Here is a 230,686-nt window from a genome sequence, read left to right on the forward strand (position 1 = left end):
CGAAGACTGTTTTACATCCATTGCAACAAAAATGCTTACCTTTAAATACAATAGGTATTGTGTCACAATCATCTCCACAATGAAAACATTTTTCTTTTATCATCTTTAACATTTTAGACCAAAACAAAGGTCTGTTAAAGTGCTATTTTAAAATATGACAAATGTCAGGTTTTGATTTTAACATTAACCGTAAATTTGTATTGTAAGCAAAAACAATGTTATGAGTAGGTGTGAAAATTGTATTATTCGTCAGTTTAATTCGTTACGAGCTATGAGCAAAGACGAGTTAAAAAAAGTATCTGACACCAAAGTTTCTAAAACTTATAAAAAAGGTGATGCAATTTTTGAAGAAGGAGAGCGTCTAGACGGTGTATTTTGTGTTAGAGATGGCGTGTCTAAACTATCTAAACTTAGCTCCAACGGAAAAGACCAAATAATAAAACTTGCTACTAAAGGAGAGATTTTAGGGCAACGTTCTGTAATTGCAGAAGAATCTGCTAACTTAAGAGCTGTAGCTATTAAAGATGTAGATCTTTGTTTTATTCCTAAAGAAAGTATTTTACATACTTTAAACACCAATCCTAATTTTGCTGTTGAGGTATTGCGCCATATGGCCAATGATTTAAGAGAGGCAGATGATGTTATTGTAAATATGTCTCAAAAAACAGTAAAACAACGTATTGCAGAAGCCTTTATCTATTTAAAAAATGAGTTTGGTGAAGATGAAAATGGTTTTTTAAAATTAAGTTTAAGCAGAGAGGATATGAGTAATGTTGTAGGTACGGCAACAGAATCTACCATTAGAATTATATCTGAGTTTAAAAAGAAAGGTATGATTGAGACTTCAGGAAAACAAGTTCGTATAAAAGACTTAGTTAAATTACAAAATGTAGTAAGCGGCTTATAGGTTTATAAAAGCTTCTGTTTTAAAACTGACAAATATCATAGTTTACGGTTGCTACTACTTTTATTTTTACATTGGATATTTAATACAGTCTGATGAAAAATATACTTTTACCTACAGATTTTTCTGAAAATGCAAACAATGCAATTTCTTATGCTCTAGAGCTTTTTAAAAAAGAAAATTGTACTTTTTACTTATTAAACACCTATGTGCCGGCTATACCGCATAGCAGGTTTATGGCAGAAAACTCTAAAACTTTAGTTTTAGAAAAGAATACAGAAACAGCTTCTAAAAACGGTTTAAAAAAAACAATAGAATACATAAAGCAAAAACACAATAACCCTTTACACAATTACAAAACTATATCCTCTTTTGATTTGCTAACCCATGAGGTTATAGATATCATTAAAAACGAGCATATAAACTTTGTGATATCTGGTACTAAAGGAATTACAAATTTTAAACGTGTTTTTATTGGCGCAAATACAATGCATATTATAAATGCAATTAAAGATTGCCCAGTTTTAGCTATTCCAAACCATTATAACTTTGGCATACCAAAACAATTAGTTTTAGCCACTGACCTTAAAAGAAGTTTAAGCCCTGAAGCATTACAAGCTTTATTATTTATAACAAAAATGTGTAACTGTACAGTACATATTCTTCATTTAAAAACTAATACTGTATTAGATGATTTTCAAAAATCTAACTTAAAAATAATACAAAACTGCTTGGCTAGTATCCCTTTAAGACTGCATTTACTACCGTTTTACGCAAACAAATCTGAAATTATAAGTAGTTTTATAAAAGACCACACAATAGATACATTGGCATTAGTATATAATAACCGTAGTTATTTGGAGGAATTAATACAAGAGCCTGTGCTAGAAAATGCAGATTACCACACAAAAATTCCGTTATTGGTTTTACCTAGCTAACCATTAGCTATAAAAAAAGCGAAAGATATATCTTTCGCTTTTTTTTATAGTTTTTATATTTTAAAAACGCCACCTAACAAATGCTTCCATAGCAGCATAACGTGCCATACCTAGTTGGTCATAAATATCTGCCGTTTCTTTATTACGGTCTTCTGCTCTTTGCCAAAACTCTCGGCTATCTGAACCCTGAAAAACTACTCCGTCTTTTTGAGATTGGTGCTTAAAAATACCACGTCTCTTTTCTAATACCTGGTCTGGACCCATTGGTACTGCCATTTCAATTTCATCTATCCCCCACTCTTGCCAAGCTCCTCTGTACAACCAAACCCAACAAGTGCTCATAAAAGGTTCTGCTTTTAACCTTTTAACTGCTTCAAAAATAGCATCTAAACACACCTTGTGCGTGCCGTGAGGATCTGCCAAGTCTCCTGCTGCGTAAATTTGATGTGGTTTTATTTGTGCTATTAAATCTACCGTTAACTCTATATCTTCTTCTCCTACAGGATTTTTCTCTATTGCTCCTGTTTCATAAAATGGAAGATTCATAAAATGAATTTGATCATCATTTAAACCTACAAAATGACTTGTAGACCTTGCTTCTCCTTTTCTTATCAACCCTTTTATATAACGTACTTCTTCAATATCTACTTCACTAGCTTTTTTATTGGCTAAAAACTTGGCTGCTTTTGCAAAAATACCCTTTGCTGTATCGTCATCAATACCAAACTTCTCATTATAATCACAAACAAAACTAGCAAAACGCAAAGCCTCATCATCTGCAACAGCAATATTGCCAGAGGTTTGGTAAGCAACATGCACATCATGGCCTTGTTCTACCAATCGTTTAAAAGTACCTCCCATACTAATAATATCATCATCTGGGTGCGGACTAAAAATTAATACTCGTTTTTTTTCTGGGGTAGCACGCTCTGGCCTGTTACTATCATCTGCATTAGGCTTACCTCCTGGCCAACCTGTAATTGTACTTTGTAGCTTATTAAATATTTTTATATTAATGTCGTAAGCCGGACCAGAATCTGCCAATAAATCACTCATCCCGTTTTCTATATAATCGGCATCGGTAAGCATTAAAACAGGCTTGTTTAAGCGCAATGCTAAGCCCAATACTGCTTTACGTATAAGCTTGTCTGTCCACACTACTTTTTCTACTAGCCAAGGAGTATTAATTCTTTTTAATTTTGATGCTGATTCTTTATCTAATACAAATACTGCATTATTGTGTTCTTGTAAAAATGATGCTGGTACTTTATTGGTTACCTCTCCTTCTACAGATTGTGCTATTATGTTAGATTTACCCTCTCCCCAAGCCATAAGAATTACTCTTTTGGCTTCCATTATTTTTTTAACTCCTAATGTAATTGCTGTTCTTGGTGTATTACTTAAACCTCCAAAATCTTTACTAGCAGCTACTCTGGTTATATGATCTAAGGCTACCAGTCTTGTTTTAGAGTTTTGTAATGAACCAGATTCGTTAAATCCAATGTGTCCGTTACCTCCAATACCCAAAATTTGCAAATCTAAACCGCCAGCTGCTTCAATTTTAGCTTCATAATCATTACAATATTTAGATATGTTAGCTTTTGCTAATGTACCATCTGGAATATGATAGTTTTCTGGTAAAATATCTACTTGGTCTAAAAGTAACTCTTTCATAAACCTAACGTAGCTGTGTATAGAGTCGGGCTCCATTGGGTAGTACTCATCTAAATTAAATGTAACTACATTTTTAAAACTTAAGCCTTCTTCTTTATGTAGCCTAACCAATTCTGCATACAATCCCTTTGGCGTAGACCCTGTAGCTAAACCTAAAACACAAGGTTTGTTCTCTTTTTGCTTTTCCTTAATAAGCTGGGCTATTTCTTGGGCTACTGCCTTAGATGCTGTTGTTGAGTTTTTAAAAACAACGGTATTTATGTTTTCAAATCTTTTTTCAAAACCTGTGGCCTTATCAATCTTACTTTTCAACATGTTCTCACAATTTATTTTGGGGTTAATTAAATCAAAGATTAAAAGTCTTTTTGTATAATTTGATAGTTTTTAGACTAACACCATGTTTGGTACAGTATAGGTTAAAAAAACATCTAGTAAAAGACCATAATTTTTATTGTTAGTAGAACAAATTGAGGCCTATTACTTAGTAGAACCTAAATAATGTTCTGAAAACAATAAGCCAACTAAGGTATAATTAACTATGCTAGAAGCAAAGTATATTTAACATACTAATAAAGAATTAACAATAAATTAAGACACTACATAATACATTTACATAAAACGTAAGTTTATATTTATTAAACACAAAAAAAGCTCCTAAAATGCGAAATACATTTTAGGAGCTTTTAGTAATGTGCAAAAAGTACTACTTATTGTTTAGCAGCCTTTTTAAACTTGTATGTTACACCTACATTAATTCCAAAAGAAGAATAAGGCACTTTTTGAGATAATTTTTTAGATGGGTCAGTATTATCGTTTGGTAACTCATCTACATAGTTAGTTTTCTTATTGTAACCTGCAGGTAAGTTGTCTAGAGTATAAACACTTTCTGCAACCATATTACCGTCTGGAGTAAAAAGATTTGTATTGAATTCTTGTAATTCTGAATCTTTACGTTTTAAGCTAATACCGTAATACTCGGCTTCTACATAAATACTAAAGTTGTTATCTATAGGGAATTTATATCCTAAAGCACCAACAAAGCCTAATGGAAACTTACCGTGAAAATCTTCTGTATAGTTAGTTTCTGAATAAGAACCTTCTGGAAGATTATATGGTTCTCTCTCTGCCTCAGACATTAATGTACTACTAAAAACTACAGCTTCTGTTTTACCTGCAATTTTTAATAATGCACCTGCACGACCATAAAAGTTATCTGTAAATTTGTAAGCTACAGCAACAGTAGCACCATAAGCTCTACCTCTTGCAATTGCATCTACATCTACTCCAGGTACAGTTGTTTTATTTATTGTATGGTCTACACCATTTAAGTAACCAACACCAACATCTAAACCAACTTTTTCATTAAAAAAATAAGTTCCTCTTAGTTGAAAGTTTACACCCTCTCCATAACTACCATAAGTATTCTCTACACTTGTTGTTGTTGTTTCTGTTCCTAATTTCATCTCAGCGCTTCCAATTGCATATCCAGTACCTGCCGAAATTTCAAATTGAGCATAAGACATAGTACTAATTAAAATACCGACTAATAATATTACTCTTTGTTTCAAAATATTTAGTTTTAAGTTAATATAACGTAAAGGTAGAAAAAAGGAAAATTAAGAACACGTGAATTGCTGTAATTTCTGACGTTTAACACTAATATTGCATAAATGATAATTTATTATTTAAATTACAGAATAATAATAAACACAACTACTAACAAGCTTAATTATACCTAAAATTATTAAGATATATTGTAGTTTCAGTATAAGATTGTATAACAAGAAGTTTACTTACAAAACGATACAAAATAAAAAAGCTTCCGATAAAAATCGGAAGCTTTTGTTACTGTGGGCCCTACTGGATTCGAACCAGTGACCCCCTGCTTGTAAGGCAGGTGCTCTGAACCAACTGAGCTAAGAGCCCTCATTCACAATTTAGAAATTTGTTTTCCGTATTGCGAGTGCAAATATATAACTGTTTTTCGTTTCCCGCAAATAAAAAATGAAAAAAAATTAAACTATTTCTGCAACAACAAAAGTACTGCCGCCAACGTAAATTAAATCTTCTTTTTTGGCTAAAGATTTTGCTTTTTTAAGTGCTTCTTTTACAGATGAATAAGCATCTCCCTGTAATAAAAAGCTACTTGCCTTAGCTTTTAACTCAGCTGCATTTAACCCTCTTTCTATTTTTGGACAGCAGAAAAAATATTTTGCATTTTTAGGAAAAAGAGGCAAAATAGCATCTAAATTCTTATCCTTAACAACTCCTAACACAATAAAAAGCGACTTATAAGTTTGCTGATTTAGTTGTTCTATAGTTAAACTTAGACCTTCTTTATTATGTGCCGTGTCACAAATTACTTTAGGTTCGTCTTGTAATTGTTGCCACCTACCCATTAATCCGGTATTTTCTACAACACGTAATAAGCCTTTTTCTATTGCTTTATCATTAATTACAAATTCTTTTAATTGTTGCAAAACCGCAACTACTCCTTTTATATTTTTTTGTTGATAATTACCAAGTAAAGATGTTTTATAAGTTTTTACAGAAATAGAATCTGCAAAAATTATAGGCGCATTTTTTAAAGCAGCCATTGTATTAAATATTGGAGCAGTCTCTGTTTGGTACTCACTAACAACAACAGAAACACCTTCCTTAATAATACCCGCTTTTTCTGCTGCTATTTTCTCTAGAGTATCACCCAACAAATCTGTATGATCTAATCCAATATTTGTAATTAAAGATATTTCTGGTGTTATGATGTTAGTAGAATCTAATCTCCCACCCAAACCAACTTCTATTATTGCTATATCTACCTCTTCATTGGCAAAATATTTAAATGCCATAGCTACTGTCATTTCAAAAAAAGACAATTTATGATCTTTAAAAAAAGACATATTATCTTTTACAAAACTAATAACAGCATTCTCTGGAATTTTACTACCATTAATTCTTATGCGCTCTCTAAAATCTTTTAAATGCGGAGAAGTATACAAACCTACTTTGTAGCCAGCCTCTTGCAAAATAGACGCTAACATATGACTACTAGAGCCCTTACCATTAGTACCAGCTACGTGTATACTTTTAAACTGTTGTTCTGGAGATCCTAAAGCTTTAGAAAATAGCTTTATATTATCTAACTTACCATTAAACGCAGATTTTCCTTTGTTTTGGTATATTGGAAGTTGAGCAAACATCCAATCTAACGTTTGGCTATATGTCATTAAAGTTTATTAAATTGAGTAAATAAGGAGTAAAATTAAAGTAATTTTAGATAATTACTCTCCTAATTTAAAGTTTACAACAACAAATCCTATTTGTCTGCTTGGTGCATTAGCATCTAAGTTCCACTTATGTAAACGTGCAGTTGCCTCTGCAGGCTTTAGTAAACAAGGATGATTGTTTGTAGTACCTTTTACACCTGGTGTTGCAGATAGCACCTTACCATTACGGTCTACTACTATTTTAACAACTACCCTACCTTCTTCATTACAGTCTTGTTTTACCTTACCTTTAGCAAGTAATTTTCTTCCAGAAAGACCATAACCAGAACCACCATTTCCTGACCCTGGAGCACCATAATAGCTAGTTGCATAAGGGTTTCCTTGCGGATTACCTTTATCACCTGCCTTATTATCATCTCCTTCACCACCTTTTGCAGTACCGTCAGATTTTGCTAGGCCGCCAAAAAGGTTATCTACCTTATCTCTTTTAGCCTGTTCTGCTTTACGTTTGCGTTCTGCCTCTGCCTTTTCTGCAGCAATACGTTGTTGCTCTTTACGCTCTGCATCTGCTTTTGCTTTTTTTGCTGCAGCATCTGCCTTGCGTTTAGCTTCTTGCTTTTGTTTTATTAAAATTGATTCTTCATTATCTTGAGTAACCAATTTTTCTGCAGCCTTTTCTTGTGCAGACTCCTGTTGTACTTGAGGCTCTGCAACTGGCTTAACTTCTTCTTGTTGTTCTTCAACAACTTCTTTAGTTGTTTTAATTGGCTCAGATTTTATTTTCTCCTTTGGCTGTACATTCCCCTTTCCAAAGTCCATCTGACCAAAATTTACGGCAATACCCTTTTCTTCTGGAGGATCCATATAAGTTAATCCAACATAAAAAAGCAACAACAAGAGTACGCTTAGCAACAACGTTGTAAGCGTAAAAGATTTTTTCTTGTGTTTGGTATCTAAGAACGACATTATTTGGCTCGCACAGCTAAGATTACCTTATAATTATTTTTATTAGCAATATCCATAACGTTTACTGCTTCTTTTACAGGCACTGTTTCTTCTGCCCTTAAAATAATTGTTGGTTTTTCTTGACCTTCTAGTGCTTTCTTTAATTCAATTTCTATATACTTCCCGTTTATTTTTTCATTATTCACAAAATACTCTAAGTTTTTATTAATACTTACAGATACATTTTGTGTGTTGGTTGACTTCCCTTTTGCCTTAGGGAGCAACAGATCTAGTGCATTTGGTGCATTTGAAGTTAGCATAAAAAACACCAACAATAAAAACACGATGTCCGTCATAGACGACATACTAAAGTCTGGACTTACTTTATTTCTTCCTTTTAATTTCATCTAAAGGAATTTTAAAGTGGTTCGTTTAATAAATCTAAAAAGTCTACTGCATTAGCCTCCATAGCGTGCACAACTTTACCTGTTCTGTTTACAAGGTGGTTGTACCCAATATATGCAATAATACCTACAACTAAACCAGCCACTGTGGTTGTCATTGCAGTATAAATACCTGAAGCTAAAGAACCCATTTCTGCTTGTCCGCCTGCAGATGCCATTTCATGAAATGCCAAAATCATACCAATTACGGTTCCTAAGAAACCAATCATTGGAGCTGCACCAGCAACAGTTGCCAAAACGCTTACATTTTTTTCTAATTTGTAAACTTCTAAGGTGCCCGCATTTTCTATAGCTGTATTAATATCATCTAAAGGCTTTCCTATTCTAGAAACACCTTTTTCTGTTAGTCTAGCTACCGGAGAATCTGTTTGCGCACATAACATACGAGCAGCCTCTAGCTTGCCATTTGTTACGTGATCTTTAATCTGATTCATAAAATTTTTATCAATTTTAGAAGCAGCCTTTATTGCAAAGATTCTTTCAAAATAAATATATAGAGCAACAAATAAAAGAATTCCTAAAATTGCTATAATAATAATGCTTCCTGCACCACCATTTACAATTAAATCTATTACTGATAGTGTTTTTTCTTCGGATACACTTTCTCCCATTACTACCTCATTAGCAGCATCTTGAAACAATAACATATATTTTCCAGTATTTAAGTTGCTCTTATAACGCTATTTTGTAAATAAAATTATACGTTTAATATAAAATCTCTAATTAAAATAAAAGATCCTGCACCTGCTAAAAACCCTACTAGAGCTAACCAAGTGATTTTCTTTAAATACCAAAAGAAATCTATTTTTTCCATACCCATTGCAACTACACCAGCGGCAGAACCAATAATTAACATACTACCACCTGTACCTGCAGAATATGCAATAAAGTGCCATAATGGATCATCCATACCTTGTGGGAACATACCAATACTTGCTGCTACTAAAGGAACGTTATCTATAACTGCAGAACCTGCACCTAATAACATTACTACAAAATCCGAATTTGGAATTGCAGCATTTAAGTTTTCTGCAAAATGGAATAACATACCTAAAGATTCTAATGCTGCAACAGCTAATAAAATACCTAAGAAAAATAAGATACTTGGTAACTCTATCTTAGATAAAGAATGATGAACTGGACTATGGTGAGAAGCTGCTTCACTTTCTCCGTCTACATTAGAAATACTAAATTTAGAATTACTGTATATTTCTGCAAAAGTTGCAACTACCGCTAAAGACAACATCATACCTACGTATGGTGGTAAGTGTGTAATAGTTTTAAAGAAAGGAACAAAAACAATAGCTCCTAAACCTAAATACAACATTGTAGATCCAAATTTAGATTTCTTTTCACTAGCTGTTTCTTCAACCTCTTCTATATTACCCTGAAAAGCCTTAAATCTACTTGCTATAAGTGTTGGTACAACCATACATACTACAGATGGTACAAATACGTGCTCTACTAATTGTGCTGCAGAAACTTTATCTGCAATCCAAAGCATTGTTGTTGTTACATCTCCAATAGGAGACCAAGCTCCACCTGCATTTGCAGCAACAATAATCATCCCAGCAAACCACAAACGAGTTTCTCTGTTTCTAATTACTTTTTGTAAAATTGTTATTAATACAATAGTAGCTGTTAGGTTATCTATAATTGCTGATAAGATAAAAGCAAGAATGGAGAACAACCATAATAATTTACGTTTACTTCTAGTTTTTATAAATCCTTTAATAGTAGCAAAACCATTAAAGTAATCTATAATTTCTACAATAGTCATTGCTCCTAGTAAAAAGACCAATATTTCTGCCGTTTTCCCTAAGTGATGTAGTAGAATTTCATCTACGTGGCTTGGCGCTAATTCTCGCAAAGCAGCATCTACTTCAAAAACTGGCATATGAGCTAAAGCTATTACTGCCCATAACAATGCCATCATTGCAAGTGCAGGTATTAACTTATCTATTTTAAGATTGTGCTCTAAGGTTATTGCTAAATAACCAACAAAAAAAATAATTATTATAATGGTCTCCATTCTTCTTCTTCTTAGTTTAGTTTATATTAATTGTTTTAATGCTATCTCAAAAGCTGTTTTACTTAACTGCTTTTTTGAAGCGTTATTTTTATATACATTTTGCATTGCCTTTTTAATGGTTTCAGAAGTATCTTTAAAAACCAACTCATCATTCATTTCTACTCTTCTTTCCATAAAGTAAGCAAATACTCTTGCCATACCACAGTTAGATATAAAATCTGGAATTAAACTTACGCGTTCATCTGTATATTCCATTATAGGACCAAAGAAAATTTCTTTATCTGCAAATGGTACATTAGCCCCGCATGTAATAACTTCTAGGCCTGTATCTATTAACTGTGTTATTTGTTCTTTGGTTATTAGTCTAGATGCGGCACAAGGTGCAAATATTTCCGCTTCTAAACCCCAAATTTGTTTATTAATTTCTTCAAACGGAATCATATTATCCGCTACAAGAGTATTTCCGTTTTTATTAAGGTAAAGCTCTTTTACTTCTTCAAAAGAAAAGCCTTCTTTATTAATTATTCCGCCATCACGGTCTATAATACCTACTATTTTAGCTCCCATTTGACTTAGGTAATATGCTGCTGCTGCACCAACATTACCAAAACCTTGTACTATTGCCCTTTTACCTTCTACAGTACCGCCGTAAATATCATAATAGTGTTTGGCTGCTTCTGCTACACCAAAACCGGTAATCATATCTGCCACTGTATACTTACGTTCTACAGAAGGAGAATATATATTACTTTCTATTACTTTTATAACCCCTAAACGCAATTGTCCAATACGGTTAATTTTATCTGCTTCTGTAGGTTTAAAATGTCCGTTAAAAACCCCTTCTTGTGGGTGCCACACTCCAGCATCTTCGGTAATAGGAATAACCTCGTGTATTTCATCAACATTTAAATCGCCACCAGTACCGTAATAACTTTTTAATAATGGTGCAACGGCATTGTACCAACGTTTTAAAACTCCTTTTTTTCTTGGGTCACTTGGATCAAAATTAATTCCTGATTTAGCACCACCAATTGCTGGCCCAGAAACCGTAAATTTAACTTCCATTGTTTTAGCTAAAGAAAGAACCTCGTTCATATCTAATCCTTTACGCATTCTTGTACCACCACCAGCAGCACCACCACGCAAAGAATTTATAACTGTCCACCCTTCGGCTTCAGTCTCAGAATCTTTCCAATTAAAAACAATTTCAGGTTGTTTATCCTCGTATTTTTGTAGTAAATCTTTCATTTTAAATTGATTGTAAATTATGTAACATTCTTATTGCATTGCTATTGTTGTTAAAAATATCCCTCCCAAACGGGAGTTACTGCTGTCTCATAATTTTAATATTAAATCAATTACTAAAAGTTCAATTCAACAAATATAAAAATATTGCGGCATTTTTAAACTTTTAACAACCATAGAATGATTAATTTTTCATTAATTTTACGTTGAACAGTACTAAAACATAGAGAAAGAGAATGCTATGTTGTTGAATATATCACAATATAGACCTATATTTGTACACATAAATTAACATTATCGCAATAAGATGGACTTTAAGTTAACAGAAGAACAATTAATGATTCAACAAGCTGCAAGAGATTTTGCTCAAAATGAATTATTACCAGAAGTAATTGAAAGAGATGACGCCCAAAGGTTTCCTAAGGAAGAGGTAAAAAAAATGGGCGAACTAGGCTTTTTAGGAATGATGGTTGACTCCAAATATGGAGGAAGCGGCCTAGATACACTTTCTTATGTACTAGTAATGGAAGAATTGTCTAAAGTAGATGCTTCTTGCTCTGTAATTGTTTCTGTAAACAACTCTTTAGTTTGTTGGGGATTAGAAACATTTGGTACAGAAGAACAAAAGCAAAAATATTTAACACGTTTAACAACAGGAGAAAGTATTGGTGCTTTTTGCTTATCTGAACCTGAAGCTGGTAGTGATGCTACTTCTCAAAAAACAACAGCTATAGATAAAGGAGACCACTACGTTTTAAACGGTACTAAAAACTGGATTACTAACGGTAGCTCTGCGGATATTTATTTAGTAATTGCACAAACAGATATAGAAAAAGGACACAAAGGAATTAATGCTCTTATTGTTGAAAAAGGTGCAGAAGGTTTTGAAATTGGGCCAAAAGAAAATAAACTAGGTATTAGAGGTAGTGATACACATTCTTTAATTTTTAACGATGTAAAAGTACCTAAAGAAAACAGAATTGGAGAAGATGGTTTTGGTTTTAAATTTGCCATGAAAACGCTTTCTGGCGGAAGAATTGGTATTGCTGCACAAGCATTAGGTATTGCTGCAGGCGCTTATGAATTAGCATTAAAATACTCTAAACAAAGAAAAGCATTTGGTACCGAGATTGCTAACCACCAAGCTATTGCTTTTAAATTAGCAGATATGCACACTTCTATTGAGGCTGCAAGAATGTTAGTTTACAAAGCTGCAATGGATAAAGACAATCACGAGAACTATGATTTATCTGGTGCTATGGCTAAATTATATGCATCTAAAGTTGCTATGGATGTTGCTGTAGAAGCTGTACAAATACACGGTGGCAACGGTTTTGTTAAAGATTACCACGTAGAGCGTTTAATGAGAGATGCTAAAATTACACAGATTTACGAAGGTACTTCTGAAATACAAAAAATTGTAATTTCTAGAAGTATTTTAAGAGATTAACTTAAAATAATATTTTGTTTTAATACAAATGCTGTACAATAATTATTGTGCAGCATTTTTTTATGCAAAATCCATAAATTAACATTATGAATTTGATAATTTACACACCCTTTAAAATTAAAAATTTCATTTAATTTATCAATACACTGAAAATGCTGAATTAATTTCTCGGTTATCAATAATTCTTTAAAGATAATTTAACAATTATAATATATTTGAAGAAATGTGATAATTTATGAAGCTGAAAAAACAAGGGTTATACCTACCGGATTTTGAACATGACAACTGTGGAGCAGGTTTTATCTGTAGCTTAAAAGGAAAAAAGTCTAACGACATAATACATAAAGCCTTAGAAATACTAGATAAACTAGAACACCGTGGAGCGGTTAGTTCTGATGGCAAAACAGGAGATGGGGCTGGTATACTAATAGATATACCACATGATTATTTTACAGAAGTATGTGATTTTAACTTACCAGAACCTGGTGAGTATGCAGTTGCAAACATTTTTTTACCGCAAAAACAAAATCAAAGAGATTTTTGTATTTCTGTCTTTGAAGAAAACATAAAAAAACAAGGGTTAAAATTACTTGGCTGGAGAGATGCACCTGTAAACAAAAATGTTCCTGGCCGTATTGCTATGGAAACAGAGCCTTTTGTTAAGCAAATATTTATAGCAAAAGAAGACAGCTCACAAGATTATGCTACTTTTAATCTTAAACTATACATTGCTCGTAAAGTTACAGAGCATACAATTTTAAGTTCTAAATTATCTGAAAGTGGCTTTTTCTATGTACCAAGCTTATCTACCAAAATTATTATTTTTAAAGGACTATTAATGCCACAAGACATTAAATTTTACTTTAAAGATTTAATGGATCCAAGAGTTGTTACTAGACTAGCATTAGTACACCAACGTTTTTCTACCAACACCTTCCCTACTTGGGATCTTGCACAACCATTTAGGTACATGTGCCACAACGGAGAAATAAATACCTTACGTGGTAATGTTTCTAGAATGCGCTCTAGAGAAGAGTTATTAAAAAGTGATTTATTTGGAGATGAAATAAAAAATATACTACCTATAATATTACCTGGTAAATCTGACTCCGCAACTATGGATATGGTTGTAGAACTGTTATTAATGACAGGCAGATCTTTACCAGAAGTAATGATGATTATGGTGCCAGAAGCCTGGGAAAAAAACCCAGACATGTCTCCTGCTAAAAGAGCATTTTACGAGTACAACTCTTGCATGATGGAGCCTTGGGACGGACCTGCTTCTGTACCATTTACAGACGGCAACTACATTGGTGCCGTTTTAGACCGTAATGGATTAAGACCTTCTAGATATTCTGTAACCAAAGATGGTTACGTAATTATGTCATCAGAAACTGGTGTGGTAGATATAGAACCAGAAAACATTGAGTTTCACGGCCGTTTAGAGCCTGGAAAAATGTTTTTAGTTAATATGGAAGAAGGCCGTATAGTTAATGATGAAGAAATAAAAGAAAAAATTGCTCAATTAAAGCCTTACCAAAAGTGGTTAGATAATAATTTGGTGCATTTAAAAGACATTCCTTATAACGACTGTCCTTTATTTTTAGGAGAAGAAAGTTTAGAAAAAAGAAAATCTCTTTTTGGCTACACTTTAGAAGACATAAATACCATTATACTACCAATGGGCAAAACAGCAAAAGAACCTATTGGATCCATGGGGTCTGATACACCAATTGCTGTTTTATCAGAAAAACCACAACTTATATACAACTACTTTAAGCAATTATTTGCCCAAGTAACAAACCCTCCTTTAGATGGTATTAGGGAAGAGCTAATTACAGATATTAGCTTAACTCTTGGTAGTGATCATAATATTTTTGATTTTTCAGAATTGCATTGCCGCAAACTTAAAATTCAAAATCCTGTAATATCTAAAGAAGATTTAGATAAGATTAAAAACTATGATGCTAGTCCAGATTACAAAGTAACATCTATTCCTATTTTATACAAAATAGCACGTGGGCACAATGCTTTAGAAGAAGCTTTAGCTAGCATACTAGACCAAGCCTCTAAAGCAATAGATAACGGAACTAACATAATTATTTTATCAGACAGAAATGTAGATAAAGACAACGCACCTATACCTGCTTTGCTGGCTTTATCTTTTGTAAATAGCGGACTTCAAAAACTAGGAAAAAGATCTAAGCTAAGTATTATTATTGAGTCTGCAGAACCTAGAGAAGTGCATCATTTTGCATTATTGTTTGGCTACGGAGCAAGTGCAGTAAACCCATATTTGGTAAACGAAATTATTGCTGAGCAAATAGAAGAAAATGACATTACAGACATTACTTTTGATGAAGCAATTAAAAATTACAACAAAGGTATTGGCAAGGGAGTTTTAAAAGTGATGAACAAAATAGGCATCTCTACATTAAACTCCTACAGAGGTTCGCAATTATTTGAGTGTATTGGTATAAACACCAAGGTTGTAGATAAATATTTTCCAAATACCCCTACAAGAATTCAAGGTATTGGCTTGTATCAAATTGAAAAAGAAATATCTAAAAGACACCAAAAAGCGTTTAACACTAAAGAAGTTGCTGCTAGTTTAGAGCTAGAAATGGGTGGCGCATATAGGTGGCGTAGAGACGGAGAAAAACACTTGTTTAACCCACTTACTATTGCTAAACTTCAAAAATCTGTTCGTAACAACGAGCCAGAAACTTACAAAGAATACTCTAAGCTTATTAACGAGCAGTCTAAACATTTAATGACCATTAGAGGTTTATTTGAATTCTCTAACTACGATCCAATTCCTATTGAAGAAGTAGAGCCATGGACAGATATTGTAAAACGATTTAAAACGGGTGCAATGTCTTACGGATCTATAAGCAAAGAAGCTCATGAAAATTTAGCTATTGCCATGAATCGTATAGGTGGTAAAAGCAACTCAGGAGAAGGTGGTGAAGATGCAGAACGTTTTTACAAAAATGAAACTGGAGATTGGAAAAACAGTGCCATTAAGCAAGTAGCTTCAGGTAGGTTTGGTGTTACATCTAACTACTTATCAAGCGCAAAAGAAATACAAATAAAAATGGCCCAAGGAGCCAAACCTGGAGAAGGCGGACAATTGCCTGGACCAAAAGTAAATCCGTCTATTGCAAAAACAAGAAATTCTACTCCATATGTAGGACTTATTTCCCCTCCTCCACATCATGATATTTACTCAATTGAAGATTTATCTCAATTAATATACGATTTAAAATCTGCCAATAGAGAGGCAAGAATAAATGTAAAATTAGTATCAGAAGTTGGTGTAGGCACTGTAGCCGCAGGTGTTGCTAAGGCTAAAGCAGATGTTATATTAGTTTCTGGCCACGACGGTGGTACAGGAGCATCTCCGCTTACCTCATTAAAACACGCTGGTTTACCTTGGGAACTTGGTATTGCAGAAGCACAGCAAACCTTAGTTATGAATGATCTTAGAAACAGGGTTGTTGTAGAATGTGACGGACAATTAAAAACAGGTCGTGATGTTGCCATAGCTTGTTTACTTGGAGCAGAAGAATTTGGTTTTGCAACCGCACCATTAGTAGCTTCTGGTTGTATTATGATGCGTGTTTGTCACCTAAACACTTGCCCTGTTGGTATTGCTACTCAAAACCCTGAGTTGCGTAAAAAGTTTAAAGGAAAACCAGAACACGTAGTTAACTACATGTACTTTATTGCTCAAGAATTAAGAGAAATAATGGCGCAATTAGGGTTTAGAACGGTTAACGAAATGGTTGGTCAAGTTCAAAAATTAGATAGAAAGAAAGCTATAGAACATTATAAAGCAGAAGGAATAGATCTTACTCCAATTTTACACCAAGTAAGTGTTCCTAAAGAAACCAAACTATACAATACTCAAAAACAAGAGCACGACATTTACAAATCTATTGAGTTTAAAATCATAGAAAAAGCGCATCCATCTTTATTTAGAAAAGAGAAACTAACCTTAGATTTCCCTATTAAAAATACAGACAGAGCAGTTGGCGCTATAATAAGTAATGAAATTTCTAAGACCTATGGTGCAAAAGGCTTACCTATAAACACGCTACGTTTAAACTTTACTGGCTCTGCCGGACAAAGTTTTGGAGCCTTTGCAACCAGAGGTTTAACTATGACTGTTAATGGTAATACAAATGACTATTTAGGAAAAGGTCTTTCTGGAGGTAAACTAGTAATAAAAGTTCCAGAAGGCGCCACTATTATACCAGAAGAAAATGTTATAACTGGTAATGTTACCTTATACGGTGCTACAGCTGGTAGAGCATATATTAATGGTAAGGCAGGTGAGCGTTTTTGTGTACGTAACTCTGGAGCAAAAACCGTGGTAGAAGGAATTGGAGATCACGGTTGTGAATATATGACTGGGGGTGTTGCTGTAATTTTAGGTGAAGTAGGCCGTAATTTTGGAGCAGGTATGAGTGGTGGTATTGCCTATGTTTTAGACCCGAATAAAACATTTGAAAAAAACTGCAACAAAGAGTCTCTTAATTTACTACCTGTAGAAGAAGCTAATGACATTGCAGAGTTAAAAGACCTTATAGAGAGTCATTACAACTACACTATGAGTCCTTTAGCACAACGTCTATTAGAAAACTGGGAAAACAGCCTACCAATGTTTGTAAAAGTATTCCCTGAAGAATACAGACAAGCACTAAAAAGATTAGAAGAAGAACAAAAAGCTAGCATAATATAAAGCACTATGGGAAAAATAACTGGATTTTTAGAGTTCGAAAGAAAAATAGAAGACTATGCTCCTGTAGAAGAGCGCATAAAAAATTATAAAGAGTTTACACAACCACTAAAAGAAACTGAATTAAAAAATCAAGGTGCACGTTGTATGGATTGCGGAGTTCCGTTTTGCCATAGCGGATGCCCTTTAGGAAATTTAATTCCAGATTTTAATGATGCTGTATACAAAGGCAAATGGGAAAAAGCAGCAACCATACTACATTCTACTAACAATTTTCCTGAATTTACAGGCAGATTATGCCCTGCTCCTTGCGAAGAAGCCTGTGTACTAGGCATTAATGAAGATCCTGTATCTATAGAAAATATAGAGAAAAACATTGTAGAAACTGCATTTTCTAAAGGATGGATAACAGCACAACCTCCTAAAACAAGAACTGGTAAAACAGTTGCTGTTATAGGTTCTGGGCCAGCTGGTTTAGCTACTGCACAACAATTAAACAGAGCCGGACATCTAGTTACTGTTTTTGAGCGTGATGCAAAAGTTGGAGGATTATTACGTTATGGTATTCCAGATTTTAAAATGGAAAAAAACGTAATAGACCGAAGATTAGAAGTTCTTAAAGAGGAAGGAATAATTTTTAAGACTAACACACATATAGGAGTAGATATAGATGCTAACACACTAAAAGAAGATTTTGACGCCGTAGTACTTTCTGGTGGGGCAACAGTACGCAGAAATTTACCTATTAAAGGAGCAGATTTAAAAGGGGTTGTACAAGCAATGGACTTTTTAAAGCAAAACAACAAACGTGTAGATGGTATTACAGATCTAGGAGAAGAAATAAAGGCTACCAACAAAGATGTTATTGTTATTGGTGGTGGTGATACCGGGTCTGACTGTATAGGAACATCTATACGCCACGGAGCAAACTCTGTATCTAATTTTGAAATTATGAGTAAAGCAACTCCAGAAAGACCAGCAGACCAACCTTGGCCGTTTTGGCCAATGCGTTTGCGCACAAGTTCTTCTCATAAAGAAGGGGCAGAACGCTTTTTTAGCATATCTACCAAAGAATTTATTGGAGATGAAAAAGGAAACTTAAAAGGGCTTATAACCGCAGAAGTAGAGTGGATAAAAACACCTGGACAAAGACCTACATTAAAAGAAGTTCCTGGAACAGAAAAAGAATGGAAATGTGAGCTAGTATTACTTGCAATGGGTTTTACAGGGTCAGAAATGACTGTAGCTCAGCAATTAGGCTTAGAGGCCGACTCTAGAACAAATATTAAAGCATCTGCAAAAAACTATATGACCAATGTACCCGGTGTTTTTGTTGCAGGAGACCAAAGAAGAGGTCAGTCATTAATTGTATGGGCCATCTCTGAAGGCAGACAGGCAGCGCATCACGTAGATGTTTACTTAACAGGAAGCTCTACTTTACCACTAAAAGGAGAAGGAGATTTACCTAGAGTTTAGAAAAAAAAATAAAAAACGCTTTGTATTGATATTATACTATCTTTGCACTTTAAATTAAAAATAAAATTATGAGTAACGGTACAGTAAAATTTTTTAACGACTCTAAAGGTTTCGGTTTTATCACTCCAGATGATGGTGGTAAAGACGTTTTTGTTCACATTAGTGGATTAACACACGAAATAGCTGAAGGAGACAAAGTTAGTTATGACGTTGAAGAAGGAAAAAAAGGACCTAATGCAGTAAACGTTGAAGTCCTTTAATATATAAAGAATTTAACTTATTACATGCAAAGCCTGTTGTTTTTAACAACAGGCTTTTTTGTTTTTTACAAGCATCAATCTTAAACAAATTATAAAGGTTAATTTCCACTATTTCAATTTATATCAAATGCGTACTTTTGTACAAATATCAATCTAAAATAAAATGAGCAACAATAAAATTGCACCCTCTTTATTAGCAGCAGACTTTGGAAACCTACAGAGAGATGTAGAAATGGTAAACAACAGCGAGGCAGATTGGCACCATATAGATATTATGGACGGCGTTTTTGTTCCTAACATATCTTACGGTATGCCTGTGTTAAAAAGTATTGCACAGCACGCAACAAAAACATTAGATGTGCATTTAATGATTGTAGACCCAGACAGGTATATAAAAACCTTTGCTGAGTTAGGTGCAAACGTATTATCTGTACACTATGAAGCTTGCACACATTTACACAGAACTTTACAAGCTATTAAAGCAGAAGGAATGATGGCTGGCGTTGCTTTAAATCCACATACTAACGTAAACCTTTTAGAAGACATTATTAACGATATTGATGTTGTATGTCTAATGAGCGTTAATCCTGGTTTTGGCGGGCAATCTTTTATTGAAAACACATACAATAAAGTAAAAGCTTTAAAAGAACTAATTACCAAAAATAATGCAACTACACTTATAGAGATCGACGGCGGAGTTACCTCTAAAAATGCAAAAGCATTAGTAGATGCAGGTGCAGATGTGCTTGTTGCGGGTAGTTTTGTTTTTAAAAGTGACAACCCAACTGATACAATTAAAAACTTAAAAGAAATTATAGGCTAGTGAATTTATTAGATGTTGTAATTATTGGTGGCGGTCCAATTGGTATTGCCTGTGGGTTAGAAGCTAAAAAAAATGGGCTTTCTTATCTTATTATAGAAAAGGGATGTATTGTAAATTCACTTTACAATTATCCTGCTAAAATGCAATTTTTTTCATCATCAGAAAAACTAGAAATAGACAACATTCCTTTTATAAGTAATGAAGCCAAACCCAAAAAGGAGGAAGCTTTAGAATATTACAGAAGAATTGTGAGTAGTAACGACCTAAACATTAATTTGTTTGAAAAGGTAATTAATGTTACTAAAAATACCACAACATATACCTTAGAAACCAGTAAGCAAACTTACAACACTACAAACGTTATAATTGCTACTGGTTTTTATGATATACCAAACAAATTAAATATACCCGGAGAGAACTTACCAAAAGTAAGTCATTACTACAATAATCCTCATTTTTTTTCTAAACAAAAATTAGCGGTTGTAGGAGCAAGTAACTCATCTATAGATGCTGCATTAGAATGTTGGCGTAAAGGCGCAGAAGTTACTTTAATAATTAGAGGATCTGAAGTTGGTAAGCGTGTAAAATATTGGGTACGTCCAGACATTATTAACCGTATAGAGGAAGGTAGTATAAAAGTTATATACAGTGCTAATATTACAGAAATTAAAGAAAGAGAGCTTGTTATAAAAACAGCTAACGAAACTATAGTATTAGAAAACGATTATGTTTTAGCTTTAACAGGCTACAGACCTAATTTTGAATTTTTAACCAAAATGGGAATTACTTTATCTAATGATGATAAAAAAATTCCGACTCACAATACACACACAATGGAAACCAACTTAAACAATGTTTTTTTGGCAGGCGTAATTTGCGGAGGTATGGAAACACATAAATGGTTTATAGAAAATTCTAGAATTCACGCTAAAAAAATAATAAGTACTATCTTAAAAAAGAAATAATAATTATATTACACTGTTTTCAGGGATATGCGTTTCGCTAACTTACGGGTTTTTTAAACAAACAATTATCACAAACTTTGCTAACAACACCAAAACAAACAGTTAACGCATTTTTTTAAATCTTAAAATGGTTTAAAACACAATATGCAATTACATAAATTATTATTTTTTTGACTACCACCAAATCTACATACCACCTACAACAGCACATTAAATTTAAACACATTTTAGTTTTTCTTTTAATTGGAGTTTTTCAGTTTGCAAATGCTCAAGAAGCAGATAGCATCAAAAAAGAAGAGGACCCGTCTTTTTTCTCTTTTTCATGGTCTAAAATTCAAAAAGATAAGACTTTACAACCATTATATGATGCCTTAAAAGATGCTGACTTTGGGGCTCAAAGATTCTCTATTTTTGATCAACTTATAGATCATCATGCAAAAAAAGCCAACACAGACTCTGTTTTACATTATGGCAACTTATATGTACAGGAATTAGGCAATTGGGATAAACCCGAAAAAGAAAAGAAATATTTGTTTGCAAAGGCATATTATTTTATGTCTTTAGGCAGTTCTTTAAACGGACTTGTAGATAAATCTATTGAGTGGAATATAAAGGGACTACAAGAAGCCGAAGCAATTAACGACTCTGAATATATGTATTTACACAAGGTAAGTCTTGCAAAAAATTACATAGCCCAAAATAGCATTGACAAAGCCATTAATTTACTTAAAGAGAGTATAAGTATTTATGGCAAACAACAACCAACAATTACCTATAGAGCACTACTGCAATTAGGTAACGCATATTCACAAAAAAAAGAATATGACATAGCTAAAAATTATTACAACTCATCTTTAGAGTTAGCAAAGCAATTTAAAGACTTAGAAGCCGAATTAGAAATTAAACTACACAATGCCAAGCTTTTAGAAGTCAACAAAGAATATAACAAAGCAATACAAATGTATGCGCAAATAAGCAACCAAGCCAAAGCTAAAAATTTTAACGCCATATATTATGAAGGAGCGCTACTTGTTGCCAAATTATATTATAAATTAGAAGAATACAACATTGCAAATGTAGGTCTAACTATGGCATACATCAATGCTGTAGACCATGAAAATTTACAGTTTCAAAGAGAATCACTCATCATACAAGCAAGAAGTTTTTACAAACAAGAAGATTACAAAAATGCATACGCCACAATGACACAACTCTTTGGAGTTTTAAATGAAATAAAAGACAAACAACAAAGAGAAATAATAAAGGAACTTGAAATACAGTATGAAACTATAAAAAAAGAACAAGCTATATCTGATTTAAAAGAAGATCAAATTAAACAGCAAGCCGAATTAGATAGGCAAAAAACCATTAAAGCTGCTTTTTTAATTGGATTTTTAGTGATTCTTATCCCTGTCATTGCTTTGCTATATACTTACTACCAAAAAATGCAAGCACAGAGCGAGCTGGCTAAAAAAAATGAAGAAATTAATAGTCAAAAAGTAGCCGCACTTAAACAAGAACAAGAATTAAAATTAATAAAGGCCGCTATTGAAGGTCAGGATGAAGAGCGCAAACGTATTGCTCAAGAATTACATGACAGTATTGGTGGCAACTTAGCCGGCATAAAATTGCAATTAGCAAGTGTAAAAGAAAAAACCCAAACACTAAACACAATTTCAGGTCAGTTAGATGAAACCTATCAATTAGTTAGAGACATTTCTCACACCCTAATTCCTAAAAAGTTTAGACAAGATGATTTTACGCAGCTTATAAAAGAATATACTAAATCTATCACAAGCACTGGCAAACTAAATGTAGAATTTCACCCTCATCCAGAGGATAAAATAAACACTCTTAATGAAATTGTTAAAATGGAGTTGTTTAAAATTATCCAAGAGTTAATGACCAACACCTTAAAACATGCAAAAGCATCTACTACTGATATTCATTTAAATTATTTTGAAGATAGCATTACTTTACTTTTTGAAGATAACGGAAAAGGTTTTGACACTAGTAAAAACAGAGAAGGTATTGGATTTAAAAACATTAAAAGCAGAATAGAAAAACTAAACGGTACGCTACACGTAGACTCAGCAATTAACAGAGGTACTGTAGTATCTATAGAAATACCAATTAAAAACACAACCAATGACAACATATAACCTTATTATTGCAGATGACCACAAAATGTTTATTGATGGTCTAATGAGTATTTTAAATGATGCACCTGAGTTTAATGTAATTTTAACAGCCAAAAACGGAGCACAAGTTGTAAAGTACTTAGACATTAATGGCGCAGCAGACATACATTTACTAATTACAGACTTAACTATGCCAGAAGTTGATGGCATTGAACTTAACAACATAGTTAAGGAACGTTTTACCAGCCTAAAAACTTTAGTTGTAAGTATGCATATTGATGGAACTATGATTGACACGTTGATAAGAAATAATGTAGATGGATATGTACCTAAAAATGCTGAAAAAGAAGAATTACTAGAAGCTATTAGAAGCATTGTAAAGGGTGAAAAATATTTCTCTTCAGAAATTAAAAAAGCATACACAGATGCTATGTTTGCTAGTAAAAAGGAAAAAGAAATTTCTTTAACCAATAGGGAAAAAGAAGTTTTGAAACTAATTGCAGAAGAATATACCACACAAGAAATTGCAGACGAGTTATTTTTAAGCAAACACACTATAGAGAGCTACCGTAAAAATTTAATTTCTAAGCTAAACGTAAAAAACTTAGCCGGACTAACCAAACACGCAATAAAAATAGGCCTTCTAGACGATTAACAAATCTACACCCCTGTTTTCAGGGTGTGTATTTTCACTTATTTAGGCGTATTCTTAAGCCTGTAATAGCTTCATCTTTGTAGTGTATTTAAAAAGCACTCAATTATGAAAACTAAATTATTTGTATCAGTATTAGCAACAGCATCATTATTTTTATCTTGCAGTAACGATAAAAAATCTGCAAACCAAGCAAAAACAAATGCAGATATTAAGTCGGACATTATTATTGAAAACACAAAAATAAGAACAGGTATTTCTGCTGTAGACGAAGAACGTTCTTTTATAATAGTAACAGGAAAATCTTTATTAGAAGGTACTGCAACTGTAAAAACTACCAATATTAAAGGTGAAGAAATACACTGCGAAACGTTTCCTGCGAAAAAATTAATAGACCAAGAATACAAAACAGCCAACTCTACATTAAAAGAATCTCATATTATGGAAAATGTACAAAACTATTTTGAAGTTAACCATAGTAGAGACTTGGCTAAATCATAAAAAAATATACTAGACACCAACCAGAAAACCACGCAAGTTGCGTGGTTTTTACATTATATATGCTTTACAAATTTTAACTAAAAGCTCCGCTTTTAAAGCAAAGAATCCAAAATTGAAAACACAAGTAAACTTAATTTTCAATTTTGGATTCTTTATTTATTCGTGACCCCGGAGGGACTCAAACCCCCAACCCTCAGAGCCGAAATCTGATGCGCTATTCAGTTGCGCCACGGGGCCTTTTATTAGCCTATAAAAAAATTAAGCTAATTTACTTTTTACTATAGTAGAAATTGTTTTACCATCTGCTTTACCTGCCAACTGAGAAGATACCATACCCATAACTTTGCCCATATCTTTCATACCTTCTGCTCCTGTTTTTGTTATTACACTTTCTACAACCTTAGCTATATCATCTTCTGACATTTGCTCTGGTAAAAATTGTGCAATTACTTCTGCCTGTGCTAACTCTGGAGCTGCCAAATCCTCTCTTCCTTGTTCTTTATAAATAGCTGCACTGTCTTTACGTTGCTTAACTAATTTTTGTACAATTTTTATTTCTTCTTCTTCAGTTAATTCTGTTTTTGCTCCTGACTCTGTTTGCGCCATTAACAAAACAGATTTTATAGCCCTTAATGACTCTAAAGCAACGCTATCTTTAGCTTTCATAGCTGTTTTCATTGCCGTCATTACATCTTGTTGTAAGCTCATAATTTATAATTTTTACGAACACGAAGATAAAAAAATAAACCCGAAAACAATTATTGCTTTCGGGTTTATACACTAAATTATATAGTTTAAAAACTACATTAATCTACATTATCATGTAAAAAAGAATTATTAGAACGTAATTGAATATCGTCTCCGTCTTCACTTAACGTTGTTCTAGAAATTCTGTTTTCAGGGTTGTTCTGATTTAAATCTACACCCTGACGTAAATAAGCTGGTTTTTTCTCCATATCATTTACGGTATTAATATTGTTTTTAAACTTATGGTTAAAGTCTTTTAATTTCCTTCTACGCTCATCTGCTCTGTTTCTTAACAAATCTTCAATAGGGGTATTCATTGGATCTACCTCTATTTCTTTTTCTTCTGGAACAGGTGTTGGTGCCTGAGTTGCTTTTGGCGCAACTGTCTTTTTCTCAAAAGCTAACTCTTCATCAATAATTTTAGGCTCTGCCTTTTCTGCTTTAGATTTAGCTCCTGTAAGCTCTTTTTCTAACTCCATATAGTCATCTAAACTATATCTTTTTTCTCCTTCTTTATTATACTCTAAAACAGGAACAACCTCTACATGATCTTTTACATCCATATTATTTACATCTTCATCATCTAAACTAAATGTAATAGTATGTTCTTGCTCTTCCTCTTCTACTTTCTGTTCTTTACGAGGAATATCAAAACTAAATGCAAACTGATCTTCTTCTTGAACAACTTTAACTTCCTCTGCATCTACAACGTCAAAATTTCTAACGTCTACAATAACAAAATCATCTTCTTTAGGAGTTTCTGCAACTACTTCATCATAAAAAACGTTAAAATTCTTTATAAAATTTGTTGTAGGTATTAAATCCATTTCTGGTTTTTCATCCTCAAAAAGCGTGTGTTTAATTACTTCTGGTTCTTCTGGAGCAACCTCTTTTTTAACAGGAGTAGTTTCTGGCTCTACAACTTCATAAACAACATTTGCATTATTTGGTGTTAAGTTATGAGTAGCCTTCTGCTCGTCTTCTAGAGTATGAATTATTTTTTTAGATTCTGTATTTACAATATCATCTTGCTGATCTACATTAAAACCCGTAGCTATAACAGTAACTGCTATTGCATCACCTAAATTTTCATCTTCACCAACACCCATAATAATGTTAGCTCCGTGTCCTGCCTCAGTTTGTATATGATCGTTAATTTCACCTATTTCATCAATAGTAATTTCCTGAGCACCAGAAACTATCAATAACAATACGTTTTTAGCACCAGCTATTTTATTATCATTTAATAATGGCGAGTCTAAAGCTTTCATAATAGCCTCTTGCGCTCTAGAAGAGCCAGATGCATTTGCTGAACCCATTATTGCAGTACCACTGTTTGATAATACTGTTTTAGCGTCACGTAAATCTATGTTTTGTGTATAGTGATGAGTTATAACCTCTGCTATACCACGAGCAGCAGTTGCTAATACTTCATCTGCTTTAGAGAAACCGGCTTTAAAGCCTAAATTACCGTATACTTCTCTAAGTTTATTATTATTAATAACAATTAATGAGTCTACATTAGCACGAAGTTTTTCTATACCAGTCTGAGCTTGCTGGCATCTCATTTTTCCTTCGAACTGAAAAGGCATTGTAACAATACCCACTGTAAGGATATCCATGCCTTTTGCTTGCTTAGCTATTATTGGGGCAGCACCTGTACCTGTACCACCACCCATACCAGCAGTAATAAACACCATTTTAGTATTAGAATCTAACATACTTTTTATGTCTTCCATACTTTCAATGGCAGCTTGCTCACCAACTTCTGGGTTGGCACCCGCACCTAAACCTTCTGTTAAGGTAACACCTAATCTTATTTTATTAGGCACTGTACTGTTTTCTAATGCTTGTGAGTCTGTATTACAAACAATAAAATCTACACCATTTATTCCGGCTTGGAACATGTGATTTATTGCGTTACTACCACCGCCACCAACACCAATGACTTTTATTACGTTACTTTGATTTTTAGGCAAATCAAAAGAGATATTACTTTCTAATTCAGTGTTCTTGCTCATACTGTTATTTTACTGAGTTATTTTTTTCAATTTTTCTATTTATGCGTTACTCTGCATTATCTAAAAAGTCTTTCAACTTATCAGACCATTTTTCAAAAATGGATTTACGTTCTGGTTTCACTTCTTTTTTGGTTGATGTGGTATTTGGTTCTTCTGTTTGGAAACCTTCTTCTGTTTGATTATTTTCTACTATTGCTTCTCTTTCTGCTTGGGCTTCCTCTAATGCTATTTCTTTATTTTTAGCATTGGTCTCTATTGCATTCATTAACAAACCTACGCCTGTTGCATAAAGCGGACTTGCTATGTCTTGAGTAGAATCTCCTGCCAAATGTTCATTAGGATACCCTATTCTAGTATCCATACCGGTGATATACTCTACTAATTGCTTTAAGTGTTTTAACTGGCTACCACCACCTGTTAATACAATACCTCCAATTAGCTTCTTTTTTTGATCTTCGTGTCCGTAATTTTTAATCTCCATATATACCTGCTCAATTATTTCTACAACACGAGCATGTATAATTTTAGAAAGATTTTTAAGTGTAATTTCTTTAGGCTCTCTACCTCGTAATCCTGGTATAGAAACTATTTCATTATCCTTATTTTCTCCTGGCCAAGCAGAACCAAATTTAATTTTTAATAGTTCAGCTTGTTTTTCAATAATAGAACAGCCTTCTTTTATATCTTCTGTAATTACATTACCTCCAAAAGGAATTACTGCAGTGTGCCTAATGATACCATCTTTAAAAATAGCAACATCTGTTGTACCACCTCCTATATCTATTAATGCAATACCTGCTTCTTTTTCTTCTTGGCTTAGTACAGCATTTGCAGATGCCAAAGGCTCTAACGTTATGCTACCTAAGTCTAAACCTGCACTTTTAATACATCTACCAACATTTTTAATAGATGATACTTGCCCAACTACCACATGGAAATTAGCTTCTAACCTACCACCATACATACCAATTGGCTCTTTAATTTCTGCCTGCCCATCTACCTTATATTCTTGTGGTAACACATGAATAATTTCTTCTCCAGGAAGCATAATTAGCTTATAAACCTGATTTACAAGTATATCTACATCATCTTCATTAATAACCTGCTCAGAGTCTGGTCTTGTAATATAGTCACTATGCTGTAAGCTACGTATGTGCTGCCCAGCAATACCAACTACAACAGAACTAATTTTTAAGCCAGAGGTAGCCTCTGCTTCTTCTACAGCCTGTTGTATAGATTTTATAGTTTGCGTAATATTATTTACCACACCTCTATGTACACCAAGGCTTTTAGATTTACCAATACCTAAAACTTCAATTTTACCGTACTCGTTTTCCTTACCAATTATGGCAACAATTTTTGTTGTTCCTATGTCTAATCCTACTGAATATTTACCTGGCTCCATAACTTAAATTTTGGTACACACTACTTGATTATTGTACTCTAAACTAACAGCTTTATAACTACCTAAAGCTTTATCTTTTATTGCTTTACTATAAAAAGCCTTGTAATTATTAAACTTAGCTTTTAAATTTTCTACGCCACCTATATTTACCACATAATCCTCTAACCTAAGCTTAAGCTGAAAATCGTTTTCATCTGCAATGTGAATACCAATAATATTTTTCTTTAAAAAATCATCAGAATTGATAAAATTCAAAAAAGCAAAGCAATTTTGAAGGCTACTATCTGTAATTTTTCCAGTAATAATTGGCACTCTTGCAGAGTGGTTACTAGATAAAGGCATACGCTTACCCTCGTCATCCAAATAAAAATTTGAATTTCCTTGAATACGCCCTAAAGGTTTACGTTGTACAATTTTAGATATAAGTTCCCCATTTACAGTAAGATAAACCTGAGCACTTTTAACCATTTTATTGGCTTCTAAAACCTTTTCTACTTTATTCAAAACTAGCGCATCTTTTGGCACGTTTGTAAGACTTCCTAAATTTTGTATTAACAATTTATTAACCATCTGCTGAGTTATAAACAAATTGTCTTCGCCTAGAAACTCAACTTTAGTTTTTACTATTTTTTTAGATTGATGCCTAACACCCGAAAAAGCGTACACTCCTAATAATAAGAGCAATAGAAACATCAATTTTATGTAGTTCCAATTTACTTTCATTTTGTAAAAGCGTTTTTTATTTTATCAATCTCCTGCCCTATATCTCCTGCTCCCATAGCTACTAACACTTCTGGGTTTTGTTTTTTTAATTCACTAATTAATTCTTTTTTAGAACATATTTTTTTATTCGGATTTTTTATTTTTCCCAACAGCCATTCCGACGTAACACCTTCTACTGGCTCTTCTCTGGCTGGGTAAATATCTAGCAATATAACGCTTTGAAATTGCGATAAACTAACTGCAAAATCGTCTATGAAATCTTTAGTTCTAGAATATAAATGCGGCTGAAATACTGCTACAGTTTTTTTATTTGGATGCATTTCTGAAACTGCTTCATACACAGCATTTATCTCTGTAGGATGATGCGCATAATCATCAATAAAAACAAAATCTTCTTCTTTTATACGGTATGAAAATCTACGTTGCACTCCTTTAAAAGTACCTAGTGCAGCAGCAACTATTTCTGGAGACTTACCAGCTTCTAATGCCATTGCAAAAGCAACCAATCCGTTAAGTAAATTATGCCTACCAGGCTTATTAAACTTAACCCCATTTACAACTGCATTTGGTGTTTTTATGTTAAAAAAGTAAGATCCGTTTTTAATTTCTACATCTGTAATACAAAAATCAGAATCGTCTTCTATACCATATGTAATACCCTCTAATGGCAAACCGTTACGCACAAACAATTTACCATTTGGCTCTAACCTATTTACATAAGCAACAAAAGCATCTTTTAAATCGTCTCCTGTACCGTAAATATCTAGGTGATCTGCATCCATAGACGTAATACAAGCTACATTTGGAGATAGCTGTAAAAATGATCTATCAAACTCATCTGCTTCCACAACAGAATAGTCCGTTCCTTCTAATAAAAAATTACTATTAAAATCTTCAGATATACCACCTAAAAACGCTGTGATTGGAGTACCTGTTTCGTGTAGCAAATGTGCCAAAATACTAGACGTAGTAGTTTTACCGTGTGTACCGGCAACACCAAAACAGAATGCATTATTGGTTATAATTCCTAAAACTTCAGAACGTTTTTTAACTCCAAAACCATTAGTCAAATAATAATTTAACTCTAGGTTATTTTTAGGCAAAGCAGGCGTATACACAACCAGCGTATTATTAATATTTTTATAATATTCTGGTATAAGACTTACATTATCTTCATAATGAATTTCTATACCAGATGCAGCAAGCTCTTTAGTTAAAGTAGTTTCTGTTTTATCATAACCAGCAACTTCTTTACCAATAAATTTAAAATAGCGAGCCAAGGCAGACATTCCAATGCCACCTATACCCAAAAAGTAGACGCTATGTATATTTTTTAAATTCATTTATTTAATAACTTTTGCACTTCTAAAGCAATATTTTTTGTGGCATTAGGGAGTGCCTGCTTTTTTATATTTTCACCCAACTCTACTTGCCTTTCTTTATTCTGAAATAAATCTGTAAAAACAGTTTTAAATTTAACGTCTAGTTCTTTTTCTTTAATTAAAATAGCTGCATTTTTATCTGCATAAGCCAAAGCATTTTTTGTTTGATGGTCTTCTGCAACATTAGGAGACGGTATAAAAATAACCGGCTTACCCACAATACTTAATTCTGATACAGAACCAGCACCTGCTCTAGAAATAATTAGATCTGTCGCTGCGTATGCAAAATCCATTTTATTTAAAAAATCGAACACCAAAACATTTTCATTTTGGCAGTTTTTATAGTCTTGATAATACAACTTACCACATTGCCAAATTACTTGCACACCTAAAGATGCAAACAATGGTAATTGCTCTTTTATAAGTGTATTTACTCTTTTAGCTCCTAAACTTCCACCTAAAACAAGCAATACTGGTTTATTACTCTTTAACCCAAAAAACTCTAATGCCTGTTGCTTAGTAGCTTTCATCTCTACCAAATCTTTACGAACAGGATTGCCTGTTTTTACAATTTTATTGGCCTCAAAAAAGCGATCCATACCATCATAAGCAACACAAATTTTTTGCACTTTACCGGCTAATAATTTATTGGTTATACCTGCATAGGAATTTTGCTCTTGTAACACACACGGAATATTTTTACCCGCTGCCATACGCAATAATGGCCCGCTTGCAAATCCTCCTGTGCCTATTACAGCATTAGGTTTAAATTTTTTTATAATTTGTTTAGATCTGTACAAACTGCTAATAACCTTTAACGGAAATAACATATTTTTAAACGTTAACTTACGCTGTAAACCAGAAATCCAAAGCCCTTCTATTTTATAACCAGCCTGTGGCACTTTTTCCATCTCCATACGGTCTTTAGCACCCACAAACAAAAATTCTGCATCAGGATACATTTCCTTTAGCTCATTTGCTATTGCTATAGCCGGATATATATGTCCGCCAGTGCCTCCTCCAGATAATATAAATTTATAATTGTTCACTTAACACATCTAAAGGGTTAGACTCATCTACTACTTTTTTCTCTTTAACTGGATTTTTATTACTTGCACTAAGTACAATACCAATTGCCAAACACGTCATCCAGATAGACGTACCACCACTACTTATTAATGGTAATGTTTGTCCCGTAACAGGAAATAATTCTACCGCTACAGCCATATTTATAAACGCCTGAAAAACTATAGGTAAGCCTACGCCTACTACTAACAATTTACCAAACACACTAGGATTTGCATTTGCCACCACCACAATTCTAAACAGCAGTAATAAATAAAAAAACATTACTACCAAACCACCAACTAATCCGTATTCCTCTACTATAATAGCATAAATAAAATCTGAAGAACTCTGTGGTAAAAAGTTTTTTTGCACACTTTTACCAGAACCTTTACCTAAAACACCGCCAGATGCAATTGCAATTTTAGCACGTTCTATTTGGTAATCTTCACTAGTATCTTCACCATTAAAAAAGTTAGCTATTCTATTTTCCCAAGTATCAATTCTATTATCAAACAAATCTGGTACAGCTTTAGCTATAAGAATAAACAATGCCAAACAAGCAATACCTGTACCTACAATACCTAACAAATATTTAAAAGGGTAGCCACCTAAAAAAGTTAGCGTAAGTACCATAAAAAATATAATTGCAGCAGTTGAAAAATTGGCTGGTAAAATTAATACAACTACTAAAAAAACAGGCAGCCATAATGGAAGAATACTCTCTTTAAAAGTAACCACTTTATTTTTAATTTTTGCTAAATATCTAGCAACATAAATCATTAAAACAACAGCCGCTAAAGTTGATGTTTGGAAAGAAAAACCAACAAACGGAATGTTTATCCACCTACTTGCATTTGCGCCACCAATAGTTTTACCTTGTGCTAACGTATACCCCAAAAGCAACAGTACAATTGGCATAGCAATAATAGACAAACCTTTAAAAAAGTGCATTGGTATTTTATGTACACCGTAAATAATACCAAAACCAAGCAATAACAAAAAAGCGTGCTTTATTAGGTGACTTACAGCAGTACCATTACCAACCACATACACTAAATTACTACTAGCACTGTAGACTGGCAAAAACGAAAATAATGCCAATAGCGCAACTATGCCCCAAATAGCCTTATCTCCTTTTATATTTTTAAAATAACTTAACACTATACTTTATTATACTAATTATAAGCTTTTTACAGCTGCTTTAAATTGATTACCTCTATCTTCATAATTCTCAAACAAATCAAAACTAGCACAAGCAGGAGATAACAATACAGTATCACCACGTTGCCCTATTTTATAAGCCATTTTTACAGCTTCATTCATACTTTTTGTTTCAACTAACAGATCTACAACATTACCAAACTCTTCAATAATTTTAGAGTTGTCTACTCCTAAACAAATAATAGCTTTTACTTTTTCTCTTACCAATGGCATTAACGACTTATAATCGTTTCCTTTGTCTACTCCACCAACAATCCAAACCGTAGCAGATTTCATACTTTCTAATGCGTAATATGTAGCATTAACATTAGTAGCTTTAGAGTCATTTACATAATGTACGTGAGCAATTTTTAAAACACTCTCTAAACGATGCGCTGCACCCTGAAAGTTTTCAATACTAGCCCTAATAGTAGCTTTTCTAATATTTACTAATTTAGAAGCTGCTGAAGCTGCCATTGTATTTTTTAAATTGTGTTTACCTTCTAAAGCTAAGTTATCTGTTGCCATCTCTATTGTATTATTTTGGGTCGTTATATGTATTTTATTATTCTTTAAACAAACACCTTCTTTAAACTGTTTTATTAGTGAAAAGGGTATTAATTTTGATTTTACTGGGTGTTTCTCTAGCCAACTTACAAGCACTTCATCATCAGCATCATAAATTAAATAGTCATCTTCTGTTTGGTTTTCTGCTATTCTAAATTTTGATGTTATATAGTTATCAAACTCATAATTATACCTATCCAAATGATCTGGTGTAATGTTGGTTATAATTGCGATATGAGGCTTAAAATCTACAATACCATCTAATTGAAAACTACTAATCTCTAATACGTAATAATCAAAGTTATTTTCAGATACCATTTTAGCGTAACTATCACCAATATTACCAGCCATACCAACGTGTAAACCTTCTTCTTTTAAAATATGGTTTACCATCATTGTTGTGGTTGTTTTACCGTTACTGCCAGTAATACCAATTATTGTAGCGTCTGTATACTTACTTGCAAATTCTATTTCAGAAATTACAGGTATGTTTTTAGCTGCCAATTTTTGCACTAAGGCTACTTTGTCTGGTATACCAGGGCTTTTCATTACCAAATCTGCATTTAAAATTTTAGATTCTGTATGCTGTTCCTCCTCCCAGTCTATCTCAAAATGTTTAAGAACTTTTTTATATTCTTCTTTTATTTTTCCTTTATCAGACACAAACACATTGTATCCTTTTTTTATTCCTAAAAGTGCTGTACCAACACCACTTTCTCCACCACCAAGAATCACTAACCTCTTCACCTATCTTACTTTTAAGGTTACAAAAGTTACAATTGCTAAAATGATGCTTACCACCCAAAAACGGGTTACTATTTTACTCTCATGATATCCTTTTTTCTGGTAATGATGATGTAAAGGCGCCATTAAAAATATACGCTTACCCACACCAGATATTTTTTTAGTGTATTTAAAATAGCCCACTTGCAACATTACAGAAATAGACTCTGCAAAAAAGATTCCGCATAAAACAGGTATTATTAATTCTTTACGAACAATTATAGCAATTACAGCAATTACACCACCAATAGTTAAGCTACCTGTATCTCCCATAAAAACACTTGCTGGGTAAGCATTGTACCATAAAAAACCAATAAGCGCACCTACAAATGCTGCTATAAAAACTACCAATTCTCCTGATCTAGGAATAAACATAATGTCTAAATAATCTGAAAAAATAATATTACCAGATACCCAAGCAAAAATACCAAGCGTAAAAACTATAATTGCAGATGTACCAGCAGCCAAACCATCTATACCGTCTGTTAAATTAGCTCCGTTAGATACTGCTGTTACTATAAATATTACAATAGGAATAAATATTAACCAAGCGTAATCTTCTGCGCCATCACCCATCCAAGAAATAAGACTTGTATAGTCTAACTCATTGTTTTTTACCAATGGCACAGTAGTAGCCATAGATTTAATTTCTGGCACAGAAATAGGTGTAACAACAGAACCTTTTGTTGCTATACCGGCAATTGCATTTTCTTTAATTGTTACTCCTGGATGAAAATAAAGTGTACAACCCACAATTAAACCAAGTACAACTTGACCAAGAATTTTAAATTTTCCTTTTAATCCTTCTTTATCCTTTTTAAATATTTTTATATAGTCATCAATAAAACCAATAACCCCCATCCAAAGCATTGTTACTATTAAAAGTAAAATGTACACATTGTCTAATTTTGCAAATAATAAAACAGGAATTAAAGTGGCCATAATAATAATTAAACCACCCATTGTAGGTGTACCAGCCTTTTGCGTTTGCCCATCTAATCCTAAATCTCTAACAGTTTCTCCTATCTGCTTTTTTTGAAGAAAAAGAATAATTTTTTTACCATAAACAGTAGCTATCAACAAAGACACAATTATTGCCATAGCAGCTCTAAACGTGATAAACTGAAACAGACTTGCTCCAGGCAATTGATACTCATTTTCTAAAAACTCAAATAAATAGTATAACATATATTGTGTGTTGTATAACTAGTGCTTACTTTTCTAAACTTGTTAGTAATTGTTTTACAATTTTATAATCGTCAAAATCTATGCGCACACCATTAGTTTCTTGGTATGTTTCATGACCTTTACCTGCTATTAAAATAATATCTTTAGGTTGTGCTAACTGACAAGCAGTTTTTATTGCTTGCTCTCTATTTTCTATTGTTAACACCTTGCGCGTATTTTGCGCTTCTACACCAGCCTCTACCTCTTTTAAAATTTCTGAAGGAGATTCTGTCCTTGGATTATCTGATGTAAAAACCACTTTTGTACTCATTTCTGAAGCAATATGACCCATAACCGGACGTTTTGACTTGTCTCTGTCGCCACCACACCCCACAACGGTGATGACGTCTTCATTTCCTGTCCTCAATGCATTGATAGTGTTCAGTACATTTTTTAAAGCATCCGGAGTATGAGCATAATCTACTATAGCTGTAATATTTTTACCAGATATGTAATATTGAAATCTTCCGTCTACGTTTTCTAATTCACTTAAAAGACGCAGAATTTCCATTTTTTCTAATCCTAACAATTGCGCAGTTGCATATATAGCAAGCATATTGTAAGCATTAAAATCTCCTATTAATTTAGACCAAAGCTCATTATCATCAATCTTTAGCAATTGTCCGCTAAACTGATTTTCTAATATTTGAGCTCTAAAGTCCGCGTATGTTTTTAATGCGTATGTCTGCTTTTTTGCCTTGGTATTTTGCAGCATAACAGCACCATTTTTATCATCTATATTGGTAAGTGCCCATGCAGTTTTTGGCAGACCATCAAACAACAACTTTTTAGTATCCCTATATTCTGCAAAACTTTTATGATAGTCTAAATGATCATGAGATAAATTGGTAAAAATGGCGCCTTCAAAAACCAAACCTTCTATTCTTTTTTGATGAATACCGTGAGAGCTCACCTCCATAAAACAAAACTCTACTCCTGCATTATTCATCTCTGCCAAAGATTTATTTATTGTAATAGCATCTGGTGTTGTATGTGTTGCCTTAATCTCTTTATCATCTATCATTATTTTAATAGTGGATAATAAACCCACCTTATAACCTGCTTTTTTAAATAACTGATACAACAAGCTGCTAATAGTGGTTTTACCATTAGTACCAGTTACACCAACTAGTTTTAAATTTTTAGATGGCGTACCGTAAAAATTAGAAGCCATTATAGCCAAGGCAGCATTACCATTTTTTACTTGTACATATGTAATACCATTAACCAGGTTAACTGGCATAGTTTCACATATTATAGCATTTGCTCCAGCATTTAAAGCGGTATCTATATAACTATGACCATCTACAAGTGTGCCTTTTACAGCTACAAATACATCATCTAACCCTACTTTTCTAGAGTCAAAACATATGGCATTAACCATAGTATCTGTAGTGCCATTTACAGCAACAATACCTACACCGTATAATATGTCTTTTAATAATTTCACGATAATTCTAACGTTATTTTAGACACTCCGTTTACAGCTGTTCCCTGAGCCACAGATTGTGCTTTTACTTTTCCGTTTCCTTTAACTACTACCTTTATCCCCATATTCTCTAAAAGAGATACAGCATCCATACCACTCATTCCTTTTACATTAGGAACGGTTCTGTATTTTTTTTGAACACTTTTATAGTAAGCTTCATAATCTCCATTTAACTTTTTACTACTAACAGCTAAACCTTTTACAATATCTGTTTTTGGTGATGTAGCATATATTTTATGCGCTACAGATTTAAACACAGGCCCAGCAACATCTGCTCCATAAAAACCTGCTTTTTTATCTGGGTCATGCACAACTACAATACAAGAGTACTTTGGTTCATCTGCCGGAAAATATCCTGCAAAAGATGATATGTATTGCAACTTATTTGGGTCTTTAGCCACATAGTTTTTTTGCGCAGTACCTGTTTTACCTGCCATTGAAAAATTTGGAGAATACAATTTATGTCCTGTACCCTTTTTACTTTCTACCACATTTTTTAATAAGGCCTGTACTTTTTTTACTGTTTCCCTAGAGCATATAGACGGATTTATAACCTCTTTATCAAACTTATAAATAGTTTTATTCCACTCTTTTACCTCTTTTATTAACCTTGGCCTTACCATTTCCCCGCCGTTAGCAATAGCATTATAAAAAGTTAATGTTTGTAATGGCGTTAAAGACACCTCATACCCGTGAGACATCCAAGCTAATGAAATACCAGACCAACCTTTATCTCCAGGATACCTAATAACTGGTTTCCCTTCTCCCTTAATAGGCAAACCTAAATCTCGGTTTAAGTTCATTTCCATTAAACGGTCTACAAATTTTTCTGGATTATTTTTATAGCCATTATGTATTACTTTAGCAAAAGCTGTGTTAGAAGAATACTCAAACGCCTTACCAAAAGAAATTTTACCGTAACCACCCCATTTAGAATCACGTACAGTTCTATCATAAATTTTCCAACGTCCGTTTTCTGTATCAACAACAGTACTTGTATCAATAATTTTATCTTCTAATGCTGCTACCATAGACACTAACTTAAACGTTGACCCAGGCTCAGAAGATTCTCCTACAGCATAGTTAAGACGCTCATAATACGTATTGTTTTTAGTACGCCCCAAGTTAGATATTGCCTTTACCTCACCTGTAGCCACCTCCATAACAATTACACAACCATGATCTGCATTATATTTTTCTAATTGTCCCAACAAAGCGTGGTGTGCTATATCTTGTATATTAATATCTATTGTAGAAACAACATCATAACCATCTTTTGGCTCCACATCATTATCTGGACCAATTGGTTTCCACTGTCCTTTTGCTATTTTCTGCTTTAAACGCCTACCCTCTTCACCACGCAAATACTGCCCAAAAGCACCTTCTAGCCCAACTCTAGTGTAATGACCTTCTTCATCTACACGCTCATAACCAACACTACGCTCTGCTATTTTCCCTAAAGGATGCTCACGAACCGTTTTTTGCTCAACTATAAGTCCGCCTCTATTTGGCCCTTTTTCAAAAAGAGGAAATTTTTTAATTTTTATATAGTCCGAATAATCTAAATTACGAGCAATAAGCTTATACCTATTTTTATTAGACCTTGCTTTTCTTAATAGTTGTTGGTAATAAGATGATGGTTTCTGAAACATTTTACCCAATGCATCTGACAAAGGTTTTATATTTTCATTAAAATCTGAGTTACGAACCGTTACAGCATCAAACCTTATTGTATACTTATTTACAGATGTAGCCAATAAGCTACCATCATCAGAAATTAAGTTTCCTCTGTTAGGCTCTATAACAAAAACACGCTCTGTACGATCCATAGCCAGTTTGCGGTACTTATCACCATCTACTACCTGAATACTTATTAGCTTTACAGCCACAGCAATAGCAAACAGAAACAGAAAGCCTGCAACTATATACAAACGAGTTAATATGTTTTTTTCTGATGTAGCCACTACTTAACTGGTATTACTCTTATTTTTTTTGGTGGTGTCTCTGACGGATACAAATCCCTTTTTTTAACTTCTTCTACTATTGAAGACTCTAGCTTAAGCTCTTGTAAATTAGAGCGCCCGTCTAAAAACTGACTACGCAACTCTTTTACCTCTTCACTTAAGGCTGCAATTTTATGCACTTTAGCATCTGCACTATGCGCGCTAGCAATCATTAATGCAGCCAAAAAAGATGCAAAAAGGATAAACATCCAATTTTTAGGAGCATCACCACTCACCAAAAACTTACCTTTTAATATGTCTAACAATCCTTTTCTCATTATTTACGCTCTGCAATTCTTAATTTTGCACTTCTTGCTCTGTTATTTACAGCAATTTCTTCTTTAGATGGTACTATTAACCCACCTACTTTTTTAAAAGGAACATCTATATTTCCGTAAAAATCTTTTTCTGGCTCGCCCTCAAACTTACCAGCTCTTATATACCTTTTTACCAATCTATCTTCTAATGAATGGTAACTTATTAAACTTAATCTTCCACCCTCAACCAACAAATCATTAGTTTGCTCTAAAAACTCTTTAATAACCTGTATTTCTTGATTTACCTCTATACGTATAGCCTGATAAATTTGAGCTAAAATTTTATGTTCTTTAAAAGCAGGCAAAAACTTTTTCAACACCTGTTTTAACTGATCTGTAGTTTTAATCTCACCCTCTTGCCTATAATCTATAATTGTATTTGCCATAGCATTAGCACTTCTTAAATCGCCATACTGAAACAATACCCTTCTTAAATCATCGTACTCATAATTATTAACCACATCAAAAGCAGAGACTGTATTTTTTTGACTCATCCTCATATCTAAGTCAGCATCAAAACGAGTAGAAAAACCTCTTTCTGCCTTATCAAACTGATGTGAAGAAACCCCAAAATCACCTAAAATTCCGTCTACCTTACGTATACCATGAAATTTTAAAAACTGCTTTATATACCTAAAATTTTCATTAATTAATAAAAACCTATCATCATCTAAAGCATTAGCAAGCGCATCTTCATCTTGATCAAAACCAATAAGCCTACCTTTTTCTCCAAGCCTACTCAAAATTTCTCTAGAGTGTCCTCCGCCACCAAAAGTAACATCAACATACACTCCGTCTTCCTTAATACTTAGTCCATCTACAGACTCCTTTAACAAAACTGGATTATGATAACTCATCTTCTTCACCTCCCATTACTTCTTCTGCCAAATCCGCAAAATTCTCTGCGTCTTCCTCAATTACTTTTTCATAACTATCTTTATCCCAAATTTCAATAATATTTATAGCAGAACTTAAAACCACATCTTTGGTAATATTTGCTATTTCTACTAATTTTTTTGGAATTAACAGACGCCCTGTAGCATCTAACTCTACAATTTTAACCCCTGCAGAAAAACGTCTAATAAAGTCGTTGTTCTTCTTTTTAAAGCGGTTTTTCTTGTTCATCTTCTCCATTAGAAGATTCCATTCTTCCATAGGATACAACTCTAAACAAGGTTGAAAAACAGAACGTTTTATAACAAAACCTTTGTTTAGAACACTGGCCATCTGACTCTTAAGAGCTGAGGGTACCATTACCCTGCCCTTAACGTCTGCCTTGCACTCGTATGTTCCTATGAAGTTTACCATTTAAAATCAGCTGAATTTTAAAACTGATATCAAAGATAAAAAATAATACCACAATTTACCACTAAATACCACATTGTTAATAAGTTTCCCCACTTTAGAGATCACTTTTAGACTAACAACCTAAAAAACAGGATGTAATGTGGTGGTAGAAATCTATTTTTATCCGCTTAAAAGAATGATGATTCTTTTTACGGAAATGCCTATATTTGCTACTTAATAGCATAAGAGCTATCCTATTAATGGAAGAAAAGATTATTACAGAAGGCAAATACAGATATATAGAGATTGGGGAAGGAACACCACTAATTATTTTACACGGATTAATGGGTGGATTGAGTAATTTTCAAGGTGTTATGGAACATTTTCCCGCAAAAGGATACAAAGTTTTAGTACCAGAATTACCTATATATGACAAACCTCTACTAAAAACTACTGTAAAAAGTTTTGCAAAATTTGTACAAGAATTTATTACCCACAAAGGGCTAACAGACGTTATTTTGTTAGGAAACTCTTTAGGTGGACATATTGGCTTATTACACACAAAATTATACCCAGAGACTGTAAAGGCATTAGTTATTACAGGCAGCTCTGGTTTATATGAAAGCGCAATGGGAGATGGCTACCCAAGAAGAGGTGATTACGAGTTTATAAAGAAAAAAGCACAAGATGTTTTTTATGATCCTGAAGTAGCAACTAAGGAAATTGTAGATGAAGTTTTTGCTACAGTTAACGACCGTATTAAACTAGTTAAAACACTTGCTATTGCTAAAAGCGCTATTAGACACAATATGGCAAATGACTTACCTAATATGCAAACGCCAACTTGTATAATTTGGGGAGAAGAAGACACAGTAACACCACCAGAAGTTGCTAATGACTTTAACAAGTTATTACCAGATTCTAATTTGTATTGGATTAAAAAATGTGGCCACGCTCCTATGATGGAACACCCTGATGAGTTTAATACAATACTAGAAAACTGGCTACAAAAACGTAATTTGTAAGCTTAATTTAAAAATTATTTATCTTGAAAATAAAATCTGCCAGCTTTGTAATAAGTAACTCTAACGTAAAGTCTTGCCCTAGCGAGCCTTTGCCTGAGTATGCCTTTATTGGCAGATCTAACGTAGGTAAATCTTCTTTAATAAATATGCTAATGCAGCGCAAAAGCTTAGCAAAAACATCTGGAAGACCAGGTAAAACTCAACTTATAAATCATTTTAAAGTAAATGAAAATTGGTTTTTAGTAGATTTACCAGGTTATGGTTATGCTCGTGTTTCTAAAAAAGAGAAAAAAACATTTCAGAAATACATTACAGATTATTTTAAAGAAAGAATACAGCTTGTATGCGCTTTTGTTTTAGTTGATATACGCCATGAACCACAAAAAGTAGATTTAGAATTTTTAGAGTGGATGGGAGAAAATCAAATTCCGTTTGCCCTAATCTTTACAAAGGCCGATAAATTAAAACCGCAAGTAATACAAAAACAAGCAGACAACTACATTAACGCATTACTAGAAGGTATTTGGGAAGACGCCCCGCAATATTTTATAACATCATCTGCAAACAATTTAGGCAGAGAAGATGTTTTAGAATTTATAGATGGCATTAATGATGACTTTTATAAAGCTACCGCATCTAAATAATTTTACTTTAGATTCTTAGTTTTTATAGCGGATATTAATTGGTCTGAGCTTTTTAACTCATTCAACTCATTAGTAGTTATAAATTCCTTAAGCTCACCTCCACTCTCTTTAAATATAACTGGTAACGTAGTGTTTACAAATTTACTACCAACAAATTTCTTTTCAAATTCATCTTTATGTAAAAACTGAAGTTCTAAATTAGTAGTACTTCTAAATTTTTTCCAAGCTTTATCCTCTGTAAAAACACCAAAAGTAATACTACACAAATTACAATTATAGGTAGACGGGCTAAATATTTTATGTGCACTATCTAACATTGCATTACCTACACCAGAATTAGCATTATAAACAAATATAATTTTTTGAATCATTGCTATTTTTTTTAAAGGTTAGTCTAAACTTAAATGCATTACTTATCATTAAAACAATTAATATTTTGTTAATTTTACCAGATACAATTTTTATTGCATTTTAAAAAAAGTATTTTCGCAGAACGTATGAAGCTGAAAGAAATTACATTATCGGTTTTTAGCGTAGTAATGATTGGGTTTCTTTTACTTGGATCTCAAAACATACACACGCTAAGCTACCACTCTGATGACGATGGCACTGCCATTGTACATTGTGAGCAGTGTGATTTTATTTTTACCAACAACCATACTTCTTTTACAAACTATAGTTTTACAACTATTGTAACACCATATATTTTTACCGAAACTAAAGCTAAAACCGTAACTAATTACAAAAAGCCTAAGGTTAAAAATACAGTTACATCTAAGCATTTAAACAAGCCTCCACCAGCTGTTTAACCCTACACTAAACACTGCTTTTTTTATACAACAAAAAAGCACCTAATTATTTACACAAAAATATTATTATGCGCTATACGCTAACAATACTATGTATTATAGTGTGTCAGTCTTTTGTATTTAGCCAAGATTGTTCTAATATTCTTTTAGGAGAAGTAATAGACTTTCATGACAAACAACCATTAGCAGACGCTATTATACAAGTAAGAGGAAACAAGAAGCAAGTATATTCTGATGAGTTTGGAAAGTTTACTCTAAAAAATTTATGCAACGGCATTATAGAGTTAGAAATATCTCACCCAGAATGCAGTACAAGATTTGTAACAGTAGAAATTTATGGCAACACCCATAAAAAAATAACCTTAGAACATCATTTAGAAGAGTTAAATGAAGTTAAGGTTACGGGCTCTACCATTAAAGAAACCAATTCTGCACAAGAAAAAACGATAAAAACAGAGCAGCTAGAACGCTTTGGCAGCAACAATTTGGGTGATGCGCTTAAACAAATAAACGGAGTATCTAGCTTAAACACAGGTTCAAATATTGTAAAACCTATAATACAAGGTTTGGGAGGCAGTAGAGTACTTATACTTAATAATGGTACTCGTATGCAAGATATGGAATGGGGTGCAGAACACGCACCAAACATAGATATTAATTCTGCCAACAAAGTTACAATTGTAAAAGGTGCTGCCGCATTAAAATATGGTGGTGATGCTATTGGAGGTATTATTTTACTAGACCAAAATAGAATACCCAAAAAAGATACTATTTACGGCAAAACACTTGTAAACGGAGTGTCTAATGGCAGAGGCGGAAACATAACCACAGAACTTACCAAAGCACATGAAAATGGTTTTTATGTAAAAGGACAAGCATCTTACAAGAAATTAGGAGATGCAGAAGCTCCAAATTATATATTATCAAATACAGGAGTTTCTCAATTTGGCGCTAGTATAGATTTTGGAAAACTTGGTTTTGAGAGTGGCTGGAATGCCTACTACTCGTACTTTGACACAAATATTGGTATTTTAAGTGCGTCTCATATAGGTAATGTAGACGATTTAATTACCGCTATTAATAGTGATGAACCAAGTGAAACAACAAGTTTTACTTATGACATTAATAAGCCTAGACAACATGTTAAACATCATTTAGGAAAACTTAGATACTATAAGCGTTTTGAAGGCTTAGGGAAATTAAATCTTCAATATGACATACAACAAAACCATAGGTTTGAGTATGATATACGTGTTGGTGACGACAAAGAAAAAGCTTCTTTAGACCTTAAGCTTACAACACAAACACTTGCTGCAGATATTACTATTGATGCTTTTGAAAAGCAAAAATTTTCTTTTGGAATTCTAGGCCGATATCAAGATAATTTTGCCAATCCAAATACAGGTGTAAGACGTTTAATTCCTGATTATGATAAAGTAGATTTTGGAGTTTTTGCAACTACAGAATATAAACTTTCTGATGCCACTACTTTAGATGCTGGTATTAGATTTGATTATAGTAAAATTGATGCCCAAAAGTTTTACATAACATCTAGATGGGAAGAACGCGGGTACAATGAAGATTTTAATGATATAATTATTGATGACCTAGGCACACAACTTTTAACAAATCCTGAGCTAAGCTATCATAATTTTTCAGCGTCTGCAGGACTAAAACACCGCTTTAATTCTGAAAATTTATTTAGATTTAATTACACTTTAGCGCAACGTGCTCCAAATCCGTCTGAATTATTTAGTGATGGACTGCATCATTCTGCTGCCCGTATAGAATTAGGCGATTTACGCATAAAGAGCGAAACGTCACACAGAATATCATTAAGCTTAGGAAAAAACACTTACACTTGGGGCTACGAGGTTTCACCTTATTATAACCTTATATCAGACTTTATTCTTTTAGAACCAACTGGTGTAGAATTCTCTTTACGAGGTGCATTTCCTGTTTGGGAATACAGACAAACAGATGCTCGTTTACTTGGTGTAGACGCATCTATCTATAATAACTGGACAAACAACTGGAGAACAGATCATAAATTTTCTATAGTTAAAGGAAAAGACAGAACTAAAAACGAAGCTTTAATTAATATTCCTTCTGCTCGTTTACAAAACCAAATAACGTTTACTAAACAAGAATGGAACAACTTTAATATTAGCCTACAAAGTGAATATGTATTTAAACAAAATGAATACATAGATAATATTATGGTATACTCACCACAACAAGACCAGGAAGTAGAACTAGATATAAACACACCTCCAAGTGCTTACCATTTATTAAAATTAGATTCAGAAATGAAATTTAACTTAAAAAATAGCAAAGCATTAACTGTTGGTTTAGGCATAACTAATTTATTGAACACAGAATATAGAGACTACCTTAACAGACAACGTTATTTTACAGACGATTTAGGAAGGTCTTTTACACTTAGATTAAAATATAATTACTAACACAAATTCCTATTAAAATGAAAACAGAAAACACAATTTTGAAAAACATTAAAAAAGCAAGTTTAATTGCATTGTCTAGTATTGCTTTAATTTCATGTTCTGATGATGACGATGCTCCAGAAGCAATTAACGATGAAGAAGTAATAACTACAGTAATAATAGAACTTACACCACAAGCAGGAGGTACAGCAGTTACTCTAACGTCTAAAGATGATGATGGTACTGATGGTCCAAACGCTCCAGTAGTTACAGTTGAAAACTTAGCAGCTAACACAACCTACAACGGTACCATTACATTACTTAATGAAACTGAAAGCCCTGCTGAAGATATTACTTTAGAAGTTGAAGAAGAAGATGATGAGCACCAATTCTTTTATACTGTCTCTGGCGCTATTAGCGCTACAGAATACACAGATATGGATGAAGATGGCAACCCTGTAGGTATTACATTTACCCTTTCTACAGGAGATGCTGGTGCTGCAACATTAGGCGTAACTTTAAGACACGAGCCTAAAAAACCAAACGATGGTACTACTGCAGATGCCGGCGGAGCAACAGATGTAGAGCAAACTTTTTCTGTTACAGTAGAGTAATTTACTCTTAAGATTTAAAAACTAAAAACTCCCAAATTTCTTTGGGAGTTTTTTAATTGTAATAATTTAAATAATGCTAGCCTTTTTTAAGCTCTAGCTTATCTGCAAAATACTCGCAAAAATCTTTCATTGTTGCTGTCATTTTTTCATCTTGTGTAGCTTTATAAAAAGTATCAGACAAAGACACTAATGTTTGATGAAAAAATACTTTCATTTCATCTACAGGCATATCTTTAGTCCATAAATCTATTTTTAAAGACTCTTGGTTTTTACTATCCCATACAGATAAAAGCATTGCTTTTGCCTCTTCATTCTCTATCCCTCCGTCTTCTGCAGACCAATTTAAAGCCTCTGGCACTCTGTTTTCATCCAGACCAACAGTTAACTTAATTTCTGATGTATGTAATTTTGACATTTATCTTTTTGGTTTATAATTAGATTTTTTAAATATTTCCTCAGCAGGCAGCTGTAGCATTTGTTGCAAAGTTACGTTATTATTATCCATAAAAGAACGCACAATTTGCCATCCTAAAAAACGTCCTAATCGTCCTGGCGACTCACTATCTAACTCCAACTGAAACTTAGAAAATGGTGCAGGATCTAAAAAACGCTTATTTAAATTTTTATATGTACTATATAAATATTGGTTTTCAATAAAATTACGCCAAATTGGTTCTTCATTAGCAAAAGCCCAATCCAAATCTTGCTGAGTATACTTTATTTTTACTGCATCATCTACAAAAGGTATTAGCTTATCTTTTACATATAACTCTTTTCCATAATATACCAACTGCGCTAAAAAAGTTCTGTCGTTTGCAGGATAAGGCACAACTTTTTTTGCAAATGTATTAGCTACATCTGTTAAAAGGTATTTTTTATCTAATCCCTCTGCAATATAATTTTGTAATCCTTTGTAAAATTTATGATCCTTTCCCAAGTAGTTATCTAATCCAATTAATAAAAGTTCTTCTGTAAGTATAACAGGATTATTATAATTTACATCAGAAATAACAGTAACCACTTTAGGCTCTGTCTCTTTAGGAAAGTAATATTTTACGTGTTTGTAAAATAACTCAAGCTCATTTTTTTGCTTTTTAAAGTCTCCAAAGGCTATATTAACTTCTTTTAACAAAGATATTTGTAATGTATCTCTTAATTTTGCGACCCATAAGCTATCTGGATATTGTACAGGAAATAAGTAAGGATACTTTTCTTTTAACACAGGAATATCTGTTGGTTTAGCATCAGCAATTTCCCTATCAAACCTAGCAACATCTAATGATACATTTACTTTGGCTATCTGTTTTGCCTCTTTAGACTCTTGTTTACAACCCAAAAAAAGGATAAAAACAAGTAAAATGATATAAAATGGTTGTTTCATTTAAAAGTAATTACAGTAACATTTTAATATTAAAATGTTAGCGTTTATTTTTACAGGATACAAAGTTAACAGTTTTCAACGTAATAAAGGAATTCTATGCAAACAGAAAAAGTAACAAACCATATTGTTAATTGGCTAAAGGATTATGCTACAAAAGCAAACATAAAAGGATTTGTAATAGGTATATCTGGCGGAATTGATTCTGCTGTAACATCTACCCTGTGTGCAAAAACAGGTTTAGAGTTACTTTGTTTAGAAATGCCAATACACCAAGCAGAGAGTCAGGTAACAAGAGCCAGCAAGCATATAGATTGGTTGCAAAGCAATTTTAAAAACGTAAAAAGACAACAAGTAAACTTAACTCCTGTTTTTGATAGCTTTATAGACACACTACCAAGTGTAACTAATGAAGAAGAGAGGTTTTTATCTTTAGCTAACGCAAGAGCAAGACTAAGAATGACAACTTTGTATTATTTTGCAGGATTACACGGTTATTTGGTAGCTGGTACTGGCAACAAGGTTGAAGATTTTGGCGTAGGATTTTACACTAAGTATGGAGATGGCGGAGTAGACCTTAGCCCTATTGCAGATTTAATGAAAAGTGAAGTATACGAAATTGCTAAATTTACAGGTATTAATTCTGACATTATTAATGCTGCGCCTACAGATGGTTTGTGGGGAGATGACAGAACAGATGAAGACCAAATAGGAGCATCATACCCAGAGCTAGAGTGGGCAATGCTAGAAGACGACAAGGGTAAAACAAAAAATGATTTTAAAGGAAGACAACAAGAGGTCTTTATATTATATAAAAAACTAAACAATGCTAACCAGCACAAAATGAAACCAATACCTGTATGCGACATTCCAAATGGCTTAAAATAGCCAGTCATCGCAGATAACGTATTGTAAAACGAAAAAAAGTTAAATAATAGTAAATTCTAACAAAAAAGTACCATTTTTGTTGAACAAACATACAATTTAACCTTACATTCTCTGTCAGAATTAATGTTGTGGAAGACAGATTATGCTTAAATTTAATTAAAACCAAAAAAAATGAAAACAGTATTTATTGCAGATAGTCACCCTGTTGTGCAAGTGGGCATTACGCAGATGTTGAGTATTGAGACGGGCTTTAAAGTTATTGGCACTGCTAGAACTTCATCAGAACTTTTTGAAAAACTGGAAAATGAAACTCCAGATATTTTAATGTTAGAGATGGATTTTCCTGAGATTAACGGGATTGCTTGTTTAAGAAAAATGAAGAAGAATCATCCAGATGTTAAAGTACTTATGTACAGCGGACAGTCTGAAGATGTTTACGCTATTAGCTCTATTAGAGCTGGTGCGCAAGGTTATTTATCTAAAAACGCAGATTTAGATTACATAGTAGCGGCTCTAGAAAAAATTAGTGATGGTAAAATGTTTATCACTAATGAACTAGCGCAAAGACTAGCTTTTGATGAAGGCACACAAAAACCTAGAAGATTATTTAGAAAACTATCTACAAGAGAAATAGAAGTTTTAAAAATGCTTGCTAGCGGTAAAAGAAACAAAGATGTTGCATTAGGTCTTGGTTTAAACGAAAAAACCATTAGTACTTACAAGGCTCGTTTAATGAAAAAATTAAACGTAGATAATATGGTAGACTTATTACAACAAGCTAAAGCATTAGATATTTTCTAAGAAATAACATATGTTTTATCAAAAAAAGTCAGCTCATTGCTGACTTTTTTTTGTTTAAAACTATTAATATTAAGCTAAAAAATAAAGCAAACAGACTATAATACAATTAGTTGTTTAATTTTACAGCTTACTAAATTTACATCTAGCAATATGCTAAAAAGATTATTTAAAAGAATAATGATTGCAATAGTAACTATACTTATAACATTAGTAATATCTTATTTTTTATTTACTAATTTTTACCCAACATTTGGTGGTGATATTACCAAAGAGCGTAAAGAAATTTATAAAGAATCTCCTCAATACAAAAACAACAAGTTTAACAACACTTTACCTGTACCCAAAGATTTAAGTTTTACAGAAACACTATCATTAGCATACAAGTTTTTTACAACTAAAGTACCTAATGCTAGACCTAAAAAAGACTTAAATGTAAAAACAGTAGACTCTGCTGATGTTGCAAATTACAACAAAGAATCTCGACTTTTTTGGTATGGCCACTCTTCTTTTCTATTACAAATTGAAGGTAAAAACATTCTTTTAGACCCAATGTTAGGTAAAGTTGCTGCTCCACATCCATTAATGGGTGCAAATAGATTTAATACTAAATTCCCTATAGCATTAGAACAGCTTAATAAAATTGATGCTGTATTGTTTTCACATGATCATTATGATCATTTAGATTATGAAACCATTTTAAAAATTAAAGACAAAGCCAAACGCTTTTATGTACCGTTAGGTGTAGGTGTACATTTAGAAGCTTGGGGCGTAGCAAAAGATAAAATTACAGAATTAGATTGGTGGCAAAATACAAAACTAGACAACTTAACTTTTGTTTGTACCCCAGCACAACATTTCTCTGGACGTAAACTTAACAACAGCCAAAGCACACTTTGGAGCTCTTGGGTAATACAATCTAAACAAGATAACATTTACTTTAGTGGAGATAGTGGCTACTCCCCGCACTTTAAAGAAATAGGAGATAAATACGGCCCTTTTGATATTGCCTTAATGGAATGCGGACAATATAACCAAATGTGGGCAGATATACATATGATGCCCGAAGAAACCGCACAAGCTGGCTTAGATGTGCAAGCCAAAAAAATTGTTCCGATACACTGGGCTGGCTTTAAATTAGCTTTACATAGCTGGACAGATCCAATTGTACGTGTAAAAGCAAGGGCAAAAGAACTAAACCTAGATGTAATTACACCCGAAATTGGAGATGAAATTATTGTAAAAGACACGACCAATAATACCACAAATTGGTGGGAGAACTATTAAATACAACTAAGGGCTAACTCATTATTTAAGAGAGCACCCTAGCTAATTTTTTACCCAATAAAGAGTTTAAGTTTAGATAATTCATTATTTCTTGCAAAATTTCTGAATTATCTAGACTTGGATCCTGAGTTTTTTCTTGTAACTCCCCTATTCTCTTTTTTATTAAATAGCAACGTAACGTTAGTATGGTTTCACTTACCAACTGACCTATACTTACAGACTTTTCTTTTGGATATATTTCTTTACGTTCCCAATCATGTAAAATGTATTTTTCTTCTTCCATTAAAATTGAAGAAATTTCGGAGACTAAATCTTGATCTAAACCACCAATAAACTTATTTGCCTCAAAATGTTCTTTTTCATTTAAGTCTTCTATAAGTTTGTAATATATATCTCTAAAATTTGCATTGGTAAGTTCTATTTCATCATCTTGTAAATCCAGATAAATTTTTTCGAAAACACGCGCCTCTACAGTTTCTTTTTCTAAAATAAGGTCTCCCTTATCATCTTCTTTAAGCAACAAATCATCAAACTGCTGAGTAGTGTCTCCGTAAAGCAAAAGCAATTCTATTATCTTTTTTTCTAAAACATATTGAACATCTAACTTCTCTTGTACAACTTTATTTTTTACAACCTGAAAAGGTTTTTGCTCTTCTTTTTGTTTTTTAACCTCGTCTGCAATCTCCTTTTTACCTATCTGCGCAAGCGTGTTAAAAAGTACAGATTCTGAAATATTCATTAACTGCGCACACTCTTGTATGTAAATTTCCTTTTTAATACGGTCTGGTATCTTAGAAATACTATTTACAATATCGCGTACTGTTTCTGCTTTTTTTATTGGGTCATTGGCAGTTTCTTTTATTAATAAAGAAGCTTTAAACTGTATAAAATCTTTAGAATTACTTTCTAAATATTGATGAACTTCTTCTAAAGAGTTGTTTTTAGAAAAACTGTCTGGGTCTTCACCTTCAGGAAAAGTACAAACCCTAACATTCATACCTTGTTCTAAAATTAAATCTATACCACGTAATGAGGCACGCAAACCAGCTGCATCACCATCAAACAAAACAGTTATGTTTTTAGTTAACCTATTTACAAGTCTAATTTGGTCTGGTGTAAGTGCGGTACCACTAGAAGCAACAACATTGTGTATACCTCTTTGATGAAACTGTATAACATCTGTATACCCTTCTACCAAATAACAGTTATCTTCTTTAGCTATAGCCTGTTTAGCGTGGTAAATACCATAAAGCACTTTACTTTTATGGTAAATATCACTCTCTGGAGAATTTAAGTATTTAGCTGCTTTTTTATCATTAGTTAAAATACGACCACCAAAACCTAACACTCTACCACTCATAGACTGTATAGGAAACATTACACGACCTTTAAATCTATCAAATTTTCTAGCCTCTTGTCCTTCTTGTTTCTTAACTATTGTTAAACCTGTTTTTTCTAGATACTCTAACTTATACCCTTTATCTAAGGCAGTGTTTGTAAAAGAGTCCCATTGATCTAAACAATAACCAAGGCTAAATTTTTTAATTGTTTCATCTGTAAAGCCCCGTTCTTTAAAGTAACTTAAACCAATAGCCTTACCCAACTCACGTTCCCACAATACTTCAGAAAAATATTTTTGAGCATACTCAGACACCAAGTACATACTCTCTTTTTCATTAGCTTGCTCTTTTTGTTCGTCTGTACGTTCGGTTTCTTCTATTTCTATATTATACTTTTTAGCCAAGTATTTTATAGCCTCTGGATAAGTAAAGTGTTCATGCTCCATTAAAAAAGCAACTACATTACCTCCTTTACCACTACTAAAATCTTTCCAGATTTGTTTAACAGGAGACACCATAAAACTTGGTGAACGCTCATCTGTAAACGGACTTAAACCTTTAAAGTTGGTTCCAGATTTTTTTAACTGAACAAAATCGCCAATAACCTCCTCTAAACGAGCAGTTTCATAAACTTGGTCTATAGTAGATTTAGAAATCAAATTTTAGTAATTTTTAAATAAGAGGGTAAATATAATGAACTAAATATCAAAAAAATAAACTAATCTAAAATAAGTGCTATAACAACTACCCCTGTTTTCAGGGTAAGCATTTTAGCTAGTCTAAGGGTAATTTAAACTCTATAATGGCCGCACCTTTGTAACATCAAAATTAAATAAACCAATATTAATCTAAAAAAAAATTAAAAATTATGAGCTGGGGAATTTCTTTAATATTATTAAGCATTTTAGCTGTACCGTCTTTATTATTATCTAAAAAACCAAATGCCAAAGAGCTACTAGAAAAAATTGAACCTTACCAAGGTTGGATAGGAATGGTATTTTGTTTTTGGGGGATTTGGGGAATTGTTAGTGCTATTTTAACTATTGGATGGTTAAGCACTTGGCCTATCTTATGGATAACATATTTAGTAGGTAACATTGTTACTGCTGCTTTGGGCTTTATGTTAGGGTACGGACTAATTAACAAGTATGTATTATCTAAAAATGAAGCAGCAAAGGCTAAAGCCGAAGAGATGAGAGCTAAAATTGCTCCTAAGCAAGGTAAATTAGGTTTAATTGGCCTTATACTTGGCGCTTGGATGATTGTATCTTCATTTTTATTTGTAGTATCCTAATAAAAAACACACAATACTTATTTGGTTGATAAGGGCAAGAATCTTGACTAGTTTAAATTGTCTCCGTAGTTTTTACTAGCTCAGGATTCTTCATTTAAAAATTCAAAAACAAAAAAAATCCTAAGCTAAATTGCTTAGGATTTTTATATTTTTCTAATACGCTATTATAAATCAAAACGTAAGCCTACTGAAATATTATGCTGATCTACTAAGGCATCTTTAAAAATAGGATTAAGATCATACTTAACATATAATGTTGTATCTCCAAAACCTGCATATGCACTTAAACCGTATATAAGGTCTGATGTATTGTAGTCTCTTTTAAACTTATCTTTAACTTTTTTACCATTCTCTTTGTATTTTAGCTTTTGACGAGTACCAATATTAAATCCTCCATAGGCACCTATACCTATTCTAAACTTGTTATCTATATAATAACGCATTTTTTCTTCCGTTTCTTCTTTTCTAGATGGTCCAAACTCAAAATGCACAGGAAATACTAGGTTATCCATTCTAAGTTTTGCTTTGTCTAAATCATACTCAAAGTCCTGTAAATCCGTTTGGTTTCCGTTTTCTACAAAGTATAAGTTATCATCTACTTTAAGACCATTAAATTGAAACGAAAAACCATAATTTAGACGCACTGCATTAGAGTTTTTAAACAATCTAGTTCTCCAATTAATTCCCATTTCAAAAAAACGACTACCTCCTATTTTATAAGGAGAATCATCTAAAGATTGTCCGTCTATAATTGCATTATTTAACCCAACAGCCAAAACAAGTTCAGACACGGTTCTAATATCGTATTTAACTTCTTGTTTTTTTGTTTCACTATAAAAAATAGATTTGTCGTTAAATTTTATATCAAAAACATCTACCTCTACTTTACCTGGTAAAGAATCTAACCTAGCAAGCTTATCTGTACCATTACGCTCTAATAATGATATTTTATTATCAATAATAGCAACCCTATTCTCTATGTTTAAAGCTCTATTTTTTGCTGCCTCAGCTTTTAAATTTTGTGCTTGTTGCGCTGTTATTTCATTCTTCTCTAAACGCTTAGTTATAGCCTCTATTTCTGTTTTTAGCGCCTCTTTTTCATACAATCTAATTTGTTCTTTTTCTTTTAATAAAAGATCAATTTTAGATTTAATTTGTTCTTGAGCAAATGTTAGTTGCACACAAAAAACCGTTATAATTAATAAAATGTAGTGTGTAGTTTTTTTCATAATAATTAAATTTTAGATGTGTTTTATTATTCCCCTAGCATATTGCAGATACAATACGCCAGAAGAAAATATAAAACTCTGATTGATGAATGTTTATTTGTTAGTTAGTACGTGCAGCTACTGCAGTTTTTAATTTGAGGTAACGCCTTTTTAGATTGTCAAAAATTTTATCTCTAAAACTTACATCTAATTCACTTTCTGCTTCTATCAATAAGGCCATAGCGTCTACAGACATACCTGCTTTAATTGCTTTTTCTGCTAAAATTTCTTGTTGTGCATTACGTAGTAAAGAGTCTACTTCTGCATCTGTAACTGCAATATTATTTTCCTCTAGCAAGGCTAGTTTCTCCATTACAACATTTAGTTTGGCATCTATAATTGTTTTCTCTGGCTGGTTAATTTTTAATTGTTTATTCGTTTTTTCATATGCAGCAATTTTTGTCTGCTCTGGTCTTTTAAATTGATTTTCTGGAGTATTAATTTTTGCTTCCTGTTTAATTACAGTGTTTTTCTCTTCTTTTACAGTTACTTCTTTAGATGCTACAACAGTAGTATTTTCTTCTTTAAAAATTGTCTTTGTTTTTAAAATTGATTTTTTACTATCATCTACTTTATCTGTGTCTACAACTTGAGGAGAATTATTACTTGGTTCTGCAGTGTTAAAAAACCAAACCGATGCTATTAACAAACCAACTAAACAAGCAGCAATAGCAAAATATGCTGGCTTTTTATTTTTTTTATTAATTGGTTGACTCTCCAAACCCGCAGCAACTTTGGACCACGCATTGCTAGATGGGGTAACTTCCCTATCTTTTAGCTTATCTTTTAAATGTTCTTCAAATTTTAAAGGTGCCATTGTACTATTTTTTTTAAGATTCTATTGTAACTGAATCTGTTGTCTTTATTTTTTCTAATTTTTCTTGCAACATTTTTCTAGCTTTAAACAACTGAGATCTTGATGTATTTTCTGAAATACCCAATTGCTCTGCAATTTCAAAATGTTTGTATCCCTCAATAGCATACATTACAAATACTATTTTATAACCTTCTGGTAAAGCATCTATTAATAACTGTACTTGCTCTACATCTAAATCTGGCGTACTAGTTATATGTTTAGGTGCAGAACGCTCATATACTTCATCATCAAAAACAATATGCTGTTTTTTACGCAAGTAAGTTATACACTCCCTAACCATAATTTTACGAACCCATCCTTCAAAACTACCCTCAAACTTAAAAGTGTCTAAATACTTAAATACTTTTAAAAAAGCACATACCATAACATCCTCTGCAAATTGCAGGTCTTTTATATATTGCCTGCAAACGCTTAACATTTTTGGAGCATATTTATTATACAAGCGCTCTTGAGCATCCCTGTCTGCAGCAGCGGCTTTTTTTATAAGGGTATTCTCGTTTTTGTAAAGTTTAATAATTTTCACAGTAATGGTGTTCTATAAGTATAGACAACAAACATTACTGTAACGTTGCCCAGAAAATAAATTTATTTTAAAATAAATTACAACGCTCTGATTTTTAAAGTGATAAAGTTATTATTTTTTTCTATCTACCACGTAATTTACCATTAGTTCTAGCGAACTTTTATAATCGGACTCTGGATATTTACTTAATAAAGCAAGAGCTTCCTTTTTAAAAGACATCATTTTCTCTTCGGCATACGCCAAACCACCACTGTCTTTAACAAAGTTAATTACCTCTTTAACTCGCTTTTTGTCTTTATTGTGCTTTTTAACAGAGTTTATTAACCAACTCTTTTCTTTTTTTGTGCAGTTATTAAGTGTATATATTAAAGGAAGCGTCATTTTTTGTTCTTTAATATCTATACCTGTTGGCTTACCAATTGCCTCATCCCCATAGTCAAACAAATCATCTTTTATTTGAAAAGCCATACCTATGAGTTCTCCAAACTTTCTAAAAGTTTCTACATCATCAGAATCTGGATTTACAGAACAAGCCCCTAAACTACAGCAAGCTGCTATTAGCGTGGCTGTTTTTTGTCTTATTATTTCATAATAGACATCTTCTGTAATATCTAATTTACGTGCTTTTTCAATTTGTAACAGCTCACCTTCACTCATTTCACGTACTGCAACCGAAATAATTTTTAGAAGATCAAAATCACCATTATCAATAGACAACAACAACCCTTTAGATAATAAAAAATCACCTACAAGTACAGCTATTTTATTTTTCCAAAGTGCATTTACTGAGAAAAAGCCACGACGCTTGTTACTATCATCTACAACATCGTCATGAACTAGAGTGGCAGTATGTATTAATTCTATAACAGATGCACCTCTATAAGTACGCTCATTAACCTTGCCACCAGATACCAATTTTGCTGTTAAAAAAACAAACATTGGTCGCATTTGTTTTCCTTTTCTATTTACTATATAGTAAGTAATTCTGTTTAATAAGGCCACCTTAGAAGACATAGAGGCGTGAAACTTTTTTTCAAAAAGCTCCATTTCTTTATTTACAGGGTCCTTAATTTGTGCTACAATTTTCAAAAAAGCAATTCGTTAAATTTGGAAAGGTAAAAGTAATTAAATTATTAGATTTCAAGGCAATGATTTACGTTTTAGTAATATTATAGCCTACCCCTGAAAACAGGGGTAAAATTTTCCCTACAAATAGGTCTATTTGTTTTGTTTAATAGCGTCATCTTTGCTGTGTTATTAAAAACAAAAACAATTAATAAATCACACTTAAGATGAAAAAAAATCTATTTGTAGCAGCAATGTTACTTTTTAGCTGTAGCGCAATTGTAAACGCTCAAAAATTGAAAAAATTTGGAAGTTCTGTTGAAAAAAAAATAGGACCAAAAACTATTAAGGTTCCTTACACAGACAACATTAGCTACTTAGGTTACGCTAGCCCTGGTAATGAAGATGAAGTAAAAGACAATAAAAAGTTTTATTACATATACGTTTGGGTACCATTGGCTGCTCCAGAATTAGGAGTAAGAATGGTTTCGCCTGCAAATGGTGATAAAATTAAAAATGCGGTAAAATCTGCAGATTTTGATGAGCACGCTTCTACAAAAGACTTTTTTGACACTTACATTACCTTAGAAAGATCTGATATTGTTTCTGCTGATAAAGTTACTACAGAAGGTGCTAAAAGTGCTAATTGGGTTACTTTAGCTTCTAATGATGATACATCTGAGTTACCTAAGCAACCTAGCGGAAGTAGCTACAATTCTTTATTACGTTACAAGAGTGAGGTAAGCAACCCTACAAAAGCATTAACTGCTGGCTTGTACAGAGTAGGTTTTACTACATACAAAAGAGGAGAAGTAAAAGGTACATTTTTAGCAGAAGTTGCTGCTCCTATTAAAATACCTGGAGTTGTAATGGCTAAAACTATTGATGAGTTAAAAGCTCAAATGAAATAAAAAAAACATTGTGGTTAATGTGTTTTTTTAGTTAAAGGCAGGTGATTGATTTTCGCCTGCCTTTTTTAGCTTTTATTTGCTAGCTGCCCACAAGCTGCATCTATATCTTTACCTCTAGAGCGCCTTACCGTAACTGTTATACCGTTACGCTCTAATGTTGCCACATACATATCTATAGCTTTATTACTAGCCTGCTGAAACTCACCATCATCTATAGGATTATACTCTATTAAGTTTACTTTTGATGGCGCAAACCTACAGAAATCTACAAGTGCATTTGCATCATTCTGTGTATCATTAATACCATCCCAAACTACATATTCATATGTAATTCTGCTTTTTGTTTTAGCGTACCAATACTGTAACGCCTCTCTTAAATCTTTTAAAGGAAAAGTAGCATTAAAAGGCATTATAGAGGTTCTAATTTCATCCACAGCAGAATGCAAGGACACTGCCAATTTAAACTTTACCTCATCATCTGCCATTTTCTTTATCATCTTTGGAACACCAGATGTAGAAACCGTAATTCTTTTTGGAGACATAGCTAAGCCCTCTGTAGAGGTTATTTTATCTATAGCTTTTAAAACATTATTATAGTTCATTAAAGGTTCTCCCATACCCATAAACACAATGTTACTTAGTTTACGGTCAAAATACAATCTACTTTCATTATCTATAGCAACTACTTGATCATAAATCTCATCTGGATTTAAGTTACGCATACGCTTTAACCTAGATGTTGCGCAAAACCTACAATCTAAACTACAACCAACTTGACTAGAGACACAGGCTGTGGTTCTTGTTTTTGTTGGTATTAGAACCGACTCTACAATTAAACCATCATGTAATTGCACAGCGTTTTTAATAGTACCATCACTACTACGCTGCATTTGATCTACTTTTATGTGGTTTATAACAAAGTTATCATCCAACAATTGCCTTGTTTCTTTAGATACATTTGTCATTGCCTCAAAAGAGTGTGCCCCTTTTTGCCATAACCACTCGTATACCTGGTTACCTCTAAAGGCTTTATCTCCTTGAGCTACAAAAAATGCTCTAATTTGTTCCTTAGTTAAGGCTCTTATGTCTTTTTTCTTATTTTTTTCCACAGTACTAAAGGTAGTAGATAAAAGTTAATCCCGCCAATTTCTATTAAAAATAGAAAACTGACGGGATTTATATTTTATGTATTAAAATGCCAATTATATAATTAGCATTGCATCTCCGTAAGAGTAAAATTTATAGCTTTCTAAAATAGCCTCTTTGTATGCTTTTTTCATAAGGTCATGGCCAATAAAAGCAGAAACCATCATTAACAAAGTAGACTTTGGTAAGTGAAAGTTTGTAACCATAGAGTTAGCAATACTAAAATCATAAGGAGGAAAAATAAATTTATTTGTCCATCCTTCATACGTATTTAAGTGTCCGTTACTAGAAACTGCACTTTCTAAACCACGCATAGCCGTTGTACCAATAGCACAAATTCTACGTTTATTATCTATAGCAGCGTTTACAACCTCTGTAGCTTTTTCATCAATAACTAACTCTTCACTATCCATTTTATGTTTAGATAAATCTTCTACCTCTACTGGGTTAAAAGTTCCTAAACCAACGTGTAAAGTTAATTCTGCAAAATCTACTCCTTTAATTTCTAATCTTTTTAATAAGTGTTTAGAAAAGTGTAAACCTGCTGTTGGTGCAGCTACAGCACCTTCGTGCTTAGCGTATATTGTTTGGTACCTGTCTTCATCAGATTCCTCTACTTCTCTTTTTATGTATTTAGGTAATGGTGTTTCCCCTAAATCTTTTAATTTTTGTCTAAAGTCTGTATAAGAACCATCGTATAAAAAACGTAAAGTTCTACCTCTAGATGTTGTATTATCTATAACTTCTGCAACTAAAGTTTCATCGTCACCAAAATACAATTTATTTCCTATTCTTATTTTACGTGCAGGATCTACTAAAACATCCCATAAACGCTGTTCTGCATTTAATTCACGTAATAAAAACACTTCAATTCTTGCTCCTGTTTTTTCTTTATTACCATATAAACGAGCAGGAAAAACTTTAGTGTTGTTTAAAACCATTACATCTCCCTCATCAAAATAATTAATAAGGTCTTTAAACATTTTGTGTTCAATTTTTCCGGTTTCTCTATGTATTACCATCAATTTAGCTTCATCCCTGTGTTCAGAAGGATACTCGGCTAACAAATTGTCTGGAAGTTCAAAATTAAAGCTAGATAATTTCATTTAATATTTTTTATGATGTTAACGGTTATACATAACCTCTGAAAATTAAAAACGATATTATTTTATGCCAATAAAAAAGCACTCAACGTTTTACGGTTTAGTGCATATTTTTTTAATTTTCTTTTTATGCGATTGCAAATATACTATGCTACAATAGGCGTTGTCAAGTAAAACACCAATTAAATAACAATTTAACCACAATTATGCTTCTTTTACACCAAATTTAAGCAGTTTAAGGTCGGTCCAGAAATCTGGGTAAGACTTAGACACCACACCTGCATCATTAATAAACAAGTTTGTTTTTAGCGCCAAAGGAGCAAAAGCCATTCCCATTCTATGGTCATTATAGGTATCTATAGCAATGTCTTTGTTAATTTTTGTTGTTGGTTTTATAGTAAGTGTCTTGTCTGTAACCGTAATAGACGCTCCTAATTTTGTAAGCTCTGTTTTTAAAGCCTCTAACCTATCTGTTTCTTTAATTTTAAGCGTGTGTAAACCTGTTAAATGGCAACCTAGTCCCAAACCAAAAACCGTAACTGCAATGGTTTGTGCTATATCTGGCGCATTACTAAGGTCTTTTGTAATTTCTTGTGTTTCTTTATCTGTGATCTTTTTTAAAACTACTTTAGCATCTAAAAATGTAGTTTCTACACCAAAATCTGTATAAATATCAGCCAAAACACTATCTCCCTGTAAGCTATGTTTTTTATAGGCAGATAAGGTAATTTCTGTACCAACAGCAGACATTGCTACAATACTGTAAAAATAAGAAGCAGAACTCCAGTCTGACTCTACAACCAGTGTAGTATTACTAACAGATTTTTTTGGCGCCACCTTAATAGTATTACCTTCAAAAGAGTTTTCTACTCCTATTTGCGTAAGTAAAGCTAGCGTCATTTTTATATAAGGCACAGAGGTAATTTTACCAACCAACTCTAACTCTAAACCATTATCTAAACTTGGTGCAGTTAATACTAATGAAGAAATGTATTGACTACTAATATTAGCAGGTAAACTTACTTTGTTTGCTGTTATTTTTTTTCCTTTAATATGTAGCGGAGGATAACCACTATTTTCTAAATAGGTAATATCTGCTCCTAAAGATTTTAATGCATCTACCAATACTCCTATTGGGCGCTCTGTCATACGTTTAGACCCTGTAAGCACAACTTCTTTACCATCTTGGCAAGAAAAATAAGTGGTTAAAAAACGCATTGCTGTACCTGCGTGATGAATATCTACTTCTCCTTTAGACACCTTAATTCCTTTTTGCATTACAATTGCATCATCAGAATTAGAAAGATTTTCTATTTTTATATTCGGATATAATGCTTGTAGTAACAATAGGCGGTTAGACTCGCTTTTGCTTCCTGTTATTTTAATAGCAGAATTTAATGTTTTATTTTCTGGGGCTGATAAATATAATTTCAATGTAAAAGACTTTAAGTGATTAAAAATAAGAACTTATTTTAATTTTTGATTGTTGTGATGACGATCATGATCTCTTTTGGTTTTAAGATCTAATTTTTTATCAAAGGCATCTTGCAAATTTATACCTGTTTGGTTTGCAAGGCAAAGCACAACAAACATAACATCTGCTAGTTCTTCACCTAAATCTTTATTTTTATCAGATTCTTTTTCACTTTGCTCTCCGTATCTACGCGCAATAATACGTGCAACCTCACCTACCTCTTCTGTAAGCTGTGCCATATTTGTAAGCTCGTTAAAATAGCGAACTCCGTGTTCTTTTATCCAGTTATCTACGGCTTCTTGTGCGTTTTGTATGTTCATTATATTTTTGTTAAAACAACCTTCTCGTTTTCCTTCTCTATTAAAATTTTATAATACGTTTTAACAGCCTCGTAATACTTTGGTGTTATAATTGCTTTGTTTATTGATTCTACGACTAATAAATGAATCTGATTATTTTTTTGAGTAACATTATATTTAAAAGATCCTAACTGCTCCGGAAGAGCTATACTTTTAATTTCTGGCAACGTTTCTACTTTGTATCCTTCAGGAATATCTACAATAATTCTATAGGTTGTTTCTGATGGATAACTAAAATCTATAGGGTAACTTCTTTTTTCTAATTTAAAAGGGTTGCTTTTAGATTTGTAAAAAAACATTGGAGAAAAATATATTTTATCACCAATTACATCTGCCTGACTCTCTTTTACAAATTTATAACTTTCCAAGATTGGTTTACCTATATCTAGGCTATTTTTTACTTCAAAATCTGATATTTCTAAATCTAAGGACTTTTCAATTTTTTCTATATAACCATCTTCATCTGCCTCATTATAATTATTTCGGTATATTCTGGCATTATGAAGTTTTACTACCTTTCTATATGAGCCAGATAAATCTCCGTTTGCAGTTAAATTGGTTGTCATCATTATTGTCTTTGTAGACTGTTCATTAGGGTACAAACCTATTGTAGATGACGCTCCGTCTTTAGCAATAATCCTGCCCTCCCAATTAAGCACTCTTGTTGGTAACACATTAGGCATACTATACATACTTGTAGCATCTAAAAGTATAATACCTTCACCAGTATCTATTGCAGAAATCACATAATTATATCCTTCTCTTGTAGGGAAAATAGGAACCCCGTTTCCTCTTGTACTCACTAAAACAGGATTTGCATTTAAACCTGCGTACCTTAGCATAGATGTTAGCATTAGATTAATATCTGCCACATTACCTACATTTTCCTTATAAGCTTTACGTACGCCATTATAGGTGTACTTACCATAAATACCATTCCATTTTACCTTACTTTTTACATAATTATAAATTGCAGCTGCTTTTTGCATAGGGTCTGATAATGAAGATACTAAAGGATCTATATCTTGATTATAATAACCCGTTTTATTTAACTCGGTTCCAAAGCTAGGGCTATCGTAAATTGTCTTTACTACATCTTTCCAAGTTGATGAATAGTATTTAGGAACACTATTAGGGTATTGAACATAAGAGAGTTCATATTTTGCAGCTGCTCTATAATTATCTATATTATTTATATATGGTTCTTCTTTTAAGGCAGGAATATCTGTTACGCTATATATATGCTTGTTTTCAAAAAAATTTATTTTGTCATTACTAAAAGTAGTACTTACTACATTTGATGACATACTAGACCTAGTTTTGCTTTTAATATTTAAACTAGAGTTAACTCTAGTTATTTTTGGATAAATATTTAAATATCCTCTAGAGTTTAATTTATAATTATAGTACTCAGGAGAAGAAAAACTAGATTCTAATTTATTTACAGGTATACTATGCTGAAACACAAACTCATCTACATTAAAAATAAAAGGAGAATTAATTTTGTATTTAAATTCTATTACGCTACCATCTTTAATATTTGGCATTGTAAACTTTGTTTGATCATAAAATTCAGACATCTCAGACTCAAAAATACCATCCTTCTTCAACTTTGTTTCCTCAATTTTATTACCAACTAGGTTATAAGTAACAGCCTTTAGCCCTATTATTTTTTCTCTATTTCCTTGTGATGCTTTATAAAGTGGTATTGCTTTAGTTGCAAAATCATATCCTTCTTTGTTGTAAATTTTTATTCTCTCATAAACTTCGGTTACTAATTCAAAGCCACTATTATCTAAATATCTAAAATAACACTTCTTATGTTTATATAGGTAAGCTGCACTTGCAGATGAATCTAAAGGATGTACCTTTTCATTTAGTTCCTTGGTAGACACTTTTCCAAAATCGAAATCTTGAGCAGAGATTAGGTTAATAGCTAAACTGAATAGTACTACTAAACTGTATTTTTTAATCATAATAAATTGGATTATTTGGTTGTGGGGTTCTGGTTAACTTTTGGTTTATTTTTTTACTAAAACAATTTTTGCATTGTCTGTTAACGATACTTTTTTTCTAAAGTCACGATAGTCTTTATATTTCTCCTTTGGGTAATATCCTTCTTTAATAAGTAATTTTCTTTTGTACACTACATTTTTTAAGTCTTCTGATAACTTATATGACACACTATACAATCCAAATTCATTTTCTACTAAAGTGTTATTAGGCATTGCTTCAACTTCAAAACCTAAAGGAAGTAGAATTTCAAATTCATCTTCATCAAAATATCCTCTTTGTATTTCTAATGGTAATTTTCTATTTCTGTACCTATCTGGTACTGCATTATTTCTGTTTAGTGCATTTACCATAAATAGCAACCTATTGCCACTAACAGAAGCATAATTTGTTGCCTCTAAACTAATTTTTTCTGTAAAAACAATACTATCTCTATTATTTAAAAGGGTATAATTATTAATTTTAAGGTTATTTATATAACTCCAATAAGATGTATAATGCTTTTTAATATCATCAGATGTTTTTCTTTCTATGCTAAACCTATCATCATATTGTACACCTTTAGTTGTAATTACTACATCTGCAGCAATTACTCCGGTGTTTGAAAGTGAAATATGAGCTTCTGTCTTTTGATAATTATCCTCATTTACATAACTATCTGTCTGTACCAACTCACCTCCATCTGGTTTTATAACATGTACTGTTCTTCCGTCTGTAAAATCTCCTAAAAACCCAAATGGATGTATTTGAGATGTACAATCTATCCAGTAGTACTTATCATTACTCTCTATTGCTAAAATAACGTGGTTACCCGCTGCCAATGATGCAAAACCTTTATTAAAACTTTCTTTATAATTACCCGCTTCTACGTGTGTATAAAATGCTTTTACACCAACAGCGTGTAACAAGGCCATTGTGTAATTAGATAATCCTTTGCAATCTCCATACTTTACCCTATCTACATCTAAAGCAGATATTGGTTGCATACCTCCAATACCTACTTGTACACTTATATACCTTGTATTATCTTGTACATACTTGTATATAATTTTTGCTTTTTCAATGTCTGACTTAGCTTCTTTTGTTAAAGATTTCACCGTATTTATTGTAGATTCTGGCAACTCACCCCTACCTTTAAGTAAGTTAGTGTACATCCACTTACCCAAATCTTGCCAAGTTTTTATTGAAGCATCATAACCACCATAAGTAAAGTTTATTGGCCTTATTTGCAGCTTTGGTGATATTTTATAAAAAGCCGGACTTAAACTTTCTTTTTTTAATGCAGGTATATTTTTTACTGTATATGAAGTACTACCGCTTTTTATTATTTTTTCAACATCTAAACCTTCTAAGTTTGCCTCCCTAATTTCTGGCTTAAAACTTTCGTCATCATAGGTAATTGAAATACTACTTTTTTCTGTACTTAAATAAAAAGAGTCTAAAAAATACCAAGCTGGTATTAATTCACCTGTATTAGAGTTGGTATACTCATAGGTAAACTCCATAGTGTAAGGGTAAGTTACTGGGGTATAATCTAAATATTTTATTCTGGAGTCTGAGTATAATGTACTACCATCTACTGCACTAACATCTTTAAAGTCTTTTTCTTTAAACTTTCCTATTTGTTTTCCTAGTTGATTATAAACTAAGGCTTGCACAGATATTAATTTACTGTCTAAATCATATCCTCTATAGGTATGTGTTGCAACATCTCCGAATTTATTTAAAACAGTTACAATTCTTTTATGCTTAATATTCATTTTAGTCTTAGAACTAATATGAATGTTCATTTCATCTAACCGTACAACTGCATTTGCATTTTTGGTTAAATTGGAATTAATTAATAAAGATTGATAATTAAAATCTTGTGCTTCAGTTAGTTGAAAAAAAAGAAGCAATATAAAGCTGAAAAATAAGCGCATTGGTTGGTTTTGGTTGAGCCTAAATTAATAAAAACTCTTAAAAAACCTACAAAAAAATATACGATTATTCCTTATTTTTTGTATCTATTATTATTGTAACCGGACCATCATTACGTAAATCTACTTTCATATCTGCACCAAAAACACCAGTACCAACAGGTTTACCTAAAGTGTTTTCTAATTGAGAAACAAAAGTAGTATACAATGGTATTGCAACATCTGGTTTTGCTGCTTTTATGTAAGAAGGTCTATTTCCTTTTTTAGTTGCAGCATACAGCGTAAATTGACTTACAACAATTGCATCTCCTTTACAATCTAAAAGAGAGTTATTCATTACTCCTTTATCATCATTAAAAATTCTAAGATTTGCAATTTTACGAGTCAACCAATCTATATCTTCCTTTGTATCATTAGTTTCAACACCCAACAAAATTAAAAGGCCTAAATTTATTTTAGAAACAACTTTATCATCAACGGTAACACTAGCTTTTGTTACCCTTTGTATTACTGCTCTCATTTTTTGTCTCCGTAAATATCTTGTCTGTAGTTTTCTTCCTCTCCTGTTATCATTTGCACGTAGCTTTTATACCTACTCCAAGCCACCTCATCATTCTCTAAAGCATCTTTAACAGCGCATTTAGGCTCATCAATATGCAAACAATTATTAAATTTACACTCACTCTTTAGTGCAAAAAATTCAGGAAAATAGTCACCTATTTCTTCTTTTTCCATATCTACAATTCCAAAGCCACGTATACCTGGTGTGTCTATAATTTGGGCTCCAAAATCTAAATCGTACATTTCTGCAAAAGTTGTGGTATGTTGCCCTTGCATGTGCTGTTCAGATATTTCTTTAGTTTTTATATTTAACTCTTTATCTATGGTATTTACTAAGGTAGATTTACCTACACCAGAATGACCAGAAAACATACTTATTTTACCTGTCATCATTTCTTTTACCTTATCTACGTTTTTACCTGTTTTTGCAGAAATACCAACGCAGGTATACCCAATGCTACGGTATAATGCTGCTAAATACTTAACATCTAAAAGTTCATCTTCATCATAAGAATCTATCTTATTAAATAATAAAACGGCAGGTATACCATAGGCTTCCGCTGTCACTAAAAAACGATCTATAAAACTGGTAAATGTTTGCGGATTATTTAACGTTATCATTAAAAAAACCTGGTCTAAATTTGCTGCAATTATATGTGTTTGCTTAGATAAGTTTACAGATTTACGTACAATGTAATTTTTACGGTCTTTAATTTCTGTAATGGTAGCGTTGGTCTCATCTCCACTTTTTTCAAGATCAAAAGACACCCTATCGCCTACTGCAATTGGGTTAGTGCTTTTTATGCCTTTTAAACGGAACTTACCCTTTATTCTACAGTCATAAAATACACCATCATCTGTTTTTACAGTGTACCAACTTCCAGTAGATTTATAAACAGTTCCTATCATTTTGTATTCTTTATTTTACTTTCTTTTTACAAAGAAACAATATATGCGCTATACTACAGCTTTTTTTTTCTCGTTTAAAAAATTATATAAACAACAAACAAATTAACAATTATGAAAAAATTATTATTTTTTGCATTTATCCTTTGCTTATCTACAGTAGATTTATCTGCTCAACAATTTAAAGTTATTACTAGTGTTGAGTCTATTGTTCCTAACGGATTAGGCAGATCTAGAATAATTTCTGCTAACGAGGAGAAAGATTACAAAGAGTACACTTCTACACAAACTGAAGAAGATAACACAAGAAATAAATCTAAAAGAGGAGACATTAGAGTTAAAGGCTTTGATGAAACTAAATTACTTAACTTTTACAATATTGGCGGAATTAGATTTCAAAACATAGCTGCCAATGATGCCATTATTACTTCTAAAATTAATGCAATGGTTAAAGAAGGCTGGGAACTTGCCTTTGTAACTAGTGCTGTTGAAAGTGAAGCTGGTAAAGGTGATGGTAAAGGTATTTTTATTACCAGATACATTTTTAAGAAAAAATAATTTCTTAAACCTTTTTTATAAAAATCCCGATGCAATTTTACATCGGGATTTTTTTTATACTCTAAATTATCCTTTAATAATTTTTTCCTGATGGTTAATTGACTCTTGGTGTATTGCTTTAAACATTTTTAAAACAAACTCTTCACTTAAGCCTTTAGATTCTCCTTCTAAAATCATTGCACCTAAAATCTCATTCCATCTTGTAGATTGTAAAACGGCTACGTTTTTCTCTTTTTTAAGAGCTCCAATTCCGTCAGAAATTTTCATTCTTTTTCCTAATGTTTCAATTAACTGTGCGTCAATAACATCTATTTGTGCACGTAAATTACTTAGGTCTTTGTTGTACTCTGCTTCTGGATCAGATTCTTTTCTAATTTTTAAATCGCGCATAATTTGCACTAATTTGTCTGGTGTTACTTGTTGTGCAGCATCACTCCACGCATTATCCGGATCAAAATGAGTTTCAATCATTAACCCATCAAAATTAAGATCTAGTGCTGTTTGCGATACATCAAAAATCATATCTCTTTTACCTGTAATATGAGACGGATCATTAATTAATGGTAAATCTGGAAATCTGTTTTGAAACTCAATTGCCAATTGCCACTCTGGTATATTTCTGTACTTTGTTTTTTCATAGGTAGAAAAACCTCTGTGTATTGCACCTAAGTTTTTAATACCAGCAGTATGTAAACGCTCTATACCACCTAACCACAAAGATAAATCTGGGTTAATTGGGTTTTTTACCAATACAATTTTATCTGTACCTGCCAATGCATCTGCAATTTCTTGCATAATAAACGGACTTACAGATGTACGCGCACCAATCCATAATAAATCTATATCATGTTCTAACGCAAGTTCTACGTGTGCTCTGTTTGCAACTTCTGTAGCTGTTTTTAAACCTGTTTCTGCTTTTACTTTTTGTAGCCACTTAAGACCTAAAATACCTACGCCTTCAAAATTCCCAGGACGGGTTCTTGGCTTCCAGATACCAGCTCTGTAATAATTTACATCTGTATCTTTTAATTGATGAGCAATTTTTAAAACTTGCTCTTCAGTTTCAGCACTACACGGCCCTGCTATTACTAGTGGATGATCTAGCTTCATGTCATCCAACCATGTTCTCATTTCTTTTGAGTTTTCCATCTTTACTTAATTTTTATTCTGGGGTATTCCTTTTAATATTTCTTTTATCTTGTTTGTACTTTCCATTTCATTATAAATGCCTGTATAATTGTCTTCTTCAATCATTTCTTTAAAGGCTTTTAAATTCTGAATGTACTCTTCTAATGTTTCTAAAACATTTGTTTTATTCTGCTTAAAAATTGGCGTCCACATTGCTGGTGAACTTTTTGCTAAACGCACAGTACTCTCAAATCCACTGCCTGCCATATCAAATATATCGCGTTCATTCTTTTCTTTTTCAATAACCGTTTTTCCTAACATAAAAGAACTAATATGAGATAAATGAGACACGTAAGCTATGTGTTTGTCATGAGCATCTACATTCATATAACGTATACGCATACCCATATCTCTAAAAAGATCTAATGCTTTTTCCTGCAACTTAAATGCTGTTTTTTCTACTTCGCAAATAATATTTGTTTTGCCTTTAAACAAATTTTCTATAGCTGCAGACGGACCACTAAACTCTGTACCAGCTATAGGATGACAGGCTATAAAATTCCTCCTTTTAGGGTGGTTTTCTACCTGTTTACAAATTAAGCCTTTTGTAGAACCTGCATCCAATACAATAGCATCATCATTAATAGCATCTAATATTTTTGGCAACTCTACTACCATTACATCTACAGGAATACTAACAATTACTACATCTGCCAACTGCAAATCATGATAACTTGCCTTTTGGTCTATTACGCCTAAAGACAATGCCTCTTCTATATGTGCATCATTAATATCTACACCATAAATTTTAGCACTAGCATTTATTCTTTTAATATCCTTGGCCATTGAGCCACCTATTAATCCTATGCCAATTACAAATACGTTCATTCCTTATTTTATATAATAGTAAAGATGTTGGTCGTAAAACTTACTTATTACTAAACTTTAATACCGCTACTTCTTTTTAAAATCTACTTATTGCTTCTTTAATTTTCTCTTGGGTTACACATAATGAAAAACGTATATACCCTTCTCCGTTACTTCCAAAAATCGTTCCTGGTGTTATAAACACATCTTTACTGTACAATACTTCATCTATAAATTCTTCTGATGAAATACTACCTATTGGCAGCTTTGCCCAAACAAACATTCCTACAGCATTTTTATCATAAGTACAATTTAACTTGTCTGCTAATTGAAAAATTAAATCTCTACGTGTAGCATACACCTTATTTAATTCTGTAAACCAATCTTTGCTACTTTTTAATGCTGCTATAGCTCCTTTTTGTATACCATAAAACATACCAGAGTCCATATTACTTTTTACTTTTAATACGGCATTTATATGTTCTGCGCTTCCCAAAACCATACCTACACGCCAGCCGGCCATATTAAAAGTTTTGCTAAGCGAGTTTAATTCTAAGGCACAATCTTTAGCTCCTTCTATACTTAAAATGCTTGTTGGCGCAGTATTTAAAACAAAACTATAAGGGTTATCATTCACCAATAAAATATTGTTTTTTAAGGCAAATGCAACTAACTTTTGTAATTGTTCTTTAGTTGCCACAGCTCCTGTTGGCATATGCGGGTAACATACCCACATTATTTTTACCTTAGATAAATCTTGCTTTTCTAAAGCATCTAAATCAGGAAACCAATTATTATCTGATACAAGGTCATAATACATAGGTTCTGCTCCTACTAAATTAGTTACAGATGTATATGTTGGGTATCCTGGATTTGGAATTAAAGCCGCATCACCAACATTTAAAAAAGCCATGCTAATATGTAAAATACCTTCTTTGGATCCCATTAATGGTAAAATTTCATTAACTGGATCTGCAGTAACACTAAAATTATTTTTATAAAAAACAGCTATGCTTTCTCTTAATTCTGGTAACCCTTGGTAGCTTTGGTATTGGTGTGCTCCTGCATCTTCTACTGCATTTTTTATAGCATCTACAACTATTTCAGATGGCACCAAATCTGGACTACCAATTCCCATATTAATAATAGGTTTACCATTGGCCATTAACCCACGTACTTCTCTAAGTTTTTTAGAAAAATAGTATTCCTGTATATGTTCTAATCTATCTGCAGTTATCATCCTCTTGCATTTTTGTATTCTCCTAAAACTTTAAATTCTTCTGCCATAATTTGCAATAAGGCTTTGGCTTTTTTATAATCTTTGTACTTTAAAAAAGTTACATCTACAAAGAAAGAGTATTTCCAAGGTTGTTCTATTACTGGTAGTGATTGTATTTTTGTTAAGTTTAGGTTACAATCGCTCATTACATTTAAAACTGCCGCTAAACTGCCACGTTTATGATCTAAAACAAAGCGTAATGATGCCTTGTTTATTTCTTCTTCTGGCAACTCTTTATTTTCCTTTTTAAGAATAATAAAACGGGTTGCATTATTAGAAATTGTTTGTATTTCTGATGCTACAACTTCTAAATTGTATAATTCTGATGCTACTTTTGGAGCAATAGCCGCAATACCTTTTAAGTTATCTTTTTCTATACGCTGTGCTGTTTCTGCTGTATCTACAGATTCTACCAATTTTATATGTGAGTATGCTTTTAAAAAATCTTTACATTGTAATAGTGCCATTGGGTGAGAATGTACCTCTTGTATATCTTCAATTTTTTGACCTTCTAAAGCCATTAAATGATGATGAATATTTAGATAATGCTCTCCAATTATATGTAAATCGTTATTATAAACAAGCGCATAATTTGGTATTATAGAACCTGCAATTGAGTTTTCTATAGCCATAACTGCTTTATCTGCGTAACCCGTCATTAGTTGATGAATTAGCTCATCAAAAGAAAGACACTCTACCAATTCTACATCTTCACCAAAAAACTCATTAGCTACTTGGTGGTGGTTAGAACCCTTTATACCTTGTATTGCAATTTTTAATGCCATTTCTTTTTATCTACTTAAACGTCAATTTTTTGTATAAAAAAAGTCCCGTTATACACGGGACTTTAATTTATATCTATATTTTAAATATACTACAACAGTCCCGTACCTCTCTTAAAAAAGAAGTAAAAATAAAAACCGTTCCAGAAATATCTTGTGTTCATTGTTCTTGTAATATGTGGCTAAGGTAATTATTAAATTTAAAAAACAAATTTTATTATTATTTTTTTTCACTCATCTAACATTATTTAATACCTGTGTTATTTTTTTAACATTTAATTAAGAGTTGTGTTTTTAAAAATGTTAATGTTATGTTAATGAATATTGTTATAAAACGTTAAAAATCGCCTTTTTTTCTTATCTGATTTAAAAACAAAATTCACTTATTTACGTTATTTTTGATAAAAAATATAAGTATGTCTATTTCGGTACAAAACATCAGTAAAACTTTTGGCAGTCAAAAAGCTCTAGATAATGTTTCCTTTACTATAAACAAAGGTGAAATTGTTGGCTTTTTAGGTCCTAATGGAGCTGGTAAGTCTACACTTATGAAAATACTTACTACTTATATTTTAGCTGATAGCGGAGATGCTGCTGTAAATGAGTTTAGCGTTGCTGATAAAATTAATGTACAAAAAAGTATTGGCTACTTACCTGAACACAACCCTTTGTACTTAGATATGTATGTAAAAGAATACTTAACATTTAATGCTAATGTTTACAAAGTATCTAAAACTAGAATTGAAGAAGTTATAGAACAAACTGGTTTAACACCAGAAGCACATAAAAAAATAGACCAACTATCTAAAGGATACAGACAACGCGTTGGTTTAGCTGCTGCATTATTACATAACCCTGAAGTTTTAATACTAGATGAACCTACAACTGGTTTAGATCCTAACCAACTCTTAGAAATACGTAAACTAATTAAAGACATTGGTAAAGAAAAAACCATTTTACTATCTACACATATTATGAAAGAAGTAGAAGCTGTTTGTGACCGTGTTGTAATTATTAATAAAGGTGTAGTTGTTGCAGATAAAAAGTTAACCGACCTAAGAGACGCTAAAGAACAAATTATAGAAGTAGAGTTTGATTATAGAGTTGAAGAGCAACTACTAAACAGACTACCAAATGTGGTTGCTGTTAAAAATACTGCTGGTTTTGTTTATGAAATTACTTTTGATACTGATGTAGATATGCGCCCTGCTGTGTTTGACTTTGCTCACGACAACCAGCTAAAAACACTACAACTTAGCCGTAAAAATAAAAACTTAGAAAGTTTATTTACAGAGATTACTGGTTAAACTCTTTTGCTTTTTCTACAAACCCTAGCACAACCTCATCCAACACATCTTGTATATTAGGGTTGGTACAATTGGTTAATATACTAAGTACCAATTGTTGCTTTGGATACACAAAAAAGTTTGAGTAGCCGCCTACGCCATTACCAATATGGCCGTAATACGCATTGCCTTTTTTATCTGTACTTACTTGCCAACCTAAACCATAGTAGGTAGACTCACCTTTTACTTCTTGCGCTGTTAAAAATTGTTGCTGTATAACTTCTTGTAAAAAATCACCTTTTAAATATGCGTTTCCTAGTTTTACAATATCTGTAGTTGTAGATAAAAACCCGCCACCAGCAAGCTTGTAATAATTGTTTACTTCCAATGCTTTTCTAAAACCAAGTTTTTTTTGAGAGTAAAACTGAGTAATACCTTTTATAAAGCTCCCTTTTACTTCAGCAAATGTGTGCTTCATTTGTAAAGGATCTAAAACTTTTTTTTGCACATACTCTTCAAAAGGTACACCACTTGCCTCTTGCATTGCTAGTGACAATAAAACCCAATCATAACTATTGTAATGGTAATTTGTTCCTGGTTTAAAAAGTAAATCATCATCCTTAAAAATAACAATACTATCTTTAATAGTATATGGAATATTTAAACCATATTCTTTTCCTCTGTAACCACGTATACCTGCGGTATGAGTAGCCAATTGTTTAATTGTAAAGTCGTACTTTTTTTTAGGATAATAAGGAACATAAGTATAAAAAGACTCTTCCAAATCTATTACACCATCTTGCACCATTATAGCTAATGCAGTTGCAGCAATGGGCTTAGAAACGCTTGCTATTCTAAATACAGATGTTGCAGTGTTTATTTGCGTTTTCTTTTCTAGATCAGAAAATCCATATCCTTTATCAAAAATAGTTTTATTGTGTTGTATTACTTTAATAGCAATACCTGGAACTTTTGCATTACTTATTAAAGATTGCAGTAGTTCATCAGCCTTACTATAGCTAATACTATTTGTTGTTCTTTTTGGTTTATTTCTACCAATTCTATTAGAAAAATAAGAGAAGAATCTTTTAAAACTCAATATTAAGCAACTTTAATTATTACTCTTTAAATATAAGCTTTCCTTTATAAAGCTCCTCTACATTTACAACATTTGGTTTGTTAAAACTAATAACATCACCAACACCTCTAATTGTACCAGATATACTCTCTTCCGGATTTACCAGCATATCATTAGAGCTTCTATGATTTACACTTACAGTTTTAGCTATTAAATTTTCGGCATTTAATCTAGAGTCTCCAGCTGCAAAAACAACATTTAAACTTTCTGCTGTTCCTTTTAATTTAAAATAAGCAGCTCCGTTAGAAACCAAAGAAACTCTTGTACCAGATAATTCTAAATCAAAAGACCCAGTTGTAAAATCTGCTTCTGAGTCACCAAAATCTTCAGATAAAAGGCTCAAATTTGGGTAACTTAAAATCCCATCACTACTAATATCAAAACCAGTACTACTACGTATAGATGTTATATTTGGTGCAGTAACATAAAAAGTAGTTAAACCATAATCTCTAGTAAAATTACAACCGTTAGTATTAGTTAAGAGCAACTTACCATCTACAACTTTTGCATCTATATCATTACGCAAATATTCTCCTGTTTCTACCTCAACTTTTTGCACAGGACCTTCTTTTATTACTAAAGCAGAGTTTTCAAAAATAGTAATAGTAGTAAACGGTTCTACTACTATTTCTTCTGTAATTATATCTCCTGCGTTCTGTAAACAATCAGATACATTTTCACTATTACAACCATACACTAAAGCAAGTGTTAAAGTGCATAACAAAATTGATTTACCCGTAATTTGTAATCCTATATTTTTAATCTGTTTTCTTGTAATCATCTTCATATTTTTAAAAACGGATTCCAACTCCAAACTCTACGGCCTCTGCTTTAGCAGCGTGAGATTTTAAAGTAACTGCAGCAAACATTTTATCTCCAAAGTAACGCTTAAGTCCCATTCTATTATACATTCTACCTTCAAAATCAAACGGGTAATATACATAATAGCCTAGTTGTGTTACTACAGACATTTTGTTTATGTACAACTCGTGTCCAACAAAAACACCAACACGTTTATAATCGTCATTAGCATCTACTTCCTTCTCAGGAAAAGCAATAGAATTGTATGTAATTAATTCCTTTAAAAATTTAGAAAAGAAAACATCTGCACCTAACTGAAATCCACTTTTTCTACCAATTCTTTTATCTGCATAAGCAGATAAAATATAAAAAGGAGATTGTCCCAAACCAATAACATCACTTTCATTAACACCACCTCTAAAAGCTACATTTAAGTGTATAGGCTGGTTGTAATTTGTAGTATCTGTAATGGTCTTGTATGGTATTTTTTTTCCTCCGTCTAGGTCATACGTTAAACCTGCATTTAACGCAATGGTGTTTGTAGATGTATTTGGCGCTTTAAAGTTTGCATTAGAATAGTGCACCAATGTTAGTCCGGCTTTAAAACCCAAGCCCTTATAAATATTCTCTTTATGGTAATTAACCATTGCATAGGTACTACTTAAAATATCAGACCCATATGCATTGTTTCTAAAGTTAGTTACTTTATCATAAGGATTTGTAGTATATGCAATACCTTGCCCAACTCTAAGCTGTACATTTCTTTTAAAAAAATAAAAATTGTAATGTGCATACGCACCATAGTTCTTACCAAGCGTACTATTATTCATATCTTGGTAAATAAACGAGTATCCTAAATCTGGATAATTATAAAGTTGTTCCCAAGCCTCATCACCAAAAGTTTTTTTATTATAACTTAAAATAAAACCAGCTGGGTGCGCACTAATTAAATGCGCAATACTATTATTATGTAATGCAATAGAGCCGTAAAACTGATTTGCATCTATTACTATTTTACTTTTCTGCTGAGCAAAACACCCTACAGAAAACAAGGCAATAAAAAGGATTCTTATATTCATTGCGTGCAAAAATAGCAATTTTACACCTACAGCAAATCTTTATAGGCTAATACTTACAAAAATTAAAAAAGTTCTTTTGCTATAGCCTTAATATTGTCAGACTTACCCATAGAGTAGTAATGCAACACAGGTACACCAGCAGCTTTTAACTCCTTAGATTGTTGTATAGCCCAATCTACCCCAACTTGGCGCACTGCTTTATTATCCTTACAATCCTCAACAGCATCTACTAAGTCTTGTGGTACATCAATTTTAAAAACTTGTGGTAGTAACTGTAGGTGTTTTTTAACAGCAATTGGTTTTATTCCCGGAATAATTGGCACATGAATTCCAAAATCTTTAGCAGCCTTTACAAACTCAAAATACTTACTATTATCAAAAAACATTTGTGTAACCACATAATCTGCACCAGCATCTACTTTTTGTTTTAAGCGTTTTAAGTCAGTTAATAAAGATGGTGCTTCCATATGTTTTTCTGGGTAACCGGCAACACCAATGCAAAAATCAGAGCAATTATCCGTTTCTATAACCTCATGCAAATAAGTACCACAATTAAGTTTTTGTATTTGTTCTACCAAGCTCACTGCATATTTGTGCCCTCCTTTTGTAGGCTCAAAATACTTTTGCTCTCGCATAGCATCACCACGCAGTGCCATAACATTATCTATACCAAGGTAATGACAATCTACCAATAAATATTCTGTTTCTTCTCTAGTAAAACCACCACACAAAACATGCGGCACAGTATCTACATCATATTTATGTTTTATAGACGCACAAATACCAACCGTTCCTGGGCGCATACGCGTAAGTTTCTTATCTAACAATCCATCACGGTCTATATAAATATACTCTTCTCTAGACGTGGTAACATCAATAAAAGGCGGTTTAAACTCCATTAACGGATCTATGTTTCCGTATAATTCCTGAATATTTCTCCCCTTTACAGGCGGTATAATTTCAAAAGAAAACAATGTTTTTCCGTTTGCGTTTTTAATATGGTCGGTTACTTTCATTTTTATATTTTTTGGCGTTCCTACGGTCGGGCTTTCGGTAGTCGCTTTTTATGGAGAAAAACCATAAAAGAGCTTCAACAATACCTTAATCCCTAACGCAACAACATACTATTAATCATCTGCTATATTTGGCGCAAGCCATTTTAAAGCCGTTTCTAATGCTATATTTTTACGAGCTGCAAAATCTTCAACTTGGTCTTCTTTAATTTTTCCAACTCCAAAATAGCGAGCCTCTGGATTTGCAAAATAATAACCAGATACAGATGCAGCTGGCCACATTGCCAAACTATCTGTAAGTTCTACACCTATTGTTTCTTTTACTTTTAAAATATCCCAGATAGTAGGTTTCTCTAGGTGGTCTGGACAAGCAGGATATCCTGGCGCAGGTCTTATACCTTTGTATTCCTCTTTAATTAAAGCTTCATTATCTAAAGTTTCATTACTAGCATAACCCCAATGTGTAGTTCTAATATCTTTATGCAAGCATTCTGCAAAAGCTTCTGCTAGCCTATCTGCTAAAGCTTTTACCATAATAGAATTGTAATCGTCTAAGTTTTTACGGTAATTTTCGGCTATTTCTTCTGCTCCAAAACCAGTACTTACGCAAAAACAACCTATATAATCTTCTTTACCTGTTTCTTTAGGCGCAATAAAGTCAGACAATGCAAAATTTGGCTTACCTGCATACTTCTTTAATTGCTGACGTAAGGTTCTAAAGGTATGTTTTCCGTTAGGTGTTTCTAGCTCAATATCATCATCATTAATTGTATTGGCTTTAAACAAACCAAAAACTGCTTTTGCGGTTAGTAGTTTTTCTTCAATAAGTTTTGTAAGCATTTGTTGCGCCTCTGCAAACAAATCTGTAGCCTGTGTACCTACAATTTCATCAGTTAAAATATCTGGAAATTTACCGTGCAACTCCCAGCTTCTAAAAAAAGGAGTCCAGTCTATAAACTCAACCAACTTATTTAAATCATATTCCTCTATTACTTGTATTCCAAGTGCATTTGGCTTTACAATTTCTGATGTTTTCCAATCTATTTTATATTTATTTTTACGCGCATCTGCAATAGGTAAATACTCCTTATGTTTGGTACGTTTTAAAAATTGTTTTCTAAACTCTTCATAGTCTAATTTAATTGTCTTTTTAAAAGCATCTTTGGTTTCTTTTTGCAATAAATCTCCAACAACAGTAACCGCTCTAGAAGCATCGTTTACATACACTACAGCATTTTTATACTGCGGATCTATTTTTACTGCAGTATGTGCTTTGCTAGTAGTTGCACCACCAATAAGCAAAGGCACAGTAAAGTTTTGGCGCTCCATTTCCTTAGCTAAAAAAACCATTTCATCTAAAGACGGTGTTATTAATCCGCTTAAACCAATAACATCTACATTTTCATCTTTAGCAGCTTGTATAATTTTTTCTGGTGGCACCATTACCCCTAAATCTACAATCTCATAATTGTTACATGCTAAAACCACGCCCACAATATTTTTACCAATATCATGCACATCTCCTTTAACAGTAGCCATTAAAATTTTACCTGCAGAAGAAGACTCTCCCTCTTGCGGATTCTTAAGTTTTTCCTCTTCTATATATGGCAATAAGTAAGCAACCGCTTTTTTCATTACTCGTGCCGACTTTACAACCTGCGGTAAAAACATTTTTCCGCTACCAAACAAATCACCAACAACATTCATCCCTGTCATTAAATGACCTTCTATAACCTCAATAGGTTTGTCTACACTTTGCCTAGCTGCTTCTACGTCTTCTACAATATACTGGTCTATACCTTTTACCAATGCTCTAGTAATACGGTTTTGTATAGGTTCTTCTCTCCATGATAAATCTACCGTACTCTCTTTTGCCTTACCAACTACCGTTTCTGCAAAATCTAACAAACGTTCTGTAGCATCATCCCTACGGTCTAACATTACATCTTCTACACGCTCTAATAAATCCTTAGGAATATCATCATAAACCTCTAGCATAGTAGGATTTACAATTCCCATATTCATACCTGCCTGTATGGCGTGGTATAAAAAAACTGAGTGCATAGCCTCACGCACAGGGTTGTTACCTCTAAAAGAAAACGACACATTACTAACACCTCCACTTACACTACAATGTGGTAAATTTTCCTTTACCCAAGCTGTAGCTTCTATAAAATCTATGGCGTTGCGTTTATGCTCATCCATACCGGTAGCAACAGGAAAAATATTAAGATCAAAAATGATGTCTTCTGGTGCAAAGTTTACCTTGTTTACCAAAACATGATAAGAACGTTTAGCTATTTCTATTCTACGTTCATAATTATCTGCCTGTCCTACCTCATCAAAAGCCATTACAATTACGGCTGCACCGTAACGCTTAATAAGTTTGGCGTGGTGTATAAATTCTTCTTCTCCTTCTTTAAGACTTATAGAGTTTACCACACATTTACCTTGAACCACTTGTAAACCAGCTTCTATAATTTCCCATTTAGAGCTGTCTATCATTATAGGAACTCTAGCAATATCTGGTTCTGCAATAACTAGGTTTAGGAACTTAACCATAGCTTCTTTGCCATCTATAAGTCCGTCATCCATATTAATGTCTATAATTTGCGCCCCACCTTCTACTTGGTGGCGTGCAATATCTAGAGCTTCATCAAACTTTTCTTCTTTTATTAGCCTTAAAAACTTTTTAGAACCAGCTACGTTAGTACGTTCACCTACATTAATAAAGTTAGTATCTGGTGTAACAACCAATGGTTCTAATCCTGAAAGTTTTAAATATTTAGGTTTTAAATTTTTCATATTAGACAGTTTCTAAAGCAATATTTCTGGGTTTGTAATCTTTTACCAAATTAGCAATTGCATTAATGTGTTCTGGTGTTGTACCACAACAACCACCAACAATATTTACCAAGCTTTTATCTAAGTATTCTTTTATTTGTGCTGCCATTTGCTCTGCAGTCTCATCATACTCACCAAATGCATTTGGCAAACCTGCATTTGGATGTGCAGATACTCCAAAATCTGTTTTTGCTGCCAATACCTCTAAATGCGGTACCAATTGACTTGCTCCTAGAGCACAATTAAAACCAACAGATAAAATAGGAATATGACTTATAGATATTAAAAAAGCTTCTGCTGTTTGCCCTGATAAGGTTCTGCCAGAGGCATCTGTAATTGTACCACTTACCATTATAGGAACATCTATATTACGCTCTTCTTTTACTTCTTCTATGGCAAAAAGTGCTGCTTTTGCATTAAGGGTATCAAAAATGGTTTCTACTAATAAGATATCTGAGCCACCATCTAACAATGCTTCTACTTGTTGTTTGTAAGCTATTCTAAGTTCATCAAAAGTAACACCTCTAAAACCTGGGTCGTTAACGTCTGGAGACATACTTGCGGTTTTATTGGTGGGTCCAATACTACCTGCTACAAACCTTGGCTTGTGTGGTTCTTTTGCTGTAAACTCATCTGCAACTTGTTTTGCAATACATGCCGACTCATAATTTAGCTCGTACACTAAATCTTCCATAAAATAGTCTGCCATTGCTATAGTTGTACCAGAAAAGGTGTTGGTTTCTACAATGTCTGCCCCAGCTGCAAAATATTTACGGTGTACTTCTGCTATAGCTTCTGGCTGAGTTAGAGAGAGTAAATCGTTATTGCCTTGTAATGGATGTTCCCAGTCTGCAAAACGTTTGCCTCTAAAATCTTCTTCGGTGAATTTGTAGCGCTGTAACATTGTACCCATTGCACCGTCTAGCACTAAAATTCTTTCTTTTAATATGTCTTGTATCCTTTTCATTGTACCGTATAATATTGTGTTGTGCGTTAAGGATTGATGCGGCATCTTTTTGGTTGCAACGGTTTGTAAAACCTGTTTGCTAAAACCAAAAAATATAGCAGAAAACCTGGCCATTTGTGCTTGCAAACAAATGGAACGCTATAAATAAAATATCAAGTAAGGTAAATGAGAGAAGACTGTGAATGTCTTTACTAATTTGTGAGTTATCTGCCGTGTTGTATGTAACAACGTAGTAGAATGTAGCACCTTCTTTAAATAAGAATAAAGGGTTGCTAAGGTTTCATAGGGTCTAATCCCTCCACCTTTCTTGATAACGTTTTCAGTGTATTAATGAACTAATTATGCCACAAAGTAACAGCACAACTTTTTTATAACCAAATATTGCTGGTAATTTTTAAGCCTACACGTGTTTTTTACACATATAGGCTTAAAATTGTAATATTTTTACGAAATGCTTTGTACAACTTCTTTTTTGGCTTCTTTTTTTGAACCATCAAAACCTTCTACACCACCTACGGTTGTGTATTTCATTACATAGCGTTTGCCTGGGTTTATTCGTTGGTATGCGCTTTGGCACATTACGGCTGCTTCATGAAAACCAGATAAAATTAGTTTTAGTTTTCCTTTATAGGTGTTAACATCACCAATGGCATATACACCAGGAATGTTGGTTTGGTAATCATAAGAGTTGTCTACTTTTATAGCATTTTTCTCTATTTCTAATCCCCAATCTCCTATTGGTCCTAATTTAGGTGATAGTCCAAATAACGGAATAAAATTATCTACTTCTACATAGCTTTCTCCTTTTTCCTCGTCGTTGTATTTTACAACTACAGCCTCTAAATGATCATCTCCGTATAGTTTGGTTACTTGTGCCTCTGTAAACAATTTTATTTTACCTGCTTTTGCAAGTTCTGATGCTTTTTCTACAGAGTCTAAAGCACCTCTAAACTCGTTTCTACGGTGTACTAAAGATACTTCTGCTGCTACGTCTGCTAAAAATATTGCCCAGTCTAATGCAGAATCTCCACCACCAGCAATAACAACTTTTTTGTCTCTGTATACTTCTGGGTCTTTAATCATATAAGCAACACCTTTATCCTCAAAATTAAGAATGTTTTCTATTTGCGGTTTTCTAGGCTCAAAAGATCCTAAACCACCAGCAATTACAACAACTGGTGCATTGTGCTTTGTGCCTTTGTTTGTGGTTACCACAAAAGTACCATCGTCTAACTTATCTAAAGTATCTGCTCTTTCTGCTAGTGTAAAACCAGGCTCAAAAGATTTTATTTGTTCCATTAGATTGGTAACCAAATCACCTGCTAAAATTTCTGGAAAAGCAGGAATATCATAAATCGGTTTTTTAGGATATATCTCTGCACATTGTCCGCCTGGTTGTGGCAATGCATCTATTAAATGGCATTTTAGTTTTAACAAACCTGCCTCAAAAACGGTAAACAATCCTGTTGGTCCTGCGCCAATAATTAATATATCTGTCTTAATCATAATTTTAATTTTGTACTTACTAATGAGTATCTACTCTCATTTAAATGTTTTAATTATTATCTTTTTTATCTACTAAGGAACTTGTAATCTGGTTCATTTTATCTACTTTTTCTTCAAAATCTCCTTTTATGGTTTTTCTATAGTCGTTTAAGTTTTGAACCATTTTATTAATATCTTCTGGTATTACGTCTTCAAAAAACTGGCGCAAACGTTTTGCTGTTGTTGGCGACTTACCATTGGTAGAAATACCAATTTTTACATTGCCTTTGGTTACAATTCCGCCCATATAAAAATCGCAGTACGGAGGATTATCTGCTACGTTTACCAATTTAAATTGCGCTCTACAATCTTTATACACTTGCACATTAACCTCTACATTATCTGTAGTTGCAACTACCATATGTTTGGCATCTAAATAACTAATATTGTAGACATCTGTAATGGTAGTAACATTAAATTTATTTGCCAGTTGTAACGTTTTTTCTGCATACCAAGGAGACACCATTGTTACCACAGCATCTGGACTAGACTTAGTTAAAAAGCGTAGTTTTTCTTCTGCCACATTACCACCACCTACTATTAGCACGTGTAGTTGAGACGTTTTTAAAAAAACTGGATATAAATTGTTACGTTCCATTACTTTATTTTTAGTGTTACTGTTTTGTTTACCTTATCAAAAATAACCAAATAACTGTACCACTTAATTTACTGCTACTTCTTTTGTTTTTATCTGTTGTTGTACTTTATGTAATTGCGCTCTATGCTTTACAACTTCTCCAATTACAATAATTGCAGGATTAGACAACTCATTTTCTTGCACTACTTTTTCTATGGTTGATATGGTACCAACGCCAACTTTTTCATTAACGGTAGTTCCGTTTTGAATAATTGCCACAGGTGTTTCTGCTTTACCTTGTTGCTGAAATAACTGTACAATTTCTGATAATTTACCCATACCCATTAAAATTACTACTGTTGCGCTAGACTTTGCTGCCAAGTGCACATCTGTAGATAATTTATGATTTTTAGTTGTACCTGTTATTACCCAAAAACTCTCTGAAGCTCCCCTTTTTGTAACCGGTATATTTTGAAAAGCTGGTACTGCTATTGAAGAAGAAATCCCCGGAACCATAGCTACTGTTACACCGTGACTAGCGGCATATTCCATTTCTTCTGAGCCACGACCAAAAATAAATGGGTCGCCACCTTTTAAGCGCACTACATTACCGTGACTTTTTGCTCTGCTTACAATAAGCTCGTTAATTTGTTCTTGTTGGTACGCGTAACACCCTTTTCTTTTACCTACAAAAATATGCTCTGCATTTGCTGCATAGGTTAGCAATTCTTTATTTACCAAAGCATCAAACAAAACAACATCTGCATTTTGCAATGCTTTAATAGCTTTTAGCGTAATAAGTTCTGCATCTCCTGGGCCTGCACCAACTACTGTAAGTAGTCCGTTTGTGTTTTGTTTGTTTGCCATAATTTTAAGCTTCTGCTAATTCTTTTTCTCTAAACTTTTGTACAACTTCTAAAAACACTTTAGAATCTCTAAGGTACGCTTCTGCAAATTCTTGCGTTGGTTTGTTGCTTTTTATTTGCAACGCCAACTCCTCAAAAGAAGTTTTTAATTCTATTAAGCCGTTTGACACAAAATGAGTATCAAAATCTTTAATAATGCTAATATGTGTATTTGTTTTTGTGTTCTGTGCTGTAAGCAATGCTTTAGCAGAGTTTACCATTGCAGAATACGAATGAAAAATACTAGCAGACCATTTTTTATCTTCCAATGCAGCAGCAGCGTTTTCAATTTTTTCTTCGCTCTCAAACAATAAAGTTGCAATTAAATCTATAACCACACCTGCACACTCACCTACACCAATAGCTTTTTCATAGCGTTCTGTATTTCCCCAGTCTATAAAATCTTCTGGAGTTAAATTATCTATAGCTGTAAGGTGTTTTAGAAAGTCATAAAAATAATGCTCTCCTTTTTCTTTGTAATACTCAGTAAATGATTGTCCGTTTGCATTAGCGTCAAAATCGTTTAAAATTAAACGCAATGCCTCTGGACCTCTTTTACTTGGTACTTTTACAACTTTATCTGCAAAAACGCCATTACCATCACCTAAATTACCACCACCTAACAATACTTGTAAAGCAGGTGCTACCAACTTATCTTTTGTACGTACAGACATCCCTTGAAAACCTATGTTTGCCATATTGTGCTGACCACAGGCATTCATACATCCACTAATTTTTATAACAACATCTTTATTGTTTATGTATTGTGGATATTCTTCTGTAATTACTCTTTCTAACTCTGCTGCAATACCAGTACTACTAGCAATACCTAAATTACAAGTATCTGTACCAGGACAAGCAGTTATATCTGATGCTTTGTTATAACCAGCCTCTACAAAACCAAGTTTTTCTAGCTCTGTATAAAAGAAAGGAACCAATTCCTCTTTTACATAAGGTATTAGGATGTTTTGACGCAATGACAAACGAAATTCTCCGGCTGCATACGCATCTACTAAATCTGCTAATTGACGAGCTTCTTCAATATAAAAATCTCCTAACTTTACTTTTATACCAATAGCTACATAGCCCTGTTGTTTTTGAGGCACAAGGTTTGTGCTTTTCCATTGCTCAAAAGCTTCTGTATTTTTAATTGCTACTTCTGGTACTTTAGCATTTGCTACTTTTACCTTTGGATACGCATCTACATCTACAGGAAAAGAATCTTGTGGAATTGCATTTTGTTCTTCTTCTAACAATGCTCTAAAACCATCTAAACCAATATCCTTAAGCAAAAATTTCATTCTGGCTTTTGCTCTACTTTTACGTTCTCCGAACCTGTCAAAAACACGAATAACACCATCCATTAACGGAATAATTTTATCGGCCTCTAAAAAAGTATACAACTCTTCTGCGTGGCGTGGCTGCGAGCCTAAACCACCTGCTAAAAGAACTTTAAAACCTCTAACTCCGTTTTCTATTTTTGCAATAAAACCAAGATCATGCATATAAGAAAGTCCTGTATCTGCATCACTAGAAGAAAAAGAAACCTTAAATTTTCTTCCCATTTCTTGGCTAATAGGATTTCTTAAAAAGTATTGAAACATTGCGTGTGCGTACGGAGATACATCAAAAGGCTCATCTACATCTATACCAGCGGTTTCACTAGCTGTTATATTACGTACTGCATTACCACAAGCTTCTCTAATAGTAATATCATCCTTTGCCAATTGCGCCCAAAGTTCTGGTGTACGCTCTATATCTACGTAATGTATTTGTATGTCTTGACGTGTAGTAATGTGCAAGCGTCCTGTAGAGTATTCTTCAGATACATCACAAATACGCTTAAGCTGTGTAGATGTTACTTTACCATATGGCAATTTAATACGAATCATTTGTACGCCTGGCTGACGCTGACCATAAATACCACGAGCCAAACGCAAGCTTCTAAACTTTTCCTCGTCTAACTTACCGTCATTAAACTGTTTAATTTTTGCTTCTAAATCTATAATATCTTTAGCTACTACTGGGTTTTCTATTTCTGTTCTAAAACTTTGCATTTGCTTATGATTATGGCTTTTATAATTACTATTATCCTATGGATTTAATAGGATTTTAAATAAAAAAGTGCCTGTAAAAACACTTCTTTGTATGGACTTTTAGCTTAACTTATAAATCCTGCACCAGCCGTTGTATTGGTTTGGGCATCAATTAAAATAAAAGCTCCGTTAGATTTATTGTCGTTATAACTATCAAAATAAATAGGCTTACTAAGTTTAATACTAACTTCTCCTATTTCATTTAAAGATAATTTATTATTGTTTTCTTGTTCTCCCGTATAATCTGTTGCTATAACACTATTTATACTATCAATTTTAGATAGCACACGGTTTGTATTATGTTGCACAATATACTTAGTTCCTGGTACTAGGTTTTTACTATCCATCCAACAAACTGTAGCAGTAACTTGTTTTTCAATTTTTGGAAGTTCATCTGTTTTAACAAGCATATCTCCCCTAGTAATGTTAATATCATCTTCTAAGGTAATATTAACAGAACTTCCTGCTGGTGCCTCTGCATATGTTTTATCAAAAAAGAATATCTCTTTTATTTTAGACTGAGTTAAAGAAGGTAAAACAGTTACGGCATCACCAACTTTTAAGCTACCTCCAGAAATTTTTCCAGCATACCCTCTAAAATCGTGAAACTCATCTGTTTTTGGTCTAATTACTGTTTGTACAGGAAAACGAACCTTACCAGCATCATATAAATCTTGTGCTTCTAACTCCTCTAAATGACCTAAAATTGTATCGCCATTATACCAAGACATTGCATCTGTTTTGTCTACAATATTGTCACCTTTTAAGGCACTAACCGGAATATAACTAACTATTTGTTCTGCATAAGTACTTTTTGCATTTAAAGCTTCAAAGTCTTTTTTAATATTATTAAATACCTCTTCAGAATAGTCTACCAAATCCATTTTATTAACAGCAACTATTACGTTTTTAACACGCAATAAATTGTTGATAAAAAAATGACGGTATGTTTGTTCTATAACACCTTTTCTAGCATCTATTAAAATAATAGCTACTTGAGAAGTTGATGCACCCGTAACCATATTTCTGGTATACTCTACGTGACCAGGTGTATCCGCAATAATGTAACTTTTAGTTGGTGTTGAAAAATAGATATGAGCCACATCTATAGTAATACCTTGTTCACGTTCTGCAACTAAACCATCTGTAGCTAATGAAAAATCTAGGTAATCATACCCACGTTGTTCACTACTTTTTTTAATGGCTTCTAGTTTATCTTCAGTTAGTGATTTTGTATCGTAAAGCAACCTACCAATTAAGGTACTTTTACCATCATCTACACTACCTGCTGTTGCTATTTTTAGTACGTTCATTTTATGTGTATTAAGTATAAAGTTGCAAGTACAAAGACTTTGCTACTCTTACTTTTATGTTTTAAACTTCTTTTTTAACTTATATACTTTAGACTAAGTAGTCTGTACTTTTTAAAAGTACCCTTGTTGTTTTCTTTTTTCCATTGCAGCTTCAGAACGTTTATCATCTATACGTGCACCACGTTCAGATATTTTAGAATCTCTAATTTCCTCTACTACTTTATCTATAGAATCTGCTTTAGATAACACTGCTGCTGTACAAGACATATCACCAACAGTTCTAAACCTCACCCAACGTTCTTCTACAACCTCATCTTCTGCTCTAAAAACAACATCATCTTCTGCAGACCAGATTAAGCCATCTCTTAAAAAGATATTTCTTTTGTGTGCAAAATAGATTGATGGAATTTCAATTTGTTCTTTCTGAATATAGCTCCACACATCTAACTCTGTCCAGTTGCTAATAGGAAAAACACGTACATTTTGACCTATTTCTATAGTACCGTTTAACATATCAAACAATTCTGGTCGCTGATTCTTTTCATCCCATTGTCCAAAATCATCACGAACTGAAAAAATACGTTCTTTAGCTCTTGCTTTTTCTTCATCTCTACGAGCACCACCAATACAGGCATCAAACTTAAACTCTTCTATAGCATCTAATAAGGTTGTAGTTTGCAGCATATTTCTACTTGCATACTTACCAGTTTCTTCTACTACTTTACCTTGGTCTATAGAATCTTGTACATTTCTTACAATAAGCTCCACACCCAATTCTTTAACCAATTTATCTCTAAACTCTATAGTTTCAGGGAAATTATGACCTGTATCTATATGCATTAAAGGAAAAGGTATTTTAGCCGGCCAAAATGCTTTTTGTGCCAAACGTACTAGAGTAATACTATCTTTTCCGCCAGAAAACAACAAAACAGGTTTTTCAAACTGCGCTACTACTTCTCTAAAAATGTAAATAGCTTCGTTCTCCAAAGCATTACCCAATCCTTCTAAAGAGGCATTGGTTGTTGTTTGTGATTTTGTATCTTTTATCAATGTTTCCAAAATAATGGTGTTTTGTTTTATATCTTTTTTAATCCTCTTTATTCTAAGTGTGCAAACCACACTCTCTATTTTCTAATACCTTAGTAGGATCAAAATATTTATGCTCGTTTGGTAAATTACGTTCTGCTAAATATGCATCTAACTGCACATCTGACCAGTGGTAAAACGGACTTACTTTTAAAATTCCGTCTTTGCTTAAGCTTAAAATTCCTAGTGAATCTCTAAGTGCCGTTTGGCCTTTTCTTAAGTTAGTAAACCATACATCTGGTTTGTGTTCTGCCATAGCTCTTTTAAAAGGCTCTAACTTAACTTGCTCTGTAAACTCTTTATGTTTTGGATCTTCTATAGATGGTATTCCCATTACAGCATCTCTGTGTGCACTTGTTTGTAAAGGCACATATAGTTTTACGTTTAAATCTAGTGTAGAAATTAACTCTTCTGCATGTTTATAGGTATTTGGTGTATTATAACCAGTGTCACACCAAATAACAGGAATATCTTTTTTAATTGCTGTTACTGCATTTAGTATAGCAACCTCATAAGGTCTAAAATTGGTGGTTATTACAGCATTTTTTGCATATTCTACAGCCCAAGAAATTATTTCTTCTGGCGGAATACCTCTAAACTGAGCATTTAAATTTTTTATGATATCTTCTGTAAAACTCATCTTTACTATACTTATATGTTATTTACCCCACTTAATTGAATTCCAAACACGTTCGTGAAAAAAATACAATACCATTTTTGTAACTAATTCTATTAAACCTATAGAGAATGCTAATTTTAAAGTTCCTGTAACAAACCAAGAAATTAAAACAGTGTCTATTGTACCCACTACTCTCCAGCTAATAGACTTTACTATGCTCCTTTTAGGACTCTCTGACTGTTTGTCTGACTTGTAACTTCCTTTAGAAGTTTCTTTATTTAAAATCAATTGATCAGCAATCATTTACTTAATTTTTAATACCCTATTTAATTAGTAGGAATTACAAATGTAAAACTTTTAATGATAGTAACTGTTAAAAAACGCATAAATCCTATGGTTTTAGTAGATTAATAAAAAATAAGAAGTTTTTTTGATGAATATGAAGTATCTGTAACAGAACACAATAGAATAATTGCGTTGTTATACAGTTAAAAACAAAAAAAGAATGTAGACTTTTAAATAAGGTTACTAAGAGTGGTGTTTTTATAGATTTCTAAAGCACTGTCTCTTACTTTTAGCATTAGCTTGTGAACAGAACAAGTACCCTCATCTGGGCAGTCGTCACACTTTTCATAAAAATTTAAACTTACACAAGGTACCATTGCAATAGGCCCTTCTAACACTCTAATAACATCTGTCATTAAAATTTCTGATGGCTCTTTAATTAAGTAATAACCACCACCTTTGCCTTTTTTAGAAGACAAAACTCCTGTTCTACGAAGCATTAATAAAATACTCTCTAAAAATTTTTGAGATATGTTATTTTGTTGCGCAATTTCTCCAATAGGAACCGGATTCCTATCTTCTTTTTGAGCTAAATAAGTTAAGGCCTTAAGCCCGTATTTGGTTTTTTTGGATAGCATAGTACAAAGATAGGCAAAATTGGGATTTAAAAAAGTGCTGATTTTAAGCTAACTATTTTTAAATTAAACCCTTATTATAAAAGCTTAAATATATACTTTATTACTACAACTTACCCCAATGCTTGCTTTATATCTGCAATAATATCATCTATATGTTCTAAACCTACAGAAACTCTAACCGTACCATCTGTAATGCCCACAGCTACTCTATCTTCTGCCGCAAGTTTACTATGCGTTGTAGATGCTGGGTGAGTTACAATACTTCTAGAATCACCTAGGTTTGCAGAAAGCGATAACAACTTAATTGCATTAAAAAATTCTTGGCCTGCTTGCAAACCTCCTTTTACTTCAAAAGCAACAATGCAACCGCCAGCTTTCATTTGTTTTTTAGCTACTTTGTATTGTGGGTGCGACTTTAAAAAAGGGTATTTTACCCAGTTTACTTTTGGGTGCGCCTCTAAATATTCGGCTAACTTCAATGCATTTTCAGAATGCCTGTCTACTCTTATTGCTAACGTTTCTAAGCTTTTAGACAATACCCACGCGTTAAAAGGAGATAATGCAGGCCCTGATATTCTAGAAAAACGATAAACCTTATCTATTAAATCTGCACTACCAACCGTTATACCTGCTAAAACACGACCTTGACCATCTATTAATTTTGTCCCAGAATGTATCACCAAATCTGCACCAAACTTTATAGGTTGTTGTAAATAGGGCGATGCAAAACAGTTATCAATAATTAAAATAAGATTGTGTTTTTCTGCAATAGCACCTAGTACTTCTAAATCTAAAATATCTACAGCCGGATTAGTAGGTGACTCGGCATATAAAATTTTAGTTTTTGGAGTGATTAAAGCCTCAATACCTTCTAAATTATGAGCGTCAAAATAACTTGTGGTCACGTTCCATTTGGGGAAAAAGTTAACAAATAAACTATGTGTAGAGCCAAATATACTTTTAGATGATATAATATGATCTCCACTCTCTACTAACGCAGCAAAAGTTGAAAACACAGCAGCCATACCAGAAGCAAAAGCAAAGCCAGCCTCGGCTCCTTCCATTTTGCATATTTTTTCTATAAATTCTGACGTATTAGGATTAGAATATCTAGAGTAGATATTTCTATCTTTTTCCTCTGCAAAAGATGCACGCATATCTTCTGCATCCTCAAAAACGTAACTAGATGTTAAGTATAAAGGTGCCGAATGCTCTAAAAACTGAGAGCGCTCTATTTGTGTACGTATTGCGTTAGTTTCAAATTTATTATCCATAGTATTTCTTTTATTCTTGACTATCTGCTATTAGCCATTAGCGCTATATTCTTTTTTCTTTACTCTATTCTCTATGTTCTATTTTCTTACCCCTTCTCTCTTATCTCCAGTTTCTATACAAAGCCTATCCTTTCTCGGCTATTCTTAAAATATCTCCAAAAACACCTCTTGCGGTTACGGCGGCTCCTGCTCCTGCACCTTGTATTACTAATGGATTTTCACCATAAGACTCGGTATAAATTTCGATAATAGAATCTGATCCTTTTACTTGTCCTAATGCACTTTCTTTAGGAACAGACACTAATTTTACATCTAAAATTCCTTTTTCTTCTTGAAGATTACCGTGCAAATCACCAACATAACGCAGAACGTGATTTGGTTTTTGGTCTGCCTTAATTTTAGAAAATGCCGTATCTAAAGCATCAGACTGACTTAAAAATTCTGTTTTGCTTCCTTCTCTTAATACTTCCGGAATTAAATTTTGAATATTAATATCTGCAAATTCATTACTTAACTCTAACTCACGTGCTAAAATCAATAATTTTCTACCAACATCATTACCACATAAATCTTCACGCGGGTCTGGCTCAGTGTATCCATTTTCCATAGCCTCTTTTAAAACTGTAGAAAAAGGTACATCTGCTTCAGAATACGTATTAAAAATATAGCTTAAGGATCCGGAGAACACCCCTTTAATTCTAGTAATATTTTCACCCGACAAGTGCAATAACTTAATAGTATCTATTAAAGGTAAACCTGCACCAACATTAGTCTCATACAAATATTGTTTCTGATTTTTAGCTAATATGTCTCTAAGGTTTTTATAATAATCAAAACCTAAAGTATTTGCTATTTTGTTAGACGATACTAGATCAAATCCATTTTCTACCAAATCAACATAATTAGCCACAAAATCCTCATTTGCAGTATTATCTATAGCTATTAAATTTTCTAAATGATGTTTTTCTGCATACTCAAAAATATCTGTAAGCTCATAGGATTTTCCTTTTTCATTTAACGTAGTAGGCCAATCTTTTCCAATTCCTTTTTTACTTAGTAGTACTTTTTTAGAGTTAGCAACGGCAAAAACATTAAGGTTAATTCCTTTACGTTCTTCTATGGCTTTAGCAGATTTTAATAACTGTTCTATTAATGTACCACCAACAGTACCGTGACCAAAAATAGCTATGTTTACTTTTTTAGCAACACCAAATATTTGTCCGTGCATTACATTTAAAGCCTTGTGCAAACTAGCTTTTTTAACCACTAAACTCACGTTTTTACCAGACACCGTATTATTAAACAATAATGGTACAATTTGGTTTTTTATTAATGCATTGTATGGTTTATGAAACGTACTTAAATCCTGACCAACAATAGATATTACAGAAACATCTTTTTGCACTGTAATTAGATTGATGTCTTTAGAATAAAAATCTGATGCAAACTCGCGCTCTAAAACCTGTTTTGCCTTATCTGCACTTACAGCATCTACCACCAAACCAATACCACGTTCTGATGAACCTTGGGAAATAATACTAACACTAATTTTTTCATCGCCAAGTGATTTAAATATACGTGCATCTATACCAGCCTTACCTAACAAACCACGGCCCTCTAAGTTTACAAGAGCAACATTTTCTATCACAGAAAGTGATTTTATACCCTCTTTGGTTGTTTTTGCGCTAATTAATGTTCCCTCATTATCACCATTAAATGTATTTAAAATACGTAACGGAATATTTTTTTCTAATAAAGGAATTATGGTTTTTGCGTGTAAAATAGTTGCTCCAAAATTTGCCAGTTCATTAGCCTCTGAATAGCTTAATTGTTCTATACGTTTTGCATCAGAAACATAATCTGGATTAGCGGTAAAAATACCATCTACGTGTGTATAACTCTGTAACTCTACAGCATTTAAAAAGTTAGCAAATAAAGAGGCAGAATAGTTACTACCGTTTCTGCCTAAAGTTGTTGTTTTACCATCTTCTGTAGACCCAATAAAACCTGTAATAACAGGTACAACATTACTAGCTAAACTAGAAATTAATTTTTGTGTTTTAGCTTTAGACTCCTCCTCTAACACGTTTGCATTTCCAAAATTGGCATCAGTTTTTACTATTTTTCTAGAATCTATAAATTCAGCTTTTACACCTTCTTTAGCAAGTGCTTTTACAACATATTGTGCAGAAAGCAACTCTCCGTATGCCAAAACTTGATCTTTAATTTTTAAGCTATAATCACCCAACAAGGCAACACCTTCTAAAATTTGCAAAATTTCTGTGTATACCTCAGAAAAATTTAACGCTAAACTATTTTGCTGATATGCTTTAAACTCATTAAAAGCTAGAGTATACTCTTCTCCCCTTGCTGCTAAATCCAACAATTGTTCTAATACATTTGTAGATTCTCCGCGAGCAGAAACCACAACCGCTATATTTTCAGAATTAGCAACTTTAGAAGCTATTTTAGTAACTACGTTAGATACACCTTCTCCGTTAGCTAAAGACTTACCTCCAAACTTAATTACCTTAAGTTCTTCTCGTTTTTTATGATCATTAAAAATACCATTTAGCAATTGCTCTAACTGATCAAACTCTATTAAAAACGCATCATGACCATGTAGTGAGTGTATTTCACCATAGGTAACATTACTATTAGCTTGTGCCAGTTGTTTAAAGGTATCTTTATTTTCTTTGGCTGTAAAAAACAAATCAGAATCTACACCTACAATATGTATAGATGTGTTGCTATTTTGCAGGTTAATAAAAGCCTCATTACCATCTCTAGTAATATCTATGGTTTTTAACAACTGGTTCATTAACTTATATGCAGATAATTGAAAACGCTCTTGCAATTTTTTACCGTGGTGGGTTAGCCAACTTTCCACATTAAATAACTGTTGTTCTTCATTTGTGCTTCGGTTAAAACGAGCCTTAAAAGATTCTGGTGTACGGTAGCATAACATTGCGTGCATACGGGCATCATGTACAGGTTGCTTAGAGTTTACCAAAAACTGTTCTTGAATTTGACAGTTTGCAATAAGCCAGTCTGTAGATTTCCAATCTGATGCAACCGGAATTAAATGCTGAGTTAACTTTGGATTTAGTGCAGCCATCTCCCAGGCAATACCACCTCCTAAAGAACCTCCTATTATTGCAAAAAGCGAATTTATATTTAGTTCTTTTAATCCTAATAAAAACAAATGAGCAATATCTTTAGCTACAAAATCTTTATAGTTTTCTATAATAAAGCCATCAAAACCATTACCAGGAATATTAAAAGACAATACCGTATATTTTATGGTGTCTATACATTTGTCTTCACCTATTAGTGTAGACCACCAGCCATCTTCACCAGAAACATTAGAGCTACCTGTTAAAGCGTGATTTACAAGTACAATTGGCGCGGTGTGCAATTCTGCTCCAAATACCTGATATGACAAGTCTATATCTTGTGTGCTACCACTTAGCGTTGTATATTTTTTTAGTTTGATATGATGCAACATAGTAAGCTGTTTTAACCTAAATAATTATTAGGTTATTTGTAATTTATTTTGAGAACGTAAGTTTATTAAGCTGTAACTGTAGATATAGCTTTAAAAGCCTCTTCTAAGTCTAACTTTAAATCTTCTATACCCTCTAAACCAACAGACAAACGAATTAAATCTTGACCAACACCTGCAGACTCTTGCTGCTCTGCTGTTAATTGTTGATGCGTTGTACTTGCTGGGTGAATTATTAAAGATTTTGTATCTCCTATGTTTGCTAAAAGAGAGAATATTTTAGTGGCATCTGTTAGTTTTTTAGCAGCTTCAAAGCCACCTTTTACACCAAATGTAACTAAGCCACTTTGACCTTTTGGTAAGTACTCCTTAGCTAAGTCATAGTATTTATTGCTTTTTAACCCTGGATAGTTTACCCAAGCAACCTCATCTCTACCCTCTAACCAAGTAGCCAATTCTAATGCGTTTGCACTATGTTGTTTTATACGCACTGGTAAAGTTTCTAAACCTTGTATAATTTGGAATGCATTAAACGGACTTAAAGCTCCTCCGAAATCTCTTAAACCTTCTAAAATTAATTTATACGTAAATGCAGCATTACCAAGAGCCTCACTATACACCAAACCGTGGTACCCGGCAGATGGTTCTGTAAACTCTGGGAACTTTCCACTTGTCCAGTCAAAAGTACCTGCGTCTACAATTGCACCTCCTAAAGAAGTTCCTTGTCCGCCTATGTATTTTGTTAGCGAGTGTATTACCAAGTTTGCACCGTGCTCTATTGGGTTTAATAATGCTGGTGATGCTACTGTATTGTCTACAATAAATGGCACTTGTGCTGCTTTTGCTTCTTTAGAAATTGCTTTTAAGTCTAAAACATCTAGCTTAGGATTTCCTAATGACTCTACAAAAAATGCTCTTGTATTTTCTTGCACTGCTTTACCAAAACTCTCTGGATTAGATGCATCTACAAAAGTAGTTGTAATACCTAATCTTGGTAAGGTTACATTTAACAAATTAAATGTACCACCGTACAAACTGCTAGATGCTACAATGTGGTCTCCTGCTCTTAAAAGCGTTAATAAACCTGTAGAAATTGCTGCTGTACCAGATGCAAATACTACTGCTCCTACACCACCCTCTGCTGCTGCTAGTCTGTCTTGTAATATTTGATTTGTTGGATTATTTAAACGCGTGTAAATAAATCCTAATTCTGATAAAGAAAATAAGTTTGCTGCGTGGTCTGTATCTTTAAAAACATAAGACGACGTTTGATAAATAGGCACTGCTCTTGTACCTGCTGTTTCTGATGGAGTGTGACCTGCGTGTAATGCGTTTGTTGCTAATTTTTGAGTACTCATAATTTTGTTTTTTATAGTTTAAATTGAAAAAATAAAAAAGCCAAAACCGCGTCTTGCCGACTTTGCAAGATGGTTTAAAATTAAATGAGTTAAAAAGAAATTGGAAATTTGCTTTGTGTAAATAAAAAGCTTGTTTCGTTATCTGCCTATAGTACCGATGTACTTGGTAGAATTTAGCACCTTCTTTGTATGAACAAAGGGTTGCTAAGGCTTCATTGGGTCTAATCCCTCCGCCTTTCTTGATAACTATTCAATAAGTGTTTTGAACTTTGAGCTACAAATATATGTTCAGAAAAATTTAATATCCTAATCTTTTTTGAAAAAATATTGATTTTAACCTTTTTAACAAGCTTAAATAACAGAAACACAATAATTGTTTGTTTTTGTAACGATTTTTTAAATTAAAACTTTATTTGTGTTAGGGATTGTAGTGAAAATCCTTTTTTATTTTTCTTAAAAAAGATTGCAACAAAAAGCCCGACCCTTGTGGTAACACCCAAATAAATAGCTAAATATTAAACACAAAAAAAGTGCTTTACCGTTACAGCAAAGCACTTATATATTATTAAAAACTTATTTTAAAGGTTAAAAGCGGTTTTTACTGCGCTTACCATATCTAGTTTTTCCCAAGTAAAAAGTTCTACTTCTTTCTCTACCTTACCATTGTATGGAGACTCAAAAACTTTTGTGATTGTTTTTGGTTCTTTCCCCATATGACCATAAGCTGCGGTTTCTAAATAAATAGGGTTTCTTAGCTTTAAACGGTCTTCTATGGCAAACGGGCGCATATCAAAAATTTGCGCTACTATTTTGGCAATTTCTCCGTCTGTTAAATTTACTTTTGCAGTACCGTATGTGTCTACATAAATAGAAGTTGGCTCTACTACACCAATGGCGTAACTTACTTGTACCAAAATCTCATCTGCAATACCTGCTGCTACTAAATTTTTAGCTGCGTGCCTTGCTGCATATGCTGCACTACGGTCTACTTTACTTGGATCTTTACCACTAAATGCACCACCACCATGGGCGCCTTTACCACCGTAGGTATCTACTATAATTTTACGTCCTGTAAGACCTGTGTCTCCGTGTGGACCACCAATTACAAATTTACCTGTTGGGTTAATGTGGTACTGTATTTTGCTTGTAAATAATGCTTGTACCTTCTCTGGAAATTGCGCTATTACTTTAGGCATTAAAATAGAGATAATATCTGATTTTATTTGCGCTAACATTTTTTCATCATTAGCATCAAAATCGTCATGCTGTGTAGACACAACAATAGTATCTATACGCTGTGGCACGTTATCGTCTGAATATTCTATAGTTACTTGCGCCTTAGCATCTGGGCGTAAATAAGAGATTTGTTTACCCTCTCTACGCAATGCGGCAAGTTCTTGTAATATTTTATGCGAAATATCTAATGCCAGTGGCATATAGTTTTCTGTTTCTTTGCTAGCGTAACCAAACATCATACCTTGGTCCCCTGCTCCTTGCTCTTCTTTAGAGCCACGGTCTACACCTTGGTTAATGTCTTGTGACTGCTCATGAATTAATGAGATAACACCACAAGAATCTCCACTAAACTGGTAAGCTCCTTTTGTGTAACCAATGTTATTAATTACCTCACGTGCTATGTTTTGCAAGTCTACATAGGTATTGCTTTTTACCTCACCTGCAAGTACTACTTGCCCAGTTGTAACTAGGGTTTCACAAGCTACTTTACTTTCTGGATCAAAAGCTAAAAAATTGTCTAATAATGCATCACTAATTTGATCTGCAATTTTATCTGGATGTCCTTCACTTACAGATTCTGATGTGAATAAATATGCCATAATATTGTGCTTCTATTGTTAGTAGAGGAATGGTAAGTTAGATTGCAAAAAAACAGGAAAAGGCGTCAAAAAAAATTAACTAAATCTGTTTTAGCATTTTTTGTAATACTGAGAATCAGTATATGAGGTTGCAATCAGTCAAATCCTTCCTCTTAAATTAGATTGCAAAAGTATAAAATTAGATTGGTTCTAAAATAGTTTTAACGAAAAAATAAGAGGCTACAGTTACAAATTAATTTGCAATCCATAGCCTCTATATAAACAAACAATGCTGTATTACAGGTTGTACCTTACTTTTAAGGTTACATATCTAGGTTGTATAAAATACTCACTTGTGCTAACAAACAAAGTATTATCACTATCCTGATTTAAAGATTCTGTATTAAATAAGTTAGTTACTCCTAAAATATACTCCCATTTGCTATCCTTTTTTTGATAACCTAAGGTAGCATCCATAAAAGAATATGTATTTAAACTTTCTATCTCGTTTTTGTAATTGTAATAAGAGTAGTCTGCATTAAAAATAAAATCTCTTAAAAAAGTAGCATCTAGTTTTACGCTTGGTTGATGTGTATAATATTTTATACTAGAGCCATTTGGCTGCTCATAATTGTTCACCGCTAGGTTGTATCCAAACTCTATATTTGGCGCATTTAAAAAACGCGTTCCTAAGCTACCTCTGTAAGTAGTTGTAAAAGACTCGTTAATTGCCTGTTCATTATCTACTATTTGGTTAAACTTAGAATAATTCATAGTTGCTCCTAAACCAGCTTTTATTTTACCAAAAGTACGCTCAAAAGATCCGTTTGCAGAAAAGGTCTCGTCTGCAAAGTTAGAGTTAAATGGAGACGATATTCTGTTAGATGTTTGTATAAACTCTTCATCTGATGTTGCAGGATAATCTGGATTAGGGTAATTTAAGAAGTCTGAGATGTTACGTACTTGGTCTACCCTTTTGTTATATGATAATGATGCTCTAATATTACTAAAATTAAACATATTAAAATTGTTATAACGCAATGTTAAGTTGTGAGACAATGCACTTTCTAAATCTCTGTTACCCTGAAAAAGAGAATTGTAATTGTTCATTACAAAAGAAGATGCAAACTGGTTAACATCAGAAAAACTTGTCATCATTCTGTAATTAAAGTTAATATCTTCACTCTTTTTAATTTGTAATCTTGTATTAAAACTTGGTAATAAACGTACAAAATCATCTGTAACAGTAGATCCTAATTGTTCATTTTTTGTAGTGTAATTGTGTACAGATACACCTGGTGTAAAGGTAAATGCACCAGCTTTTACTCTATACTCAAAGGCCATATAAATATCACTAAAGTTATACTTAACATCATTCTCTACAGAGCTCACTGCATCATCTAAGCCATATTTTGCTCCACTATCTAGTATCTGAAAAATTTCTGAATTAAATTTTTGTGTACTTAATAGAGAACCAAGTGTAAACTTTACATTACTCTTATCTCCTGTAATATACCAGTAATCTATTTTTGCATCTAGCTTATTGGTTTTTACCATTTTGTCTTGCACAACATCATAACCATCTTGGGCTTGGTCCATACCTAAAACCTCATCTAACCTGAATTGATCACTCTGTGCTAAAGCAGCATTATAAAAAGGATCTTCTTCTTGAATTAAATACTGTGCCTCTACTGCAAAAATATTTTTAGCATTTAATGTGTAATAGTAATTAGCGTTTTGATTAATGCTGTAAGGATCTTGCTTTTGAACCTCATCTATATTACCCGTTAAATTAGAGAATAAATCTTGCACTTCTTTTTGACTAGATATTCTTCCAAAAATATCATAATCAAAATGGTTATCTGCATTTGGTTTGTAACTAGAACTTAATTTAATAAGAGCCAAATCACTCCTTTGGTTTGTAACACTCTCTGTAAGTTCATCTGGAGATGGTTGGCTACCATCTGCATTAGCCTTATATTGTCTAAATGTATTTTGTTGCATATCTGTAACATTACCAGAATAAATTGCAAAACCACTTAAATCCCACGTTTTTTTTGGTGAATAACTAAAGTTAGCTGCACCAAACTTAGAACTAATTTCTTGAGCTCTATTGTTTTGTAATGTTAAAAAACCCATATCACTAGAACCTACATTAAAGCTTGTACCAGTGTTAGCACTACCGCCATTACCAAAACCACCCGTAAATCTAAAATAGTCTCTACGTGTAAATGGCACCTCGCCAATATTGTTAAAATTGGTAATTAAGTTTATACTATAATTAGGGTTGTAATAAAATAATTTAGGGTGCGCAATATAACGTTCCTCATTACCAACGCCTGCTGTAATTTCTCCAAACCAAAAATTCTTTTTACCTTCTTTTAGTTTTATGTTAATTGCGTAATTGTCTTGATTATCTGTTACACCTTTTAATTGTCCAACCTCATTATAGTTTTTTAAAACCTGAATTTTATCTAATGCATTTGCAGGTATATTTTTAGATGCCAATTTACTATCGCCATCAAAAAAGTCTTTACCTTCTACCATTACTTTACCTACAGACTGCCCTTCTACTTCAATTTCCCCATCATCATTAACCTCTACACCTGGTAAATTTTTAAGAACATCTTCAAGCTTTTTTTCTGTACCAGTAGCAAAAGAATCTGCGTTATACTCTATAGTATCACCTTTTACGTTTACAGGCATCTCATACGTAATTTCTACACCGTCTAAACTTTCTGCTTCATCTAACAATGTAAAATCTCTTTTTACATCTACCTCCTTAGTTTCTAAAACAATTTCTCTTGTTTTAAATCCCAAGTAACTTACTTTAATGTTGTACTTAGAGTTTTCATTTACATTCATTTTGTAAATACCTTTTTCATTGGTAATTCCAAAACCATCTAACGCTTTAGTTTCTGCATTAATAGCTACTACATTAGCCATCTCTAAAGGGTTATTAAGGCTATCCTTAACAACACCAGTAATTGTTATTTTTTGTGCCTGTACAGCTCCAGTTATAGTAATACATACCATAACCATAAAAAACTTTATGAATTTGCTCATTGTAAATTTGTATTATTTTTTGATAAAAATTAACGACCTCTTCCTCCTCTATTACCTCCTCTACGAAAGTTCTCCATCATTTCCTGACGCTTTTTTATCATAAGCTCATCAAAGTCTTTTTGATTAATATCTTTTCCTTTGGTTGGTGCTTTTACCTCTACAACATCATCTGCGTTCATAACAATTTTACTACAAACCAAAGTAGATCCTTCTTGTTCTACCTCTAAAATTAAACCAGGTAATCCCCAGTATTCTGCAGGACCTTGACTAATAGGAATATCTAATGTATACCAAGCCACAACTGTTTTTTCTGTAGGTATTTCACGTTCAGGCTGTTCTCCTTGTCTACCACGTCTAAACATTCTGGTCATAGAACCTAAACCTGTAGTATCTATTGGAGTTGTAAGTGTTGCCTTATAAACTGTATAGTTTCCTATTTTTTTAGTTTCTGAGCCCATTTTCCACTCAGGTTTTTTTAGCTCATCCTTAATTAAAAAGTTTTTGCTATACATTTCTACTTGGTTGGTATAGTTTTGCTCTTTAATATTTTTGTAATATTTACCAGTAGAACCACTACCCATAAAACGCATCCAACCTGGTCCGCTACCTCCAGGAGCCTCTAATTTTTCATCTTCTACGTAGTAAGACTCGGTTCTGTTAAACGTTAAAATATATGTTTTTTCCATAGCGCTTTTCATACGCTCCATAATTTCTTTTTTACGAGCCTCTGGCATATCTCTACCTCCAAAATCTGGCGCTTTAGTAAGCTTTGTTTCATAAATGGCTTTACCTTGAAATTCTTGAGCCGTTGCAGTAAACACTGTACTTATTAATGTTATTGCTATTAAAAAAATATTTCTCATTTTATCTGTGGTTTATATCCTTGTGGGATAGTTAGCTTTCAACTACTTAGACTGTCAACTTTTAATTTAGTTTAATTGCTAACCATCTTTTTTTTGAAAAAATCATTTTACACATACGTATATGACTTATTTTATCGTTGTAACTTTGCATAAATACAATGGTTTGCTACTGTTTTTAAAAAGTTTTGAGTTTATTACTGTAAACATTTTTAGATACTAGTCTTATCTTGTATATTGTGCGACCCCTATATCGGTCTAATAAAAAAATTAAAACACATACAGAATATGCATATTGCAGTAGCAGGAAACATAGGTGCAGGGAAAACAACTTTAACTAGATTACTAGCCAAGCATTTTAATTGGCAACCAAATTTTGAAGATGTAGTAGACAATCCTTACTTAGATGATTTTTACAACCAAATGGAGCGTTGGAGTTTTAATTTGCAGATATACTTTTTAAATAGCAGATTTAGACAAATTTTACAAATTAGAGAAAGCGGTAAAGATATAATACAGGACAGAACAATTTATGAAGATGCCTTTATTTTTGCTCCTAACTTACACGCAATGGGCTTATTAACAAACAGAGATTTTGAAAACTACACAAGTCTTTTTGAGTTAATGGAAAGCTTAGTACAACCACCAGATTTGCTTATTTATTTAAGAAGTTCTATTCCTAATTTGGTAAACCAAATACATAAAAGAGGAAGAGAATATGAAAACACCATTTCTATTGACTATTTAAGCAGGTTAAATGAACGCTATGAAGCTTGGATACACGGTTATGACAAAGGAAACTTATTAATTATTGACGTAGATAATTTAAACTTTGTTGATGATCCTGAAGATTTAGGATTTGTTATTAATAAAATAGATGCCGAAATAAACGGATTATTTCAGCCTTAAAAAATAAAAACCACACTAAAAAGTGTGGTTTTTTTTATTGACTTAATATTGTCTTATATCAATTTTTATAATCTAGTTCTACTTCAATAGTATTAGAGTTATTGTCTTTAGATACATTAACCTCTATACCTTCTTTTTCTTTAGCAGCTTTTACTTTTTCTGTAATTTCTTCTACAGTACCATTTACAACTTGTACATTTTTATTTACTTCTCCGTCTTTTGTAGTTATTGTTGTAATAGTTGCTACAGCCAAATCGTTATTAGTAGCATCAACTTTTACATTAAATTCTTTTTTAGTTTGATGTTCTTCAGATGCAGTTCCATCCTCTATATGTCCGCCTAAAATAGGAGCTATAACCAAGCCAATTAAACACGTTAATTTTATTAATATATTCATTGATGGGCCAGAAGTATCTTTAAAAGGATCACCAACTGTATCCCCAGTAACCGCAGCTTTGTGTGCATCAGAACCTTTAAAAGTCATTTCTCCGTTAATCTCTACTCCTGCTTCAAAAGATTTTTTAGCATTATCCCAAGCTCCACCAGCGTTGTTCTGAAAAATTGCCCAAAGCACACCACTTACTGTAACGCCTGCCATATAACCACCAAGCATTTCTGCAATGGCCATATTATTCATACCAAATAACATAGGAACAAATGCAATTACTAACGGAAAACCTATGGTTAACAAACCAGGTAACATCATCTCTTTTAAAGATGCTTTAGTAGAAATTGCTACACACTTATCATACTCTGGTTTTCCTGTTCCTTCCATAATACCAGGAATATCTTTAAACTGTCTACGTACTTCCTGAACCATCTCCATTGCAGCTTTACCTACAGCATTCATAGCTAATGCAGAGAACACTACAGGTACCATTCCGCCAACAAACAACATTGCTAATACTGGTGCTTTAAAAATGTTAATACCATCTATACCTGTAAAAGTTACATAAGCAGCAAACAACGCTAAAGATGTTAATGCCGCAGAAGCAATAGCAAAACCTTTACCTGTAGCAGCTGTTGTATTACCAACCGAGTCTAAAATATCTGTACGTTCACGTACAATTGGCTCTTGCTCACTCATTTCTGCAATACCACCTGCATTGTCAGATATTGGTCCAAACGCATCTATAGCCAATTGCATAGCCGTAGTTGCCATCATTGCAGAGGCAGCCAAGGCTACACCATAAAAACCTGCAAAAGCATAAGAGGCCCAAATAGCACCTGCAAATAATAAGACTGACGGGAATGTAGAAATCATACCAGTTGCCAAACCTGCAATAATGTTAGTACCTGCACCTGTACTAGATTGTTGTACAATTTTTAAAATAGGTTTTTTACCCAGACCTGTATAGTATTCTGTTACTGATGAAATTACAGCACCAACTACCAAACCAACTAGGGTTGCATAAAAAACTCGCATAGAGGAAATAGCTACCTTTCCTTCTCCAAAAAATTCCATTTGCATTGTTTCTGGTAGCATCCAAGTAACTAATGCAAAACAAGAAGCTGCAACTAAACCTATAGAAACCCAATTTCCTAAATTTAAAGCACCCATAACCTGTGCCTCTTTAGCATCATTATTCTTTATTTTAACCAGTATTGTACCTATAATAGAAATTATAATACCAGCGCCAGCAATAGCCATTGGCAGTAAAATTGGCCCAATACCTCCAAAGGCATCTTGTATAGAGCCTCCCATATCTTTTATAACATAATTACCCAAAACCATAGCTGCTAAAACAGTAGCTACATAAGAACCAAACAAATCTGCTCCCATACCTGCTACATCACCTACATTATCACCTACATTATCTGCAATTGTAGCTGGGTTTCTGGGATCATCTTCAGGAATACCTGCTTCTACCTTACCTACCAAATCTGCTCCCACATCTGCAGCTTTTGTATAAATTCCGCCTCCTACTCTAGCAAACAAAGCAATAGACTCTGCTCCTAAAGAGAAGCCTGCAAGTGTTTCTAATACAATTGTCATATCGCCAACATTTGTCCATCCGTTAGGCATAAAAACGTATTGATAAAAAATTATAAAAAAAGCGGTCAACCCTAAAACTGCTAAACCTGCAACACCAAGTCCCATTACAGTTCCGCCACCAAAAGATATTTTTAAAGCATTAGGCAAGCTAGTACGTGCTGCTTGTGTGGTTCTAACATTTGTTTTGGTTGCTATTTTCATACCTATATTACCAGCAAAGGCAGAGAATATAGCTCCAAAAATAAAAGCAACTACAATTAACCAATGAGTTGTGGGTACTACAACAGATACTATTGCGAGTAATACACTTACAATAACCACAAAAACAGATAAAAGCTTGTACTCAGCATTTAAAAATGCCAATGCACCTTCGTAGATGTGATCTGAAATTTCTTTCATTTTACCATCACCAGCATCTTGTTTCATTACCCAAGACTGTTTTATAACCATATAAACCAGTCCTAATATCGCCATTATAATAGGCGCATAAATAATCATTGACTCCATATTTTTATAATTGTTTAATTATTAGCCTAGTAAATGTAAGAAAATGAAACTTAACAAAAAAACCCTTTCATATTTATCATATGAAAGGGTTTTTAGGTAATTTACTGATGATTTTACATTTTAAATCTTAAAAGCATTTTTAGATTTAAATTCACTTTCATCATATCTCTCTATACATTTATTTAAAATATCGTAAGCTTCTTTGGCATCTCCCCAACCACCTACGTCTACTTTTTTCTTCTCTAAATCTTTATACACCTGAAAGAAATGTTCTATTTCTTTTATTTGGTGAGGGTTCATATCTGATAAATCATTTAATATGTTCCAAATTGGATCTGATACAGGTACACAGATAATTTTTTCATCTGGACCTTTTTCATCTGCCATATGAAAAACCCCTATTGGTTTTACTTCTACAACACACATTGGAAAAGTTGGCTCCCCTCCTAAAACTAATACATCTAATGGATCACCATCTAATGCTAAAGTTTCTGGTATAAAACCGTAATCTGCAGGATACATCATTGAAGAAAATAACATTCTATCAAAACGTATCTTTTTTAAATCAAAATCGTATTCGTACTTATTTCTACTTCCTTTTGGAATCTCTATTAATACATCAAAAGATGTTTTTCCGTGTTTAGTCATTCTTATTATTAATTATTGTACAAAAATAGTGTAATCTATAGTAACAGAAAGTATTTTTTAGTTTAAATTAATGATAGCATTATATTAAAAATTAAACCCAAAAGAACCTGTTACACTAAAAGGTCTTGCATTTGGATTATCAAAATAGTTTCCTCTAAAGTTAAAGTCAACGCGTAATATTTTAAAAATATTGCCTATTCCAAAAGAATATTCCCAGTACATCTGGTCTGACGGTGCCATTAATGGAATATTGGTTGGTGCATTTAAAGCTATATTTTCTGATGAAAGTTCTCCCCAAACACCTCTTAAGCCTACAATTTCTCTTAAATTAAGCTTTCTCATAAATGGTATACGAGAAAACAGCCTACCATTAAAATTATGTTCTAAATGCACAGATGCGTACGTATCTGTTACAAATTCATAAAAATCTAGGTTAGGAAATGTGTTGTAGATAGAAAATAATGTTTGGTTACCTGGTATTACATTAAGCAAACCTAAAGGTACCTCACCAAATGTTTTGCCAATTTCTACAGTACTATACAACCTACCAAAACCACCAATTTGCCATGGTTGGCCGTAAGAAAACTGAACCTTATCATAATCAAAATCACTATCCATTGGACCTTTAAATCCTTTAGAATAATTAAATAGCAGGGTACTATACTCGTCATTTATGTTTTTACGTTCTACTCCGTAACCAATTGTACGTTTACCTGGCGTATAAATTAATGTTGTAGTAAATTCTAACTGCTTAATTTGTGACGAGATCCCTGTTGGAGACTCTGCATCTACATAATCTAAACTAAACGCATTTGGCAAAGCAGAACTTAGCTTCCTGTATGAGTTACCAACGCGTAGTCTTAAATTATTAACGGGTTCTACCTCTATACTAAAGGCAGATAAATCTATATTTGTTAATCTATCATTAGAACCTACAGTAAATACAGATGAGGAGGCAATACTTCTACCCAACACATCATTGGTAGCTGTTAAACTAAGCCCTAGTTGTTCTATATCTTGCCTGTGTCCTCCAGAAATTATTAGTCTACTTTTTTTATCTACCAACCACTTAGCAGAAATACCGTGTTTTACTTTATCATCATCAAAACCATAGGCCAAATAACCTTCTACACGCCAAGGATCATTTTGTCCAAAATAAGTACGTGCGCCTGCTCTTACACGAACGCCTTCTGCATCATTATAACCAAAAACACTGTACACGTCTCCTATATCTAAATTCCACTTATCTATTTCTACATAACCAGAACCTAAAATACTTACAATATTGTAGTAACTTTTAAACTTAGGTACAGTTTTTAAAGTATCTAAAAGCTCATAAACCCCTTTTTCATCTTTATTTAAACGCTCTAGTCTATTTTTTGTCCAAAAAGTATCATCTCTACTAAACGCTTCCGGACTGTATTCATCTACGCTTTGTTTATAGAATTTTTTGTCCTTAGGAATATCAAATTTATAATTATTGTAAATTGTAGTACGTTTACCATAAATACCTTTAGAGCTTTCTTTTTTGTTAAGACTAAAATCACTTAACATATAATCTCTCTTTAATAGAAAAACAGAATCGTTAACCACATCAAACTCCTGTTCTATGTAAATTTCTTTAACCCAGTTAATATTGGCACTTTTTGTAACCTCTAGATTAATTTTTTTAATAGCGTAGGTAGAATCGTTTACCCAAAAATCCCCTTTAAAGGTAAGTTCGTTTTTTCTTCTAGGGTAATAAATAATATTGTAGCACCATTTGTTGTCTATAAAAGCGCTGTCTGCCAAGGCATAATTGTATACATCTACACCTGTTTTAGAAAGCGGACTAGTAAAACTTTTATCAAAAAACTTTAAATAGTTGTTGTAAATATCATAGTCTGAATATAAATCTTCTACAAAAGCTGTTATAGCTTGGTTGTTAGAAAAACCAGAGTTTTTACTCCCTTGTAATTTTTCTTTTTTTACTCCTAAAACATTATCGCCATTAACTTTATGAAAAGTTTCATTTAAAAAAATAGGTAAATATGTTTTACCAGTTACTCTAGAGGTATCTAAATCATCAAAAACAAACTCTAACCCCCTAAACATTTTACTTTTAATTAGTGCACTGTCTATGGTATTAAGGTCAAACTCTACTTTTTCATACTTATCATACTCATACTGCTTGTATTTACGCAAGCCATTTTCCCTTTTTTTAGCCCATATTTTTTTAAGAATATCTATGGCAGGATTATTTTTTTTAGAAAGTTTTCCCGAAAAAATAACTACTTCATCTAACTGCTCTCCAGACTCTTTTAAAACAGCTTCTATTTTATAGGTAACTTTTGCTGTAAGCGGTATATCTAAAGTTTCATAACCTACAAAAGATATTTGCAAAACCGAATGGTTATTGTCTGACTCCATATAAAAGCGACCATCATCATTAGTAATGGTTCCTTCAGTAGAGTTTTTAAACAATACATTGGCAAATGCAACTGGTTCCCCAAATTCATCTAAAACAACACCACTTACTTTTGTCTGTGCAAAATTTAAAACACTAACAAAACAAAATAGAACAAAAAAGAATTTTTTTATCATAACTAATTCTTAAAAGCAACCTATACTATCTATAGTTTTAAAAAAAGAAAAAAAGCCTTGCCATAATAGACAAAGCTTTAGTTCTTTAGCAAAACTAAAATTTTATTTATACAATACCTTTTTTACTGCCTTAACAACATCTTGGTGATTAGGCAACCACTCTTCTAATAAAACAGGAGAGTAAGGTGCAGGTGTATCTGCAGTATTAATTCTTTCTACAGGAGCATCTAAATAATCAAACGCATTAGACTGTATGTGATATGTAATCTCTGTAGCAACATTACCAAAAGGCCAAGCTTCTTCTAACACTACTAATCTATTTGTTTTTTTAACTGATTTTAAAACTGCATCGTAATCTAAAGGCTTAACAGTTCTTAAATCTATAATTTCACAGCTAATACCTTCTTTTGCCAACTCATCTGCAGCAGTGTAAGCTTCTTTTATAATTTTACCAAAAGATACTATAGTAACATCTGTACCTTCTCTTTTAATATCTGCAACACCTAAAGGCAATGTGTATTCTCCTTCTGGCACTTCTCCTTTATCTCCATACATTTGTTCTGACTCCATAAAAATTACAGGATCATCATCTTGTATAGCAGCTTTTAATAAGCCTTTTGCATCCATAGGATTAGATGGCACAACAACTTTTAAACCAGGACAGTTTGCAAACCAGCTCTCAAAAGCTTGTGAGTGTGTTGCTGCTAACTGACCTGCAGAAGCAGTAGGACCACGAAAAACAATAGGACAATTAAATTGCCCACCAGACATTTGTCTAATTTTTGCAGCATTATTAATAATCTGGTCTATACCAACCAAAGAAAAGTTAAATGTCATAAACTCAACTATAGGTCTATTTCCGTTCATTGCAGAACCAATAGCAATACCAGCAAAGCCTAATTCAGAAATTGGAGTATCTATTACTCTTTTAGCACCAAATTCATCTAACATACCTTTAGATGCTTTGTAAGCACCATTATACTCAGCTACTTCTTCACCCATCAAATAGATAGATTCATCTTTTCGCATCTCTTCAGACATAGCCTCAGCAATAGCCTCTCTAAACTGTAATGTTTTCATTTATGTGGAATAAATTATTATAATCGATAAAAACGCTAGCAAAAATAGGAAATAATCTTTCAATTACAGTTAACATACTGGCAAAAAAACGATAAAATTTATTATGCATGCATAGTAAATTACAAATTTTATTGGTATCTTAGCCAAGTTATTATAAAATTGATAAAAGATGAAAATATTAGTCTGCATAAGTAACGTACCAGACACTACTTCTAAAATTAACTTTACAGAAGGAGATACTAAGTTTGATACAAACGGTGTACAATTTGTAATTAATCCAAATGATGAATTTGGTCTTACAAGAGCAATGTGGTTTAAAGAAAAACAAGGAGCAACTGTACATGTTGTGAACGTTGGTACCGCAACAACAGAACCTACAATAAGAAAAGCATTAGCAATTGGTGCTGATGAAGCAATACGTGTTAACGCAGAACCTACTGATGGTTTTTTTGTAGCACAACAATTAGCCGAAGTAATTAAAAACGGAAGTTACGACCTAGTAATTGCTGGTCGTGAGTCTATTGACTACAACGGTGGTATGGTACCAGGTATGATTGCTACCTTATTAGATATGAACTTTGTAAATACTTGTACTGGTTTAGAGATTGATGGTGATACTGTTACCGCTACTAGAGAAATAGATGGTGGTAAAGAAAAAATAAGCACTTCATTACCTTTAGTTATCGGAGGCCAAAAAGGTTTAGTTGAAGAAAGCGATTTAAGAATACCTAATATGAGAGGTATAATGATGGCTCGTAAAAAAGCTTTAACAGTAGTAGAACCAACTGATGCAACTAGCGCTACAAATGATGTAAGTTTTGATAAGCCTGCAGCTAAAGGTGCTGTTAAATTAGTTGATGCAGATAATATAGACGAGTTAATTAACCTATTACATAACGAAGCAAAAGCAATCTAATTATGTCAGTTTTAGTATATACAGAATCAGAAAACGGAAAATTTAAAAAGAGTGCTTTTGAAGTAGCTTCTTACGCTTACGCAGTAGCACAACAATTAGGTACAACTGTTACCGCTGTGTCTTTTAACGCAGATAACAATGAAACCCTAGGTAACTATGGCGTTACTAAAGTGTTAAATGTTAGTAATGACTCTCTAAAAACTTTTAATGCAAAAGCATATGCACACGCATTAACAGAAGCAGCAGAGAAAGAAACAGCTAAGGTTGTTATTATTGGATCTAGTACAGATAGCAAATTTTTAGCTCCTATTGTAGCTGCTAAATTAAAAGCTGGATACGCACCAAATGTGGTAGAAGCACCAGAAAGTACTTCTCCTTTAAAAGTAAAAAGAACAGTATTTAGCAACAAAGGTTTTGCACACACAACTATAGACACAGATGTTAAAGTTATAGGTGTATCTAATAATGCTTTTGGAGCTAAAGAAAATACGATTTCTGCAAGTGTAGAAGATTTTTCTCCTGCAATTACAGATGCAGACTTTTCTACAAAATCTATAGAAATAGACAAAGTTGTTGGTAAAGCTACAATTGCAGATGCAGATGTGGTAGTATCTGGCGGTAGAGGATTAAAAGGTCCAGAAAACTGGGGAATGATTGAAGAGTTAGCAGACGTTCTTGGCGCTGCAACAGCTTGTTCTAAACCAGTATCAGATTTAGGATGGAGACCTCACAGTGAACACGTAGGCCAAACAGGTAAACCAGTTGCTAGTAATTTATACATTGCCATTGGTATTTCTGGGGCAATACAACACTTAGCAGGTATTAGCGCTTCTAAAGTAAAAGTAGTTATAAATACAGACCCAGAAGCACCTTTCTTTAAGGCTGCAGATTACGGTATTGTTGGTGACGCTTTTGAGGTGGTTCCTACCTTAATCGAAAAATTAAAAGAATTTAAAGCCCAAAACGCTTAATTTTTTATAAATTGTGCCCATACTAAAGGGCTGTTTAAATACAAGGTAAACCCTTTTATTTAAACAGCCCTTAGTAATTTTAAAAGTTTATATGAGTTTAGTACGATTAAAAATAAAAGGAATTTCTTATAGCCAAACGCAAAATGGCGCCTACGCACTTATACTTAATGAAGTAGAGGGCGACAGAAAACTACCTATTGTTATTGGTGCTTTTGAAGCACAATCTATTGCTATTGCACTAGAAAAAGAAATTAAGCCACCAAGACCACTAACCCACGATCTTTTTAAAAATTTTGCAGATAGATTTGCCATTGTTATTAAACAAGTAATTATACACAAGTTAGTAGACGGCGTATTTTATTCTAGTATTATTTGTGAAAGAGATATGGTAGAAGAAATTATTGACGCCAGAACTAGTGATGCTATTGCATTAGCACTTCGTTTTGACGCACCTATATTTACCTACAAAACCATTCTGGATAAAGCTGGTATTTTCTTAAAATTTTCATCTAAAGAAGAGGATGAAGACAAAGACAAAGATGATAGTATAATGGTTGATGAAATTCTACAAGAAGGTGAAACTGTAGAAATAGAATCTAACCCTTCTGATGCTTACAGAGAATTAAATTTAAGTGAGCTACATGAAGAACTTAACAAAGCAGTAGCCAATGAAGATTATGAAAAGGCTGCTAAACTACGAGATGAAATCTCAAAAAGAAAATAACACTTACACAAAATTTATTATGAAAAAAAGTTACTGGATTTTCCTATTTGCTTTTTTTGTTATATTTCCATCTATAGCACAAGATTCTACACCTGCACAAGCAGCTGTAGAAACCATACAAACTACAACAGACAGTAACACCATAAAGCCTATTATAGACAATGCAGGATTTTCCGTTAGCAGTTTATTAAGAGGACTTTTAGGTATGGCTGTTTTAATACTAATAGCCTTTTTATTTAGTTCAAACCGCAAGGCTATTAATTGGAAGACGGTTGGTATTGGTTTAGCATTACAATTAATTATTGCCATTGGCGTTTTAAAAGTATCTTTTATTCAGAAAGCATTTGAATTGGTTGGTAAGCTTTTTATTGAAATTTTAGAATATACCAAAGCCGGAAGTAAGTTTTTATTTGATGGTTTAATCGCAGATATGGATACATTTGGGTACATATTTGCATTTCAAGTTTTACCAACTATCATCTTTTTCTCAGCATTAACATCATTGTTATTTTATTTAGGAATAATACAATGGATGGTTAAAATTTTAGCAATTGTATTATCTAAGTTCTTAGGTATTTCTGGGATGGAAAGTTTATCTGTTGCAGGTAATATTTTCTTAGGACAAACAGAAGCACCATTATTAATTAAAGCATATTTAGAAAAGATGAATAAATCTGAAATGCTTTTAGTAATGATTGGTGGAATGGCAACAGTTGCCGGAGCAGTATTAGCTGCTTACATAGGCTTTTTGGGTGGCGGGGATAAAGAATTAGAATTGGTTTTTGCAAAACATTTATTAGCCGCCTCTGTAATGGCAGCACCTGGCGCAATTGTAATTTCTAAAATTTTATATCCGCAAACAGAAGAAGTAAATAAAGATGTTACGGTTTCGCAAGACAAAATTGGAACTAACATATTAGATGCAATTGCAAATGGAACAACGGAGGGCTTACGATTAGCTGTAAATGTTGGTGCAATGTTATTGGTTTTTGTGGCTGTAATCGCAATGATAAACGGTGGTTTAGGTTTAGTAGGAAAATTAACTACTTTAAATGAAATTATAGCAAATAATACGGCTTATGATCAATTGTCTTTAGAGTTTATTTTAGGATATCTTTTTGCCCCATTAATGTGGTTAATTGGTGTGCCAGCAGAAGATATGACCCTCATGGGGCAATTATTAGGTATTAAACTAGCAGCAAGTGAATTTGTTGGTTATATACAATTAGCAGAATTAAAAAATGCTGCAAATGTAACACATTTCACCTACAATAAGTCTATTTTAATGGCTACCTATATGCTTTGTGGCTTTGCTAACTTCGCCTCAATTGGCATACAAATTGGTGGCATTGGGTCTTTAGCTCCTGGACAAAGAAAAGTATTGTCAGAATTTGGTATGAAGGCATTAATTGGTGGTACAATAGCATCTTTAATGTCTGCTACTATTGCAGGTATGATATTAGGCTAACACTAAGCTAAAACACCATAAATTTACAACCCAGTTAATAAGTTTTGTATATATGATTAAATCATTATCTAAAACTTATTAAGCTATTACTTATTTTTACATAAGACTAAACAATTTCTGTTTACACCAAACAGAAGAAAGATACTGCTTTAAAATGAAACAATATCACGACTTACTTAAACACGTACAAGAAACAGGTAACCAAAAAGGAGACCGTACAGGCACCGGAACAATAAGTGTTTTTGGATACCAAATGCGATTTGACCTTAGCAAAGGCTTTCCTATGGTTACCACAAAAAAACTGCATTTAAAATCTATCATTCACGAATTACTATGGTTTTTAAAGGGCGATACAAATATTGCTTACCTACAAGAAAACGGAGTTCGTATTTGGAATGAATGGGCAGATGAAAACGGAGATTTAGGTCCTGTTTACGGGCACCAATGGCGTAATTGGAATAGTGAAGATATTGATCAAATTAAAGAAGTAATTGAAACACTAAAAAACAATCCTAACAGCAGAAGAATGCTAGTTACAGCTTGGAATCCTAGTGTTTTACCAGACACCTCTGTTTCTTTCTCTGAAAATGTAGCAAATGGTAAAGCAGCACTACCACCTTGTCACGCATTTTTTCAATTTTATGTGGCAGATGGTAAATTATCATGTCAGTTATACCAAAGAAGCGCAGATATTTTTTTAGGAGTCCCTTTTAATATTGCTTCTTATGCCTTATTTACAATGATGATGGCACAAGTTTGCGGTTATGAAGCAGGAGACTTTATTCATACATTTGGAGACGCACACATATACAACAATCATTTAGAGCAAGTAGAATTACAATTAAGTAGAGAACCAAGGGCTTTACCTAAAATGATTATTAATCCTGATGTGAAAAATATTTTTGATTTTACTTTTGATGATTTTACATTAGAAGGTTATGATCCACACCCACACATTAAAGGAAAGGTAGCTATATAATTATCTAAATTACAAGTTGTGCAAAAAATAATTGCTATTGCTGCTGCGGCAGAAAACAATGCCTTAGGAAAAGACAATGATTTGCTTTGGCACTTGCCAGATGACTTTAAACGTTTTAAAAAAATCACTACAGGCAACCCAATTGTTATGGGCAGAAAAACTTTTGAGAGCTTCCCCAAACCCCTCCCTAACAGAAAGCATATAGTTATTACAAGAGACAAAAACTACACTATTAATTATAGCAATTGTGTGGTTGTACACTCTTTAGAGGACGCGTTAAAGGCCACCCAACAAGAAGAAACAGTGTTTATAATTGGCGGCGGAGAAATTTACAAGCTAGCTTTAGAGTACACGCAAAAAATAGAACTTACAAGGGTACACGCGACTTTTGACGCCGACACATTTTTTCCTGAACTAAATAAAGAAAATTGGGAAGTGGTTTTTGAAGAATACCACCCAAAAGATGAAAAACACAAATTAGATTTTACATATTTAACATATGTACGCAAATGCTAAATAGATTTTAAAAATCTAAATACGCAACATTTACAGCAGCTTTAGCACCCTTTAAAAAAGATCTTAGAATAAACACATCTGCATTTGTGTAAAATTTATATGAAGAGGCTACATTATCTCTATTTAACAAATTTTCTCTTTCTAGAATAGCTTTTGTTTGCCTCGCAACAGCCTCTCCAGAATCAATAATATTAACATGTGCAGGCAATAATTCTTTTAACACAGGTATTAAATAAGGGTAATGAGTACAACCCAAAACAAGGTAATCTATATTTTGCTCTAGCATAGGCTCCAAAAATGTTTTTAATAAATCTTTTGCCTCTACAGAAGTAGCCTTTCCAGATTCTATTAAAGGAACCAACCCCTCTCCTTCTTTCTCTATTATTTTAATGCCTTCTGCGTGGTTTTTAACAGTACTATGAAACAAACTACTAGACAATGTTCCTTTTGTAGCCAAAACACCTACAGTTTTAGAATTAGACTGCAATACAGCAGGTTTTATAGCTGGCTCTATACCTATGAACGAAACATTAGTGTAAGTTTCTCTTAAATACGTAATTGCATTAGTTGTAGCAGTATTACAAGCTACCACAATTATTTTACAGTTGTGTTGTAGTAAAAGCTCTGTGTTTTTTATACTAAGCCTTAAAATGTCTTCTGGTGACTTTTTCCCGTAGGGTGCATTAGCACTATCAGCTAAATAAATTGTATTTTCTAAAGGAAGTAATTTATGAATTTCTTTCCAAATAGAAGTACCACCAACTCCTGAGTCAAAAACACCAATAGGATTGTTTTGCATTACAAACTATAATTTTTTAAAAACTAAATATACCACAAAGAAACAAAAAAGGCTGTGCAAATAGCACAGCCTTTGTAATAAACTAATATGGTTTATTAGAAGTTTAATTCTTTTTTAACGTCAGCTAAAAGATCTTTACCTTTTGCTACAAGAACACCAGCACCAGGGCTAGCATCAATAACGTAATCATAACCTTGAGCAGCTGCTACTTTTTCTATAGCTTTCATTGCAGACTCCTGTATTGGAGCTAACAACTCTTGTTGCTTTTTTTGCAATTCTTGTTGTGCAGCTTGTTGTGCAGTTTGAATTGTTTTTTGGTAAGTCATTATTTCTTGCTCTCTTTTAGCATTCTCTTCTGCAGTTTTAGAAGCCGCTTCATTTTGGTACTGTGTAGCCTTATTTCTAGCTTCTGTCATACTTGCTTGTATATCTGCACCTAGAGTTTCATTTAATTTTTTTAATTCTGCATCAGCTTGCTTCATTGCAGGCATCTCTTGTAACAACTGTTGTACATTAATATGCGCAACTTTAGACTGTGCGTTTACAAATGCTGTTGTAGCTACAAATAATACAAATGCTACTGCTATTTTCTTTAAATGTTTCATAATAGTAATTGAATGTTAATTTAAGTATTTAGTTAATTTTAGTGTATAGACTTTTATTAATTATCGTCTTTTTCTTCTTTGGTTTTCTTCTGTTTAGCTGCTTTTTCTTCTAATAACTTTTTTCTTCTAGCCTCGTAAGCCTTTTTACGTTCTTCTCTTAATTTTAATTGTTCTGCCCTCTTTTCTTCTGCACTTTTTGCTCTTGCCGCATCTGCTTCTTTAGCTTGCTCTTGTCTAATTCTTAAAGCTTCTGTAATTGGCTTCTCTTCCTCTTCATCTTCAAACCTACTTCTAGCACTTTTTTTAGGGGCACTAATTTTTCTGGTTCTAGAAATTGCTCTAAGCACCAACTCACTAATGTCATTTCTTTTCTCTGCATACAACATTACAACATCTGCAGATTTATCAAAAATAAAATCGTAATTTTTATTCTTTCCTATCTTTTGCACCTCACTAAAAACTTGATCTTGTATTGGCTGCACCAATCTTAATTTTTGCATTACCAAATCTCCTTGAGGACCAAACCTGTCTTGTTGGTATTGTAGCATTTCTTTTTCTAACAAAGCAATTTCCTCTTCTCGCTCTTCAATTAACTCATTAGTTAATAAAACTTTTTCAGCAAGTAAGGTTTGCCTCATATCATAAATCTGCTTCTTCTCACCTTCTATTTCTAGTTTCCATTTTTCAACTTTACTTGCTAGTTGCTCTGTAGCCTCTCTGTATTCTTCTACATTTTCTAAAATGTATTCCATATCTACATAGGCTACCCTAACTCCCCTTTGGGCAAAAATACTAGTTGACAATAGCAACGTAGTTAAAATTAAAAGAACTTTTGTTTTCATTTTGTTTATCGTTTTAATACATAGAAAATATCGTGCCAAAAATATTAATTACCTAAAAACAAGCTTATTAACATATGGTAAATTAGAAATATTCTTTGTAATTAAAACTGCTGACCAATGATGAAGTGTGTTTGCCATCCACTTGGTTCAGTAGAGGTTGGCAAGTTATCCTTGTCAAACCCATAACCAAAGTCAATTCCCAATAGACCAAAAGCTGGCATAAATATGCGCAACCCTACTCCGGCCGATCGTTTTATTTCAAACGGATTAAATTCAGTAAAATTGCTGAAAGAGTTACCTCCTTCTAAAAATCCTAGTGCATAAATAGATGCAGAAGGCTTTAATGTTATAGGATATCTAAGTTCCATAGAGAATTTATTGTAAACCACACCACCTTCTTGTTCGTTAGTACTTTCAATTACCGGCGTTAAAGATTGGTTTTCATATCCTCTTAATTGTATTGTTTCTCTTCCGTCTAAAGTAAAGTTACCTAAACCATCACCTCCAACAAAATAACGTTCAAAAGGAACATTACCTATATCATTATTATAATTACCCAAGAAACCAAACTCTGCATTAGAACGTAAAACTAAATCTCCTGTTAAAGTTGTATACCAATCTCCTTTAAAACTAGCTTTATAAAATTCTAACCACTTAAATCTATCTTCCTCAATTTCTTCTAAACGAGTTTGCTCATAAGCTGTTAAATTTCTTGTAGTACGCGCCTCTTGCAACTCATCACTTTCCTCTTTTAACCCTTTGTAATCTTTATCTGAAAATAATGAATAAGGTGGTGTTGCTTTAAATTTAAACTGGAAACTAGATCCTCCACGTGGAAATATTTTACCACCTGCTAAAGATTCTCTAGACAAACCAAATGTGTAAGAAAATGCATTTGCAGAACCGTTACCAAAATTAAACAAACCTATATTGTAATCCTTAAAGTCATACAATTGATATGCTAAAGAGTGTGATGCAACAAAAAAGTCATCTGGCCACTTTAATCTTTTTGCTAAACCTACAGAAATACTAGATATTGAAAACTGTCTCTTTTTATCTACTTCATTTTCCTGGTAGTCATAAGCAAATTGTTGGGTTCTAGATAAAGACATATTAAATTGTACAGGTTTTTTACCTCCCAACCAAGGTTCAGAGAAATTAAAACTATACACTCTGTAAGTTCTACTTGCTTGCAATCTTATAGAAAATGTTTGTCCGTCTCCCATTGGCACAGGAACATAAGCATCTTTATTAAAAATATTTTTTAATGAAAAGTTACTAAATGACAACCCTAACGTACCAATAAAACCACCGCCACCGTAGCCACCTTGTAATTCTATTTGACTAGAGCCAGCTTCTAAAACACTATAGTTAATATCTACAGTACCAGCATCTGGGTTAGGGTTAAGAACATCTGGCTTAATACTTTCTGCATCAAAATAACCAAGAGCTCCTAACTCTCTAATACTTCTAATTATATCTGCTTTGTTATATTTTTGACCAGGTCTTGTTCTTAATTCTCTAAAAATTACGTGGTCATTAGTTTTATCATTTCCTGTAACTGTTACATGATCTAAAAACGTTTCTTTCCCTTCTATAATTCTTATTTCAAAATTAATAGTATCATTTTCTGCAGAAACCTCTACTGGGTTAATTGTAGAAAACATATATCCATTGTTTTGATACAGGCTACTTAGGTCATTTGGATCTGGTTTTGTATTATCAGAAATTCTCTCCTTAAGTAAAACACCATTATAAGTATCTCCTTTTTTAATACCTAAAGCTCTACTTAAAATAGCATCTGGATAAACGGTGTTACCAACAAAATCTATATCTCCAAAGTAGTACTTATTACCTTCTTCTACCTTAATATTAATTTTAATATTATTTTCGTTAACATTAGTAATAGTATCAGAAATTACTCTTGCATCTCTGTAACCACTTTCTGCATACTTTTCTATTAATGTTGTTAAGTCATTTTTATAGTCTTCCTCTATGTATTTAGATTTTTTCCAAAAACGATAAAATTTCTTTTTCTTGGTCTTTTTAAGTGCTTTACGTAATTTTTTTGCAGACATTTCTTCATTACCATCAAAAGTAATGTCACTAATTTTTACTTTTTCACCTTTTTTAATATTAATAACCATTTTTTGAGCATTGGTTTCTGATGTATCTACAGCAGTAGCAATGTTTACTTTAGTGTTTAAGTACCCTTGTTTTTTGTACTTATTTTTCAAGTAATTCTCTGTGTTATTAATAAGACTTTGTGTTATTTTCTTGCCTTTCTTAAGGTCTGTGTCATTTATTATATCTGCTACTTTACGTTTTTTAACTCCGTAAACAGTAACATCTGTAAGCGTAGGACGCTCTACTATATTAAGTTCTAAAAAAACTTCTTCTCCTTTAATATCTGTAATATAAAAATTAATATCACTAAAAAGCTCTAAAGCCCATAGCTTATTAATTACAGCACTAATTTCTTCTCCTGGAAGTGTAATTGGTTGTCCAACCCTAAGACCGGTAAACGTTATTACAGTTTGCTCATTGTAGCTTTTTACGCCTGTAATTTTTAAGCCACCTAAAATATACTTTTTACCATCTTCATAAGATGCTTCTTGCCCATAAGCAATAAGGTTAGTAAAAAGAAAAAGGATGGTAATAATAGAACCAAAAGTAATGGTTCTTTTGGTTGTGTTAGTTGAGTTGTTCGCTAGTTTTTCCAAATCTTCGTTCTCTGTTCTGATAATTTTTAATTGCGTCTACTAAATGATGTTCTTTAAAGTCTGGCCAAAGAACATCTGTAAAGTACAGCTCTGCATACGCTATTTGCCAAAGTAAAAAATTACTTATACGGTGTTCACCGCTAGTTCTTATAAGTAAATCTACGTCTGGTAAATTTTGCGTGTAAAGATGGTTATTAATAATGATTTCATCAATATTTTCGGGAGAAATTATATTATTTTTAACTTTGATACTAATTTCCTGAACAGCTGTTCTAATCTCATCCCTAGAACCATAGCTTAGTGCCAATGTTAGTGTCATACCAGTGTTTGCCGAGGTTTTTGACACAACATTCTTCAGCTCTTCACCTGCTTTTGCTGGCAATAAACTTAAGTTGCCTATTGCATTAAGTTTTATGTTATTTTTGTTAAGAGTTTTAACTTCTTTCTTTAATGAAGACACCAAAATACGCATAAGCGTATCTACTTCTAACTTAGGCCTATTCCAATTTTCTGTAGAAAAAGTATACAATGTTAAGTAGCCCACGCCCAATTTAGCACAATTTTCTACCACTTTACGTACAGTTTTTACTCCATTTTCATGGCCAAAAATACGTAGTTTACCTTTTTGCTTTGCCCATCTGCCATTACCATCCATAATAATGGCTAAATGATCTGGTATATTTTCTTTATTTAAATCTTCTATAGTATCCATAAGTATAATTTACTCAAAACAATCTGAGCACGGTTTTCTACCAAAGGTGTAAGTTAGTGTAAAACCTGAAAAAACATACCAATCATCACTAAAAATATTTCCAAATTTAGGATCTATAAGGGTTGCAACGTTTGCTTTTTCTGGATTACTAGCGTCTAAATTGTCTGTAAACGTGTATCTAGCACCTATTTCGGCGCCTAAGATAAAAAATTGATTTAATCTATACTTTAAACCAACTGTCATTGGAATAGCAAAATCTCCTTCACGCTGATCTAAATCTTGCAGAAAACCAACTTCAAAGTAATTATAATCATACCTAAAATAGGTAACACCTGTGTATAAATAAGGAGTAAAAGCCGGACCTAATTTATGTAAATTGTACTCTACAAAATTAACTTCTAAACCTGCAGAGAACTCTGTAATAGTGTTCTCCATTTTTAATTGCCTTTTTTGCCTGTAAGCTAAGTCGGACTTTAAATCATCTGCAACAAACTTACCATGAAGTATACTAGCACGCCAAGCATAACGTTTACTTTTATTCCATTTAAAAATACCACCATAAGCAAATCCGCTTGGACTTATATAATTGGTTCTACCAACGTCGCCAATATTATTTAAACCACCTGTTAGCACACCAACTTCATAAGTTTGCGCGCTGGCGTTGCCTAAAATAAAAAATAATAGAATAGCAATAAATATTTTCATAAATCCTAAAAGTTTGCAAATATAATAATATTAGATTTTAGTAGAATCCTAATTATTACACCTCTGTTCTCTTCATTGAATAACAGTTTTATAGCACATTTATTGTTTAACAGACAATTAATTACGCTTATCTTCTCCCCACAAAAGTTTATTACGTAGGGTTTTTAAAAAGCTTTCTGATGTGTACTCAATTAACTTAACAGTAAAGCCTGCTTTTTTTACAGTAATCTCTGTTCCGTTCTCTAATGTTACTATTCTAGAATCTAAAGAAAGTAAATGGTTTTTTTCTCTGCCAGACACTTTTAATTTCACCACAGTATTATCTGAAATAACCAGTGGTCTTGCATTTAAATTATGAGGTGCTATAGGTGTTATTACTAAAGATTTTGCAGTAGGTGTAATTACAGGGCCTCCACAACTTAAAGAGTATCCTGTAGAACCGGTTGGTGTAGAAACTATTAAACCATCTGCCCAGTACGAGTTTAAATACTCGTTATTTAAAGAGGTCTCTACAGTAATCATAGATGTGGTATCTTTTCTACTTACAGTAACCTCATTAAGAGCAAAATTAATAGCATTAAATTCTGGTATATTTACATTAGATGTTACCGCCACCAAACTCCTGTCTACAATAGTATAATCTTTAGCAACAAACTCTTGCACTACTTTTTTTACATCTTCTTTTTTAAAGGTTGACAAAAACCCTAGTCGCCCTGTGTTTACTCCTACAATTGGTATGCCTAAATCTTTTACAAAGGTAATGGCACGCAATATTGTACCGTCTCCTCCAAAACTCACAAACATATCAAAAGAAGCGTCTAAACCACTATTTTCTGTAAAAATTGAAAAATCTTCAATTTCTTTTGAGGCTGTTACAAAATTGTAAAAATCTTTTTCAAAACTAATATTGGCATTATGTAGTTTTAACTCGCTTAAAAGTTCACATACATAATCTACAGTATCATCATTATAAGTTTGTCCGTAAATGGCAACTTTCATACACTTATACGTTTAGGTATTTGTCTAAATAATTAGAACGCTCTTTTAAATCTTGCAGAAAAAGATCATCATCATTGCCAAATAAAATACTATAGTTGTAACGCCTAAAAGATTGTGTAATTTCATTTAAATTGGCAGAAGTAATTTTTAATGTAATTTGCACAACATCATTTTCTATTTCAGTAATAAAAGCACCGTACAATTTTGCATTGTTACTTTCTACAATTTGCGCTACTTCGCTAAAAGAATAATCAGACATTCCTTTTGCTACAACCAAAATACCACCTGGTTCTGTAAAAAAAGGTGTTCCAATAAACAAAGCTACAATATCTGTTAAATCATAATAACCAACAAAGGCTTCGTTTTTATCTAAAACAGGTAAAATATTAGCATCATTTTTAGAAAAAACTTCTAAAACATCTAACCATGATGTATCTGAGTTTACTGTAAAATTTTCTAATTGATATTTGTAATCTTCAATTTTTTTGCCTTTTTCAAAAGATTTAAAATCATTTTCGGCAATCATACCTATCAATCTATTATCATCTACAACTGCAACATGTGAAAAAGTAGTTGTTTTAAAAAAACGAATTACCTCTTCCATACTGTCATTTATAAAGAATGTAGGAATTGTTGTTAATATGTTAGACTGTATCTGCATAGCTTAAAATATTACTGCAAATTAATAATAATTTTTTCGACCAAGGTTATAAATACCAAGGCATTTAATAAAAATAAAAAACCTTAACAAAGTAATAACAAAAGCTATGCCTTATTTGTATTTTTGCACTAGCTAAATAAAATAAAAATGACAAAATTAAGCGTAAACGTAAATAAAATTGCCACTTTAAGAAACTCTAGAGGAGGCAATGTACCTAATTTATGTAAAGTAGCAACAGATATAGAGTCTTTTGGTGCAGAAGGCATAACTATACATCCAAGACCAGATGAAAGGCATATCAGATACCAAGATGCGCGAGATTTAAAAAAGATTGTTACCACAGAATTTAATATAGAAGGCAACCCTATTAAAAAGTTTATAGATTTAGTGTTAGAAACACAACCTACACAAGTAACTTTGGTACCAGACGCTGTAGATGCTATTACAAGTAATGCTGGCTGGGACACAATAAAGCATAAAGATTTTTTAAAAGATGTTATTGCAACTTTTAAAGCCTATAATATTAGAACATCTATTTTTGTAAATGCAGATTTAAAAATGGTTGAAGGTGCTGCTGAAACAGGCACAGACCGTATTGAGCTATACACAGAAAGCTATGCAGATGCTTACGCAGAAGGCAATAAAAATGGCGTACAACCATTTACAGATGCTGCAATTTTAGCTCACAAATTAAACTTAGGCATAAATGCTGGTCATGATTTAAGCTTAGACAACATTGCGTTTTTTAAAGAAAAAGTACCGCATTTATTAGAAGTTTCTATTGGCCACGCATTAATTAGCGAATCGCTTTACCTTGGGCTAGAAAATGTTGTAAATATGTACTTAAACAAACTAAAATAATGCCAACACTACATTCTAAAATACTTGGAGAAGGACAACCTTTGCTAATTTTACACGGATTTTTAGGAATGTCTGACAATTGGAAAACCCTAGGCAATAAATATGCTGAGGAAGGCTTACAAGTACATTTAATAGACCAGCGCAACCACGGTAAAAGTTTTCACTCTACCGAGTTTAATTATGACATTCTTGCAAACGACATTAAACAATACATTGCAGAGCATAATTTACAAAACTGTATTGTTCTTGGCCATTCTATGGGTGGTAAAACAGCTATGCAATTGGCCTGTAACTATCCAGAATTGGTTAACAAATTACTAATTGCAGACATAGCACCAAAGTTTTACCCACCACACCATCATGAAATAATTAATGGTTTAAAAGCATTAGATCTTAACACCATTAGCTCTAGAACAGAAGCTAGTAATGAGTTAGCTAAACACATATCTAATGCAGGTGTACGTCAATTTTTATTAAAAAATTTATATTGGGTAGAAAAAGGAAAATTAGGCTTTAGGTTTAACTTAGACGTTTTAGCAGAACGTATGGAACAAATTGGAGAAAACATAGATGCTTCTGCCACATACAACAAACCAACATTGTTTTTAAGAGGCGATAAATCTGAGTATATATCTCCGTTAGATACAGATGTTATAAAAACACATTTTCCAAATGCAGACATACAAACTATAACCAATGCCGGGCACTGGTTACACGCAGAAAACCCTAAAGAATTCTTAGAAAAATCGCTTACCTTTATAAAAAGTTAATTTAAAAAATTATAAGCTATGAAAACTATACTACGCATACTATTAAGCGCCATTGCTGTTGTTGTACTATCTAAAGTTTTACCAGGCATTGGTGTAGACAGCTACACTACCGCAATAATTGTTGCAGTGGTATTAAGTCTACTAAACTTTTTTATTAAACCATTACTTGTAATATTAACTTTACCAGTAACAATTGTAACACTAGGTTTATTTTTACTAGTTATAAACGCATGTATTATAAAATTAGCAGGCTATTTTGTGTCAGGATTTACGGTAGATAGTTGGCTATGGGCTATTGTATTTAGCTTATTATTATCATTATTACAATCCATATTATTTTCTATCTTAAAAACCGATAAAGAAAAATAACATAGTCTTTTGTATTACAACAATTTAAAAAGTTGTAGACGTAATTAAAAAGTACTATTTTTGCAGCCCATTTTATTTAAGTAAAATCAGATTCAAGAAATGAATATTACAAAAGAGCAGATTGATGCATTAAATGCAGTTGTGAAAGTTGCTATCACTAAAGAGGATTACCAAGATAAGGTACAAGCAATTCTTAATGATTATAGAAAGCAAGCAAACATACCAGGTTTTAGAAAAGGACATGTACCAATGGGCCTTATTAAAAAACAATACGGTAAGGCTGTTTTAGTAGACGAAGTAAACAAACTTATACAAGACAACCTAAACAAATACTTAACTGAAGAAAAGTTAGATGTTCTTGGTAACCCATTACCTAAGCAACAAGATGATTTTAACTGGGATGCAGAAAATCTAGATTTTGAATTTGAATTAGGTTTAGCTCCAGAATTTGAAGCTCCAATTAAGACCAAAAAAGCAATTACTCAATATAGAATAGTTGCAGATAAAAAAATGATAGATGAGCAAGTAGAACGTATTGGTAAGCAATACGGAAAACTTATCTCTAAAACTGAAGTATCTAAAAAAGATGAAGTAACTGGAGTTTTTGCTAACGAAGAAGAAGAAATTAACAATAAAACAACTATAGAACTAAGTAATGTTAAAGCTAAAAAAGCTTTAGATGCTTTAGTTGGCAAAAAAGTTGGTGATGTTGTTACATTAAAAACTAAAGGCCTTTTTAAAGAAGATTACCAACTTTCTAGTGCTTTAGGTTTAGCTGCTGATAAATCTGCTGATTTAAATACAGAGGTTACGTTTACAATTGAAGAAATTAACGAACGTGAGCCTGCAGAAATGAACCAAGAGTTGTTTGACAAGTTATTTGGAGAAGAAAAAATTACTTCTGAAAAAGAACTTAGAGAAAAAATAAAAGAAGATACAGAAAAACAATTTGAGCAACAAGCAGATCAAAAATTGTTAAATGACATTACTGAAAACTTTATTGAAAATGTAAAGTTTGATTTACCTACTGAATTCTTAAAAAAATGGATTCAAATGACAGGTGAAAAGCCATTAACAGAAGAAGAAGCTGCTGCTGAATTTGAAAAATCTGAAAAAGGTTTACGTTACCAATTAATTGAAGGTAAAATAATACAAGAAAACAATCTTCAAGTTGAGTTTGATGAGCTTAAAGAATTTGCTAAAGGCTTTATTAAATCTCAAATGGCACAATACGGACAATTAAACCCTGCTGAAGAAGAATTAGACAATATAGCCGGAAGAATTATGTCTAACCAAGATGAAGTTAAAAGATTGTCTGAGCAGTTAATGAGTCAAAAATTATTAACGCTTTACAAAGAAAAAGCAAACCTTAAAGTTAAGGAGCTTTCTTATGACGATTTTATTAAAGAAGTTTACGGAAAAGAATAAATTTTACCCTGTGCATTGTTAAAAAAACACTAGCACATATATGGTAAAACAAAAAATTCCGTTAAATTTAGTATCAAACTATAGCAAATAGCTTTAAAAGCAAATTACACTATAGGTCGTCACTAAAAAAAATAAGTATATTTACGGTGCCGAAAGTATAAATTTTCGGCACCTTTTTTATTTAAAAATACCAAATACTACATATGGACTACGGAAAAGAATTTAAGAACTACGCCATAAAGGACCAAGGGATAAACAGCATGTACTATGATAAAATATTAAGTACAATGTACCCAAGCAATATGACGCCTAACATTATTGAAGAAAGACAACTAAATGCTATTGCAATGGATGTTTTCTCTAGATTAATGATGGATAGAATTATATTTTTAGGAACCGGTATTAATGACCAAGTTGCTAACATAGTACAAGCACAATTATTGTTTTTAGAAAGTGCAGATGCATCTAAAGACATACAAATATACATTAACTCTCCAGGAGGTAGTGTTTACGCTGGATTAGGTATTTATGACACTATGCAATTTATTAAACCAGACGTTGCAACAATTTGTACTGGTATGGCAGCATCTATGGGTGCCGTTTTACTTTGCGCAGGTGAAAAAGGAAAACGTAGTGGTTTAACTCACTCTCGTGTTATGATTCACCAACCATTAGGTGGCGCACAAGGGCAAGCTAGCGATATAGAAATTACAGCAAGAGAAATACTAAAGTTAAAAGATGAGTTGTACAATATTATAGCAACGCACTCTGGCCAAACTTTTGACAAGGTTAGCAATGACAGTGATAGAGATTACTGGATGAAGGCTGATGAAGCCAAGAAATACGGTATGATAGACGAAATATTAGTAAGGGAAAAGAACTAAAACCGACTAATAAACACCTTACTCTAAAAGAGAAGAAGTAGACTTATGGCAAAGGAAAATTTAGAATGTTCTTTTTGTAAAAGAACCAAAGCAGAAACAAACATATTAATTGCAGGTGAAGGTGCACATATTTGTGACCGTTGCATAGAGCAAGCATATGGTATTGTTATAGAAGATACTAAACAGTCTAAAACAGACAGTTTATCTGCAGAATTGGTTCTAAAAAAACCTATGGAAATAAAAGCGTTTTTAGATACTTTTATTATAGGACAAGAACGTACAAAAAAAGTAATGTCTGTAGCAGTATACAACCACTACAAAAGATTATTACAGCCTTCTAGTGCAGATGACGATGTAGAAATACAAAAAAGTAACATTGTAATGGCTGGGCAAACTGGTACTGGTAAAACATTAATGGCCAAAACAATTGCCAAAATGCTTAATGTACCTTTAGCTATTGTAGATGCTACCGTATTAACAGAAGCCGGTTATGTTGGTGAAGATGTAGAAAGTTTACTTACACGTCTTTTACAAGCTGCAGATTACAATTTAGAAAAAGCAGAACGTGGTATTGTTTTTATAGATGAGATTGATAAAATTGCTCGTAAAAGCGATAACCCTTCTATTACTAGAGATGTATCTGGCGAAGGCGTGCAACAAGGTTTATTAAAACTTTTAGAAGGTACTGTTGTTAATGTTCCGCCTAAAGGAGGACGTAAACACCCTGATCAAAAATTTATTGAAGTTAACACAGAAAACATATTATTTATTGCTGGTGGTGCTTTTGACGGTATAGAACGTATTATAACAAAGCGTTTAAATATGCAAGCAGTAGGTTACAGCGCATCTAAATTAGATGATAATGTAGACAACACTAACATTTTACAATACATTATTCCAAAAGACTTAAAAGAGTTTGGTTTAATTCCTGAAATTATTGGCCGTTTACCAGTTTTAACGCATATGAACCCGTTAGACGAGAAAACGTTACGCGCAATACTTACAGAACCTAAAAACGCTATTATAAAGCAATATGAAAAGCTTTTTGCTATGGACGACATTAAGTTCTCTATAACAGACAAAGCCTTAGATTTTGTTGTTTCTAAAGCTATAGAGTACAAATTAGGAGCAAGAGGTTTACGTTCTTTATGTGAAGCAATTTTTACAGATGCTATGTTTGAGCTACCAAGTAGCCAAGACAAAGAGTTTAAAGTAACACAAGAGTACGCAGAGCAAAAACTATCTTACGAGACAGTAAAAAAACTAAAAGCCGTTTCATAACAAAACGGCTTTTAAAAACTATATTATAAATATCCTAAAGTATGCTTTAGGATATTTTTTTTGCTAATACTTTAACCTTAGCCTCTTTCTTAACTTGTTCTGGTTTTACCATTACTTTTTTTAAAAGATCTAAGCTTACTTTTTTTATAATTTCTGAGTCAGAGTACATTTCATGACCATAATTATCTACAACTTCTAAATCTACTCCAATAGTTTCAGACCATTTTGCAGAAGGCCTGTACAAATCTTTACTACCAAAAAGCATTTTTACATCTACATCTACACGCTCCACTTCTTTGCGTATTCTTGTTGCAGACACTGCATATAAAGATTTCATAGGCAAACCTTTTAAGTTTGCCTTCCAAGCAATAGAACCCCCCATACTAAAAGCAAGGTAGTGAGCTGGTTTAGTTTCTTTTTTTAACAAATGAGATACAGCTGTATCAATACCTCCTTCTACAAAAGCGCTGTGTATATTTTTCTCTGTTTGTTTTAGCAAATTTACATTTGCCAATTGCTGAATATCATAATACTCAATATCATAATACTGCTGCAAGTATGCCAGGTAAGATGTTATCCACATTCCTTTTTTTGGACCCCACATATCTGACAAAACAACTAGTCTTTCTGAATTCATAATTTATAGTTTTATATACTGGTTAGGTTTATATATTGCAATATGATATTTAACCCGTAAATAAGCCAATTTATTTGTTCATTAGAAGCAATTCATCGATATAGACCCTTTTATTAGACAATCTAGGTATTTTATGTTGTCCTCCTAATTTGTTTCTATCTTTTAACCAGTCATAAAAAAGATTCTCTCTGGCACTGTGTACTTTAGGTATTGTTAGCGTAATATTATTATAACGCTTGGCTTCATAATCAGAATTTAAAGATTTTAAAGCATTATCTAATAATTCTGTAAAATGGTTAATATCTGCTGGTTCTTTTCTAAATTCTATAATCCACTCGTGAGCTCCTTTTTCTTTACCTACCATAAATATTGGAGCAACTGTATAATCTTTTATCTGTGCTCCTGTTTTTTTACACACCTTTTTTAGAGATTCTTCAGCATTTTCTATAATTAACTCCTCTCCAAAAACATTTATATGGTGCTTGGTACGACCAGTAATTTTAATTCTATACGGACTAACAGAAGTAAACCTTACCGTATCTCCTATTTTGTAACGCCATAAACCAGCATTAGTTGTAATTATAATTGCATAGTTTTTATGCAACTCAACATCCCACAACGCTACCACTTTCTGATCTTCTAAGCCATAAGAATCCATTGGTATAAATTCATAAAAAATGCCATAGTCAAGCATAAGCAATAAATCATCCGCATTGTTTCTGTCTTGTATTGCAAAAAAGCCTTCAGATGCATTGTATATTTCGTAGTAATTAAATTGCTTACGAGGCAACAGTGCTTTATACTGGTCTTTATACGGACTAAAACTTACTCCTCCATGAAAATACACTTCTAGGTTTTCCCAAATTTCAAACAAATGATTTTTACCTGTTTGCTCTAACATATTATTTAACAACACCAACATCCAAGAAGGCACACCAGCCAAACTGGTAACGTTTTCTAACTTACTTTCATTAATAATTGCATTTAACTTAGTCTCCCACTCACTCATTAAAGACACCTTGTTACTTGGCGTACTACTCAATTCTGCCCAAAAAGGCATATTATCAATTAAAATAGCAGATAAATCTCCAAAAAAACTACCGTTATCTTCATACAACTCTTTACTACCACCCAAGCGCAAACTTTTTCCTGTAAATAATTGGGAGTTTTCATTATTATTAAGGTATAAACACAACAAATCTTTACCAGACTTGTAATGACAATCTTCCAAAGCCTCTGAACTTACAGGTATAAACTTACTTTTAGCATTGGTAGTACCACTACTTTTAGCAAACCATTTTATACTTGTAGGCCAAAAAATATTTTGTTCTCCTTTTCTAGTTCGCTCTATAAAAGGCTCTACTTCTTCATAAGAAACTATTGGCAAACGCTCTGCAAATTCTTTGTAATTGGTAATAGAAGCAAAATTATATTGCCTACCAACTTCGGTATCTTTAGCAATACTAAGCAGTTTAAACATTACTTCTTCCTGAACCTCAGCTGGGTATTTTAAAAAGAGTTCTATTTGATGATACCGCTTTTTAAGCAACCAAGAAGCAATAGAATTAACAAAAGGTATTGACATTTTTAGGTATCTTTATCCTGAAAAATTTCAGTGGTTATTTTGATAAAAATAGCCTATACAACTTTAATATTCAAATACATTTTATGCAGTACCAAGGTGTTTTACAAAAAATGCAAACCGAGAACGGAAACCCTATACAATATTATTTAGTTTTTGAGAATGACTTTTTAAATGTAAATCAGATTTTAAACAAATCTGTAGAAATTTCTTTTATAAAACACCAATGTCTTAACTGTAAGTTAGACAAGCCCATATACAGACAAGGCTTTTGCAAATCGTGCTTTTTTGAGATCCCAACGGCTGGAGATTGGATTATGAGACCCGAGTTAAGCAAAGCTCATTTAGACCAAGAAGATCGTGATTTAGCTTATGAAAAAAAAGTTCAACTACAACCGCATATTGTTTATTTAGCAAACTCTAGCAATGTAAAAGTAGGTGTTACACGTAAAACCCAAGTACCAACAAGGTGGATAGACCAAGGAGCTCATGAAGCTATAGAAATTGTAGAAGTACCAAACCGTTATTTAGCAGGCATAACCGAAGTTGCACTAAAAGAACACGTTGCAGACAAAACCAATTGGCGTAAAATGCTTACCAATACTGTAGATGACGAAAATTTAATTGAATGGCGTAACAAATTAAAACAATATATACCAAAAGAAGCTACACAGTATTTTATAGAGGACAACCAGGAAACTCATCTAGAATTTCCGGTAATGCAATATCCAGAAAAAGTAAAAAGTCTTAATCTGGATAAAACACCTGTATACAAAGGCACATTAAAAGGCATTAAAGGCCAGTACCTAATTTTTGAAGACAATACCGTTTTTAATATTAGAAGTAACGAAGGTTACTACGTAAGCTTAACTATTGCTTAGTAGTATCCTTTTCTGTTTCCTTTTTCTTTTTACCAAACAAGCCGCCTAAAATTTCTTTTACAGCTTCTTTTTGGGTTTCTTGTTTGGTACTAGTTGCTGTATCTTTTTTTACTGCAGTAGTATCTTTTTTACCTAATAAACCACCTACAACATCTTTTACTACAGACGTTTTAGCATCATCTTGAGTTAAAGAGTCTGTTTTAGATTTATTTTTGTTTAACAAATCACTAATAACACTAGTTGCTTTATCTTTTCCTTTGGCAATTAATTTTTGTTTTTCTATTTCTATTAACTGACTTGTTAAGTTTTTAACACCACTAGTTAAGTCTGTTTTCACCTCAGGACTTATAAAATCACCACCAATATTAGCTGTAACCGGTATAGTTAAGTCTTCTAATTTTTTATCATCAATTTTCGCAATTAACTTGGTTACATCACTACCCAAATATTTAGCAGGCACCTCTACAGTTGCGTTGTATGCCAATTTACTATCAAATGTATGACTACCTGCAACATTCATTACAATATCTCCGTAATTAAGCTTAAATGGCTTTACTGCCACCTTTCCATTATCAAAAGTCAAAGCCGTTTTTAGTCCGTTTAAGTTTAATTTTTCAGGTTTTAAAAAGCTTAATTTATCACTTAAAGCAGTTACAAATTTTTCTTGTTTACCGTCTAACTCTGTCTGCATTAACTCTGCCAACACCTTACCAGAAATTGTAGCTAAATCTGGAGTAAAATCATCTTTTAAATTACCAGCTATAGAAATGTCTGAATTTAAATTACCTCTAATAATTTTTGCAACAGGAGCTAAAACCTCTAACATTTCTAAACCTTTTAGAGCCTGACTTATGTTAAACTGATTCATTCCTAAATTCATCGCAAAAGTTGCCGCATCATTTTTGGTAGAAACCTCTCCATTAAATGCCATTTTTCCGCCAAATAAAGACGTAGTCATATTAGATAACGTGGCAGTTTCATCTTTTACTATTAATGTACCTTTTACATCTTTAAGTGTTAAATTATCATACAAAACTGTATTTGCATTGGCAGTAATTGTAGCATCTAAAAACGATGGTATTTTTAATTTTTCATCAGCTACAGTTTGTTTCTCTTCTGTTTTTTCAGTTGATTTTTCTGTTTCCTCAACCTCATCAACCATAAAATCATTTAAAGCAAATGTATTAGAATTTAAAGCAAAATCTCCTTTTACCTTTTCATCCTTAAACATAAAACCTAATAAGTTTGTAATTGTACCCTTGGCTGAAAAATCGGTCTTACCTGTTTTCCCCTGAAAATCATTTAAAGAAACTGTTTCTGGGTTAAAAGTTAAAGATGTAGTTGTAATCTCTACCGGGTTTTTAAGTTCGTTAGAGTTGTACTCAAAATCTTTTAAGTCTAAAGTACCACTTGTAGTTGTGTTTTGATATTGTTCCTTTTCTATAGAGGCCATATCAAAAGCTGTAGAAACATCTGCTTTAAGTATTCCTTTTAAATTTAAATCTGCAGGCACAGGGTAAGCTTGTGATATGTTAGCCAAGTTCATATTACCATCTAAATGCGCTTTTACCTTAGTATTACCCATTAAATCTGTAATCTGAGAATTAAGGTTAAACCTATCTTGATCTATTGCAAAAGCTAATTTTTTAATATCAACAGAAGTGTCTTCTACCAAACCAGTTGTATTATCTATAGCTGCATTTATAAATATATTAGTTACAGCCTTTGGTAAGTCTGGATATTTAAATGACGCATTATCAGAATTTAGCTTTACAGAAAATTTAGGAATATGTGTTTCGTCTACAATACCATCTAACTTACCTTCAACGGTAAATTTCCCGGTAGTTTTTACGTTTTCAATACTTTTAGTATACTCTTCTGGCACTAATGCCAAAAAGTTTTTAAACTCACTAGATAGCGTTTTAAAATTAATATTTACCTCTTGGTTATCTTCATTAATTTTAACAAAACCATCAAAAACCAAAGGCAACTGGTTTACTAGTGCCTCATTTTTTAAAAAAGAAAATTTACTTTCTTTTAAATCTATTCCTATTAATGCATCTAAACCAACTTTATTTCTGTTTAAGTAATTTGTTCCGCCCATACCAAAAGACACCAATGCATTTGTTTTGGTATCTAACTCAGACTTCTCCAAGGATAAATCTCCTGTACCGGAGTGCTGCAAATCTGTTAAAGCTAAAGCCATACCAGAAGTTTGGTCTACATATACAATTTTAGAGTTGGTAATTTTATAAGACTCCATTGCCAAAGTAAAGCTACTACCCTCTTCTTCTGTTTCTGAAACAACAGGCTCTGCTGTATCTTTTTTTGCAATATCATAATTAGCAATGCTATCTTTATTTACAATAATATTTAAAGCAGCACCATCTACCGCTAAACTTTTTATACCAATAGCCTCAGAAGAATCTTTAAAAAGTTCTGTTATTGCCATATCTAAAGCAATTTCTTTAGATGCAAAAAGCGTATCTCCTTTAAAAGGCGCATTATTAGTTAACACCAACTCATTAATGGTAACCTTTGCTTTAGGAAAACTAGAAAACAAACTTAAGTCTGCACTAGCAAAGTCTAATGTAGCTTCTATATTATTGTTTACTTTATCCTTTATAATTTTTTCTATTTTGCCTTGTAAAAAGAAAGGTGCAGCAATTAATAAAACTACTATTAACAATACTACAACACCTATAATTTTTAATATTTTCTTTTTCATACAGAACTATTTTTTCTTTTTTAAAATTTAGCTGAACCAAGCAAATACATTATCCTTTTTAAAGCTGTGATATAAATCTTACAATTAAAACAACTTTAAGCTTGTTTTATTATGACTCCAATGTTAATTCTTGGTTTATTTTTAAATTAAATCTTTTTCTCATTATATATACGAATAAATACAAGAAAGGGGTGTCTACAAATGCTATAATTATCTTAAAAATAAACCCGCTAATTAACAAACCTGTAAATTTATCCCAACTAATTTCTCCAAAAGAACACAAAAGCAGCAAAACAGTACAGGTATCTACAAACTGAGAGAAAAAAGTAGAAAAATTGTTACGCAACCACAAATGCTTTCCTTTTGTTATTTTTTTCCAGAAATGATACACCTGTATATCTATAAATTGCGCAAATAAATACGCCAACATAGATGCTGTAACTGCCAAAATTGTATTACCAAAAACATCCTTAAACATAGTATTGCTAACAGGAGACCAACTAGTAGCTTCTGAGGCAGATGCTAAATACACAATTAATAATGAAAAAAACGAGGCAAAAATACCAGCAACAACAATTTGGTTGGCACTTTTTTTACCGTAGATTTCAGAAATTAAATCGGTTAACAAAAAAGTAACCGGATAAGGAAGTACTCCCACAGAAATCTCAAACAAGGTTGCTCCAAAAATAGTAACATCACCAAAAGGTTGCCAAATAAAAAATTTTTGAAAAATAAGATTAGAAACCACTAAGGAAGTTATAAAAAGTGCTCCTAAGTATAAATATATTTTAAAGGCTAATTTTTTATCTGTTTTATTCATAAAAAGTGTCTGCTTTTCTAATTTACAACTAATTTGTAAAGATACTTAAGTTAAGCTTTTAATACCTTTACAAAAAAGATATTTAATTTTAAGATAGCGCCTTAAAAACTATTTTATTTACTTTGTTTTTAAATGAAGAAGAACGTTACAACTGCATACCTATCTATAGGTAGTAATTTAGGTGATAAGATAGTTAACCTACAAGATGCCATTTTTCTATTAAAGGAAAAAGCTGGTGAAATAGTAGGCATATCTAAAGTATACAAATGCCAATCATGGGGTTTTGAGTCTGCGGACTTTTTAAACGCCTGCGTGTCTATAAAAACAACTAAAGATGCGTTTGAGCTTTTAGATATTATTTTAAAGATAGAAAATGACCTAGGTAGGCAACGTACAGATGAAGCCGGATACCAAGCCAGAACCATAGATATAGACATTATATACTACGGCAAAGAGGTAATTAACACAGATAAATTAGTGGTACCACACCCAAACTTGCAATTTAGAAGTTTTGTACTACGCCCACTTGCAGATGTTGGTCCGCAATTTTACCACCCAATATTAAACAAAGATTCTAGAAACCTTTTTCAGGAATGTAAAGATAAAGGAGCTATAGAGCGCACAGAAAGAAGATTATACCCTAACAGAGAAAGTTTACTAGCAAAAGCACAGTTTTTAGCTATAGAAGGTAACATTGGCGCTGGTAAAACAACATTAGCTAATAAAATTTCTGAAGATTACAATGCTAAATTAATTGTAGAGCGCTTTGCAGATAACCCATTTTTACCCAAGTTTTATGAAGACCAAACAAGGTATGCTTTTCCGTTAGAAATGTCTTTTTTAGCAGACCGTTACCAGCAATATTCAGACGATACATCTCAGCTAGACTTATTTAGGTCTTTTATGGTTAGTGATTATGACATTTTTAAATCGCTCATATTTGCAAAAGTAACCTTACACCAAGACGAATTTAAGCTATACCGTAAGTTGTTTGATTTAATGTATAAAGATGTAAAAAAGCCCGATGTTTTTGTATACTTATACCAAAACACAGAGCGCTTAATTGCCAACATTAAAAAACGTGGTCGTGAATATGAACAGGATATACAGACAGATTATCTAGAAAAAATTAACAAAGGTTATTTAGATTTCATAAAAAGTTATCCGCAGCAAAATACCTTTATTATAGATGTTAGCGACCTTGACTTTGTAGCTAATGACGCTGATTACGAGCACATTTTACACGAAATACAAGGTTACATTTTACGTAATCTTTAAAAAAATCCGAGTATTAAATTAACAGTTATTTCACAATTTATTTGCAATATTCAAAACGTTTTCTTTAATTGCGTATCTCTTAACAGAGGAACTAACTAACTCAAACTACATAATGGACCCAACTTAGTTGGGTCTTTTTTTATACCTTAAAACTAAAAAATGTTTTATTTGTCTAGTAGTTTAGACCACAAATCCCAAACCACAACACCTGCACTTACAGAAATATTTAAAGAGTGTTTTGTACCGTATTGCGGAATTTCTAAAACCACATCACTAGCTGTAACTACATCTTGTGCCACACCCTTAACCTCATTACCAAAAATTAGTGCATACTTTTGGTTTTGCGTTATTTTAAAATCATTTAAAAAAGTAGCATTTTCTGCTTGTTCTACAGCAAGTGTTTTATAGCCATTGCTTTTTAACTGCTCTATTAAAGGCAAAGTTTCATTTACATACTCCCAAGCTACACTATCTGTAGCACCTAATGCTGTTTTTTGTATGTCTTTATGTGGCGGTTTAGCAGTAATACCGCACAAGTATATTTTTTCAATTAAAAAAGCATCAGCTGTTCTAAAAACAGAACCAATGTTGTTTAAACTTCTAATATTATCTAAAACAATAACAATAGGCGTTTTTTCTGCTTGTTTAAACTCTTCAATATTTAATCGCTCTAATTCGTTATTTTTTAACTTTCTCATTCTATTTATATCTAGTAAACTTATCCACAAATATCAACAAAGGTTTTGTAACCAAAGAGAAAAACTTAAATTCGTTTTGTAATTTTTAAGTTAATCAATAAGATTTTTCAATTTGCCTAAAACAAGTACACCAAAAAAGAAAAAGGTAACACCTTTAATGCAGCAATACAACGCTATAAAAACAAAGTATCCAGATGCTATGTTGCTTTTTCGTGTTGGAGATTTTTATGAAACCTTTGGTGATGATGCCGTTAAAGCATCAAAAATATTAGGTATTATTTGTACACACCGTAACAATGGTGGCGAAAAAACAGAATTGGCTGGTTTTCCGCATCACTCCTTAAACACCTATTTGCCTAAATTGGTAAAAGCTGGCCAACGTGTTGCCATTTGTGACCAGTTAGAAGATCCTAAACAAACTAAAAAAATTGTAAAAAGAGGCGTTACAGAATTGGTAACTCCTGGGGTGGCTTTAAATGATGATATTTTATCTGCCAAAACCAACAACTTTTTATGTGCAGTACATTTTGGAAGAAAAAAAATAGGTGTAGCATTTTTAGATATTTCTACCGGAGAATTTTTAACATCAGAAGGCACAGAAGAACAAATTGATAAACTGTTACAAAACTTTGCACCAAATGAGGTCTTAGTTTCTAAAACACATAAAAAGGATTTTTTAAAAGCTTTTGGTACCGAGTTTCATACCTTTTTTATAGAAGATTGGATTTTTCAGGAAGATTATGCACAAGAAACACTAACCAAGCATTTTAACACTGCAACTTTAAAAGGTTTTGGCGTTGCACATTTAGAACAAGGTATTATGGCATCTGGTGCTGTTTTACATTATTTATCTGAAACGCAACACCACAAACTACAACACATAAATACGTTACAACGTATTGCCGAGGAAGAATACATTTGGATGGATAGGTTTACTATTAAAAACCTAGAGCTATATCACTCCTACAACCCAAATGCAGTTACCCTTTTAGATGTTATAGACAAAACCATATCACCTATGGGTGGGCGTATGCTAAAACGCTGGTTGGCGTTGCCTCTAAAAAATGTAGAAAAGATAAAAAGAAGGCATCAAGTTATAGAGTACCTACAAGCCAATGATACCATTTTGCATAAACTACAACAGTCTATAAAGCAAATGGGAGACTTAGAGCGTTTAATTTCTAAGGTAGCAACAGCTAAAATATCACCCAAAGAAGTAGTACAACTAAAAAATTCTTTAGAAGCAATACTACCAGTTAAGCAACTTACTAGTAGCAGCAAAAATGACGCTGTAAAACTTATAGGAGACCAATTGCACGGTTGTGATATGCTACGTGCTAAAATTAAAGAAATGATTAGTGAAGATGCACCTGTTAATATGCTTAAAGGTGAAACTATTGCTAATGGATATTCAGCAGAGTTAGATGAGCTACGCGGATTGGCATTTTCTGGTAAAGATTATTTAAATAAGATGCTAGAAAGAGAAACCGAGCGTACCGGTATTACCTCTTTAAAAATAGCGAGTAATAATGTATTTGGATACTATATAGAAGTACGTAACACCCACAAAGACAAAGTACCAGAAGAATGGATACGCAAGCAAACCTTAGTAAATGCAGAACGCTATATTACTGAAGAATTAAAAGAATACGAGAGTAAAATATTAGGCGCAGAAGAACGTATACAAGTTTTAGAGCAAGAGCTATTTTCTAAACTTGTTGTTTGGATGCAAGAGTACATTGCACCTGTACAACACAATGCACAGTTAATTGCGCAACTAGATTGCCTTTGTGGTTTTACACAATTGGCTACAGACAATAAATACACCGCTCCTGTAATAAACAACTCTACAGACTTAGAAATTGTAAATGGTAGACACCCTGTTATAGAAAAACAATTACCAGTTGGCGAAGCTTATATTGCCAATGATGTTACTTTAAATAGAGAGGAACAACAAATAATAATGATTACAGGGCCAAATATGAGTGGTAAATCTGCCATATTACGCCAAACAGCCTTAATTGTATTATTAGCGCAAATGGGAAGTTTTGTGCCAGCAGAAGCTGCTAAAATTGGTTACGTAGACAAAATATTTACCAGAGTTGGCGCCAGTGACAATATCTCTATGGGAGAATCTACGTTTATGGTAGAGATGAACGAGACTGCATCTATCCTAAACAACCTATCAGACCGTAGTTTGGTATTGTTAGATGAAATTGGCCGTGGTACAAGTACATATGATGGTATTTCTATTGCCTGGGCAATATCAGAATACCTACACCAACACCCAACACAAGCAAAAACATTGTTTGCCACACACTACCATGAGTTAAATGAAATGACAGCTACGTTTAGCAGAATAAAAAATTACAACGTATCTGTAAAAGAATTAAAAGACAATGTTCTGTTTTTACGCAAACTTACTCCTGGTGGTAGTGAACATAGTTTTGGTATACACGTAGCAAAAATGGCTGGTATGCCACAGCAAGTAATTTCTAAAGCAAATAAAATACTTAAAAAATTAGAAAAATCTCACTCTAGTGAAGAGCTCACAACAAAGCTAACAGATGCACAAAATGAAATGCAACTGAGCTTTTTTAATATGGATGACCCTCTGCTATTAGAGTTAAAAGAAGAAATAATAGACTTAGATATTAACACGCTAACACCGGTTGAAGCACTAATGAAGTTAAATGAGATAAAAAGATTGCTTTCTGCACAAAAAAAAGATGAAGTGTAAAACGCTCATTTTATGTTATTTGAAAATGAAATTTAAAATTAGATAAAAAATATCAATATTTTTTTTCAAAATAGCTTTGTGGTTTAGAAAAATGTCTTAAATTTGCACCCGCATCTGATAAAGATGTACGCTCATAAAAATTGCGAAAGTAGCTCAGGGGTAGAGCATCACCTTGCCAAGGTGGAGGTCGAGGGTTCGAATCCCTTTTTTCGCTCAGAAAAAATTATACCAATTGCCTGTTAGTAATAACAGCTAATTTGCTCGAGTGGTGGAATTGGTAGACACGTTGGACTTAAAATCCAATGGACATTAGTCCGTATGGGTTCAAGTCCCATCTCGAGTACAAAGCCCTTGTTAATCTCATGATTTTCAAGGGTTTTTGCTTTTTATACCTTTTTGGTTTTCACCTATTTTAATTTACTCTAAAAATTTTAATTCGCATAACTTATAAAATAAGGTACTATTTTACCTACTTATTTTTATATTGCCATAAAATATAGCCAATTTTTATGAGTGACATTACACCACACAACCAAGAAGACAACCAAAACCAGCAACAACAAGAAACTCATCAAGCGCAACCTATTATTATTAACCAAAATAATAATAGCAACTCCAATCCAATTGGTATAGCCGGCTTTATAATCTCTATACTTGCATACCTATTATATTGTATTCCTATTGTGGGACACTTAATATGGATTTTAGGACTTATATTATCTATAATTGGACTTTTTAATCGTCCACGCGGACTTGCCATTGCCGGTGTAGTTATTTCTTTAATCTGGATTATTTTTTACGTTTTCCTTATTGCAGGATTATTGTTTTTTGATGCTACCACAACAGGTCTAGAAGGCTTATAAAAATATATTGTGACTATAAAAACCTACGCCCTACTCTTTCTTTTATTTCTTGTGAGTGCAACTGGCATTTGTCAGCATACAAAAGAAACAGACACAACAAGCCATTTAAAATCGGGCTTTTATATTTTAAATGATTCTGTTGGCGTAAAAGTTTTTGTTCCAAGTTTTAATAAAACACAATACGTTAACACAAAAACATTAATTCCTATTACAGCAATTAAAAAGTGTTCTACTGTTGGTATAGATGCTACATTTGGAAATACTGGAGAAAAACAGTTTGGTTTAAACCTAACCTTTACACCCAATGGAGATATTAAAATGCAAATTGCTACAGACATAGCTTTTGAAGAGCGTAAAAGCATAGGCTTGTTTATAGATAACAAAATTATTAATGCCTTTTACGTAAATAGTAAAATTAAAAACGGAAATTATTTTTTAGCTCTAAATTTACCTTTTGCCGAGATTAAGAAATTGGAAAAGAAAATTAATACAGAACTTAAAAAAAAGAAATAAAACACTAGTTTTAACAGCTATGAGAAAAACAATATTAATTATTGGTGTAGCACTTGCCCTTGTAAATGTTGTATACAGTTTTATGAGAGACGCAGAAACTGTGCTATTTTTTGGCAAGGATATAAACATATGGGTATATAGATTAATTTGGGCATTTATGGCTGTACTTATTTTTAATGCTTACCGTAAAGAAGCTAAAAAATAAATTATTTAGTAACGGTAATACACCTAATTACTACAAATAAACATTAACGCATTACAACACCCTATATATACTTTAATTTGTACTTTTTAATTGAAGTACAAAAATGATGCGTTATAACATAAAAAATACAACCATAACCAGCAGATTTAATTTTCTGTACCTATTCTTGCTATTTTTTTTTATTGTCATATTGTTTTTTCTTTATGTACTTATAATTAGCAAAGAAGAGATTATACTGTTTTTAATAGCCTTTATGGCTTTTGTGCTCTATGGTATTTATATGATTGTAAAGAGTCTCATTTTTTATAGAGTAAACTCTAAAAACATTAAAATTGGCATATTTAAAACATATACTTATAATGAAGTAAAGAGTATTGAGTTACATAGTTCTGTACCTTCTAAATTCATGTTTTTTACTATTTATGAAAAAGGACTTACCATACACCTAAAAAACAATAAAAAAATATACCTAAAAGAAGCCTACTACACTAACTTTTGGAAACTACGTTTACACTTAGACAACACCTTTGGCAATAAACAGATAAAAATAAGTAAACCTGTTACTAATAGTACTATTGCTATTACTAACAAAACCACATCAATACCATTTTATATTACACTAGTAAAAGTAATTATATTAATAGCACTAACTTCCTCTATTATATTATTGCTAGACCTGTTTGCTACCAACTACCTAGATCCAGGATATTTTATATTTAGTACAGGTACATTTCTTTTTTTGTTACTTTTTACAACACAAATGGGTTATATAGAAAGTTCTAAAAATTACATCATTATAAAAAACTTAATAAATCCGTTTGTAAAAAAAATAATACCTACAAATGATATAACCCACACAACTAAAGAAACAGTGGGCGGTGGCAGAAACAAAAGAACATTTATAATTATACACACCGTGTATCATAAAAAATTTAAAGTTACCATAGATTTTATAAGTCAAAAAAGAGAAAAAAATATAGTAAAACAGTTTAAAAAATTAGCCATCCCTTACAAAGATTACACCTAACAATATATTGTATGAAAATAACAAAACGACTTAAAATTCTATTTTTTGCATTTGTAATATGCAATAGTACATTAGCTCAAGAAGATTATAATTATTCTGACGAGCTACTTACAACCACATTTAAAGCCTACCAAGCCGTAGATTTTGATATGGCAAACAGTATGTTTCCTTTTGTAAAGCAACGTTTTGTAGAACACTTAAAAGATACTACTAGTTTTGCTAACCCATATGATAGTTTATCTAAACATATAAACATACAATACAGTCTAGATAGTGTAGTAAAAACATATACCTGGAGCCAAAGAGACTCCGGATGTTGCCACAGCTCTGTAATTTATGCACAATACAAAAACAGTAGTGGATCTATTAAATACATAAATTTAAAAGATAAAGATGATGGAGATCAAGATGTTTTTATACTTGGTGTACACCATATAAAAATTAATAACAAACCGCACTACTTGTTATTAGGCTGGGGAACCTGTTGTGGTGGCAAACATTACAGTACAGCCAAAGTATACAAAATAGAAGATGGTGAATTGCAAAAAAGCGACACTGCTTTTATAGGAGAAACCTCTATTTTTACAGAAGCAAACCGTGGGCAAGACATTAAAATAAAATACGATGAACAAAAAAAAATATTGTCTTATTTTAGTTACCCAGAAGATGAGGAAACTGGTTTTTACGGAAAAGAACAAACACATACCCAATGGAAACTAACCAATAAAGGGTTTAAAAAAGAAAAATAACCTTTGCAACCACAACTACCAAAACACAAAGGAGACCTAGAAGCTATAGCAGACTTAAAAAACTATAGTTATGAGCAAGTAAAACCAATAGTGCCAGAGTTATTAACTTGGTTACAAGATTTAAACTGGCCCGTTGCAGGTCCAATAGCATCGTATTTACAGTCTATAACAAAACATATTACAGATGATATTATTGCCATTTTAAGGGGCCAAGATGAAGTTTGGAAATACTGGCTTGTGTTAGTTTTTGGTACAAATGCAACAGCACCAATAGATCCAAAATTACTGGCTGAATTTAAACGAATTGCTACACAACCTACTAAGGCAGAAATAGCTGAAGAAACACAAGAATTGGCTTTAGAGGTGATTAAAAAAACTAAAACCTAGAAAAGTAACTACTTTACTTAATACTCCATAAATAACCCTATGACCCTAGAAGAATACAAAAAGAAATATACAGAAGAAGATGCTGTTGGTTGGGACTGTATAGATACTGTGGTAGAAAAAATATACCCAGAGCAAAATCCGCAGCATTATGCCCCAAAATTACCTTATGCATTGGGTGGCACAGAGCCTATAGATGGCATTAGCGTGTAAAACAGTAACTTGCAAGAACCCCACTTTCATTACATTTCTTATGGATTTTCTGAGCTGTATTACAATGAAGAATCTGTAGGAGAAGAATATAGCAAACTTGGTTTTGAACTTACTTTTAGACTAAAAAAATATAGTGATGAAGATAATGTTAATTGGGCGTGTAATTTAATTCAGAATTTAGGAAAATATGTTTTTAGCAAAGAAAAATGGTTTGAGGAATACCATCTTATACCTGCAAACGGACCAATAAGAAGTAATTACAATACCGATATTACTGCTCTGGCCTTTGTTATAGACAAAGAATTAGGCATATTAAACACTCCACACGGTGAGGTTCAGTTTTTACAAATGGTTGGCTTAACCAACACAGAATATGAGGAACTAAAACAAAATCCTAGTACCACAAAAACTAAAGAACTACTAGACAAACTAAAACAAAACAACCCTTTGCTTATTACAGATTTAGAACGTAAGTAAAAATTAACAACACTAACACCGCACCTACTCCAACTTTATGTAAATTAGCTTTACTGCACTACGTACTCTTAAACCAATAATAACTATGTTTAAAAAGTTGTTTACTTATTTATGTTTTACACTAGTTACTTTTGGTGGCATATCTCAAACCAAAAACAATGCAAATTTATTAGGTAGCTTTCCGTTTACTTTTACTCCTAAAAATAACATTGCCGTAGAGGCCATTTTAAATAAAAAAGATACTGTTAGCCTAATGCTACACACAGCTGCAGAATCTATCACTTTAATTGAAAAAAGCACTACCAAAGCTACTAGTGTACTATGGAATACAGAAGAAACTGTAGAAAGTTGGGGCGGAAAAAGCACATCTAGACATAGCAACAGTAACACGTTACAAATAGGAAGTTTTAATTGGAGTAATTTACCTATTTGGGAAAATAAAAACTCAGGCCCAGGAACAGATGGCAAATTTGGACCTAGTTTATTTAAAGGCAAAGCCCTACATATTAGCTTTACAAACCATAAAATTACGGTATACAAAACAATACCTACAAAAATAAAAGGCTATACAAAAGTACCTTTATACTCTAAAGACGGCTTTATGTTTTTAGGCGGTGTAAGTAGTATAGCATCAAAAAAATATGAGAATTCATTTTTAATTCATTCTGGCTACACTGGTTTCCTATTATTTGATGACAATTTTGCTAAAACCAATAAATTAGATTCGCTTTTAAAAATAACTGATACTAAAACGCTTAAAGATTCTTATGGTAATGTGCTAAAAACACAAAAGGCAATTTTACCTAAATTTAAAGTTGGTAAAACTACATTTACAAATGTACCTATTGGCTTTTTTAAAGGCGCAATTGCTAGGCAAAGTATGAGTGTTTTAGGCACTGATTTTCTAAGGAGGTTTGATTTTTACATTAACACAAACAGAACGTTTATATACTTAAAGCCAAACAAAAATTACAATATGGCTTATAATAATTAGCTATTTTAAATCTACAGAAAATTTAGAAGGACTAACCCCTGTATGCTTTTTAAAAAATCTAGAAAAACTACTTAAAGACTCAAATCCCAACTCAAACGCAAGTTCTTTAATTGTAATTTCACTTTTTACAAGTTGCCTTTTTGCTTCTGTAATTTGGCGCTGCTGTATAATTTGTTTTGCTGTTAAGTTTAATTTTTCAGTTAAAATCTGATTTAATCTTTTTTCAGTTATACCCAACTCTTTTGCATAATAATTAGCTTTAGTTTCTTTTAGAAAAGAGGTTTCCATCAACTCTAAAAAATCAAACACTCTTTTTTGCTTAAGGTCTTGTGCTATAAAATTTTCATTACCAATACGTATTAAACTTAGTAATAACACCTTTAAAAGTGTTTTTATCATTATGTATGATGCTGCTGTGTTGTACTCTTCTACCACTAAATTAATAGCGTTTTTCACCTTTGCAACTTGCTTAGGGGTTTTTAAAACTAATTGGGGTTGTTTATTAAAGAGCGTCATTACATCTAAGGCATACTCTATATCATCTTCTTCAATTAAATCTCTTTCAAAATTTAATAAAATTCCTTTTTTAACTTCAAACGCTGTATCCGGAAAAAAATCGTTTAAAGGTTTAAAATATACAACAGCATTATAATCCGCAGTTAAGCAAAAATAAATTCCAAAAGAATTACCAGAAAGCATAGTTGTCTTTTTAGTTAAGCTTTTCTCTATCTTTATTTTATGTTTTAAATTGGTTAAAGGCATCTATATTTAAAATTTAATTTAAATATAGGCATACTATATTTATTGGTTATGCTCTTCTATTTTTTTAAATGCATAATAAAGTACAATACCTATAACCAGAGCTAATAAAGCAGCTACAGTATACACAACAGCATAATTTGTAGATATATATTCTATAAAAGTTGATAAAAATTGGCCGCCAAAAACTCCCATTGAATACAAGCCTAAGTTTTTTCCCAAATTTTTAGGCGCACTAACCTCTATCATCATATGGTTTAAAAGTGGTATTGTAAAGCCAAAACCTGTGCCAATAAATACAGCACTTAAAATCAATAGAGGTATACTATTAAAAAAAGCTAGTGTAACATACCCTAGCATAAAAAATAAAAAGCCCAAAGCTACCACTTTACCATCTCCTATTTTTTTAACTGCCCTAGGCATTTGACTTGCTGTAATAATAGCAATTACAGATATAAATGCCATAAAATAACCAGTGTAAGACTCTGTAAAACCAATAGATTTTGGCAAATAAATGGGTAAGGTTACAAAACTAACAAAGAACAATACCATAGACAGTAATGAAGCATAAAAAATAGTTTTTATAGCTAGCTTACTTTCTTTTTTCTCTTGTTTAACCACAACTTCATCACTTTTAATTGTTTTAAACAATGTTTTTATAACCAACAACCAACACACAATTGCTAATAAATATATAAAAAACGGATACTGCCAATGCCACTGCCCAAGTATACCACCAATAGAAAGAAAAATTACACCACCTAATTCTATAGACATACCTTGCCAAGCAATAAGTTTCATTCTTTTTTCACCCGTAAAAAAATCTGCAATAAAAGAAGTTACTGACACTTGCACTGCAACTGTAGCTGCTCCTAATAAAAACCGGTCTAGCATTAAAATATAGTCGTTTGTAATATACGCCCCAGCAACTCCTAAAAGTGCATATGGCACCAACCCCAAACACAACATAGTATAAGAACCTGTTTTATGTAAAAGTTTACCCACTATTGGTGCAAATACTACTACTCCCAAAGATGGTAGTGTAATTAACCAACCTGGAGAAAAACTAAAATTTAAATTTTCTACAATTCCTGTTAAAGACGGCGCAATAACTGTACCTACCATTATTGTTAAGCTACTTACCAATAACAGTGTAAATATTCCTAAGTTTGTTATTTTTTTCATATTGCAAAATTGCAATACTAATTTGCTTTCTACTGTGCCATTTTTCTAATAGAGTATACCAAAATGGAAATAACTAAACTACGCGTAAACTCTTCTGCCTTTTGTATATTAAATATGAGATTCTATTGCAAAAAAATAACTCATATTAAAACTAAAATAGCATAGGTTAACTTTTAAAAAACAATAAAAATAACATTTAGGTTACTTTGTTTTTTTAACTTGTAAACCAATTAGGCATCCTATTTTACACCATAAAGCTTTATTAAATTATGAATAAACTGCTTGAAGAAGATTTTAATAATTTTGACCAATTATTACAAAAAGTAGCTAAACAAGGCACTGCATATTTTAAAAATATTGATACAGAAAAAACTACTTTCCCTGTGTTAAATACTATTTATGAAGGCTTAAATAAAGAGGGTATTGGAGGATTAAATACACTTAAGTTATTTAATAAAAAATTTAAAGACACTATTGTTGCTTCTTCTGGCCCTAGATATTTGGGCTACGTAGTTGGCGGGTCTACACCTGCTGCTGTTATTGGTGATTGGCTCACAACTATTTATGATCAAAATCCGCAAACAACCTCTGCCCAAGGAGATGTATCTGTGCAAATAGAACAAGAAACTATAAAGTTATTGTTAGATTTGTTTGCTTTACCACATAACTTTTTAGGCGGGTTTGTTTCTGGTGCTACAATGTCTAATTTTACTTGCTTGGCAGTAGCCAGGCAATGGTTTGGGAAACAAAAAGGAAAAGATTTTGCAAAAAATGGCATTTCTATACCAATAAATATACTATCTGCTGTACCTCATTCTTCTGCTATAAAATCTTTATCTATGCTTGGTATAGGTAGTACTAACGTTAGTAAAATAAAAGTTGAAGAAGGCAACAGAGAGTCTATAGATATTAATGATTTAGAGCAAAAAATTAAAGCTTTAAACAACCAACCATTTATACTTATCTCTAGTGCAGGAACCGTAAACTCTGCAGATTTCGATAATTTTGAAGCTATAAACACATTACATAAAAAATATAATTTTTGGTGGCATATAGATGGTGCGTTTGGTGCTTTTGCAGGATGCTCTCCAAAATACAAACATTTAGTTAAAGGCTGGGAAAATGCAGATAGCATAACTATAGATTGCCACAAATGGCTGAATGTACCATATGATAGTGCCGTTTTTTTTGTTAAAGAAAAGCACAACTTGTTACAGCTTCAAACATTTCAAAATTCTAATGCTCCATATTTAGGAGACCCTTTAGAAAACTTTAATTATCTAAACTTTTTACCAGAAAACTCTAGAAGACTAAGAGCTTTACCTGCTTGGTTTTCTCTTGTTGCCTATGGTATAGATGGTTACAAAGATATTGTAGAAAACTCAGTTAAAATGGCACAAATGTTAGATGAGTATATTACTCAAAATAACGAGCTAATACTACTAACCCCTACACGTTTAAACAATGTTTGTTTTTCTTTAAAGGATAAAAATAAACAAGATAAAATACCTCTTTTTATAACCGAACTAAACAAAGAAGGTAAAGTGTATATGACACCAACAGTATATAGAAACACTAAAGGAGTTAGGGCTTCTTTTGTAAATTGGCGTACCAATAAAAAAGATATTACTGTAGTTATAAAAGAAATTGAAAGAACCCTTAAAGCCGTTTATTAACACTAAACCAACAATGTATTATTTTATATAAAATGAAATTTTCTTTTTACGTTCTCATCTTATCAATTGTAGTGCTTACTTCTTGTAAAAGCACTACAAAAACCATAATAACCAATACAAATAAAGACATTACATATTGGGGAAGAGTAAATAGTAACACTACAGATAGCACAGACTTACACTGGTCTGGTACATCTATAAAATTAAATTTTGAAGGCACTAGCATACAAGCATTATTACAAGATGAAAAAGGAGAAAACTATTATAATGTTCTTGTTGATAATGACAGCGCTAAATTATTACGATTAGATACTACAAAACGCTATTATACGCTTGCCAGCAATTTAAAAAAAGGAAAGCATACTGTAGAGCTATTCAAAAGAACAGAATGGGATAAAGGAAAAACAAGCTTTTTTGGTTTTAAACTGAATAAGCAAGGTAAAATATTACCAAAAGACTCCCCTAAAGCTAGAAAAATTGAATTTTACGGAAACTCCATTACTGCTGGTTATGCTGTAGAAGATTTTACCGGAAAAGACAGACCAGATAGTACATACACAAACAATTACCTAAGTTATGCTGCCCTAACTGCCAGACATTTTAATGCAGAATACAGAGCTATTTGTAAAAGCGGAATTGGAGTTACAGTAAGTTGGTTTCCTATAATAATGCCAGAGCTTTACAATAGACTAGACCCCAATAACGAAAACAGTGTATGGGACTTTTCTTTATACCAACCAGATGTAGTAGTTGTAAATTTATTTCAGAATGATTCTTGGATAGTGAATATGCCAAAAAATGAAGAGTTTAAACACCGGTTTGGGAACAAAAAACCAGAAGATGACTTTTTTATTACTGCTTATCAAAACTTTATTACTAGCTTAAGAAAAGAATACCCTAAAGCTAAAATTATATGCGCTCTTGGAGCTATGGATGCCACAAAAGAAAACTCTAAATGGATGAATTTTATTAGCAAAACAGCAGCTAAAATAGCAGATAAAAATGTTTACACACATTTTATGCCCTATAAAAACACTCCTGGACACCCAAGTATAAATGAGCAAAAAGAAATGGCCAAAAGTCTTATTGCTTTTATTGATAAAAACATAAACTGGTAAGTATTTTTTTTATTTTACAATTACATTTCTGCAATGTAAAATTTAAACGTGCTAATTTAAAAACAAACAAAGCTGTAAGTTTTTTCTACAGATTTAACATCATATACATTACAACTCTCCCTTAAATTTATATTTTAGCAGATCCTAAATAATCTACCAAAAATATGAAAACCAAAACCTATAATGTAATTGTTATTCTTATATGCTCACTTTTTATAATGAGCTGCAACAATAACAAACCAAAATGGAAACAACTTTTTAATGGTAAAGACCTTAAAGGTTGGCAAGTAAAAATAAGAAACCATCCGTTAAATGATAATTACGCCAATACTTTTAGCGTAAAAGATGGCAACATACAAGTGCGTTATAACAACTACGGAGATTTTAATCAGCAATACGGACACCTATTTTACAAAAAGCCTTACAGCGCATACTTAATTGGTGTAGAGTACAGGTTTGTAGGAGAGCAAGCCAAAGGTGGTGAAGGTTGGGCTACTAGAAATAGTGGTATTATGATTCACGGACAGTCTCCTAATACAATGACGGTAGAGCAAGATTTTCCTAACTCTATAGAAGTACAACTTTTAGGAGGCAACGGAAAAGATGACCGCCCTACTGCTAATATTTGCACACCTGGTACACAGTATGTGTTTAATGATGAGATAATACAAGAACATTGTGCAAAATCTACATCTAAAACATACCACGGAGACCAATGGGTACGTGTTGAAGCTTTGGTTTTAAAAGATTCTTTAATAGTACATTATGTAAATGGTGAAGAAGTACTGCGTTATACAAAACCTCAACTAGACCCTGTAAACGGAGCCAAAGAAGGAAAACCATTAACTAGTGGTAGCATCTCTTTACAAAGTGAGAGTCATCCTGTAGATTTTAGAAAAGTAGAAATAGTAAACCTAGAAAAATACATCACAGATAAAGCTAAGCTTACAGAAGTAATTAACGAACTACTTACCAAAAAGTAAAAAATTAAAAGCCTTTAGTAAAATCTAAAGGCTTTTTTATTCAGCTATTTTAATAGGCAGTTTTTAATTTAGAACGCATTGTTTTTGCAGCAGCCACCAAATTTTCTAAAGCAGCTTTTGTTTCTGGCCAATCTCTAGTTTTTAATCCGCAATCCGGATTTACCCAAATATTATCTACAGGCAACAACTTACTTGCTTTTTCTAAAAGATCTTCTATCTCTTGCAATGTAGGTACACGTGGCGAGTGTATATCATAAACACCAGGACCAATTTCATTAGGATATTTATAATCTACAAATACGTTTAATAAATCCATTTTAGATCTAGAGGTTTCTATAGTAATTACATCTGCATCTAATTTAGTAATATGCTCTATAATATCATTAAACTCAGAATAGCACATATGCGTATGTATTTGCGTTTTATCTGCCACTCCAGAAGTAGCTATTTTAAAACTCTCTACAGCCCAAGTTAAATATGCATCTCTATATTCTTTTCGTAATGGTAAACCTTCTCTAATTGCAGGTTCATCTACTTGAATAGCCTGTAAACCTGCTTTTTCTAAATCTACAACCTCATCTCTAATTGCTAAGGCTATTTGCTTACAGGTTTCAGACCTTGGTTGATCATTACGTACAAAAGACCATTGTAAAATAGTAACCGGCCCTGTTAACATACCCTTTACTACTTTAGAACTTAAAGACTGTGCATAGGCAGACCATTTTACTGTCATTGCCACTGGTCTAGATACGTCTCCAAATAATATTGGTGGTTTTACAGCTCTACTACCATAACTTTGTACCCAACCAAAACTAGAGATAGCAAAACCATCTAGTTTTTCTCCAAAATACTCTACCATATCATTACGCTCACACTCACCGTGTACAAGTACATCTAACCCTATTTTTTCTTGAAAACGTATGGTTTCTTCAATTTCTTTTTGAATTAATGTATTATAAGCATCCAAACTAAGTTCTTTTTTCTTGAATTTAGATCGCCAACTCCTTACTTCTTTTGTCTGTGGAAAAGACCCAATAGTTGTTGTTGGGTATACTGGTAACTTTAGTTTATTTTTTTGAATTTTTTGACGTGATGAAAACTCTGCATTACGCTCACTATCATTTGCAGTTAACAAACCTATTCTTGCTTTTACCGCAGCATTATGTATAACTAAAGATTCTTTTTTTGCTTTATGCGCCTTAGTGTTACTTAATAATTTAGCAACAACCTCTTTGCTTTTGTCTGCTGTTGCAAGTTTTTTAAGTGTAACTAATTCATCAATTTTTTGCTTAGCAAAAGCCAACCATTGCTTTACACTAGTTGGTAGTGTTTCTTCATTTTGTTCTAAATCTAAATCGTAGGGCGTATGTAATAATGAGCAAGATGTAGCAAGCCAAACCTTATCTGCTCCTAATTTTGCCACTACATTTTGCACGGTTGCTAAGGTTGCTTCAAAGTTATTTTTCCAAATATTTCGTCCGTCAACCAAACCTAAACTAAGTATTTTATCATTCTTAAAATTAGTCGCATTTAAAACATCATTTAACTGCAAAGAACAACGCACCAAATCTAAATGTAAAGCGTATACTGGTAACTGAAGTACAGTTTCTAAATTATCTCCATAACAATCAAAATAACTAGTTAAAATAATTTTTAAGTCAGGAAATTTACCGGCTAATTGGGTATACAATTTAGTTACTGCCTGCCTATCTTTAGCTGTAAGGTTTAATGCCAAACAAGGTTCATCTAATTGTACGTGTGTTGCCCCAGCTGTAACCAACTCTGTTATCAACTCAAAAAATACAGGTAACAAATTGTTTAACAAATCTATTTTATTAAAGCCCTCCTCTTTTTCCTTTCCTAAAAGCAAATAAGTAACCGGACTTAATACTACTGGTTTTGTAGTAATGTTATGTGCTAATGCTTCTTTAAACTCCTCTACAGGTTTTAAAGAGAACAATTCAAAATTTTGATTAGCTGTAAACTCTGGCACTAAATAATGATAATTGGTATCAAACCATTTAGTCATTTCCATAGCAGTAACATCAAACTCACTATTTTGTAAGCCTCTTGCCATAGCAAAATATAAGTTTAGCTTAGATTCTTTTTCTTTTATTTTCTGATATCTTGCAGGAATACAACCGTAGGTTAAGGTAGCATCTAAAACCTGATCGTAAAAAGAAAAATCGTTAGACGGAATAAGATCTACTCCTGCCTTTTGCATTAATTTCCAATTGTAAAGTTTTAACTGCTTACCCATTTCTACCAATTCGGTTTTAGTAGCTGTACCTTTCCAGTACTTCTCGCTTACTTTTTTTAACTCTCTTTTAGCTCCAATTCTTGGGTAACCTAAAACATTAGTTTTCATAGCATTGTAAATTTATTATTCTATGCAAAGTTTAGTATAATAAATATTTTAGCTAAATAAGTTGTTGATTTTAGAAGTAACAACTACAAAATATGTAGTAAAAAGAATAATAATCTTTTATACATTTGTTTCAAATCAATTTTTAGATAAATTTTCTATGAGCAACTTAGACCAGATAGATGTACAACTTTTACGATTACTACAATTAAACGCTAACCTAACTTCTAAAGAATTGGCCAACAAAGTAAATTTATCTACAACGCCTGTTTTTGAACGAATAAAAAGATTAGAAAGAAACGGATATATAAAAAAATACGTTGCCGTTTTAGATGCAGAAAAGTTAGAGAAAGGATTAACTGTGTTTTGTAATATTAAACTAAAGCAACATACAAAAGATATAGGGCACAATTTTGTAAAAGAAATTAAGTCAATAAAAGAAGTAACAGAGTGTTACAATATTTCTGGTGATTTTGATTTTTTACTTAAAGTGCAAGTAAAAGATATGCTGCATTACCAAGACTTTGTTTTAAATGGTTTAGGATCAGTAAAAAGTGTAGGAAGTACACACAGCACATTTGTAATGGGAGAAATAAAAAACACCTACGCTATACCAATTTAGGTATAATGTAAGTGTTTAAAAATCTTGTGTTTTTTATTTAGAATCTCTTTATTGTTTTTATAGTGTACATAATACCTATAGATACCGTAGACCATTCTGTATTATCTCCTAATTGTATGCCTGTATATGATAAATTAAGCTCTGTACTTTCTCCCATTAAATAACCTATTTGAGGTCTGTAATAAAAGCCACCGTCATTACCATCATTAAGTCCAAAACCCTGACCTAAATCTGCGCCAAAAGAAAAAGAATTGGATGTCCAAACACGCACAGAAGCTGCAGCTTTTAAAAACTGAATATCAGGTAAATCATTAGTAATAGTGCCTGTATGGTATTTTTCTGCAAAGCCGTGTATATAGCCACCAGTTACACCTAAGTCTACTACTTCACCCAATGCCCACATATGGCCTATATCTGCAGCAACCATTAAACTTACATTATCTGTATAATCATCTAAAGGAATACCACCTTGTATACCTATTTTTAATCCTTCTTGTGCAGATAAGTTTACAGCCATTATTGCAAACACAATTAGTAACGTAATTTTTTTCATTTTTTGTTTGGGGTTTAGTTATTTATTGCCAAAACTAAACGCTTACATAAAAGATGCATAATTAATGTTGCAAAACACTTGTTTACCGTTGTAGAACAACTGTTTTATAAAGTTGTACAGTAAAAACTTATTTATTTATTGAATTTAAAATCCAATTTAGCTCTGGATCGTAATTGTTTGCACGATCCTCTAAAGTAGGTGTAATAACTATGTCTGGTTTAACGCCATACCCCTCAATTTCAGTTTTAAAAGGTGTTTCTAAAACCATTAATCCAAAGTATAACATTAGCTTAGAATTTGGCAGTCTTACCAATTTTGTTTGACCTGCAACAGTACTATTATAAGCACCGCCTGTTTCCTCACCAACAATAATGCCTCTTTTACGTGCTTTTATAACATTAGAAAATACAGAAGATGCAGAAAAAGAACGGCCATTTATTAATACATACACATTACCTTTATAATTATTTTCTTTAGGTGCTGCTATCTTAGATTCCTTAAACTTATATACTAGCTTCCCATTTTTTTTGTGCGCCTTAAAAACTTCTTTAAAAAATAGAAACGGCACAAATAAAGACTTGTATGCTGCTCCATAAACTGTTTTGTTACGAGACATATAAGACTTTATCATTGGGTATCTTGTGTTTACCTCTCCTTCCTCAATAAACTTAAATTTATCCTTTGCTAAGTAAGAATATAAATCGTGAATTTCTACCAATCTACCACCTCCATTATCACGTAAGTCTATAATTAAATTTTCAGTTTTTGCTGAGTCTATTTTTTTAAAAGCCTCTTCATAAAAAGCTTCGTAATCACCTCTAGTAAAGCTTCTAATTTTCATATAAGCAACGCTACTATCTTCACCTATAAAATCTAAATTTCTGTTATAATACTTTTCAGAGTAACTATATCCGTATTTATGATAATCCTTTAGTTCTTTCTTTAACTTTTTTGAAGCAAGTTTTCGTTCTTCTTTCGTCTTTTTAATTGGTTTTTTATCATTTAAACTATCTTTTTTTGCTTTAGGAAACCTTGTAGAGTCTCTTGGTATTCTTCTAAAAATTTTGGTATATAAACTATCATTTTTAGAAAATGTAACCTCTAAACTATCTAATCTACCTTTATCATAATAGTAATATCTAGCTAATTTCTGCGCAGAATATTTGTTATGAAAAGTTGTGTTATAGCCGTCTGAAGAAAAATAAGTTTTGTATTTTTTTAGCAAGTCATCAACAGAATCATCTCCTAACTTAACCACTCTACTACCTACCATTGTACTGTCTTCTCCAAGAGTATTCTTAACCAAAACAGCATCTTCTACATTCTCAAACCTTAAATAAGACCATTCATTTTTTAGTTTATTTAAAGCTTTACCTTCTTTACGTGTATATTTTTTTGTTGGCACAGAAATACCTGCATGTCCTTGCCTAACCTCTGCTACAACAGGAGCTAATTTTTCATAAAAAGCGTAAGTTGTCATAGGCTCTGTAATACTATCCTTTAAGGTTTTAAATTTTGCATCTAACTCCTTTTTAGACGTATAAAGATATAATTGAGGGTGTAATTTTTGTAGTTTTCGGTAAGCTACATCAACATCTTTATGCAGTTCTTCTACATTATGCAACTTAGTTATTTGCTTGTTGTGTTTGTCTACACTTGCGCAGGAAATAAGCAGCACAAATACTAAAAAGGAATATAAAATTTTTATCAAAGGTTTGTGGTTTAGTGGTTTGACTTTATATTTTTCATTAAAAAACATAACATATTTTATGCCAATAAAGTTAAATTATTGAATACATCGAAAATAATTTTTAACAATATTTTATTTTCATCAATCCTAAGTCTCTATTTTGTACCTTTAACTTGTATGAAGAAAAAAATTGCCATACTCCTTTTTATACTAATTGCATTGCCTTTATTGGCAATTTTTTGTTCTAATAGCGTTATTAAAAATGCCGCTAATGGAAAAACCTATTATGCAGTAAACACTGTACCGCACAATAGAGTTGGCTTGGTTTTAGGCACAACTAGCAAACTAACAAATGGGAGTCCTAACCCTTATTACGTACACCGTATAAATGCAACAATTGCTTTGTACAAAGCGCAAAAAATAGACTTTGTTTTGGTTAGTGGTGATAATGGCAGTAAGTACTATAATGAGCCAGATACTTTTAAAAGAGATCTTGTAAAAAAAGGTATTCCTGCAGAAAAAATATTTTTAGACTATGCCGGCTTTAGAACTTTAGACTCTATGGTGCGTGCACACGTTATTTTTAGCTTAGATAATGTTACTGTAATATCTCAAAAGTTTCATAATGAAAGAGCTATTTATATTGCAGAAAAAAAAGGCCTTACTGCTGTTGGTTTTAATGCTAAAGACTTAAACGGAAAAGCAGGTTTAAAAGTACAAACCAGAGAATATTTAGCACGTGTTAAAGTGTTTTTAGACATATTGTTTAATACTGAACCTAAATTTTACGGAGAAAAAATAGTGATAGAATAGTACATACTACAATGCAAAAAATTACAACTTTACTTAAAAATTTAGGGCCAGGGTTACTTTTTGCAAGTATGGCAATTGGCACCTCTCACCTAGTATTGTCTACCAAAGCTGGGGCACAATATGGTTGGATAATGTTAGTACCTATTATACTTGCTAATATTTTAAAATATCCTTTTTTTGAGTTTGGTATTAGGTATACCAACGCTACTAACAAAACACTTATAGAGGGCTATTTAAATCGTGGTAAAGGATATTTATGGTTTTATGCACTAATTACACTTGTGTCTACATTTACCATTTTAGCAGCTTTGTATTTGGTAACTTCTGGTTTACTTATAAATCTTTTAAATTTCACAAATGTATCTATAACCCTAGTTGCATTTGCTTTATTTGCTTTTATATCTGCACTACTTATTATTGGTAAATATGTTTTTTTAGAAAAATCTTTAAAAATTATAGTTTCAATTTTAGGAATTGCGCTTTTAGCTACAACTGCTATGGTTATTTTTAAGGGTAAGGTTAATGAAGTTGCCAACTTTAATCCTCCGTCACTTTTTAGCAATGCCAGCATTTTATTTATTATTGGTTTAGTTGGTTGGATGCCTACTGCCGTAGAAACCTCTAGTTGGTTAAGTATGTGGACCATTGAAAAGCAAAAACTAACCAACAAAAAATTAAACCTTAAAGAAGCATTGTCTGAATTTAACTTTGGCTACATTGTTACTGCAATACTTGCTATATTTTTTATGACAATTGGGTGCTTATCTCTTTATGGCACAAATACAGAAATGAGTAGTAGTGCTGTAGGTTTTGCAGATCAACTAATTAATTTATTTACTGTACATATTGGTGAGTGGACAACCATTTTTGTTGCTACAGCTGCTTTTGCAACAATGTTTAGTTCTTGTATGACGGCTCATGATGCAATTGCAAGGGTTAGTATTGATGTATTACTAAAACTAAAAAACAAGCCAAATAATACCACTGAAGAAATAAAAAAACAAAGTAAATCTTATTTTACGATAGCCGTACTTGTGCTTACGGTTATAAATTTGGCTGTAATTGTATTTTTTAATTCTAATATGGGAAAAGTAGTAGCTTTGGCTACATTTGTGTCTTTTATAGTAGCTCCTGTAGTTGGTTATATGAATTTAAAAAATGTACTAAGTACAGATGTAGCTAAAGAGCACCAGCCTAAAAAGTGGTTACAAATACTTACTTACCTGGGCATTTTATTTTTAAGTCTTTTTGCTGTTTACTATTGTTATATAGAAATTATTGCATAAAAAAAACCGACTCTGTAAAAAGTCGGTTTAAACTACATACTGTGTTTTATAGTGAGTTATCCATAATTTCCTTAACAATTTCTGGATTTAGCAACGTACTAATATCACCTAAATTCCCCGTATCATTAGAAGCTATTTTACGCAAAATACGACGCATAATTTTACCACTTCTTGTTTTAGGCAGGCCAGTTACAAATTGTATTTTATCTAGCTTAGCAATAGGTCCAATGTGTTCTGTTATTTGCTGATTTATTTCATTTCGTAAATTATCTCTATCTCTAGTTTCACCAAACTCTTTTAAAATAACATAACCATACAAAGCATTTCCTTTTACATCATGCGGAAAACCTACAATTGCAGATTCTGCTACAGCCGGATGCTCATTTATGGTATCTTCAATTGGTGCGGTACCTAAATTATGTCCAGATACAATAATAACATCATCTACACGACCTGTAATTCTGTAATAACCAACACCATCTCTTAATGCGCCATCACCTGTAAAATATTTGTCTTTATAGGCAGAAAAATAGGTATCTCTATATCTTTCATGATTGCCCCAAATAGTTCTTGCAATAGAAGGCCAGGGGTATTTAATACACAAACGCCCTTCTACTTGATTTCCTTTTACTTCTTGTCCGTTTTCATCCATTAAGGCAGGTTGTATCCCAATAAAAGGCAACGTTGCATATGTAGGTGTTGTTGGCGTAACATACGGTATAGGAGAAATCATAATTCCACCAGTTTCTGTTTGCCACCACGTATCTACAATAGGACTATTATTTTTACCTACATTATTGTTATACCAATGCCAGGCTTCCTCATTAATAGGTTCGCCTACAGAGCCCAATACTTTTAAGGAAGATAAATCATGGTTTTCTACAAAATCCATATTTTCTTTTGCTAAAGCTCTAATAGCTGTTGGTGCGGTATAAAACTGAGTCACTTTATGTTTTTCTACAACTTCCCAAAAGCGTCCAAAATCTGGATAAGAAGGCACACCTTCAAACATTACTGTAGTAGCGCCATTTGCTAAAGGACCATAAACAATGTAAGAGTGGCCAGTAATCCACCCAATATCTGCTGTACACCAATAAATATCATTTTCTTTATACTGAAAAATATTTTTAAACGTATACGCTGTATACACCATATAACCACCTGTAGTGTGTACCATACCTTTTGGCGTACCAGTAGAACCAGATGTATATAAAATAAATAATGGATCTTCTGCATCCATTATTTCTGCCACACAATCTCCATAAGCTTCATCTAACAGTGGTTGTAACCACTTATCCCTACCTTCTACCATTGTAATCTCTGCATTGGTACGCTTTGCTACCAAAACAGTTTTTACCCCAGGACAATCATTTAAAGCAAGATCTACAATACCTTTTAAATCAATAGACTTTTTACCTCTAAAAGAACCATCAGAGGTAATTACAAGTTTACAATCAGAGTCATTAATTCTTGTTGCCAATGCATTAGAAGAAAAGCCAGCAAAAACAACAGAATGTATAGCTCCTATTCTTGCACAAGCTAATAAAGAAACTGCTAATTCCGGAATCATAGGTAAGTAAATACAAACCCTATCACCTTTTTTAACGCCGTTTTCTTTTAATACATTAGCCATTTTACAAACACGCTTATGCAACTCGTAATAACTAATGTGTTGCGCTTCCTCATTAGGGTTGTTAGGTTCAAAAAGAATTGCTGTTTTTTCTCCTCTAGTTGTTAAATGTCTGTCTATACAATTCTCCGTAATATTCAGTTTTGCATTTTCAAACCATTTAACCTCTGGTTTAGAAAAATCCCAACTTAAAACATTATCCCACTTTTTCCTCCATAAAAAATGTTCTTCAGCTATTTCTTCCCAAAATGCTTCTGGGTTACGTACAGATTTTCGGTATACCTGAAAATACTCCTCTAAATGCTTAATGTGATAATTACTCATACGTTATTTGTTTTGTGCTTATGGTTACCAATAACTAGTATTGCATCATTAAAACAATAGTTATTTTGTTTGATGATAATGCACATCAACCTAAAAGAACTAAAAACACAAACACAATAAATTTGCTAAATATGTGATTTTTTGCTCTTAAAACTATGTTTTAAAGAATGATTTCCTATAAAATTAATTGAATTATTAAATATAGGAAAATATAGAAAAGTATTCGTTTAATTAGTACAAAAAAATTATAGTAATATTCAATAAACTTAACTAGCAATAAGAAATACATTTAAGCATACTATAATTACAAAAAAAGAGCTGTATTAATACAGCTCTTTATAATTTAAAACAACAATGTTGCACCTACGGTTTTCTGCGTGAAAGTAGTCTATACAATACACACCATTTACACATTTGTTTAGTACGTGATCTTCTCCGTAACCAATAGTGTATAAAATATTTTTAGAAGGTATACCGTTATTTAAAAGGTATTTTTTAATATTATCTGCACGTGCTTGTGAAATTCTAAAGTTAGATGAAGAACCTCCTTTACTGTCTGTATGCGATTCTATTTGAAGGTTAAACTCTGGGAACTTTTTAATTATTGTTATTGCCTTATCTAACTCTTTTATAATATCTGGTGTAAGTTTACTGCTTTTGGTTTTAAAAATAAACTTATTTAACTTAAGCATAGATTTTCCTTCTTTTTCTACCACAAAATCATCTGCAAAGTCTAAGTATATAGGAGTTTGTTTTATATTTTTTAATTCTTCAGCAGTATAAAACTGTCTAAATAAGGAGTATTTCTTTTTAGAAGCTATTACTGTAATTTTTTCTTGCCAAGGCACTTCTATTTCATAAGAACCATCTTCTGCAGACTCTAACTCTTTTATTACTTTATTATTTTGGTCTAGTACTTTTATAGCTACATTACCAATCCTAATATTAGTTAGTGGATTTAAAGTTTTACCCTGCAATACAATGGTATTAAGTTTAGGCTTTTCTGCTACTGTAAAACCGTAAATATCATCTTTACCTTTACCACCATCTCTATTAGATGAAAAGTAACCTTCTAAGCCGCCAGTAGTATTATTTTTTACAATAAAACCAAAGTCGTCTTTAGCTGAGTTAATACCTTTTCCTAAATTTATTGGTACACCTGCACTGCCATCTGCCTTTAAATTAGACTTGTAAATATCCATACCTCCGTAGCCATAAAAAACATCAGAAGAAAAATATAATCCGTTTTCAAAAACAAAAGGAGAAATTTCATTTCCAGGAGTATTTACCCTTGGTCCTAAATTTATTGGCGCAGACATAATTTGTCCATTGCTGGTATTTACATAATAAATATCTGTACCTCCATAGCTGCTATCTTCAAAATTAGCAGCAAAATATAAACGCTGAGAATTTGCATCGTAAAAAGGATAATAAAAGCTAGTACTTAAGTGCTTAAGTATAAAATTAAACCTATTGTTACGGTCTACTTCTGCAATAGAAAGTGCATTTTTTCCTTTTTCATCATACAGCATTTCACCATTTTTTTCATTAGATAGCACATAAAATAACTTATCTAACTCTGCAGAGTAATATGGTGTTGCCTCATGAAAGTTAGCTTTAGGAATACTGTTATATGGTTTTACATTGGTAATATCACCATCATCCTCTATTTCACTTTCATAAATATCTAAGTATATTCTCTCTTCTTTTTTCTTTTTTTTCTTTGCTAAAGTAAGCACTCTATCACTAGTAAAAAGTAATTTATCTTTGTAAAATGATGGTGAAAAGTCTGCCGCAATACTATTTCCTTTTATATTAAAAATAGTATAGTTAGGTAGTACTACGTCTTTTTTATTTTCAATATCAAAATTAAACTTTGCATTTTCTGCCCAAGATGCTTCTTTTAAAATAGTATCGTTTTCTAAATACTTATTCATTTCATCTTTTCCAGATATTGCGTATAAACTACGTAGCATTTTGTTGTAATGAAACGGAGTAACTATGGCATCACTCTCCAAAATCATTTCATAAGTTTGCCACGCTTTTTTAAACTGTTTTGTATTAAAATATGCCTCTGCGTAGTTTAAAAACTGTTGCGTAGTAAGTACAGTTTCTTTACTCTCTTTTTCATATTCTTTAACTGCCTGCTCATACTTATATTGAAAGAAATAACGATCTCCTGCAGACTTCAAATTTTGAGCACAAACAGATAGTACAACTAAATTTAAAAGTAAAAAGCTAAGTTTAAATTTCATATTGTTTGTATTAAAAGAATCTTGGTGTGTCTATTTGTTTAGGTTTTTTATTGTCTTTTGGGCCTTTACTCCTTTTTGTTCCGCCAGATTTACCTAAATAAAACTTTAAAATAACCTCATGAGAGCCATCATTATAGTTTTTAAATGCATTTGTAGAATAGTCATAAGAATATCCTACATAAATAGAGTTAGACACTTGAAAACCTGCTAAACCGCTTACCGCATTATCAAACCTGTATGATGCACCTACGGTCACCAAATCACTAATTAAAAAATTAGTAGATAAGTTTACGTTTAAAGGAGAATCGGTAATATAATTTACCAAAAATGCCGGTTTAAACTTTAGTTCATCACTTAAATCAAAAACAACACCACCAATAAAGTTAACCTGAGTTTTATCTTCTTCAATAACAGCAACCTCATCATTATACAGCGTACTTGTTAGCAAGTTAGGTACAGAAAGCCCTAAATACCAATTGTCTGCATATACAAATGTACCTGCGCCAATAATTGGGTAAAACTCATTGTACTGTGTATCTTGTATTGCTGGTTCATTCTCATATTCAAAATCTCCTTTTGTAAAATCGATATCTAAAATTGATGCTCCTGCATTTATACCAAAAGACCATTTTACATTGTCTGATAATTTTACCTGGTAAGAGTATGATACATTTATTAGAGACTGACTCATTGGTCCTAACTTGTCTGAATATGCATTAAAACCAAGTCCTGTTTTTTCATTAGAAAAAGGAATATTTGCTCCTAAGCGTATTGTGGTAGGTGCACCAGGAACACCTACCCATTGGGTTCTATACAAACTTATAATTTCTGGATCCTCTACACTACCAACATAAGCAGGGTTAAAACTACCAATATTGTACATATACTGCGTATACTGTGGTTCTTTTTGAGCATAGGAATTAGCTGCAATAAAAAACAACATTAGTATACTTAGGCACTTGTATATATGAAGGGATTTTTTCATTTGTTTTTGTATCATCTTATGATTTGAATCCATCCTTTTTTAACTTCTGAGCCATCTGCCAAATCTAACACATAAAAGTAAGTTCCGTTTGGCAAGTCTCCTTTTTTCCAAGTACCGTCCCAATTGTTTTGGTAATTGGTTACGCTATAAACCTCGCTACCCAATCTATTAAAAATAGTTAAAGTATTATTTGGATAAGTCTCTATACAATTAATGCGTAAAAAATCATTAACTCCGTCTGAATTTGGAGAAAATTGATTAAACATAAATCCGCACTCATCATTACTTCTTGGCTCTATACTTACGGCAACAGATGCTATGTTATTATCTACATTAGCCTCATCAATAGGAAAAGAATCTGTAATTTCTACAGTATTTACGTGTGTACCTTCTTCTAAAACCATAGCTGTAATTTCTAGAACCTGAGTTTCATTCCCTAAAATTTCATCTAACGTCCATACGCCTGTTGTAGCATCATAATTACCCATAGTAGTTGTGTTAGATACGTGTGTAAAACCAGTTGTACTATTTAAAATATCTGTAACACTTATATCTGTAACCAAACCATCTGTTTCATTGGTTAATGTAATTGTAAAAACAACAACATCACCTACAGTGGCTGTTACTTTGTTTACAGACTTAGAAATAGACATATCTATCTGCTTAATAGCAACTGTAGCTGAACTTTGGTTGTTTGCTGTTGCTGTATCTACAGGGTTACTACTTGTTATTTCTGCGGTATTTATGTGTGTACCACCATCTATAACAGTAGCTGTAATTTCTAATGAGGTACTTTCACCTGCTGCTAATTCTGCAATTGACCAAATGCCAGTAGCGCTATTAAAACTACCTAATTGTGCTATATTAGAAACATATTCAAAACCAGTAGTTTCATCTAAAACATCTGTAATTTCTATAGCTGTTACAGGATCTCCGGTTAAGTTTTCTACAGTAATAGTAAAAACTACATCTTCACCTGTAAAAACTTCATCTCTATCTACTATTTTTGTTACAGATAAATCTGTATCTGTAGGTGCACAATCTAACACCGTAATAGTTATAGTAGTAGACTCTGCTGTACAAGGAGCAACAAAACCTGTTGTTGTATATGTAAATTGATACTCTCCTAATGGCTGATTTGTAAAATCTACACTATTTGCATCTATTGTAATAGAACTAGATGCAGGTTGCGAAGTTAATGTCCACTCACCAGTATCCGCACCTGTTAATTGATCATCTAAATTTACTACCGTTACTCTTCCATTACCTGGTAAAGAACAAGCTGTAGCATCTGTACCTGTACCAGAAGAAGGTTGTGTATTTATTGTTGCCACAACCTCTACCCTATCTGAAGTACAACCGTTTGCTGTAGCCTCTACGTAATACGATGTAGTAACTGATAAAGATGGAGTATCAAAATTTAATCCTGTATGCACCAATGTTCCTCCAGAAGGAGCGTCATACCATAATAAAGAACCATCTGTTGTGGTTCCTGTTAATGTTACAGAACCTTCTCCACATCTAGAATCAGAAGTCCCTGTAACAGTTGGGCTACTATTTTGAACTATTGTAATTTTTAAAGGCGGACTAACACAATTGTTAGCTTCATCTAAATAAAACCCATAAAATTCTCCCGAAAATCCTATTATAGAACTATCATAATAAGAAGAATCATCTAACAAATCATCACTACTACTCCAAGTAAGCACTGTACCTGCTGGTGTAGCACTGGCTACATAGTCATTTAAATCTTTAGTAAAACTATCACAAAAGGTAGTTTCTTCACCAGTTCTTAACTCTGGAGCATCTGGTGCTGTTGCACAAACAGGCTCGTTATCTACAATAATAATCCTAGCAGAAGCTGCTAAAGGGTTTATATTGTATTCTGAGTTTTCAGATAGTGTAATAATTACAGTTTCATCTCCTTCTATTAAGGTGTCATCTACCACACCATCTATATCCAAATTAATACTATTATTAAAAACTGGGATTAATATTGACCCACCTATTGAAGCATAATCTGTACCATTAGTAGCTGTACCAGTTATGGTATAATTTACACGTAAACCAGTAAATGTATTACCTGTTCTAGAAATTCTAAAACTACCTGCCACTTGACCAGTTTCTTCAGCATCATTAGTTCTCTGTACAGAAACATTTTGTCCAAAAGCAAAAAAACTAAAACAAAAGAACATCACTAAAAGACTTAAAGTCCTTTGCTTTTTAATACATTTAAAACTGCCTAATTGTTTAATTTTCATTTTTCTTTTATAGATAGTGTTACTCAACTATAATTTATAACAGATAGACTACAATATTAACCAAAATGCCATTCGTCGATAAACATAATCGACAAAGGACATATTTTACCCCCAAGTAACAGTTATTGCCTGTAACTTTACTTATTTATTTGTGAGGCATTTAAGCTAATTCTGCCGATGTAGTTTCTGATGCTCTATTAATTTTTTTCACCAAGCCTTGTAAAACTTTACCAGGACCAACTTCTGTAAATAATGTTGCACCATCTGCAACCATATTTTGCACACTTTGTGTCCATTTTACAGGAGCTGTTAATTGTGATATTAAATTCTTCTTTATTTCCTCTGCATTTTTTACCGCCGTAGTAGGTACATTTTGGTAAATTGGGCAACTTGGCTCACTAAAAGTTGTATTTTCTATAGCTGCAGCTAACTCTTCTCTTGCTGGCTCCATTAAAGGCGAGTGAAATGCGCCACCAACTGGTAATAACAAGGCCCTTCTGGCACCTGCTTCTTTTAATTTTTCACAAGCAGCATTAATTGCTTCTACTTCTCCAGAAATAACCAATTGCCCTGGACAGTTATAATTTGCAGCAACAACAACACCGTCAATTTCTTCGCAAACTTTTTCTACAACAGCATCTTCTAAACCTAAAACAGCTGCCATTGTACTAGATTGCATTTCGCAAGCTTTTTGCATTGCTAAAGCTCTTTTAGATACTAGTTTTAAACCGTCTTCAAAAGTTAGTGTTCCATTTGCTACTAATGCTGAAAATTCTCCTAATGAATGCCCTGCAACCATATCTGGTTTAAAAGTATCTCCCATTACTTTACTCATTATAACAGAGTGTAAGTATATTGCTGGTTGTGTAACTTTAGTTTGCTTTAAGTCTTCTGGTGTACCTTCAAACATAATGTCTGTAATACGAAAACCTAATATGTCATTTGCTTTTTCAAATAATTCTTGTGCCAAAGGGTACTTCTCATAAAGATCTAAACCCATTCCTACAAACTGTGCTCCTTGACCAGGAAATATATATGCATTCATCTTTTTTATTTTTTAAATTGATTGACAAAAATAAGTAAACTTATGTAGAACGCATATTGCTTTTATCAAAGTTTATTCCTTGTCTTTAAACCAACTAGAATATGTTACGTAATTATTAGCTATACGGTTCACTTCTCCTTCGCTCAATTCTATGCTTATATCCTTAACCTTCTTTGCTGGCATACCTGCAAATACCGTTCCAGAAGGTATATGTGTACCTTTTGTTACAACTGCGCCTGCAGCAATAATGCTATTACTTTCTACCACACAATCATCCATTACAATACTTCCCATACCTATTAAAACATTGTCTTTAATAGTACAACCGTGCACAATTGCATTGTGACCAATAGATACGTTATTACCAATTGTAGTAGGACTTTTTTTGTAAGTACAATGTACAACTGCACCGTCTTGTACGTTTACTTTATCTCCCATTTTTATAAAATGTACATCTCCACGTAATACAGCATTATACCAAACACTACATTGTTTACCCATTACCACATCACCAACAATAGTTGCATTTTCTGCTATAAAACAGTCTTCTCCTATTTGTGGTGATTTACCATTTACTTCTTTACAAATCATTTACGTATAAAGTTTAAAAAATTATTCAAAATAAGATAAAAGCGCTTTCTTTTTAGATGCAGAAACCAATAACTCTTTACCATTGTGTAAAACCACACTACCACCTTTACCTTTCTTATATTTAGCTATAGCATTTACGTTTACTAGGTACGATTTATGAATGCGTGCAAAAGGAAAATCTTCCATTGCTTCTTCAAAATACTTTAGTGTTTTACTTACTAATATCTTTTTATTATCTAGGTAAATTTCAGTATAATTATCATCGGCTTTGCAAAAAAGAATATCAGCAACATTTAAAACCTGAAAACCATCTTGCTGCGGTAATGTTATTTTACCATCTATTTTATTAGTTTTTGGCTGTAAAATTTGGTCTTCCAAAGCATTTTCTTTGCTTCTAATTTCACCTACATATTCTACCGCCTTAATTAACTCGTCTATATTAATGGGTTTCATTAAATAATACGCTGCATGACTATTTAAAGCATCCATTGCATACTGGTTATATGCGGTAACAAAAACAGTTTCAAAAGTTCTGTTAGGCACTTGGTCTAGCAAATCAAAAGCATTGCCAAATGGCATTTCTACATCTAAAAAAATTAAATCGGGTTGGTGTTTATTTATCAGCTCTAAGCCTTCTTTTATAGATGCTGCTTCACCAAGTAAATTTACACTAGCACAATATTTAGATAAGTAATTGGTTAAAATTTCTCTACTATTAGCTTCGTCTTCAACTATAATTGCGTTTAATTTCATTTCTTTATTTTTTAATAACCAACTACTACTAATCTTTTTTTAAGGTTAGCGTAACTTTTGTTCCTGTTCCATTACTGCTTAAGTCTGTAACAACAACATCTACCTTATCCTTATACATACTATTTAAAATAGCAACTCTTTTTTTAATATTACCCATTCCTTTAGAGCGTTGCTTTTTTTGATTTTGCGTTTTTAACTCGGCAGATTTTTTTCTTCCTATACCATTGTCCTCTATAGTAATTTCTATTGCCTCTTTATTTTTTTGTTTTAGGTTGATGTTTAAATACCCTAATTCGTTTTTGTAGCGTAATCCGTGCCAAATAGCATTTTCTATATAAGGTTGAAGCAGCATTGGCGGAATTTGAAAAGCTGCAACATCTATATTAGGGTCTGTTGTTATAGAGTAATTAAATTTATCTGGAAAACGAGAATGTTCTAACTTAACATACAACTCTAACAACTCTAACTCTTTTGTTAACGGTATAAAATCTTCCTCAGAATTTTCTAAAACGGCACGCATTAAGGTAGAAAACTCACTTAAAAAACGGTTTGCACTACGTTCATCACTCTTAGAAATGTAATTATTAACAGAATTAAGGGCATTAAAAATAAAATGCGGATTCATTTGTGAGCGTAATGATTTTAATGCCAAAAGGTTGTTTGCTAACTTTTGCTGCTTATTGCTTCTGTAAAAGAAAAATGCTGCAATACCAAAAAGAAACATACCCAAAACTAAAGCGTAAATTATAATTTTTTGCTTGGTAGATGTTGTTGTGTATAAATCTTGCTTAGTCTGTTCCAAACTAGACTTACTTTCATAAAGTTCCTTATCCTTTTCTAAACCAGTTATACGGTTTTGCTTTTCTGCTATTTGTTTACTTAAGCGCTCTGCTCTAGATATTTCTTGTTCTTTACGCGCATACAACGTATCTGCTACAGCTGCATATTTTTTATAGGTTTCTAAAGCTCTAGTATAATCTCCCTTATCATCATACACTTCAGATAGTTTGCGTGTTGCGTCCTTTTGCACTACTAAATCATCTTCAATAGCTGCTTCAGAAATACTTTCTTCTAAATACGGTATAGCCTCATCTAACTTATCTTGTACAATTAAGTTAGTTGCAATTTTGTAATTTATGCGTTGCCTAGTTATTGGCACCTCTACTTTATCTAATGTAGTACTTCTTTTTTCTACTTTCTTCTTAGCTGAGTTTTCTAAAAGCTCTATGTCTTCTAAACTCTGCTTTCTAAGCTTCATTTCTTCATTATACAGATTGTTTTTATTATAAAAATCTGCAGCTCTTTCACTTACCTCTAAAGCACGTTGTGGAGCCTCTGACTCGGCAGATTTTAACGAGTTTTTAAAGTAACCTACTGCCTCTTTAGTTTGGTTAGCATCACCATAAGCCTCTGCTATTTTGGTATTTAAATCTGTAATTTTTGGCTTTACAAGTTCTTTTTTAGCTATGTCTAAACCTTTAGTATAGTTACCTACTGCTTGTTGGGTATTTTTCATCCCTTTATAAGCATCACCCAAACCTTCATACACAAGTATTTTTTGGTACATAGACAGTTTTTTATTGCTTAGTAAGGTTGTAAAAAGTGTCTGTGATTTTTTGTATTCTTTATTTAAAAGATAAGCATTGGCCAACAATAACTGAGACTCACCTGTAGTGTTATAAGTTAAAGACTCCTTGTAATTATCAACAGCAAGGTCGTACTGCTTATGATATTGGTATATTTCACCTAATAAGGCGTAAGATACTGCACGCTCTTTATTATTACCTCTTTTACCTAATTGCTCCAAAGAAAGCCTAATATAGTCTATACTTTTCCCTATATCTGTTTTTTTAAATTGCTTGGCAGAATCTATATACATTTTATGCAAAGCACTTTTGCTTATTTGCGTATCTTCATCTAAACCTTCTACCAAAACATCTACATCTTCATCATCTTTAATCCGATATTCTACAGTTTCAAATTCTAAACTTTTAAACAATAAATAATCTCCAACTTCTGCTTTTATGCGGTAAGCTCCAAAAGCATCTGTATATACAACACTGCCACTAGTAGCAGAAACTTCTACACCAGAAATAGGACTTCTTTTTTCTTTAGTTTTTACTGTACCCTTTATGGTAAGTTTTTTAGTAGTATTAACCTGAGAAAAAGCAATTGCTGTTACAAACAACAATAAAAATAGTATGTGCTTTTTTAACTTCATTTTTACAATTAGATATGGTAAACTTAGTTGTTTTATCTGACTATAAAAAATGCTAAAATGCTGCTTTAGCTATAAAAACCTCTGCTTAAGACCTCCTTACAAAGTTTACTGGTTTGTTTACTCACTCAAAATACCAGTTCCCTCATTACCTGTTTTTAATTATAAACATTAAAAATACTTTTACCCTGTAACAAATAAAAAAGTAACAAGATGAAAAATGTAAAACAAATAGCAAGCATAGCATTACTAACCTTTTTTGTAGGAAGCACTTTAAGTTGCGAGGCAAAAAGTAAAAAGGAAATAACTTTAGCCACACAAGCTTTAGTAGAAACTAAAAAGCCAGATAAAAATGTAGTTAAAGTAGCCTTGTTATTAGACACTAGTAATAGTATGGACGGATTAATAAACCAAGCAAAGGCACAGCTTTGGGATATTGTAAATAAATTTAGCTATGTAAAATGTGGCAATGAAGACAGACCCCAATTGCAAATTGCATTGTATGAGTACGGTAACAGTACTATTGAAAAACAAGACGGTTATATTAAACAAGTAATTGGTTTTAGTACAGATTTGGATGAAATATCTGAAAAGCTATTTTCTTTAACTACCAATGGTGGAGATGAGTATTGTGGACAAGCAATAAGCACGTCTATTAAAGATTTAGATTGGGGCAAAAACCCTGATAACTTAAAAATGATATTTATTGCTGGCAACGAACCCTTTAACCAAGGCAAAATAGATTATAAAGATGCTACGTCTGATGCTAAGGAAAAAGGTATAATAGTAAATACTATTTTTTGTGGAGACTATAACCAAGGTGCAAATAGCTACTGGAAAAGTGGTGCGCAATTAACAGGTGGAGAATACATTGCTATTAACCACAATAAAAAAGTTATACATATAGATACACCTTATGATGATGTAATTATTACGCTTAATAAAAAATTAAACAAAACATATGTGTCTTACGGTAGTTTAGGCAGTTCTAAAATGGCATTACAATCTGTACAAGATGATAAAGCTGCAGAAATGGAAGAAGCTGTTATGGTAAAAAGAGCAGTTAGCAAAAGCTCCAGACTGTATAATAATGCCTCTTGGGATTTAGTGGATGCTTCTAAAAACAAAAACTTTAATGTATCTAAGATAGAGAAAAAGCAATTACCAAAAGAGCTACAAAATAAAACTAATAAAGAAATTGAAGCTTTTATTGAAACTAAAAAAATAGAACGAAAAAATATTCAGCAACAAATTAAAGAAGCAAACCAAAAACGTGAAGCTTATATTGCTAAAAACCAAAAAGAAGGTTCTAAAGGCGAGTTAGAAAATGCAATGATTTCTGCTATTGTAAAGCAAGGAAAAAGCAAAAATTACACTTGGGACAAATAAACTACAGATAAAAAAAGCCTGTGATTAAAAGATCACAGGCTTTTATATATTTTATTTTTTTTAATAATTTACAGCAGGGCACTTACAGTCAAATCTTTTTTCTGATACTTGTCCAAAATTATAACCTAAAGTTAGTTGATGAAAACCTCCATTATCAAACCTAATGTCTCCCATTTGGTACGAGTAATTGTAAGACACTAAAAAGTTTTTATAGTTAACACCAACAATAGGTGTAATTAATTGTAATCTTTGTTCTTTGGTACTTCCGCTTGTATTTTGGTACAAAGCACCATCAAAACTACGCCTGTATGATATTCCTCCCCAAAGTGTACCAAAGTCCATACTACGGTAAACTTTAGCATTCATATCTATAGTTTTTTCTTTGGTAAAATCTGTCATTTGCAACATTAAAGATGGCTCTAATTGCCAATCTCCTTTGCCAAAAACATAGCCTGCAGACAATACGTATCTTCTTAAATTGTCTACAACAGTAGCATTTGGGTCATCTGCTCTGTCTTTATAATACACATTACGCTTGCTATTTAATACATTTAAAATAGTAGCATGCGCATAAAACTCCATATAGTTATATGATGCTCCCAAATCCATATTATAGTATGATGAGCTAATGTTTCCACCAGTAATAATAGGGTCTGGCGTAACAGAATTAAACTCACTTTCATCTAAATTACTCTGCATAATACCAGCACTAATACCAAAAGAAAGCTGATTTAAGTTTCGTAAATCTCTAGAAAAACGCAAATGGTGTGCGTAAGTTAATTTTACACCTGTTTGTGAATGGTAACCGTTAGCATCATTAAAGATAATTGCACCAACACCACTTTTCTCATTTAATCTAAAATGTGCATTTATAGTTTGTAAGTTAGGAGCTTCTTCTACATCAAACCATTGTTTTCTAATAGTTGCTCTAATTTTTCCTCCTTCACCTATACCTGCCATAGACGGGTGCACTAAGTAATAGTTATCCGACAAATAATCAAAATAGACCGGTATTCCTTCTTGTGCTGTTACACTAGAAACACCAAGCAACAAGAAAGAAAACAAGGCTAAGTATATGTTTTTCATAAATAAGGGCTAAAAGTCCAAAAGTATTAAATTTATATTAAAACGTTTACAACCACAATATTATTATGTATGCTATGAGTGATTTTGTTTGTACTTTTGTAAAAATTATTTTTTTAAGATGAAAGAGCACAATATAACTATATATACAACAACAAATCCGGCTATTTTAAAGTTTGAAACAAATCACTTTATAACAAAAAATAATAGCTACGAGTATAAAAATATTGATGAAGCTAAAAACTCGCCTCTAGCACAACAGTTATTTTATTTACCTTTTATAAAAACTGTTTATATATCTGGTAACTTTATAGCATTAGAGCGTTTTGATATTGTTGCTTGGGATGATGTTAGGGATGAAGTTGCACAACAATTAGTAGATTATTTAAATAGTGGCGAAGTTGTGGTACATGAACAAGAAGATCCACAAAGTGTGCCTGCAACAGTATACGCAGAAAACACACCTAACCCAGCAGCTATGCGTTTTGTAGCTAATAAATTAATTGTACCAACAATTTTTGAGTTTAAAAACAAAGAAGAAGCAAAAGATTCTGACTTAGCTACAACTTTATTTCAGTTCCCATATGTTAAAGAAGTCTTTTTAGATGAAAACTATGTTTCTGTTACAAAAACAGATGAAGCAGATTGGAATGAAATAACGCTAGAATTAAGAGAAAGCATTCAGGCTTTTTTAACTGAAGGAAAAGAAGTTGTATCTGCCAATAGCATAAGTAAGCAAAAACAAGAAGCGCCTGCTACACAATTACAAGATGAAAACTTAGACGATACCTCTAAACAAATTATAGATATTTTAGAAGAGTATGTAAAACCTGCTGTAGCTAGTGATGGCGGCAACATTATGTTTAAGTCTTATGATGAAAATACCAAAAAAGTAAATGTAATTTTACAAGGAGCATGTAGTGGTTGTCCGTCTTCAACTTTTACCCTTAAAAACGGTATAGAAAATATGCTAAAAAATATGATGGGAGACAAAATTGGAGAGGTAGTTGCCTTAAATGGTTAACAATCAGTTTTAAATGTGAATTAATTTTGCTATTTTTAGAGAAATCTAAACACATTAATTATGGCAATTTTAAAAGTTATTGAAGTATTATCTAACTCTGATAAGAGTTGGGAAGACGCAACAAAAAAAGCAGTTGTGCAAGCATCTAAATCTGTAAAAAACATTAAATCTGTTTATGTGCAGGACCAAAGCGCAATTGTAAATGATGGTGAAGTAACAGAATTTAGAGTAAACCTTAAAATTACTTTTGAAGTAAAATAACGTTTACTACACAGAATAACACAAACAAATAGCGCCTAACGGGCGCTATTTGCATTTTAAAGCACTATTAATTTTACTTTAAATTAACTTTTTAAACTATTAGTAACTATTAATAAAATAAGCCATTACAAGGTCTTTACAGTCTTAAATTAAAATTTACATACAATTACCAATACAACAAATAAACAATTGATAAAGACAGCCTAATAAAGTTACACGGCATTATTTTTAAACCATTAAAATGAGTATGAATATAATGTTAAAGCCCATTTATAAAACTATATTTTTTCTTTGCTTTGCATAAAAACATTAAATAAATATGAAGATGGATTTCTTATCAGACTACGAAGAATATGCAGAAAAATTTATAGGAAAGTTTTGGGAGTTTTTACCAGACCTAATAGCGGCAGCTTTAATATTAATTGTTGGACTATGGGTTACTAAATTTATTAATCGTATGGTTGCTAAATTCTTTTCGGTTAAGGATTATGACCCAACTCTAGAATCTTTTTTACAGAGCTTTATAAAAATTGCTCTTAAAGTAGTTTTATTTGTATTAGTAATTACACAATTAGGCGTACAATCTTCTTCTCTAGTAGCTGTTATAGGTGCCGCTGGTTTAGCAATTGGTTTAGCTTTACAGGGTTCTTTAGCTAATTTTGCTGGTGGTGTTTTAATTTTATTGTTTAAGCCTTTTAAGGTTGGAGATTTTATAACAGCACAAGGTATAGACGGTACAGTTAAAGAAATATCTATTTTTACTACCAAGCTAAATACTTTTGGTAACCAAGTTGCAATTATACCAAACGGCGAATTGTCTAACAACAACATTGTAAACTACAATATAGAAAGTACACGTAGAGATAAAATTACAGTTGGCATTGGTTATAGCTCTAATATTAAACTAGCTAAAGAAATACTTTTACAAATTTGTAGCGAAAAAGAAACAATATTAAAAGATCCTGCGCCAGAGGTATATGTTGCAGAACTTGCAGATAGCTCTGTAAATCTTTCATTACGTTTTTGGGCTAAAAACGAAGATTTTTGGGAAGCACACTTTTACGTTATGGAAGAATTAAAACTTAGGTTTGATGATAATAACATTGAAATTCCTTTTCCACAACGTGTTATGTATCAAGGTCAATAATTAAATTTTAAATAAATAAAACCATAACCTCATTTAACTGCCGTTAAATGAGGTTATTTTTTGGATTTAGGTTTTTGAAGCATAAAATTCTTTAAATAATAAGGCTCAAAATAAGCCACATCTTCTAAAGCTACATTTGTAAACTTTACAAAAGACAATGCACACATTTCTTTTGCAGAAGGTACAGCATCTAAAATATATACTGCTTTATTACTTTGTAACGTATCTTTAATTTTGGCTGCTCCAGAACCTATAAAATGTACTTTATTATACGTGCTTAGCACATCTTCATAGGAAGTTTCATCAATAATTTTTGCTTCTGTTTGTGTAACTTGGTTGTAATCTGCGTCATAAACAGCAGAGTACACCTCCATACGCCTTGCATCTAAAACAGCAACAACAACCTCATTCTTTTTTAGTTTTGTTTGATGCGCTAAACTAGATAACGTGGCAACAGAAATTAGTGGTATATCTAAAGAGAAACATAATCCTTTAGCTGCAGAAACTCCAATTCTTAACCCTGTATAAGAACCAGGACCTTTACTTACTGCAATTGCATTAATATCTGTTATTGATAATGATGCATTTTGTAACACTTCCTCTATAAAAATATGCAACTGTTCTGCATGCGAAAAACTAGCGCTATTAAATTCTTTTAGCGCTAACATTTTACCGTCTTTAGCCACACTTACAGAGCAGTTAGTAGTAGCTGTTTCTATATTTAAGATAATTGCCATAGCTTACAAATATACAAGTTATAACACAAAAAAAGTCCATTAAACAATTAGCTCAATGGACTTTTTATGTTGTATAGTAAGTTTACTCTAGTGTAACTGGTATACCGTAGTAAATTTCTAATATTTTAATTCTAAAGATGTAATTATACTTTGCGTTTACAACATCTATAGCTGCATTATCTAATCTAGATTGTGACTGACTAAAATCAAAAGCATTCATTAAACCAACATCAAAACGTTCTTTAGCAAAATCATACGCTTGCTTTCTTGCATCGTACGTTTTTTGCGCTGCCTCATATCTTTTTCCAAAAGACCTAACATCTAAGTAAGCCTGGTTAATGCTTGCTTCTAATGCTAATTTTTCTTGCTCTGCTTGCAGTTTCGTTTGCTCTAAATTAAGTTTAGACCTTCTAATGTTATTACGTACACTAAAACCGTTAAAAACAGGCACACTTAAACTCATACCATAACCAATACCATCATTCTCTGATAACTGATCTGTAAAACTTGCATTAGTAATACGTTTAACAAAACTAGAGTAACTAGTATTATAACCAACAGATGCACTAAGTGTAGGATACAGAGCTCCTTTAGCTATTTTAACATCTTTTTCTGCTATATCTATATTAGTCTCTGCCAATTTTATATTACCTCTAATTGTAAGTGCTTTATCATACACTTCCTTAGCCGTATAATTGTATATTTCTGATGGAGGAACATTATAAGTGGACTCTGCTATATCAAAATTTTGATAATCTGTAATTTGTAATAATTGAGCCAAAAATAACCTTCTTAAAACAACATTATTTTCTCCATTTACTTTTTGTTGCTCATAATCCGCAATAGTAGCTTCTAGCTCTAGCAAATCTCCTTTTGGCACAGTACCAGCTTCAACTAGTGCTTTTGTACGTTCGTAATCTTGATCAGAAATTTCTGCCTGAAGTTCTACCACCTTTAAAGACTCTTTGGCTGCCAATACATCTAAATAAGCATTTGCTACATTAAGCACAATGTTGTCTTTTATACCATCTAACCTATATTGACTAGCAATGGTATTTAATTTTGCTTTATTAAAGTTATGTATGTTACGTAAACCGTTAAAAAGTGTAACTCCAGAAGATACACCAGCGTTTAAAGAGAAAAACGTACCTGATACCCTTTGATTTGTAGTTTGATCAAAACCAGAACCCTTACTCCATGAACCATTAGTTGAACCATTTAAGTTTGGTAAAAAATCTCCCAAAGCATCAGACTCTCCTAATTTTGCACTTTGCAATTGCAGCTCTAATTGTTCTACGTCTATATTGTTTTCTAGTGCATAATTTATACACTCTTCAATACTCCATTTTTTTTGCTGTGCGTTAGTTAGCCCAACAACAAATAGAAGCAGTACTATTGTTATTTTAAGTTTCATATATTTTAGTTTGATGATTTTACTGTTTTTACCTACTATTCTTCGTCAGTAGTTTTTTCTTCATCATCACCTTTTTTAATAGGCTCAGTTTTGTTCCAAATTTTAACAGCATCATTTTCTGTAAGTCCAGATAGTATTTCTACGTTTACACCATCAGAAATACCAATTTCAATATCTTTACGCTCAAACTGCTGATCACCTTTAGCAACTTCTACATAAGGTTTATCTGTATTTTTATCAAACTGTAATAATGCTTCTGGTAATACCATAACATCATTTTTCTTTTCTAATATAAAAGATGCATTTGCGCTATAACCAGCACGTATCATTACACCTTCATCAACCACAACATCACCCTCAATTTTAAATTGAACAGCACCTGTTTCTTCCACTCCCTTTGGCGCAATAAATCTTAATTTAGCATCAAATTCTTTATCATCTACAGCTCCTAAACTAACTTTTAAAGGCATACCAACTTTAAGTTTTCCTACTTCACCTTCATCTACTTTACCCTCAAAAATCATTTTTTTAAGGTCTGCAATAGATGCTATAGTTGTACCATCATTAAAGTTATTACTTTCAATTACCTGGTCTCCTTCCTCTACAGGAATTTCTAAAATTGTACCACTTACTGTTGCTCTAATATTTGTATTTGCACTAGAAGAACCACCAGCAGAACCTTTTCTAATAATTTGATAATCTGCTTGTGCATTAGATACATCTTGTTGAGCTTGGTCATACCTTAGTTTAATATTATCAAACTCTTGTTTAGAAATAACGTCCTTTTCAAATAACAACTTATTTCTTTCAAACTCTAATTTTACATTATTTAATGCCAATTGGGCAGTTTTAACTCTACCACTAGCTTGGTTTAAAGACTGCTCATTAGGCACAACTTTAATAACGGCAATTAAATCTCCAGACTTAACCTCTACTCCTTCTTCTAAATATATTTTTTCAATAATTCCAGAAATTTGAGGCTTAATTTCTACTTCTTCCTCCGGTACTAATTTACCAGTAGCAACAGATTTTTTCTCTATACTAGAGATAAATGGTTTTTTTGTTTCATAAGAAATTGAAGACTTACTATTTGTCTTAATAAAGAAGGCTGCTGCCCACAATACAGCCAATACAGCTACCACTATTAGTGTATATTTTAGCACTTTATTCATTTTGATTGATTTAGTTATATTTAGTTATTATTTTATTCTTCTCTTAATGCATCTATTGGTTTAATACTTACAGCTCTTTGCGCAGGTATTAAGCCTATTAATGTTCCCAAAACTACCATTATACCTAATGCACCTAACACATAGGATATTGGTAAAGTAGGGTTTGTATATGGAAAATCTGTTCCTTGCGTAGCCGCATCTATACAAAACAATACAAATGCCCCTAACACAATACCCATAATACCAGAAACAACTGTTAAAAAAACAGACTCTAGTAGAATTAGGTTACGTACCTCTCTAGGTGTTGCTCCTAAAGCACGCCTAACACCTAACTCTTTAGTACGTTCTTTTACAGATATTAGTAATATATTACCAATACTAATTACACCTGCTAATATGGTTGCTATGCCTACTATTAAAGACAAAAATGTAAGTCCTTTTGCAAAGCCAGTAATTCTATTAAAAATTTCTCCTAAGTTAAAAGCTCCAATAGCTCTTTCATCATCAGGATTAACTCTGTGTATACTTTTTAATACCGCTTTTACATCTTTTTCTGCTTGTATAACATCTGCATCATCATAAGCTGCAATTGTTAGCCAATCTACATTTTCTCCTGTATTGTATAATTTTTTATAGGTAGAGTACGGTATATACATATCTGTATCGCCTTCAAAGCCACCACCAGGAACGTATTTATGTACACCTACTATTTGAAAATAAATATTATCTACCCTAACAAATTCTCCTATTGGATTTTCTCCTTCTTCAAAAAGTTCTTTTTCTGTACGCTCTCCTATAACTACAACTTTACGAGCTTGCTCTATATCTTCATCATTTATAAAACGACCACCATCATATATTTTCTTGGTTGCTATTTTTGTATAAATAGGAAAATCTCCGTAAACAGGTGCTGTACCAGATTTTTGTCCTCTAACCACTGCTGCCTGGCTACCACCAAATACTCCTTTTGCGTTTCTTGGAGCTATGTATTGTATTTCTGGAATTCTGTTTTTTAATGTATTTACATCATCTAATTTTAATTGTAAAGAACGTCCCGTTTTAAACCCTTCATAAGGCATACTTGTACTCTGTGCCCAAACAAACATACTGTTCATTGCTGTACTCTCAAAAGCACGTTCAAAACCGTTATCCAAACCTTTTGCTGCACCAGCTAAGGCTATGTATATAAAAATTCCCCAAAGCACACCAACTACGGTAATTGCTGTTCTGGTTTTATTTTTTCCAATAGAACCAAAAATCTCTTGCCAAGTATTACTATCAAATATAAACTTCATACTATTCGTCTCTTAATGCTACAATTGGTTTAATCTTGGCCGCTTTTCTGGCTGGCACATATCCTGCAAGTGCACCACATATTATTAATAGAATGGTTGCAAAAATTGCAATTCCGGTGTCTATATATGGGTCGGTAATAAAATAATCTTCTAAAGTATCTCCCATTGCATTGAGGAGTACTGTACCTAAAATCATCCCTATAAAACCAGATATTGTGGTAATAAAAATAGATTCTAACAAAATGGTACTAATTACAGATTTAGGCGTAGCACCTAGTGCTTTACGTATACCTAATTCTTTAGTACGCTCTTTAACAACAAAAACCATAATATTACTAATACCTATAATACCCGCTATAATTGTCCCAAATGCTACAAAAGAAACTATAATTTGCAACACACTTGCTAGTTGCTGATTTTGCTTTAGCTGATCTGCAATGTTTCTAATAAACAACCCATTTTCATCATTAGGATTGATAAACTTTTTGCTTTTAAGATATTTTTCTAAGCTATTTTCTAAAGACATAGCTCCAGAGTATCCTATTTGTGGCCTAAAACCAAGAACTATTTGACCTATTTTGTCTGTGTTTTTTTCTATAAGTTGCCTTGTAGTGTACGGAATGTAAATTTTTCGTTCTTCATTATCTCCACCATCATCCTGAAAAACCCCTATAACTTTAAAAGAACTACCTGCAATATCAATATATTCTCCAAGAGATTCTTCTCCTTTAAACAAATCTTTTTCTACCAACCTACCAATAACGGCATACTTGGTTTTGTCTTTTATATCTTGATTGTTGATATAACGCCCCTTCATTATTATAGTCTTCTCATTAAATTGATGAGAAGGAGCTACACCCATATTGGTATAATTATTAGACTCGTTTTTGTATTTAACCAAACCGCCCCTAGTAATTCTTGGCGTAACATAGTCTACAAACATTGCAAAGTTTTTTTCAATGTCCTCAAGGTCACTATTATCAAACTCTATTTGCCTATCTGCTTTGTAACCAGAATAAGGAACAGATGTTCTACCAGGAAATATAAAGAATACGTTGGTTGCATCATCTCCAAAAAATTTAGCAAACGTATTTGTAAGTCCGTTACCAAAGCCAAAAAGTACAACAAAAATGAAAATACCTATTGCTACTGTAAAACCAGACAAAAAAGTCCTAAGTTTATTTTTTTGAATAGTTTCAAAAATTTCTTTCCAAGCGTCTCTACTAAACATACTGCGAAGCTCTTACTTGGTCCACCTTTTTATCTTCTACAATTACACCATCTTTTAAGTGCACAATACGTTTACACATATCTGCAATGTCTGGCTCGTGCGTAACTATTAAAATAGTATTTCCGGCGTCATTAATCTTTTGTAAAAGATCCATAACCTCATAAGACGTTTTACTATCTAAGGCACCTGTTGGCTCATCTGCCATTAATACTTTAGGTTCTGCTGCCAAGGCTCTAGCAATAGCCACACGTTGTTTTTGTCCACCAGAAAGCTCACTAGGTAAATGGCCTGCCCATTGTTTTAAGCCTACTTGCTCTAAATACTTAAGTGCTTTTACTTGGCGTTCTTTTCTGCTAACACCTTGGTAATATAAAGGAAGTGCTACATTTTCTGCTGCACTTTTGTAATTGATAAGATTGAAAGATTGAAAGATAAACCCTAAGAATTTATTTCTGTACTTAGCCGCCTTTGTTTCATTAAGATTTACAATTGGCACACCATCTAAAGTGTAAGTACCTTCATCTAAAACATCTAACATTCCTAAAATGTTTAGGAGTGTAGATTTTCCAGATCCTGAAGAACCCATAATGGCTACAAGTTCTCCTTCTTCTACATTAAAATTAATGCCTTTTAAAACGTGTAACGAGTTGCTACCCATTTTGTAAGACTTATGAAGGTCTTTTATTTCTATCATTGGTGTTAGTTTTTTTGGCTTTGTACTTAGTACATCTGTAAGACTACCCAACTTATATTTAGTTACACATAAAATGTGAAAAAAATGTTAAAGTTAAATGAGGTTCAATCACAATAGCCCTAAAGCCTTTAAAAATGTACTTTTTATAACTTATAAGAAATTATAAAAAAAGTTACAATAGTAAAATACTGGTACAAGTATGCTAAGAAAACTAAAATTATATAACGTTATTACTAACGGAATGTTAAAAGCAACTAAGCCTTCATTTTTTTGTAAACAAAATAAAATAATACACCTACTAAAACATAGGGCACAGCCATAAGGTACTTTATTCCATTATTTACGCCTTCTGCTACAGCAACATTTCCTTCACTTTCTAAAACAGCCCTACACATAGCACATTGTGCTTCTGATGTCTGCGGAATTAAAAACAAGAATATAACAGCAAAAAATAATATTTTTTTCATAACGGTAGGTTTAAACATAATAAGGAGATATCATTACGTATACAATAACACCCGTAACAGCTACATACAACCAAATTGGAAATGTAATTTTTGCGAGTTTTCTATGCGCATTATACTGTTTTAAATAGGCTTTAGCATAGGTTTTCATAACTAAAGGAATTATTATAATAGATAGTATTATATGTGTAATTAGTATAAATAAGTAAATGTACTTAACAATACCCTCTCCACCATAAGCCGTAGATTCTGATGTCATATGATAGGCTATATACATCACTAAAAATGCTAATGAGAAAACAATACAAGTGGTCATTAAATTTTGATGCAGTTTTTGTTTGCCATTTTTTATAGCAATAACAGCCGCAATTAAAAACACTGCCGTAACGCCGTTAATAGTAGCATAAATAGGAGGCAAAAAAGATAAAGGTTCTACGTTAGGTATTTTAACACGAAACAAAAGTGCTACAACAACAGGCACAATAATAGATACAATAGTAATTATTGTATTAAACCTTTTTTCCTTAAAATTCACATCTTCAATCTTACTCATTTAACAACTTTTTAATATCTTCTTTTAATATGCTTATTTGTTCTTTTTCTCCTTCATCATTAGCTCCTTCTTCTTCAGAAATTGTTCCCCTGTAATATATAATTGGGTTTCCAAACTCATCTACTCTAGAGCGTATGTAACCTCTTTTATCTACTAAGGCAAACATACCAGAATGTTCAAAACCGCCAGGTACATTAGGGTTTTGTTGTGCAAATATATTAAAGCCTTGGTTAGCAAGTTTATATATTTCATCTCTTTGCCCTGTCATTAAATGCCAATCTAAATTTGTAATACCGTAAGTTTCTGTATACTTTTTTAATGTAGTTGGTGTATCTGTTTTAGGGTCTATACTAAATGATGCTATTCCAAAATTCTCTACATCTTTAAAGCTATTTTGAATCTGTACTAAGTTTTTGGTCATTACAGGACAAATGGTTGGACAAGAAGTAAAAAAGAATTCGACAATATACACTTTACCTAAATAATCTCTATTGGTTACAACTAAACTATCTTGATTAATAAAGGTAAACTCTGGCACTCTTTTTTTACTACCATTAATTTCTACGTATGCAAGGTCTCCTTTGTTGTCCTTTTTGTTCATACGGTCATTCTCCACTATGGCGTCATCCTTAATTCTGCTTACTATTTTAGGTATAAAAATAATTCCGAACACTAAAATTATAAACGAAATCCAGATATAGTTATAATTTTTCTTCTTCATACAATAGAGTTTATTATTACTTACGCTCTGCGTTATTCTTTTTTAATGCCATACGGTATTCTGCTAAAATGATTTTTACGTCATCTTCCATCTTATTATTTAACTCCGCTACAGAAATAGTGTTAAATCCGTATTTAGTACCTTCATCTTCATCATCTGTTCTTCCACGCAGATTTAAATCTTTATCCACTATAAATACATAAGGAGAGCTTAAATCGTCTTCTAAAACAATATCAGTCTTTAGTTCTTTATGAAACGATTGTATTTGAGATGCGTTACCGTAAACAAATTTCCAGTTTTTTATATCTGCCAATACAGACAATTCTTTTTTAAGCTTTTCAACCTCTTGTTCTTGCCCATTGGCCACAAGCATTACAAATTGAAAATCTTTAAACTCAAAAAAGTGTTTGTATATTTTTTGATTTAAATTAAATGCAGTTCCTTTTTTCTGATCTACATTGTTACCCAAAAAACCTACAATAGATATTTTGTTTTTTAAATGTGTATCTGTAGTAAAAGCTGTTAAATCGCTAACATTTTCTGTTAGCACAGGAAGCCTACCAAAATTATGTATGCCACTGGCAAAAAAAAGGTAAGCTACAATTGGTAGTATAAATAAAACTACCATTACAAAGGTTTTTTTCATAATGGTACAAAAATAAAAAAAGACGGTCTAAAAACCGCCTTTATGTATTGTTAAATGATGCTAAATGTTAGAAGTTCCACTTTATAAAACCACTGTGGTAAACATCATAAATGTAACTACCTTCTGTAAGTAGTATAAACACTAAATAACTAATTAAAAATACTGGTGTCCATACTATAGATCTTCTAAATCCTTTTTTCTCGTCACGTAAGTGCATAAAGTCCCAAGCAATGTAATATGCCTTAACTATTGTAAGCACAATAAAAATTAAGTTTAGAGGCTTTAAATAGATAAATGGAGACAATAAAAAATTCATTGTAGAACCAAGTATACCTGGTTCAAAAGCAGATATTAATGGTTTCATTAATACCGTTGGCTTATAGATACCTAAAACTACTTCTATTAAAGTTACAAAAGATAAGAATGCTAATACACCCCATATTTTTTGAATGTTATTTTTAAACTTCCAACGCCCTCTAAAAATTTCTAATTTATGTTCGTGTGCCATTTTATACTATATTATTATACGTAATGTAATTTTTTTTAAAAACTGCTATTATACAAGGTAGAAGAAGGTAAATACAAATACCCAAACTAAATCTACAAAGTGCCAATAAAGACCAACTTTTTCTACCATTTCATAATGCCCTCTGCGCTCATAAGTACCTATAATTACATTAAAGAAAATAATGATATTAATTAATACACCAGAGAATACGTGGAAACCGTGAAAACCAGTAATAAAGAAAAAGAAATCTGCAAACAATCTGCTTCCGTACTCATTGTGTATTAGGTTTGCCCCTTCTACTACGTATTTAGAACCAGCTAATCTTTTTAAAGATTCCTCTCTAGATAAAACTATCTTATGTCCGTCTTCATTAATATTTTCTACTCTTACTAATATATTTGGATCTGCTTTAAAACCTGTTACAACTTCATTAACTGAGTATGATGGCAAAGCACTTTCTCCAAAAAACCAAACACCTTTATTATTTGTATGGTCTACTCTTTCTTCATATAAAGGAGTTGCAAAATCTCTAATTGCAGCTCTCTCTCCTGTGTCTGCATTAACAAACTGTAGTATTCTACCACCTTTTGTTTCAATAGCTCCAAAATCACCTTTAATAAAGGTAGCCCATTCCCAAGCTTGTGAACTTAAGAATATAATACCACCAATTACGGTAAAGAACATGTACCAAATAACACTATTCTTTTTCATTTTATGACCTGCATCTACAGCTAATACCATAGTTACAGAAGACATAATTAAAATAAATGTCATTATAGCAACATAAATCATAGGATAGTTACCGTGAACTAAAGGAACGTGTGTAAACACTTCATCTGCTATAGGCCAGCTATCTGCAAATTTAAATCTAGAAAATCCGTAAGCAGCTATAAAGCCCGAAAAAGTTAATGCATCAGAAACGATGAAAAACCACATCATCATTTTACCATAGCTAGCGCCTAAAGGTTTGTTATTACTTCCTCCGCTCCAAACACTTTCTGCTGTACCTGTTGTTACCGTAGTATCCATATACAATTTAAAATTTATAAACTAAGAACGCTTAACTACGCTCTATTATTTTTAAAAAACACTTAAATAAACCTTAAGTCTAATTAAGTTTCGCAAATTTACATTTTTTTCGGCTATACAAAAACCAAATTTTAACTGAAATTAACTTTATTTCTATTTATTATCGATATAAATAGAAAAACAAGATTAAATAAACCCATAACAAATCTAAGAAATGCCAAAAGGTTGCTCCAATTTCTAAACCATTAACCTCTGTAGATGAGTACTTACCTCTAATTTGGTTAACTATTACCACTATTAAAGATACAAGTCCGGCTACTACGTGAGCAACGTGTACTACAGCAATTAAAAATATATAAGACATTGTTATGCTACTTGTTGGCCCTGTAAAGTAAAAACCATTCCCTATTAACTGAGAAAAACCAACAAATTGTAAAATTATAAAAGCTATACCCAACACTAAAGTAGTCCACAAATATATGGTTGCTTGTGACTTTTTATCTTTTTTAGTTGCTTGTACAGCTAAAAAGTATGTAATACTACTTACTACAATAATTAAAGTACTCCAGAAAAAAGCAGATGGCAAATCAAAATCTTTTAACCAATCTTCTCTAGAACTACTAACAATGTAAGCACTTGTCCATCCCGCAAATGCCATAATTAAACTAACAATACCAAACCAAAGCATCATTTTTTTAGCATTGTCTGATTTTTGTTTTTCTGACTTATGAGTTAAATCCATTTAGTAAAACTTATTTATTTTATAAGGCAATATTATAGTTGCCCACTACTATTTTATTACACAAACTTATCTACCACATATACCACTTGCATAAGTGTAATATAAGTAACACTGGCCAACATTAATTTTCTTGCAGATGCATTGTCTCTATTATCAAACAAACGAAAAGCAAAAAACAACATTACGCCACCCATTATAAATACAATTACGGCTGCCACTACAGATAATTGTAATGTTCCAGTAACACCAAAAGCAGGCACTACAGAAATTAACATCATCCAAACCGTATACATTATTATCTGAATAATTGTTCCTTTATCTTTTTTACCGGTTGGCAACATTTTAAATCCTCCTTTTTTATAATCTTCATCTAACATCCAACCCAAAGCCCAAAAGTGAGGAAATTGCCAAAAAAACTGAATCATAAATAACGTCCCCGGTTCTATTCCAAATTCATTAGTTGCTGCAACCCAACCCAGCATAAAAGGTATTGCCCCAGGAAAAGCCCCTACAAAAACCGCTAACGGAGTAATGGTTTTTAACGGTGTATAAACGCAGGTATATAAAAATATTGATATTGCTCCAAACATTGCTGTCTTTGGATTTACAAAATATAAAGAAACAATACCCGCTATGGTCATAGCTATTGCCACTACAGATGCCGTTGTAACCGTCATTCTACCAGAAGGAATAGGTCTGTTTTTTGTACGGTTCATTAACGCATCTAAATCTTTTTCTATAATTTGATTAAATGCATTTGATGCCCCTACCATACAGTAACCGCCAAAAGCTAAAAGTAATAGTACTGTAAAATCTATTTTATCTGCGCCTAAGAAATAACCAGCTATTGAAGAAAAAACTACACTTACAGCTAGCCTCGCCTTTGTTATTTCTTTAAAATCTGCAAATGCCGAAACATCTGTAGCTTCTTTTACTGTACCAACCGCAGTTTTCATTCTTATTTTTTATGGACTGCAAAGATATAACCTAAATGATTTCTTTACAACCAATTATGAAGGTTTATATTTTTGTTAAAATTTTTACCCAATACAAATAAAAAGGCCTGCCTATTTACCATAAGCAGACCTAATATTGATAGACAATTAACACTATTCCAATTTAAAATTAATTGGTATTGAATAAGGTACTACAACATTGCTTTTCCCTTGCTTACCCGGAGTCATTTGCGGCAACTTAGAAATAATGCGTTGTGCTTCTTTTTCTAATATTTTAGACGGACCTCTCATTTGAACATCTTTTACCACGCCATCTGTACCAATTTTAAACATTACACTTACCCTACCTTGCTCTCGCATTTCTATTGCTGCATCTGGATACCTAAAATAGCGTTTAACGTGCTTTTGCATTTTTTCATTAAAACAGTCCTTTCTTTTTTCTTTAGCTACTTTTTCACAACCAGGAAATATTGGAACCTCCTCAACAACATCTAAAGGAATTATTGGATCTTCTATAATTTTATGTTCTACAATGCTACTAACTGCTACAGGTTCTTCTGGGTCTGACTCAGTATCGTCTATAAAATCTGTAAAATCCTCAACTGCATTATCTGGAGTAATTTTAATTTTATCAGGATTTACCACTGTTTTTGCCAAAACCTTAACTTTTGGCTTATCCTCTTCTACTTTAAAATTATTAAGGTCTGGGTGGTACTCCACCATTTCTCTCTCTTGCTCTACTGGCTTAGTAGTATTTTCTTCTACAAATGCATAAGAAGACTCTAAAGCCAAATAAACTAAGCCCATTGCCACAACTAAACCAATTTGAAAGTTTAAGAAGCTGTTTTTTCGTAAATTTGCATCGTGCTTACTCTTTTTTGGAGTTGCATTGGTAGACGCTCTGTTGTTTCCATTGCCGTGGAAACCAACAGAATTTTCTGTGTTTGTTTTCATAATACTATTTTTATTTGTTACAATTATGTTAAAACACAAATAGTATACCAAAAAACCCCAAGCAATAGCTTGGGGTTTAATTTTTTACAGAAAAAAAGAATAAAAAAATCCGAACCTAATTGGTTCGGATTTTTTTTATATATTTTTAAGCGTATTTGCTTATTGTAATCTAAATGTAATAGGTAAACTAAATGGAACACGTACAGCCCTACCTCTTTGCTTACCAGGAGTCATCTTAGGAAGTTTACCAATAATTCTGGCAGCTTCTTTTTCTAAGTTTTTATCTGGACCACGCATTTGAACTTGACCAATAGAACCGTCTTTTTGAATAACAAAACGTACACTTACTCTACCCTGAATACCCATTTCTTGAGCAATTTCTGGATATTGGAAATGCTTTCTAATGTGCTTGTTCATTTTTTCGTTGAAACAATCTCTTAAAGCCTTAGCTCCTTTTTTCTTTACTTTTTCACATCCAGGAAAAATTGGAACATCTTCAATTACAGAAAAAGGTACATCTACATCTACTTCTACTTCTTCTTCAACAACATCTTCAACATCCATTACTTCCTCTTCCTCATCAGACTCAGTATCCTGAATAACAGATTCCTCTACTTCTACATCATCTTCAACAACAGCAATTTCTTCTGGTGCTGCTGGTGGTGGCGGTGGTGGTGGTGGAGTTTTAATCTGTTCTGTCATTGGAACTTCTTCATCTAACATATCATCAACATTCTGTGTAATGTCGTATGTATTATCTTCATCGTATTTTTTGTACTCTAGTGCACGCCAAACTATAAACATAACAAGAGCCAGCCCTATTGCAAAATAAAGACTGCTGTTTTTTGTTAAGTCAGCTTGTGGATTTTTCTTTGGTTCCATAGGTTTTAATTTAGTGTTCGCTAATTTAAATAAATATTATCTAATTAAGCAATTAATTTTTTCATTTTAATATTCTTTCTTTTAAAAAAAGTTGCTTTGCAACAAATAATCCTACAAAAACACCTATTGTATTGGCTACAAAATCTAAAAATTCTGCGCTTCTGGTAACGGTGATTGTGTGCTGTAATATCTCAATAATTATGCCATATACAATTAAAATAAAGGCTAAATACCAAATAATTAATGTTTTAACTTTTTTTATGTTAAAAAACTCTTTTAAAGACAACACACCAAGTAATGTGGCTACACTATAAAAAGTGAAATGTACTAGCTTATCTATATATGGTATTTTAACAGAAGGAAGATCTGTATTACTGAAAGAAAATAAGCTGAGTAATGTAATTAACACTACCCAGCTTATAAATAATATGGTATAAATTGGCTTTTTAACCACCAATTAAATCTTTATAATCAGCATCAGACATTAATTCCTGTGCCTGTGAAGCATCACTAATTTTAATTTTAATCATCCAACCATCTCCATAAGGATCTGTATTTACCTTTTCTGGCTCATCTTCTAAAGACTCATTAAACTCAATTATTTCTCCAGATAATGGCAAAAATAAATCTGAAACAGTTTTAACGGCTTCAACAGTACCAAAAACCTCATCTTTATCTAAGGTCTCATCTAGTGTTTCTACCTCAACATAAACAATGTCTCCTAACTCACCCTGAGCAAAATCTGTAATTCCTACAGTGGCAACATCGCCATCTATTTTAACCCACTCGTGATCCTTAGTATACTTTAATTCTGATGGTATGTTCATTTTAGTATCATTTTAATTAATGCAGCAAATGTAACAGATAAAAAATGATTTGAAAATTATTTATTTTGAAAAATTACAAGAAATAATTCTTTTTAAAACAGCTACTTAATATTTACCAGTAAAACACTTACAAAACTGAAGTAAAAATTAGTTACCAAAGTTATACTTAAATGTAAAACCTGTATTAATTGTAGTTTGCGGAAATGCAGTTGAAACTGCAAATTTAGAGAACGAATGATCATAAAAGAAAGCAACCTCTAACGATTTGCTTAACGCATAATCTGCACCAAACTTTAATGAAAACACATTTTGACCCGATGTAATTTGATTATTATTTAACTCTAAGTTTCTAATAATGGTAATATTATCCTTTAAAGTAGCATCTAACTTTAAGTTTAAATCTCCTTTAAAACGCATTTTATCTCCTCCTATATTAGTAACAAAGTTTACATCTTTAAACCTATACCCTAAACCAACAGTATAATCTTTACTATTAAGCTCTGTAAGTAAGTTATTATCAAAACTCATTGTTAAAGCCCTCATTGTTTGTAGCTCTGCAACAACGCTCATAGAGTTCTTCATTTCAAAATCTAAACGAACCAATGGGTTAAATTGATCTGTTAACACAACGTTTGCCATAATATTCTCTGGCAAGAAATCTTGAGTTTCAGGATCTATAGTTGTATTTTCTCTTTCTAAATTAGTTTGAAAAGAGTTGATGTTATATGAAGCCCTATAACCGTGACTAATAGAGAAACGCTTAAATTTTTCTTTAAACCAATTTACACGCATTAAACCTGTGTACTTTAATCTCCAGTTAGGAATAGGAAAGTTTCTAAATGCTCCTAACTTTACTTTTGATGCATCTTGCCCTGTGTAAGCAGCAATAAACGCAGGCAATAATACATTCTGACTAGTTTTACCGTAACGCTCTGGGTAACCTTCTGCATCCCTAGCTCCTGTATTACCTGCTAAACGATTGGCAATAACTAACCTATTTTCTTTAAACTGATCAAAAGTAGCCGACTCAAACTCATCACTTTTTGTAAAAGCTGTTTTTATCATCATTGTAGAGATACCAAAATTTCCATAATTGTTTCCTAAAAGGTTTTGATACTCATACTCTCCATTTTCAAATGCAACTGAAAAATTTTCTTGGTAACGTTCAGACAAGTTTCTGTTTGCTGTAATATCTATAGTTAAATCTCTAATTGGTTCTGCAACCGCAGTAATATCTAACTGTCTATTTGTTTCTTGTACAAACTGCTCATTAAATTCTGAAAATGTTGTTAACCAACCTCTCTTAGCAGCATCATAACGTATATCTTCTTGACTACCAAAAACAAATCCTAAACTAGGTTTAGTTGTTCCTACAAAACCAATTGAGTTTGTATAACCCGGTAATTGTTTACCTCTAGTTTCTGTATAATTAAAGTTTACACGCTTAACCATTGTAATTAAATCTGTGGCAATTTTTCCAAATCCGCCATTTTTTGCTTTAGGCGTATTACCAGCTTTATCTTGGCGAGTTGTTGTTAATTGAGATTTGCCTTTAGATTTTCTTAACCCAACCATATCATACAATTTTTGCATAGTTAAGTTTGCTGCTATTGTATGTGTACTTGCGTTTTGTATTCTATTAATATCTTCACCAGCGACCTCTTTTAAAGCATCTCCACCACGTTGCCAGTCAAAATTACTTGTGTAAACATATTGCGCATTAATAAAATCTAAAGCTGGTATTTTATTAAACGGAATATCATAATTTAACTCAAACTGTTGTGCGTGTCTGTTTGGCTCTCCTATATCAAAAAAGCCATCCCAAATATTTAATTGATCATCTATATCTACTCCTATATCATCTTTATAATAATTACGTATTATATTGTTGTTTGAAGCAGATATATTAAAACGTAATGATTTAGTTAAGTTATAATTTATATTGTATTGCCAGTTAAACATATAATTACGTTGTTGTAGCTCTGGCAAAGCTAAAGCATCTACACCTGGCTCTACAACATCTCTAAAACGTTGTTGATTAAACTGACGATTTATATTTGAGTTAACTGCTATGCTTGTTGGTAATAAATTTAAATTGATGTCTTTTAACCATTTTAAATATTTACCTGTAAATAATGAATCTTTTTTAGCAAAAGGTGCTATTTCTACTGGTTCAAAATTATGAGCATACGTTAAACCAGCAACCACATTTTGGTCTTTTAATTTAGCAATTTCAAAATCTCTATGGTTTACCTCATTGTATGAATAATTAAAGGTAAAGTTTTCTACATCGTAAAAATTAGCATCTGCCTCTTCTCCTCTATTTTTACGCACACCAATAAAGTTTATACTTGTTCTTTTTGTGTAATCTTCTGCTTGTTCTTCTATAGCATCTGCTTCTTCTTTTGTTTGTGCAGCTGCAATTCTATCCTCTAACTTTAAGTCATCATAAACTGGATCAAACTCTGGCGTAATTAACTGCTCAGATATTCCGTAATTAAATGGTAATTGTATACCTAGCTTTTTAGGTAACAACTGCCCCAGGTTAATATTTGTAACAGCATCATAAGACATTGCATCTTCTCTGGCACGTTCATTTGGCATTTGATCTATACCACCAAAACCAGATGTACTTTTGCTTCCTGTAACAGAAACATCTGCAAAATCTGCAAGATTTAAATCTACGGCACCAATTGCTGCCCAGCCACCATTGCTATCTAAACCAGCCAAACGCAACTCATTAAACCAAACCTCTCCACGTGCAGCAGCATCACTAGTGTTTTTTACACCCACCATCATACTACGTATACTACCTAAAGATGGGTTACCTCTTAAACCTATACGCATTACTCCAGGCTCACGAGCATCAAACTCATTTACAGGAACAACTTCACCGTCTATAATTTCATAATAGTTTATTTGACTTAAAGTTTGCCCAGCTATACCGTAGGACTTTATTTTGTTTAAGTCTGATAACTCTATAAGTATCTCGTTATCCTCTGGCCAAATCTTTTCTCTGTCACTTTCTCCGTGAGCAGTAAACTCTAAAGGAACTTCTATTTGGTAAAAGTTTTCACTAAAATCTGTACCTAGCCTTAAAAAACCAACCAAAGGTCTTTCTCCATCAGGAAAATCGGTTTCTAAAATTTCTTCTGCATGAATAAACATTTTAAGACGCTCATATTGTCTTACATCTATATTTACATTTTTAAATACACCTCTAGAATCCTGAGACTCTAAGTTTTCTATTTTAAATGATAGTGATTGTTCATTTTGCTGTACAATAGTATTGTTATTATTAAGTTGCTCTCTACGCAAACCTGGAGGCAAGTCATAAATAATTGGTGATCTTGTATTGTTTTCTTCAATATTAACTGTTGCAACATCTACAAAAGTGCCATCATCATCAGGATTATTATCTACATCTGGCTCTAAAGATTTTGTATAAGTACGCCAGTCACCCCTAACCAAATCTAAAGTTGCAAAACGCATTACAACATCATCAGAAAAACCAGTTAAATACATACGCATAAAACTAATAGATCTAAAATCTGTAATACCTCCAATGTCATCTGTAAAATCACTTAACGGAATTTTATACTGTATCCATCTTCTATTTAAAACAGAACCATTAGGTAAAGTTGGCGTTTGGCCTTCTTTAATATCAGTTACATACTTATCATTAATAGTAGTGTTAGGCTTAACAGGAATTCTGTATTCATAATAACTGTTTACAGTATTCATTGTTAAATCTCTATCTATATCTTCTACATCTGGCAATGTAGTAGAACCCCTGTTTGTATTGGTTACCTGTACAGGAGAGTTGCCTTGCGGATTGTTGTAATTTATGTAACGCTCTAAAATACTACCTTCTTTATTTAGGTAATACTCATAATTATCTAAAGCAGGATCATCTGCAGGGTTATTTGTAAAAATTGATGTTTCATCTGAATCACTTAAACCATCATACCCTAAATCTTGTAATGTTCTGTTGTTTTCTTCTGCATCAAAAGCATAAACAAGAGACTGTGTTGCTGGTACTTTACCCCATGATGTTTCAGAAACTAAATCGTTGCTAGATATACCTGGCAAACCATTTTCATACTGCTTTTTACCATCTTTTAAAATATCTTCAGATATATTACCAATGTTAAATACCAATTCACCAGAACTTGTGGTTTCCCCATCTACATAAGGATCTAAAACCCAAAACTGCACAAACTCTACATTGGCTTGCTCAAAATTTGTACTACTCATTGGACGCATAATTCCCGCCCATTTATCTTCTGGAGCAGTAGTATTAAAGTCTGCATTGTTATTGTAAGGACCTTTAAGGTTTGGATAGTATGCCAAATCTAAAGTTCCTTGAGTTGTAGATTGTCCCTGTGCAATTTCTACCTTAGGAAAAACCTCATCTATAAAAACTCTTCTGGTTGCATTTAAAGAAATATCATTATCATTAATTCCTGATGGTCTTTGGTTAGAATAAAAAAGACGATCTATAGAATACCAAGCCATTTTAGCTCTTCCAAATCCATTTCTAAGATTTTCTGTATCATCTGGAGAACTACCATACAATTGCCCACTTGGATCTGCAAACTCTAGAGGTGTACTTGCCAAATACCAACCTAATGAAGACCTTATATCAATTAAAGATTGTGCTCCTTCAAAATCATCTACATAGGTTGTAGTTTCTCCTTCAAAATTTGCATTTTTAGGCGAGTTTGGTTTTAATAAAGCTACCTCACCACGTATAGATAAGTTAGATGGAACATCTGTATCTATATTTGGCAGTTTATTTACCAACCTAGTTAAAAAAGGAATTTCTGTAGAGAAGTTTCCATTTAAACCAAACATTGTATTATTAACTGGCTCTACACCATAAGAAGATTTTTGAGTAAGCGGACGTTCATTTAAATTTAAAAAAGTACCCCCTAAAACAAATTTCTCATTAAACTGATGCTCTACATTTACTCCTGTAAAACGTCTAGTTTGTTGTCCAAACACTGCATTATTTTCTACCGAAATATTAATTGGTGTATTACTAGCCTCCAAACTAGGGTCTAAAATTTGTACTGTTCCTGCAGAATAGTTTACGGTATAATCTATACCTTCTTGTAATTGTCTGCCCCCTGCGGTTACACGTACAGAACCCCTTGGAACATTAAAAGCACCAATAGGAATGCCATTAATACCCTGAGATTTGTATTTACCTTTAATTATAAACTTATTTTTATCTGCATCTTCTAAGGCTGCAGATTTAGTACGTGAGTACATATTTCTGTACACATACTTTTTTTGGTTATCATTATAACCTTGGTCATTATCTACATCATAAACACCACCACCTAACTCATCAAAAATATACTCACCAAAAGGTTCGACTTTGGTAAAAATTATATTTCCGTTTTGAGAGTCTATAGTTAAACCTTCTACATAATCAAAAAAACCATCTCCACCAGATTGCACATCATTATACGCATTTAACCTATCTAAATTAAACACATCTAATAAAATACGTTCTTGTAATGGCTTTGGTGTTGTAGGCCACCCAGAACCTGCGCCCTCTGCAACAGGAGTTATATAGTTTCTTGGTGTTGGGTCTGTATATAAAATATTAAGCTTAAAATCTTCTTGACTTAGTTGATACGCACCTGTGTTGTAGATGTTTTTCATCATTAAATCCCAAATAGGATCTTGCACAGCAGTAATATTACTCTTAAGTAATTTTAACACCAAAGTATTGTTTTCTACCACAGGAGTAGCACCTGCTGAAACCGATGTTGCCTCTAAACCACCATTTGCAAACTCACCTACTTGGTATACATTACCTTGGTAAGTGTACTGAAAAGCAACAGCTAAAACCTCATCATTACTTAAACGCTGACTTAATGAGATATATCCTAATTGAGGATGAAAAGTATACTCTCCTTTTCCTACATCTAATTTTCTTGCATTTTCTAAAATTGTATAATCAAAGCCCTGGTTAACAGTATAACCTGGCACATTAAAACCAGCTTGTACGGTTGCTATATCTCTAATTTGACTTGTTAACGCACCACCGTTACTTATTAAAGCAGGATCATAATCATTGGCATTGTTAAGTGGTAAATTACCTGCTGCACTAGCGTTAAAAAACCCTGCAGGAGCTCCACCACTTTTACCTATTCTTGTTTGGTCTGTGTTAGATTCTCCTAAATCTTGTATAGCAACAACATTTCTAACATTTAATGTTTCTTGTCTTCTGTTTGTTACCCAAACTTCTAATCTTGTAATTTGTACTTGACTACGTATATATGGGTAATTTTCTAAAGCTGCATCATAGTTATCTCTAAAATACTGCGCTAAAAAAAAGTGTTTATCCTCATCATAATCTAAAGCCGTAAAAGAAAACTCTTCTACCGTACCGCCACCTTGTGCAACAACTGTATTATTTTGTGATCTTTGTTCCGATAAAACTGCTGTAACCAACGTTTTGCCAAATTGAAGCTGTGTTTTAACACCAAATAAACTTTGCGCCCCTGTAATTAAAGAGCTATTTAGTGGCATACTAATATTACCTACTTCTATTTTTTGTATAATATCATCTTCTGTTGGCGTATAATCTAATTTAACTAGATTCTGAAAATCAAAAGTAGCTTCAGTATTGTAGTCTGCACTAACTTGTAACCTTTCTCCAATTTTACCAAGCATACTTAATTGTATCTGCTGATCAAAATCAAAACTAGTATTAGTACGTTGTCTTGGAGATAAAGATGGATTATCATTCTTTTGCCAAATAACACCTAAATCCATTGCAACAGAACCTGTTGGAATAACCTCTATGGTATTACCTCCAAAAATAGATTGAAAAAAATTATTGTTTACATAAAAGTTAGGCAATAAATTTTTTCTTGCTTCCTCACTACCTGCTTTTTTTCCAGAAAAAGCATCTGCTTTTTCTTTAAAATAGTTTTTCATTCCCTCTTTACGAGCCAACTCAAAATATTCATCTGGAGTTAAATAAATTGGGTAACTAATATTAAACTCTCCTACTTTTTCTGAATATACATATTTATCTAGATCAGGGTCATAAGTATATTTAGAAACAATACTGTTAGGATTAGGCAAAGTAATTTTACCAAGTGCAACACCCGTTTTTGTAGAATCTTGTTCTTGCTCTTCACCATCTTGTGCAAATGCAAAAGTTGGCGCACCTAAGAAAAGCACACATATAATTAATAACCTATATAATGGTGAAAGATTTTTTTTTGCCCCTGTTTTCAAACTTATTACAAATTTTTCAGCGCCAACTTAATAATGTTTTCAACGCTTAATGTTGGGTCTTGACTAACAACTACGTCAACAGTTTTTTCTGCTTGCTTACGTGCAAAACCAAGAACCTCTAAAGCAGATAACGCTTCTTCTTTATTTGTATTGTTTGAAGAAGTAGAAACTTCATCAATATCGTATATTTTTAATACTTTATCTTTTAAATCTAATATTACACGCTGTGCAGTTTTTGCTCCAATACCTTTTACAGATTGTATAGTTGCAACGTCTCCGCCCGCAATTGCATCTCTTACCTGGGCAGGTGATAATGATGATAACATTGTACGTGCAATACTAGGGCCTATACCAGATACAGAAATTAATAATCTAAAAATTTCTCGTTCAGATTTTTCTGCAAAACCAAAAAGTGTGTGTGAGTCTTCTTTTACTTGTAAATGCGTATACAGCTGAATATTTTCTGCATCAGACACCTTGGATAAGGTATGCAGTGATATGTTTACAAAGTAACCTACACCATTACACTCAATTACTAAAAATGTTGGATTTTTCTCTACTAATTTTCCTCTTAAATGTGTAATCATATGAATGGTATAGGTTGGTTTGTATTATTTTATTTACTGATTGTTTTTAGCTTTTCTTCTTTTTTCTCTCTCTTGTGCATCTATTACAGCTACTGCGGTCATATTTACCATTTCATCTACATCTGCTCCTAATTGAAGAATATGTACAGACTTTCGCAAGCCTAACATAATTGGCCCTATTGAGTCTGCATCATTTAACTCTTTAAGCAACTTATAGGTAATGTTAGCCGACTCTAAGTTTGGAAAAATAAACGTATTAACCTTTTTACCTGCTAATTTAGAAAACGGAAACTGACTCTGTAATAGCTCTTTATTTAACGCAAAATCCATTTGTATTTCTCCGTCTACAACCAAGTTTGGATGTTTGGTATGTAATATTTCTACCGCTTTTCTAACCTTAACAGCATTTGGCTCGTTAGAAGACCCAAAGTTAGCATAAGACGTCATAGCCATTACAGGATCAAAACCAAAAGTTTTAGCTACGTTAGCTGTCATTAAAGCAATATCTGCTAACTCCTCTGCATTAGGGTTAATATTTATTGATGTATCTGCTACAAATAAAGGTCCTTTATCTGTAACCATTATGTTTACTGTTGCGGCTTTTTGCACATTAGATGCTCTACCAATAACTTCAAAAACAGGTTTTACTACTGTTGGGTATGCCCTAGAGTAACCAGAAATCATACCATCTGCATCACCTACTTCTACCATCATAGATCCAAAATAGTTACGCTCTCTCATTTTAGCTTTGGCGTAGTAAAAGGTAACTCCTTTACGTTTTCTGTTTTCCCAAAACTTAGTAGCGTATAATGTACGTTGCCCTTTAGACTCTGTTGCTTTAGTATCTATAATTTGCACGTCTGCATCAAACTCTAACTCTGCTTTAAGTTCTAATATAGTTTCTTTTTTACCTAATAAAATTGGCTCTGCAATACCTTCTTCATAAGCAATTTGTGCTGCTTTTAGTACATCTAAATGATCTGCTTCTGCAAAAACAATTCTTTTAGGATTTACTTTTGCTCTGTTGTGTAATAAACGTACAACTTTATTGTCATTACCAGAACGCCTAATTAATTCCTCTTTGTATTTATCCCAATCTTCAATAGGTTGTTTTGCTATACCACTATCCATAGCAGCCTTTGCTACAGCTAAAGGAATTTCTGCAATTAATCTTGGATCAAAAGGCTTAGGAATAATATAGTCTTCACCAAAAGTTAATCTTGTTTCTCCGTACGCAATATTTACTTGCTCTGGCACTGGCTCTTTTGCTAACTTAGCTATGGCTTTAACTGCTGCCATTTTCATAGCTTCATTAATACCTGTAGCTCTTACATCTAGTGCTCCTCTAAAAATAAAAGGAAATCCTAAAACATTATTTACCTGGTTAGGATGGTCAGACCTTCCTGTAGCCATTATAATATCTTTTCTTGTTTTTACAGCTAAATCATAATTAATCTCTGGATTAGGATTTGCCATTGCAAAAACAATTGGGTTACTTGCCATAGACAATAACATTTCTGGAGAAACAATATCTGCAATAGAAAGTCCTACAAAAACATCTGCATCTTTCATAGCCTCATCTAAAGTGTCTATTTTTCTGTCTGATGCAAACTCAGCTTTTTCTTTAGATAAGTTACCTCTATCAGATCTTATAACACCTTTACTATCTAGCATTACAATATTCTCATCTTTAGCTCCAAAAGCTTTGTACAACCTTGTACAAGAAACAGCAGCAGCACCTGCACCACTTATTACAATACGTACTTCTTCAATTTTTTTACCTGCTATTTCTAATGCATTTAATAATGCCGCTGCAGAAATAATAGCTGTACCGTGCTGGTCATCATGCATTACAGGAATATCTAACTCCTCTTTTAATCTGCGCTCAATTTCAAAAGCAGCAGGTGCACTTATATCTTCTAAGTTAATACCACCAAAAGTAGGTGCTATCATTTTTACAGTTTCTACAAACTTATCTACATCTTTAGTATCAACCTCTATATCTACACCATCAATATCAGAAAAAATCTTAAATAACAGTGCTTTCCCTTCCATAACAGGTTTAGATGCCTCAGGACCAATATCACCCAATCCTAAAACAGCTGTACCGTTAGATATTATAGCAACTAAATTACCTTTAGATGTATATTTATATGCGTTTTCTTTGTCTTTTTCTATTTCTAAACAAGGCTCTGCTACTCCAGGAGAATAAGCTAATGCCAAGTCTCTTTGTGTTGCATAAGGCTTAGTAGGAACAATTTTTATTTTACCAGGCTGTGGTTTTGCGTGGTAAATTAAAGCTTCTCTTCTATTCTTCTCGTTGCTCATTGCTTCTAATTTTAAGGTGCAAATTTAAGGGTATAGTACCAATTAAATTATAATATTAATCTAAAAAATCTATGTTACGTTGTAATCCTGAGAATTTAGTACGCTTTACTGCAGATTTCTTGAAAACTTTTCTAAAAACATCTTCTGTTATTTCTTGCCAATCTTTTTTTGTCATAGATAGCAAATCTGGATGCGGATTAAATAACGGCTCATTGTGTGGCTTAGAAAATCTATTCCAAGGACACACATCCTGACAAACATCACATCCAAAAATCCAATCATCAAACTTACCTCTAACCTCAGCAGGAATTTCATTTTTTAATTCTATTGTAAAGTATGATATACACTTGCTACCATCTACAACATACGGATCTACAATTGCCTGCGTAGGGCAAGCATCTATACAGGCGGTACAAGTACCACAATGATCTGTTACAGCACTATCATAAGCCAGTTCTATATCTACAATTAACTCTGCAATAAAATAAAAAGAACCTACTTTTTGTGTTATTAAATTACTGTTTTTACCTATCCAACCTAAACCACTTTTTGCAGCCCAAGCTTTATCTAAAACAGGTGCTGAATCTACAAACGCCCTACCTTCTACCTCACCAATGTTGTTGGTAATAAACTCTTGTAATTCTCTTAATTTAGATTTTATAACGTGGTGGTAATCTTGCCCATAAGCGTACTTAGAAATTTTTAATGCATCGTTATTTTGCGTATCTTCTGGGTAATAATTTAACAATAAAGAAATTACAGATTTAGAACCTTCTACAAGCTTTGTTGGATCTAAACGCTTATCAAAATGGTTCTCCATATAAGCCATTTGACCATTCATATTTTTGGTAAGCCATTTTTCTAATCGTGGAGCCTCTTCCTTTAAAAACTCAGCTTTAGACACGCCACAAGACATAAACCCTAAGCGTTTTGCTTCATCCTTAATTAAAGCCGTTGTTTTTTCTTTATTTACTAGTGGTAACTTCACATCACAAATTTAATGGTTTACAAGCAATAAAAATTATTTAGTAAGTGTATTAAATACAAACACTATTTAAAAGCTGCATAAACAATAACTTAACAAAATACTTACATAACTTTATTATAAAACATATAAATTGCTTATTTTACTATTTATGAGCAAGCTTTACAATTCTAAATACTACCACAGAGATTTATCTTGGCTACGTTTTAACCACAGAGTTTTACAAGAAATTAAAGACAAACAAAATCCTTTGTACGAACGTATAAAGTTTTTAGCAATTTTTTCTTCTAATTTAGATGAATTTTTTAAAGTTCGTGTATCAGACATTAGACAAATAAAAGACATTAAAAAGCCGTTACGCAAAAAGCTTATAACCAAACCCAACAAGGTTTTAGCCGAAATAAAAAAACAAGTAGATATACAACAACAAGAATTTGGAGCTATTTTTTTAAACGAAATTATTCCTGATTTAAAGGCAGAAGGAATACACCTTATAAATTATAAAGATTTTACCCTAAAGCAAAAGCAGTTTGCAGAAGACTATTACAATGCCAACTTAAAAAATTCGCTTAGTATACAAACAGAAAAAACAGCAACTAAAAACTCTATTTTTGCAGAAAATGAAGCATCATACCTAGTTACATTAAAAAATAATGAAGAAATAGAACTTGTAGAAATTCCTGAAAACAAACCTCGTTTTATTGTGTTTCCTTCTACAAACCAAACCTACTTTGTTACTTTTATAGATGATGTTTTAAAATACAATTTAAACAAAGAAAATAATACCAATTACTACGCCTTAAAAATATCTAGAGACGCAGAGTTGTATATTGAAGATGAGTTCTCTGGCAATTTAATGCAGAAAATAATAGATGCTTTACCCAAAAGAAAAACCGGACAAGCAACACGTGCTTTAATAGATGCAAGTGCACCAACAGCACTTTTAAATGCAATAAAAAGCACATTAAACGTGTACAATACCGACATTATTTTAGGTGGCATTTATCATAATTTTAAAGACTTTTTTAGTTTCCCTAATCCCACCAAAAAACAATTAAGCAATACTAAACTAGAGCCATTACCACACCCTTTACTAACTAAGCACAACTCAGTTTTTAATGCAATAGACACTAAAGACCAACTGATACACTACCCTTACCAATCTTTTGAACCTGTTATAAAATTGCTAGAGGAAGCTGCCTCGTCTAAAGAAGTAAAAACTATAAAAATAACACTGTACCGCTTGGCAAAAACATCTAGGCTAAATACTGCTATTGCTAACGCTGCAAAAGCTGGTAAAAATGTGGTTGTGTTTATAGAAGCAAAAGCTAGGTTTGATGAGGACAACAATTTAAAATGGGGTAAAATATTTAAAAATAACGGAGCAAAAGTTATTTATAGTTATCCTGGCATAAAAGTACACTCTAAAATAATATACATAGAAAAAGAAGTTAGTGGTAAGCTTAAAACCTATTGTTATATAGGAACTGGCAACTTTAATGAAAAAACTGCCAAATTGTATACAGATTTTGGTTTAATGACAGCAGATACAAAAATTTGCAAAGAACTAAATAGGGTTTTTCTAGTTTTAGAAGGTGTTTTAATTGTTCCAAAGGCTAAAAAATTACTGGTTTCCCCTTTTACAAGCAGACACGTTTTTTCTAGAATGGTAGAAAAAGAAATTGAATTGGCACAAGCAGGCAAACAAGGCTTAATTATTTTAAAGATGAACAGCCTTGAAGATAAAAAAATGATTCAATTGCTATATAAGGCAAGTAATGCTGGTGTACAAATACGCTTATTAATTCGTGGTATCTGTTGCTTGGTACCAGGCATAAAAGGACAAAGTACAAACATTACCGTAACAAGTATTTTAGACAGGTATTTGGAGCACGGCCGTGTGTATCTTTTTGGCAACGGAGGCAATGAAAAACTTTTTATTGGCTCTGCAGATTGGATGAAACGTAACTTATCACACAGAATTGAGGTAATTACTCCTGTAGAAGATAAAGACAACTTTAAAATAGTTAAAGATATTTTACAAATTCAGTTATCAGACAATGTAAAAGCCAGAGTTATAGATGCTAAACAACAAAATAAGTACGTCACAAATAACAAAAGCACAACACATTCACAATTAAAAACTTACAACTACTTTAAAAATATGTAGATCTATTTACAAGCACAAGAGTTTTGTTTTTTATTAGGTCTTATCACAAAATATTTAATACATTTGTTATGTAAACTTTAGGGGTGTTCTTTTTAAGAACTGAGAAATACCCTTTGAACCTGATGCTGTTAGTACAGCCGAAGGGAAAAGTTGAATTCTTTTTATGATTTCTATCTTTTAATGTTTTTTCCGTTTCTGGAGATTGCATTTTCACACACAGTTTACGATTTAATTGGATTTTTTTAACGCTATACCCTAGCACTTAAAATGTATCATTATGGTACCCATAAACGTAAATAACAAAGAGCACGTAGTTTCCTCAGGCACTACAATAGCCACATTAATACAAACTCTAGAAATTACCATTTTTGGTGTTGCAATTGCTATTAACGGCAATGTAATACCAAAAACAGACTGGAGCACTACTATTTTACAACCTCATGACAATGTATTGTTAATACGTCCTGCTCAAGGAGGCTAACCTAAAACTTTAAAAGATTTTATTATGAAAAAAAAAGACACCGCACCCAAACAAGACGGTATTACAAGACACCCTTTTCCTAATTCTAAAAAAGTGTATGTTTCTGGCAAACTATTTCCAGAATTAAAAGTTGCTATGCGAGAAATAGAGCTAAGTGACACCGTAGATTCACTTACCAAAAGTCGTACTCCAAACCAACCTGTAACTGTTTATGATACTTCTGGTCCTTATACAGACCCTAATAAAGATATTGACGTTCATAAAGGAATAGAACGCATACGTGAACAATGGATTTTAGACCGCGGCAACGTAGAACAATTAGATGGTTTTTCTTCTAAATACTGTAACGAGCGTTTAAATGATAAAAACTTAGATCATTTACGTTTTGGACACTTAAAAAAACCAATGCGCGCAAAAAAAGGAGAAAATGTATCGCAAATGCATTACGCAAAAAAAGGCATTATTACTCCAGAGATGGAATACGTTGCTATTCGTGAAAACCAACGTATAGATGAAATGACTCGTTTATCTAAGCAACACCCTGGCCAAGATTTTGGCGCTAGCATTCCTGCTAAAATAACACCAGAATTTGTAAGAGACGAGGTTGCTCGTGGGCGTGCAGTTATCCCTAGCAATATAAACCACCCAGAAGCAGAACCTATGATATTAGGCAGAAACTTTTTGGTGAAAATTAATGCAAATATTGGAAACTCTGCCACCACATCTTCTATAGAAGAAGAGGTAGAAAAAGCTGTTTGGGCTTGCCGTTGGGGAGCAGATAATATAATGGACTTGTCTACCGGACAAAACATCCATGAAACTCGTGAGTGGATAATACGTAACTCTCCGGTACCAATTGGAACCGTACCTATTTACCAAGCCTTAGAGAAAGTTAATGGCGTAGCAGAAGATTTAACTTGGGAAATTTTTAGAGATACTTTAATAGAACAAGCAGAACAAGGTGTAGATTACTTTACCATACATGCAGGTGTACGTTTACGCTATGTACCAATGACAGCAAAACGTATTACAGGTATTGTTTCGCGTGGCGGATCTATAATGGCAAAATGGTGTTTGGCACACCACAAAGAAAGTTTTTTATACACGCATTTTGAAGAAATATGTGAAATAATGAAAGCCTATGATGTTGCTTTTTCTTTAGGAGATGGTTTACGCCCTGGTTGCATTGCAGATGCTAATGATGAAGCTCAATTTGCCGAATTAGAAACACTAGGTGAGCTTACAAAAATTGCTTGGAAACATGATGTGCAAACTTTTATAGAAGGCCCAGGACATGTACCAATGCATATGATAAAAGCTAATATGGACAAGCAGTTAGAGGCTTGTGACGAGGCTCCTTTTTACACATTAGGCCCACTCACAACAGATATAGCTCCTGGTTATGACCACATTACATCTGGTATTGGTGCTGCAATGATTGGTTGGTTTGGTTGCGCAATGCTTTGCTACGTAACACCAAAAGAACACTTAGGCCTTCCTAATAAAGATGATGTACGTACAGGTGTTGTTACTTATAAATTAGCTGCACACGCGGCAGATTTAGCCAAAGGTCATCCCGGTGCTCAGCACAGAGACGATGCCTTAAGTAAAGCAAGGTTTGAGTTCCGTTGGGAAGATCAGTTTAACCTAGCACTAGACCCAGAATTAGCTCGTGAATACCATGATGAAACCTTACCTGCAGATGGCGCTAAAATAGCCCATTTTTGCTCTATGTGCGGACCAAAATTTTGCTCTATGAAAATATCACAAGAGGTTAGAGATTTTGCCGCTGTAAACGAAATAAAAGGAGACGAGGTTTTCACAAAAGGTATGGAGGAAAAAGCTAAAGAATTTAAAGACAAAGGATCAGAAGTGTATTTGTAATATAAAGTGGAAGTTCCTACGCCTTTTACTACGTAAGGCGTAGGCGGGCTTTCCGTTATATCTTTTGCTAAAAAAGGCAAAAGGATGCCACTACAATCCCTAACTCAAAAGCAACTTATGATAATAGTTATAGCACCAGAAAAAGATATCCCTAATGAAATAGAAATACTTCATCAGTTATTTAATGCTGGCCTGCAGTATTATCATTTAAGAAAACCTTTTAAAGATCTAGACCAGCATACAAATTATCTAAATAAAATAGAGTCACAATACCACAACCGTATTGTTGTACATTATTATCATGAGCTAATAAATAGCTTTAACTTAAAAGGCATTCATTTTCAAGAACAAAAACGTAGAGATACTATAGACAATCCTACACGGTATTTTAAAAACTTAAATATGTTTGGCAAAACAATAAGTTCTTCATTTCATAATCAAGAAGAATTAAACAATTGTTATTTTGAGTTTGATTATCACCTGCTTAGTCCTGTTTTTAATTCAATTTCAAAAAAAGATTACAAAGGGCGTGGCTTTAATGTAAATCACATAAACAAAACAATTGTTGGTATGGGAGGGGTTACAGCAGAAAACCTTAGCAAATTTAACACATTAGGGTACAAAGGTGTTGGTGTTTTAGGTGGAGTTTGGGGCGCAGAAAAGCCTGTAGAGGCATTTAAAAAAATAGATGAAACATTTTATCTAGTACAAAAAACAAAAAATAATGATTAGCAAATTACATTATATAAGTCAAGGTAAGACTCCAGAAGTACATTTAGCCAACATACAAAAAGCGTGTTCTTCTGGTGCAGATTGGGTACAGTTACGTTTAAAAAATGTAGATGAAGAAAGCTTATTTCAAATCGCTCTAAAGGCAAGAGAAATAACTTCACATTTTCAGACTAGATTAATTATTAACGATCATTATAAAATTGCTAAAAAAGTAAATGCAGACGGTGTACACTTAGGAAAAACAGATGCTTGCCCATTAGAGGCACGTGAGCATTTAGGAAAATGGATTAGTATTGGTGGCACGGCAAACACCTTAGAGGATTGCGAAAATTTATTAAAAAAAGAAGTAGACTACATTGGACTTGGACCATTTAGATTTACACAAACTAAAAAAAATTTGAGTCCAACTTTAGGACTACAAGGATACCAAGCAATTTTAGATGAGCTACAAACAACTACACCTATAATTGCCATTGGCGGCATTACAATTGCAGATGTTCCCGAGCTTTTAAAAACAGGAATTTACGGCATTGCAACATCAACAGAAATTACTGCCAATTTTAATAGCATTGCCACGCTAAATAAAGTATTAAACACACCAGCTACACAAGAGCAAGTGTACAAATTTGATAAAAGTAAAAATGATGAACGATAATTTAAAAATAGCAGACAAAGAGTTTTCTTCTAGATTATTTACCGGAACAGGAAAATTTAGTTCTTCAACCGTAATGAAAAATGCGTTACTAGCATCAGAAAGTGAATTGGTTACCGTAGCACTAAAACGTGTAGATGTAGCTAATGAAGATGACGATATTTTATCACATTTAAATCATTCTAGAATAAATCTTTTACCAAACACCTCTGGCGTGCGTACTGCAAAAGAAGCTGTTTTTGCTGCGCAATTATCTAGAGAAGCATTAGAAACCAATTGGGTTAAATTAGAAATTCATCCAGATCCAAAATATTTATTACCAGACCCAATAGAAACTTTAAAAGCTGCAGAAGAACTTGTAAAACAAGGTTTTGTAGTTATGCCATACATACACGCAGACCCTGTTTTATGTAAACGTTTAGAAGATGTTGGCGTACAGTGCGTAATGCCATTAGGCGCACCAATTGGCAGTAACAAAGGATTAAAAACAGTAGATTTTTTAGAAATAATCATAGCACAAAGTAACGTTCCTGTAATTGTAGACGCTGGCATTGGCGCTCCTTCACATGCTGCCTATGCAATGGAACTTGGTGCAGATGCTGTTTTGGTAAACACTGCAATTGCAGTATCACAAAATCCTATTGCTATGGCAAATGCTTTTAAGTTAGCTGTAAAATCTGGCCGTTTAGCCTATAATGCAAAGCTAGCTCCTATAAAACAAACAGCAGAAGCAAGCTCACCTTTAACCTCTTTTTTAAATGAGTAATTTTACATCACTTTTTAATAGTTATAATTGGGACGCCATTGTTGCAGATATTTACAGCAAAACTAATGCAGACGTAGAAGCTGCGTTACAAAATAACAAACGTACTTTAGAAGATTTTAAAGCCTTAATTTCTCCTGCTGCTAAACCATATTTAGAGCAAATGGCACAAATGAGTAATGCGTTAACAAAAAAACGCTTTGGCAATACAATGCAAATGTACGCACCAATGTACCTAAGTAATGAGTGCCAAAACATATGTACTTATTGTGGTTTTAGCTTAACCAACAAAATACCTAGACGCACGTTAACAGATGCTGAAATTTTAAAAGAAGCTGCCTTTTTGCGTAGTAAAGGGTATAACCATATTTTATTGGTAACTGGCGAGGCTAACAAAACCGTTGGTGTAGATTACATAAATAACGCCATTAAATTGCTAAAAAAAGAGTTTGCTAACATTACCATAGAAGTACAACCTTTAGACCAAGATGAGTATGAATTACTTGTTAAAAATGGCTTGTATGCTGTTTTAGTGTACCAAGAAACCTACCACAGAAACGAGTATAAAAAACACCACCCAAAAGGTAAAAAATCTAATTTTGATTATAGACTAGAGACACCAGACCGTTTAGGAAAAGCTGGCGTACATAAAATTGGCGTAGGCGCTTTATTTGGATTAGAAGATTGGCGAGCAGACAGTTTTTTTACTGCATTACACTTACAATATTTACAAAAAACCTATTGGCAAACTAAATACTCTATCTCGTTTCCTAGGCTTAGACCACACACAGGTGGTTTAGAACCAAAAGTAGTAATGGAAGATGCAGATTTAGCGCAGCTCATATGCGCTTACCGTTTGTTAGACGAAGATGTAGAGCTCTCTATGTCTACCCGAGAAAGCGAAAAATTTAGAAATAATATTATTAACCTAGGAATAACATCTATAAGTGCAGAGTCTAAAACCAATCCTGGTGGTTATGTGGTAGAACCACAGTCTTTAGAACAATTTGAAATTTCTGATGAACGCAGTACAGAAACTATTGCAGAGATGCTACAAAGCAAAGGTTTTGAAGTTGTTTGGAAAGACTGGGAAAGTGCTTGGTAAAAACTATTTTATGATTTTTCTATAAAATAGGACAACCTCATACAATATATCAAAATACGAAATTTCAGCTAATTTATAATCTTTATTTTTTTTTGAAACTCCACTACATCTTGATTCTATAATATTGTGCTTCTTTGTGACAATCTCACACTTAAAAGTATAATCCTTAAATTCAATTTCCTCTATAAAAGGTTCAAATCTTCTTAAACGATCAACTATTAATTTCTCACTATTTAAAAAGATTAATAATTCAGCGATTGCATCACTTTTTACAATTAGAGAATAGTCCTCAGCATAATCAATATCTAACTTCCTAACTCTATCTAATTTATAAAGAAGCGAGCTATCATTTTTAAAGAAATTCAAGAGAAAATAAATTACAATTGACGCGTTAAAGTTATAATCTGTCAAGATCGAATTACTAATAACTTTATTTCTAATAATATTCTTTGAAGTGCTTAGTTTAAAAGTTTTATTATACTTTAAAATCTCTCTAAATGTTAACAAATTATTCTTTGTCAAGTTTTGCAAAATATATTTTATCTGCTCACCAACTTTTTGGTTGAAGGTAAATAAATCATATCCGACATCTAAACTTATACTTTTCAAATATTCACCAACAATTACGGTTAAATATTCAGATGAAGAATACCAGTAAATTGAGCTATAAAACTTATCAATATATCCACTAAAATCTGCATCGGATCCGTATTTATGACTAAAAACACTTTCAATATTTTTATAATCACAGACTAGAAGAACTTTATCAAAATCAAATTTATTATCATTATCGACACCTCTAAAATCAAAATGACAAGAAAAAACGTTAAGGATTCTAAAAATATGCTCAGGATCTAACCTATCCAAATCATCTACAACCAAAACAGTTGTTTTTTTCTTTTCTCCTTTTTCTTTTAGCTTTTCTAAAAGTATCCTAATTAGTTCTGTGTAAAAGTCTTCTTCATAAACATGGCCAGTTTCATTTACAGGAACTTCCAAATACTCTTCTAAAGATTTAAAATTATCCTGCTGAAACTTCTTATGGTAATCTAGAAGGTCAGTTTTCATTCTTTTAATTTGACCATACACTTTTAAAGCTGCATTTCCATACTTACCTGCAAACGAAAGAAAAGAAGCAAAAAAATCAGCTTTACTTTCTAGAGCTTGGTTACTCGTTAAATAAGCAAACAAAGTTAAGTGATAGGGTATTTCTACCTTTTCAAAATCTTCTTTACTTATTTTACCTAATAACTGAAATAAGATATCGTATTTAATAAGTTCAAAAATGTCTTTATTAGAAACAACAGAATAGTTTACAGGGTATAAATGAATAGCCTGATAATCACTATTATTTAAAAAGAAATCATTTAAAAAAGTCGTTTTTCCACTGCCAAATACTCCAGAAAAAAGAACTTTAGAGTTAGCATCTAATTTTTGCTTAAAATTATTTGATGGTATTTCAACTTTTTCTAATCTATCGTTCATAATTAAGAATTAAAACAAACCTCCTTGTACGCTTCCTTTTATTCTTCCCAAATGTTTGTATGCTAACTCTGTTACTTCTCTACCACGAGGAGTACGCATAATAAAGCCTTGTTGTATTAAAAAAGGCTCATACACTTCTTCTATAGTTTCTGCACTTTCAGACACTGCTGTTGCCAAAGTAGTTATACCAACTGGGCCACCTTTAAATTTATCTATAATAGTAGTTAATATTTTATTGTCCATTTCGTCTAAACCGTGTGCATCTACATTTAACGCATTTAATCCAAACCTAGAAATTTCTATATCAATTTTACCATTACCTTTTATCTGTGCAAAATCTCTAACTCTTCTCAACAAAGCATTACAAATTCTGGGTGTACCTCTGCTTCTACCCGCTATTTCTATTGCTGCTTCTAAATCTATAGGCACATTTAAAATATCTGCACTACGTTCAGCTATAGTAGACAGCAACTCTGTAGTGTAATATTGTAACCTACTTTGTATACCAAAACGAGCACGCATAGGAGCTGTTAAAAGCCCAGAACGTGTTGTTGCACCAATTAGGGTAAAAGGATTAAGATTTATCTGTACAGAGCGCGCATTTGGCCCTGACTCTATCATTATATCAATTTTATAGTCTTCCATAGCAGAATATAAATATTCTTCTACAATAGGACTAAGTCTATGTATTTCATCAATAAAAAGAACATCTCTTTCCTCTAAATTGGTAAGCAAGCCTGCCAAATCTCCCGGCTTATCTAAAACAGGACCAGATGTAACCTTTATACCAACACCTAACTCATTAGCCAAAATATGCGCCAATGTAGTTTTTCCAAGACCAGGAGGCCCATGAAAAAGGGTGTGATCTAAAGCTTCTCCCCTTTGGTTTGCTGCTTCAACAAAAACTTTTAAGTTTTCTAAAACTTGATCTTGACCAGCAAAATCATCAAAACTTAAGGGTCTTAATGCTCTTTCTATATCAAACTCTTCAGAAGAAAAATTTTCTGATGTTGGGTCTAGGTTTTCATTCATAGTCTAACAAAGATACTAGAAATTATAGGCTTTCATAATAGAAAACATCAATCTAAAATAGTCTATTCCTTTTTTATTAATTGTGATGCATTTAGGAAATCAACTATTGTAATTTTAGGTGTACCGTACAAATATGTTCTAGAACCACCTTTAGAGGAAAGTTCTAAGTTTTCTGATACAAATATTTTCGCATCTGGAGATTCATCTAAATTTAAAGACACATTTGTACCTTTTAAGGCTTCTGCTCTTAATTGTGAATTTCCAAAAAGGTCTATATTAAAATCTGTAACGGCTCCTTGCAACTTTGCATCTGCGTTACCATGCATTGTAATTTTAGCCGCTTTAGCAACCATATAAAGTCCCAAGTTGCTTTTTTGATCTAAAGTAACAGACACATCATCGCAGTCTACATTTAACTCTGCATTACTTGCACCAGACATAGAAATACCTACACTGTTAGCCAAGGTATTTAAATTTAGTTTTGCACCTCCTTGCAGGTTTATATCTAAATAGTCTGTAGTAACAATATCTTTCATATCTAAACGACCATTAAGCATTGTAATACCGTTTAAATTAACATAATTAACTGTAAGCTCTAACTTTTTTTTAGATACAATTCTATAGAAAGAACTAATTTCCAAAACGCTATCAATAACTTCAAACTTAAGTACATCTAATAGATTGTCATCACCTATAAAAGTGTAACTGTTTTCTCTTGCTTTTTTTAATTCTAGGCGTAAATTATCTGCTACTTTAATAGCATTAAAAGGGGTCAACTCATTGGTGACTTCAATAACAGTTTTACTGCCCTTAATTTTTGGTTTTTTTTGTGCAATACCTGTTGCCGTAGCAAGCAAGAACACACTTAGAATAAATTGCTTAAACATATTGTGAATTTAATGGTTAGTTTGTGTTTGTAAACAATATACTAAAATACTAGTTATAAAGAATAAAATTGATAGCAAAAAAAAAGCCTTTTAAATAAATTTAAAAGGCCTTTATAATTTTATATAAAATCTAGTGAGTTAGTTCTTCTTCACCAGCTTGAAGCGGTACTATCTGAGGTACAAAATCTTGCCCTGGTAATACGTAATCTCCGTTTTCATTAGTTTTACTATAATCATATGCCCATCTATGAACTTCTGGTATTGCACCAGGCCAGTTTCCGTGAATGTGCTCTACAGGAGTTGTCCACTCTAACGTAGTTGCATTCCATGGGTTTTGCTCAGCTTTTTTACCGTAGAAAATACTGTAGATGAAATTACCAACAAATACCAATTGTGTTGCACCAGCTATTAAAGCAAAAACAGTAATTAAAATATTAACATCTGTAAGCTCATCAAACATAGGGAATGCAGTGTTTTCATAATAACGTCTTGGTACACCAGCCATACCTACAAAGTGCATTGGAAAGAAAACACCATAAGCACAAATTGCAGTTATCCAGAAATGAACATAACCTAAGTTTTTATTCATCATTCTACCAAACATTTTAGGGAACCAGTGGTACACACCAGCAAGTAAACCATATAATGCAGATATACCCATTACTAAGTGGAAGTGAGCTACTACAAAATAAGTATCATGAACATTAATATCTAATGTACTATCTCCTAAAATAATACCAGTTAAACCACCAGTAATAAACGTTGATACAAAACCAATCGAGAATAACATTGCTACATTCATTTGTAAGTTACCTTTCCAGATTGTAGTAATCCAGTTAAAAGCTTTTACTGCAGAAGGTATAGCAATTAATAATGTTGTAAATGTAAATACAGATCCCAAGAAAGGATTCATACCTGATATAAACATATGGTGACCCCATACAATTGTAGATAAGAAAGCAATAGCAATGATAGACATAATCATAGCTCTATAACCAAATATTGGTTTACGAGCATTAGTTGCCATAACATCTGATACAATACCCATTGCAGGTAATATAACAATATATACTTCTGGGTGTCCTAAGAACCAGAATAAGTGCTCATACAATACAGGAGATCCACCTTGGTAATGCAACACCTCGCCTTGTATAAATATATCAGACAAGAAGAATGATGTTCCAAAACTTCTATCCATTATTAACAACAATGCTGCTGAAAATAATACAGGGAAAGAAACAACACCTATAATAGCTGTAACAAATAGTGCCCAAGTAGTTAAAGGTAATCTTGTCATAGACATACCTTTTGTTCTTAAGTTAATTACTGTTACAATATAGTTTAATGAACCTAATAATGATGATGCAATAAATATAGCCATAGAAACCAACCACAATGTCATACCTGCACCAGAACCAGATTGTGCCATTGGTAATGCAGAAAGTGGTGGATAGATTGTCCAACCTGCTGCTGCTGGTCCAGACTCCACAAAAAGAGAACAAACCATAATAACTGCAGAAGTAAAAAACAACCAGTATGATATCATGTTTAACAATCCTGAAGCCATATCTCTAGCTCCAATTTGTAGAGGAATAAGTAAGTTACTAAAAGTACCACTTAAACCAGCTGTAAGTACAAAGAATACCATAATAGTACCGTGCATAGTTACCAATGCTAAATATACATCGGCATCCATAACACCACCTGGTGCCCATTTACCCAATACAGCTTCAAATAAAGGAAAAGATTCACCTGGCCAAGCCAATTGCATTCTAAATAACAATGACATTGCTATACCAATGAAACCCATTATTAAACCAGTAATTAAATACTGCTTTGCAATCATCTTGTGATCCATACTAAATATGTATTTAGTAATGAAGGTTTCTTTGTGATGATGTCCGTGATCGTCGTCGTGTTCGTGTGTTCCTGACATAATCAGATATTCTATTTTTGTTAGTTAACTTAGTTTCTTAAATCAATTATTTTACAGCTACTCCTGTTGCAGCTTCGCCACCAAAAGTTTTTTGAGAAGCTATCCACTTGTCATACTCTTCCTGAGTCTCAACAATTATTTTCATTTGCATATTGTAGTGAGATTTACCACAAATTTTGTTACAAAGTAAAATATAATCATACTCCCAAGGATCGCTATTTGGCTCTCCTGCCGCAGCTTTAGCAGCTCTAATTTTATTTGCTCTTTTTACCTTATCAATTACATCTGGATCTTGACGCATTTCTGCTGTAGTCTTAATTGGTGTAAATGAAAATTGTGTAATCATACCTGGAACACAGTTCATTTGTGCTCTAAAATGAGGCATATATGCTGAGTGCAATACATCTTGAGAACGCATATGAAAATTAACTTTTCTACCTACTGGCAAATGCAATTCTTTAACAATAATATCATCTGCGCCGTTAGGATCAGACTCATCTAAACCTAAAATATTTGCATTATCAATGTCAATCATTCTAACATTAGCTTCACCTAGTACATTATCATCTCCTGCATACCTAGCAGTCCAATTAAACTGTTGTGCATATAATTCTACTACTAAAGGATCATCTTCGTCATTAATATCCATAATGTTTGTCCAAGTATATAACCCCCAAAGGATTAAACCTGCCAAAACAATTACTGGAATAATTGTCCAAATAAACTCTAACTTATGATTGTCTGCATAAAACAACGCTTTCTTTCCTTTTTCCCCACGGTATTTGTATGCAAAATAGTGTAATAGGAACTGCGTAATAGTCTGTACAAAGAAAATAATAAGCATTGATACAAACATCAAACTATCATATTCTGCACCATGAGCAGAAGCAGACTCTGGCAACAATACTTTAGTATACTTGTAGAAACTAAATATTGTTATACCATATATAAATACTAAGAAAGCAAACATTAGGTAACCGTTAACTTTGTTATCGTTATCCGTTGCTGTTTCATTTTTAGCCGCTCTAATTTGCGACAATTCAAAAATTTTGGTCATTTGCCAAATTGCTATGGCTATTAAGACTAAAACCGTTATAGTTAAAACTGTAATCATTGTATGATTTATTTTATGCTGTTGTAAACTTCCTTATTAATAATGAAAATGCTTGCTTTCGCCAATAAATGGGTTCCTTTTTGGTTGCAATGGAGCAGTTGACAAGGCTCTAAATACAACAAAGATAAATAAACCAGCAAAGAACAATACAGAACATATTTCTGATAATCCTATTGACCATTGATCTCCTACAGTTGCAGGCATAATCATATTAAATATATCTAAGTAGTGACCTGCAAGTATAACTACACCTGCCATAATAACAAACCAGTTAACTCTTTTATAATCACTATTCATTAACAATAATAATGGGAACAAGAAGTTCATAGCTATCATTCCAAAGAACGGTAAGTTATAATCTTGTATTCTTGTTACGTAATATGTAACCTCTTCTGGAATATTAGCATACCAAATAAGCATAAACTGAGCAAACCATAAGTATGTCCAAAAAATACTGATACCAAACATAAACTTAGCTAAATCATGAATATGGCTATCATTAACATCTTCTAACAATCCTTTAGACTTTAAGTAAATTGTTACCATAGCTATAACTGTTATACCAGAAACAAACATACTAGCAAATACATACCAGCCAAACAAAGTACTAAACCAGTGTGGATCTACGCTCATTATCCAATCCCAAGACATCATAGATTCTGATACAAGATAGAATACTAAGAAACCTGCAGACCATCTAAAGTTTTTAACAAAGTTGGTATTATCATCAGCTTCATCTTGCGCTAAAGATAATTTACGAGATATAGTTCTGTAAGCAATCCATCCTCCTAAGAAAATAGCAGCTCTAATTAAAAAGAAAGTTCCGTTTAAATATCCTGCTTTTCCTTGTAATAATTTATCTTCAGCTACAACATCTGCATCCATCCAAACAAATAAATGGTTCATGTGTGCAACAGAAGCTGCAAGAATAACAAATACAATTATACCTCCTGGAACTATATAAGATGTTATACCTTCCATAACTCTAAATAACAAAGGAGACCAACCCGCTTGAGCCGCTCTTTGTATTGCATAAAATGCTAACACACCTAATGCTATCATAAAGAAAAAGAAAGCTGCTACATACAATGCAGACCAAGGTTTATTTTGCAATTGATGTAATAAATGCTCATCATGTTTACTATCATGTCCTTCTGCGTGAGCAGTTTCTCCATGAGCATTAGTGTTATGTGTTTCTGCAGCAGCTTGGTGATCGCCATGACCATCACTATGACTTGCTACAATTTCTTTAGCGTCTTCTACTGTACTAGGCATTGTAATAAAACCTATAGCGATACCTATAGCACCAACAGCCATTAATATAAAAGAAGCTATTTTTAGTCTGTTTGAAAAAGTGTACATATTCTTAATCTATGTATTATTTAGTTAAGTCTTGTTTCAATTGCATTACGTATTCTGCAACTTGCCAACGTTCATCGTGATTAAGTTGATTAGCGTAAGAACCCATCGAATTTAATCCGTAATAAATAGTATGGTAAGTGCTACCTACAGTAATATTTCTTCCTGCATCTGCATAGCTAGGAACACCTAATATTTTTTCTCTCTTCACTAAGTTCCCTTGACCATCACCTTTATTTCCGTGACAAATTGCACAGTTAATAGCGTATAGTTCTTTTCCTTTAGCAAGGTTAGCTTCAGTTTTTAAAGAATCTAATGGGCTACCTTGTAAACGTGCCAACTCTTTACCTTCTATATCATTTGCAAACTCGTAAGGCATATGACCTCTAGAAATAGTGTTCTCTACTGGCAGTGCAGCCTCCATACCACTAGGTAAAAAATCTACTTGTTGGTATGTTTCATAACCTACTGCTTCGTACATATTAGGCATATACTGGTAATTAGGACTATTCTTATCTGCACAAGATGCCATAAGAAGAGCAACTCCTAAAACCAAACCTATATTTTTAAATATCTTCATAACTATTATTAAGACTATTTTTCTGAAATATTAATTTCTACTGCTCCTGTATCTGCTAATAAAGATTTTAACTCTTCTTCATTATCGTGAATTTCTATTTCCATTAAAAATAGATCATCAGTAGTTCTTACGTCTGGATTCTCAGCTTGTTTAAAAGGCCATAATTTACTTCTCATATAAAAAGTAATAACCATTAAGTGTGCTGCAAAGAATACAGTAAGCTCAAACATAATAGGAACAAATGCTGGCATATTTTCTAGGTAACTAAAACTAGGTTTACCACCTATATCCTGAGGCCAGTCCTCTATCATGATGTAATTCATCATAAGAGTTGCTATTGTGATACCTATACACCCATAAATAAAAGCAGTTATGGCTATTCTGGTAGGAGCAAGCCCCATAGCTTTGTCTAATCCGTGAACAGGAAAAGGACAATATACCTCTTCTATATGATGCTTAGCTGCTTTTACTTTCTTAACAGCGAGCATCAATATATCATCATCATTATAAAATGCGTGAATAACTTTAGATGCCATAATTATTTATTGTTATTTAAGTTCTTGGCTTGTCCAGCCCAATCATCTCTCTGTGCTCTTCCTGGGAAAGATCCTGTTATAGAATCTAACAAATCATACTCTTTCTGAGTCATTTTACTAACCTGAGCAAAGCTATATATCCCAATCTGATTTAGTGTCTGTTCCATCTGTGGACCAATACCTTTAACCTGCTTAAGGTCATCTGGCGTATCTGTTGCCACATCAAACTTACCTATAGAACTTAATAAGTCTGAAACCTTTTCTTCATCATTATTAACAACTACCTCTTCAGCAGGAACTGATGTTGCAGCAACCGTATTTGTATATATTGTTTTTTCTGGCATAGTATATAATGGTTTACCAGCATCTCTTAATTTCTTGTATTTACTACCAGAAGACTTAAGAATTGATTTAACTTCTGCCTGAGCTATTACAGGGAATGTTCTAGAATACAACAAGAACAATACAAAGAAGAAACCTATTGTACCAATAAAAATACCTATATCTACAAATGTAGGAGAGAACATTGTCCATGAAGATGGTAAATAATCTCTGTGTAGTGATGTTACAATAATCACAAAACGCTCAAACCACATTCCTATGTTTACTACAATAGATATAGCAAAAGAGAACATAATACTAGTACGTAATTTTTTAGACCACATAAACTGTGGAGAGAAAACGTTACAAGACATCATTGCCCAATATGCCCAAGCGTAAGGACCTGTTGCTCTGTTTAAAAATGCATACTGCTCATACTCTACTCCAGAATACCAAGCCATAAACAGCTCTGTAATGTATGCACAACCAACTATAGAACCAGTAATCATAATTACAATGTTCATTAATTCTATATGCTGAATTGTAATGTAAGCTTCTAAACTACATACTTTTCTCATAATTATAAGCAATGTGTTTACCATTGCAAACCCAGAGAAAATTGCACCCGCCACAAAGTAAGGAGGGAATATTGTTGTATGCCAACCCGGAATTACAGATGTAGCAAAATCAAAAGATACAATTGTATGTACAGAAAGTACAAGTGGAGTTGCCAAACCAGCTAAAACAAGAGAAACCTCTTCAAAACGTTGCCAATCTTTAGCTCTACCTGTCCACCCAAAACTTAATAAACTATATATTTTTTTCTGAAACGGCTTAATTGCTCTATCACGCAACATTGCAAAATCTGGTAAAAGACCCGTCCACCAGAAAACTAATGATACAGATAAGTATGTAGAAATTGCAAATACATCCCATAATAAAGGTGAGTTAAAGTTTACCCATAATGAACCAAATTGGTTTGGAATAGGTAATACCCAGTACGCCAACCAAGGACGACCCATATGTATTATTGGAAATAAACCTGCTTGTACTACAGAAAAAATTGTCATTGCTTCTGCAGAACGGTTAATTGCCATTCTCCATTTTTGTCTAAAAAGCAATAGTACTGCAGAAATTAATGTTCCTGCGTGCCCAATACCTACCCACCATACAAAGTTGGTAATATCCCAGGCCCAGCCTACTGTTTTATTTAATCCCCAAGTACCAATACCTGTAGATACTGTGTAAATTATACAACCAACTCCCCAAAGGAATGCTATTAATGCAATAGAGAAAACAATCCACCACTGCTTATTTGCTTTCCCTTCTACAGGAGCAGCAATATCCACAGTTACATCGTGGTATCCTTTATCTCCAATTACTAGGGGTTTTCGTATAGGTGCTTCGTAATGCGACGCCATAATTTATGTTCTAGTTACGTTCCGTTAATTAATTATGATTCTTGTGTATTTCTCACTTTAACATGATAGAAAACATTTGGCTTTGTACCAATGTGCTCTAATAAATGATACATACGGTTGCTTTCTTTTAACTCAGCAACTTCACTTTCTTTATCATTTACATCTCCAAATACCATTGCACCACTACTACATGCAGCAGAACAAGCTGTTTGAAATTCACTATCTTTTACTGTGCGTCCGTCTCTCTTAGCATCTAAAATAGACTTTTGAGTCATTTGAATACACATAGAGCATTTCTCCATTACTCCACGAGAACGAACATTTACATCTGGGTTAATTACCATTTTACCTAAATCGTTATTCATATGGTAATTAAACTCGTCATTGTTATTATACAAGAACCAGTTAAAACGACGTACTTTATACGGACAGTTATTTGCACAATATCTTGTACCAACACATCTGTTATACGCCATATGGTTTTGACCTTGTCTACTGTGAGACGTTGCAGCAACAGGACAAACTGTTTCACATGGAGCGTGATTACAGTGCTGACACATTACTGGCTGAAAAGCTACTTGAGGATTAGCAGAAGGATCTTCCAACTCACCAAATCCACCTAAAGAACCCTTATCTCCAGTTAAACCATCAAATTCATCTTTCTTAACATTATCTCCTTCAAACGTATCTTCAGAAGAATAATATCTATCTATACGCAACCAGTGCATATCTCTAGACTTACGCACTTCATCCTTACCAACAACAGGCACGTTATTTTCTGCGTGACAAGCTATAACACAAGCTCCACAACCAGTACATGCATTTAAATCTATTGACAAGTTAAAGTGATGACCAACAGAGCGATCAAAATCATCCCAAAGACTAACTGAAACAGCGTCCACTTCGTTATGATCTAAAGATACTTTAGGAACAGGATTCCATTCCGCATGATCTTTAGTATTAAAAATTTCTAATGTAGTTTCTTTGATTATATCACCTCTACCCATTAATGTCTTATGAAGCTGTACACAAGCAAACTCATGCATACCTTCTGCTTTAGACACGGATACAGATTGATTAGAAACACCTCCTTGATATAATGCATACGCATTAACACCAGTTTGCATTTCTGCTTGTAAACCAACTTTTCTTCCATAGCCAAAAGAAAGCCCTACAGAACCAGAAGCCTGACCAGGCTGAATAATTACTGGAACTTCTTTTAACTCAACATTTCCTACTTTAAGATTTACTTTACTACCATCTAAACCTCCGTTAGCAACATGATCATTAACAAGACCTAACTTTTCAGCATCAGCTTTAGATACAGTAACGTAATTATCCCAAGAAACTCTTGTAATTGGATCTGGAAACTCTTGCAACCATGGATTATTAGCCTGCTGACCATCACCCATACCTACTTTAGAGTACAAAGCTAACTCCATACCAGATGAAGATGCTTTAGATAATTTTGAAGCCGCCATAGATAAGTCTACAAGAGACGATACTATTGGCTCTTCTTCAGAAACAATTGAAGCTACAGTTTCCTCCACAACATCCATAATAGTTGAAGGAGCTTTATAAACACCATCATGTAATGCCTGGTTCCACTTCCCATCTCCTAATATAGAAGAACTCCAAGTTTCCTTAATATAATCATAATACGTTTTATCAGAACCCATCCACACTAATAATGATGATTGGAACTGACGCGTATCAAAAATTTCTTTAATTGTTGGCTGCATTAATGCGTAATGTCCTTTTTTAATTTGAACATCACCCCAAGACTCTAAGTAATTAGGAGCAGCAGCAGCATAAGAAGAAACAGCTACAGTCTCATTATTACTTTGCGAAAAAGCAACAGATAAATCTACCTTAGACAACGCATCTGTAAACTCAGCTGCATTTGGCATTGTATAAGCAGGGTTTACACCATCCATAATAAGCGCACCTACTTTACCAGCTTTCATATCTGCTACTAATTTAGCAACAGCTTTAGCATTACCTTGTCTTACATATTTTGGAGCCTTAACATCAAAAGCAACACTTGCTTGCTTCTCATTAATTGCTAAAACAACTGCTTGCGCATCTTTATCATCTAGCCCCGTAACAACAACAGCCTTACCTTTAGCCTTTTCAAACTCTTCTGCAGCAGCCAAAACAGCCTTTTCTGCAGCAGCAGGTAACTCACCTCCTACAGACACATTCATCACTTTAGCATAAAATTTAGCTAAAGCAATTTTTTGTTGCGTAGGCGTTAACAAAACTCTTTTATCTGCATTAGCACCAGTTAATGACATATTTGCCTCAAACTGGATGTGCCTTGACATTTTACCATTTTTTGGAACACGACCAGCAGAATATCCACTGTCATATCCACCACCTTGCCAATCACCAAGAAAATCTGCTCCAAAAGAAACAATTAACTCAGCTTTTTCAAAGTCATAATCAGCCAACGCTCTTTCACCATACTTTTCTTCAAAAGCATTTAAAGCAGCATCAGCAGAAATAGCATCATAAGTAACATGATTTACATTTTCACCGTAAACACCCTTAAACTCAGCAATCAATCTAGAAGTAGACGGACTAGCGTAAGTTTGCGTTAACAATGCTATTTGTTTACCAGAACCTTTTAACGCAGTAAGTTTTGATTTTACCGCAGCATCTAAAGCAGACCACTCTACAGCCTCTCCTTTAGCCAAAGGACCTTGCAATCTTTTACTATCATATAATGACAAAACAGAAGCTTGCACACGAGCATTTGCAGACCCGTTTACCTTAGCATCTGTATTATTTTCAATTTTTATTGGCCTACCCTCACGAGTTTTTACCAAAACACTTGCAAAGTCAAAACCATCTGCTATTGTTGTTGCATAATAATTAGCAACACCAGGAATAATTTGATCTGGCTGAACAACATAAGGTATTGATTTTACAACAGGCCCTTCACAAGCAGCCATTGTTGCAGCAGCAGTACTAAAACCTACATACTTTAAGAAATCCCTCCTATTAGTAGAACTACTCGCTAAACCTTCCTTATCACCTAAGAAATCTTCAACAGGAATCTCCTGAACAAATTCGTTCTGCTTTAGCGCCTCAACAATGGAATCGTTAGGATTTAACTCCGCTTCGCTTTTCCAATATTTTTTGTTTGATGACATACGATATATCTGAAATTATCTTCTTTTACAATCAATTAATAGTGACACTTACCACATTCTAAACCACCTTGCATAGCAGCTGTAAGCTTCTCTACACCATATTTCTTAGAAAGCTCTTCATGAATTTTATCATAATAAGCATTACCTTCCATTTTCACATTTGTTTCTCTGTGACAATTAATACACCAACCCATAGTTAAAGGAGCATGCTGACTAACAACTTCCATTTCCTCAATAGGACCATGACATGTTTGACATTCTACACCTGCAACACTAACATGCTGTGAGTGATTAAAATATACAAAATCTGGCAAGTTATGTATTCTAACCCACTCTACAGGCTTAGATTCACCAGTATATTTTTGATTTTCTTCATCCCAACCAACAGCAGCATAAAGTTTCTTTATCTCTTTTGTATAAAATTCATTGGTGTAGCCATTTTCAATATCAGACTGAGAAGGCCCCTCCGGATTACCTTTGTATTCATAAATTGACTTATGACAGTTCATACAAATATTTAGCGACGGAATACCAGAAGTTTTAGAAACTCTAGCTGAAGAGTGACAATACTTACAATCTACCTTATTATCACCTGCATGCACTTTATGAGAAAAATGAATTGGCTGAACAGGCTCGTAACCCTGATCTATACCAACCTGCATAAAATACCCATACACAAAATAAGCACTAGTAAGCAACAAGAATACAACAGACACCAAAACCAAAAACTGATTTTGAACAAACGCCTTCCAAACAGGAATACGCTTTTCAGCTCTTTCTCTTTCTACATCAATACCGTTTGCCTTAGCAATGTTACGCAACGTTTTGTTTACCATAAACAACATTGCAACTAATAAAGCAAAGACTAAAGCCAAAGCACCTAATATAACCTCATTAGAAACCCCACTATTAGACCCAGCTTCTCCACCACCTGCAACAGGAACAGACGCCGCACTAGCAGGCTTCTCTTCTACCGCAGAAGTATAAGCTAAGATATTATCAATATCCTCATTACTCAATGTAGGGAAAGCAGTCATTGCAGTATTATTATACTCTGCAAAAATCTTATTAGCATAAGAATCTCCAGACTTAATAACACCTGAACTATTTTTAACCCACGCATAAATCCACTCACGATCCAAACCTTCTTCCTCTAAACGAGACTCCACATTCCTTAAAGCAGGACCAGTACCCTTCCTATCTAAAGAGTGACACGATGCACAATTCTGATTAAAGATCTGTTTCCCCTTTGCAGGATCAGCATTTTCTGATTGAGAAAATAGGGATACTGAAAACAGCATTGCAGCTATCAGATTGACACCCAAAAATTTAGAAAGTTGATTACGGTATAAAACCTTTTTCATATTTAAAATATTTCTATCGAAATCCTGGCACGATAATTACTATATAACAGGCACACGCCCTATATCGCTTCTTAAATTGAAGGCAAAAATACGACATAGACTTAAATTTGGAAATGTTAAGGGATTGATAATTTATAATTTATAATTGTTCTAAATAATAATTATGCCTTATGTTTGATTTATAATATTTTACATTTGTAAGCGCTTATTAATATTAACTTACACTACTCATGAAAACACTTTACACAACCTTACTATGCTTAAGTTTTAGTGCTTTTTGCTTTGCACAAGAAGGACAAATAACAATTAAGCAAGATGAAGGACTAGAAAAGCTCTTAAACCTATACGCCGAAAACAACAAAACATCTAAATACTACACCATACAAATACACTCTAGCCAAAGCCCAAGTAAGGCTAACAGTGAAAAAAATGAAGCAGAACAAAATTTTAAAAATTGGTACTCTGAAATTAGTTTTTACGAGCCAAACTACAAAGTTAGAATTGGGAAATTCAACACAAAATTTGAAGCTCAACAAAAACTTATAGAGGTTCAAAAAAAATACCCAAATGCATTCCTAATAGCAGACCAAAAGGAGAAATAAAACAAAAAGAACAACAAGCACACTAAAGAGCAACTTAACCATAAGTTGCTCTTTTTTTATACCCACAAGAAAAAGTAAAGTTTTTATGTGTTAAAATAAATTTTTAATTTTATAAGAAACAAAACCCTAAATAAATGAAAAATAAAAAAATCTACTTAAGCATATTTACACTAACATTATGCTTCACAATATGCACTGCTCAAGAAGGAGAAACACTAACAAAACAAAGTGAATCAACCACTATACAAACTACAAATAGTAAGCTAATTTCCCCTCCATTCTCTATTCAAATACACCAAAGCGAAACCCTTAAAGATGCAAACAATATAAAATCTAAAGCAAGAAGAGATTTCCCTGGAATTACCTCATATTTAAAAAACGATAACAACACATACAGCATAACCTTAGGAAAGTTTAAAACCCTTAACGAAGCCCAAGAAAGACTAAAAACAATTAAAAGAAAATACCCTCAAGCCGTTCTATTATCTAATCAAAAAGAATAAACGAAAAGCATTTAAAAACAAAAAAGCGACTCATTACTGAGTCGCTTTATTTATATCTAAACTAAAGTTATTATTTCAACTTCTTTTTAACAGCTACCTCTTGGAAAGCCTCTACAATATCACCTTCTTTAATATCATTGTAATTCTTAACCTGAAGACCACAATCATATCCTTTAGCAACTTCTTTAGCATCATCCTTAAATCGTTTTAAAGAAGCAAGTTCACCAGTATATATCACTACACCGTCACGTATTAAACGTATACCTGCATTTCTAACTAATTTACCTGTTAACACCATACAACCGGCAATTGTACCAACCTTAGATATTTTAAAGGTCTCACGTATTTCTGCAGTACCAAGAATTTCTTCCTTCATCTCTGGAGAAAGCATTCCCTCCATTGCATCCTTAAGATCATTAATTGCAGCATAAATAATAGAATACATTCTAATATCTATTTCTTCTTTTTCTGCAATTGCTCTTGCATTACCCATTGGCCTAACATTAAATCCGATAATAATTGCATCAGAAGCCGAAGCTAACAACACATCAGATTCGGTAATAGGACCAACCGCTTTATGTATAATATTTACTTGTATTTCCTCTGTAGATAGTTTCTGGAACGAATCTGTTAACGCCTCAACAGAGCCATCAACATCACCCTTAAGTATTATGTTAAGCTCCTTAAAGTCTCCTAATGCAATACGTCTTCCAATCTCATCTAATGTAATATGGCGTTGCGTACGAACAGATTGTTCTCTTTGCAACTGAGAACGCTTAGAAGCTATTTGCTTAGCCTCACGTTCATCTTCTAAAACATTAAATTTATCTCCAGCTTGCGGAGCACCATCTAAACCTAATATAGATATTGGTGTTGAAGGACCTACCTTTTGAACATTATTACCACGTTCATCTTGCATTGCCTTAATTTTACCACTACAAGTACCTGCTAAAACATAATCTCCTATCTTAAGCGTACCAGCTTGTACCAAAATTGTAGAAACATAACCTCTACCTTTATCTAAGAAAGCCTCAACAACAGTACCAGAAGCTAGTTTTTTAGGGTTAGCTTTCAACTCCAATAACTCTGCCTCTAACAATACTTTTTCTAAAAGCTCTTTAACACCTGTTCCTTTTTTAGCTGAGATATCTTGAGATTGTATTTTACCACCCCAATCTTCAACCAATAAATTCATTTGTGCTAAACCTTCTTTAATTTTATCTGGGTTAGCCGTTGGCCTATCAATCTTATTTATTGCAAAAACAATTGGCACACCAGCTGCTTGAGCATGACTAATTGCCTCTTTTGTTTGTGGCATAATGTCATCATCTGCCGCAATAACAATAATAGCAATATCCGTTACCTGAGCACCACGTGCACGCATAGCAGTAAAGGCCTCGTGACCCGGAGTATCTAAGAACGCTATTTTTTGTCCGTTATCCAACTGAACACCGTAAGCACCAATATGCTGTGTAATACCACCACTTTCACCGGCAATTACATTTTCTTTACGAATATAATCCAACAAAGAAGTTTTACCATGATCTACGTGACCCATTACAGTTACAATAGGGGCTCTTTCTTTTAAATCTTCTGGAGCATCTTCTTCCTCTACTATAGATTCTTCAATCTCAGCAGCAATAAATTCTACCTCATAACCAAACTCCTCTGCAACTATAGACAATGTTTCAGCATCTAAACGCTGATTCATAGTAACCATAATTCCAAGAGACATACAGGCAGATATAATTTGTGTACTAGAAACCTCCATCATAGTAGCAACCTCTCCAACAGTAACAAACTCTGTTACTTTTAAGATTTTACTTTCTGCTTCTTGCTTCTCTAGATCTTTTTCAGTCTGCTGACGGTGCTGATCTCTTTTATCTCTTCTATATTTAGCCCCTTTACCTTTTTTAGATTTACCTTGAAGTTTCTCCAAAGTTTCTCTAACCTGCTTTTGCACTTCTTCTTCAGTAGGCTCAACTTTAACAACAGGAGCATTAAATCTACCTTTGCCTTGTCCACCTTTACCTCTGTTTCCGCCTTGACCACCTTGTCTGTTATTACCTCCTGGCTTGTTATTACTAACAATTCTTTTACGACGTTTTTTCTTATCTGCGCCAGCACCAGTATTTTTAGGAGCCTCTTTCTTTTTAGGTTTATTAAACTTAGACAAATCAATTTTTGCACCCGTAAGCTTAGGTCCAGATAATTTTTGATATTGCGTAGTTATAACCGTATTTTCTTTTGTTTCTGGCTCTTTAGTTTCTTCAGGCTTTTTCTCTGCCGCTACTTTTGGCTTAGGCTCTTCCTTTTTAACAGGAGCAGGCTTTTTAGGAGCTGGTTTCTTTTTACCTGCATCTAAATCTATTTTACCAACAGTTTTAGGACCAGGCAATTCTACCTTACCAGTTTTAACCGAAGACTCCTTAGCCACTGGTTTTTCAACCGGCTTAGGCTGTTCTTTAGCAACAGGCTTTTCTGCCTGAACAGGTTTTTCTTCCTTAGGAGCTGCTTTTTCTTCTGCAGGAGCTGGCTTATTTTTAGCCGAATCAAGATCTATTTTACCAACAGTCTTTGGTCCAGACAATTCAGCCTTAGCCCTAACAACTTCTTGCGCAGCTGCTCTTTTTTCTCTTGCCAAACGCTTTTCCTCTTGCTCTTGTTCCAATTGCAATCTAAGCGCTTCTTTTTCTTTACGTTTTTCCTCGCCAACTTCCTTAGAAGCAACTTTTTTACTCATGTCAGTTTGGAATTCATCCAAAAGAACTTGGTATACCTCATTGGAAATCTTAGTAGTAGGCCTTGCCTCCACCTCATGTCCTTTGGACGAAAGGTGGTCTATAGCCCTATCTAAAGAAATATTTAATTCCCTGAGGACCTTATTGAGCCTTATTGTTGCATTCTCTGCCATAAACAAGTATTCGTATTCTTAAATTTTTGCTAATATATAGCTTAATCTTCTAATTCTTCTTTAAGTATGCGTACAACTTCTAAAATAGTTTCAACTTCTAAATCTGTACGCTTTGCTAAATCTTCAGAATCTTGCTCCAATACGCTTCTTGCCGTATCTAAACCAATCTTCTTAAATTCCTCTATAATCCAGTTATCAATTTCATCAGAGAACTCTGTTAACTCAACATCCTCTTCTACCCCTTCACGGAATACATCAATCTCATAACCAGTTAATTGACCTGCCAATCTAATATTATGACCACCTCTACCTATTGCTCTTGAAACCTCATCTGGCTTTAAATAAACTTGAGCCGTCATTTTTTCATCATCTAATTTTACAGATGATATTTTTGCAGGACTTAATGCTCTTGTAACTAACAACTGTGGATTGCTAGTCCAGTTAACAACATCAATATTCTCATTACCTAATTCTCTAACAATACCATGTATTCTAGAACCCTTAACACCAACACAGGCACCTACAGGATCTATACGATCGTCATAAGAATCTACTGCAACTTTTGCTTTTTCTCCTGGGATACGCACCGCCTTTTTAATAGTAATTAAACCATCAAAAACCTCTGGTATCTCCTGAAAAAACAGTTGCTCTAAAAATTTAGGAGATGTTCTAGACATTACAATAGAAGGCTTATTACCTTTTAATTCTACGCTTTCTATAATACCACGTACATTATCTCCTTTTCTAAAGAAATCTGAAGGTATTTGCCTGTCTTTTGGCATTACTATTTCATTACCTTCATCATCCACTAAAATTACAGCTCTGTGCCTTATATGATGCACCTCTGCCGTGTATATTTCACCTTCTAAATCTTTAAATTGCTTATAAATTGTAGTATTATCATGCTCATGAATTTTAGCTATTAGGTTTTGACGCAATGCTAAAATTGCACGCCTTCCTAAATCTATAAGCTTAACCTCTTCAGATACATCTTCTCCAACTTCAAAATCTGGTTCAATCTTGCGCGCATCTGTTAATGAAATTTCTTCATTAGGTTCTTCTACCTCTCCATCTTCAACTACAATACGGTTTCTCCATATTTCTAAATCCCCTTTATCTGGATTAATAATGATATCAAAGTTATCATCAGAACCAAATTTCTTTTTCAAAGCATTACGAAATACTTCTTCCAAAATTGCCATTAACGTTACCCTATCTATGAATTTATCATCTTTAAATTCTGAGAAAGATTCTATTAGCGCAATATTTTCCATATTGATTTATTTATTAAAATTTTAATACAACTTTTGCTTCCTTAATATCAGAAAATAAAATTTCTTCTTTTTTCTGAACGGTAACTTTTCCTTTTCCAATGGGCTTTTGCTCTCTAGCTTTCCACTCCAATGTAATAGCTTCTTCCGTAGCGGCAGTTAATTGCCCTTCAAAATTACGACCTTCTATTGTTTTTACCTCTAATTTTCTACCAATATTTTTTGCATACTGCCTAGGTAAAACCAACGGAGAAGATGCTCCTGCCGAAGCAACTTCCACAGAGAAGTCTTGCTCTTCCCTATCTAAGTTGTGATCTATAGCCCTGCTAACCGCAACACAATCCTTAAGTGTAACACCATTATCACCATCTAAAACTATATTAATTTTAAAGTCTGGTGTTATAGTAAAATCTATTAAGAATAGTGAAGGGTTTTCTTTTAAAGCCCCTTCCAACAAAGATGTAACTTGCTCTTTAAACATAACTCTTTTTACAGAAATTTTATTAAACCAAAAAAAGTATAGTTAATAAAAGAGGGGACTATTTAAGTCCCCTCATGAATACATTATATTCTTTCAGCGATGCAAAGATACATATTATTTTTCACAAATTAAAGTGATCCTAACTGTAGTTTAGGTAATTATGTATATTTTTAAAAACTAAACACAAACTAACACCCAAAAATGGAAATATTAT

At 32.7% G+C, this 230,686-nt stretch carries 197 protein-coding genes, 4 tRNA genes, 1 pseudogene and 3 riboswitches (2 of these 205 only partly in view); of the genes and pseudogenes, 69 read left to right on the forward strand and 133 right to left on the reverse strand.

Annotated features, from left to right (window positions below; all coding sequences use genetic code 11):
* A protein-coding gene (locus tag JM80_RS00250; protein ID WP_144708848.1) for a heavy metal translocating P-type ATPase metal-binding domain-containing protein crosses the window boundary here: on the reverse strand, nt 1-103 show its start. Its footprint begins 2,273 nt before the window's first position; only the first 103 of its 2,376 coding nucleotides appear in the window; its start codon is at nt 101-103; its stop codon lies off the left edge, out of view.
* Nucleotides 104-220: 117 nt separating this feature from the next.
* On the opposite strand from JM80_RS00250, the gene JM80_RS00255 reads away from it, so the two are divergent.
* The gene (locus tag JM80_RS00255; protein ID WP_144708850.1) at nt 221-907 is read left to right on the forward strand and encodes a Crp/Fnr family transcriptional regulator; all 687 of its coding nucleotides are present in this window, start codon (nt 221-223) and stop codon (nt 905-907) included.
* 92 nt (nt 908-999) lie between these two features.
* Entirely contained in the window at nt 1,000-1,842 is an 843-nt protein-coding gene (locus JM80_RS00260; RefSeq protein WP_144708852.1) for a universal stress protein, read from the forward strand.
* 60 nt (nt 1,843-1,902) lie between these two features.
* Here JM80_RS00260 and nagB read toward each other — a convergent pair whose 3' ends face one another.
* From nagB to JM80_RS00305, 9 genes are all read right to left on the reverse strand, one after another.
* On the reverse strand, nt 1,903-3,831 hold the full coding sequence (gene nagB, locus JM80_RS00265) for a glucosamine-6-phosphate deaminase (protein ID WP_144708854.1): 1,929 nt from the start codon (nt 3,829-3,831) through the stop codon (nt 1,903-1,905).
* A 392-nt stretch (nt 3,832-4,223) separates the two neighbouring features.
* Entirely contained in the window at nt 4,224-5,084 is an 861-nt protein-coding gene (locus tag JM80_RS00270) for an outer membrane beta-barrel protein (protein WP_034642961.1), read from the reverse strand.
* A gap of 283 nt (nt 5,085-5,367) precedes the next feature.
* Nucleotides 5,368-5,442: transfer RNA gene (locus JM80_RS00275), tRNA-Val, on the reverse strand.
* Between the two features lie 89 nt (nt 5,443-5,531).
* Nucleotides 5,532-6,743, reverse strand: coding sequence for a folylpolyglutamate synthase/dihydrofolate synthase family protein (locus tag JM80_RS00280; RefSeq protein WP_144708856.1), 1,212 nt, complete (start codon nt 6,741-6,743; stop codon nt 5,532-5,534).
* A 54-nt stretch (nt 6,744-6,797) separates the two neighbouring features.
* The gene (locus tag JM80_RS00285; RefSeq protein WP_038506001.1) at nt 6,798-7,709 is read right to left on the reverse strand and encodes an energy transducer TonB; all 912 of its coding nucleotides are present in this window, start codon (nt 7,707-7,709) and stop codon (nt 6,798-6,800) included.
* The gene (locus JM80_RS00290; RefSeq protein ID WP_034642970.1) at nt 7,709-8,095 is read right to left on the reverse strand and encodes a biopolymer transporter ExbD; all 387 of its coding nucleotides are present in this window, start codon (nt 8,093-8,095) and stop codon (nt 7,709-7,711) included. The genes JM80_RS00285 and JM80_RS00290 overlap by 1 nt, the downstream gene beginning before the upstream one ends.
* An 11-nt stretch (nt 8,096-8,106) precedes the next feature.
* Nucleotides 8,107-8,799, reverse strand: a complete 693-nt coding sequence (locus tag JM80_RS00295) for a MotA/TolQ/ExbB proton channel family protein (RefSeq protein ID WP_013621606.1) — start codon at nt 8,797-8,799, stop codon at nt 8,107-8,109.
* A 50-nt stretch (nt 8,800-8,849) separates the two neighbouring features.
* Nucleotides 8,850-10,184 carry a sodium:proton antiporter NhaD gene (gene nhaD, locus JM80_RS00300; RefSeq protein WP_013621605.1) on the reverse strand — a complete coding sequence of 445 codons (1,335 nt, stop codon included), beginning with the start codon at nt 10,182-10,184 and terminating at the stop codon, nt 8,850-8,852.
* 21 nt (nt 10,185-10,205) lie between these two features.
* Nucleotides 10,206-11,432 (reverse strand): Glu/Leu/Phe/Val dehydrogenase dimerization domain-containing protein, encoded by a 1,227-nt coding sequence (locus JM80_RS00305; RefSeq protein WP_144708858.1) that lies wholly within the window; start codon nt 11,430-11,432, stop codon nt 10,206-10,208.
* Nucleotides 11,433-11,736: 304 nt separating this feature from the next.
* On the opposite strand from JM80_RS00305, the gene JM80_RS00310 reads away from it, so the two are divergent.
* From JM80_RS00310 to JM80_RS00350, 9 genes are all read left to right on the forward strand, one after another.
* A complete protein-coding gene (locus JM80_RS00310) occupies nt 11,737-12,879 on the forward strand; it encodes an acyl-CoA dehydrogenase (protein ID WP_013621603.1) in 1,143 nt (380 codons plus the stop codon).
* Between the two features lie 235 nt (nt 12,880-13,114).
* Nucleotides 13,115-17,626, forward strand: coding sequence for a glutamate synthase large subunit (gene gltB, locus JM80_RS00315; RefSeq protein WP_013621602.1), 4,512 nt, complete (start codon nt 13,115-13,117; stop codon nt 17,624-17,626).
* A gap of 6 nt (nt 17,627-17,632) precedes the next feature.
* A complete protein-coding gene (locus tag JM80_RS00320; RefSeq protein WP_013621601.1) occupies nt 17,633-19,099 on the forward strand; it encodes a glutamate synthase subunit beta in 1,467 nt (488 codons plus the stop codon).
* Nucleotides 19,100-19,167: 68 nt separating this feature from the next.
* Nucleotides 19,168-19,359 carry a cold-shock protein gene (locus tag JM80_RS00325; RefSeq protein WP_013621600.1) on the forward strand — a complete coding sequence of 64 codons (192 nt, stop codon included), beginning with the start codon at nt 19,168-19,170 and terminating at the stop codon, nt 19,357-19,359.
* A 163-nt stretch (nt 19,360-19,522) separates the two neighbouring features.
* A complete protein-coding gene (gene rpe / locus JM80_RS00330) occupies nt 19,523-20,182 on the forward strand; it encodes a ribulose-phosphate 3-epimerase (protein ID WP_013621599.1) in 660 nt (219 codons plus the stop codon).
* Nucleotides 20,182-21,147 carry a YpdA family putative bacillithiol disulfide reductase gene (locus JM80_RS00335; protein WP_013621598.1) on the forward strand — a complete coding sequence of 322 codons (966 nt, stop codon included), beginning with the start codon at nt 20,182-20,184 and terminating at the stop codon, nt 21,145-21,147. Before rpe ends, JM80_RS00335 begins: the two co-directional genes overlap by 1 nt.
* A 170-nt stretch (nt 21,148-21,317) precedes the next feature.
* Entirely contained in the window at nt 21,318-23,309 is a 1,992-nt protein-coding gene (locus JM80_RS00340; RefSeq protein ID WP_144708860.1) for a sensor histidine kinase, read from the forward strand.
* Nucleotides 23,296-23,943: a response regulator transcription factor gene (locus JM80_RS00345; RefSeq protein WP_013621596.1), complete on the forward strand. Its 648-nt coding sequence runs from the start codon at nt 23,296-23,298 to the stop codon at nt 23,941-23,943. The genes JM80_RS00340 and JM80_RS00345 overlap by 14 nt, the downstream gene beginning before the upstream one ends.
* A 105-nt stretch (nt 23,944-24,048) precedes the next feature.
* The gene (locus tag JM80_RS00350; RefSeq protein WP_013621595.1) at nt 24,049-24,441 is read left to right on the forward strand and encodes a hypothetical protein; all 393 of its coding nucleotides are present in this window, start codon (nt 24,049-24,051) and stop codon (nt 24,439-24,441) included.
* A 163-nt stretch (nt 24,442-24,604) separates the two neighbouring features.
* Here JM80_RS00350 and JM80_RS00355 read toward each other — a convergent pair.
* The 15 genes from JM80_RS00355 to mraZ form a co-directional block, all read right to left on the reverse strand.
* Nucleotides 24,605-24,678: transfer RNA gene (locus JM80_RS00355), tRNA-Arg, on the reverse strand.
* 21 nt (nt 24,679-24,699) lie between these two features.
* Nucleotides 24,700-25,149, reverse strand: a complete 450-nt coding sequence (locus JM80_RS00360) for a GatB/YqeY domain-containing protein (protein ID WP_144708862.1) — start codon at nt 25,147-25,149, stop codon at nt 24,700-24,702.
* A 98-nt stretch (nt 25,150-25,247) separates the two neighbouring features.
* Nucleotides 25,248-27,209: a cell division protein FtsZ gene (gene ftsZ, locus JM80_RS00365; protein WP_144708863.1), complete on the reverse strand. Its 1,962-nt coding sequence runs from the start codon at nt 27,207-27,209 to the stop codon at nt 25,248-25,250.
* A 46-nt stretch (nt 27,210-27,255) separates the two neighbouring features.
* On the reverse strand, nt 27,256-28,614 hold the full coding sequence (ftsA, locus tag JM80_RS00370) for a cell division protein FtsA (RefSeq protein ID WP_144708865.1): 1,359 nt from the start codon (nt 28,612-28,614) through the stop codon (nt 27,256-27,258).
* Nucleotides 28,615-28,617: 3 nt separating this feature from the next.
* On the reverse strand, nt 28,618-29,337 hold the full coding sequence (locus JM80_RS00375) for a cell division protein FtsQ/DivIB (protein WP_013621591.1): 720 nt from the start codon (nt 29,335-29,337) through the stop codon (nt 28,618-28,620).
* Nucleotides 29,334-30,680 carry a UDP-N-acetylmuramate--L-alanine ligase gene (murC, locus tag JM80_RS00380; RefSeq protein WP_144708867.1) on the reverse strand — a complete coding sequence of 449 codons (1,347 nt, stop codon included), beginning with the start codon at nt 30,678-30,680 and terminating at the stop codon, nt 29,334-29,336. The genes JM80_RS00375 and murC overlap by 4 nt, the downstream gene beginning before the upstream one ends.
* Entirely contained in the window at nt 30,677-31,768 is a 1,092-nt protein-coding gene (gene murG, locus JM80_RS00385; protein ID WP_144708869.1) for an undecaprenyldiphospho-muramoylpentapeptide beta-N-acetylglucosaminyltransferase, read from the reverse strand. Before murG ends, murC begins: the two co-directional genes overlap by 4 nt.
* The gene (locus JM80_RS00390; RefSeq protein ID WP_013621588.1) at nt 31,755-32,948 is read right to left on the reverse strand and encodes an FtsW/RodA/SpoVE family cell cycle protein; all 1,194 of its coding nucleotides are present in this window, start codon (nt 32,946-32,948) and stop codon (nt 31,755-31,757) included. The genes murG and JM80_RS00390 overlap by 14 nt, the downstream gene beginning before the upstream one ends.
* A gap of 18 nt (nt 32,949-32,966) precedes the next feature.
* Nucleotides 32,967-34,301 (reverse strand): UDP-N-acetylmuramoyl-L-alanine--D-glutamate ligase, encoded by a 1,335-nt coding sequence (gene murD / locus JM80_RS00395; protein ID WP_089119289.1) that lies wholly within the window; start codon nt 34,299-34,301, stop codon nt 32,967-32,969.
* Complete coding sequence (gene mraY / locus JM80_RS00400) at nt 34,302-35,525, reverse strand: phospho-N-acetylmuramoyl-pentapeptide-transferase (protein ID WP_013621586.1); 1,224 nt, start codon at nt 35,523-35,525, stop codon at nt 34,302-34,304.
* Nucleotides 35,526-35,550: 25 nt separating this feature from the next.
* On the reverse strand, nt 35,551-37,014 hold the full coding sequence (locus JM80_RS00405; RefSeq protein WP_089119287.1) for a UDP-N-acetylmuramoyl-L-alanyl-D-glutamate--2,6-diaminopimelate ligase: 1,464 nt from the start codon (nt 37,012-37,014) through the stop codon (nt 35,551-35,553).
* On the reverse strand, nt 37,011-39,017 hold the full coding sequence (locus tag JM80_RS00410; protein ID WP_144708871.1) for a penicillin-binding protein: 2,007 nt from the start codon (nt 39,015-39,017) through the stop codon (nt 37,011-37,013). The genes JM80_RS00405 and JM80_RS00410 overlap by 4 nt, the downstream gene beginning before the upstream one ends.
* Nucleotides 39,017-39,334, reverse strand: a complete 318-nt coding sequence (locus JM80_RS00415; RefSeq protein WP_013621583.1) for an FtsL-like putative cell division protein — start codon at nt 39,332-39,334, stop codon at nt 39,017-39,019. The genes JM80_RS00410 and JM80_RS00415 overlap by 1 nt, the downstream gene beginning before the upstream one ends.
* Nucleotides 39,334-40,230, reverse strand: a complete 897-nt coding sequence (gene rsmH / locus JM80_RS00420; RefSeq protein ID WP_034642994.1) for a 16S rRNA (cytosine(1402)-N(4))-methyltransferase RsmH — start codon at nt 40,228-40,230, stop codon at nt 39,334-39,336. Before rsmH ends, JM80_RS00415 begins: the two co-directional genes overlap by 1 nt.
* The gene (gene mraZ / locus JM80_RS00425; RefSeq protein WP_144708873.1) at nt 40,217-40,681 is read right to left on the reverse strand and encodes a division/cell wall cluster transcriptional repressor MraZ; all 465 of its coding nucleotides are present in this window, start codon (nt 40,679-40,681) and stop codon (nt 40,217-40,219) included. Before mraZ ends, rsmH begins: the two co-directional genes overlap by 14 nt.
* A 239-nt stretch (nt 40,682-40,920) precedes the next feature.
* On the opposite strand from mraZ, the gene JM80_RS00430 reads away from it, so the two are divergent.
* The gene (locus tag JM80_RS00430) at nt 40,921-41,685 is read left to right on the forward strand and encodes an alpha/beta fold hydrolase (RefSeq protein ID WP_013621580.1); all 765 of its coding nucleotides are present in this window, start codon (nt 40,921-40,923) and stop codon (nt 41,683-41,685) included.
* Nucleotides 41,686-41,708: 23 nt separating this feature from the next.
* Nucleotides 41,709-42,329 (forward strand): ribosome biogenesis GTP-binding protein YihA/YsxC, encoded by a 621-nt coding sequence (gene yihA, locus JM80_RS00435; protein WP_013621579.1) that lies wholly within the window; start codon nt 41,709-41,711, stop codon nt 42,327-42,329.
* A 2-nt stretch (nt 42,330-42,331) separates the two neighbouring features.
* Here the strand turns inward: yihA and JM80_RS00440 are convergent, their stop codons facing one another.
* Nucleotides 42,332-42,700, reverse strand: a complete 369-nt coding sequence (locus tag JM80_RS00440; RefSeq protein WP_034643333.1) for a hypothetical protein — start codon at nt 42,698-42,700, stop codon at nt 42,332-42,334.
* 126 nt (nt 42,701-42,826) lie between these two features.
* On the opposite strand from JM80_RS00440, the gene JM80_RS00445 reads away from it, so the two are divergent.
* From JM80_RS00445 to JM80_RS00455, 3 genes are all read left to right on the forward strand, one after another.
* Nucleotides 42,827-43,138, forward strand: a complete 312-nt coding sequence (locus JM80_RS00445) for a hypothetical protein (RefSeq protein WP_034643002.1) — start codon at nt 42,827-42,829, stop codon at nt 43,136-43,138.
* A gap of 68 nt (nt 43,139-43,206) precedes the next feature.
* Nucleotides 43,207-45,603: a TonB-dependent receptor domain-containing protein gene (locus JM80_RS00450; RefSeq protein ID WP_144708875.1), complete on the forward strand. Its 2,397-nt coding sequence runs from the start codon at nt 43,207-43,209 to the stop codon at nt 45,601-45,603.
* Between the two features lie 17 nt (nt 45,604-45,620).
* Nucleotides 45,621-46,196 (forward strand): type 1 periplasmic binding fold superfamily protein, encoded by a 576-nt coding sequence (locus JM80_RS00455; RefSeq protein WP_144708877.1) that lies wholly within the window; start codon nt 45,621-45,623, stop codon nt 46,194-46,196.
* A 76-nt stretch (nt 46,197-46,272) separates the two neighbouring features.
* Here JM80_RS00455 and gldC read toward each other — a convergent pair whose 3' ends face one another.
* Nucleotides 46,273-46,611: a gliding motility protein GldC gene (gldC, locus tag JM80_RS00460; protein ID WP_013621574.1), complete on the reverse strand. Its 339-nt coding sequence runs from the start codon at nt 46,609-46,611 to the stop codon at nt 46,273-46,275.
* Nucleotides 46,612-47,577 (reverse strand): gliding motility lipoprotein GldB, encoded by a 966-nt coding sequence (gene gldB, locus JM80_RS00465; RefSeq protein WP_144708879.1) that lies wholly within the window; start codon nt 47,575-47,577, stop codon nt 46,612-46,614.
* A 96-nt stretch (nt 47,578-47,673) separates the two neighbouring features.
* Here gldB and nadE point away from each other — a divergent pair, with 96 nt between their 5' ends.
* The 3 genes from nadE (at nt 47,674) to JM80_RS00480 (ending at nt 50,547) form a co-directional block, all read left to right on the forward strand.
* Nucleotides 47,674-48,462 (forward strand): NAD(+) synthase, encoded by a 789-nt coding sequence (nadE, locus tag JM80_RS00470; protein WP_013621572.1) that lies wholly within the window; start codon nt 47,674-47,676, stop codon nt 48,460-48,462.
* 171 nt (nt 48,463-48,633) lie between these two features.
* On the forward strand, nt 48,634-49,263 hold the full coding sequence (locus tag JM80_RS00475) for a response regulator transcription factor (RefSeq protein WP_013621571.1): 630 nt from the start codon (nt 48,634-48,636) through the stop codon (nt 49,261-49,263).
* Nucleotides 49,264-49,440: 177 nt separating this feature from the next.
* On the forward strand, nt 49,441-50,547 hold the full coding sequence (locus JM80_RS00480) for an MBL fold metallo-hydrolase (protein WP_013621570.1): 1,107 nt from the start codon (nt 49,441-49,443) through the stop codon (nt 50,545-50,547).
* A gap of 25 nt (nt 50,548-50,572) precedes the next feature.
* On the opposite strand, the gene dnaG is transcribed toward JM80_RS00480, so the two are convergent.
* Entirely contained in the window at nt 50,573-52,546 is a 1,974-nt protein-coding gene (dnaG, locus tag JM80_RS00485) for a DNA primase (protein ID WP_144708881.1), read from the reverse strand.
* A gap of 209 nt (nt 52,547-52,755) precedes the next feature.
* On the opposite strand from dnaG, the gene JM80_RS00490 reads away from it, so the two are divergent.
* The gene (locus JM80_RS00490) at nt 52,756-53,181 is read left to right on the forward strand and encodes a hypothetical protein (RefSeq protein ID WP_013621568.1); all 426 of its coding nucleotides are present in this window, start codon (nt 52,756-52,758) and stop codon (nt 53,179-53,181) included.
* A 164-nt stretch (nt 53,182-53,345) separates the two neighbouring features.
* On the opposite strand, the gene JM80_RS00495 is transcribed toward JM80_RS00490, so the two are convergent.
* The 4 genes from JM80_RS00495 to JM80_RS00510 form a co-directional block, all read right to left on the reverse strand.
* Nucleotides 53,346-54,410: a hypothetical protein gene (locus JM80_RS00495; protein WP_144708883.1), complete on the reverse strand. Its 1,065-nt coding sequence runs from the start codon at nt 54,408-54,410 to the stop codon at nt 53,346-53,348.
* Between the two features lie 100 nt (nt 54,411-54,510).
* Complete coding sequence (locus JM80_RS00500; protein ID WP_144708885.1) at nt 54,511-55,266, reverse strand: hypothetical protein; 756 nt, start codon at nt 55,264-55,266, stop codon at nt 54,511-54,513.
* A gap of 13 nt (nt 55,267-55,279) precedes the next feature.
* Nucleotides 55,280-55,849 (reverse strand): RNA polymerase sigma factor, encoded by a 570-nt coding sequence (locus JM80_RS00505; protein ID WP_013621565.1) that lies wholly within the window; start codon nt 55,847-55,849, stop codon nt 55,280-55,282.
* A 111-nt stretch (nt 55,850-55,960) separates the two neighbouring features.
* Nucleotides 55,961-56,938: a polyprenyl synthetase family protein gene (locus JM80_RS00510; RefSeq protein WP_013621564.1), complete on the reverse strand. Its 978-nt coding sequence runs from the start codon at nt 56,936-56,938 to the stop codon at nt 55,961-55,963.
* A gap of 203 nt (nt 56,939-57,141) precedes the next feature.
* Here JM80_RS00510 and JM80_RS00515 point away from each other — a divergent pair, with 203 nt between their 5' ends.
* On the forward strand, nt 57,142-57,825 hold the full coding sequence (locus tag JM80_RS00515) for a Lipl32 family lipoprotein (protein ID WP_013621563.1): 684 nt from the start codon (nt 57,142-57,144) through the stop codon (nt 57,823-57,825).
* A 65-nt stretch (nt 57,826-57,890) separates the two neighbouring features.
* On the opposite strand, the gene rlmN is transcribed toward JM80_RS00515, so the two are convergent.
* The 8 genes from rlmN to rsgA form a co-directional block, all read right to left on the reverse strand.
* A complete protein-coding gene (rlmN, locus tag JM80_RS00520; RefSeq protein ID WP_034643018.1) occupies nt 57,891-58,934 on the reverse strand; it encodes a 23S rRNA (adenine(2503)-C(2))-methyltransferase RlmN in 1,044 nt (347 codons plus the stop codon).
* Nucleotides 58,935-59,027: 93 nt separating this feature from the next.
* Nucleotides 59,028-60,077 (reverse strand): tRNA preQ1(34) S-adenosylmethionine ribosyltransferase-isomerase QueA, encoded by a 1,050-nt coding sequence (queA, locus tag JM80_RS00525; RefSeq protein ID WP_013621561.1) that lies wholly within the window; start codon nt 60,075-60,077, stop codon nt 59,028-59,030.
* A 201-nt stretch (nt 60,078-60,278) separates the two neighbouring features.
* On the reverse strand, nt 60,279-61,508 hold the full coding sequence (locus tag JM80_RS00530) for a 3-phosphoshikimate 1-carboxyvinyltransferase (protein ID WP_144708887.1): 1,230 nt from the start codon (nt 61,506-61,508) through the stop codon (nt 60,279-60,281).
* A gap of 33 nt (nt 61,509-61,541) precedes the next feature.
* Nucleotides 61,542-61,868 (reverse strand): nucleotide pyrophosphohydrolase, encoded by a 327-nt coding sequence (locus tag JM80_RS00535; protein ID WP_034643024.1) that lies wholly within the window; start codon nt 61,866-61,868, stop codon nt 61,542-61,544.
* Nucleotides 61,868-63,883, reverse strand: coding sequence for a transglutaminase domain-containing protein (locus JM80_RS00540; RefSeq protein WP_034643027.1), 2,016 nt, complete (start codon nt 63,881-63,883; stop codon nt 61,868-61,870). The genes JM80_RS00535 and JM80_RS00540 overlap by 1 nt, the downstream gene beginning before the upstream one ends.
* Before the next feature lie 45 nt (nt 63,884-63,928).
* Entirely contained in the window at nt 63,929-65,842 is a 1,914-nt protein-coding gene (locus JM80_RS00545) for a DUF3857 domain-containing protein (RefSeq protein ID WP_144708889.1), read from the reverse strand.
* Between the two features lie 64 nt (nt 65,843-65,906).
* Nucleotides 65,907-66,359, reverse strand: coding sequence for a D-aminoacyl-tRNA deacylase (gene dtd, locus JM80_RS00550; protein ID WP_144708891.1), 453 nt, complete (start codon nt 66,357-66,359; stop codon nt 65,907-65,909).
* Nucleotides 66,356-67,309 (reverse strand): ribosome small subunit-dependent GTPase A, encoded by a 954-nt coding sequence (gene rsgA / locus JM80_RS00555; protein ID WP_034643033.1) that lies wholly within the window; start codon nt 67,307-67,309, stop codon nt 66,356-66,358. Before rsgA ends, dtd begins: the two co-directional genes overlap by 4 nt.
* A gap of 111 nt (nt 67,310-67,420) precedes the next feature.
* Between rsgA and JM80_RS00560 the strand changes: the two genes are divergently transcribed.
* The gene (locus JM80_RS00560) at nt 67,421-67,864 is read left to right on the forward strand and encodes a hypothetical protein (protein ID WP_013621554.1); all 444 of its coding nucleotides are present in this window, start codon (nt 67,421-67,423) and stop codon (nt 67,862-67,864) included.
* Nucleotides 67,865-67,930: 66 nt separating this feature from the next.
* Here the strand turns inward: JM80_RS00560 and JM80_RS00565 are convergent, their stop codons facing one another.
* From JM80_RS00565 to JM80_RS00580, 4 genes are all read right to left on the reverse strand, one after another.
* Entirely contained in the window at nt 67,931-69,013 is a 1,083-nt protein-coding gene (locus JM80_RS00565) for a bifunctional 3-deoxy-7-phosphoheptulonate synthase/chorismate mutase type II (RefSeq protein WP_144708892.1), read from the reverse strand.
* A 6-nt stretch (nt 69,014-69,019) separates the two neighbouring features.
* Nucleotides 69,020-69,880: a prephenate dehydrogenase gene (locus JM80_RS00570; protein ID WP_013621552.1), complete on the reverse strand. Its 861-nt coding sequence runs from the start codon at nt 69,878-69,880 to the stop codon at nt 69,020-69,022.
* A gap of 76 nt (nt 69,881-69,956) precedes the next feature.
* On the reverse strand, nt 69,957-71,099 hold the full coding sequence (locus JM80_RS00575) for a pyridoxal phosphate-dependent aminotransferase (RefSeq protein ID WP_144708894.1): 1,143 nt from the start codon (nt 71,097-71,099) through the stop codon (nt 69,957-69,959).
* A complete protein-coding gene (locus JM80_RS00580; protein WP_013621550.1) occupies nt 71,096-71,923 on the reverse strand; it encodes a prephenate dehydratase in 828 nt (275 codons plus the stop codon). Before JM80_RS00580 ends, JM80_RS00575 begins: the two co-directional genes overlap by 4 nt.
* A gap of 413 nt (nt 71,924-72,336) precedes the next feature.
* Between JM80_RS00580 and gldA the strand changes: the two genes are divergently transcribed.
* Nucleotides 72,337-73,227: a gliding motility-associated ABC transporter ATP-binding subunit GldA gene (gldA, locus tag JM80_RS00585; RefSeq protein ID WP_034643037.1), complete on the forward strand. Its 891-nt coding sequence runs from the start codon at nt 72,337-72,339 to the stop codon at nt 73,225-73,227.
* Here gldA and JM80_RS00590 read toward each other — a convergent pair.
* The 21 genes from JM80_RS00590 to JM80_RS00690 form a co-directional block, all read right to left on the reverse strand.
* On the reverse strand, nt 73,217-74,305 hold the full coding sequence (locus JM80_RS00590) for a serine hydrolase (RefSeq protein WP_144708896.1): 1,089 nt from the start codon (nt 74,303-74,305) through the stop codon (nt 73,217-73,219). The genes gldA and JM80_RS00590 overlap by 11 nt on opposite strands.
* Before the next feature lie 19 nt (nt 74,306-74,324).
* Nucleotides 74,325-75,131 carry a head GIN domain-containing protein gene (locus tag JM80_RS00595; protein ID WP_370511812.1) on the reverse strand — a complete coding sequence of 269 codons (807 nt, stop codon included), beginning with the start codon at nt 75,129-75,131 and terminating at the stop codon, nt 74,325-74,327.
* A 4-nt stretch (nt 75,132-75,135) separates the two neighbouring features.
* Entirely contained in the window at nt 75,136-76,224 is a 1,089-nt protein-coding gene (locus JM80_RS00600) for an acyloxyacyl hydrolase (protein ID WP_075695126.1), read from the reverse strand.
* Nucleotides 76,225-76,286: 62 nt separating this feature from the next.
* Complete coding sequence (metF, locus tag JM80_RS00605) at nt 76,287-77,240, reverse strand: methylenetetrahydrofolate reductase [NAD(P)H] (protein WP_013621545.1); 954 nt, start codon at nt 77,238-77,240, stop codon at nt 76,287-76,289.
* Between the two features lie 111 nt (nt 77,241-77,351).
* Complete coding sequence (gene metH / locus JM80_RS00610; protein WP_144708898.1) at nt 77,352-80,042, reverse strand: methionine synthase; 2,691 nt, start codon at nt 80,040-80,042, stop codon at nt 77,352-77,354.
* A gap of 1 nt (nt 80,043) precedes the next feature.
* Nucleotides 80,044-81,048: a homocysteine S-methyltransferase family protein gene (locus tag JM80_RS00615; RefSeq protein WP_144708900.1), complete on the reverse strand. Its 1,005-nt coding sequence runs from the start codon at nt 81,046-81,048 to the stop codon at nt 80,044-80,046.
* 200 nt (nt 81,049-81,248) lie between these two features.
* A riboswitch (SAM riboswitch) is annotated at nt 81,249-81,365 on the reverse strand.
* A 127-nt stretch (nt 81,366-81,492) separates the two neighbouring features.
* Nucleotides 81,493-82,554, reverse strand: a complete 1,062-nt coding sequence (locus tag JM80_RS00620; protein WP_013621542.1) for an NAD(P)/FAD-dependent oxidoreductase — start codon at nt 82,552-82,554, stop codon at nt 81,493-81,495.
* Nucleotides 82,555-82,603: 49 nt separating this feature from the next.
* On the reverse strand, nt 82,604-83,191 hold the full coding sequence (locus JM80_RS00625) for a bifunctional precorrin-2 dehydrogenase/sirohydrochlorin ferrochelatase (RefSeq protein WP_013621541.1): 588 nt from the start codon (nt 83,189-83,191) through the stop codon (nt 82,604-82,606).
* Between the two features lie 63 nt (nt 83,192-83,254).
* Nucleotides 83,255-84,037, reverse strand: coding sequence for a uroporphyrinogen-III C-methyltransferase (gene cobA, locus JM80_RS00630; protein ID WP_075695123.1), 783 nt, complete (start codon nt 84,035-84,037; stop codon nt 83,255-83,257).
* A 4-nt stretch (nt 84,038-84,041) separates the two neighbouring features.
* Entirely contained in the window at nt 84,042-86,132 is a 2,091-nt protein-coding gene (locus JM80_RS00635; RefSeq protein WP_144708902.1) for a HEPN domain-containing protein, read from the reverse strand.
* Between the two features lie 104 nt (nt 86,133-86,236).
* Entirely contained in the window at nt 86,237-87,484 is a 1,248-nt protein-coding gene (locus JM80_RS00640) for a sulfate adenylyltransferase subunit 1 (protein WP_013621538.1), read from the reverse strand.
* Between the two features lie 111 nt (nt 87,485-87,595).
* A complete protein-coding gene (cysD, locus tag JM80_RS00645) occupies nt 87,596-88,534 on the reverse strand; it encodes a sulfate adenylyltransferase subunit CysD (protein WP_370511832.1) in 939 nt (312 codons plus the stop codon).
* A 52-nt stretch (nt 88,535-88,586) separates the two neighbouring features.
* Nucleotides 88,587-89,210, reverse strand: coding sequence for a phosphoadenosine phosphosulfate reductase family protein (locus JM80_RS00650; RefSeq protein ID WP_013621536.1), 624 nt, complete (start codon nt 89,208-89,210; stop codon nt 88,587-88,589).
* A gap of 18 nt (nt 89,211-89,228) precedes the next feature.
* Nucleotides 89,229-89,492, reverse strand: a complete 264-nt coding sequence (locus tag JM80_RS00655; RefSeq protein ID WP_013621535.1) for a DUF2061 domain-containing protein — start codon at nt 89,490-89,492, stop codon at nt 89,229-89,231.
* A 212-nt stretch (nt 89,493-89,704) separates the two neighbouring features.
* Nucleotides 89,705-90,112: an Rrf2 family transcriptional regulator gene (locus tag JM80_RS00660; RefSeq protein ID WP_013621534.1), complete on the reverse strand. Its 408-nt coding sequence runs from the start codon at nt 90,110-90,112 to the stop codon at nt 89,705-89,707.
* A 110-nt stretch (nt 90,113-90,222) separates the two neighbouring features.
* Nucleotides 90,223-91,386: a PLP-dependent aspartate aminotransferase family protein gene (locus tag JM80_RS00665; protein WP_144708904.1), complete on the reverse strand. Its 1,164-nt coding sequence runs from the start codon at nt 91,384-91,386 to the stop codon at nt 90,223-90,225.
* Nucleotides 91,387-91,510: 124 nt separating this feature from the next.
* The gene (gene thrA, locus JM80_RS00670) at nt 91,511-94,894 is read right to left on the reverse strand and encodes a bifunctional aspartate kinase/homoserine dehydrogenase I (protein ID WP_144708906.1); all 3,384 of its coding nucleotides are present in this window, start codon (nt 94,892-94,894) and stop codon (nt 91,511-91,513) included.
* A 65-nt stretch (nt 94,895-94,959) separates the two neighbouring features.
* Nucleotides 94,960-96,249 (reverse strand): O-acetylhomoserine aminocarboxypropyltransferase/cysteine synthase family protein, encoded by a 1,290-nt coding sequence (locus tag JM80_RS00675; protein WP_144708908.1) that lies wholly within the window; start codon nt 96,247-96,249, stop codon nt 94,960-94,962.
* Between the two features lie 135 nt (nt 96,250-96,384).
* Nucleotides 96,385-96,498: riboswitch (SAM riboswitch) on the reverse strand.
* A gap of 329 nt (nt 96,499-96,827) precedes the next feature.
* Nucleotides 96,828-98,084, reverse strand: coding sequence for a methionine adenosyltransferase (metK, locus tag JM80_RS00680; protein WP_013621530.1), 1,257 nt, complete (start codon nt 98,082-98,084; stop codon nt 96,828-96,830).
* 276 nt (nt 98,085-98,360) lie between these two features.
* Nucleotides 98,361-101,129: a carboxypeptidase-like regulatory domain-containing protein gene (locus JM80_RS00685; RefSeq protein ID WP_144708910.1), complete on the reverse strand. Its 2,769-nt coding sequence runs from the start codon at nt 101,127-101,129 to the stop codon at nt 98,361-98,363.
* Nucleotides 101,130-101,158: 29 nt separating this feature from the next.
* Nucleotides 101,159-101,992 (reverse strand): GLPGLI family protein, encoded by an 834-nt coding sequence (locus tag JM80_RS00690; RefSeq protein WP_144708912.1) that lies wholly within the window; start codon nt 101,990-101,992, stop codon nt 101,159-101,161.
* Nucleotides 101,993-102,277: 285 nt separating this feature from the next.
* On the opposite strand from JM80_RS00690, the gene JM80_RS00695 reads away from it, so the two are divergent.
* A complete protein-coding gene (locus tag JM80_RS00695; protein WP_013621527.1) occupies nt 102,278-102,898 on the forward strand; it encodes a deoxynucleoside kinase in 621 nt (206 codons plus the stop codon).
* Between the two features lie 58 nt (nt 102,899-102,956).
* On the opposite strand, the gene JM80_RS00700 is transcribed toward JM80_RS00695, so the two are convergent.
* From JM80_RS00700 to JM80_RS00715, 4 genes are all read right to left on the reverse strand, one after another.
* Nucleotides 102,957-105,401: a sodium-translocating pyrophosphatase gene (locus tag JM80_RS00700; protein ID WP_144708914.1), complete on the reverse strand. Its 2,445-nt coding sequence runs from the start codon at nt 105,399-105,401 to the stop codon at nt 102,957-102,959.
* 120 nt (nt 105,402-105,521) lie between these two features.
* Complete coding sequence (locus tag JM80_RS00705; RefSeq protein ID WP_013621525.1) at nt 105,522-106,049, reverse strand: inorganic diphosphatase; 528 nt, start codon at nt 106,047-106,049, stop codon at nt 105,522-105,524.
* Nucleotides 106,050-106,133: 84 nt separating this feature from the next.
* A complete protein-coding gene (locus JM80_RS00710) occupies nt 106,134-108,632 on the reverse strand; it encodes a DUF5686 family protein (RefSeq protein ID WP_144708916.1) in 2,499 nt (832 codons plus the stop codon).
* 102 nt (nt 108,633-108,734) lie between these two features.
* Nucleotides 108,735-109,712 (reverse strand): pyruvate dehydrogenase complex E1 component subunit beta, encoded by a 978-nt coding sequence (locus tag JM80_RS00715; RefSeq protein WP_034643077.1) that lies wholly within the window; start codon nt 109,710-109,712, stop codon nt 108,735-108,737.
* A gap of 169 nt (nt 109,713-109,881) precedes the next feature.
* Here JM80_RS00715 and JM80_RS00720 point away from each other — a divergent pair, with 169 nt between their 5' ends.
* From JM80_RS00720 to JM80_RS00745, 6 genes are all read left to right on the forward strand, one after another.
* On the forward strand, nt 109,882-110,628 hold the full coding sequence (locus JM80_RS00720; RefSeq protein WP_013621522.1) for an electron transfer flavoprotein subunit beta/FixA family protein: 747 nt from the start codon (nt 109,882-109,884) through the stop codon (nt 110,626-110,628).
* Nucleotides 110,629-110,630: 2 nt separating this feature from the next.
* Nucleotides 110,631-111,599 (forward strand): electron transfer flavoprotein subunit alpha/FixB family protein, encoded by a 969-nt coding sequence (locus tag JM80_RS00725; RefSeq protein ID WP_144708919.1) that lies wholly within the window; start codon nt 110,631-110,633, stop codon nt 111,597-111,599.
* A 91-nt stretch (nt 111,600-111,690) separates the two neighbouring features.
* A complete protein-coding gene (locus JM80_RS00730; RefSeq protein WP_013621520.1) occupies nt 111,691-112,323 on the forward strand; it encodes a bifunctional nuclease family protein in 633 nt (210 codons plus the stop codon).
* 19 nt (nt 112,324-112,342) lie between these two features.
* The gene (locus tag JM80_RS00735; RefSeq protein WP_186439778.1) at nt 112,343-113,791 is read left to right on the forward strand and encodes a NupC/NupG family nucleoside CNT transporter; all 1,449 of its coding nucleotides are present in this window, start codon (nt 112,343-112,345) and stop codon (nt 113,789-113,791) included.
* 154 nt (nt 113,792-113,945) lie between these two features.
* Nucleotides 113,946-114,770: a thymidylate synthase gene (locus JM80_RS00740; RefSeq protein ID WP_013621518.1), complete on the forward strand. Its 825-nt coding sequence runs from the start codon at nt 113,946-113,948 to the stop codon at nt 114,768-114,770.
* An 18-nt stretch (nt 114,771-114,788) separates the two neighbouring features.
* Complete coding sequence (locus JM80_RS00745) at nt 114,789-115,286, forward strand: dihydrofolate reductase (RefSeq protein WP_013621517.1); 498 nt, start codon at nt 114,789-114,791, stop codon at nt 115,284-115,286.
* Nucleotides 115,287-115,293: 7 nt separating this feature from the next.
* On the opposite strand, the gene murI is transcribed toward JM80_RS00745, so the two are convergent.
* From murI to JM80_RS00785, 8 genes are all read right to left on the reverse strand, one after another.
* Nucleotides 115,294-116,085 (reverse strand): glutamate racemase, encoded by a 792-nt coding sequence (murI, locus tag JM80_RS00750; protein ID WP_144708922.1) that lies wholly within the window; start codon nt 116,083-116,085, stop codon nt 115,294-115,296.
* 95 nt (nt 116,086-116,180) lie between these two features.
* Entirely contained in the window at nt 116,181-116,690 is a 510-nt protein-coding gene (locus JM80_RS00755) for an OmpH family outer membrane protein (protein WP_013621515.1), read from the reverse strand.
* A 56-nt stretch (nt 116,691-116,746) separates the two neighbouring features.
* Entirely contained in the window at nt 116,747-117,532 is a 786-nt protein-coding gene (locus JM80_RS00760) for an OmpH family outer membrane protein (RefSeq protein WP_013621514.1), read from the reverse strand.
* A gap of 101 nt (nt 117,533-117,633) precedes the next feature.
* Nucleotides 117,634-120,255: an outer membrane protein assembly factor gene (locus tag JM80_RS00765; RefSeq protein WP_144708924.1), complete on the reverse strand. Its 2,622-nt coding sequence runs from the start codon at nt 120,253-120,255 to the stop codon at nt 117,634-117,636.
* The gene (locus tag JM80_RS00770) at nt 120,227-120,967 is read right to left on the reverse strand and encodes an isoprenyl transferase (RefSeq protein WP_144708926.1); all 741 of its coding nucleotides are present in this window, start codon (nt 120,965-120,967) and stop codon (nt 120,227-120,229) included. The genes JM80_RS00765 and JM80_RS00770 overlap by 29 nt, the downstream gene beginning before the upstream one ends.
* A gap of 9 nt (nt 120,968-120,976) precedes the next feature.
* Nucleotides 120,977-121,672, reverse strand: coding sequence for a DUF6089 family protein (locus JM80_RS00775; RefSeq protein ID WP_144708928.1), 696 nt, complete (start codon nt 121,670-121,672; stop codon nt 120,977-120,979).
* A 117-nt stretch (nt 121,673-121,789) separates the two neighbouring features.
* A complete protein-coding gene (locus JM80_RS00780; RefSeq protein WP_144708930.1) occupies nt 121,790-122,671 on the reverse strand; it encodes an NAD kinase in 882 nt (293 codons plus the stop codon).
* A 4-nt stretch (nt 122,672-122,675) separates the two neighbouring features.
* A complete protein-coding gene (locus JM80_RS00785; RefSeq protein WP_144708932.1) occupies nt 122,676-123,332 on the reverse strand; it encodes a CBS domain-containing protein in 657 nt (218 codons plus the stop codon).
* 147 nt (nt 123,333-123,479) lie between these two features.
* Between JM80_RS00785 and JM80_RS00790 the strand changes: the two genes are divergently transcribed.
* The 6 genes from JM80_RS00790 to clpX all read left to right on the forward strand — a co-directional run bounded on the left by JM80_RS00790 (nt 123,480) and on the right by clpX (nt 128,925).
* Nucleotides 123,480-124,193, forward strand: coding sequence for a pyridoxine 5'-phosphate synthase (locus JM80_RS00790; RefSeq protein ID WP_144708934.1), 714 nt, complete (start codon nt 123,480-123,482; stop codon nt 124,191-124,193).
* Nucleotides 124,193-124,963, forward strand: a complete 771-nt coding sequence (locus JM80_RS00795) for an alpha/beta fold hydrolase (RefSeq protein ID WP_144708936.1) — start codon at nt 124,193-124,195, stop codon at nt 124,961-124,963. The genes JM80_RS00790 and JM80_RS00795 overlap by 1 nt, the downstream gene beginning before the upstream one ends.
* 18 nt (nt 124,964-124,981) lie before the next feature.
* Nucleotides 124,982-125,332, forward strand: a complete 351-nt coding sequence (locus JM80_RS00800; protein ID WP_013621506.1) for a phage holin family protein — start codon at nt 124,982-124,984, stop codon at nt 125,330-125,332.
* A 99-nt stretch (nt 125,333-125,431) separates the two neighbouring features.
* Nucleotides 125,432-126,760, forward strand: a complete 1,329-nt coding sequence (tig, locus tag JM80_RS00805) for a trigger factor (RefSeq protein ID WP_144708938.1) — start codon at nt 125,432-125,434, stop codon at nt 126,758-126,760.
* Between the two features lie 203 nt (nt 126,761-126,963).
* Nucleotides 126,964-127,644 carry an ATP-dependent Clp endopeptidase proteolytic subunit ClpP gene (gene clpP, locus JM80_RS00810; protein ID WP_013621505.1) on the forward strand — a complete coding sequence of 227 codons (681 nt, stop codon included), beginning with the start codon at nt 126,964-126,966 and terminating at the stop codon, nt 127,642-127,644.
* A gap of 45 nt (nt 127,645-127,689) precedes the next feature.
* A complete protein-coding gene (gene clpX / locus JM80_RS00815) occupies nt 127,690-128,925 on the forward strand; it encodes an ATP-dependent Clp protease ATP-binding subunit ClpX (protein WP_013621504.1) in 1,236 nt (411 codons plus the stop codon).
* A gap of 46 nt (nt 128,926-128,971) precedes the next feature.
* Here the strand turns inward: clpX and JM80_RS00820 are convergent, their stop codons facing one another.
* Nucleotides 128,972-129,562 carry a hypothetical protein gene (locus tag JM80_RS00820; protein WP_013621503.1) on the reverse strand — a complete coding sequence of 197 codons (591 nt, stop codon included), beginning with the start codon at nt 129,560-129,562 and terminating at the stop codon, nt 128,972-128,974.
* Nucleotides 129,563-129,632: 70 nt separating this feature from the next.
* Nucleotides 129,633-131,147, reverse strand: a complete 1,515-nt coding sequence (locus JM80_RS00825; protein ID WP_144708941.1) for a GH3 auxin-responsive promoter family protein — start codon at nt 131,145-131,147, stop codon at nt 129,633-129,635.
* 83 nt (nt 131,148-131,230) lie between these two features.
* Here JM80_RS00825 and JM80_RS00830 point away from each other — a divergent pair, with 83 nt between their 5' ends.
* Nucleotides 131,231-132,025 (forward strand): DUF2797 domain-containing protein, encoded by a 795-nt coding sequence (locus JM80_RS00830; protein ID WP_144708943.1) that lies wholly within the window; start codon nt 131,231-131,233, stop codon nt 132,023-132,025.
* Here JM80_RS00830 and JM80_RS00835 read toward each other — a convergent pair.
* Both JM80_RS00835 and JM80_RS00840 read right to left on the reverse strand, forming a co-directional pair.
* Nucleotides 132,015-134,753, reverse strand: coding sequence for an AsmA-like C-terminal region-containing protein (locus JM80_RS00835; RefSeq protein WP_144708944.1), 2,739 nt, complete (start codon nt 134,751-134,753; stop codon nt 132,015-132,017). The genes JM80_RS00830 and JM80_RS00835 overlap by 11 nt on opposite strands.
* Before the next feature lie 109 nt (nt 134,754-134,862).
* On the reverse strand, nt 134,863-135,573 hold the full coding sequence (locus tag JM80_RS00840) for a queuosine precursor transporter (protein WP_013621499.1): 711 nt from the start codon (nt 135,571-135,573) through the stop codon (nt 134,863-134,865).
* Between the two features lie 132 nt (nt 135,574-135,705).
* Between JM80_RS00840 and folK the strand changes: the two genes are divergently transcribed.
* Nucleotides 135,706-136,851, forward strand: coding sequence for a 2-amino-4-hydroxy-6-hydroxymethyldihydropteridine diphosphokinase (gene folK, locus JM80_RS00845; protein ID WP_038505918.1), 1,146 nt, complete (start codon nt 135,706-135,708; stop codon nt 136,849-136,851).
* Between the two features lie 164 nt (nt 136,852-137,015).
* Here folK and JM80_RS00850 read toward each other — a convergent pair whose 3' ends face one another.
* The gene (locus JM80_RS00850) at nt 137,016-137,549 is read right to left on the reverse strand and encodes an RNA methyltransferase (protein WP_144708946.1); all 534 of its coding nucleotides are present in this window, start codon (nt 137,547-137,549) and stop codon (nt 137,016-137,018) included.
* 157 nt (nt 137,550-137,706) lie between these two features.
* Between JM80_RS00850 and mutS the strand changes: the two genes are divergently transcribed.
* From mutS to JM80_RS00905, 11 genes and pseudogenes are all read left to right on the forward strand, one after another.
* Nucleotides 137,707-140,289 (forward strand): DNA mismatch repair protein MutS, encoded by a 2,583-nt coding sequence (mutS, locus tag JM80_RS00855; protein WP_144711131.1) that lies wholly within the window; start codon nt 137,707-137,709, stop codon nt 140,287-140,289.
* Between the two features lie 142 nt (nt 140,290-140,431).
* Nucleotides 140,432-140,503 (forward strand) — tRNA-Gly (locus JM80_RS00860).
* Nucleotides 140,504-140,548: 45 nt separating this feature from the next.
* A tRNA-Leu gene (locus tag JM80_RS00865) sits at nt 140,549-140,632 on the forward strand.
* Nucleotides 140,633-140,798: 166 nt separating this feature from the next.
* Entirely contained in the window at nt 140,799-141,152 is a 354-nt protein-coding gene (locus tag JM80_RS00870; protein WP_013621495.1) for a hypothetical protein, read from the forward strand.
* A gap of 9 nt (nt 141,153-141,161) precedes the next feature.
* Nucleotides 141,162-141,665 carry a hypothetical protein gene (locus tag JM80_RS00875; RefSeq protein WP_186439736.1) on the forward strand — a complete coding sequence of 168 codons (504 nt, stop codon included), beginning with the start codon at nt 141,162-141,164 and terminating at the stop codon, nt 141,663-141,665.
* Nucleotides 141,666-141,684: 19 nt separating this feature from the next.
* Nucleotides 141,685-141,870 (forward strand): hypothetical protein, encoded by a 186-nt coding sequence (locus JM80_RS00880; RefSeq protein ID WP_013621493.1) that lies wholly within the window; start codon nt 141,685-141,687, stop codon nt 141,868-141,870.
* 253 nt (nt 141,871-142,123) lie between these two features.
* Nucleotides 142,124-142,897, forward strand: a complete 774-nt coding sequence (locus JM80_RS00885) for a hypothetical protein (RefSeq protein ID WP_144708950.1) — start codon at nt 142,124-142,126, stop codon at nt 142,895-142,897.
* 11 nt (nt 142,898-142,908) lie between these two features.
* A complete protein-coding gene (locus JM80_RS00890) occupies nt 142,909-143,646 on the forward strand; it encodes a hypothetical protein (RefSeq protein WP_144708952.1) in 738 nt (245 codons plus the stop codon).
* 3 nt (nt 143,647-143,649) lie between these two features.
* Entirely contained in the window at nt 143,650-144,033 is a 384-nt protein-coding gene (locus JM80_RS00895; RefSeq protein ID WP_144708954.1) for a DUF5071 domain-containing protein, read from the forward strand.
* Between the two features lie 39 nt (nt 144,034-144,072).
* Nucleotides 144,073-144,720 (forward strand): annotated as a pseudogene (locus JM80_RS00900) (suppressor of fused domain protein).
* An 85-nt stretch (nt 144,721-144,805) separates the two neighbouring features.
* On the forward strand, nt 144,806-145,714 hold the full coding sequence (locus tag JM80_RS00905; RefSeq protein ID WP_144708956.1) for a hypothetical protein: 909 nt from the start codon (nt 144,806-144,808) through the stop codon (nt 145,712-145,714).
* Here JM80_RS00905 and JM80_RS00910 read toward each other — a convergent pair whose 3' ends face one another.
* Together JM80_RS00910 and JM80_RS00915 are read right to left on the reverse strand one after the other, a co-directional pair.
* Nucleotides 145,715-146,476 (reverse strand): AraC family transcriptional regulator, encoded by a 762-nt coding sequence (locus tag JM80_RS00910; protein WP_144708958.1) that lies wholly within the window; start codon nt 146,474-146,476, stop codon nt 145,715-145,717. It abuts the gene before it with no gap.
* Between the two features lie 39 nt (nt 146,477-146,515).
* On the reverse strand, nt 146,516-147,658 hold the full coding sequence (locus JM80_RS00915; protein ID WP_144708960.1) for an MFS transporter: 1,143 nt from the start codon (nt 147,656-147,658) through the stop codon (nt 146,516-146,518).
* 269 nt (nt 147,659-147,927) lie between these two features.
* On the opposite strand from JM80_RS00915, the gene JM80_RS00920 reads away from it, so the two are divergent.
* The 3 genes from JM80_RS00920 to JM80_RS00930 all read left to right on the forward strand — a co-directional run bounded on the left by JM80_RS00920 (nt 147,928) and on the right by JM80_RS00930 (nt 151,435).
* Nucleotides 147,928-149,334 carry a pyridoxal-dependent decarboxylase gene (locus tag JM80_RS00920; protein WP_144708962.1) on the forward strand — a complete coding sequence of 469 codons (1,407 nt, stop codon included), beginning with the start codon at nt 147,928-147,930 and terminating at the stop codon, nt 149,332-149,334.
* A 32-nt stretch (nt 149,335-149,366) separates the two neighbouring features.
* On the forward strand, nt 149,367-150,452 hold the full coding sequence (locus JM80_RS00925; RefSeq protein ID WP_144708963.1) for an SGNH/GDSL hydrolase family protein: 1,086 nt from the start codon (nt 149,367-149,369) through the stop codon (nt 150,450-150,452).
* Nucleotides 150,453-150,616: 164 nt separating this feature from the next.
* Nucleotides 150,617-151,435 carry a DUF1080 domain-containing protein gene (locus JM80_RS00930; protein ID WP_013621483.1) on the forward strand — a complete coding sequence of 273 codons (819 nt, stop codon included), beginning with the start codon at nt 150,617-150,619 and terminating at the stop codon, nt 151,433-151,435.
* Nucleotides 151,436-151,484: 49 nt separating this feature from the next.
* On the opposite strand, the gene metE is transcribed toward JM80_RS00930, so the two are convergent.
* Nucleotides 151,485-153,803, reverse strand: a complete 2,319-nt coding sequence (gene metE / locus JM80_RS00935) for a 5-methyltetrahydropteroyltriglutamate--homocysteine S-methyltransferase (RefSeq protein WP_144708965.1) — start codon at nt 153,801-153,803, stop codon at nt 151,485-151,487.
* 157 nt (nt 153,804-153,960) lie between these two features.
* Here metE and JM80_RS00940 point away from each other — a divergent pair, with 157 nt between their 5' ends.
* Nucleotides 153,961-154,422, forward strand: coding sequence for an Lrp/AsnC family transcriptional regulator (locus JM80_RS00940; RefSeq protein ID WP_034643358.1), 462 nt, complete (start codon nt 153,961-153,963; stop codon nt 154,420-154,422).
* A 37-nt stretch (nt 154,423-154,459) separates the two neighbouring features.
* Here the strand turns inward: JM80_RS00940 and JM80_RS00945 are convergent, their stop codons facing one another.
* Complete coding sequence (locus JM80_RS00945) at nt 154,460-154,975, reverse strand: hypothetical protein (RefSeq protein ID WP_144708967.1); 516 nt, start codon at nt 154,973-154,975, stop codon at nt 154,460-154,462.
* Nucleotides 154,976-155,102: 127 nt separating this feature from the next.
* Complete coding sequence (locus JM80_RS00950; RefSeq protein WP_038507439.1) at nt 155,103-156,686, reverse strand: S41 family peptidase; 1,584 nt, start codon at nt 156,684-156,686, stop codon at nt 155,103-155,105.
* Nucleotides 156,687-156,842: 156 nt separating this feature from the next.
* Here JM80_RS00950 and JM80_RS00955 point away from each other — a divergent pair, with 156 nt between their 5' ends.
* Together JM80_RS00955 and JM80_RS00960 are read left to right on the forward strand one after the other, a co-directional pair.
* The gene (locus JM80_RS00955) at nt 156,843-157,478 is read left to right on the forward strand and encodes a vancomycin high temperature exclusion protein (protein ID WP_013621478.1); all 636 of its coding nucleotides are present in this window, start codon (nt 156,843-156,845) and stop codon (nt 157,476-157,478) included.
* An 11-nt stretch (nt 157,479-157,489) separates the two neighbouring features.
* On the forward strand, nt 157,490-158,764 hold the full coding sequence (locus tag JM80_RS00960; protein WP_144708969.1) for an NRAMP family divalent metal transporter: 1,275 nt from the start codon (nt 157,490-157,492) through the stop codon (nt 158,762-158,764).
* A 46-nt stretch (nt 158,765-158,810) separates the two neighbouring features.
* Here JM80_RS00960 and acs read toward each other — a convergent pair whose 3' ends face one another.
* The 8 genes from acs to JM80_RS01000 all read right to left on the reverse strand — a co-directional run bounded on the left by acs (nt 158,811) and on the right by JM80_RS01000 (nt 170,829).
* A complete protein-coding gene (acs, locus tag JM80_RS00965; protein WP_038505884.1) occupies nt 158,811-160,718 on the reverse strand; it encodes an acetate--CoA ligase in 1,908 nt (635 codons plus the stop codon).
* A 323-nt stretch (nt 160,719-161,041) separates the two neighbouring features.
* The gene (locus tag JM80_RS00970; protein WP_144708971.1) at nt 161,042-162,973 is read right to left on the reverse strand and encodes an OmpA family protein; all 1,932 of its coding nucleotides are present in this window, start codon (nt 162,971-162,973) and stop codon (nt 161,042-161,044) included.
* Nucleotides 162,974-162,983: 10 nt separating this feature from the next.
* Nucleotides 162,984-163,958, reverse strand: coding sequence for a type IX secretion system membrane protein PorP/SprF (locus JM80_RS00975; RefSeq protein WP_034643142.1), 975 nt, complete (start codon nt 163,956-163,958; stop codon nt 162,984-162,986).
* A gap of 11 nt (nt 163,959-163,969) precedes the next feature.
* On the reverse strand, nt 163,970-166,219 hold the full coding sequence (locus tag JM80_RS00980) for a gliding motility-associated C-terminal domain-containing protein (protein ID WP_144708973.1): 2,250 nt from the start codon (nt 166,217-166,219) through the stop codon (nt 163,970-163,972).
* A gap of 160 nt (nt 166,220-166,379) precedes the next feature.
* The gene (gene fabD / locus JM80_RS00985; RefSeq protein ID WP_013621472.1) at nt 166,380-167,264 is read right to left on the reverse strand and encodes an ACP S-malonyltransferase; all 885 of its coding nucleotides are present in this window, start codon (nt 167,262-167,264) and stop codon (nt 166,380-166,382) included.
* 72 nt (nt 167,265-167,336) lie between these two features.
* Nucleotides 167,337-167,855 (reverse strand): gamma carbonic anhydrase family protein, encoded by a 519-nt coding sequence (locus JM80_RS00990; protein ID WP_144708975.1) that lies wholly within the window; start codon nt 167,853-167,855, stop codon nt 167,337-167,339.
* A gap of 21 nt (nt 167,856-167,876) precedes the next feature.
* Nucleotides 167,877-168,608, reverse strand: a complete 732-nt coding sequence (locus tag JM80_RS00995; RefSeq protein ID WP_013621470.1) for a LytTR family DNA-binding domain-containing protein — start codon at nt 168,606-168,608, stop codon at nt 167,877-167,879.
* A gap of 28 nt (nt 168,609-168,636) precedes the next feature.
* Nucleotides 168,637-170,829, reverse strand: coding sequence for a histidine kinase (locus tag JM80_RS01000; RefSeq protein WP_013621469.1), 2,193 nt, complete (start codon nt 170,827-170,829; stop codon nt 168,637-168,639).
* Between the two features lie 210 nt (nt 170,830-171,039).
* On the opposite strand from JM80_RS01000, the gene JM80_RS01005 reads away from it, so the two are divergent.
* Complete coding sequence (locus JM80_RS01005; protein WP_013621468.1) at nt 171,040-172,215, forward strand: vWA domain-containing protein; 1,176 nt, start codon at nt 171,040-171,042, stop codon at nt 172,213-172,215.
* Nucleotides 172,216-172,275: 60 nt separating this feature from the next.
* Here the strand turns inward: JM80_RS01005 and JM80_RS01010 are convergent, their stop codons facing one another.
* On the reverse strand, nt 172,276-173,301 hold the full coding sequence (locus JM80_RS01010; protein ID WP_013621467.1) for a type IX secretion system membrane protein PorP/SprF: 1,026 nt from the start codon (nt 173,299-173,301) through the stop codon (nt 172,276-172,278).
* A 118-nt stretch (nt 173,302-173,419) separates the two neighbouring features.
* Between JM80_RS01010 and JM80_RS01015 the strand changes: the two genes are divergently transcribed.
* The 3 genes from JM80_RS01015 to JM80_RS01025 all read left to right on the forward strand — a co-directional run bounded on the left by JM80_RS01015 (nt 173,420) and on the right by JM80_RS01025 (nt 175,730).
* The gene (locus JM80_RS01015; protein WP_034643151.1) at nt 173,420-174,322 is read left to right on the forward strand and encodes a NifU family protein; all 903 of its coding nucleotides are present in this window, start codon (nt 173,420-173,422) and stop codon (nt 174,320-174,322) included.
* Between the two features lie 60 nt (nt 174,323-174,382).
* Nucleotides 174,383-174,583 (forward strand): dodecin family protein, encoded by a 201-nt coding sequence (locus JM80_RS01020; protein WP_013621465.1) that lies wholly within the window; start codon nt 174,383-174,385, stop codon nt 174,581-174,583.
* A gap of 325 nt (nt 174,584-174,908) precedes the next feature.
* On the forward strand, nt 174,909-175,730 hold the full coding sequence (locus JM80_RS01025; RefSeq protein ID WP_013621464.1) for a mechanosensitive ion channel family protein: 822 nt from the start codon (nt 174,909-174,911) through the stop codon (nt 175,728-175,730).
* 53 nt (nt 175,731-175,783) lie between these two features.
* On the opposite strand, the gene tsaB is transcribed toward JM80_RS01025, so the two are convergent.
* The 22 genes from tsaB to queG form a co-directional block, all read right to left on the reverse strand.
* Nucleotides 175,784-176,467, reverse strand: a complete 684-nt coding sequence (gene tsaB, locus JM80_RS01030; RefSeq protein ID WP_144708977.1) for a tRNA (adenosine(37)-N6)-threonylcarbamoyltransferase complex dimerization subunit type 1 TsaB — start codon at nt 176,465-176,467, stop codon at nt 175,784-175,786.
* Between the two features lie 82 nt (nt 176,468-176,549).
* Nucleotides 176,550-177,881, reverse strand: a complete 1,332-nt coding sequence (locus tag JM80_RS01035; protein WP_013621462.1) for a TolC family protein — start codon at nt 177,879-177,881, stop codon at nt 176,550-176,552.
* A 35-nt stretch (nt 177,882-177,916) separates the two neighbouring features.
* Nucleotides 177,917-179,053, reverse strand: coding sequence for an efflux RND transporter periplasmic adaptor subunit (locus JM80_RS01040; RefSeq protein ID WP_013621461.1), 1,137 nt, complete (start codon nt 179,051-179,053; stop codon nt 177,917-177,919).
* Between the two features lie 32 nt (nt 179,054-179,085).
* Nucleotides 179,086-180,348, reverse strand: coding sequence for an ABC transporter permease (locus JM80_RS01045; RefSeq protein WP_013621460.1), 1,263 nt, complete (start codon nt 180,346-180,348; stop codon nt 179,086-179,088).
* A gap of 1 nt (nt 180,349) precedes the next feature.
* The gene (locus JM80_RS01050) at nt 180,350-181,579 is read right to left on the reverse strand and encodes an ABC transporter permease (RefSeq protein ID WP_013621459.1); all 1,230 of its coding nucleotides are present in this window, start codon (nt 181,577-181,579) and stop codon (nt 180,350-180,352) included.
* Entirely contained in the window at nt 181,572-182,273 is a 702-nt protein-coding gene (locus tag JM80_RS01055; protein ID WP_013621458.1) for an ABC transporter ATP-binding protein, read from the reverse strand. Before JM80_RS01055 ends, JM80_RS01050 begins: the two co-directional genes overlap by 8 nt.
* A gap of 254 nt (nt 182,274-182,527) precedes the next feature.
* Nucleotides 182,528-182,740, reverse strand: coding sequence for a hypothetical protein (locus tag JM80_RS01060; protein WP_013621457.1), 213 nt, complete (start codon nt 182,738-182,740; stop codon nt 182,528-182,530).
* 10 nt (nt 182,741-182,750) lie between these two features.
* Entirely contained in the window at nt 182,751-183,290 is a 540-nt protein-coding gene (locus tag JM80_RS01065) for a DUF420 domain-containing protein (RefSeq protein WP_013621456.1), read from the reverse strand.
* Nucleotides 183,283-184,011, reverse strand: a complete 729-nt coding sequence (locus JM80_RS01070; RefSeq protein WP_144708979.1) for an SCO family protein — start codon at nt 184,009-184,011, stop codon at nt 183,283-183,285. Before JM80_RS01070 ends, JM80_RS01065 begins: the two co-directional genes overlap by 8 nt.
* A 16-nt stretch (nt 184,012-184,027) precedes the next feature.
* Nucleotides 184,028-184,657: a hypothetical protein gene (locus tag JM80_RS01075; RefSeq protein ID WP_013621454.1), complete on the reverse strand. Its 630-nt coding sequence runs from the start codon at nt 184,655-184,657 to the stop codon at nt 184,028-184,030.
* Nucleotides 184,658-184,724: 67 nt separating this feature from the next.
* Nucleotides 184,725-185,165 carry a cytochrome C oxidase subunit IV family protein gene (locus JM80_RS01080; protein WP_013621453.1) on the reverse strand — a complete coding sequence of 147 codons (441 nt, stop codon included), beginning with the start codon at nt 185,163-185,165 and terminating at the stop codon, nt 184,725-184,727.
* A 48-nt stretch (nt 185,166-185,213) separates the two neighbouring features.
* Nucleotides 185,214-186,194 carry a cytochrome c oxidase subunit 3 gene (locus JM80_RS01085; protein WP_144708981.1) on the reverse strand — a complete coding sequence of 327 codons (981 nt, stop codon included), beginning with the start codon at nt 186,192-186,194 and terminating at the stop codon, nt 185,214-185,216.
* A gap of 160 nt (nt 186,195-186,354) precedes the next feature.
* The gene (locus JM80_RS01090; RefSeq protein WP_013621451.1) at nt 186,355-186,936 is read right to left on the reverse strand and encodes a cytochrome c oxidase subunit 3; all 582 of its coding nucleotides are present in this window, start codon (nt 186,934-186,936) and stop codon (nt 186,355-186,357) included.
* Nucleotides 186,937-186,992: 56 nt separating this feature from the next.
* Nucleotides 186,993-187,892: a heme o synthase gene (cyoE, locus tag JM80_RS01095; protein ID WP_013621450.1), complete on the reverse strand. Its 900-nt coding sequence runs from the start codon at nt 187,890-187,892 to the stop codon at nt 186,993-186,995.
* A gap of 153 nt (nt 187,893-188,045) precedes the next feature.
* Nucleotides 188,046-188,846 carry an energy transducer TonB gene (locus tag JM80_RS01100; RefSeq protein WP_083653529.1) on the reverse strand — a complete coding sequence of 267 codons (801 nt, stop codon included), beginning with the start codon at nt 188,844-188,846 and terminating at the stop codon, nt 188,046-188,048.
* A gap of 159 nt (nt 188,847-189,005) precedes the next feature.
* Nucleotides 189,006-189,728, reverse strand: coding sequence for an energy transducer TonB (locus JM80_RS01105; RefSeq protein ID WP_013621448.1), 723 nt, complete (start codon nt 189,726-189,728; stop codon nt 189,006-189,008).
* Nucleotides 189,729-189,789: 61 nt separating this feature from the next.
* Nucleotides 189,790-190,182 (reverse strand): VanZ family protein, encoded by a 393-nt coding sequence (locus JM80_RS01110; RefSeq protein WP_051456020.1) that lies wholly within the window; start codon nt 190,180-190,182, stop codon nt 189,790-189,792.
* Nucleotides 190,175-190,555 (reverse strand): glycine cleavage system protein GcvH, encoded by a 381-nt coding sequence (gene gcvH, locus JM80_RS01115; RefSeq protein WP_013621446.1) that lies wholly within the window; start codon nt 190,553-190,555, stop codon nt 190,175-190,177. The genes JM80_RS01110 and gcvH overlap by 8 nt, the downstream gene beginning before the upstream one ends.
* 147 nt (nt 190,556-190,702) lie before the next feature.
* On the reverse strand, nt 190,703-197,821 hold the full coding sequence (sprA, locus tag JM80_RS01120) for a cell surface protein SprA (RefSeq protein ID WP_144708983.1): 7,119 nt from the start codon (nt 197,819-197,821) through the stop codon (nt 190,703-190,705).
* A 5-nt stretch (nt 197,822-197,826) separates the two neighbouring features.
* Nucleotides 197,827-198,408, reverse strand: a complete 582-nt coding sequence (ruvA, locus tag JM80_RS01125; protein ID WP_013621444.1) for a Holliday junction branch migration protein RuvA — start codon at nt 198,406-198,408, stop codon at nt 197,827-197,829.
* Between the two features lie 33 nt (nt 198,409-198,441).
* The gene (locus tag JM80_RS01130) at nt 198,442-200,736 is read right to left on the reverse strand and encodes an NADP-dependent malic enzyme (protein WP_144708985.1); all 2,295 of its coding nucleotides are present in this window, start codon (nt 200,734-200,736) and stop codon (nt 198,442-198,444) included.
* Nucleotides 200,737-200,791: 55 nt separating this feature from the next.
* Nucleotides 200,792-201,724 carry a tRNA epoxyqueuosine(34) reductase QueG gene (gene queG / locus JM80_RS01135; protein ID WP_144708987.1) on the reverse strand — a complete coding sequence of 311 codons (933 nt, stop codon included), beginning with the start codon at nt 201,722-201,724 and terminating at the stop codon, nt 200,792-200,794.
* A 148-nt stretch (nt 201,725-201,872) separates the two neighbouring features.
* On the opposite strand from queG, the gene ppk1 reads away from it, so the two are divergent.
* The 7 genes from ppk1 to thiH all read left to right on the forward strand — a co-directional run bounded on the left by ppk1 (nt 201,873) and on the right by thiH (nt 209,508).
* Nucleotides 201,873-203,891 carry a polyphosphate kinase 1 gene (ppk1, locus tag JM80_RS01140; protein ID WP_186439737.1) on the forward strand — a complete coding sequence of 673 codons (2,019 nt, stop codon included), beginning with the start codon at nt 201,873-201,875 and terminating at the stop codon, nt 203,889-203,891.
* A gap of 69 nt (nt 203,892-203,960) precedes the next feature.
* Nucleotides 203,961-204,054: riboswitch (TPP riboswitch) on the forward strand.
* Nucleotides 204,055-204,168: 114 nt separating this feature from the next.
* A complete protein-coding gene (gene thiS / locus JM80_RS01145; protein WP_144708991.1) occupies nt 204,169-204,372 on the forward strand; it encodes a sulfur carrier protein ThiS in 204 nt (67 codons plus the stop codon).
* Nucleotides 204,373-204,396: 24 nt separating this feature from the next.
* Nucleotides 204,397-206,256 carry a phosphomethylpyrimidine synthase ThiC gene (gene thiC, locus JM80_RS01150; RefSeq protein WP_013621439.1) on the forward strand — a complete coding sequence of 620 codons (1,860 nt, stop codon included), beginning with the start codon at nt 204,397-204,399 and terminating at the stop codon, nt 206,254-206,256.
* 117 nt (nt 206,257-206,373) lie between these two features.
* Complete coding sequence (locus JM80_RS01155) at nt 206,374-206,988, forward strand: thiamine phosphate synthase (protein WP_144708993.1); 615 nt, start codon at nt 206,374-206,376, stop codon at nt 206,986-206,988.
* Nucleotides 206,981-207,643 (forward strand): thiamine phosphate synthase, encoded by a 663-nt coding sequence (thiE, locus tag JM80_RS01160; RefSeq protein ID WP_144708995.1) that lies wholly within the window; start codon nt 206,981-206,983, stop codon nt 207,641-207,643. Before JM80_RS01155 ends, thiE begins: the two co-directional genes overlap by 8 nt.
* Nucleotides 207,633-208,406, forward strand: a complete 774-nt coding sequence (locus JM80_RS01165; RefSeq protein ID WP_034643178.1) for a thiazole synthase — start codon at nt 207,633-207,635, stop codon at nt 208,404-208,406. Before thiE ends, JM80_RS01165 begins: the two co-directional genes overlap by 11 nt.
* Nucleotides 208,399-209,508, forward strand: a complete 1,110-nt coding sequence (gene thiH / locus JM80_RS01170; protein ID WP_089119533.1) for a 2-iminoacetate synthase ThiH — start codon at nt 208,399-208,401, stop codon at nt 209,506-209,508. Before JM80_RS01165 ends, thiH begins: the two co-directional genes overlap by 8 nt.
* Nucleotides 209,509-209,511: 3 nt before the next feature.
* Here the strand turns inward: thiH and JM80_RS01175 are convergent, their stop codons facing one another.
* From JM80_RS01175 to JM80_RS01225, 11 genes are all read right to left on the reverse strand, one after another.
* Complete coding sequence (locus tag JM80_RS01175) at nt 209,512-210,993, reverse strand: P-loop NTPase fold protein (protein ID WP_144708997.1); 1,482 nt, start codon at nt 210,991-210,993, stop codon at nt 209,512-209,514.
* Between the two features lie 9 nt (nt 210,994-211,002).
* Nucleotides 211,003-212,025: a Holliday junction branch migration DNA helicase RuvB gene (ruvB, locus tag JM80_RS01180; RefSeq protein WP_013621433.1), complete on the reverse strand. Its 1,023-nt coding sequence runs from the start codon at nt 212,023-212,025 to the stop codon at nt 211,003-211,005.
* Between the two features lie 62 nt (nt 212,026-212,087).
* Entirely contained in the window at nt 212,088-212,912 is an 825-nt protein-coding gene (locus tag JM80_RS01185; RefSeq protein ID WP_013621432.1) for a GIN domain-containing protein, read from the reverse strand.
* 130 nt (nt 212,913-213,042) lie between these two features.
* A complete protein-coding gene (locus JM80_RS01190) occupies nt 213,043-214,848 on the reverse strand; it encodes a cbb3-type cytochrome c oxidase subunit I (RefSeq protein WP_013621431.1) in 1,806 nt (601 codons plus the stop codon).
* A 46-nt stretch (nt 214,849-214,894) separates the two neighbouring features.
* Nucleotides 214,895-215,962 (reverse strand): cytochrome c oxidase subunit II, encoded by a 1,068-nt coding sequence (locus JM80_RS01195; protein ID WP_144708999.1) that lies wholly within the window; start codon nt 215,960-215,962, stop codon nt 214,895-214,897.
* Nucleotides 215,963-215,998: 36 nt separating this feature from the next.
* Nucleotides 215,999-217,324 (reverse strand): hypothetical protein, encoded by a 1,326-nt coding sequence (locus JM80_RS01200; protein ID WP_034643190.1) that lies wholly within the window; start codon nt 217,322-217,324, stop codon nt 215,999-216,001.
* 16 nt (nt 217,325-217,340) lie between these two features.
* Nucleotides 217,341-217,901: a cytochrome c gene (locus JM80_RS01205; RefSeq protein ID WP_013621428.1), complete on the reverse strand. Its 561-nt coding sequence runs from the start codon at nt 217,899-217,901 to the stop codon at nt 217,341-217,343.
* A 14-nt stretch (nt 217,902-217,915) separates the two neighbouring features.
* Nucleotides 217,916-218,437, reverse strand: coding sequence for a DUF3341 domain-containing protein (locus JM80_RS01210; protein ID WP_013621427.1), 522 nt, complete (start codon nt 218,435-218,437; stop codon nt 217,916-217,918).
* Between the two features lie 2 nt (nt 218,438-218,439).
* Nucleotides 218,440-220,179, reverse strand: coding sequence for an NrfD/PsrC family molybdoenzyme membrane anchor subunit (gene nrfD, locus JM80_RS01215; RefSeq protein ID WP_144709001.1), 1,740 nt, complete (start codon nt 220,177-220,179; stop codon nt 218,440-218,442).
* Between the two features lie 32 nt (nt 220,180-220,211).
* Nucleotides 220,212-223,337: a TAT-variant-translocated molybdopterin oxidoreductase gene (locus JM80_RS01220; protein ID WP_144709003.1), complete on the reverse strand. Its 3,126-nt coding sequence runs from the start codon at nt 223,335-223,337 to the stop codon at nt 220,212-220,214.
* Between the two features lie 35 nt (nt 223,338-223,372).
* Nucleotides 223,373-224,701 (reverse strand): cytochrome c3 family protein, encoded by a 1,329-nt coding sequence (locus JM80_RS01225; protein WP_144709005.1) that lies wholly within the window; start codon nt 224,699-224,701, stop codon nt 223,373-223,375.
* A 230-nt stretch (nt 224,702-224,931) separates the two neighbouring features.
* Here JM80_RS01225 and JM80_RS01230 point away from each other — a divergent pair, with 230 nt between their 5' ends.
* Together JM80_RS01230 and JM80_RS01235 are read left to right on the forward strand one after the other, a co-directional pair.
* Entirely contained in the window at nt 224,932-225,303 is a 372-nt protein-coding gene (locus JM80_RS01230) for an SPOR domain-containing protein (protein WP_013621423.1), read from the forward strand.
* Between the two features lie 134 nt (nt 225,304-225,437).
* A complete protein-coding gene (locus JM80_RS01235; RefSeq protein WP_013621422.1) occupies nt 225,438-225,806 on the forward strand; it encodes an SPOR domain-containing protein in 369 nt (122 codons plus the stop codon).
* A 70-nt stretch (nt 225,807-225,876) separates the two neighbouring features.
* On the opposite strand, the gene infB is transcribed toward JM80_RS01235, so the two are convergent.
* Genes infB through rimP form a run of 3 tightly spaced genes read right to left on the reverse strand, consistent with a single transcriptional unit; the run spans nt 225,877 to nt 230,472 of the window.
* A complete protein-coding gene (infB, locus tag JM80_RS01240; RefSeq protein ID WP_075695080.1) occupies nt 225,877-228,720 on the reverse strand; it encodes a translation initiation factor IF-2 in 2,844 nt (947 codons plus the stop codon).
* 41 nt (nt 228,721-228,761) lie between these two features.
* Nucleotides 228,762-229,994, reverse strand: coding sequence for a transcription termination factor NusA (gene nusA / locus JM80_RS01245; protein ID WP_144709007.1), 1,233 nt, complete (start codon nt 229,992-229,994; stop codon nt 228,762-228,764).
* A 13-nt stretch (nt 229,995-230,007) separates the two neighbouring features.
* Nucleotides 230,008-230,472: a ribosome assembly cofactor RimP gene (rimP, locus tag JM80_RS01250; RefSeq protein WP_144709008.1), complete on the reverse strand. Its 465-nt coding sequence runs from the start codon at nt 230,470-230,472 to the stop codon at nt 230,008-230,010.
* A 201-nt stretch (nt 230,473-230,673) separates the two neighbouring features.
* Between rimP and JM80_RS01255 the strand changes: the two genes are divergently transcribed.
* A protein-coding gene (locus tag JM80_RS01255; RefSeq protein WP_144709009.1) for a cation:proton antiporter crosses the window boundary here: on the forward strand, nt 230,674-230,686 show its beginning. The gene runs 1,355 nt beyond the window's last position; the window shows 13 of its 1,368 coding nt (coding positions 1-13); it begins with the start codon at nt 230,674-230,676; the stop codon falls past the right edge of the window.

It is taken from the genome of Cellulophaga sp. RHA_52 (assembly GCF_007827205.1).
Taxonomy (GTDB): Bacteria; Bacteroidota; Bacteroidia; order Flavobacteriales; family Flavobacteriaceae; genus Cellulophaga; species Cellulophaga lytica.

What these genes read in the sequence shown, in the direction of transcription:
- JM80_RS00255 (WP_144708850.1), top strand. Translation starts at nt 221, where the DNA reads ATGAGTAGGTGTGAAAATTGTATTATTCGTCAGTTTAATTCGTTACGA.
- JM80_RS00260 (WP_144708852.1), top strand. Translation starts at nt 1,000, where the DNA reads ATGAAAAATATACTTTTACCTACAGATTTTTCTGAAAATGCAAACAAT.
- nagB (WP_144708854.1), bottom strand. Translation starts at nt 3,831, where the DNA reads ATGTTGAAAAGTAAGATTGATAAGGCCACAGGTTTTGAAAAAAGATTT.
- JM80_RS00280 (WP_144708856.1), bottom strand. Translation starts at nt 6,743, where the DNA reads ATGACATATAGCCAAACGTTAGATTGGATGTTTGCTCAACTTCCAATA.
- JM80_RS00285 (WP_038506001.1), bottom strand. Translation starts at nt 7,709, where the DNA reads ATGTCGTTCTTAGATACCAAACACAAGAAAAAATCTTTTACGCTTACA.
- JM80_RS00290 (WP_034642970.1), bottom strand. Translation starts at nt 8,095, where the DNA reads ATGAAATTAAAAGGAAGAAATAAAGTAAGTCCAGACTTTAGTATGTCG.
- JM80_RS00295 (WP_013621606.1), bottom strand. Translation starts at nt 8,799, where the DNA reads ATGTTATTGTTTCAAGATGCTGCTAATGAGGTAGTAATGGGAGAAAGT.
- nhaD (WP_013621605.1), bottom strand. Translation starts at nt 10,184, where the DNA reads ATGGAGACCATTATAATAATTATTTTTTTTGTTGGTTATTTAGCAATA.
- JM80_RS00305 (WP_144708858.1), bottom strand. Translation starts at nt 11,432, where the DNA reads ATGAAAGATTTACTACAAAAATACGAGGATAAACAACCTGAAATTGTT.
- JM80_RS00310 (WP_013621603.1), top strand. Translation starts at nt 11,737, where the DNA reads ATGGACTTTAAGTTAACAGAAGAACAATTAATGATTCAACAAGCTGCA.
- gltB (WP_013621602.1), top strand. Translation starts at nt 13,115, where the DNA reads ATGAAGCTGAAAAAACAAGGGTTATACCTACCGGATTTTGAACATGAC.
- JM80_RS00320 (WP_013621601.1), top strand. Translation starts at nt 17,633, where the DNA reads ATGGGAAAAATAACTGGATTTTTAGAGTTCGAAAGAAAAATAGAAGAC.
- JM80_RS00325 (WP_013621600.1), top strand. Translation starts at nt 19,168, where the DNA reads ATGAGTAACGGTACAGTAAAATTTTTTAACGACTCTAAAGGTTTCGGT.
- rpe (WP_013621599.1), top strand. Translation starts at nt 19,523, where the DNA reads ATGAGCAACAATAAAATTGCACCCTCTTTATTAGCAGCAGACTTTGGA.
- JM80_RS00345 (WP_013621596.1), top strand. Translation starts at nt 23,296, where the DNA reads ATGACAACATATAACCTTATTATTGCAGATGACCACAAAATGTTTATT.
- JM80_RS00350 (WP_013621595.1), top strand. Translation starts at nt 24,049, where the DNA reads ATGAAAACTAAATTATTTGTATCAGTATTAGCAACAGCATCATTATTT.
- JM80_RS00360 (WP_144708862.1), bottom strand. Translation starts at nt 25,149, where the DNA reads ATGAGCTTACAACAAGATGTAATGACGGCAATGAAAACAGCTATGAAA.
- ftsZ (WP_144708863.1), bottom strand. Translation starts at nt 27,209, where the DNA reads ATGAGCAAGAACACTGAATTAGAAAGTAATATCTCTTTTGATTTGCCT.
- ftsA (WP_144708865.1), bottom strand. Translation starts at nt 28,614, where the DNA reads ATGGAGCCAGGTAAATATTCAGTAGGATTAGACATAGGAACAACAAAA.
- JM80_RS00375 (WP_013621591.1), bottom strand. Translation starts at nt 29,337, where the DNA reads ATGAAAGTAAATTGGAACTACATAAAATTGATGTTTCTATTGCTCTTA.
- murC (WP_144708867.1), bottom strand. Translation starts at nt 30,680, where the DNA reads ATGAATTTAAAAAATATACATAGCGTCTACTTTTTGGGTATAGGTGGC.
- mraY (WP_013621586.1), bottom strand. Translation starts at nt 35,525, where the DNA reads ATGTTATACTATTTATTTGAGTTTTTAGAAAATGAGTATCAATTGCCT.
- JM80_RS00415 (WP_013621583.1), bottom strand. Translation starts at nt 39,334, where the DNA reads ATGAGAAAAGGATTGTTAGACATATTAAAAGGTAAGTTTTTGGTGAGT.
- rsmH (WP_034642994.1), bottom strand. Translation starts at nt 40,230, where the DNA reads ATGAGTTATCATAATCCAGTTTTGTTAAAGGAGTCTGTAGATGGACTA.
- mraZ (WP_144708873.1), bottom strand. Translation starts at nt 40,681, where the DNA reads ATGGTAAACTTCATAGGAACATACGAGTGCAAGGCAGACGTTAAGGGC.
- JM80_RS00430 (WP_013621580.1), top strand. Translation starts at nt 40,921, where the DNA reads ATGGAAGAAAAGATTATTACAGAAGGCAAATACAGATATATAGAGATT.
- JM80_RS00440 (WP_034643333.1), bottom strand. Translation starts at nt 42,700, where the DNA reads ATGATTCAAAAAATTATATTTGTTTATAATGCTAATTCTGGTGTAGGT.
- JM80_RS00445 (WP_034643002.1), top strand. Translation starts at nt 42,827, where the DNA reads ATGAAGCTGAAAGAAATTACATTATCGGTTTTTAGCGTAGTAATGATT.
- JM80_RS00450 (WP_144708875.1), top strand. Translation starts at nt 43,207, where the DNA reads ATGCGCTATACGCTAACAATACTATGTATTATAGTGTGTCAGTCTTTT.
- JM80_RS00455 (WP_144708877.1), top strand. Translation starts at nt 45,621, where the DNA reads ATGAAAACAGAAAACACAATTTTGAAAAACATTAAAAAAGCAAGTTTA.
- gldC (WP_013621574.1), bottom strand. Translation starts at nt 46,611, where the DNA reads ATGTCAAAATTACATACATCAGAAATTAAGTTAACTGTTGGTCTGGAT.
- gldB (WP_144708879.1), bottom strand. Translation starts at nt 47,577, where the DNA reads ATGAAACAACCATTTTATATCATTTTACTTGTTTTTATCCTTTTTTTG.
- nadE (WP_013621572.1), top strand. Translation starts at nt 47,674, where the DNA reads ATGCAAACAGAAAAAGTAACAAACCATATTGTTAATTGGCTAAAGGAT.
- JM80_RS00475 (WP_013621571.1), top strand. Translation starts at nt 48,634, where the DNA reads ATGAAAACAGTATTTATTGCAGATAGTCACCCTGTTGTGCAAGTGGGC.
- JM80_RS00480 (WP_013621570.1), top strand. Translation starts at nt 49,441, where the DNA reads ATGATTGCAATAGTAACTATACTTATAACATTAGTAATATCTTATTTT.
- JM80_RS00490 (WP_013621568.1), top strand. Translation starts at nt 52,756, where the DNA reads ATGAGCTGGGGAATTTCTTTAATATTATTAAGCATTTTAGCTGTACCG.
- JM80_RS00495 (WP_144708883.1), bottom strand. Translation starts at nt 54,410, where the DNA reads ATGAAAAAAACTACACACTACATTTTATTAATTATAACGGTTTTTTGT.
- JM80_RS00500 (WP_144708885.1), bottom strand. Translation starts at nt 55,266, where the DNA reads ATGGCACCTTTAAAATTTGAAGAACATTTAAAAGATAAGCTAAAAGAT.
- JM80_RS00515 (WP_013621563.1), top strand. Translation starts at nt 57,142, where the DNA reads ATGAAAAAAAATCTATTTGTAGCAGCAATGTTACTTTTTAGCTGTAGC.
- queA (WP_013621561.1), bottom strand. Translation starts at nt 60,077, where the DNA reads ATGAAATTATCTAGCTTTAATTTTGAACTTCCAGACAATTTGTTAGCC.
- JM80_RS00535 (WP_034643024.1), bottom strand. Translation starts at nt 61,868, where the DNA reads ATGAACATACAAAACGCACAAGAAGCCGTAGATAACTGGATAAAAGAA.
- JM80_RS00540 (WP_034643027.1), bottom strand. Translation starts at nt 63,883, where the DNA reads ATGATTAAAAAATACAGTTTAGTAGTACTATTCAGTTTAGCTATTAAC.
- JM80_RS00545 (WP_144708889.1), bottom strand. Translation starts at nt 65,842, where the DNA reads ATGCGCTTATTTTTCAGCTTTATATTGCTTCTTTTTTTTCAACTAACT.
- dtd (WP_144708891.1), bottom strand. Translation starts at nt 66,359, where the DNA reads ATGAGAGCAGTAATACAAAGGGTAACAAAAGCTAGTGTTACCGTTGAT.
- rsgA (WP_034643033.1), bottom strand. Translation starts at nt 67,309, where the DNA reads ATGATAGGAACTGTTTATAAATCTACTGGAAGTTGGTACACTGTAAAA.
- JM80_RS00560 (WP_013621554.1), top strand. Translation starts at nt 67,421, where the DNA reads ATGAAAAAATTATTATTTTTTGCATTTATCCTTTGCTTATCTACAGTA.
- JM80_RS00565 (WP_144708892.1), bottom strand. Translation starts at nt 69,013, where the DNA reads ATGGAAAACTCAAAAGAAATGAGAACATGGTTGGATGACATGAAGCTA.
- JM80_RS00570 (WP_013621552.1), bottom strand. Translation starts at nt 69,880, where the DNA reads ATGAACGTATTTGTAATTGGCATAGGATTAATAGGTGGCTCAATGGCC.
- JM80_RS00575 (WP_144708894.1), bottom strand. Translation starts at nt 71,099, where the DNA reads ATGATAACTGCAGATAGATTAGAACATATACAGGAATACTATTTTTCT.
- JM80_RS00580 (WP_013621550.1), bottom strand. Translation starts at nt 71,923, where the DNA reads ATGGCATTAAAAATTGCAATACAAGGTATAAAGGGTTCTAACCACCAC.
- gldA (WP_034643037.1), top strand. Translation starts at nt 72,337, where the DNA reads ATGTCTATTTCGGTACAAAACATCAGTAAAACTTTTGGCAGTCAAAAA.
- JM80_RS00595 (WP_370511812.1), bottom strand. Translation starts at nt 75,131, where the DNA reads ATGAAGATGATTACAAGAAAACAGATTAAAAATATAGGATTACAAATT.
- JM80_RS00600 (WP_075695126.1), bottom strand. Translation starts at nt 76,224, where the DNA reads ATGAATATAAGAATCCTTTTTATTGCCTTGTTTTCTGTAGGGTGTTTT.
- metF (WP_013621545.1), bottom strand. Translation starts at nt 77,240, where the DNA reads ATGAAAGTAACCGACCATATTAAAAACGCAAACGGAAAAACATTGTTT.
- metH (WP_144708898.1), bottom strand. Translation starts at nt 80,042, where the DNA reads ATGAAAAATTTAAAACCTAAATATTTAAAACTTTCAGGATTAGAACCA.
- JM80_RS00615 (WP_144708900.1), bottom strand. Translation starts at nt 81,048, where the DNA reads ATGAAAAGGATACAAGACATATTAAAAGAAAGAATTTTAGTGCTAGAC.
- JM80_RS00620 (WP_013621542.1), bottom strand. Translation starts at nt 82,554, where the DNA reads ATGATTAAGACAGATATATTAATTATTGGCGCAGGACCAACAGGATTG.
- JM80_RS00625 (WP_013621541.1), bottom strand. Translation starts at nt 83,191, where the DNA reads ATGGAACGTAACAATTTATATCCAGTTTTTTTAAAAACGTCTCAACTA.
- cobA (WP_075695123.1), bottom strand. Translation starts at nt 84,037, where the DNA reads ATGGCAAACAAACAAAACACAAACGGACTACTTACAGTAGTTGGTGCA.
- JM80_RS00635 (WP_144708902.1), bottom strand. Translation starts at nt 86,132, where the DNA reads ATGCAAAGTTTTAGAACAGAAATAGAAAACCCAGTAGTAGCTAAAGAT.
- JM80_RS00640 (WP_013621538.1), bottom strand. Translation starts at nt 87,484, where the DNA reads ATGAACGTACTAAAAATAGCAACAGCAGGTAGTGTAGATGATGGTAAA.
- JM80_RS00650 (WP_013621536.1), bottom strand. Translation starts at nt 89,210, where the DNA reads ATGAGTTTTACAGAAGATATCATAAAAAATTTAAATGCTCAGTTTAGA.
- JM80_RS00655 (WP_013621535.1), bottom strand. Translation starts at nt 89,492, where the DNA reads ATGATTGCTGATCAATTGATTTTAAATAAAGAAACTTCTAAAGGAAGT.
- JM80_RS00660 (WP_013621534.1), bottom strand. Translation starts at nt 90,112, where the DNA reads ATGCTATCCAAAAAAACCAAATACGGGCTTAAGGCCTTAACTTATTTA.
- JM80_RS00665 (WP_144708904.1), bottom strand. Translation starts at nt 91,386, where the DNA reads ATGGATAATAAATTTGAAACTAACGCAATACGTACACAAATAGAGCGC.
- thrA (WP_144708906.1), bottom strand. Translation starts at nt 94,894, where the DNA reads ATGTTGCATCATATCAAACTAAAAAAATATACAACGCTAAGTGGTAGC.
- JM80_RS00675 (WP_144708908.1), bottom strand. Translation starts at nt 96,249, where the DNA reads ATGAGTACTCAAAAATTAGCAACAAACGCATTACACGCAGGTCACACT.
- metK (WP_013621530.1), bottom strand. Translation starts at nt 98,084, where the DNA reads ATGGCATATTTATTCACATCAGAATCTGTAAGTGAAGGACATCCAGAT.
- JM80_RS00685 (WP_144708910.1), bottom strand. Translation starts at nt 101,129, where the DNA reads ATGAGCAAATTCATAAAGTTTTTTATGGTTATGGTATGTATTACTATA.
- JM80_RS00690 (WP_144708912.1), bottom strand. Translation starts at nt 101,992, where the DNA reads ATGAGAAATATTTTTTTAATAGCAATAACATTAATAAGTACAGTGTTT.
- JM80_RS00695 (WP_013621527.1), top strand. Translation starts at nt 102,278, where the DNA reads ATGCATATTGCAGTAGCAGGAAACATAGGTGCAGGGAAAACAACTTTA.
- JM80_RS00700 (WP_144708914.1), bottom strand. Translation starts at nt 105,401, where the DNA reads ATGGAGTCAATGATTATTTATGCGCCTATTATAATGGCGATATTAGGA.
- JM80_RS00705 (WP_013621525.1), bottom strand. Translation starts at nt 106,049, where the DNA reads ATGACTAAACACGGAAAAACATCTTTTGATGTATTAATAGAGATTCCA.
- JM80_RS00710 (WP_144708916.1), bottom strand. Translation starts at nt 108,632, where the DNA reads ATGATAAAAAAATTCTTTTTTGTTCTATTTTGTTTTGTTAGTGTTTTA.
- JM80_RS00715 (WP_034643077.1), bottom strand. Translation starts at nt 109,712, where the DNA reads ATGAAAACATTACAGTTTAGAGAGGCTATTGCTGAGGCTATGTCTGAA.
- JM80_RS00720 (WP_013621522.1), top strand. Translation starts at nt 109,882, where the DNA reads ATGAAAATATTAGTCTGCATAAGTAACGTACCAGACACTACTTCTAAA.
- JM80_RS00725 (WP_144708919.1), top strand. Translation starts at nt 110,631, where the DNA reads ATGTCAGTTTTAGTATATACAGAATCAGAAAACGGAAAATTTAAAAAG.
- JM80_RS00730 (WP_013621520.1), top strand. Translation starts at nt 111,691, where the DNA reads ATGAGTTTAGTACGATTAAAAATAAAAGGAATTTCTTATAGCCAAACG.
- JM80_RS00735 (WP_186439778.1), top strand. Translation starts at nt 112,343, where the DNA reads ATGAAAAAAAGTTACTGGATTTTCCTATTTGCTTTTTTTGTTATATTT.
- JM80_RS00740 (WP_013621518.1), top strand. Translation starts at nt 113,946, where the DNA reads ATGAAACAATATCACGACTTACTTAAACACGTACAAGAAACAGGTAAC.
- murI (WP_144708922.1), bottom strand. Translation starts at nt 116,085, where the DNA reads ATGCAAAACAATCCTATTGGTGTTTTTGACTCAGGAGTTGGTGGTACT.
- JM80_RS00755 (WP_013621515.1), bottom strand. Translation starts at nt 116,690, where the DNA reads ATGAAACATTTAAAGAAAATAGCAGTAGCATTTGTATTATTTGTAGCT.
- JM80_RS00760 (WP_013621514.1), bottom strand. Translation starts at nt 117,532, where the DNA reads ATGAAAACAAAAGTTCTTTTAATTTTAACTACGTTGCTATTGTCAACT.
- JM80_RS00770 (WP_144708926.1), bottom strand. Translation starts at nt 120,967, where the DNA reads ATGGATACTATAGAAGATTTAAATAAAGAAAATATACCAGATCATTTA.
- JM80_RS00775 (WP_144708928.1), bottom strand. Translation starts at nt 121,672, where the DNA reads ATGAAAATATTTATTGCTATTCTATTATTTTTTATTTTAGGCAACGCC.
- JM80_RS00780 (WP_144708930.1), bottom strand. Translation starts at nt 122,671, where the DNA reads ATGAAAGTTGCCATTTACGGACAAACTTATAATGATGATACTGTAGAT.
- JM80_RS00785 (WP_144708932.1), bottom strand. Translation starts at nt 123,332, where the DNA reads ATGCAGATACAGTCTAACATATTAACAACAATTCCTACATTCTTTATA.
- JM80_RS00790 (WP_144708934.1), top strand. Translation starts at nt 123,480, where the DNA reads ATGACAAAATTAAGCGTAAACGTAAATAAAATTGCCACTTTAAGAAAC.
- JM80_RS00795 (WP_144708936.1), top strand. Translation starts at nt 124,193, where the DNA reads ATGCCAACACTACATTCTAAAATACTTGGAGAAGGACAACCTTTGCTA.
- JM80_RS00800 (WP_013621506.1), top strand. Translation starts at nt 124,982, where the DNA reads ATGAAAACTATACTACGCATACTATTAAGCGCCATTGCTGTTGTTGTA.
- tig (WP_144708938.1), top strand. Translation starts at nt 125,432, where the DNA reads ATGAATATTACAAAAGAGCAGATTGATGCATTAAATGCAGTTGTGAAA.
- clpP (WP_013621505.1), top strand. Translation starts at nt 126,964, where the DNA reads ATGGACTACGGAAAAGAATTTAAGAACTACGCCATAAAGGACCAAGGG.
- clpX (WP_013621504.1), top strand. Translation starts at nt 127,690, where the DNA reads ATGGCAAAGGAAAATTTAGAATGTTCTTTTTGTAAAAGAACCAAAGCA.
- JM80_RS00820 (WP_013621503.1), bottom strand. Translation starts at nt 129,562, where the DNA reads ATGAATTCAGAAAGACTAGTTGTTTTGTCAGATATGTGGGGTCCAAAA.
- JM80_RS00825 (WP_144708941.1), bottom strand. Translation starts at nt 131,147, where the DNA reads ATGTCAATACCTTTTGTTAATTCTATTGCTTCTTGGTTGCTTAAAAAG.
- JM80_RS00830 (WP_144708943.1), top strand. Translation starts at nt 131,231, where the DNA reads ATGCAGTACCAAGGTGTTTTACAAAAAATGCAAACCGAGAACGGAAAC.
- JM80_RS00835 (WP_144708944.1), bottom strand. Translation starts at nt 134,753, where the DNA reads ATGAAAAAGAAAATATTAAAAATTATAGGTGTTGTAGTATTGTTAATA.
- JM80_RS00840 (WP_013621499.1), bottom strand. Translation starts at nt 135,573, where the DNA reads ATGAATAAAACAGATAAAAAATTAGCCTTTAAAATATATTTATACTTA.
- folK (WP_038505918.1), top strand. Translation starts at nt 135,706, where the DNA reads ATGAAGAAGAACGTTACAACTGCATACCTATCTATAGGTAGTAATTTA.
- JM80_RS00850 (WP_144708946.1), bottom strand. Translation starts at nt 137,549, where the DNA reads ATGAGAAAGTTAAAAAATAACGAATTAGAGCGATTAAATATTGAAGAG.
- mutS (WP_144711131.1), top strand. Translation starts at nt 137,707, where the DNA reads ATGCAGCAATACAACGCTATAAAAACAAAGTATCCAGATGCTATGTTG.
- JM80_RS00870 (WP_013621495.1), top strand. Translation starts at nt 140,799, where the DNA reads ATGAGTGACATTACACCACACAACCAAGAAGACAACCAAAACCAGCAA.
- JM80_RS00880 (WP_013621493.1), top strand. Translation starts at nt 141,685, where the DNA reads ATGAGAAAAACAATATTAATTATTGGTGTAGCACTTGCCCTTGTAAAT.
- JM80_RS00885 (WP_144708950.1), top strand. Translation starts at nt 142,124, where the DNA reads ATGGCTTTTGTGCTCTATGGTATTTATATGATTGTAAAGAGTCTCATT.
- JM80_RS00890 (WP_144708952.1), top strand. Translation starts at nt 142,909, where the DNA reads ATGAAAATAACAAAACGACTTAAAATTCTATTTTTTGCATTTGTAATA.
- JM80_RS00905 (WP_144708956.1), top strand. Translation starts at nt 144,806, where the DNA reads ATGTTTAAAAAGTTGTTTACTTATTTATGTTTTACACTAGTTACTTTT.
- JM80_RS00910 (WP_144708958.1), bottom strand. Translation starts at nt 146,476, where the DNA reads ATGCCTTTAACCAATTTAAAACATAAAATAAAGATAGAGAAAAGCTTA.
- JM80_RS00915 (WP_144708960.1), bottom strand. Translation starts at nt 147,658, where the DNA reads ATGAAAAAAATAACAAACTTAGGAATATTTACACTGTTATTGGTAAGT.
- JM80_RS00920 (WP_144708962.1), top strand. Translation starts at nt 147,928, where the DNA reads ATGAATAAACTGCTTGAAGAAGATTTTAATAATTTTGACCAATTATTA.
- JM80_RS00925 (WP_144708963.1), top strand. Translation starts at nt 149,367, where the DNA reads ATGAAATTTTCTTTTTACGTTCTCATCTTATCAATTGTAGTGCTTACT.
- JM80_RS00930 (WP_013621483.1), top strand. Translation starts at nt 150,617, where the DNA reads ATGAAAACCAAAACCTATAATGTAATTGTTATTCTTATATGCTCACTT.
- metE (WP_144708965.1), bottom strand. Translation starts at nt 153,803, where the DNA reads ATGAAAACTAATGTTTTAGGTTACCCAAGAATTGGAGCTAAAAGAGAG.
- JM80_RS00940 (WP_034643358.1), top strand. Translation starts at nt 153,961, where the DNA reads ATGAGCAACTTAGACCAGATAGATGTACAACTTTTACGATTACTACAA.
- JM80_RS00945 (WP_144708967.1), bottom strand. Translation starts at nt 154,975, where the DNA reads ATGAAAAAAATTACGTTACTAATTGTGTTTGCAATAATGGCTGTAAAC.
- JM80_RS00955 (WP_013621478.1), top strand. Translation starts at nt 156,843, where the DNA reads ATGAAGAAAAAAATTGCCATACTCCTTTTTATACTAATTGCATTGCCT.
- JM80_RS00960 (WP_144708969.1), top strand. Translation starts at nt 157,490, where the DNA reads ATGCAAAAAATTACAACTTTACTTAAAAATTTAGGGCCAGGGTTACTT.
- acs (WP_038505884.1), bottom strand. Translation starts at nt 160,718, where the DNA reads ATGAGTAATTATCACATTAAGCATTTAGAGGAGTATTTTCAGGTATAC.
- JM80_RS00970 (WP_144708971.1), bottom strand. Translation starts at nt 162,973, where the DNA reads ATGAAATTTAAACTTAGCTTTTTACTTTTAAATTTAGTTGTACTATCT.
- JM80_RS00975 (WP_034643142.1), bottom strand. Translation starts at nt 163,958, where the DNA reads ATGAAAAAATCCCTTCATATATACAAGTGCCTAAGTATACTAATGTTG.
- JM80_RS00980 (WP_144708973.1), bottom strand. Translation starts at nt 166,219, where the DNA reads ATGAAAATTAAACAATTAGGCAGTTTTAAATGTATTAAAAAGCAAAGG.
- fabD (WP_013621472.1), bottom strand. Translation starts at nt 167,264, where the DNA reads ATGAATGCATATATATTTCCTGGTCAAGGAGCACAGTTTGTAGGAATG.
- JM80_RS00990 (WP_144708975.1), bottom strand. Translation starts at nt 167,855, where the DNA reads ATGATTTGTAAAGAAGTAAATGGTAAATCACCACAAATAGGAGAAGAC.
- JM80_RS00995 (WP_013621470.1), bottom strand. Translation starts at nt 168,608, where the DNA reads ATGAAATTAAACGCAATTATAGTTGAAGACGAAGCTAATAGTAGAGAA.
- JM80_RS01000 (WP_013621469.1), bottom strand. Translation starts at nt 170,829, where the DNA reads ATGAAGTTAAAAAAGCACATACTATTTTTATTGTTGTTTGTAACAGCA.
- JM80_RS01005 (WP_013621468.1), top strand. Translation starts at nt 171,040, where the DNA reads ATGAAAAATGTAAAACAAATAGCAAGCATAGCATTACTAACCTTTTTT.
- JM80_RS01010 (WP_013621467.1), bottom strand. Translation starts at nt 173,301, where the DNA reads ATGAAAAACATATACTTAGCCTTGTTTTCTTTCTTGTTGCTTGGTGTT.
- JM80_RS01015 (WP_034643151.1), top strand. Translation starts at nt 173,420, where the DNA reads ATGAAAGAGCACAATATAACTATATATACAACAACAAATCCGGCTATT.
- JM80_RS01020 (WP_013621465.1), top strand. Translation starts at nt 174,383, where the DNA reads ATGGCAATTTTAAAAGTTATTGAAGTATTATCTAACTCTGATAAGAGT.
- JM80_RS01025 (WP_013621464.1), top strand. Translation starts at nt 174,909, where the DNA reads ATGGATTTCTTATCAGACTACGAAGAATATGCAGAAAAATTTATAGGA.
- tsaB (WP_144708977.1), bottom strand. Translation starts at nt 176,467, where the DNA reads ATGGCAATTATCTTAAATATAGAAACAGCTACTACTAACTGCTCTGTA.
- JM80_RS01035 (WP_013621462.1), bottom strand. Translation starts at nt 177,881, where the DNA reads ATGAAACTTAAAATAACAATAGTACTGCTTCTATTTGTTGTTGGGCTA.
- JM80_RS01040 (WP_013621461.1), bottom strand. Translation starts at nt 179,053, where the DNA reads ATGAATAAAGTGCTAAAATATACACTAATAGTGGTAGCTGTATTGGCT.
- JM80_RS01045 (WP_013621460.1), bottom strand. Translation starts at nt 180,348, where the DNA reads ATGAAGTTTATATTTGATAGTAATACTTGGCAAGAGATTTTTGGTTCT.
- JM80_RS01050 (WP_013621459.1), bottom strand. Translation starts at nt 181,579, where the DNA reads ATGTTTAGTAGAGACGCTTGGAAAGAAATTTTTGAAACTATTCAAAAA.
- JM80_RS01055 (WP_013621458.1), bottom strand. Translation starts at nt 182,273, where the DNA reads ATGATAGAAATAAAAGACCTTCATAAGTCTTACAAAATGGGTAGCAAC.
- JM80_RS01060 (WP_013621457.1), bottom strand. Translation starts at nt 182,740, where the DNA reads ATGAAAAAAATATTATTTTTTGCTGTTATATTCTTGTTTTTAATTCCG.
- JM80_RS01065 (WP_013621456.1), bottom strand. Translation starts at nt 183,290, where the DNA reads ATGAGTAAGATTGAAGATGTGAATTTTAAGGAAAAAAGGTTTAATACA.
- JM80_RS01070 (WP_144708979.1), bottom strand. Translation starts at nt 184,011, where the DNA reads ATGAAGAAGAAAAATTATAACTATATCTGGATTTCGTTTATAATTTTA.
- JM80_RS01075 (WP_013621454.1), bottom strand. Translation starts at nt 184,657, where the DNA reads ATGAAAAAAACCTTTGTAATGGTAGTTTTATTTATACTACCAATTGTA.
- JM80_RS01080 (WP_013621453.1), bottom strand. Translation starts at nt 185,165, where the DNA reads ATGGCACACGAACATAAATTAGAAATTTTTAGAGGGCGTTGGAAGTTT.
- JM80_RS01085 (WP_144708981.1), bottom strand. Translation starts at nt 186,194, where the DNA reads ATGGATACTACGGTAACAACAGGTACAGCAGAAAGTGTTTGGAGCGGA.
- JM80_RS01090 (WP_013621451.1), bottom strand. Translation starts at nt 186,936, where the DNA reads ATGGATTTAACTCATAAGTCAGAAAAACAAAAATCAGACAATGCTAAA.
- cyoE (WP_013621450.1), bottom strand. Translation starts at nt 187,892, where the DNA reads ATGAAAACTGCGGTTGGTACAGTAAAAGAAGCTACAGATGTTTCGGCA.
- JM80_RS01100 (WP_083653529.1), bottom strand. Translation starts at nt 188,846, where the DNA reads ATGAAAACAAACACAGAAAATTCTGTTGGTTTCCACGGCAATGGAAAC.
- JM80_RS01105 (WP_013621448.1), bottom strand. Translation starts at nt 189,728, where the DNA reads ATGGAACCAAAGAAAAATCCACAAGCTGACTTAACAAAAAACAGCAGT.
- gcvH (WP_013621446.1), bottom strand. Translation starts at nt 190,555, where the DNA reads ATGAACATACCATCAGAATTAAAGTATACTAAGGATCACGAGTGGGTT.
- ruvA (WP_013621444.1), bottom strand. Translation starts at nt 198,408, where the DNA reads ATGATTACACATTTAAGAGGAAAATTAGTAGAGAAAAATCCAACATTT.
- JM80_RS01130 (WP_144708985.1), bottom strand. Translation starts at nt 200,736, where the DNA reads ATGAGCAACGAGAAGAATAGAAGAGAAGCTTTAATTTACCACGCAAAA.
- ppk1 (WP_186439737.1), top strand. Translation starts at nt 201,873, where the DNA reads ATGAGCAAGCTTTACAATTCTAAATACTACCACAGAGATTTATCTTGG.
- thiS (WP_144708991.1), top strand. Translation starts at nt 204,169, where the DNA reads ATGGTACCCATAAACGTAAATAACAAAGAGCACGTAGTTTCCTCAGGC.
- thiC (WP_013621439.1), top strand. Translation starts at nt 204,397, where the DNA reads ATGAAAAAAAAAGACACCGCACCCAAACAAGACGGTATTACAAGACAC.
- JM80_RS01155 (WP_144708993.1), top strand. Translation starts at nt 206,374, where the DNA reads ATGATAATAGTTATAGCACCAGAAAAAGATATCCCTAATGAAATAGAA.
- thiE (WP_144708995.1), top strand. Translation starts at nt 206,981, where the DNA reads ATGATTAGCAAATTACATTATATAAGTCAAGGTAAGACTCCAGAAGTA.
- JM80_RS01165 (WP_034643178.1), top strand. Translation starts at nt 207,633, where the DNA reads ATGAACGATAATTTAAAAATAGCAGACAAAGAGTTTTCTTCTAGATTA.
- thiH (WP_089119533.1), top strand. Translation starts at nt 208,399, where the DNA reads ATGAGTAATTTTACATCACTTTTTAATAGTTATAATTGGGACGCCATT.
- JM80_RS01175 (WP_144708997.1), bottom strand. Translation starts at nt 210,993, where the DNA reads ATGAACGATAGATTAGAAAAAGTTGAAATACCATCAAATAATTTTAAG.
- ruvB (WP_013621433.1), bottom strand. Translation starts at nt 212,025, where the DNA reads ATGAATGAAAACCTAGACCCAACATCAGAAAATTTTTCTTCTGAAGAG.
- JM80_RS01185 (WP_013621432.1), bottom strand. Translation starts at nt 212,912, where the DNA reads ATGTTTAAGCAATTTATTCTAAGTGTGTTCTTGCTTGCTACGGCAACA.
- JM80_RS01190 (WP_013621431.1), bottom strand. Translation starts at nt 214,848, where the DNA reads ATGTCAGGAACACACGAACACGACGACGATCACGGACATCATCACAAA.
- JM80_RS01195 (WP_144708999.1), bottom strand. Translation starts at nt 215,962, where the DNA reads ATGATTACAGTTTTAACTATAACGGTTTTAGTCTTAATAGCCATAGCA.
- JM80_RS01200 (WP_034643190.1), bottom strand. Translation starts at nt 217,324, where the DNA reads ATGTACACTTTTTCAAACAGACTAAAAATAGCTTCTTTTATATTAATG.
- JM80_RS01205 (WP_013621428.1), bottom strand. Translation starts at nt 217,901, where the DNA reads ATGAAGATATTTAAAAATATAGGTTTGGTTTTAGGAGTTGCTCTTCTT.
- JM80_RS01210 (WP_013621427.1), bottom strand. Translation starts at nt 218,437, where the DNA reads ATGGCATCTAAAGTTATTCACGCATTTTATAATGATGATGATATATTG.
- nrfD (WP_144709001.1), bottom strand. Translation starts at nt 220,179, where the DNA reads ATGGCGTCGCATTACGAAGCACCTATACGAAAACCCCTAGTAATTGGA.
- JM80_RS01220 (WP_144709003.1), bottom strand. Translation starts at nt 223,337, where the DNA reads ATGTCATCAAACAAAAAATATTGGAAAAGCGAAGCGGAGTTAAATCCT.
- JM80_RS01225 (WP_144709005.1), bottom strand. Translation starts at nt 224,701, where the DNA reads ATGAAAAAGGTTTTATACCGTAATCAACTTTCTAAATTTTTGGGTGTC.
- JM80_RS01230 (WP_013621423.1), top strand. Translation starts at nt 224,932, where the DNA reads ATGAAAACACTTTACACAACCTTACTATGCTTAAGTTTTAGTGCTTTT.
- JM80_RS01235 (WP_013621422.1), top strand. Translation starts at nt 225,438, where the DNA reads ATGAAAAATAAAAAAATCTACTTAAGCATATTTACACTAACATTATGC.
- infB (WP_075695080.1), bottom strand. Translation starts at nt 228,720, where the DNA reads ATGGCAGAGAATGCAACAATAAGGCTCAATAAGGTCCTCAGGGAATTA.
- nusA (WP_144709007.1), bottom strand. Translation starts at nt 229,994, where the DNA reads ATGGAAAATATTGCGCTAATAGAATCTTTCTCAGAATTTAAAGATGAT.
- rimP (WP_144709008.1), bottom strand. Translation starts at nt 230,472, where the DNA reads ATGTTTAAAGAGCAAGTTACATCTTTGTTGGAAGGGGCTTTAAAAGAA.